The following is a 225,629-nucleotide window of genomic DNA, read 5'->3' as shown; positions in this document are numbered from 1 at the left end:
ATGCGGTAGAAATACTCGTAGGCAATACCGGAGCCCTGCTGCGCCTGGACGATCACCGAATGCCCATCGGTGCCCCAGCGCCGGGCCAGCATGTGAAAACCGTCCGGATTGGCAATCGGCAACGGCGAACCGTCCTTCTGGTGCAGCGGCACGCCGCCCCGGCAGACCTGATCATTGATCACCTGATAAGCCGGATGGTTGGTGCCACGCACCCGGTCCTCGGCGCTGGCGATCACCCGTGCGCCCAGGAAGACCTTGGCGCCGTCACTGAACAGCACCGCAGATGAAGGCCAGTCCTCCGGCACCGGGTCCAGCAGCGCCAGACGCTCTGGGTGTGCGTCCTCGATCAGCGCCAGCCCATAGTCGTGACAGAAGTAGGCCCGCTGGTGATCGCTCCAATGGTCATGGCCAAGGCTTCGCAACCCGCGACACACGCGCATCGGCAACGCCTGCAACGGGTGGTAGCCGTAACGTTCGAAGTAACGGGGCAAGGCAAAGTAATCGGCCCGGGCATCACGCAGCAGGTGCCGATGAACACGATGGCGCCAGAGCGGTTCGCCCTCTACCAGGGGGGAAACCGGGTATTGCTCGGCCGCGGCCTGAGAAGCCTGCTCAGCCGGCGTCCGCCCCTCACGCTGCAGCATGAGGTACACGTCCCGGGCCCGCTCCTCCACCAACAGCGCCCCCTCCATAAAGGCAAACCCCTGATGCCATTCAAGGTCGAGCTTTTCCCACTCGGCAAAATCCATGTCCAAGCCCTTCATCGCTGCATCCCAAGCTGACCGAGCGGTGGATTATCAGCAGGCGACCTGCGAGCGTAAAGCGCCCCGACGCCAGACCGCGACTGAGCATCAGCCCGCCACAAACAGACATGCCACCTCGCATTCGGACATGAAAAAGGCCGCGGTCATCTCTGAGCGCAGCCTTTTTCCACAAGCAGTGAATCAAACCGTCAGTTCAGCGCCAGAGCCCCGCTGCGCTCGGCCTTGCGCCGACGGGCCACCAACAGGCCCGCAGCGATGACGATGACACTGAGCAGGCCAGTGGCGAGGATCTCCACCCGATGCTCTTCCTGGAACAGCATGATGCCCAGGATCGCGACGATGAACACGATCACCGCGTAGGTCAGGCCTGGGAACAGCCACATGCGGAAGGCGATCTTCTCGCCGACGGCCATGCGTTTCTGGCGCATGCGCAGTTGCGATACGGCAATCACCAGGTAGACCAGCAAGGCAATGGCGCCGGAACTGGCCAGGAGGAACTCGAACACCGCAGCCGGCGCTACATAGTTGGCGAACACCGCAAGGAAGGCCGCAGCGGTGGACAGGATCACCGCCCAATATGGCGTGCCGCTGGCATTAGTGCGCTTGGCCACAGCCGGAGCATCGCCCCGCTTGCCCAGGGAGAAGAGCATGCGCGAGGCGGTGTAGAGCGCCGAGTTCAGGCAACTGGTCACGGCCACCAGCACCACCAGATCGACGATCAGCTTGGCGTTGGGAATGCCCATGCGATCGAGCACGGTCTGGTAGGAACCGACCTGGGCCAGGCTTGGGTCGTTCCACGGCACCAGGGCCACGACGATGAAGATCGACACCAGGTAGAACAGACCGATCCGCCAGATCACCGAATTGGTGGCCTTGGAAATCTGTTTGCCCGGGTTGTGGGATTCCGCCGCAGCGATGGTGACGATCTCGGTCCCCATGAAGGAGAACATGGTGGTCAGCATGGCGGCCAACACCGCGCCCATGCCGTTGGGCATGAAGCCTTGGGTGTCCACCAGGTGCGAGACGCCGCTGACCTGGCTGCTGGGCAGCAAGCCACAGATGGCGGCGAGGCCGAGGATCACGAAGCCGATGATGGCCACCACCTTGATCAAGGCGAACCAGAACTCGAACTCGCCGTAGTTCTTCACGCTGAACAGGTTGGTAGCGGTCAGCAGCAGGGTGATCACCAGGGTGAAGACCCAGATCGCCACGTTGGGGAACCAGGCATGCAGGATGGTTGCAGCGGCGTTGGCTTCCAGCGGGATCACCAGCACCCAGAACCACCAGTACAGCCAACCGATGGTGAAACCGGCCCAGTGGCCAATGGCCCGATCGGCGTAGGTCGAGAACGACCCGGTGTCCGGCGAGGCGACGGCCATTTCCGCCAGCATGCGCATCACCAGCACCACCAGGGTGCCGGCGGCGGCGTAAGCCAGCAGCACGGCCGGACCGGCCTCGGCGATGGCGTGGCCGGAGCCGACGAAGAGACCCGCGCCGATAACGCCGGCGATCGACAGCATGGTCACATGCCGTGGTTTGAGCCCCTGTTCGAGGTCATTGGAGAGTTGCGTACCGCTCATGAAAAGCACCTTTGCAACGAAAAAAGAGTCACTCCACCCGGTCTGCATTCGTTCTCGTAAAAAGAATTCAACAGGGCGTTCTTTATTTCGTACGCAAGAATTGCGCCAAAATGTTACAGAGTCCCGGACAACAGGGGGTTGGCGAGCCGACCGATGGAAATCCCAAGTCATTGAGAATAATGGTATTTCGCCACTTCGTTACCGGGCGACTCACTTTGTAGGACGAAACAGCGCACCAGAAACACACCCCCAAAGTGCGTGATGCACAATTAGGAAGCAGATCCATGACCTTTGGCCCGTTAACCCTTCCAACACCCGGCCAAAGCTGGCACCATCGCGCCTTTTTTTACGCGACACCTACCGGATTTCAGGCGAATTCAGGGTTCAAACGGGCGTTCGGTTGTTGATGGGGCGACAGTCTTCTGTGCTGATGCGACAACCTGCCACATACCCTCTGTTTACCTCCGGTAGCGCTGTTGGCTGCGCTTGGAACCCTATGCTAGCTTGGCGCCTCGCCAGGAAGGCCGCCAACAGCAGGAGCACAATGAACTCTATGAGGACCGCACATGGCTGAGGCCACGCCCGCGCTTGAAATCCGCAACTTGCACAAACGCTACGGCACTCAGGAGGTACTCAAAGGTATCTCGCTGACCGCACGCGACGGTGACGTGATATCGATCCTGGGTTCCTCCGGCTCCGGCAAGTCCACTTTCCTGCGTTGCATCAACCTGCTGGAAAACCCGCACCAGGGCCAGATCCTGGTGGCCGGCGAAGAGCTCAAGCTCAAGGCCGCGAAAAACGGCGAGCTGGTGGCCGCCGACGGCAAGCAGATCAACCGCCTGCGCAGCGAAATCGGGTTCGTCTTCCAGAATTTCAATCTCTGGCCACACATGAGCGTGCTCGACAACATCATCGAGGCACCGCGCCGGGTGCTGGGCCAGAGCAAGGCCGAGGCCATCGAAGTGGCCGAAGCGCTGCTGGCCAAGGTCGGTATCGCCGACAAGCGCCACGCCTACCCGGCCCAGCTGTCTGGCGGCCAGCAGCAACGCGCCGCCATCGCCCGCACTCTGGCGATGCAACCCAAAGTCATCCTGTTCGACGAGCCGACCTCGGCCCTGGACCCGGAAATGGTCCAGGAAGTCCTCAACGTGATCCGCGCCCTGGCCGACGAAGGCCGTACCATGCTGCTGGTCACCCATGAAATGAGCTTTGCCCGCCAGGTCTCCAGTGAAGTGGTATTCCTTCACCAGGGCCTGATCGAAGAGCAGGGATCGCCACAGCAGGTCTTCGAGAACCCGCTTTCGGCACGCTGCAAACAATTCATGTCCAGCAACCGCTAACGGAGCTACACGCATGCAGAGCTATAAGAAGATCCTCCTGGCCGCTGCCGTCACTCTGGCTTTCAGCGCCAGCGCTGCCGCCGAAACCCTGAAAATGGGCATCGAGGCCGCCTACCCACCGTTCAACAACAAGGATGCCAGCGGCCAGGTGGTCGGCTTCGACAAGGACATCGGCGACGCCCTGTGCGCCAAGATGAAGGTCGAATGCACCGTGGTCACTTCCGACTGGGACGGCATCATTCCGGCCCTGAACGCGAAGAAGTTCGACTTCCTGATCTCCTCGCTGTCGATCACCGACGAGCGCAAGCAGGCGGTGGACTTCACCGACCCGTACTACTCCAACAAGCTGCAGTTCATCGCCCCTAAAGACAAAACCGACTTCAAGACCGACAAGGCCTCGCTCAAGGGCAAGATCATCGGCGCGCAACGGGCGACCCTGGCCGGCACCTGGCTGGAAGACAACCTAGGTGACGACATCACCATCAAGCTCTACGACACCCAGGAAAACGCCTACCTGGACCTGACCTCTGGCCGCCTGGACGCGATCCTGGCCGACAAGTACGTCAACTACGAGTGGCTGAAAAGCGAAGCCGGCAAGCCTTACGAGTTCAAGGGCGACCCGGTTGAAGAAAGCGACAAGATCGGGATTGCCGTGCGCAAGAAAGATCCACTGCGCGAGAGACTCAACGCCGCCCTGAAGGAAATCGTGGCCGACGGCACTTACAAGAAGATCAACGACAAGTACTTCCCGTTCAGCATCTATTGATACTGACTTGCCTGACCGGCGCCTGCCCCCTGGGCGCCGGTCCTTAGCAAAGCCATCCAGACCCCATGAATATCGATCTCTACGGATTCGGCCCGGCGCTCGCCGCCGGCGCGCTGATGACCGTCAAGCTGGCCCTCTCGGCATTGTGCCTGGGGCTGGTGCTCGGTCTGCTCGGCGCCTTGGCCAAGACTTCTCCGTACAAGCCGCTGCAATGGCTTGGCGGCGCTTATTCGACCCTGGTGCGCGGCGTTCCCGAGCTGCTCTGGGTCCTGCTCATCTACTTCGGTACGGTCAACCTGATGCGTGCCCTGGGCGAGTTCTTCGGCAACCCCGATCTTGAACTCAATGCCTTCGCCGCCGGGGTGATCGCCCTTGGCCTGTGCTTCGGCGCCTACGCCACCGAAGTGTTCCGCGGCGCGATCCTGGCCATTCCCAAGGGCCACCGTGAAGCCGGCATGGCCCTGGGCCTGTCGAAATGGCGGATCTTCACCCGGCTGATCATGCCGCAGATGTGGCGCATCGCCCTGCCGGGCCTGGGCAACCTGTTCATGATCCTGATGAAGGACACCGCCCTGGTGTCGGTGATCGGCCTGGAAGAAATCATGCGTCACTCGCAGATTGCCGTGACCGTTTCCAAGCAGCCGTTCACCTTCTATATGGTCGCCGCCTTCATGTACCTGGGCCTGACCGTGCTGGCCATGACCGGCATGCACTTCCTGGAAAAACGCGCCGCTCGCGGCTTCGCAAGGAGCGCCCAATGAACTGGGAAGTGATCATCAAATGGCTGCCAAAGCTGGCTCAGGGTGCAACCCTGACCCTGGAGCTGGTGGCCATCGCGGTCATCGCCGGCCTGCTGCTGGCGATCCCCCTGGGCATCGCCCGCTCATCACGGCTGTGGTACGTGCGCGCCCTGCCCTACGCCTACATTTTCTTCTTCCGCGGCACACCGCTGCTGGTACAGCTGTTCCTGGTGTACTACGGGCTGGCGCAGTTCGATGCGGTGCGTGAAAGCGCACTGTGGCCCTATCTGCGCGATCCGTTCTGGTGCGCCACCGTGACCATGACCCTGCACACTGCGGCCTACATCGCCGAGATCCTGCGCGGTGCGATCCAGGCCATCCCGCCGGGTGAAATCGAGGCCGCGCGGGCCCTGGGCATGTCCCGACCCAAGACGCTGCTCTACATCATCCTGCCGCGCGCTGCGCGCATCGGCCTGCCGGCCTACAGCAACGAAGTGATCCTGATGCTCAAGGCCAGTGCCCTGGCCAGCACCGTAACCCTGCTGGAACTGACCGGCATGGCACGCACCATCATTGCCCGCACCTACCTGCCGGTGGAGATTTTCTTCGCCGCCGGGCTGTTCTACCTGGTGATGGCCTACGTCCTGGTACGCGGCTTCAAGCTGCTGGAACGCTGGCTGCGAGTCGACGCCTGCCAGGGACGCTGACCTTCCCCCGCTCCCGCCCGGGAGCGGGCCTGCCCGGACCCACCGCCCATGCCCTCGATCCTCCAAGGCCCCGCGCTGCTCGATCGCTTCCAGGCCCTGGACGGCTTCCTGCTTGAACACCAGGCGCTCTGGCGCCCGCGCCCGTTCCACCATCTGCAACTGCCGTGGGAATCCACTCATCCCGAACTGGCCCAGTGGCTAAGCCAACGCTCCCTGGAAGACGCCGAAGCGGCCCACAACCATCCGCAGCAGCTCCAGGCGCCGGCGCCCTTTGCCCAACTGGCGGAGCAGGCCCAAGCACTCGGCGCGCTGGGCGAACTTCCCATAAAGGCACTGCCCGCGCCTCACCCGCGCCTCAATGTCGACGTGCCCGGGCGTAAATGGCAGCAGATCGAAGCCTTCGCCGCCTGCCTGCAATTCGACCGCGCTCCGACTCACTGGCTTGACTGGTGCTCCGGCAAGGGCCACCTCGGCAGGCGTCTACTGCAACCCGGGCAGCAACTGACCTGCCTGGAATACGACCCGGCGCTGATCGACAGTGGCGAGCAACTGAGCCGGCACCACGGTTTGCCCGCGCGTCATGTGCAACAGGACGTGCTGGCCGATGACACGCCCCAGCAGCTCTGCGCCGAGCACAGTCCGGTGGCCCTGCACGCGTGCGGCGATCTGCATGTGCGCTTGATCCAGCTGGCCAGCCAGCAGGGTTGTCCACAGCTGGCCATTGCCCCGTGCTGCTACAACCGCACCCGCGCCAGCCACTACCGGGGCTTATCCACAGCGGCCCAGGCCTCGCGCCTGGAACTGTCCCTGGAGGACCTGGCCCTGCCCATGAGCGAAACCGTCACCGCCGGCGCTCGGGTCCGGCGCCAGCGCGACTGCTCCATGGCCCGGCGCCTGGCCTTCGACCTGCTGCAACGGCAAGTACGTGGGCTCGACCAATACCTGCCGACACCCTCGCTGCCCAGCCACTGGCTGGACAAACCCTTCGCCGACTACTGCCGCGACCTGGCCGCCCTCAAGGACTTATCCACAGTCGATTGCCAGGATTGGGCCGCCCTCGAAGCCGCCGGCTGGCAACGCCTGGCCCAGGTGCGCAACCTGGAACTGTTGCGGGGCCTGTTCCGCCGCCCGCTGGAATTGTGGCTGGTGCTGGACCGTGCGCTGTTCCTGCAAGAACAGGGCTATGCCGTGCGTCTCGGAACCTTCTGCCAGGCCCCCTTGACCCCGCGCAATCTGCTACTGCTGGCAGAACGTCCATAACCTGCCGCTGCACCGGCTCTAGCCGAAGTTCGTCGTGCAGGCCCCCTGCGGCCAGTGACCTTGTAAAACGGACATCGGACACCCCATGGGAAACCCACAACCCATTGAAAGCCACCGATCAGGCCGGGGGCTGTCCGCAACTTCACAAAAGAAAAAAACCAAGCGCATGACGCCTACTAGTCTCTAAGGCGTGCAGGGCATATGCCGCACTCAAGCCACAGCTCTGGCGCAACTCAAGCGGTCATGTTTCGACAGGAAGTCGCCAAGCTCACCATCACTGACAGGGAGTCAACCATGAACATCATCGACCCTCAGGCACCCACCTACGAAACCCTGCAAAAGGGTTTCAACTTACGTTGGCCACCCAGTATCGAACAGGGCGCGAACCGAATTTATGTGTGTACGACACCTGATGAAGTTCTGACGGCAGCCAATACAGCACTGCATGATGGCTATCGCATCACGGTGCGCAGTGGCGGCCACTGCTACGAGGGCTTTGTTTCCAACAAGTTGAGCGGCGAGACACAAAACCTGGCGATTATCGACCTCGGTGAAATGAAAGGCCTGAAGTACGACGAGAGCCAAACCATCACTTCGCCCTGGGATAGCCAGAACAAGACGTATCGTTTCATGGCATTGACCGGCAATCAGAACTGGGACGGCTACCTGTCGCTGTACAAGCAGGCCGGGCGCACCCTTCCTGGCGGCTCATGTTATTCGGTCGGTTTGGGCGGGCACATCAGCGGCGGCGGTTACGGTTTGTTATCGCGCCTTCAGGGCTTGACCGTGGACTGGGTCACCGGCGTCGACCTTCTTGTGCCTGTGGAAAACTCGCAGCAACTGGAGTTCCGGCATGTTCGCGCGGACAGCCCGTCGAACAACGACAAGGCATTGTTCACCGCCTGTTGCGGGGCCGGCGGCGGCAACTTCGGCATCATCATCGGCTACTACTTCGACCAACTCCCACAAGCCCCGCAACAAGCCTACTGGATTCCCCTGGCCTACCCGTGGAAAGAACTGATTCCCAACTTCTCGAACTTCCTGCGGGCCTATTGGCAATGGTTCTCGGATAACGACGCCAACGCGACCAGCCCGGTGGAAGGCATTGGCAACGGTGGCTTGTTCACCCTGCTGAAACTCAACCATGTGGATACCTCCGACCATGTGGTGCTGGCGATCCAGTACACCGGCCCCAATGGCCGGGTCGGCGGCGCCAACGATATCCCGCTCAACGACTTCATCAGCAAGATGAACGCCGCGGCGGGCATCACGCCGACCCTGCATGACGGCTTTATCGCGCCTAACATTGCCCCGCTCAGGCACCCGCTCGCCGGCAGGAAGTTCAGAGGCGCGGTGCCTGAGCACACGGCGATGGACTGGCTGTACGTCACGCAAATGATCAACGGCTCGGGCAACAATCAGCGGGGTAAATACAAGTCTGACTATCAGGTCGAACAGTTCTCCGAACAGGCCTGCAACGCCCTGCTGACGCACTTGACCGAAGCCACGCCAGACAAACGCTTCAGCCAGTCGCTGGTACAGATCGACTCCTACGGCGGGGCGATCAATAAAAAGGGCGTGGGCACCACCGCGGTTCCGCAAAGAAGCTCCCTGCTCAAAGCCCAATACCAGACGTACTGGACCCACGCTGCCGACGACGCGGTGCAAATCGCCTGGATCCGCAACATCTTCACCGCCGTGCACGGCGGCAAGCCCAAGCGCCCCACCTACGATGGCTGCTACATCAACTACCCCGATGTCGACATGAAATACACCGCCACCGGCACGGTAGACCCCGACTGGCTGAACTTGTACTACGGCTGGAACAGCGAACTCATCAACAGACTGTCCAACTTGAAAGCCGCCATCGACCCCAACAACCTGTTTCGTCATGAACTGTCCATTCCGGCCACAAAGGCCGAGTAGGTCGCAGCCTGGCCCCCGGCGGCATGACCACAGCCTGCTCGGCTGAGCCTGCGTCGCAGGTTCGATGAGCAGGCTGTGGAGCCGTGCGACAGGCTGTCGCGACCTGTGGATAAGTCTGTTGATGGAATTCTGGCAAAGCCTTTGATTGCATGGCGCTGAAGGACTTTTGCAGACTGGTCATTTTTTGTTCACAAAATAAAAGCCCGAAAAAACAGCCAGTTGCATAAAGATGAGAACGGCTCCACAAATCCGACAGTTCCCGGCCCTGGCGACCCATCCGTTGTGCATAAACACCTGAGCGAACGGGCATAACGCCCTGCGCCCAGGTGCCAGGGAGCGACCTCAGGCAAGGGCCTGATAGTGCCCCTTACTCATCGGCCCGCGCCGGGATCCACCACTCTTCGCCCCGGGCGGTGCTGATGTACTCCGGCCAGCGGAAATCATGGGGCACCTTGAAGTCCTCGGGCAGCAGCGGCGCCTGCCAGCGGCTGCCGCCGATACCGCCGCCGGTACGTTCGACGAACTCGGCCTTGGCCGCGCTGAGCAACGCCTCGTCGGTCAGCAGGTCGACCAGGGTCGCGGCGATAGTCTTGGCGGCGACCTCGATCATCGGGTCGATGGTCTGGCGAATGCCGCCCAGGGCGTTGGACACCCAGTCCGGATAGACCGTGCCCGGCGGCGCGCTGAGCATCGGCCGGGCCACCAGCAGGCGCACGGTCGGGCAGTGCCAGGTGTATTCCGGGTAGTCGTCGGAGGTCAGGTAGTTCTGCCAGGCCGGCATTTGCAGACGCATCTGGCGCTCGCATTCCTGGGGCTCGATCAAGGCTTCGGTGGCCGGCAGGAAGGGCTTGTCCATGGCTTCAAGGCCGAGGTTGCGCTGGATCTCGCGGGCGATTTCCCGGGCTTCCTCATCCCACTGCGGGGCGCCTACCGCCGCCAGGTTGTCGTAGGTGGCCTGGGCCATGACGTGGTTGGGCAGACCGCCCCGGGACTTGCAGACCCAGGTCTTTTTCCAGCGACAACCGGTGGCCATGGCCGCCGCGGCGGCATTGTTGTCCATGACCTGGGAGATGGTTTCGGCCTGCTCGATGGAGTCGCAACGCAGCAGGTACTGGATCTGCGACAGGTGCGGCGGCAGGTTGTCGGCGGTGGCCTGGCCGGCGGTGAGAATCGCCTCGTTGTAGCTCCACAGGCCGGTGAACGGCAGGGTCGAGCGACGCAGACTTTCGTTGAGGGTGTAGAAATGCACCAGGGCGTCGTTGGCCCCCGGTGCTCGGGCCGCCAGGTGGTTCTGCGGAATCGGGCTGTAACGATCGGCGGCGATCCAGTTCTGCGGGTCCTCGCAGGTGAAGCTGTAGATGTAGGCGTAGGCGATGCCGCAGTGCGTGTCCCAGGTGGTGGTGTTGTTCAGCGGCAGCATGTAGGTGGGGTGAAAGCTGATGGCCGCGTCGAGGTCGTCGTAGTAGCCCTTGGCGGCGTGGACCGGCTTGGAGGCGCGGAGTTTTTCCGCCGGCTCGCCGAAGAACCTGATGCTGCCCTGCAGGCCGAATTCCACCATGGTCGCCTTGGCCGCCAGGGCCCCGCCGAGGGCGCTGATGCCCAGGGCCGAATGCGGGTCGGTGTGCCCCGGGGCAAAGCGCGACAGGCCCTCGCGCGGCTGCTTGCGGGTGGTCGCCGCCTGACAGTTGCCGGGCACCGCATCGTACTCGCCGTAGGTGGCCAGCAACGGGCCCTGGCCCTGGGTGAAGGTGGCGCAGAAGGCCGTGGGCATGCCGCCGCTGCCGCGCTCGACGGTGAAGCCCTCGGCCTCCAGCAGTTCGACATACCAGGCACAGGACTTGTACTCGCGGAACGCCGGCTCGGCGTAATGCCAGATGATCTGGTGCCAGTCCGACAGTTGCTGGCGGTGGCGCTCAACCCAATCGAGAGCGAATGCTTTGTAGCGGGACATGCGCGGCACTCCTGGTTATCCAGGTTCCGGCCGGCCGCTGCCCGGACGCCTCGGCACCCGTGCAAGACCTGCAGGACCTCTTGTTGTTATAGGGATGGTCCGGTCGGTTGCGGCCCGGATCGAGGTCCAGTATTGGTGAAGCAGCTGCGACATCAATCGAATTTTTTCGCCAGCAATGTCAAAGAAAATTGACCAGTTCGGCGCCATCGCGGCCCATACTGCGACGCGGCCGGCCCCTCCTCGGGGCCCTGCCTGGGCAGCACCCAGGTACCGGCCGGTCCCCTTCGAAGACAGGTTTCCTTGACCCGGAGTTTGCATGCGCTATCCCTCGATCACTGCCCTGCGCGCCCTCGACGCCGTGGCCCGGCTCGGTAGCGTGACCGCCGCCGCCCAGCAACTGAGCCTGACCCGCAGCGCCATCAGCCACCAGATCATCAGCCTGGAACAGAGCCTGGGTTTTGCCCTCACCGAACGGGTCGGGCGCGGCATCGGCCTGACCTACCAGGGCGAGTGCTACGCCCGGGAAGTACGGCGCATCCTCGCGGACATCCAGGACGCCGGGCGGCGTTTCGACGGCCAGGCGGTGTCGGGCAAATTGCGCATCAGCTGCAATCCGGGCTTTGCCAGTTTCTGGCTGTGCAACCACATCAACGGCTTCCTGCGCCAATACCCCCAGGTGCAGCTGCAGGTGGTCAGCCCTCGGGCCCAGGACGACACCAGCGACGCCGAGGCCGACCTGTTCATCGCCTATGGCATCGGCGACTGGCCGGGGCTGCTGGTGGAGCAGATCGTCACCCTGCGCTTTTCACCGGTGTGCAGTCCGCGCCTGATCAACGCCATCGGCGGTTTGAAGAGCCCGCTGGACCTCAAGGACTTTCCGTTGATCCACATGAGCGACAGCAGCGACTGGCGGGTCTGGCTGGCGGCCGCCGGTGCCAGCCAGGTCAACCCCGACCGTGGCATTACCTTCTCCGACGCCCATTGCGCGCAATCCGCCTGTATCGCCGCCCAGGGTGTGGCCATCGGCGACAACCTGCTCAGCGGCGATGCCCTGGCCCGGGGGCTGCTGGTGCGCCCGTTCGATATCAGCATCAGCGCCCTGCGCGGTTATTTCCTGGTGATCGATCCGGCCAAGGCCGAGCGGCCAGCGGTCCAGGCCTTCAGCGACTGGCTGAAAAACCAGCTGCAGGCCAGTGCCCAAAGCATCAGTGACAGCCCGCTGATCGAGCCCTGAAAGCCGAGTCGAATGGGAAATTTCACTCACCAATGAGGCAAAAATTATTCCATTGATGTGGCGTTGCTTTTCACAATAATGAATCCACCACCTGCTGCACTCACAATAAAAATTCAATCGTGCAGGTGGGTTTCCGGGAGATCTCTGTAGTGTCCAGCAGCCCCTCGACTCAACTCAGCGCCCAAGGAATCAGCCAGTATTACGGCAACTTCACCGCCCTGGACGGCATCGATCTGGACGTTCGCCAAGGCGAATTCCTCACCCTGCTGGGCCCCTCCGGCTCAGGCAAGACCACCCTGTTGATGATCCTCGCAGGCTTTCTCAGCCCCAGCGCCGGCAAGCTGCTGGAGCGTGGCGTCGACATCAGCCGGCGCCCGGCGGAAAAACGCAACTACGGCATGGTGTTCCAGGGCTACGCCCTGTTCCCGCACATGAGCGTGGCCGACAACGTCGCCTATCCCTTGCGCATTCGTGGAGTGAAGGCCGAGGAGCGCCAGCGCCGGGTCAAGCACATCCTCGACGTGGTGGGCCTGGGGGCTCACCTGCACAAGAAGCCTTCCGAGCTGTCCGGCGGCCAGCAGCAACGGGTGGCCATCGCCCGGGCCCTGGTGTTCGAGCCGGACATGTTGCTGCTGGACGAGCCGCTGTCGGCCCTGGACAAGAACCTGCGCGAGCAACTGCAGACCGAGCTGCAACGCATCCACCGCCAGGTCGGCACCAGCTTCGTCTTCGTCACCCACGACCAGGGCGAAGCCCTGGCCCTGTCGACCCGCATCGCCATCTTCAACCAGGGACGACTGGCGCAGATCGATACCCCGGAAACCATCTACGACCGGCCGAAAAACCGCTTCGTCGCCGAGTTCCTCGGCAAGATGAACCTGTTCCCGCTGCAGGGCCTTTCCCGCAATGGCAGCCAGGCCAGCGGGCGCTTTGGCGACAGCCCGCTGCATGCCACCACGACCGGTGACATCAGCAACCAGCCGCAGTTGCTGGCGGTGCGCCCGGAACACATGACCCTGCACACCGAGCGCCCACAAGCCGGCGAACACAACGTGCTGCCCGCCTGCCTTGGCGAGCGGGTCTACCAGGGGTCCAGCACTCATCTGGCGCTGAACATCAGCCCGGAACTGGCGCCGGTCAATCTCTCGGTGCCCGGCGATCATCCCGGTGCCCGCTTGCCCAGTGGCACCCCGGTGTGGCTGAGCTGGCCGGTGCGCCACAGCTTCCTGCTGGAAGCCTGAGCCGACCACGCTCGCTGTCGAGCGTTTGCGTAGAAAGCCAATCACACTATCGGCCGGCGCCTGGCGCATCGGCCTCGCGAGGACTTGCCCCATGAGCCAGCACCACCAACGCGACTGCATCGAAATCCTCATCGAAAAAGCCCGTGGCGGGCAGGTCAGCCGCCGCACCTTCCTCCAGGCCATGGGCCTGCTGTCGGCGGTGCCCCTGGCATTGCGCAGCGGCATCAGCTGGGCGGCGGACAAGCCGCTGGTGGTGGTCAACTGGGGCGGCGATGCGCTCAACGCCTTCCGCAGCGCCTGGACCGACAGCTTCACCAAGAGCACTGGCATACCGGTGCGCATCGACGGCGCCGGCCCCACCGAAGGGGCGATCCGCTCACAGTTGGCCAGCGGCCGGCCGAGCTGGGACGTGGTGGATGTGGACAGCTACAGCGCCATGACCCTGGGCCGCGACAAGGTCCTGCAACCCCTGGACTACAGCGTGGTGCAACGGGACCTGGTGGCCCCGGAGCTGTCCCACGAGCACGGCATCGCCGGCTACCTGTTCAGCTACGTGATCGCCTGGGACAGCCAGAAATACGGCAACCACGGCCCCAAAAACTGGGCGGATTTCTGGAACGTGGAGCAATTCCCCGGCAAGCGCACCCTCTACAAATGGATGAACGGCATGCTCGAAGCCGCGCTGCTGGCCGATGGCGTGGCCGCCGACCAGCTGTACCCGCTGGACGTGCCCCGGGCCTTGCGCAAGATCGATGAACTCAAGCCCCACGTCCTGTCGTTCTGGGGCTCGGGCGCGGAAAGCCAGCAACTGATGATCGAAGGCGAAGCCTCCATGGGCGCCATCTGGCACACCCGCGCCACCCTGCTCCACGAGGACAGCGGCGGCCGCATCCAGTGGGGCTTCGACCATGCCTTCCTCAACGCCAGCAGTTGGGGCGTGCTCAAGGACAACCCGGCAGGCGCCGCACCGGCCATGCAGTTCATCCAGCACGCCTTGCAGCCGGCCGGCCAGCTGAAGCTGTTCGAAGCCCTGGGCAACGGCCCGTCCAACGCCGCCACCCAGCAACTGATGAGCGCCGAACAGCGAGAGATCAACTGCGCCTCCGAAGCCAACATGAAGAAGCAGATCTTCCTCGACACCCAGTGGTACGCCGACCACTACTCCAGCACCCTGGAGCAGTACCTGACCCACCTGTCCAAGTGAGCCGTCGACCATGAGTGCAACCCGAACCGCGCGCCTGGAACGCAGCCTGCTGCTGTTTCCCCTGCCGTTGCTGCTGGTGGTGTTCTACCTGTTGCCGTTCTTCGGCGTGGTGAGCTGGAGCTTCACCCTGCCCGAGCCCGGGATCGAGCAGTACCAGCGCATCGCCACGGACCCGGCGATCCACGACATGCTCCTGCGCACCCTGCGCCTGTGCCTGACCGTGAGCCTGCTGGCCCTGGTGATCGGCTACCTGCTGGCCTACTGCTGGGTGTTCAGCCCGCCGTTCTGGCAGCGCATGGTGGAGATCTGCGTGTTCATCCCGTTCTGGATCTCGGTGCTGGTGCGGGCCTTCGGCTGGCTGATCGCCCTGCGCAGCAATGGTGTGGTCAACGACAGCCTGCTGTCCCTGGGCTGGATCGATCATCCGTTGCAACTGACCCGCAACGAGCTGGGAGTGGTGATCGGCATGCTGCACTTCATGATTCCGTATGCGCTGTTCCCGCTGCTGTCGAGCATGCGCCAGCTGGATCAACGGGTGCTGCTGGCCTCCCGCGGCCTGGGCGCCGGCGCGCTGCGGACCTTCTGGCAAGTGCTGCTGCCCCAGACCCTGCCGGGGCTCTTGGGGGCCTTCATCATGGTCTTCGTGTTCTGCCTGGGCTTCTTCATCACCCCGGTGCTGCTGGGCGGCGGGCAGACGGTGATGATCGCCGAGTACGTGTTCCTGCAGATGTTCCAGACCAGCAACTGGGGCCTGGGCGCGGCCCTGAGCCTGGTGCTGCTGACCCTGGTCAGCGCGCTGATCTGGCTGCTGCTGCGCGTCACCCGTGTCAATCGACTGGTGGGTTGAGGTCACTATGAATACACATCGCACTGCATTGAGTACCCGACTGATCGCCGTGGTCGCCATGGCCTTCATGCTGTTCCCGCTGCTGACGGTGATCCCGGTGTCGTTCACCGCCAAGCGCTACCTGTCGATGCCGGACGGCAACTGGTCGCTGCGCCACTACGAGGCGCTGCTGAGCAATCCCGACTGGCTGTCGAGCATCGGCCAGAGCCTGGCGATTGCCAGCGCCACCAGCCTGATCGCCACCGTGCTGGCGGTGAGCTTCAGCCTCGGCATCTGGTACCTGCGCTCGCGCCTGGCGACCCTGCTGATCGGTCTGGTGCTGCTGCCCATGGCCATTCCGCCAGTGATCTCGGCGCTGGTGCTGTACTTCATGGAAACCAACCTGGGGCGCATCGCCCCGGGCTGGGGCTACGACACCCTGCCCGGGGTGGTGATCGCCCACGTGGTGATGGTGGTGCCCTACGGCGTGGTGACCATGCTGGTGGCCCTGAGCCAGGTGGACCGGCGCATCGAGCTGGCCTCGCGCAACCTGGGAGCGAGCCTGATGCAGACCACCTTCCTGGTGATGCTGCCGAACCTCAAGCTGGGGATTTTCTCCACCGCGCTGCTGAGCTTTGCCCTGTCCTGGGAGGAGGTGGCGGTGACCCTGTTCATCACCAGTGTCGACGTCAACACCCTGCCCCGGCGGATCTGGAGCGGCCTGCGGGACAACGTCGACCCCAGCGTGGCGGCGATCTCGGTGCTGCTGATCGGCCTGACCCTGCTGGTGCTCATGGGCCGCCTGGCCTTGCAGTACGCCGCCCAGCGCCGCGCCCGCACCTGACAGCCCCCTGTGGCGAGGGAGCTTGCTCGCTCGCCACCCCTTCTTTCGCGCTCATGACTAATCGCCTTCTAGCTGACCGACGTCATGCCCCGCCCCCCGCGTTTTATCCGATAGTGCGCAGCTCGCTCCAACGGCTTGCCCGGGCTCTTCTAGACTCGATGGGTGGTCGTATTCGGAACCGAACGGGTCGCTTTCGTGCGGTTCAATCAGAGGCAGCATGTCAAGCTGCCCTTTATGCCCTGAACAGGTGCGGCAACGACCGTACCGGGTACAACAAGATACCCATTCAGGGTGCATGGCCAACGGCCTGAAACGCCGCGCTACCGTGACGTGGCAACCAGTGCCGCAGCCGACACTTTCGGACAGCCGACAACCACCAGGTTCGTCCGTGACCGTGAGGAATTGCTGTATGCCTGATGAAACACTGCATCTGCCGTTGATCCACACCCTGCTGGAGCGTCACAAAGGCTCCCCGGGTGCGCTGTTGCCGATTCTCCATCAGATTCAGGAAGAGCTCGGCTACATCCCCGATCTGGCCGTCCCCGACATTGCCCATGCGCTCAATCAGAGCCAGGCGGAAGTGCGCGGGGTGATCAGCTTCTACCATGATTTTCGTACCGCGCCACCGGCGCGGCACATCCTGCGCCTGTGCCGTGCCGAGTCCTGCCAGAGCCGCGGCGCCGAGCAACTGGCGGCGCAACTGCGCGCACGCCTGCAACTGGATGACCACGGCAGCAGCGCCGACGGTTCCATCAGCCTGCGGCCGGTGTACTGCCTGGGTGCCTGTGCCTGCTCGCCGGCCCTGGAGCTGGATGGACAACTGCATGCCCGAGTCAGCGCCGAACGCCTGGACGCGCTGCTGGACAGTTGCCGGGAGGACGCGTGATGCCGAGCCTCTATCTGCCCTGTGATTCCCTGGCCCGGGCCGTGGGCGCCGACGCGGTGGCCGACGCCATCGCCGCCCAGGCCGAGCACCACAACCTGCCGCTGCAATTGCAACGCACCAGCTCCCGCGGCCTGTACTGGCTGGAACCGCTGCTGGAAGTCGATACCCCGGACGGACGCCTGGGCTTCGGCCCGGTGAGCGTCGCCGACGTGCCCTCGCTGCTGAAAGCCCTGCAAGACGCCCCTACCAGCCATCCCCTGGCCCTGGGCCGAGTCGAAGACTTGCCCTACCTGAAAAGCCAGCAACGCCTGCTGTTCGCCCGCGCCGGGATTACCCGGCCGCTGTCCCTGGCGGACTATCGGGCCCACGGCGGCTTCGAGGGCCTGAGCCGCGCCGTCGCCCTGGGCGGTGAGCAGACCGTGACCGCGGTGCTCGACTCCGGCCTGCGCGGCCGCGGCGGCGCGGCGTTCCCCGCCGGGATCAAATGGCGCACCGTGCGCGACACCCCGCAGCAGCAAAAGTACGTGGTGTGCAACGCCGACGAAGGCGACTCCGGCACCTTCGCCGACCGCATGCTGATGGAAGGCGACCCCTTCCTGCTGATCGAAGGCATGGCCATTGCCGGCATCGCGGTCGGCGCCAGCTACGGCTACATCTACGTGCGCTCGGAATATCCCCAGGCGGTGGCGACCTTGCGCGAGGCCCTGGACATCGCCCGGGATGCCGGTTACCTCGGGGCCAATGCCGGCGGTAGCGGCCAGGCGTTCGACATGGAGGTACGGGTCGGCGCCGGGGCCTATATCTGCGGCGAGGAAACCGCCCTGCTGGACTCCCTGGAAGGCAAACGCGGCATCGTTCGCGCCAAGCCACCGATCCCGGCGCTGCAAGGCCTGTTCGGCCAGCCGACCCTGGTGCACAACGTGCTGACCCTGGCCTCGGTGCCGCTGATCCTGGAAAAGGGCGCAGCCTTCTATCGCGACTACGGCATGGGCCGCTCCCTGGGCACCATGCCCTTCCAGCTGGCGGGCAACGTGCGTCATGGCGGCCTAGTGGAACGGGCCTTCGGCCTGACCCTGCGCGAACTGGTGGAAGGCTACGGCGGCGGCACCGCCAGTGGCCGGCCACTGAAGGCCGCGCAAGTGGGCGGCCCGCTGGGCGCCTGGGTGCCACCGGCGCAGTTCGATACACCGCTGGATTACGAAGCTTTCGCCGCCATGGGCGCGATGCTCGGCCACGGCGGCGTGGTGGTGGCCGATGACAGCCTGGACATGGCCCACATGGCGCGCTTCGCCCTGCAATTCTGCGCCGAGGAATCCTGCGGCAAATGCACCCCATGCCGCATCGGTTCGACCCGCGGCGTGGAGGTCATCGACCGTCTGCTGGCGGCCCCCGATCAAGGCCGCCGCGACGAGCAGGCGCTGATCCTCAAAGACCTGTGCGACACCCTGCAATACGGTTCGCTGTGCGCCCTGGGCGGGATGACCTCCTACCCGGTGGCCAGCGCCCTGAAGCACTTTCCCGCCGACTTCGGTCTGCAGCCCTCGGAGGCCGACCAATGATCAGTATTTTCGACCCTGCCACAGACATCGATCTCAATGCCGTGGACTTCGGCACCCCGGCCCGCGACAGCCAGGTGCAAGTCAGCCTGAACATCGATGGCCGCAGCATCAGCGTGCCCCAGGGCACCTCGGTGATGCGCGCCGCGGCGCTGATGGGCACCACCATTCCCAAACTCTGCGCCACCGACAGCCTGGAAGCCTTCGGCTCGTGCCGCATGTGCCTGGTGGAGATCGACGGCATGCGCGGCTACCCGGCCTCCTGCACCACCCCGGTCAGCGAAGGCATGGTGGTGCATACGCAAACGCCGAAACTGGCGACCCTGCGGCGCAACGTGATGGAGCTGTACATCTCCGACCACCCGCTGGACTGCCTGACCTGCTCGGCCAATGGCAACTGCGAACTGCAGACCGTGGCCGGCCAGGTGGGCCTGCGGGAAGTGCGCTACGGCTATGACGGCGCCAACCACCTGGACGATCAGAAAGACAGCTCCAACCCCTACTTCGACTACGACCCGAGCAAGTGCATCGTCTGCAACCGCTGCGTGCGCGCCTGCGAGGAAACCCAGGGCACCTTCGCCCTGACCATCAGCGGCCGCGGCTTCGAATCCCGGGTCGCGGCGGCCGGTGGCGACAACTTCCTGGACTCCGAGTGCGTGTCCTGCGGCGCCTGCGTGCAGGCCTGCCCGACGGCGACCCTGATGGAAAAAAGCGTGGTGGAAATGGGTCAGCCGGAACGGGCAGTGATCACCACCTGCGCCTACTGCGGGGTTGGCTGCTCGTTCCGCGCCGAGATGAAGGGCGAGCAACTGGTGCGCATGGTTCCGGACAAGAACGGCCAGGCCAACCACGGCCATTCCTGCGTCAAGGGCCGCTTCGCCTGGGGCTACGCCACCCACCCGGATCGCATCACCAAGCCGATGATCCGCAAGCACATCAGCGACCCGTGGCAGGAAGTCAGCTGGGACGAAGCGGTGACCTACGCCGCCAGCGAGCTGCGGCGCATCCAGTTCAAGTACGGCCGCGACTCCATCGGCGGCATCACCTCCAGCCGCTGCACCAACGAAGAAACCTACCTTGTACAGAAGCTGGTGCGGGCGGCCTTCGGCAACAACAACGTCGACACCTGTGCACGGGTCTGCCACTCGCCCACCGGCTACGGCCTCAAGCAGACCCTGGGGGAATCCGCTGGCACCCAGAGCTTCGACTCGGTGATGCAGGCCGACGTGATCCTGGTCATGGGCGCCAACCCCAGCGACGCGCACCCGGTGTTCGGTTCCCAGCTCAAACGGCGCCTGCGTGAAGGGGCCAAGCTGATCGTCATCGACCCACGGCGCATCGATCTGGTGGACGCGGTGCACGCCCGCGCCGAGTTGCACCTGGCCCTGCGCCCAGGCACCAACGTGGCCATGCTCAATGCCCTGGCCCATGTGATCGTCACCGAGGGCCTGGTCAATCAAGAGTTCGTCGACGCCCGCTGCGAGCCGCAAGCCTTCGCCCAATGGAGCGCCTTCGTCAGCCGCGCCGACAACTCGCCGGAAGTGCTCGGCGCGATCTGTGGCGTACCCGCCGCCGATATCCGCGCCGCTGCGCGCCTGTACGCCACCGGCGGCAACGCGGCGATCTACTACGGCCTGGGCGTCACCGAACACAGCCAGGGCAGCACCGCGGTGATGGGCATCGCCAACCTGGCGATGGCCACCGGCAACATCGGCCGCGAAGGGGTCGGGGTGAACCCGCTGCGGGGGCAGAACAACGTCCAGGGTTCCTGCGACATGGGCTCCTTCCCCCACGAGCTGCCGGGCTACCGGCACATCTCCAACCAGGCGGTGCGCCAGGAGTTCGAGCAGGCCTGGAACGTCACCCTGCAAGCCGACCCCGGGCTGCGCATTCCCAACATGTTCGAAGCGGCCCTGGGCGGCAGCTTCAAGGGCCTGTACTGCCAGGGCGAGGACATCGCCCAGAGCGACCCCAACACCCAGCACGTGACCGCGGCCCTGTCGGCCATGGAATGCGTGGTGGTGCAGGACATTTTCCTCAACGAGACCGCCAAGTTCGCCCACGTGTTCCTGCCGGGCTCCTCGTTCCTGGAAAAGGACGGCACCTTCACCAACGCCGAACGGCGCATCTCGCGGGTGCGCAAGGTCATGGAGCCCCTGGGCGGCAAGGCCGACTGGGAAGGCACCCTGGCCCTGGCAGCAGCCCTGGGTTACCCGATGCACTACAACCATCCCTCGGAAATCATGGATGAGATCGCCCGCCTGACCCCGACCTTCACCGGTGTCAGCTACGCCAGCCTGGACCGTCACGGCAGCCTGCAATGGCCGTGCAACGACGCCGCGCCGGATGGCACGCCGACCATGCACATCGACGAGTTCGTGCGCGGCAAGGGCCGTTTCATGCTCACCGGCTACGTGCCCACCGACGAGAAGGTCAATGGCCGCTACCCGCTGCTGCTGACCACCGGCCGCATCCTCAGCCAGTACAACGTCGGCGCCCAGACCCGGCGTACCGACAACGTCGCCTGGCACGCTGAGGACCGTCTGGAAATCCACCCCACCGACGCCGAGAGCCGGGGCATCAACGAAGGCGACTGGGTGGGCATCGGCAGCCGCGCCGGGCAGACCGTGCTGCGCGCCCGGGTCACCGAGCGGGTAGCGCCGGGGGTGGTCTACACCACCTTCCACTTCCCCGAATCGGGGGCCAACGTAATCACCACCGACAACTCCGACTGGGCCACCAACTGTCCGGAGTACAAGGTCACGGCGGTGGAAGTCAGCCGCGTCTACCACCCTTCCGAATGGCAGAAGCGCTACCAGGCCTTCAGTGAAGAACAGCAGAGTCTGCTGGACAAGCGCGGCCGGTCCCGGGGCGGCAAGGCGGAGGTGCGTCGATGAGTACCGCCAACCTGATCAAGATGGCCAACCAGATCGCCGCGTACTTTGCCAACGAGCCAGATCAGGCGCAGGCGGTGCTGAGCGTGCGCAATCACATGCAGATGTTCTGGACCCCGGCCATGCGCAAGGAACTGCTGGCCTGGCAGACCGAGCAGCAAGGTGCCGAACTGCATCCGTTGGTCCAGCAAGCAGTACGTGACGCGGGCTGGGAGGCCTAGGCAAAAGCTCCCTGGCCGGCTAACCCCCGGCCGGGGACACTCACTGACCGGGGCAACGCCGGTCCGCTGGAGGCCTGGACTGGACCGCCAGCGGCAGGGTTGCCCCCGGTTTGCTCAGCGGCAGCAACTGGTACACCGCAAACGCACACATCGCTTGCACCTCGCCCCCGGCCACCGGGATGTAATTCAAGCCGACAAAGGCTTCGTAACTCTTGCCCGGCTCCAACAGCACCACCTTCTTCACCGGCGGACAGGTACGATAGGTACTGCCATAACTGCCTGCGGCAACACCTCCCCCTTCCAGCAGAAAAGGCCTGCCAGCGGGCACCCGATACTCGGTGACGACCTCGTTGTAAGAACCCTCGCCCATACGGATCGCCCCCACGTAGGACGGCAGCTTCGGCGCGAAACGCGGCAGCATGTCGATCTGCCTTGGCTGCATGGGAAACTGCGGATAGTTGATGTTCGCCTGTTGATCGCTGCCGAAGCGCCCGGCCTTGGCCAAGCGCTTGCTGTCACCCTGGCAACCGGCATAGACCTCACCGCGCACCTCGCCATTGGTGATCACCCGCAACTGCGCCGTCGGCACACCCAGGGGCGGCTCCGAATAAGGCACCACCGGCTTGACGCTACAGGCGCCAAGCAACGACAGCAGCGCCAGCAAGGGAATATTTCCAGGTTTCATGACTGATCTTTCCTTTGTCTGAAGCGGTATGAGCGGCTGAGCAGGCTATCGGCCGAGTGGGGGCCGTCTGCACTGAATCATCGGCTATCCGCCGATGATTCAAAGCCTCCTCGCGCTTGAGCCCCAGAGTGCCTGGGAACGCTACGTATAGAGTCCGCATGGGCCCACGCAAAAATAGTCAGATTTCAGGGGTTTACAGAACCCCGCCAATCGCTATAATCGTCGCCCTAACACGCCGGTATAGCTCAGTTGGTAGAGCAACTGACTTGTAATCAGTAGGTCCCGGGTTCGACTCCTGGTGCCGGCACCATACAAAGCAAAGCCCCTGCAGAAATGCAGGGGCTTTGTTGTTTCCGTACCTCAGAAAAGCCTCACGTCATGTCGTGAGAGCGCCCACAAATTGTCCGCACCTACGCTTTCGCTTCCTGGCATGCCCATCATTTTCATCGAGACTTGGGATTTGCTCGTCGTCAACGCACGACCTATGCCTCTAGCCATTTCGAGCAGGTCATTTGCATCGAATTTGATCGACGCGCAACCAGAAGGATAAGGAGCGCCCACGTGGCAGGCACCCAGCAGAGCTCCCTCGAAGGGCCAAGGTGATGGAGGTTGGATGAAAAATCCCGCCGAAGCGGGGCTCAAGGGTCAGACTCGCCTATTGGCGGCCTCATAGACTTCATCGTCGCGTCTGGCCCCAATGCACAGGACCAGCACGATCTCAGAACCTTGGATCCTATAGACGATGCGAACACCACCTGTCCGAATCCGGCGGTGACCGGCGAGAGCGCCGCGAAGGAGCTTGCCGATCTTGTCTGGCTCGCCTTCAACGATCCGCTCCCGGATCACCTTAAGGACTCTTTTTGCCTCAGCCCTACCTAACTGAGCGAGATCTCGCTCAACATCAGGGTGAAACCGAACGCTCCAGGTCATTGACTATTGCCTACTTGAAGCGAGCCTCCATGTCCTCAAGGCTCACTGTGTTCTGTTCGTCCAAAGTGGACAGGCGCTCAATGGCCAAACGCTCAGCGCGAAGATCTTCGAGTTCGTCCTGCAAAGCTTGGTAGGCGTCTACACCCACCAGCACAGCTGCTGGCTCGTTATCCTTGAAAATCACCAAATGAGTGACTTCACCGCTCGTAACTTCCTTCAGTTTCGCGCTAAAGCCTCGAACCATCGCTGTAGCGGACACTGCCTGCTCAGCTCGGTCTAGGAGTGCACTCATGCTCTATTGCCTCGATTCATCACTCAGTTCGTTCGTCTTTGTCAGTTCATTATCAGTCGGTATTGCGGCACGCGCACCCTCAATATACGCAATATTATGCATACAACAATACACATCAAAAAAATAACGATGAACGGAACCACATGTGAACCTAACTGTTTTGGCTATCCATCTGCACCGCACTTCATGCTCCAATACCCGCCGATCCCCGTTGTACACAGGCCGCCCATGAAGTCCATTTCCCTATTGATCCTCACCCTGTTGCTCCACTCCCTGCAGTTCAGCGCTCCGGCCCTGGCCGGCGACGCCGAGGCCGGTGGCAAGCTGTTCAAGCGCTTGTGCAGCGGCTGCCACAATATCGGGCCTTCGGTGCGCAGTTCGTTCGGGCCGCAGCTCAACGGCATCATCGATCGCCCGGCAGGCAGTGCCACGGACTATCAATACTCAACGGCCATGAAGTCGTCGGGCATCGTCTGGACCCGGGACAAGCTCATCCAGTACCTGGAAGATCCAAAAGCCGTGGTGCCCGGTACGCGGATGATTTTCTGGGGGCTGAGCGATGAAGAAAAAATCGATAATCTGCTGGCCTATCTGCAGACCTTCCCTTCCCCCTGATCCGAGCTCGTTTGCCTACAAGGATGTTTTGATGAAGTTTCCTCTGCTGTCGCTTGCCGCTACGGGCCTGGCCCTGGCTGCATTCATGCCCCAGTTGCAGGCCGCCGGTTTTGACTGCGCCAAAGCCTCTACCCGGGTGGAGAAAACCGTCTGCGACACGCCGACCCTATCCGCCAAAGACGACGAGTTGAACAGCCGCTACAAGGCGCTCAAGCACCTGCAGGTGTTTCGCTTGTTGCAAACCCAGTGGCTGCGGGAAGTGCGCGACACCTGCACCGACAGCGACTGCCTGGAGTCGGCCTATCGGGCCCAGGTGAAAATGCTCACGCTGTTGCCGATCCCTCCGGCACCCGACAAGGACGAGCTGCTGCCCATGGATCCCATCCGTCAGTACCGCCTGCAGGACCCTGATGACTGGCAGCGCTTCACCCTGGCCAAGTTCACCGCCGCTCCAGCGCAAGGCGATCAGCAGATCGTCGACGCCCAGGTGCTGGATGGCGTGCTGCATGTGGTGCTGTTCGTCGGTCAGTACCAGAGGGGGCGGGAAGGCTATGTCGGCACCCTCTACGAATACGCCGATGACCAGCCCGGCCTGCATCCCATTGCCCGGGATATCGGCTTTGTCGGCTGGGCCTCTCCGGGGGCCAACGATCAGGGCCAGCGCTTCGCCGGCATCGTCGACGGGGTGTTCTATTACCGCCAGCGCAGCGGCGGCGAGTTGCAGCAAGGCATGCGCTATCGCCTGGGCTCACGCAGTGCTCCCGAAGCCAGCCAGCAGGTGTTCCAGTCGCTCTCCAACACCCTGCACCATGCCCGAGCGCGGGTCGGCCAGGATCTGAATCAGGAGAACTACAGCCTGTCCCTGGACTACGACCGGCAGAGCAATAACACCTACTCCGAGAACGTCACCGAGCACAACGAAGTCGAGTCCGGCTGGAGCATCGTCAATCCCACCTGGAGCGAAACCCGCCCGGTGATGTATTTCGATAACGAAGGGCCGCGGGCCTGTATCTGGCGGGTCGACGTGCAGCACAAGGTGCTGTCCAAGATCGTCCCGGAGCATGAAGCGATTTCAGCCCGTCCTGTGGATATCCATGGCCGTGAGGCGGTGGTGTACATGGAAGGCGATCAGCTGAAGTTCGCGATCAATCCGGATGACTGATGGGCAAGGTTGCTGAACAAAAAGGCTCGCCAAACGGCGAGCCTTTTTCATTGCGTCGGCAAGGCTCTGGTCAGGGCAGGCTGATCTGGTATTCGGCCAGCTTGGCCTGGTGCTGCGGTTCGACGTACTTCTGGTTCACCCGCTTGGCGAACTGGGTAAAGTCGGCGCGGGCATCGTCGGTCAGGCCCAGTTTTTCGTAGGCCAAACCACGATGGTAGAAGGCCCAGGCATAGTCCGGCTGCTTTTGCAGACCGGCGCTATAGGCTTCAGCCGCCTCACGGTATTGCTCCAGGTCGTAGAGGGCCTGGCCCAGGTGGTAGTAGGTCGGCATGTTGAAGCCGCTGCCCTTGCCCGCCTCGCCCAGGTTGGCGTCGAGGTTGGACTGCACCAGTTCCAGGGCCTTTTGCGGGTTGCCCGATTCACGATAAAGACGGCTCAGGTCCAGCACCGCACGGGCATCGGGTTTGGGCCCCAGTTCGATGGATTTTTCCTTGGCGCTGATGGCTTCCGGGTAACGCTTGAAGCTGGCGTAGGCGTCGGACTTCAGCCAGTACACCAGGCTCTGCATCGGCTTGGACAGTTGGTTTTTCGACAGGCACAGGTCGGCCTCTTGCAGCACCACATCGAACTTCTCGGCCTTGGAGGCCTGGCCCACCAGGCGGCAATGGGCGTAGTTGATCTGGTCCTGGCTCTGCAGGCTGGCACAGCCAGTGACGGCAAGGGCACACACAAGCAGGATCGACCCGCGTACAGACAATGAAGGCATGTTGTTCAATCCAGCAGGTGAGCGTTGAGGTCAGGGCGATAGACCTGCAGCAGTGGCGCGGTAACCGTGCCCTGCAGGCTGCAGAAGATCGTGGTGCGACCCGAGATCGGCGCGCTGGCGATGCCTTTGTCGATGCTCAATACCCGCTCGACGAAACCGAACGGCGTGGCCACGCCGCCGCCGACCAGACCTTCGGTGCGCCAGCTGTCGATAGGGTCGCCCACCCGGCGGATCTCCACCCGGACCATGGCGCTGCGGTCTGCCTTCAGGCGGTGGTTGTCCACCAGCAGAGGTTTGAGCGCTGCGGCCACTTCACGGGGCTCGCCCTCGGCAATAAACCCCCAGAACAGCAGGTTACCCACCGACTTCAGCGACTGGGCTTCGTTGTAGTAGCCCAGCAAGCGCACACCGTTGACCAGCAGCGGCTGTTCGAAGGCCTGGTAGCGGCCGCCTTCCTGCAAGGGGTTCAGGACCTTGGGCGCACTCACTGCACCGTATCGGGCCAGGCTCAGGGTGCCCGCCGGTAGTCGGGCAGTATTCAGGCTCTGGAAGAATTGCCCATCGCAGCGGGAGAACTCACTCAGCAACTGCTCGGACGCAGTCGCTTGCTGGCCGTGGGCGATGCTGGCGACGCTCAGCAGGCACAGGCCGGATAGCAAGGTACGGAACATCGAAATCATCCGTGATGCAAAAGAGGGGCTGGAACTTTAACAAAGAAGGATCAGGCGCGGGGCAACGCGATGAAAGGGAGGGCACCCTCGCAGGCGCCCTCCCTTGCCATCTATCAGGCGATCAATGGTGCATGGGCGCGGTACCGCCCTGACCATCGGACAGCTCGATGCTGACGTTCTGCATCATGCCCTGGTCCTCGTGATCGAGGATGTGGCAGTGCAGGACGAACTCGCCGATGTAACGTTCATACCGAGTGCGCACGTACAAGGTGTAGGGGCGATTCTCCTTGTCCGGTCCCTTGACGAACAGGGTGTCTTTCCACACCCCCTTGAGCCCGGTGTACTGCTTGTCGGTGGGGTCGGTCTTGTCGATCGCCCCCGGCTCGCTGAGGTCGGTGCCATCCGGGCCGATGATCTTCACCACCTGGAACGGATTGACGTGAATGTGGAACGGGTGGCTGGCAAAACCGGAACTCAGCACCCAGGTCTGTGCCGTGCCCAGGGTCAGATGACGATTGATGGTTCCAGGCTCATACGGCTTGACGTCGTCCATGCTGGTGCCCACCTCGAACTTGGGATTTTTCTCGTCATCTCGGTTGATGTAGAACATCAGCCGCTCCTCCGGCCGGTCCTTCACTTCCTCGTCGCGGACGCTCTCGTGAGGAACGAACCGGGTCAGCTTCATCCCGCTCTTAAGGTCATTGACGATCTGGCTCTGCACATCGGACGGCATATTGCGCTGCGCCGAATCCACCAGCACCTGGGTCAAGTAGGCATTGCTGTCCTTGACCTCGGTGCCTTGCTCGACATCGACAAAACCGAGTATCTGCCGGCCACTCGCTGCCTGGGACACGCCGCCATTGGCCGTTTGCGCAGCGTCGACCACGCAGTAGCGTCCGGCTTGCGGGAAGAGCATCAGCAGGTCATTGCGATAGCCCGGTTGCAGGGTGACCTGGCTGAGCTTCTGGGCCTTGCCCAGAGTCAGGCCATCGGCGGCAATCACTTGGTAATCCACCGGTTCACCGACGCATTGCTGACTGACGAAAGCATCGGCATCCGCTGCGGCAACGCCCGCATTGCTCTTTTGCAGGGCACTGTCGGCGAGCTTGCGAAACTCCAGCTTGATGGTGTCGCGTATGCCCGCATGGACCAGGCGCCAACGTTCGACCTGACCGGTGCGTGCCTTGTCGAAGATCGGCTGCACCTGGCCATTGATACTGGTGTAGCGCCCCGACTGGCCCCAGCTCTTCGGAGTGAACTGGGCAAAGTCCTCGACCACGCCGACCTCGCCCGGATCGCATTGCCAATCCACGCTCTTGTCGCCCGTCACAGGGTCGGTCTTGACCCCTTTGCAGGCATAGGGAATTTGCTGCAATACCAGCAGGCGCTCGGTAAAGGCCCGGCCATCGGCCGACTTGAGCAAGGTGTCGATATCACCGTTGGCTTGCCCACTGGGCAGCCGGCTGCCATGGATGATCAACGCACCCGCCATGCCACTGGCGACCTGCAGCGCGGTGGAACCATGCCGATGGGGGTGGTACCAGAAGGTTCCGGCCGGGTGGTCGGCGGGAATGTTGTACTCGTACTGGAAGCTGACCTGGGGATTGATCGACAACAGCACGTTGTCGCTGTTACCGGCGGGACTGACCCACAAACCATGGGAGTGCAGGTTGGTGCTGTTGAAGCACTGGGGTTTGTCGGGCTCGGCGGAATGGGCACTGCACGGCTGGTCATCCTTGGGCTTGAGCTTGTTGTTGAGGGTGATGCGTACGGTGTCGCCCGGCGTCACATCAATGGTCGGGGCCACGAAGGGGGCCTGGGGATTGACCCCGGTGCCCTGATAGCTGCGCAGGTTCACTGGCACATTGCGCCCGGTGGCCGGGTCAAAAATCGTGCTCTTGGTGTAATCGATATTCAGGACCAGAGCGCGTTCGATACCGCCGTGGGGTTGGGGTGGCAGGGTGCTCAAGTCCGTGGCCTTGGACGACATCAGCAGTGTGGTTTCTCCGGTTTTCTGTCGCGGTGCCTGCTGATCCAGGCTGCCAGGGTTCTCGAATATCCGAGCGGCTTCTTCGGCTGTTGCAGGGGTGATAGCGCACGCCAGGGACAACAGGATTCCTGCGCCCAAGGCGTTGATCGGCTGGGTTGCTTTCATGGTGTTCTCCTGTGCTCCAGGAAGGTTGAGACCGGACGACCAGCAGCAGAGCGGCGGCAGGACGAAACAACATCGGCCAAGCACAGGGATCGGCGTTATGCAGCAATTTATCCCGCATCCATTGCGGCTGAAACCTCATCCCTGATGGCATAAAGCTAGTGGGAAACGCCCGAAAAGCAACGCGACACGCCAGTTCACCGCACATTCGTCCCGACCACGCCCCTCCCCCACTCTGGCGGCGTCCGTCCGCTCAGATCGCAGGCACAAAAAAGCCCCGAACCAGTCGGGGCTTTTTCCATTGCGCCACCTGAAGTCAGGTGGTGATCAAGCGCTCATCAGAACACGTTGATCGGGTAGTCGACGAACACGCGCAGTTCGTTGCCACCTTTGTTGTACTCATACGACTTCTGCGACACACGCAGAACCGAGCTGCGCACTTTGATGCTCAGGTCCTTGGCCGGGCCGCTCTGCACCACGTACTTGAGCTGGTTGAAGATTTCCCGCTCGCTGCCACCCGTGCTGTTGACGGTGGTGATGTTGTCGCCACGCACGTAGGCCACGTTGTAGGTCAGGCCCGGTACGCCGAAGGCGCCGAAGTCCAGACCGTAGCCCAGTTGCCAGCTGCGTTCGTCTTCCGCGTTGAAGTCGGACCAGTAGGAGTTGGCCAGGTAGATGGTGTTGCCGCCATCACCCACATAGCCGGACTTCTGATAACCGCCATAGGCGTAGCCCAGGTGGCTGTCGCCGGTGCTGCGCTGATGGGCGACGGTGAACGAGTGCGGGCCAGTGGCGAAGGTCGCCGCCAGGCTCCAGATCTTGTTGTCCTGACCGCCGGCGTTGAGGCCCTTGGCGAAGGATTTGTCCAGCTTGGTGCGGTAACCGTTGAAGTCCAGGGTCAGGGACTGATCGGTGGCCAGTGGGAACACGTAGTTCAGGTTCACGTATTGTTTCTTCAGCACGTCTTCGACGTCGGAAGCGTACAGCGCGCCCTTGAACTGTTCGGTGAACTGGTAGCTACCGCCCAATACGTTGATCGACTTCAGACCGCCACTGTCACGGCCTTCGGCGCTCTTGCGCGATTCGGCGGTGAAGTGACCGGCGTTCAGCTCCAGGCCCTTGATCTCCTTGGAGGTGATCAGGGTGCCGGTGTAGCTTTCCGGCAGCAGACGCGAGCTGTCGTAGTTGAGTACCGGCAGGGCCGGCATCTGGTCACCGTAGGTCAGCACAGTGTTGGACAGGCGGAACTTGACCGCCGCACCGAACTTGCTCAGGTCATCGGCGGCGTTGCCGCTGTCGCCTTGCTTGAAGAAGTCGATACCACCAGCGCCGCTGCGGCCCTTGCCGCCGTCCAGGCGCAGTGCGTACAGGCCGAAGGCATCAACGCCCACGCCCACGGTGCCTTGGGTGAAACCGGAAGAAAAGGTGCCGATGGCAGCCTGGCCCCACTCGGCCTTGTCCTTGTTACGATCTTTGTAGTCACGGTTGATGTAGGCGTTGCGCAGCAGCACTTTCAGGCTGCTGTCTTCGACAAAACCCTTGGCATCGGCCTGGCCGTCGGCCATGGCCTGTGTAGCGCTCAGAATCCCCAGTGCAATCAAGCAGATCCGCTGTTTCGACATTTTATTTTCCTTATTACGGTTTGATGACGCGCTGTGAGCTCTTTCGGCTATGGCGTTTGAACGCTCTTCTACCGTCGAAACAAAAAAGCCCGACCGCGGGTGATCGCGGCGGGCCTTTTATTATTCTTAAATATGGCTCTTGGCCACAGGCGTTGGGGGCGAATCCTATCTGCGCCCTGAACAACGTGTCAATTTCGTGAATCGTCTTTGAATAGCTGAAAATATTCTAAGAACTGCGGGCTAGAGCATTGCCAGCTGCACGCTATGGCTGTCGACGAATTGTTCGAAGTGGGTGACTTTGCCGTTTTTGAGGGTCCACAAATGAGCCACTCGCACATCGATCGGCTTGCCCGAGGCCTTGTAGATGCCTTGGTAGTTGCCATAGGCGAACACCTTGTCGCCCTGGGCCACATAGTCTTCCACCTTGAAGGTGAAGTTCTGCCATTCCGAGCCCAGGCGCTTGAAAACATGCTCCAGCACCGCCTCGAAACCGACGTAAGTGCCGGCATAGGGAAAGCCCGCCGCTTCGGTCCAACGCGCATCCGGGGCCAGGGCCGCAGCGGTGTTGTGCGCATTTTCCTGGGAGTTGGCACCTTCATAGGTGCTTTTGATCAACGCTAGGTTATCCATGGGTGACTCCACGCAGGTCAGGTGAGATCAAAGCGCACAACCGTCCAGGCCACAGGCCTGGAGCGCGCCATCTTGAGGGGCATTAGTGGCGCTTAGGGAAGCCTTCAACCACTGCGCGAAGGCCTCGGGCTTGCCCAGCCAGGGGCTGATGTCGAGCAATTGATAGCGACCGTCCCGCTCCAGCGCCAGGGTTGGGAAACCCTGGCCGCCAACTTTGGCCAGCAGCGCCCGGCTGCTCTTTATATGCTCGTCCAGCTCAAGGGCCACCGCCTGATCGTAGGCGACGGCGAACGGTTGTGGAGCAAACCCCAAGGTCTGCGCCAGTTCCAGCAGGACGTCGCGATCAGCAATCCGCCGGCCCTCCAGGTAATGAGCCGTCTGCAGGCGCCCCAGCAATTCCAGTCCACGACCGCCCTGGGCCTCGGCGGCCAATACAGCAGCGATCGGCGGTGCCGAGTCGAACACCGCCGAGTGGTCACGCAGCAAGCCCTCGAAATAGGCCTCGCCAAAAGGTTGCCCTGTGTACTCGGCGATGCGTCGGTCATGGGGCATGACGTAATCACGCAACTGCGGTGACACCGGCTGGCGGTTGCGACCGATCATCATGCCACCGGCATGGGCCACCACCGGCACCACTGCCTGGGCAGCCTGGATCAGTGGCTTGGCGCCATAGCACCAACCGCACAGCGGGTCATAAATGTAGTGAAGGGTGGCCGAGGACATAAGGGACTCCAACAGGATCTTGAGTATTCGATGGCCCGCAGACTATGCCCCGCACGCCAGGGGAAAAACCTCGAAATGGCTTTTAGTCTGTTGCTGTATCCGGTCGAATCAGTCTGTTTAGCCTGTGTATGCGGGCAGATACGACGCCGACACAATTAGAAACAATAGAGCGAAGGAACTTTTAGCGAATAATTAACATAAGTAAATAGCAAGCATTATCATTCGCACCCCCTTGACTCACCTTCCTTTCGGATGCGCTTCAGATGCCTGCCCATTTCCGCCTTACGCCCCTGTCACTGGGACTCTGCACCCTGCTGACCGCCGGTTTTGCCTGTGCTGCCAGCACCACCCTGCCAACGACCTCCATCAGCGCCGAAGCCGAGGCCGACCCCGACGATCCCCGGGTCAAGGAAGTCAGCACCGCGACCCGCACCGCCACCGCTGCGCGCTATGTGCCCCAGGCCATCGACACGATCAAGACCGCCAACGTCCTGGACTACGGCCACAACGATCTGGGCAGCGCCCTGAGCGGCATTCCCAACGTCAGCAGCGGCTCCGACACCCGCTTCGACAGCCTGCGGATTCGGGGTTTCGATGCCAGCAACGACTTCTACCTGGACGGCATCCGCGACGACAGCCAGTACGTGCGCGACCTGCACAACATCGAGCGCATCGAAGTGCTCAAGGGCCCGGCGGCCGTGCTCTACGGCCGTGGCAGCCAGGGTGGCATCGTCAACCGAGTGAGCAAGCTGCCGGAGTTCGGCCGCCGCTCCAGCGTCGAAGTCCAGGGCGGTAGCCAGGACCTGCGCAGCCTGTACGCCGACCTCAGTGCCGATCCGACAGAGAACCTCAGCCTGCGCCTGAACCTGGGCAATCAGGACCAGAACAGTTTCCGCGACGGCGTCAGTGGCAATCGCCAGCTGTTCGCACCGTCCATGAGCTGGCAACTCACCCCGGAGCTGAACTGGCTGGTGCAGTACGAATACAGCCGCTACAACCGCACCCCGGACCGCGGCATCACCAGCCTCAACGGACGCCCGGCGAACGTCAGCCGGGAAACCACCTACGGCGACCACCGCGACTACATCGACGACAAATCCCAGTCCTTGCGCTCCAGGCTGACCTACGAGCTCAACGACAGCTGGCAACTGCGCCACACCCTGGCCGTGTTCAAGCTCGACAGTGACTTCGACAACACCTACCAGACCGGCTACAACGCCAACACCGGCAAAGTGCAGCGCCAGCGCTGGCAGCAGGATCTGAAGACGCGCAACATCTACAACAACACTGAGCTGGAAGGCCGCTTCGACACCTTTGGCCTGGAACACCGCCTGCTCACCGGCATCGAGATCGGCAGCCAGCGCCGCGACCCGATCCTCTACAACGCCGCCACCACAGGCCCCGGCAGCCAGGCGGTTCCCGCCGTGGATCTGTACAACCCCAATCCCTACCAGAGCCACACCGGCCGCATGCAGGTCTCCAGCAACAACCACACCGAGGTCGAAAGCCGAGCGCTCTACGTGCAGGACCAACTGCGCCTGAACGAGCAATGGCAATTGCTCGCCGGCCTGCGCTACGACAACTTCGATGTCGAGACCACCAACCGCCGCACCGGGGTTTCCGATAGCCGCAACAGCCACAGTGTCAGCCCGCGTCTAGGGGCAGTCTGGACGCCACTGGAGCACCACTCGTTCTATGCCTCGTGGAGCAAATCGTTCTCACCGGTGGGTGGCGGCCTGATCGGTATCACCCCGAACGCCGCCGGTAACGGCAACGACCTGAGCCCGGAGCTGACCCGGCAGAAGGAAGTCGGGGTCAAGAGCGATTGGCTGGACGAGCGCCTGAGTACCACCCTGGCCGTGTACGAACTGGAGCTCTACAACCGTCGCACCACCGATCCGCTGGATCGCAACATCATCCTGATGACCGGCCTGCAACGCTCCCGGGGTATCGAGTTGACTGCCAACGGCAAGCTCGTCGGCAACTGGTACTTGCGCGGCGGCATCGGCCTGCAGGACGCGGTGGTGGTCAAGGACAACAACGGTTTCGAAGACAAGCGCGTGAACAACGTGGCCAAGCGCAATGGCAGTCTGTTCATCACCTGGAAACCGGAACTGGGCTGGTACGCCGAGACCGGCCTGACCCTGGTGGGCGACCGCTACGCCGATGGCGCCAACACCGTGGTGCTGCCGGGCTACGGCCGTTGGGACGCCCTGGCCGGCTACCGGCACAAGGACTGGGACGTGCGCGCGGCGCTGAACAACATCACTGACCGCGAGTACTACAGCTCCGCCACCAGTGCCTTCCAGATCCAGCCGGGGGAGCCCCGTAGCCTGGTGGTCACTGGCAACTACCGCTTCTAAACGACCGGCCAAAAAAAAGCGCTGCCATCCCGGCAGCGCTTTTTACAATCCGTCGTTTTCTATCCTTTCACCACATCCCACAGTGCCTGCAGTTCCGCCTCGCTGAGCAATCCAGCGGGGTAACGCTCAACGATGATCCGGCGCGGATCAGGTTCCCTGATCTGACGCGTTCCATTGGACTTCAACCATTGCGCCAGAACCTGCAGCGACTCGTTATTCATTGCCAAGGGATGGGGTGCCCGCTCGCTGACCATATTCATTCCAGCGCTCTCTCCTGGTATCTGAGCGGCCTAACTTATCCAAGGTTTATGACAGAACAACAAAAGTTCCACCTGTCTCAGAATCACCACGAAGCAGATACAAGAGCTATGCCAAAGTGCCAGGTGGCTCGACGTACGGCCATGAAAAAGCCCGCAACCCAACTGGGCTGCGGGCTTGCTGAAAAGCACCCGGTGCGGAATCGGTCCGACGCCGTCAAACAGGCAACACCATCTGTTACAACGGCACTCAAATTCGCTGCGGCGCGGGCTGCTGTTGGGTAAGGCAATGGATATTGCCGCCACCCAGTAACAGTTCGCGCCCCGGCACCATCACCACTTCATGCTCGGGAAACAATTCCTGGAGGATGGCCTTGGCCGGGGCGTCCATCGGGTCGTCAAAACTCGGCGCAATGATCCCGCCGTTGACGATCAGGAAGTTCACGTAGGAACCCGCCAGGCGCACGGAGGGATTACGCTCCTGGCTGCCTTGCACGGCATCGACACCGGCGCATTCCTCTTCGGTGGCATACAAGGGACCGGGAATCGGCATCTTGTGCACCTTGAAAGTGCGGCCCTTGGCGTCGCGGGTGTTTTCCAGCACCTGCATGGCCGCTCGGCAGCGGGGGTAGTTCGGGTCCTGGGGATCGTCGGTCCAGGCCAGCAGCACTTCGCCCGGGCGCACGTAGCAGCAGAAGTTATCCACATGGCCGTCGGTTTCGTCGTTGTACAGGCCATCCGGCAGCCAGACGATCTGCTCCACCGCCAGGTGCTCGCGCAACACCGCCTCGATCTGCTCACGGGACAGATGCGGGTTGCGGTTGTGATTGAGCAAGCATTCCTCGGTGGTGATCAGAGTGCCTTCGCCGTCGACGTGAATCGAACCGCCCTCGAGCACGAAGCCTTCGGTGCGGTACTCCTGGCAACGCTCGATCTCCAGCACCTTGCTGGCCACCTGCTCGTCACGGTTCCACGGCGCATAGAGGCCGCCTTCGAAGCCGCCCCAGGCGTTGAAGCCCCAGTGCACACCACGCACTTCGCCGCTGTGGTTGATGACGAAGGTCGGACCGGTGTCGCGGACCCAGGCGTCGTCGCTGGACATCTCCACCACGCGGATGTTGGGTACGTCCAGCCGCGCCCGGGCGTTTTCATACTGGCCCGCGGAGACGGCCACGGTCACCGGTTCGAAGCGGGCAATGGCCTTGGCCACCGCCGCGTGGGCGGCCTGGGCCGGCTTGCCGCCCAGGCGCCAGTTGTCCGGACGCTCGGGCCAGATCATCCAGGTCTGGGTCTGGGTCGCCCATTCGGCCGGCATGTAGAAACCGTCGGCGCGCGGCGTGCTGTGCAAAGTGCTCATAGTGTTCAGGACTCCAGGGAACCGTCGAGGGTTTTCAGCGCGCCATAGAGGTTCGGACGACGGTCACGGAAACTGCCCCAGGCGCTGCGGATGTGCTCGAGCTCGTCGAGGTCGAAGCTGTGCACAAGGATACCTTCTTCGGTTTGGTTGAGCTCCTGAACCTTCTCGCCGAACTGATTGGCGATAAAGGACGAACCGTAGAAGGTGATGTCGTAACCGTCCTGCTCTTCGTTGCCGATGCGGTTGCTGGCGATCAACGGCATCAGGTTGGCCCCGGCATGCCCCTGTTGCACTCGCTGCCAGTGGTCGCGGGAGGAAATGCTCTGATCATGGGGCTCGCTGCCGATGGCGGTCGGGTAGAAGAGGATTTCCGCGCCTTGCAACGCCATGCTGCGGGCGCACTCGGGGAACCACTGGTCCCAGCAGATGCCCACGCCGATCTTCGCGTAGCGGGTGTTCCACACCTTGAAGCCGGTATCGCCCGGGTTGAAGTAGTACTTCTCGTGGTAGCCGGGGCCGTCCGGGATATGGCTTTTCCGATAAATCCCCAGGTTGCTGCCATCGGCATCGATGATCGCGATGCTGTTGAATCGCGCACGCCCCGCCAGCTCGTAGAAGCTGATGGGCAGCACCACTTGCAACTCCCGGGCAACTTTCTGGAAGTACGCGATGGCGACGTTGCTATCGACCGTGGTGGCCAGTTGCAGATAGTCCGGGTTGGGCTTCTGGCAAAAATACGGGGCCTCGAACAATTCCTGGATCAGGATGATCTGCGCACCTTTGGCGGCGGCTTCACGGACCAGTTTTTCGGCGGTTTCCAGGTTGGCCTCAAGGTCCCAGGAACAAGCCATCTGGGTAGCGGCGACGGTAACGATTCGGCTCATGGAACAACTCCCGGGCAATGGACGCGGTCGATGACAACGGATAGGAAAAGGACGGGGCACGACAAGGTCGCGCCTGACGACGGCCACTTTATATCCGATAAATATCGACTTTAAAAGCCACAGAATTCTTAACCGTGCAAAATATCTGACAAAATACCGATAACAATCGAATAGGCATAAACACATTCGCCGGCAAGCCAGCCCCCACAGAAAGGTGTAGGAGCCGGCTTGCCGGCGAATGGAGATGAACGCAAGCGAACGACGAGCCCTTACAGATCTTCGCCCAGCACCTTGTCCAGCATGTCGACGAAGAAATCCACGCTCTGCCGGCTGGTGACCATCGGCGGCTTGATCTTGAGGATGTTCAAGTGATCGCCGGTGGGCTGCATGAAGATCCCCAGTTCCCGCAGGCGATCGCACAGCAGGGTGGTCTCCTCGGTGGCCGGTTCCAGGGTCTGGTGATTGCGGATCAGTTCCAGCCCCAGGTAGAAACCGGAGCCATGCACCGCACCCACCAGGGGATGCAGGTCCTTGAGCGCCTCCAGGCGTTGCCTGAAATGTTCACCCACCACCCGGGCGTTCTCCCAGAGGCCCTCCTCCTGCATCACATCCAGCACGGCGATGCCGATGCGGCAACTGACCGGGCTGCCACCGGATGAAGAGAAGAAATAGCCCTCGGCCTCCAGCGCCTCGGCAATCTCGCGACGGGTGATCACCGCCCCAAGGGGCTGACCGTTGCCCATGCCCTTGGCCATGGTGATGATGTCCGGCACCACGCCCTGCTCTTCAAAGCCCCAGAAGAACTTGCCCATGCGGCCATAGCCCACCTGGACCTCATCGGCGATGCACACGCCACCCCGGGCCCGAACCCGTTCGTAGACTGCCTGCAGATAACCCGGCGGCAGCGAGATGCCCCCGGCATTGCCGTATACGGGCTCACAGATGAACCCGGCCAACTGACGATGCTGCGCCTCAAGCTTGTGCAACTGCTGGTCGACGCTGCGCAGGTACTGCGGTGTGCTGTCCTGGCCGCGGAACTCGCCGCGATAGGTGTTGGGCGCCGTCACCGGGTGCACCCAGTCGGGACGGCTGGTGAGGGCCTGGGGATTGTCGGCGATGGAGGTCGACACCGCGTCGGCCGCCACCGACCAGCCGTGATAGGCCTCCAGCACGCTGAGCATGTCGCGCCCGCCGCTGTAGGCCCAGGCCAGGCGGATCGCCAGGTCATTGGCCTCGGTGCCGCTGTTGACCAGGAACACCCGATCCATGGAGTCAGGCGCCAGGGCCAGCAGGCGCTCGGAGAACTCGGCGATCGCCGCATAGTGAAAACGCGAGTTGGTATTGAGCAGCGACCATTGGCGCGCCGCCTCGGCGGCCATGCGTGGGTGACCGTGGCCGAGCACCGCGACGTTGTTGAGCATGTCCAGGTAGGAACGCCCCTGCATGTCGATCAGGTGATTGCGCCAGCCACGCTCGATCCGCGGCGGGTCGACGTAGTAGTGCTTTTGCGAGCGGGCAAAGCTGGCATCGCGTCGCTCCAGCAGGGTCTGTGGGTCCAGCTCCGGCTCGGCATCACAGGCCAGCCCCAGCAACGCGGCCGGAGAGGGGCACAAGGCCTGCCAGGCTGGCGCGCGGGAAGGGGTACAGAACAGCGGCGGATCCAGCTCGGCCGCTCGACACAACTGCACCTTGAGCCGACCGTCGGCTACCACGGCCCCCAGTACCTGCCCCTTGACCAGGGCCGCCCCCGGGTGCAACGACGGCTCGACGCCCCACAAGCGCACGCTCAACGCCGGGCCATCCAGACGCAGCAGGCCGTTCTCGGCACGGTGCAGCACACCGGCGAACGGTGCTTCTACCGGCGTGCCTGCCGGCACTTGCAACTGCACATGCAACGGGCAGGTTTGCGGCTCCAGGGCGCTGTCGGGGCAGGTCCGCGACAAGCGGTACTGGCCATAGCGACTGGCGGCCAGGCCATGGGCAACAGCGGCTTCGGCCAACAGACGATCATCAATCCCCGGCTGCTCCCAATTGCCGGCTTCGAAGTGCGGGCTGAGCACTCCCAGGTCGATCAGGGCGAACTCGCGCCCTACCAGGCTCGGCAGCAGCGGGACGAAGCCGTCACTGCCAATGGCCGGCAGCGACTCCCCGACAGCGCTGAGAATGGCCGCTTCCATGAACTCGAAAGACACGGAGCTGGCGACCCGGAAAATCTCCCACTCGTGGTGCAAATTGGCGCGGCTGTAGGCGTTGCCCGGATCGATGCTGACCTGCTGCTCGCCACTGAGCACCAGCACCGCGGCGCGGGCCACGATCAATGGCCAGAGCGCCAGCAGCTCGGCCCGTTGCAGCGGGTTGACCTGGTGATAGGCCTGGATCGCCGGCAGGATGCGCAGCGGATCGCCCTCGGCGTGATGCAGCAGTGCGGCGCACGTCACCGACAGATCGGTGATGCGCCAGGTACGGATCAGGTCGCCGAAATCGATCACCCCCTGCAACTGCCAACGGCGCGCGGCATCCCGCTGCCAGACCACGTTGTCGTCGGTGATGTCCATGTGGATCGCCTGCACCGGCAATTGCTCCTGCAAGAGCTGCAGCCGCCGTTCGGCGCGCTGCGCGGTGTCAGCGATCAAGGCCCGTTGCTGCGGGTCCTGGATGACTGGCAACAAATGCCCGATCAGCGCCTGGGCATGCCGAGCATCCCATTGCAGGGTGCGTTCGAGCCCCGGATGCTGGAAACCTTCCAAAGCCAGGTCCATCTGCCCGCAGAGCCGGCCCAGGCCCGCCACCAGTTCGTTCCCCAGGTGCGGCAGGTGGGTCAGGGAGCGACCCTCTATATAGTCGAGCAACCGCACGTGCAGCGCTTGCCCGGCAATCTCCAGGGACAGCAGGTCCGCACCGTTTTTGGCCGGAATCACCCTGGGCACTCGCAGATCGGGGTATTGCTGCAGGTGCTTGAGGCCCGCGTGCTGCGCTTGCAACTCCAGGGCCGAGTAGTCGCCACGGCAGATCTTCAGGACAAAGCGGCCCTGGGGACTGTCGAGGCGATAGTTGAGGTCCTGCTGGCTGCCCAGAGACTGCAAGGTGCCTTGCAGACCGTAATGGGTTTCCAGCAGCTCCAGCGCTTGCTGTGCAGTGACCTGTGGGCTGGGCAGACTGGCGCGGTGGATCAAGGTGGCGAGCAACATGCAACGATCCCTGGAATTGTTATAAGCCGCTTATATCGCCATTGCCCAAGGCGTTACGCAAGCCCAAAGAACGGGAAACAGACAGGCACCGCCCCCGCCTCAACCCTGCACTTTGCGAAATTTCCGACCGTTCGCGGTGAAATCGACTGATGGCGCCTCTTGCACCTCAGGCGTCATGTCGACAAGCTATGCTGCATTTTTTGCAGTAAATGATCGTTTTCAAGGACACAGGCCCTCCAACATGCGCATTCTCGTCACCGGCGGAGCCGGATTCATCGGCTCGGCTCTGGTCCGCCATCTGATCCAGCACACAGAACACGAAGTGCTGAACCTCGACAAACTGACCTACGCAGGCAACCTGGAATCGCTGCACAGCATCGCCAGCAACAGCCGCTACGAATTCGTCAAGGCTGATATCGTCGACCAGGCCACCGTCAGTGCGGTGCTCGCACGCTTCCAGCCCCACGCGATCATGCACCTGGCAGCCGAGTCCCATGTCGACCGCTCCATCGACGGGCCATCCGACTTCATCCAGACCAATATTGTCGGCACCTACAGCCTGCTGGAGGCAACCCGCGCTTACTGGCAGAAACTGCCCGAAGCGGAAAAGGCCGCTTTGCGCTTCCACCATATTTCCACCGACGAGGTCTATGGCGACCTGCATGGCGTCGACGACCTGTTCACTGAAACCACGCCCTACGCCCCCAGTTCGCCCTACTCCGCCAGCAAGGCTGCGTCTGACCATCTGGTCCGCGCCTGGCAGCGTACCTATGGCCTGCCGGTGCTGATCACCAACTGCTCCAACAACTATGGCCCGTTCCACTTTCCCGAGAAGTTGATTCCTCTGGTGATTCTCAACGCCCTCGCAGGCAAGCCGCTGCCGGTCTATGGCAATGGCCAGCAAGTGCGCGACTGGCTGTACGTCGAGGATCACGCTCGCGCGCTGTACAAGGTGGTGACCGAGGGTGTGGTCGGCGAGACTTACAACATCGGCGGCCATAACGAGCAGAAGAACATCGACGTGGTACGCGGCATCTGCAGCCTGCTGGAAGAGCTGGCCCCGCAAAAACCCCAGGGCGTTGCCCACTACGCCGACCTGATCACCTTCGTCCAGGACCGCCCGGGCCACGACCTGCGCTACGCCATCGATGCCGGCAAGATCGAGCGGGAACTGGGCTGGGTGCCAGAAGAAACCTTCACCAGCGGACTGCGCAAGACTGTGCAGTGGTACCTGGAAAACCTCGAGTGGTGCCGCCGAGTACAGGACGGCAGCTACCAGGGCGAACGCCTGGGTTCCACCGACATCAAGGATCTGATTGCATGATTAAAGGCATTGTTCTGGCGGGCGGCTCCGGTACCCGTCTGCACCCCATCACCCTCGGTGTCTCCAAGCAACTGCTGCCGATCTACGACAAGCCGATGATCTATTACCCGATCTCGGTACTGATGCTGGCCGGCATCCAGGACATCCTGATCATCTCCACCCCCCAGGACTTGCCGCAGTACCGCAACCTGCTGGGTGATGGCAGCCAGTTCGGCGTGCGCTTGAGCTACGCCGAACAACCTTCACCGGATGGCCTGGCCCAGGCGTTCCTGATCGGCGAAGAGTTCATCGGCAATGACCCGGTGTGCCTGATCCTGGGCGACAACATCTTCCACGGACAGTACTTCGGCGAACAGCTGTGCGCTGCCGCCAAGCGCAATTCCGGCGCTACGGTGTTCGGTTACTGGGTCAAGGACCCGGAGCGCTTCGGGGTCATCGACTTCGACAGCGAAGGCCGCGCCCTGTCCATCGAAGAGAAACCCAAGAAACCGAAATCCAGCTACGCGGTCACCGGCCTGTACTTCTATGACAACGACGTGGTGCAGATCGCCAAGGCAGTCAAGCCGTCGCCCCGTGGCGAACTGGAGATCACCGACGTCAACAACGCCTACCTCAAGCGTGGCGATCTGCATGTGGAGCGCTTTGGCCGGGGCTTTGCCTGGCTCGACACCGGCACCCACGATAGCCTGCTGGAGGCCTCGCAGTACGTGCAGACCATCGAGCACCGTCAGGGTTTGAAGGTCGCCTGTCTGGAGGAAATCGCCTACCAGAACCAATGGATCAGCCGTGAGCATCTGCTGGAGCGCGCCGCCTACTTTGGCAAGACCGGCTATGGCCAGTACCTCTTCACCCTGGCCGGGGAGACGCAATGAAGGTCATCCCCACCGACCTGCCCGGCGTGCTGATCATCGAGCCCAAGGTGTTCGGCGACGAGCGTGGTTTTTTCTACGAGAGCTTCAATGCCAAGGCTTTCGCCGACGCCACCGGCCTGAACCAGCCGTTTGTCCAGGACAACCATTCACGCTCGGCCAGGAACGTCCTGCGCGGCTTGCACTACCAGATCGAACATAGCCAAGGGAAACTCGTGCGGGTCATTGCCGGTGAGGTGCTGGATGTGGCCGTGGACATTCGCCGTGGTTCGCCCAACTTTGGCCGCTGGGCCAGCGTCCGCCTGTCCGCCGAGAACAATCGTCAACTGTGGATACCCGAAGGTTTTGCCCATGGTTTCGTAGTGCTCAGCGACTTCGCCGAGTTCCTCTATAAAACCACCGATTACTACACGCCATCCGCTGAGCGCTGCATTCGCTGGGACGACCCGACCCTGGCAATCGATTGGCAGTTGCAGGAGCCGCCAACGCTCTCCGCCAAGGACCAGAATGGCAAAAGTCTGAAAGAAGCCGATCTGTTCCCATGAGCACTCCCCTGAAAATCCTCATCAGCGGCCAGCACGGCCAGGTTTCCCGCGAGCTGCAGCAGCGGCTCGGCGACCTGGGCGAACTGGTGGTCCTTGGTCGCGACCAACTGGACCTGAGCCACCCGGAACAGATTCGCCAGCAGGTCCGCGCCATTGCTCCGCATCTGATCATCAACGCCGCCGCCCACACCGCCGTCGATCAGGCCGAAAGCGAGCCGGAGCTGGCCTTTGCGATCAACGCCACGGCCCCCGGGATCTTCGCCGAGGAAGCCCGGGCACTGGGTGTGCCACTGATTCACTACTCCACCGACTACGTGTTCGATGGCCGCAAGGACACGCCCTACGTAGAGGAAGACGAGCCCAATCCGTTGGGGGTCTACGGCCAGAGCAAGCTGGCGGGCGAACGGGCCATCAACCTGGTACAGGGCCAGCACCTGATCCTGCGCACCAGCTGGGTCTATTCCAGCCATGGCAAGAACTTCCTACTGACCATGCAGCGCCTGCTGCAGGAACGACCCGAGCTGCGGGTGGTGGCCGACCAGATCGGCGCGCCCACCTGGGCTGGCACTATCGCCAACAGCACGCGCGCCCTGATCGAACGCTGGCAGTCCGGGAATCAAGGCGCCTGGGGCACCTACCACCTCACCGCCCACGGCGAGACCTCCTGGTTCGGTTTCGCCCAGGCCATCGGCGAACAGTTGCTGGCCCTGGACAAGCCTTGCGCGGTGCTCGAAGCCATCCCCTCCAGTGCTTACCCGACCCCGGCTCCCCGGCCGCTGAACTCACGCCTGGACTGCAGCCGCCTGGCTCGCGAATGGGGCGTGACCCAGCCGGACTGGCGCAGCGCACTGCGCGAGTGTCTTGCCGAGCAGGGCTAGGCATAATGCGCCTGTATCCACAGGCGCCCTTTCCATGACCGCACCTCTTCCCCGTCGTCCCCGCTGGCGCAGCCTGGCCCTGCTGGCCCTGTGCCTGGCGCCGTTGCTGTGGCCGCTGGAGCACTTGGCCGAGCGCTACTATCGCAACGAGCTGACCAGCCAGAATCGCCAGACCCTCGACCTCTACGTGGCCAACCTGCTGGGCACCCTACACCGCTACGAAGTGCTGCCGCAGATCCTCGGCGACCTGCCGGCGCTGCGGGCGGTGCTGGGGGCCCCGGACGACGGCGTGACCCAGGGCAACGCCAACCGCCTGCTGAAAAACATCAGCGCCCAGAGCGGCGCCGAAGTCATGTACCTGATGGACACCAACGGCAAGACCCTGGCGGCCTCCAACTGGGACAAGCACGACAGTTTCGTCGGGCGCAATTTCGCCTTCCGCCCCTATTTCAGCGAAGCCATGGCCGGACGCCTGGGACGGTTCTTCGGCCTGGGCACCACCTCGGCCAAGCGTGGCTACTTCTTCGCCGCTGCAGTGCGCGACGGCGAACGGATGCTGGGCGTGCTGGTGGTCAAGGTGGACTTGGACCATACCGAAAGCCTGTGGGGCAAGACCCCGGAACAATTGCTGCTGACCGACCACAATGGTGTGGTGATCCTCACCTCGCGCCCTGAATGGCGCTTTCGTGCGACCCGGCCACTGAGCGACGAGGAACGCCAGGCCATCGTCGCCATCCAGCCCTACCCAACCCGGGATCCGCGCCCACTGAACCTCAATCCCGATGCCTGGCTGACCCAGACCCAGCAGATCGAGGAAACCCGCTGGAGCGTCAGCATCCTCGCCCCGCGCACCCTGATCGATCGCCCGGTGCGCACCGTGGTGGCGGTCGGCGCCGCTGCGCTGCTGGTGCTGATGCTGCTGCTCGGCCTGATGATGCAGCGCCGCCGCCACTACCTGGAGCGGATCGCCTTCGAAGCCAAGGCCCGGCGTGAGCTGGAAAGGCGCGTAGCCGAACGCACCAGCGATCTGGAGAGCCTCAACCGGCGCTTGAAACAGGAAGTGCTGGAACGCGAAACCGCCCAACAGGAACTGGTGCGCGCCCAGGACAATCTGGTCCAGGCCGGCAAGCTCTCGGCCCTGGGCACCATGTCGGCGAGCATCAGTCACGAACTCAACCAGCCCCTGGCCGCCATCCGCAGCTACGCGGAAAACGCCGAAGTGCTGCTGGACCACCAACGCACCGATGACGCCCGGGGCAACCTCAAGCTGATCAGCGAACTGACCGGGCGCATGGCCTCGATCATCGCTCACCTGCGGGCCTTCGCCCGGCGCGATCACCACGCCCCGGAAAGCGTCGCCCTGCAACCGGCCCTGGACGATGCCCTGGCCCTGCTGGCCAAGCGTCGCCGGGCCATGGAAGTGGAACTGATCCGCGACCTGCCAGCCGCTACCCTGTGGGTCGAGGCCGGGGAAACCCGTCTGCGCCAGGTCCTCGGCAACCTGCTGGCCAACGCCCTCGACGCCCTGACCGAAAAGGGCCCGCCGCGCAAACTCTGGCTGAGTGCCGAGTCCACCGCTACAGGCGTCAATCTGTACATCCGCGACAACGGCCCGGGCTTCTGCATGGAGGCGCTGGGCCGCGCTGGCGAGCCGTTCTACACCACCAAGACACGGACCCAGGGCCTGGGCCTGGGCCTGGCGATCTGCGACACCCTGATGCGCGCCTTCGGCGGTGAGCTGTCGTTCGCCAACCACCGTGAAGGCGGCGCCCTGATCACCCTGCGCCTGCGTGCCGGGGCCCCCGGCGTCAGCCTGCAGCCCTCCGAGGACCGCGGGGTATGACGCGCAGCGGCAATCACCTAGCAACCACGCCCGGCCCGGCGTTGCCGGCCACGACACGACCTGGAAATTGAGCGATGACCCGTCCCGACAGCCTCGACCCTCAGTTGCAAGTGGTGTTGATCGACGACGATCCGCACCTGCGCCAGGCCCTGAGCCAGACCCTGGACCTGGCCGGGCTCAAGGTGCTGTCCCTGGCCCAGGCCCAGGGCCTGGCGCCGCGCCTGGAGCGGGACTGGCCGGGCGTGGTGGTCAGCGACATCCGCATGCCCGGCATGGATGGACTGGAACTGCTCAACCAGCTGCACGCCCAGGATCCGGAACTGCCGGTGCTGCTGATCACCGGTCACGGCGATGTGCCCCTGGCGGTGCAGGCGATGCGCGCCGGTGCCTATGACTTTCTGGAGAAGCCCTTCGCCAGCGATGCCCTGCTCGATAGTGTGCGCCGCGCCCTGGACTGGCGGCGCCTGGTGCTGGACAACCGCAGCCTGCGCCTGGCCCTCAGCGACCGCCAGGAACTGAGCGCGCGGCTGGTGGGCCAGTCAGCGCCGATGCTGCGCCTGCGCCAGCAGATCGGCGCCCTGGCGGCGACCCGCGCCGATGTGCTGATCCTGGGTGAAACCGGCGCCGGCAAAGAAGTGGTAGCCCGCGCCCTGCATGACCTCTCGGGGCGGCGCAACGGGCCATTTGTGGCCATCAATGCGGGCGCTCTGGCCGAGTCGGTGGTGGAAAGCGAACTGTTCGGCCACGAACCGGGGGCCTTCACCGGCGCGCAGAAACGCCGCATCGGCAAGTTCGAATTCGCCAACGGCGGCACCCTGTTCCTCGACGAAATCGAAAGCATGAGCCTGGATGTCCAGGTCAAGCTGCTGCGCCTGCTGCAGGAGCGGGTGGTGGAACGCCTGGGGGGCAACCAGCTGATCCCCCTGGACATCCGCATCATCGCCGCGACCAAGGAAGACCTGCGCCAGGCCGCGGACCAGGGCCGCTTCCGCGCCGACCTCTACTACCGCCTGAACGTGGCCCCGTTGCGCATTCCACCGCTACGCGAGCGAGGCGAGGACATACTGATGCTGTTCCAGCACTTTGCCGACGAGGCCAGTACCCGCCACGGCCTGCCCCCCCAGGAACTGCAACCCGGGCATCGTGCCCTGCTGTTGCGGCATCGCTGGCCGGGCAACGTGCGGGAACTGCAGAACGCTGCTGAGCGCTTCGCGCTGGGTCTGGAACTGGCCCTGGACAACAGCGAGCCGGAGCAGGCTGCCATCGCCTCCCCGACGTTGATTGCCGGCGGTCTGAGCGAACAGGTGGAACACTTCGAAAAGAGCTTGATCGCCGCCGAACTGACGCAACCCCACAGTTCGATGCGCAGCCTTGCCGAAGCCCTGGGCATTCCGCGCAAGACCCTGCACGACAAGCTGCGCAAACACGGCCTGAGCTTCGCCGACAGCGGTGCCAGCCAGCCCGGCGATGAGTCCGAATGAACCGCACCATCCACCCTTCCACCCTTGAGGCCCGTGCATGAACCGCGACAGTCGCTACCTGGAATCCATCCTCCACCACGACATTCCCCTGACCCGGGACATGGGCCTGAAGGTGCTCGACTGGCAGGCGCAGCAACTGCGCCTGCAACTGCCGCTGGAGGCCAACGTCAACCACAAGAGCACCATGTTCGGCGGCAGCCTGTACTGCGGTGCGGTGCTGGCCGGTTGGGGCTGGCTGCATTTGCGGCTCAAGGAAGAAGGGATAGATGACGGGCATATCGTCATCCAGGAAGGGCAGATCAGTTACCCGCTGCCGGTCACCGGCGATGCCGTGGCGATCTGCACCGCGCCTGATGACAAGCTCTGGAAGAAATTCCTTGCGATGTACCAGCGCCACGGTCGTGCCCGCCTGACCTTGCACAGCCGTGTGGTCAACGTCGGCAGCGAAGACGACGCCGTACGCTTTGCCGGTCAGTACGTCCTGCACCGCTGACCCGTTTCGGAACCTACTCAACTCTGTAGGAGCTGGCTTGCCAGCGAAGAGGCCGGAAATTCTTGCACAGGGCTCAAGGGCCCCTTCGCCGGCCAGCCGGCTCCTACACAAAAGGTGGCAGAGGCAAGTCGCCGTGGGGCGATCAGGCGCGGGCCAGCTCCAGCAGTTTGCCGCGCCACGCCGCCTTGGCCGGTAGCGCCAGGAAGAAGCCGTTGAGCAACGACTCCCGGGGGGGATAGCAGAACGGCGCACCGGCAAGATCCAGCACTTCGCCACCCGCCCCTTCGAGTACACCCTGGGCCGCCGCGGTGTCCCATTGGGAAGTCGGCGCCAGGCGCGGATAACAGTCCGCCGCGCCTTCGGCCAGCAGGCAGAACTTCAGCGAACTGCCGATATTGGCCAATTGCAATTCACCCAGGGCAGCACTCAAGCCACCCAACAAGCGCTCCTGCTCCGGGCTCGAATGGCGCCGACTGGCCACCACGGTAAAGGCCTCGCCAACACCTGGCTGTTCACGCACCTGGATCGCTTGCGGCGCTTGCCCCTGATCCACACGCCAGGCGCCAAGGCCAGCACCACCGAGATAACAACGGCCATTGGTGGGCATCGACACCACGCCAAACACCACCCGCCCCTGTTCGATCAGGGCGATGTTGACGGTGAACTCTTCACTGCCGGAAATGAACTCCTTGGTACCGTCCAGCGGGTCCACCAGCCACCAGCGCTGCCAACCGGCGCGAGTGGCCTGGGGAATGTCGGCATCTTCTTCGGACAGCACCGGGATGCTCGGGTCCAACGCCGTCAGGCCAGCCACGATCAAGTGATGGGCCGCAAGGTCGGCGGCGGTCACCGGCGACTCGTCAGCCTTGTGGTTGACCGCCACGTCGGCGCGCCAGAACGGCAGGATCGCCTCGCCAGCGCGCAAGGCCAGCTCGGCCACCGGAGCCAATAAAGGATGGGGAAAATTCATCGAAGTCATGCTCATGCTGGAAAGGCTCCGCGCTGGCTCAGCAGGTCGCGGGTCAGGTACAGCGCGGCCAGGGCCCGGCCTTCGCTGAATTGAGGATTCTGCGCCAGGCTGGCCAGCTCACGCAGGTTGACCTTGTCGACCCGCATCGGCTCCGGCTCATCGCCCTCCAGGCGCTCTTCATACAAATCGGTGGCCAACACCACCTGGATCTTCTGGCTCATGTAGCCCGGGGACAGCGACAGCTCGGTCAGATGCTCCAGTTGCCGCGCGCCAAACCCGGCTTCCTCCTTGAGTTCACGCTCGGCCGCCGCCAGCACATCTTCACCCGGCTCGATCAGGCCCTTGGGCAGTGACAGCTCGTAGGCGTCGGTGCCGCCGCAATACTCCTCCACCAGCACCGCATGCTCGGCATCGAGCATGGCCACGATCATCACCGCGCCATAACCGGCCCCTTTGCCCACCAGGCGCTCATAGGTGCGCTCGACGCCATTGGAAAACCGCAACTGCACCTCTTCGACACAGAACAGACGACTGGTGGCGACGATCTCGCGGGCGAGTACAGTGGGTTTCTGGCGCATAGCGGGCTCCTTGGCGATAGCGGGTTACTATACAGACTGTTTTCTTACCGCTGGAGAAGTGTTCAATGGCCCTGCTGCCCTGGTGCGATATCGATACCGTCCTGCTGGATATGGACGGCACCCTGCTGGACCTGCACTACGACAACCACTTCTGGATGGAACACTTGCCCCAGCGTTACGCCGAATTGCACGGGGTCAGCCGGACCATGGCCGAGCTGGAACTGCAACCGCTGTTCGAACGCAACGCTGGCCAATTGCAGTGGTATTGCCTGGATTTCTGGAGTACCGAGCTCAAACTCTCGGTGCGTGAACTGAAGCTGGAGACGGCTCACCTGATCGCCCTGCGACCGGATGCCGACACCTTTCTCGCGGCGATCAAGAAGGCCGGCAAGCGGGTGATCCTGATCACCAACGCTCATCGTGATTCCTTGTCATTGAAGTTGGAACGGATCGAGCTGGCGCCTTACTTCGAGCGCCTGATCAGTTCCCACGACTACGGGTTCCCCAAGGAGAATCCACAGTTCTGGGATGCACTGCAGGCCGATATTCAGTTCGATCCGGCCCGCAGCCTGTTTATCGACGACACCCTGCCGATTCTGCGCAGCGCGCGGGATTTCGGCGTAGCGCAGTTGCTCGCGGTGAGCCAGCCAGACAGCCGCAAAGGGCCGAAGGATACGGCGGAGTTCGCGGCGGTGGGAGATTACCGGGAATTGATCGAAGGGCTGTGAAAGCCTTCGCGGGCGATCCCGCTCCGGCACTGGGAGCGGCATCGCCGGCGAAGAGGCTCGATCATTCAGGGATGCGCAACACCTGGCCCGGGTAGATCTTGTCCGGGTGGGACAGCAGCGGCTTGTTGGCCTCGAAGATCTTGTTGTACTTGTTGGCGTCACCGTATTGCACCTTGGCGATGGCGCTCAGGGTATCGCCCTTCTTCACGGTGACGAACACCGCAGAAACCACCACGGGACCGGTCACCGTAATCTGGTCCTCGACACTGCTGACACCGGCGATGTTGCCCAGGGCCAGAAGGATTTTTTCCTTCTCTTCCTGGCTCGCCACTTCACCGCTGACGATCACCTTGTCGCCTTCCACCGTGGCGTGAACATTGGGATTGCCCAGGCCGACCTTTTCGATGTGCTCCTTGAGCTGCTCGCTGGCATTGGCATTGCCCGGGGTCAGCAGGTCGATCAGTTTTTCACCGGCTTCTTTCACAAAGCTGAAAATGCTCATGTCGCACACTCCTTGGTTGATAGATCCAGACGCGAAAGACTAGACCAGCCTGGAACAATGAGGTTCCCGGGCGACCAGTGACCCAAGGCCCGGCCACCACGGTAGAATCCCGGCCTTTTGCCGCTCCGGAGCGAAGATGGACCTCAAGCAGCTGAAATTCCTCATCGCCCTCGACGAAACCCGCCACTTCGGCCAGGCTGCCGCGCGCTGTCATATCACCCAGCCAACCCTGTCCATGCGCCTGCGCAGCCTCGAGCAAGAACTCGACCTGCCCCTGGTCAACCGCGGCCAGCGCTTCGAAGGCTTTACCGCTCCTGGCGAACGGGTGCTGGCCTGGGCCCGGAGCGTCATGACCGCCTATGACGGCTTGCTGGCCGAGGCCGCCGCGTGCCGGGGCAATCTGGTGGGCACCCTGCGCCTGGGAGTGGTGCCGCTGTCGAGCTTCGACCCTCTGCCGTTGATGCAGCGCCTGCATGCCGAACACCCGAACCTGCGCTTCGAACTCTCGTCACTGAGCTCGGAGCAGATCCTCGAACAGTTGGCGAGCAATCGTCTGGACCTGGGCGTGTCCTACCTGGATCGCCTGGACAGCGAGCACTTCGACTTCCTGACCCTGGACCCGACCCACATGGGCCTGCTCTATGACCAGCGGTATTTCAGCTTCGGCGAACAGCCCCTGAGCTGGGAGGCGCTGATCGAGTTGCCCCTGGGCCTGCTCACCAGCGGCATGCACTTTCGCCAGTCCATCGACCACCACTTCCACATTCGCGGGCTGCAGCCGCAACCGGTACTGCAGACCGACGCCGTCCATCAATTACTGCGCATGGTCCACGGCGGCCTGTGCTGCGCAGTGATGCCCCTGGACAGCGGCCTGGAGATCGTCACCGAACACTTGCGCCTGCATCCCATCGCCGACGCCCAGACCCTGGCCCGCCTGGGCCTGATCATGCGCCGCAGCGCGCCGCGCTCAGCCCTGGCACAAGCCTGCTTTACCCTCTACCAGGAATCCTTCAGCCCTTCTTGATCGACGCCATCTATCAATAGATCAGTACTAGCAATTAGACGCGACACAATGCCGCGCTTAGTCTTGGGACCCGATGGCCGCTGGTCCCTCATTCAATGCCAGCCCCGGCAACTCCCGCCCTCGCGCTCGGCGCCAGCCAGACCCACAGACGCCTTGAGCGCCCGCCAGCGCAGACACCCGCCAGGCCGGGCAATGGCCGCGTCATCACCGCCTCAACCTTGTCCACCTGCCGCAGAACCGTGCGCCGCGGGTCCACAGCCCCGCGATGGAGAACCCCTGTGAGTACACACAACCAAGCCGATCAGACACCCGTTGCCCGCTACAAGCCTTACAAGGGCCCGGCCGGTGGCTGGGGTGCCCTGATCAGCGTGGCCCAGGCCTGGCTGACCAGCGACAACGCCCTGAAGAACATCCGCATGATGCTCAAGACCAACCAGAACGGCGGCTTCGACTGCCCGGGCTGCGCCTGGGGCGATTCGCCGGAAAGCGGCATGGTCAAGTTTTGCGAGAACGGCGCCAAGGCGGTGAACTGGGAAGCCACCAAGCGCCGGGTGGACGCGGCCTTCTTCGCCAAGCACAGCGTCACCTCCCTGCTGGAACAAAGTGATTACTGGCTGGAGTACCAGGGCCGGCTGACCGAGCCGATGCGCTACAACGCCGAAACCGACCGCTACCAACCCATCAGCTGGGAAAACGCCTTCAGCCTGATCGCCCAGCACTTGAACAACCTGCCCAGCCCGGACATGGCCGAGTTCTATACCTCGGGCCGGGCCAGCAACGAAGCGGCGTACCTGTATCAACTGTTCGTCCGCGCCTACGGCACCAACAACTTCCCCGACTGTTCGAACATGTGCCACGAAGCCAGCGGCGTAGCCCTGGCGCAAAGCGTCGGGGTCGGCAAAGGCACCGTGACCTTCGACGACTTCGAACATGCGGACGCGATTTTCGTCTGGGGCCAGAACCCCGGCACCAACCACCCGCGGATGCTCGAACCGCTGCGCGAAGCGGTGAAACGCGGCGCCCAAGTGGTGTGTATCAACCCGCTGAAAGAGCGTGGCCTGGAACGCTTCCAGCACCCGCAGAACCCGCTCGAAATGCTCACCAACGGCAATCGCCCGACCAACACCGCCTACTTCCGCCCGGCCCTGGGCGGCGACATGGCGCTGTTGCGCGGCATGGCCAAGTTCCTCCTGCAGTGGGAGCGTGATGCGCAGAAAGCCGGCGCAGAATCAGTGTTCGACCACGACTTCCTCAATGCCCACACCGCCCAAGTCCTCGATTACCTGGGCACCCTCGACGACACCCCTTGGGAGCAGATTGTCGAGCAGTCCGGCCTGACCCTGGTGGAAATCGAGCAGGCAGCGCGCATGTACGCCAAGGGCAAGAACGTGATCATGTGCTGGGCCATGGGCATCACCCAGCACCGCCACTCGGTGCCGACCATCCAGGAAATCGCCAACCTGATGCTGCTGCGCGGCAACGTCGGCAAGCCCGGCGCCGGGCTGTGCCCAGTGCGCGGCCACAGCAACGTACAGGGCGACCGCACCATGGGCATCAACGAGCGCCCGCCGGTGGCCTTCCTCGATGCCCTGGAGCGGCGCTTCCAGTTCAAGGTCCCTCGGGACAACGGCCACAACGTGGTCGAGGCGATCCACGCCATGCTCGAAGGCCGCTCCAAGGTGTTCATCGGCCTGGGCGGCAACTTTGCCCAGGCCACCCCGGACAGCCCGCGGACCTTCCAGGCCCTGAGCAATTGCGACCTCACCGTGCAGATCAGCACCAAGCTCAACCGCAGCCACCTGGCCCACGGCAAGGACGCGCTGATCCTGCCGTGCCTGGGTCGCACCGACATCGACCTGCAGGCCGACGGCCCGCAAGCAGTGACCGTGGAAGACTCCTTCAGCATGGTCCACGCCTCCAACGGCCAATTGCAGCCACTGTCGTCGCAGATGCGCTCCGAGCCGTGGATCGTTGCGGGCATGGCTGCCGCGACCCTGGGCAGCCAGCCGGTGGACTGGAACTGGCTGGCGGCGGATTACGGGCGTATCCGCGACCTGATCGCCGATACCATTCCCGGCTTCAAGGACTTCAATGAACGACTCAAGCACCCGGGCGGTTTCTACCTGGGCAACAGCGCCGGTTCGCGCCAGTGGAACACCCCTTCGGGTCGGGCCAATTTCCGCGCCAACCTGCTGCCCAAGGACCTGATCCACGAACGCACCCGGGCCACCGGTCAACTGCCGGACCTGATCCTGCAATCGATGCGCTCCCACGACCAGTACAACACCACCATCTACGGCCTCGATGACCGCTACCGCGGGGTCAAGGGCCAGCGCGACGTGCTGTTCGCCAACGAAGCGGACATCATCCGCCTGGGCTTCAAGCCGGGGCAGAAAGCCGACATCGTTTCCCTGTGGGATGACGGCCGCGAGCGTCGGGTCAAGGGCTTCACATTGCTGGCCTTCGACATCCCGGCCGGCCAGGCTGCCGCCTACTACCCGGAAGTGAACCCGCTGGTGCCCCTGGAAAGCACCGGCGACGGCAGCCACACCCCGACGTCCAAGTTCATCGCCATCCGTCTGGAAGCGGCCAGCGACAACGGCCTGATCATGGCTCGCTCGGCCTGATTCCTGGCTTGAGGGCCTCTTTGCTGGCAAGCCAGCGCCTACCGTTAGCGCGTGAATCGTAGGCGCCGGCTTGCCTGCGGTTCAAAGCCGCTGCACAGCCTTGAACCGCAGGCACAAAAAAGGCCGCTTTGTTAACAAAGCGGCCATTGCGAAGTAGCTAAAGACCGGCGAAATTCACTTAAGTTCCGCAATAAAAACAGTAAGTTACGAGATTGTGTACAACTCGTGCTATTCGTCGGATTTCGTTTGTAAGCGGCGTGGTCCGGCCTCAGGATCGCGCCGTCATCCCTTTGAGGCTCCTGTATGAAGTTCTCCTCGATTCTCTTGTTGTCCCTTGGCCTGGTCAGCGGCGTTGCCTCTGCCGGTGGCACCGTTGAAGCCGGTGTGGGCGGCGCATTGGGCGGGGTTCTAGGCTCGGTGGTCGGTCAGCAGATCGGCGGCAACACCGGTTCGGCCATTGGTGCGGCCCTGGGCGGTGCCGGCGGTAGCGCGGTGGGTGCGGACAAACGCAGCCGTGGCCAGGCGGCCATTGGCGGCGCCCTGGGTGCAGCCGGCGGCAACGTGGTGGGCCGCAGCATGGGCGGCAATACCGGCAGCCTGATCGGCGCCGCGGCAGGCGGTGGCGCCGGCGGTGCCCTGGGCAACTACATGGGCAACGAAAGCGCCCGGGAAGATCGCGACTACCGTGGCCGCGATGACCGCCGCTACTACCGCGACGGCCACCGTGGCCGTGGTCATGCCTACGGGCATCGCAAGCACCGTCACTATCGCGACTGACCCCCCGCCCTGTAGCCGCTGCCGCAGGCTGCGCACGAGGCCGCAGGCCTCGCCAAGCCAGGCGCTGCGGTGGGTCAGTTGCCCCGTGGATTGAGGTTTGGCGCCTCCTGAGCAGCTGATCGCAGCCTTCGGCAGCGGCTACAAGTGCCAGTGCCGGGGGTTGAGATCGAGTATCGAAGTTCACGCCAGCAGCAGGCGTTCCAGAGCCGCTCGCAATGCGGGCGGAATCGGCACCGGCTGGTTCGACCGCCGATCCACGAATACATGGACGAAACGTCCAGCCGCACAGGCATCCGCCTCTCCCGCCTTGAACACCGCCAGTTCGTACTGCACCGAACTGTTGCCCAGCTTGCCGACCCGCAGGCCGATCTCGATACGTTCGGGAAAGGCGATGGACGCAAAGTAGTCGCAGGCCGAGCTGACCACGAATCCCACCACCTCGCCATCATGGATATCCAGCCCGCCCTGTTCGATCAGGTAGGTGTTCACCGCCGTGTCGAAGAAGCTGTAGTAGGTGACGTTATTCACATGGCCGTAGACGTCGTTGTCGTGCCAGCGGGTGATGATCGGCTGGAAGTGGCGATAGTCGCCACGTTGCGGCATAGGCTCGGACATCGGGGCTCTCTCCCTTGGATTGAAGGCCGGGCGATCGGTTGATCGCCCGGCATTTCACCGCAGACAGCCAAGCCTGGGCAAACCCTTTTGCGTCCATTGCGCCGGTGGCTTGTCAGGCGGCCAGATGAGCCTCGCACCACTCCCGCACGGCGGCGTAAGGGTAATCCTCCAGTGCCGCGAAACCGGGAATGCTGCGGGCCTTGAGCTTGGTGAATAAAGGCACGCTGATGCCGCAGAGAAAACGCGTCAGCCGCTCTGCTCCCGGCACATCGCCGGTGTGCTGCTGATGCCTGTGGATAAAATCGCCGCACAACCCGTTGAAGTTTTTATCCACAAGCGCGGGCAACACGGGTGGCTCCGGCAGTCGTGCCACCTGGCCGTGACAGACCGAGCAATGCCCACAACGCTGGGGCGCCTGATCGTCACCAAAATACTGCGCCAGGCGGTGCCCCAGGCACTGCTCGGTGGCGAACAGGTCGAGCATGGCGTGAATCCGCGCTATTTCGCTGCCCTCGTGCCGGGTGAAATAAGCATGCAGATCAGTGCTCAAGGCAGCGGCATCGAAGTCGGTTTGCAGCAGGCTGTAGACCTCGGTCATCTGCTTGCTTTCCAGCTCCACCCAACCCTTCTCCTGGAAGTAATCCAGGGCCTTGACCACCCGGGTGCGCGGCGCCTGGTACTGCTCGTAGAGCGCGTCGAAGTTCACCGTGGCCCAGGTCCGGGCCCGGCTGGAGGTGTTGATGATGGCCTGGACAAAGTCCCGGCGCTCTCCTTCGAAACGCGCCAGCAAGGCCTCGGGGTCCAGCAGCAACTTGAAGCGGTACTCGGCGAAGTAGGCATAGCGTGGGGCGATCAGGCCCCGCAGTTCCAACTGCACCAGCAAGGTCTTGAGCGGCAACTGGCGAACGTTGCTCTGGTCCGCCAGGGGCCCGAGCAGGAACTCCCACTGTCCGTCCGGCACCGACGCCTGCAACTCATCCAGCACGCAGCGGATGCCGCTCAGCTCCGGGGTGTCGCCATAGACGAAGTTCTCCAGCACGTTGAGGCTGTCGCGGTTGGCCAGCACCAGGCAGTCCGAAGGCTGGCCGTCGCGCCCGGCGCGGCCGATTTCCTGGCTGTAGTTCTCGATGGACTTGGGCAGATCGAAGTGCACCACGTTACGGATGTCGCTCTTGTCGATGCCCATGCCGAAGGCGATTGTCGCGACGATGCAGTTACTGCGCCCTTCCATGAACCGGCGCTGGATCGACTCACGCTGCTCGTGGGGCAGACCGGCGTGGTAGGCCTCGGCGGCGATGCCCTGGTGACTCAAGTGCTCGGCGATCTGCTCGGCGGTCTTTTGCAGGGTCACGTAGACAATGCTCGGCTGCCCGGCCCGCTCCCCCATCCACTGCACCAGGCGCCGACGCTTGTCCGCGCCGCGCACCGGCTCCACCAGCAGGTTGAGGTTGGGCCGGTAGAAGCCGGTGGTCACCACGTCAGCGGCATCAATGGCGAACTTGGCCTGCATGTCGGCGATCACCTTGGGCGTCGCCGTGGCCGTCAGCAGCAGGGCCTGGGGAATGTTGAACTGGCGCTGGTAGTCCGGCAGTTTCAGGTAGTCGGGACGGAAGTTGTGGCCCCATTCGGAAATGCAGTGAGCCTCATCCACCACCAGCAGGGAGATGGGCACCTGCTGCAAAAAGTTGCGGAAGCGCTCGTTCTTCAAACGCTCCACCGAGATCATCAGGATCTTCAGTTCACCGGAGCGGGCCCGGGCCATGACGTCATTGGCTGCATCGCGGCTCTGGGCCGAATCGATGCTGGCGGCGGCAATGCCATGACGCTGGAGAAAGGCCAACTGATCCTGCATCAACGCCAGCAGCGGCGAGACCACCAGGGTCAGGTGCGGCAGCAGCAAGGCCGGCAATTGGTAGCACAGGGACTTGCCGGAGCCGGTGGGAAAGATCGCCGCCGCCGAGCGCCCAGCCAGCACCGCACTGACTGCGGCCTCCTGGCCCGGACGAAACTGTGGATAACCGAAGACCTGTTCGAGGGTGCTGTGCATAAGGGTCACTCCTTTGACCGCTGACCTGTCCTTGAAGACTAGCGGCACAGGTCGGCGGTTCGAGAAAAGGTCGCGGGAAAACAGATACCGGATGATACCGGGCGGGAGCACTTTCACCGGTAAGCCGGCTCCTACCCAGGAGTCGGCTTACCGACGATAGGGAGCCTGGGCCTAGCGCAAAGTTCGGCAGTCCAGCCATCGCACGCCATTGTGCCGATTGGCCTCAAGCAGTGCCGGCACCGCCTGGGCGGCCTTGGCGTGGGTGTCATGGAACAGGATGATGCCGCGCCGCCAGAGCAGCATCAGGGTCTGCACCCGCTGGGCTGCGGCTGCGGCGCTGACCTTTTTGCTCCAGTCCTGGGAGTCGATGTTCCACAGCATCAGTTGCAGCCCCTGGGCCTTGAAGAAGTCGGCACTGTCAGCGCGTCGCTGCCCATAGGGCGGGCGAAACAGCGGCTGGTATTCATCCGCCAGAGTGCGGTTGGCCAGGTTTGCGCTGTGGATCACCGAATGCTGCCACTCGCTCCACGAGGCGTGAGACTTGTGTTCCCAACCGTGTACACCCACACACTGGCCATCGTACAACTGGCGCATCTGCCCTGCCGAAGATTGACTCAGGCGCGCCTGAAACGAGTCCCCCAGAACAAAGAACAGGCTATGCAGATCCTTGGATCGCAGCACATCGATCAGTTGATCGGTATGCCCACCCCGCAGGCTCGGCCCGTCATCGAAGGTCAGCAGGAACTCCCGGTCCGCCAGCTCGTCCCCCAGGCGTTCCGTCGGCCCCATGCGCTGGATCTCGCTGCTGACCACGGTGAACAGCGCCGCCAGGCGCAGTTGCTCGTTCAGGTACAGCTGATGAAACCGGGTGCTGGCCTCGGCCCACGCCCCATAAGTGGATTTACTCTCCCCGGTAAAACTGGCCACCAGTTGCCGCAGCTCACCGAGATTGCGTACAGGGAGGCAGAACGGCGTACCTTCACAGTCCCGGCTGGCCAAGCGGTAGTTGTTCAACAGCAACTCCCAGAAGCGCTGGCGCACCTGATTCACTGACTTCAGATCCAGTTGCCTGACTCCTAGCCGCTGCTTCAAGGCCTGTTCATCCAAGGCTTCGCTGGCCAGCAGCGCTTTGCCGAACATCAGAATCTCGCCCCGTGAGGCGGTGTCGAATTCCGCGGTGCTGGTCAGGGCATTCGGCCAGCCACTGCGGTCGATGGTGGCGAACACCTGCGGCCCGGCCGCCCGGGCCACGCCGCTGGACAGACACAGCGCCAGCAGCCAGGGGAGAACACCAATTCGCATACCAACCTCCATAAATGCACAACGCGCCACTGTCGGCGCGTTGTGGAGATAACTTCTGCCTGTGTGATCAGCGGTTTTGCAGCCGCTCTATGGCCTTGTCGTACACCGGGTTGGCCTTCTGCTCCCGAGCCTTTTGGTAGTGCTCAAGCGCCGTGGCCAACTGCCCGGCGTCCTCGTAGATGCGCGCCATGTCGTAGTAGGCACTGGCGCGAATGGTCGATGCGGCCGGGCCACTGGCCAGGGCGATGGCCTTGCGGTCCGCGACTATGGCGTCGTCGGGGCGGCTGTTCTTGCGATTGGCCAGGGCCAGGTTGCTGTAGGCCTGGGCAAAGCCCGGCTCCAGCTCGATGGCTTCGCTGTAGAAGATCCGCGCCCCGCCGAAATCGCCCTTGCGGTAAGACTCCTCGCCCTTGAGGTTGAGGCTCTTGGCATCCACCGGCCCGAAGTCCGCACCCACCACTTCATCGATGGACTTGGCATTTTCCAGCAGCGGATCAAGAGCGCTCATGACCGATTCCGGCTCCTCGCTGCCTAGCAGCAGCCGATCGATATCCTGCAGGCGGCCATCGGCGGTCAGGCGAAACACCACCCACAGATTGCCCTTGCGGTTCTGCGGCACGCGGTAGCTGCGGATCAGCGCAGCGCCTTTATAGACAAAGACCCGCGCCTGGCTGCGGCCCAGGCGCAACGCTTCATAGCTGGTGCTGTTGGTGAAGTCGTGCACGGCAAAGACGTAGGCGTCGCCCGGCACACGCTGGTCGATGGTGATGGTTTCCGGCCGGCTGCTGTCGCTGCTGTCCGATTCCAGGCGAGCTCCGGGTCCCTTGCCGGTGGCGAAGTACAACAGCTTGTGGGGATAACTCAGGTGGGCATCGAGGTCCTCTCCCGGCGCGCTCCAGCTCAGCACTATTCGCAGGCTTTCCGGGTTGTCCAGTAGCGGACTCAGGGCGTAATTCAACCCCTGGCACGGGCACTTGACCCGCAGGTCGGCGTAGCCGGCTTTACGGATCAGCAACTCACTGGCCGGCGAATCGGCCACCTGGGCCGTCAGGGTGACCCGGCCCTGGGCATCGGTGCTTCCTGCAACCTGAGTCGCGCCCTGTTGCACCTGCACCTGGGCATCAGCCAGCGGCGCGCCCTTGGCCAGCGCATCCAGCACCTGGATCGACAACGCCTGAGCCTGTACCGAGCTCGCCAGCATCCCTAGCCACAACAGCGCCGCGAGGCGAAAAAAAGCCATAACAAAATCCCTGTAGATAAGGATGACCGGGCCTCTATCCCGGCCCACCAGCCAGCGGCGAACCATACACAGTTTTGTCCGGCAATGCTCGGTCCCACCCGGGAAATCGCGGGTAAAAAGGCCCGCACGTCGTCTCGGGGCGAGCGGCTTGCGCAGCCGCCCGCCGACTTGCAACGCTGCCGGAGAATCGCCGTACACTGCCCCTTCTCAAACACCGCAAGTGAACCCGATCATGCAACTGGCCCCCGGCTTTCCCGACGACCTCGCCATGCGCCAACTGCTGCAGCTGCTGCATGAGGAAATCGGCCTGCCCGAGCGCAAGACCCTGCGCCTGAGCACCGCCATCAACCTCGATCTGGGCTGCGACGGCTCCGACGCCCGGCATTTGCTGCTGGCCCTGGAAGAGCAGTTCGGCATCGATTTTGTCGACTTCGACAGCTACCGCTACTTCCAGCCCGAAGGCTTCGACCCGTTCCAGAAACGCCGGGCCAAGGGCCGGGGCGACAAGGTGCCGCTGACCATCGGCATGCTGTACCAGGCGATCCGGCAACAGCACTGGGACACCCAGGTGCTGGAAGCGCTCTAACCCCGGCAGGGGCAAATCGCCCCGCGAAGAACATCCCCGGCAGTGGCCTGCCCAGCTCAGGAGCGAACTGGCGCATCTGCAATCAAGTGCTAATATTTTGGCAGTTTAAGTGAAAAAACCCAGGAATAATGGCACATGGCTAAGAAAACCGCCCCACTGCTGCCCGCCACAGGCAAGCTGCTGGATGCCTTTGGCGAACGCCTGAAACTGGCTCGCCTGCGGCGCAAGCTGACCGCCAAGCAAGTGGCCGAACGGGCAGGCATGTCACTGACCACCTTGCGCTCCCTGGAGTCTGGCGGGTCCGGCGTGACCATGGGCGCCTACCTGTCGGTGATGCAGGTGCTGGGGCTGGAAAGGGACCTGAAGCAACTGGCGGCCCGCGATGAGCTGGGCCGCCAGTTGCAGGATGCCCGGCTCTTGCCGGGAGACAGCAACGCGCCAGGCAAAGCGCGCCGGGCCCCCAGCCTGCGTTCGGCCAAGGCGCCTGCTGCCGGCCTGACGCTGCATGAAACCGCGGCCGAGCCGATCCCCTCCGCCCCGCCCACGGCTGACTTTCCGATCAATACCCAATCGCTGAGCAGCCTGCTGCAGCCCGCGAAAAAGCCCACGCCCAGGATCGATGAGCCATGACCCTGATCGCCGTCTACGCCGATTGGGAGTCCTTGGGCGGACCAAGGCGCCTGGGCTGGCTGCATGTCGGGACTGTCCGCACTGCCAGCGTCTTCGAGTTCGAATATGACCCCGCCGCGCTGCTCGATCCCGAGCTGACCAGCATTGCCCTGGACCCGCGCATCGGGCGATTCGCCGGCCGGCAGTTCAGCGGCCAGCAGCAAAACCGCTTTGGCGTATTTGCCGACTCCAGCCCCGATCGCTGGGGCCATCTGCTGATGCAACGCCGGCTGGAACGGGACATCCGCGACGGCCTGGCGCCCGCCGGCACCCGCCTGCAAGACGCCGACCTGCTGCTGGGGGTGCACGATCTGTATCGCGTCGGCGCCCTGCGCTATCGCCTCGATGACCAAGGCCCGTTCCTGGATGACCGCGACGGCCTCGCAGCGCCACCCTTCGTCGAGCTGCGGGCCCTGGAACAGGCCAGCCGCGCCCTGGAAAACGATCCGCACAACAGCGCCGCCGACGGCGGCCAATGGCTGCGCATGCTGATCGCCCCGGGTGGATCGCTGGGTGGCGCCCGCCCCAAGGCCAGCGTCGCCGACGACAAGGGCCACCTGTGGATCGCCAAGTTTCCCAGCGTCCGCGACGAACATGACGTCGGCGCCTGGGAGATGCTGGTCAACGCCCTGGCCAGCCATTGCGGCTTGCGGGTTCCCGAGGCCATGGCGCAACGCTTCGCCAGCGACCAGCACTGTTTCATGATCAAGCGCTTCGACCGCATCGAAACGGGCGGCCGGCTGCACTTTGCCTCGGCCATGACCCTCACCGATCGCAGCGACGGCGACGACGCCTCCACCGGCGCCAGCTACCTGGAACTGGCCGAAGTGCTGATCGCCCACGGCGCGCAGCCCCGTGCCGACCTGCGTGAGCTGTGGTCGCGCATGGTCTTCAACCTGCTGGTGTCCAACAGCGACGACCACCTGCGCAACCATGGCTTCATGCTCGAACCCGGACGCGGCTGGCGCCTGTCCCCGGCCTACGACATGAACCCCTGTGCCCACGCCAACGGGCTGAAACTCAACATCAGCGAAGCCGACAATGCGCTGGACCTTGAACTGGCACGGGAAGTAGCGGCATATTTCCGCCTCGGTCGTGCAGAGGCAGAAGGCATCATCGAACACTGCCAGAGCGTGGTTCGCCAATGGCCCACCCTGGCCCGGGCCCTGGGGCTGTCCCGGCGTGAACAAGAACGCATGGCGCCGGCGTTTCGACTCGCACAGCAGTAAACAGCACGGCTGTTGGACTCCTCCAACCCGTCAATCGACAAGGACAGTCAGTGGACGTATTGATGGGCTTGCTCGCCGCCCTGCTCTGGGGCGGCACCGATTTTCTCGTGGGGCTCAACGTCCGCGCTGTGGGCGTGAAACGGGCAGTGTTCTTCAGCCAGAGCCTGGGGTTCACCCTGATGAGCCTGCTGCTGGTGATCTTTCCCGCCATCCTCTACAAGGCCCTGGCCGCGCCCGCGCAAGTCTGGCTGATGGGCGTGCTCGCCGCGGCCTTTACCGTCTCCGGCGCCCTGGCCCTGGGCAAGGCCTTCGCCCTGGGCAAAGCCTCCATCGTCGCCCCATTGGTGACCTCCTACGGCGTGGTCACCACCCTGCTGTCCTGGGCCAGCGGCGAACAGATCAGCCTGCTGCAACTCATGTGCATCCTGTTGTGCGTGATCGGCGTCATCCTCTCCAGCCTGCACTCGGACAGCAAACTGCCCCACAGCACCGCCGCCGGCCGCTCGATCTTCTTCGCCCTGCTCTCGGCCGTTCTGTACGGCACCAGCTTCTGGCTACAGGGCCGCTACACCCTGCCGCAACTGGGGCCGATCAGCATGCTCTGGCTGGGTTACGCCGTGGGCAGCGGTGTGATGCTGCTGATGGTGCTTAAAGTCGCGGACGGGCTGAAGATCCCGCCGCTGAAAAACTGCGGCCTGCTGGCCTCCACCAGCCTGATGAACCTCGGCGCGTTCTTCGCCTTTTCCTGGGGTGCCATGAGCGGCTCGGTGTCGGTGGTGACGGTGATCAGCACCCTGTCCGGCGGCATCGCCGCGGTGCTGGGCTATGTGTTCTTCAAGGAGCGGCTGACGGCGGTGCAAGTGACCGGCGTGGTGCTGGTGCTGCTGGGGGCGTTGGTGTTGCACCTGAAGACGTGAGGCTTTCTGTAGCCCACAAAAAAGCCGCCCCGAAGGGCGGCTTTTTCATGGCAGGTCGAGGCTTACAGCTTTGGACCCGCAGCCTTGATCGCGTCGCTCACGTCGAACTTCTTGAAGTTCTCGATGAACAGGCCGGCCAGGGCCTTGGCGGCTTCGTCGTAGGCAGCTTTGTCAGCCCAGGTGTTGCGTGGGTTGAGCAGGCCGGTTTCAACGCCCGGTACGGCTTTCGGCACGTCCAGGTTGACGATGTCCAGGTGCTCGGTCTCGGCACCGATCAGCGCGCCGCTCTGGATCGCTGCAATCACGCCACGGGTGGTGGGGATGTTGAAGCGTTTGCCCACGCCGTAGCCACCGCCGGTCCAGCCGGTGTTGACCAGGTAGACCTTGGAGCCGAAGCCGCGGATGCGCTTGATCAGCAGCTCGGCGTATTCGCCCGCCGGACGCGGGAAGAACGGGGCGCCGAAGCAGGTGGAGAAGGTCGACTTGATGCCCGAGCCCGAACCCATTTCAGTCGAGCCCACCAGCGCGGTGTAGCCGGACAGGAAGTGGTAGGCGGCTTGTTCTTCGCTGAGGATCGACACCGGTGGCAGTACGCCGGTCAGGTCGCAGGTCAGGAAGATCACCGCGTTAGGCTCGCCACCGAGGTTCTTCGGTGCACGTTTTTCGATCAGCTCGCGCGGGTAGGCGGCGCGGCTGTTCTGGGTCAGGCTGTCGTCGGCGTAGTCGGCTTTCTTGGTGACCGGGTCGATCACCACGTTTTCCAGTACGGCGCCGTGCTGGATGGCTTTCCAGATCACCGGCTCGTTCTTTTCCGACAGGTCGATGCACTTGGCATAGCAACCGCCTTCGATGTTGAACACCACGCCTTCGCCCCAGCCGTGTTCGTCGTCACCGATCAGGTAACGGCTTTCGTCGGCCGACAGGGTGGTCTTGCCGGTGCCCGACAGACCGAAGAACAGGGTCACGTCGCCGTCTTCGCCCATGTTGGCGGCGCAGTGCATTGGCAACACGTCGGCAGCTGGCAGCAGGAAGTTCTGCACGGAGAACAGGGCTTTCTTCATCTCACCGGCGTAGCGCATGCCGGCGATCAGCACTTTCTTGGCCGCGAAGTTGAGGATCACGGTGCCGTCGGAGTTGGTGCCGTCGCGCTCAGGCTCGCAAACGAAGTTTGGCGCGTTGAGGATCTGCCATTCGTCTTTGCCACCGGCGTTGTACTGCTCGGGGTTGATGAACAGGCAACGGCCGAACAGGTTGTGCCAGGCAGTCTCGGTGGTCATTTTCACTGGCAGGTAGTGCGCCGGATCGGAACCTACATGCACGTGGGAAACAAAACGCTCGCGCTCGCCCAGGTAGGCTTCGACGCGGTCCCACAGGGCGTCGAACTTGGCCGCCGGGAACTTGCGGTTGATCGGGCCCCAGGCGATAGCGTCCTGGGTGGTGGGCTCTTCAACGATGAAACGGTCCACTGGCGAACGGCCGGTACGATGACCGGTGCGAACCACCAGAGCGCCGGTATCGGCCAGTTCGCCCTCACCGCGGTTCAGGGCTTCTTTGACCAGATCATCCACACTCAGATCGGTGTACACGGCGTTATTGGCTTGCGTCATGAGGTTCCCCGTCGGCCATTGGCCGAGTGCTCCAAACGTTTTGTAGTAGAAACTCGCGCACTACTACCGCGAAAAAAGTGCGCCGGATTATGCCAGAAAAGCCCAAAAATAGTAGGGTCCTCCCGTCAGTACGGCGTAATTCCGGCGTTTGCCAGGTGATTTACCTGCGCTGAACCGTTTTAGTGACGAGTATCTGACGGCGTGTCGACGCCCGCACCAGCAAACAATTGCGTGATATCGGCGGCATCGAACAGATAACGCTCGTTGCAGAACTGGCAATCGATCTCGATGCTGCCGCCATGTTCCACCACCAGCTCCTGAGCATCTTCGAGCCCCAGGCTGACCAGCGCATTGCCCGAACGCTCGCGGGAGCAGCTGCAGCGGAAGCGCAGCGGTTGCACGTCGAACAGGCGCACGGCTTCTTCGTGGTACAGGCGGTGCAGCACGGTTTCGTTGTCCAGGCTCAGCAGTTCATCGGCGGTCAGGGTGCTGGCCAGGGCGGTGAGGTGCTGCCAGTTGGCTTCGCGTTCTTCCGGATCGCGCAGGCGGTCGGCAGGCAGTTGTTGCAGGAGCAGGCCGCGGGCATTGCGGCCGTCGGCGTAGAGCCAGAAACGGGTGCCGGTCTGCTGCGACATGACGAAGTAGTTGGTGAAGCATTCGGCCAGGGTGGCGCCGTCCAGGTCGACGATGCCCTGGTAACGCTGGCCCTGGGTCGGGTCCACGGTCAGGGCGAGGACGCCGTTGGGCATCATGTCGGCAAGGGTCGCGTCAGGGGCGATCTGCGACGCGTCGTAGCGGGCCAGGCCGCGGATCTCGCGGTTGCTGGAGCACTCGATCATCAGCAACGGCACCGGGCCTTCGGAGCGGGCCTGGAGAATCAGCAAGCCATCGAACTTCAAGGTGCCAACCAGCAACGATGCCGCCGCCATCAGCTCGCCGAGCAGTTGTGCCACCGGCTCGGGATAGGCGTGTTTGGCAAGGACTTCAGCGTAACTGCGCTCCAGCGCCACCAGCTCGCCGCGGGCGTCGCTCTCATCAAAGATGAAGCGTTGAGTGAAGTCGGTATCCGGCAAATCAGTCATAGGTCTGGGTATCTGAATGATGACAAAAAGGTTACAAGCACCGAAAATTGCGGTTTTGCACCATGAAGGTGCAGTTTTTGCGGTGATTGGAGATATTTTATGAACAATCCGGGTTTGTTCCAAGCAAGGTGGAACCTCGGCAAGCTGGTTCTGTGCAATTTACTCCCTTTGGCCCTGCTGGGATTCTGGTTGTGGCCGACCGGACAGATGTACTGCCTGATGTTCGACGAGTGGCTGTTCCGTCACCTCAACACTCCCCTTGCAACCAACTCCACCTGGCTGCACATCTGGGCCGTGGCCAGCCTGCGCCCCTTCGATATCGTGGTGGGCCTGATCATGCTCGGCCTGCTGATTCGCGGTGATTGGGTGTTCAAGGCGGTGGACGTGCGCCGGGCGTTCTTCGGCTTCCTGTCGATCCTGATTCTTATGGTGGTGATTCGCGCGCTGTTTTCCAAGTTGGTGGCGCTGATGAATTGGCAACACAACAGCCCGTCCATGGTGCTCGAAGGCGCCGTGCACATGAGCGACTACTTCCCAGGCTGGGAGAAGACCTGGGAACTCAAGGAACGCTCCAGCCAGAGCTTCCCCGGCGACCACGCTTCGGTGCTACTGATCTGGGGCCTGTTCATGGGCATGTTCAGCCGCAGCGTCGGCCAGTTCCTGATCGTCTGGGGCCTGACCCTGCTGTTCATGATGCCGCGCCTGGTGGCGGGCGCGCACTGGGGCCAGGACGACTACATCGGCGGCGTGCTGTTGGCGGTGCTGGCCCTGGGCTGGGGCTACTACACGCCGTATGCGGCGCGGATGTCGAACTTCCTGCTGCGCCTGACACACCCGCTATTCAAGCTGATGACCCGGATGCCGGTGCTCTCGCGCATGAGTGTGGTCCGCTCCAGCAGCCTGCTGCGCTGATCAGACCTGTAGGAGCCGGCTTGCCGGCGAATGACCCCTTGAGGACGCCTTCGCCGGCAAGCCGGCTCCTACGCTTTCACTCGTGGCTGCTGCCGTGGAATTTGAATAGATCACGGCGCTGCTTCTTGCTCGGTTTGCCGTCGGTGCTGACCCCCAGGGCGCCAGCCTTGCGCTGGGCTGCCGCGGTTTCACGCTTGGCGATGCTGGCTTCGGTTTCCGTGTAGAGCGTCTGCGCTTCGGGCGCGCCACGACGGACGATGGAAAGTGCCTGGACCACCACGGTGCGCTCGTCGAAGCCGGCGCGAATCTGGTACTCGTCACCTACCCGCGGCTCCTTGCCCGGCTTGCAGCGCTCGCCACGGTGATGCACCTTGCCGCTTTCAATAGCCGCCTTGGCCAGGGCGCGGGTCTTGTAGAAGCGCGCCGCCCACAGCCATTTATCCAGACGAACCTTGTCCTCTTCTTCCTGCTTGTGCGCCACTGGAATTCCTCTTGCTGAAAAATGTCGCAACTGTACGGCCCGCCTACGGGCTCTCATAAATCCTGCCACTCACCTAAAATAACCCAGGTTGCGTCCTGACACGCGAGGAGTCCCCGTGACTGATTTCCCCACTTCCCTGACCTCGCCGGACAAGCGCTGCGAAGGCTGCCAAAAAAGCCCGCCACTGGGCTTCGATTTTTCCTTCGCCTATCAACCCATAGTCGATCTGCGCGACCGCTCGATCTTTGCCCATGAAGCCCTGGTACGCGGGGTCAATGGCGAAGGCGCCCACACCGTGCTGGACCAGGTCGACGACAGCAACCGCTATCGTTTCGACCAGCGCTGCCGGACCCTGGCCATCACCACGGCCGCGCAGCTGGGGATGCAAAGCCACCTGTCGATCAACTTCATGCCCAACGCCGTGTACCGCCCGGAACTGTGCATCCGCAGCACCCTGGAAGCCGCCCGCGCCCAGCACTTTCCCCTGGACCGGCTGATTTTCGAAACCCTGGAAAGCCAGCACGTAGATAACAGTCGCCATTTGACCCATATTCTGCGTGAATACCGCGAATTCGGCTTCAAGACCGCCATCGATGACTTCGGCGCGGGGTACTCGGGGCTGAACTTGCTGGCGAATTTCCAACCCGACCTGATCAAGCTCGACATGGCGCTGATTCGCGATGTCGACCAGGATCGCGTACGCCAGGCGATCGTTCGCGGGATTGTCACAATCTGTGCGGAGTTGGGCGTTACAGTCATTGCCGAAGGCATTGAAAGCGCTGGTGAACGGGACTTTCTCAGCGACTGTGGAATTTATCTGATGCAGGGTTACTGGTTCGCCAAACCTGCATTCAAAGCCCTGGCCGAGGTTCCGGTCGCGGCCTGGAAAAGCTAATTGCGGATTTCCCCTATTTGAAGACTTTTGACCATTTGACCGTTGTCGGTCTGCGCGAGTGGGTGGCGCTTCCTGATCTGGGAGTGGCCGGCCTGCGCGCCAAGATCGATACCGGAGCCAGTACCTCCAGCCTGCATGCCACCGAGATCGAGCCCTTCGAGCGCGACGGTGAACAGTGGGTGCGTTTCAATGCCCATCTGGGCAGCGTGGTGCAATTGCGTCACCGGCGTTGCGAAGCGCCGCTGGTGGCGATGAAGACCATTAAAAGCTCCAACGGCCAGGCTCAGGTGCGCTATGTGATCAGCACCACCCTGGCCCTGGGCGATCGCGTATGGCGGGTGGAATTCACCCTCGCCTGCCGCAAGGCCATGCGCTATCGCCTGCTGCTGGGTTCCAAGGCGCTGATCGACGGCCAGTTGGTGGTCAATCCGGGCATCAAATACGTACAAGACAAACCGGTGTTCCCGGTATCCACTACCTCTGCCACAGGTGTTGCATGAAGATCGCTGTGCTGTCGCGTAACCCGCGTCTGTATTCCACTCGTCGTCTGGTCGAAGCCGGCACCGAGCGTGGCCATGAAATGGTAGTGGTCGACACCCTGCGCGCCTACATGAACATCGCCAGCCACAAGCCGCAGATCCACTACCGCGGCAAGCCCCTGGAAGGCTTCGATGCGGTGATCCCGCGGATCGGTGCCTCGGTGACCTTCTATGGCTGCGCGGTGCTGCGCCAGTTCGAAATGATGGGAGTCTTCCCGCTCAACGAGTCGGTGGCCATCGCCCGCTCCCGGGACAAACTGCGCTCGCTGCAGTTGCTGTCGCGGCGTGGCATCGGCCTGCCAGTGACCGGCTTTGCCCACTCGCCAGACGATATTCCCGACCTGATCGAAATGGTCAACGGCGCGCCCCTGGTGATCAAGGTACTGGAAGGCACCCAGGGCATCGGCGTGGTGCTGTGTGAAACCGCCACCGCGGCGGAATCGGTGATCGAGGCCTTCATGGGCCTGAAGCAGAACATCATGGTCCAGGAGTACATCAAGGAAGCCGGCGGCGCCGACATTCGCTGCTTCGTGGTGGGCGACAAAGTGATCGCGGCGATGAAGCGCCAGGCCAAACCGGGTGAGTTCCGCTCCAACCTGCATCGCGGCGGCAGCGCCAGCCTGATCAAGATCACCCCGGAAGAACGCATGACCGCACTGCGGGCGGCCAAGGTCATGGGCCTGAGCGTGGCGGGGGTGGATATCCTGCGCTCCAATCACGGGCCGCTGGTGATGGAAGTCAATTCCTCGCCTGGCCTGGAAGGCATCGAGACCACCACCGGCAAGAATGTGGCAGGGATCATCATCGAACACATCGAGAAAAATGGCGGGCCGAACATGACCCGGACCAAGGGTAAGGGCTAAGGGGTACGCTCGATCGGCGGCCCCTGTAGCCACTGCCGCAGGCTGTGACCGGCTGCGCAGCAGTCGCGCTTGCGGGCCGCGCAAGGGCCTTCGGCCCTTATCGCAGCCTGCGGCAGCGGCTACAGGAGTTCAGTCCGCATCGCGTGGCAGCAACAAGCCCAAAGGCAAGCGTACTCGCGCTTCGAGGCCGCCATCGGGACGGTTGCGCAGTTCGACGTTGCCGCCGTGCATGGCGGCAATCCGCTTGACGATGGCCAGGCCCAGGCCAGTGCCCTTGCCACCCCGGGCACGGTCGCCACGGGTGAAGGGGTTGAAGATCGCTTCCAGCTCAGAAGGGTCGATCCCCGCGCCGCGGTCCATCACACTCAGCACCACATACGGCGCATTGGTGTCACCGGACACATAGGCCGCCACTTCGACATCCGTTCCCGCGTGATTCAAGGCGTTGCCAATCAGGTTGTTGAGCAGACGCTTCATCGATACCCGACGCAGCGGGAACGGCTGGATCGGCTCCAGGCGCAGGTGCACCCGTTCCTGGTTCTGGTTGTAGGGCGCGGCCACCTCACGCACCAGATCGCTCAAGTCCACTTCTTCCACCGACTCGTCGCGGCCGTCGCGGATGAAGGCCAGGAACTGATCGAGAATGGCGTCCATGTCCTCGATATCCCGCACCATGTCGTCGGTCAGGTCGGTGTGCGCGCCCATCAACTCCAGCGACAGGCGCAAGCGGGTCAGCGGCGTGCGCAGGTCGTGGGACACCCCCGCCAGCATCAGCTCCCGCTCACGCCCGGCCTGCTCCACATCCTCGGCCATCTGGTTGAAAGCACGGTACACCTCGGTCATCTCGCTCGGCGTATCGCTGATCGGCAGGCGCACGCTGCGCCCCTGACCCAGTTGCCGGGCAGCGTAGACGAGGCGCTTGAGCGGTTGGTTGAGCTGGCTGACGAAGATCCACGCCGAGGCGGTGGATAACAGGCCGATGGCCAGGAACCAGCCCAGCACGCTCCAGATCTTCTGCCCCCGCAGCGGATGCGGATACAGCGGCACCTTGAGCCAGCCATCCCCCAGGCTCGGGGCACGTACCCAGAGCGCCGGCGGTGCATGCATGCGCAGGCGCACTTCGGTGTCGGCGCCCAACTCGGCCTGCATCTGCCGCTGGTAGATCTCGCTGTAGGGCCAGTGCTGCTCGCCGGCCGGCACGCCGCTGCCCACCACCTTGATCAGCCCGGCGGCTTCAGCGATCTGGTCGCGGTTGGATTCGTCGGCGGCCCAGTAGGCGCGCAGGGTCAGGGCCACGCCGTGGCTGTATTGCCGGTCCACCAGCACGTCCTCGTTCATCAACAGATAAACCAGGGTCAACGCCTTGGAAAACAGCACCACGATCAGCACCAGCCACAGGGTGCGGGAGAAGAAACTCTGGGGGAACCACAGCGGGGTTTTCATAACAGCCAATACACACTTTGCAGGAGCGGCTCGCGCTCGCGGAGTGGCAGAATGCGAACGCCCGGGTCGTTACCGGCCCGGGCGTTCGCTCCTACAAATCACCTATCACTTGGTCGCGGTGCCATCCGGCACGAAGACATAACCCACGCCCCAGACGGTCTGGATATAACGCGGCTTGGAAGGGTCGGGCTCGATCATCCGCCGCAGGCGGGAAATCTGCACGTCGATGGAACGCTCCAGGGCATCCCACTCGCGGCCACGGGCCAGGTTCATCAGCTTGTCGCGGGTCAGCGGCTGGCGGGCGTTCATCACCAGGGCCTTGAGTACCGCGAACTCACCGGTGGTGAGCATGTGCACTTCATCGCCACGCTTGAGCTCGCGGGTGGCCAGGGACAGTTCGTAGTCACCGAAGGTCACGCTTTCGTCTTCGCTGCCCGGCGCACCCGGCACCGGAGCCGACTGACGACGCAGCACAGCCTTGACCCGGGCCATCAGTTCGTCAGGGTTGAACGGCTTGGCCAGGTAATCGTCGGCACCCAGTTCCAGGCCCTTGATGCGGCTCAGCTCGTCGCCCTTGGCGGTGAGCATGATGATCGGAATCTGGTTGTTGGCACTGCGCAGTCGGCGGCAGGCGGTCAAGCCGTCTTCGCCGGGCAGCATCAGGTCGAGGACCACCAGGTTGAACACTTCGCGACCCAACAGACGGTCCATTTGCTCGGTGTTCGGTACCGCGCGGGCACGGTAGCCCTTGCTGACGAAAAAACGCTCCAGCAGGCTGCTCAGCCCCGGATCGTCGTCAACAATAAGAATTTTTTCGCCTTCAGCAGTTTGTGCAGTGCTGCTCATTGGATGCTCCTCTAATCTCGGTGCGCATTATGGCGTAGCTGCCGTTATACGCACCGTGTGCATTGTTAGCAGATTTTTCCTCTATCGCCAGCAAACCCGCTGTCGGCCTGAGGCCGGCGATCACCCCGAAGACCGTAACGCTGGGTATAATGCGCCGCCTTTTGTGTTGGGCAATATCTGATCAGTACGCCTGCGGCCGGTTTTTTTTATTTGCCTGGGCCGGCAGTATTTTTTCGATTTCACGGGTCAACAGCCAGCCTTTTGATCCAGGTGGCGGCGCGTGCCAGGCCGCTCAACCAGACCCGCCGGGCCTCAACTTCCGTGCCCGCGGGCCTGCTTTCACACATTTGTCAGGTGGTTTTATGGACAGCATCAACAGCCGCATTGCCGAGGAACTCGGCGTACGCCCACAACAGGTCGAAGCGGCCGTCGCTCTATTGGATGAAGGCTCCACCGTGCCCTTCATCGCCCGTTACCGGAAAGAGGTCACCGGCAGCCTCGATGACACTCAACTGCGTCATCTGGAAGAGCGCCTGCGCTACCTGCGAGAACTCGACGAACGGCGGATCAGCATCCTGGCCAGCATCGAAGAGCAGGGCAAGCTGACCCCGGAGCTGGCTCGCGACATCAAGCTGGCCGACACCAAGACCCGCCTCGAAGACCTGTACCTGCCTTATAAGCAGAAGCGCCGCACCAAGGGCCAGATCGCCCTGGAAGCCGGCCTCGGCGAACTGGCGGATGGCCTGTTCAACGACCCAAGCCTGACTCCGGAAGCCGAAGCCGCGCGCTTCGTCAACGCCGACAAAGGCGTGGCCGACGTCAAGGCCGCCCTGGAAGGCGCCAAGTACATCCTCATGGAGCGCTTCGCCGAAGACGCGGGCCTGCTGGACAAGCTGCGCAACTTCCTCAAGCAGGAAGCCACCCTCAGCGCCCGCGTGGTCGCTGGCAAGGAAGAGGAAGGCGCCAAGTTCCGCGACTACTTCGAACACGACGAACCGCTGAAAAGCATGCCGTCGCACCGCGCCCTGGCGATTTTCCGTGGCCGCAACGAAGGCATTCTCAGCTCCGCGCTGAAAGTCGGTGACGAGCTGCCGGGCACCATGCACCCCTGCGAAGGCATGATCGGCCAGCACGTGGGCATCCAGAACCAGAACCGTGCCGCCGACAAATGGCTGGGTGAAGTGGTGCGCTGGACCTGGAAGGTCAAGCTCTACACCCACCTGGAAACCGACCTGCTGGGCGAGTTGCGCGACAACGCGGAAACCGAGGCGATCAACGTCTTCGCCCACAACCTGCACGACCTGCTGCTGGCCGCTCCGGCCGGCCCGCGTGCCACCCTGGGCCTGGACCCGGGCCTGCGCACCGGCTGCAAGGTGGCGGTGGTGGATGCCACCGGCAAGCTGCTGGATCACGCCACGGTCTACCCCCACGTGCCGCACAACAAGTGGGACCAGACCCTGGGCATCCTCGCCGCGCTTTGCGCCAAGCACTCGGTGGACCTGATCGCCATCGGCAACGGCACCGCCAGCCGCGAGACCGACAAGCTGGCCGCCGAACTGATCAAAAAATACCCGGCCATGAAGATGACCAAGGTCATGGTTTCCGAAGCCGGTGCATCGGTGTACTCGGCCTCGGAGCTGGCGGCCAAGGAATTCCCGGACCTGGACGTGTCGATCCGTGGCGCCGTATCCATCGCCCGCCGCCTGCAGGACCCCCTGGCGGAACTGGTGAAGATCGATCCGAAATCCATCGGTGTCGGCCAGTACCAGCACGACGTCTCGCAACTGAAACTGGCCCGTGGCCTGGACGCCGTGGTCGAGGACTGCGTGAACGCCGTCGGCGTCGACGTCAACACCGCTTCCGTGGCCCTGCTGGCGCGGATCTCCGGCCTGAATGCGACCCTAGCGCAGAACATCGTCAGCCACCGCGACGAACACGGCGCGTTCAAGACCCGCGCCGCGCTGAAAAAGGTCGCCCGCCTGGGTGAGAAAACCTTCGAACAGGCCGCCGGCTTCCTGCGCGTCATGAATGGCGACAACCCGCTGGACGCCTCGGCGGTCCACCCGGAAGCCTACCCGCTGGTGCAGCGCATCGCCGCCGACACCGGCCGCGACATTCGCTCGTTGATTGGCGACAGCGGCTTCCTCAAGCGCCTGGACCCGAAAAAGTTCACCGACGAAACCTTCGGTCTGCCCACCGTCACCGACATCCTCCAAGAACTGGACAAGCCCGGCCGTGACCCGCGCCCGGAGTTCAAGACCGCCGAGTTCCAGGACGGTGTGGAAGACCTCAAGGACCTGCAACTGGGGATGATCCTCGAAGGCGTGGTGACCAACGTCACCAACTTCGGTGCCTTCGTCGACATCGGCGTGCACCAGGACGGCCTGGTGCACATCTCGGCGCTGTCGGAGAAGTTCATCAAGGACCCGCGTGAAGCGGTGAAGGCCGGTGACGTGGTCAAGGTCAAGGTCATGGAAGTCGACATTCCGCGCAAACGCGTGGGCCTGTCGATGCGCATGAGCGACACCCCGGGCGAGAAGATCGATGGCGCCCGTGGTTCCCGTCCAGGCTCGGCGCCGCGCTCCTCTCAGGGCAACGCACCACGCAAGGAAACCACCGCGGCCGCTCCGAGCAACAACGCCATGGCCTCGCTGTTCGCCAACGCCAAGCAGTTGAAGAAACGCTGATGCAGATCCCTGCCGGCCTGACCGAAAGCGCCTTCAGCCAATTGCTCGGCTGCCGTCTGCAACGCCTGGAAACCGGCGAGGCGGACGTCGCCCTGGAGCTGACCCCACAACTGCGCAATCGCGGGCAAAAGCTGCACGGCGGGGCGATCTTCAGCCTGGTGGACATTGCCATGGGGCTGGCCTGTTCCAGCACCCACGGCTTTGACCAGCAGAGCGCCACCATCGAGTGCAAGATCAACTACATCCGCGCCGTAGCCGAGGGTGAAGTGCTGTGCCGGGCCAAGGTGATCCACCCCGGCCGCCGCACCCTGGTGGTGGAAGCGGACGTGATCCAGGGCGACAAACTGGTCGCAAAAGCACAAGGCACCTTCGCCGTCCTATAGCTCCCTGTCATGAATTTGGGTTAATTTCGGCGCTGCGAAAGCGGCGTCGGAGTTTTTTGCCTGCGCTAAAGCCAGATTCAGGGATGAAGGATTGGCGTTTTCAAGCGAGTCGGCTTGACTCAAAAACCAGGCGAAAACGCCAGTTTTAACTTCACCCTTGTAGACCGTCCTGCCCACCCCCATATTGGGGCGACTGACGCGTGAAGGAATCCAACTTGAGCGAACTTCTCAACCGCCGCCTGGCTCTGCTCGGCGAGCGCGCTAACCTCTCCCTGCTCGAGCAGTGCCTGCACGGTATCGAACGTGAATGCCTGCGTGTTACCGGCGAAGGCCGCCTGGCACAGACCCCGCACCCGGAAGAACTGGGTTCCGCGCTGACCAACGAACAGATCACCACCGACTATTCCGAGTCGCTGCTGGAGTTCATCACCCCGGCCCTCACGGACCCGGCGGACACCCTGGCCAGCCTCGACAAGATTCATCGTTTCGCCTACAGCAAGCTCGGCAACGAGTACCTGTGGAGTCCATCGATGCCGTGCCCGTTGCCGGCCGAGGAAGACATCCCGATCGCCTATTACGGCACCTCCAACATCGGTCAGCTCAAGTACGTGTACCGCAAGGGCCTGGCCCTGCGCTACGGCAAGACCATGCAGTGCATTGCCGGAATCCACTACAACTTTTCCCTGCCGGAACAGCTGTGGCCGCTGCTCAAGCAAGCCGAAGGCTTCGTCGGCAGCGACCGGGACTACCAGTCTTCGGCCTATATCGCGCTGATCCGCAATTTCCGCCGCTACAGCTGGCTGTTGATGTACCTGTTCGGTGCTTCGCCGGCCCTGGACGCGGGCTTCCTGCGCGGCCGCTCGCACCAGCTGGAGCAACTGGACGCCGAGACCCTGTACCTGCCCTACGCCACCAGCCTGCGCATGAGCGACCTGGGCTACCAGAGCCAGGCCCAGGCCGGCCTGACCCCTTGCTACAACGATCTGAACAGCTACACCGACAGCCTGCGCAAGGCCGTGGCCACGCCCTACGCGCCTTACGTGGCGGTCGGCACCCACAAGGATGGCGAGTGGGTGCAACTGAACACCAACATCCTGCAGATCGAAAACGAGTACTACTCCAACATCCGTCCCAAACGCGTGACCTACACCGGTGAGCGGCCGATCCAGGCGCTGATGGCCCGGGGCATCCAGTACGTCGAAGTGCGTTGCCTGGACATCAACCCGTTCCTGCCCCTGGGCATCGACCTGCAGGAAGCGCGCTTCCTCGACGCCTTCCTGCTGTACTGCGCGCTCAACGACAGCCCGCTGTTCGAGAACAACGAGTGCGGCAACGCCACCTCCAACTTCCTCGCCGTGGTCAAGGAAGGCCGGCGTCCGGGCCTGCAACTGCAACGCCAGGGCCAGCCGGTGGAGATGAAGGAATGGGCCGCCGAACTGCTGGAGCAGATCGCGCCACTGGCTGCCCTGCTCGACCAGAGCCACGGCAGCAACGTGCACAGCAAGGCCCTGGACGCCCAGCTGGCCAAGGTCAAGGATTCGTCCCTGACCCCATCGGCCCAGGTGCTGGCGGCCATGAGCGAGCACAAGGAAAGCTTCAGCCAGTTCTCCCTGCGCCAGAGCCAGGCGCATGCCGAGCACTTCCGCAGCCAGGCCCTGAGCAAGGAAGAACAAGCCGCTTTCGAAGACGCGGCGCGCAAATCCCTGGAGCAGCAGACCGAGCTTGAGCAGAACGAAGTGGGTGATTTCGACGTGTTCGTCGGCGCCTACCAGGCCAGCATCCTGGCCATCAGCAACTAGGGCCATGGCGAGGGCGCCTGCTCCCGCTAGGTCGGCCGGCCTTCCGCGGCGCAGCCCCTCCCAAACCGGGCGACCGGGTATTCCTGCATAAGCGCGTGGCCTGAACTGGGGGCCGCGTTGCAGCCCGGCGAGAGCCGGCGCCCTCGCCATAACACTTGTCTGGCTACGGCCACGAATTTCACCTCATAAGCTAATGCAAATAAGTTATTTATTTCTGCATTCTTAGATCATTTAGTCTCCTCCCACGCCGATCACCGGCCGCCTATGAGGAGCCCCCCCATGAAACTGCATTTCCCCCTTCGCCTCCTGGCGGCCGCGTCCCTGGCCGCTGCGAGTTTCTTTGCCCAGGCGGCTGACGTCACCGTCGCCTACCAGACCACCGTCGATCCGGCCAAGGTCGCGCAAGCCGACGGCAGCTACGAAAAAGCCACCCAGGCCAAGATCAACTGGCGCAAATTCGACAACGGCGCCGACGTCATCGCCGCCATCGCTTCCGGCGATGTGCAGATCGGCTACCTGGGCTCCAGCCCGCTGACCGCCGCCATCACCCGCAAAGTGCCGGTGCAAACCTTCCTCATCGCCACCCAGATCGGCGCCGCTGAAGCCTTGGTGGCCCGCGACGGTTCCGCGATCAACAGCCCTCAGGACCTGATCGGTAAAAAAGTCGCCGTGCCCTTCGTTTCCACCGGCCACTACAGCCTGCTGGCGGCGCTGAAGCACTGGAACATCGACCCCTCGAAAGTGCAGATCCTCAACCTCGCGCCACCGGCGATCATCGCCGCCTGGAAGCGCGGCGATATCGACGCCACCTACGTCTGGGACCCGGCCCTGGGCGTGGCCAAGGAAAACGGCAAAGTGCTGATCACCTCCGGCGAGCTGGCCAAGTTCGGCGCGCCGACCTTCGACGCCTGGATCGTGCGCAAGGATTTCGCCGAGAAGCACCCGGAAATCGTCACGGCCTTTGCCAAGGTGACCCTGGAGGCCTACGCCCAGTACCGCAAGGACCCACAAGCCTGGCTGGCCAACCAGGGCAACGTCGACAAACTGGTCAAGCTCTCCGGGGCCAAGGCCAGCGATATCCCGCTGCTGCTGCAAGGCAACGTCTACCCACTGGCCGCTGACCAGGTGCTCAGCCTCGGCGCCCCGACCACCAAGGCCATCACCGACACCGCGGTGTTCCTCAAGGAGCAAGGCAAGGTCGAAGCGGTGCTGCCGGACTACGCCCCCTACGTCAGTGCCAAGTTCATCCCTGAATAACCCGCGACCGGACAGGAGATAGCCGTCATGGCCTTGCTACAACTGGAGCGCATCAGCGCACAGTACCCCGGCGCCGCCGAACCGGTGCTGGCGGATATTTCCCTGACCCTGGGGCCACAGCAACTGCTGGTCGCCCTGGGACCCTCCGGCAGCGGCAAGACCTCGCTGCTGAACCTGATTGCCGGGTTCGTCGACCCCAGCGCCGGGCGCATCAGCCTCGACGGCGTGCCGGTCAAGGGCCCCAGCGCCGAACGTGGCGTGGTGTTCCAGGACGACGCCCTGCTGCCCTGGCAGGACGTGCTGGGCAACGTCGCCTTCGGCCTGGAACTGGCCGGCGTCGCCCGGGACCTGCGTGAAGCCCGGGCCCGGGAGATGCTTGCCCTGGTGGACCTGGCCGGCTTCGACAAGCGCCGCATCTGGCAACTCTCCGGCGGACAGAAACAGCGCGTGGGCCTGGCCCGCGCCCTGGCTGCCGACCCGCGCGTGCTGTTGATGGATGAACCCTTCGGCGCCCTGGATGCCTTCACCCGCGAGCAGATGCAGGAGCTGTTGCTGCAAGTCTGGCGGCGCACCGCCAAACCGGTATTCCTGATCACCCACGACATCGAGGAAGCAGTGTTCCTGGCCACCGACCTGATCCTCCTGGCGCCCAACCCGGGGCAGATCGTCGAGCGCCTGAACCTGGACTTCGGCCAGCGCTACGCCGCCGGCGAATCGGCGCGGGCGATCAAGTCCGACCCGTTGTTCATCGAAACCCGCGAACACGTGCTGTCCCGGGTGTTCTCCCAACGCAGCGCCACCCAGCAGCAGGAGCGCCCATGAGCAGCTACGAGATTCCCGCCACCACCACCCGCGATGCCAAGCCGAAAGCGCCCCAGCCAGTGCGTCGTAGCCTGAGCACCCGCTGGATCAGCGTGCTGACCCTGATCACCCTGCTGGCCCTGTGGTGGGCGGTCACCGCCAGTGGCCTGATCGAACCGCTGTTCCTGCCACCGCCTGCCGCCGTGCTGCAAAAAGGCTGGTTGCTGGCCACCAGCGGCTACATGGATTCCACCCTCTGGCAGCACCTGGCGGCGAGCCTGGAGCGCATCGGCCTGGCCCTGGGCTGTGCCGTGCTGACGGCGATTCCGGTGGGCATCGCCATTGGCGCCAACCGCATTGCCCGCGGCGTGCTCGACCCGTTGATCGAGTTCTACCGGCCGATTCCGCCCCTGGCCTACCTGCCGCTGATCGTCATCTGGTGCGGCATCGGCGAGCTGTCCAAGGTGCTGCTGATCTACCTGGCGATCTTCGCCCCGATCGCCATTGCCACCGCCACCGGCGTGCGCACCGTCGACCCGGCCAAGCTGCGCGCCGCGCAGTCTTTGGGCGCCACCCGGGCCCAGCTGATTCGCCACGTGATCCTGCCCAGCGCCTTGCCGGACATCCTCACCGGCGTGCGCATCGGCCTGGGCGTGGGCTGGTCGACCCTGGTGGCGGCGGAGCTGATTGCCGCCACCAGCGGCCTGGGCTTCATGGTGCAATCCGCCGCGCAGTTCCTGGTCACCGATGTGGTGCTGCTGGGGATACTGGTGATTGCCCTGATCGCCTTCGCCATGGAGATGGGCCTGCGCGCCCTGCAACGCAAGCTGGTGCCCTGGCACGGCCAATCCCACTGACCTGCCTGCCCCGCACGCGGTTCACCTGTAGCCGCTGCCGAGCCCTCGCGAGGCTGGGACCGAGCGCGTAGCGCTCGCAGCAATCGATGAGGAAGACCTCGTTGCATGGGTTTGCATCTACTGCGCCGCCGTTCGCAGCCTCGCCAAGGCTCGACAGCGGCTACAGGGTCACGACACCGCCAGCGCAACCGTTTTTTTAGTTTGATGCCGATAAACCGAATCCGACCACGCCGAGCGTTCGGCGCCGTACAAGAGAACCACCATGAGCCTGACCATCACCCCTTTAAGCTCCGCCCTCGGCGCCCAGATCAGTGGCGTCGATATCAGCCAGCCGCTCAGCGTCGAACAGCGCGACGCCATCGAGCAGGCGCTGCTCAAGCATCAGGTACTGTTCTTCCGCGACCAGCCAATCACCCCACAGCAACAGGCGCGCTTCGCCGCCCACTTCGGTGACCTGCACATTCACCCGATCTACCCCAATGTGCCGGAGCAGCCGGAAATACTGATCCTCGACACCGCTGAAACCGACGTGCGTGACAACGCCATCTGGCACACCGACGTGACCTTCCTGCCAACCCCGGCCCTGGGCGCGGTGCTCAGCGCCAAGCTGCTGCCGCCGTTCGGCGGCGACACGTTGTGGGCCAGCGGCATCGCCGCCTACGAGGCGCTGTCCGAGCCCATGAAGAACCTGCTGCAGGGCCTGACCGCCACCCACGAGTTCATCAAGTCCTTCCCTCTGGAACGCTTCGGCAACACCCCCGAAGACCTGGCGCGCTGGGAGGAAGCCCGGCGCAAGAACCCGCCGCTGTCGCACCCGGTGATCCGTACCCATCCGGTGAGCGGGCGCCAGTCGCTGTTCGTCAACGACGGCTTCACCACCAAGATCAACGAACTGTCCGAGAGCGAAAGCGCGGCCATCCTCAAGCTGCTGTTTGCCCACGCCACCCGCCCGGAGTTCACCATCCGCTGGCGCTGGCAGGAAAACGACGTGGCGTTCTGGGACAACCGTGTGACCCAGCACTACGCCGTAGACGACTACCGTCCACAGCGCCGGGTGATGCAGCGCGCGACCATTCTTGGGGATGTGCCGTTCTTTCGCTGAAACGCGGGGAGATGCAGCAGGCCCCGGCCCCGCTGGATGAGCGAAGCCGGGGACCGCGGGCTATTTGACGCTGGAGGGAGCTTTCTTCTTGCGATTGCCGATATGAATCGCCTGGCCATTCACCGACAAGGCGGCTTCATGCAGGGCTTCGGACAGGGTCGGGTGGGAGAACACCATCATTCCCAGGTCTTCGGCGCTGGTGCCGAACTCCATGCCGATCGCGCCTTCCTGGACCAGTTCCGCAGCGCCCGGGCCGATCACATGCACCCCAAGTACCCGGTCGGTGCTGGCATCGGCAATGACCTTGACCAACCCGGCGGTGTCGTTGGCTGCCATGGCGCGGCTGCTGGCGGAGAACGGGAAGGTGCCGATGTTCAGCTCGATGCCCTGGGCCTTGAGGGCCTGCTCGGTCTGGCCAACCCAGGCGATTTCCGGGTGGGTGTAGATCACTGACGGGATCAGCTCGTAATTGAGCGGATGGTGATGCCCGGCAAGGCTCTCGGCCACCATCACCCCCTCCTCCGACGCCTTGTGCGCCAGCATCGGGCCACGCACCACGTCGCCAATGGCGAACACCCCAGGCACGCTGGTCAGGCACTGGCCATCGACATGAATAAAGCCACGCTCGTCCAACTGCACCCCGCTGTCGGCGGCCAGCAGATCGGTGGTCAGGGGCCGGCGCCCCACGGCGACGATCAGGCGGTCGAAGGTCTGCTGCTTGTCCTCGCCGCCCTCGCTGAGGCTGACCTTGACGCTGTCGCCTTGCACTTCGGACGCCGTCACCCGGGCCCCCAGGCGGATATCCAGGCCTTGCTTGCCAAAGATCTTCTGCGCCTCCTTGGCGATCTGCACGTCCACTGCCGGCAGGAAGCTGTCGAGGGCTTCGAGCACCGTCACTTCGGCGCCCAGGCGGGCCCAGACCGAGCCCAGTTCCAGGCCGATGACGCCAGCGCCGATCACCCCGAGGCGTTTGGGCACGCGGGTGAATTCCAGGGCTCCGGTGGAGTCGACGATCACCTTGTCCGTCAGCGGCGCTGCGGCGATATCGATGGGCCGTGAGCCGGGGGCGAGGATGATGCTGGGGGCGCTGATGCGCTGGGTGCTGCCGTCGGCCGCGGTGACTTCCACTTCCTTGTTGGCCAGCAACTTGCCGTGACCTTCCAGCAGGGCCACGCCATTGGCCTTGAACAGCGAGGCGATGCCGCCGTTGAAATTGCGCACCACGTTGTCCTTGCGCGCCAGCATGGCCGGCACATCCATCTGCGGATTGCGGATGCCAATGCCGTGCACTTCAAAACCGTTGCGCGCCTCGTAATAGTGATGAGAGCTGTCCAGCAATGCCTTGGAAGGAATACAGCCCACATTGAGGCAGGTGCCACCCAGGGCGGTCTTGCCGTCCTTGCCCTTGTAGCGCTCGATACAGACCGTCTTCAGTCCCAGTTGCGCCGCCCGGATCGCCGCGACATAGCCACCAGGACCCGCGCCGATCACGATCACATCGTATTGTTCACTCATAGATTGCCGTCCTTTGCACAGACAAACTCGACCACAGCCCCCATGGTCGCCCTGTCCTTGAGAATTTTCAGGTGGCCAAGCCCGCGGGTTTGCAGGACTTGCCGGTGACGCAAGCCTTCAGCGAAGGATTGCAGGTCATCTGCCGGGACTTCCTGATCCTGCTGGTCATGCACCAGCAGCACCGGGATATCCACCTGGTGGCCATAACGACTGACCGCCAGGCTGCGCATGTCCTTCTGATAGCGTTGCTCAACCAGAAGTTGCATGCGTTGTCTGACGTCATCGTTGATCCACAGAAATGCCGCAAAACGCCGAACGACGTTTTCGATGTCGGCCGGCGCAGCCACCAGCACCGCCCGCTCGAAGCCCTTGCCGACCGGGGTGCTCAAGGCATACCCGGCGGCAGCCCCGCCCAGGGAGTGCCCGATCACCGTGTCGAACGGCCCCAGCTGTTGCTGCACCTGATCCAGCATGCTGACGAAGGTCGGCAGCGACGCTTGCCGACCGCCGCTGCCGCCATGGCCGATGCAGTCGAAGGACAGCACTTCACAGCCCTCCTCCAGCAACAGTGGAATCAGGTACTGCCACTGGGTACTGGCGCCACTCCAGCCATGCACCAGCACCACCCGGCGCCGGACCTGCTGCGGGGTCCAGCAAAAACAACGCAGCCGCCCTTCCTCGGTTTCCAGGTCCTGCACCGTGGCGCTGGGCAGCGTCAGCGGAAAATGCTGGCGCAGCCGTTGTGGCGTGGTGAACAGCTTCAAAGCGCGCGTCGCAGCACGTCGAGGAAGCAGCCGCGACTCCATCCAGAAGCTGCAACGCAGCAGCCCCAGAACCCCGTTGTAAATGCCCTTGAAGAGCATTTTCTTGAAGCTGCTACGCCGGCCCTTGGCGGGTGCCGACGCTTGCTCTTGGGTCGCCATCTTGCTTCCTCATCGACTACAGGGTTCAGCGCTGGATTACAGCTTCACCATGTTGAAATCCAACTTGCTCACGCCGCATTCCGGACAGGTCCAGTCTTCGGCAATGTCATCCCAGGCAGTGCCCGGAGGCACCCCCGAATCGGGATCGCCCAGCCGTTGATCGTAGATCCAGCCGCAGATCAGGCACATCCACAGGCCGGACTCGGTCACGGCGCTTTCAGCATAGGTCGTCATGGGTGGTTAACCATCGTCAAAAGGTTGTGCGTTGTGCTCATGCGCTGGCCTGAGCCACTTCGGCCACCTTGATGTTCTGTACAAGGAACTGGGCCACCTGCTCCAGCACCGCGGCATCGGAGAGAATGCGCACATGGCCGAGCCCGGACACTGGCTCCAGCTTCGCCCAAGGCATCAGCGTGGTGATCTGCTGCGCTTCGCAGAACGGCACGATCGGGTCGTTGAGGTCGTGCAGCACCAGGGTCGGCAACTGCAGGCCGTTGCCCAGGGCCGGGATGTCCCAGTGCTGGACCGGCACGCCGTTGCGCTTCCACAGCTCACGGTGCATGGCCTGGACCACCGCCGGCTTGAGCTTGAGGTAACCGTTGGCCCAGCGCTGGATCACCACCGGCAGGTTGGCCGGCGAGCCCAGCAGGCACAGGGCCTTGATCCGATGGGTCTCGGCCAGTTCCGCCAGGGCCCCGGTGGCGGCGATACCGCCCAGGGAGTGGGCGACGATTCCCACCACGTCACCCAGGGCGACGATGGCTGCTTTCACCGCGTCCTTGAACTCGGTCATGGTGCTCAGGGAGCCCGGCGAGATGCCGTGGGCCGGTGCATCGAAGGTCGCGACCTTGAAGCCTTGGCGCTGCAGGACGCGAGTGAAGGAGTACAGGCTGCGACTGTCTGCGCCCCAGCCATGGACCAGGAGGATGGTCTGGTCGCCCGTGCCCCATTGATAGCCGTGGGGAACGCCGGCGATGCCCTTGATATGGAAACGCTGGGCGCCCAAGGGGCTCATTTCCTTGTCAGGTTGCTTGATGTACTCCCGGGTGTAGCCGAACAGATCCGTGGCCTTGGCACCGGCGCTGTCCACCGAGAGCGACCCCAGAATGCCCATGTAGCTGCGCAGCAGCTGCTGCTTCAGGGTCAGAGGACTGTTGGCCGCCTTGGCGCCCGGCGTGCTCTGTCCCTCGGCGGCCTGGGCCGGCCGGTCAAAGGACTCATAGAAGCCATTGACAGGGTCGTACAGGTGACAGTTGCGCGCCACGTGCCAGACATCCTGCACGGTCATGGGTTTTTCCCTGACCATCCCTGGGAAGGCGCTCTTCAACGCTGCCTGGGCTTCGGGCAGGTTGTAGTGGGGAATGATCGGCGCCACGTGGTGCGCGGTGTGCACCGAAATGTAGTGGGTCAGGAACAGCAGCCACTTGGGGTACATGTAGTCAGTGGTCAGCAGCAGTCGGCTGCTGTTGAAGCTCCAGTGCTCCTTGGTCAGGAACGGAGTCTCGTCGCTGATGTGGTGCATCATGGTGGTCAGGCTGAACCAGGCATGGGTCGCCAGCCACGGGGCAACGAAGTACAGGAACAGCCCGGTGAAGCCGGTGAAGTACACCAGGGTCGGCAGGTAGATCAGCGCAGCCACCACCATGAACAGGATCGAACGACGCACTTCGTTGCGCGCTTCGAGCTTGTGGAACATGGACGGACGGAAGCCCGAGTGGCGCTGGTAGTTGACCGTGCCCAGCCAGAACAGCCAGGTGCGGGTGCTGCTGTAGACCAGCTTGTCCCACCAGGGCATGGCGTCGTATTGCACGCGCAGTACCGGGCGCCAGTCGACGTCCATTTCCAGGTTGTTGGTGTTGGCGTGGTGCATGTTGTGCATGTGGCGCCAGCCGTGGAACGGGTAGAGCAACGGCAGCAAGGCGATATGCCCGAGAATGTGGTTGAAGCTGCGATTGCGCGAGAACGAGTTGTGCCCGCAATCGTGTGCCACACAGAACAGGCCCCAGCCGCCCAGGCCGGCCACCAGCCATAGCGGCAGGTAGAACATCCAGTGCACGTGGGCGACCGCCACTATCGCACCGATGTAGAGCATGTAGCTGACGACGAAGCTGAGCATTCCGCGCCAGACCCGTGGCTGATACAGGTGCTTGGGGATTGCGTCCGTCAGACGCAGGCCTTCGATCTCCTGTGAGCGTCGGAGCAGGTCATTGAATTTATCGTTTTTTTGCGAAGGCATCTGTGCAATGGCCATGGCCAAACTCCTGCGAAGTCAAACTTCGGATGTGGTCAGTTCATTGGCCAGGTATTTGGACAAGTCATCGATGCTGGAGTATTCGAACAGCAAGGCCGGGGACAGGCGCTGTTCCATGAACTTCTCCAGGTCGCCCGCCACTTTCACCGCCACCAGCGAGTCAAGGCCGTAGGACTCGAAGCTGCGGGCGGTATCGACCTGGGACGGGTCGATCTTCAGCAGCGTGCCCATCTTCTGCACCAGCCAATGCTTGATGCTCTCTTCGTTGAGTTCGACCGCCGCCTGTTTTTTCTCCGAGAAGCTCAGAGTGCTCAGCAAATTGGAAATGAAGTTGGACATAGGATCTTCCTTGATGAGTAGGGTGGTTTACAGATCAGACGATCCCGTTGTTCAGGATGCGGCCTGACGCTTACGGACTTTGTCGATCATTGCCTGGGACGGTGAACGCAGGTCTGAGACCAGTCTCAGCTTGCCCATTAACGCCAGTGTCCAGCCCGACAAGTCGGGCTCCCACCAATGCACGCCATGCCGGTACCAGGCAGGGAATGCGTGGTGATTGTTTTGCAGCCCCTCGCCAAAGGTGAGGAACGCGACAATCCAGTTGTTGGTGCTCTGGTCGTGGGTCACGAACGGCCGGGCGCCATAGCGGTGGCAGATGGAGCCCACGCACCAGGCCGCCTGGTTGGCCACGAAGATCCGTGCCAGGCCGCCGAAGATCAGGCCGCTCCAGGCACCGGACCAGCTCTGGGTGACCAGGCCGCCGATGATCCCCGGCAACATCACGCCCAGGGCGACCCAGAACAGGTAGGTCTGGTTGTAGAAGAACAGCCGACGGTCACGCAGGATGTCGGGGGCAAAGAAGTTCCAGCTCGACATGTCCGGCGCCAGCATCCACGGCATGTGCGCATGCCACAGGCCCTTGGCGCGCTCCAGGCGGCTCTGGCCCATGAGGTTGGGCGAATGCGGATCACCGTGCTGGTCGCTATAGGTGTGATGCCGGCGATGGGTGGTGACCCAGAACAGGATCGGCCCCTGGGCCGCCATGGAGCCGGCGATCAGCATCAGGCTGCTCATCAGACGCGAGGTCTTGAACGCGCGATGGGCCAGGTAGCGGTGATAGCCCATGGAGACGCCGAACATCTGGATCGCGTAGAACACCCCGAAGAGGATGAAGTCCAGGGCGTGCACCTGACCGGTGACCCACAAACGGATCGCCTCGAAGGCACCGAACAGGGGTACCAGCATCACCGCCAGCGCAATGCGTGCCTTGGTTCTGGCGGCTGCCGGACTCAGCTGCGCGACCCCGCTGATCTCTGGAGTCGCAGTGGTTGTGAGGATCTCGTCCATGAATAGCTTCCTGTGAGGTAAGGACCGGCAATCAGCTTTCTGTAGGTTCTGCAGCAACCGGCGCACCAGGACGCTTCACGTCCCAAGCCAGGCCGCACAAGGCCAGCAACTCGATGAACCAGCCACCGATATCCAGCTGCCAGGGCTTGAGCCCGGCGTGGGCCAGCGCCGGAAAGGCGTGGTGGTTGTTGTGCCAGCCACCACCGACCGTTGGAATCGCCAGCCAGAACACGTTGCGGCTTGTGTCCCGGGTCGGGTGGTCACGGCCACCGACCCGATGGGCGAAGGAGTTGATGCACCAGGTGGCGTGGTCCACCAGGAAGATCCGCACAAAGCCACCCCACAGCAGGCCACTCAGGGCGCCTTCCCAGCTTCGGGTAATCAACCCGCACACCAGGGTCGGAAGCAGCAGGCCGAGGATGATCCACAGGTAGTAGCGCTGGTTGATCTGCATGATCAGCCGGTCGCGAATCAGGTCGGGAACGAACTGGCTCCAATTCTGCTTTCTCAGGCTGAACAGCCAGCCCAGGTGGGCGTGCCACCAGCCTTGGATATTGCCGACAAAGCCTTCCTTGAGCGGACGCGGCGAGTGCGGGTCGCCTTCCTTGTCGGTGAAGGCGTGATGCTGGCGGTGGGTGGCCGCCCAGAACAGGATCGGGCCCTGGGCTGCCATCGAACCGGCGATACCGAAAAACGCAGTGATCACCGGGCCGGCCTTGAACGCATGGTGGGAAAAGAAGCGGTGCATCCCCACTTCCACCCCCAGGGCGGTCAGCAGGTACATGCTGGCCAGTGCACCAAACTCCAGCCAACCAATGCCCTGCTGCCAGGCCAGGACCAGTGCGACCAGGGTGCCCACCGCCGGCACACCGACGGTCAGCCAGGCCAGTTGACGCTCGCGATGACCGGTACGGTCGATATGAGGATTCATGGCCGTCATGACAGAGCATCCGTAGGGGTTTTAAGAGGTTGTGCCGAGGCCGCTGCGGCCGAACGTCCGGCGCCGTAGCGCGCCAGGCTGTCGTTGAGCAGGGCCTGCCGGGTGGCCTGGCGCTGGACCTTGCCGCTGGTGGTCAGCGGGATGCCGCCCATGGGCGCCAGATGAATACGCGCCGGGGACACGCCAAACTGGCTGACCAGGGTGCTGGTGATCAGCTGGCGCAGTTGTTCCTGCTGGGCTTCGTCGAGTTTTTCGCTGCGCTTGATCTCGACCACGATCGCCAACTGCTCCTGCTGGCCGTTATCCACGCCCACCGCCACGCAACCATTGCTGCGGATGCGCGGGTCCGTACTCTCGACCGCCAGTTCCAGGTCCTGGGGATACAGGTTGCGACCGGCAATGATGATCAGATCCTTGAGGCGGCCGGTGACGAACAGCTCATCCCGATACAAGGCCCCCAGGTCGCCGGTGCGCATGAAATGTCCGTCGACGCCCGGCAACTGGGCGCGGAACACTTGCTCGCTCAGCGCCTCCTTGCCCCAGTAACCGGCACCCACGTTGTCGCCCTGGACCCAGATCTCGCCGATCTGGCCGTCGGCGACCGGCAGCAGGCTGACGGGATCGACAATCGCCAGGCGCAAGCCCGGGGCCACCCGCCCGCTGCTGACCAATGGCAAGGCGAACCCATCTTCGGCGTCGACAATGGCCAAGGTTCCAATGGCGAGCTGATCCCGATCCACCTGGGTGTTGAATGCCGGTTGGTCATGGGGTTTGCCCGAGACCAGCACCGTCGCCTCGGCCAGTCCATAGCAGGGGCCCAGGGCCGCAGGGTTGAAGCCGGCGGCGGCGAAGCGCTCGGAGAAGCGCGCCAGGGTGCTTTGCCGGACCGGTTCGGCCCCACAGTAGATGGCCTTGAGCTTGCTCAGGTCGAGGGCTGCCAGCTCGTCATCGGTGATGTTTTCAACACACAGATCAAAGGCGAAGTTCGGCGCGATGGTGACGTCGGCGCCATACCTGGACACCGCATCCAGCCAGCGCAATGGCCGCTGGACAAAATGCCCGGGGCTGATGAGCACGGTCGGAAAGGCGTCGTAGATCGGCTGCAATATGCCGCCCATCAGGCCCATGTCGTGATAGGGCGGCAGCCAGCTGCAACCGACGCGGTCCTTGGCCTTGCCCATCCACTGGCTGGCGCTGCGGCAATTGCTGTAGAGGTTGGCGTGGGTCAGCATCACGCCCTTGGGCGCGGAGGTAGAACCTGAGGTGTATTGCAGCAGGGCCAATTGACCAGGGGTCACAGCCTGCGCCTGCCAAGGTGCATTCTCCGTGGCCAGCTCTTGCGGATCGACCCATTGCGGCGCGGGTACATCATCCTGCAACAAGGCGTTGACCCGTTCCTGGGAGCGCATGAAACGCGAGCTGGTCAGCACGATTTGCGGATGGGCGTCGGCGCAGATCAACGCCAGGCGCTCCAGGCCTCGGGTCCCCACCGGCGGGAAAGCGGGAATCGCCACCGCACCGGCCAGGAACAGTCCGAACAGGGAAACGATGTAGTCGATACCGGTCTCGAACAGCATCAGCACCCGTTTTCCCCGGGGCTCGAAAATCTGCAGCGCCGCGGCCAATCGTTGACTACGCTGCCACAGTTCGGCGTAGCTGATGGCCGCCTCCTCTTGCTCGCCATCGAGCAAGTGGATAAAGGCGGTTGCATCAGGTTGAAGCCAGGCGCGATAAGCCAGTACTTCCGTAACCGAACTTAAACATTCGATTCCCAGGGTGCCGGCCAGCGACAAATCATCAACTGCTAAATGCGCTGAGAAGGTCTGATTAACATCATTTAGATAATCACGAGGCACGGCGTAGTTCATTCAAAATCCTTTTTAAATGGAGAGCCATATATTGACCTAATGGTCGTTTATTATTTTCAGCACTAAGGAACCGAACAAACACCCCTAACAAGGGGAGCTCTAACTAGGCAGTAGACAAGATGTCATTTTATTGACAGGGCGAAGCATTCACTTAATGAATGCCTATTTTCTTATATGTCCCACTGGGAATAGCGTGGGCAGAGAAAGTTAGATTTGGACGCGTTGAGAAGTCTGCCACCAGCTTGTATATTTTGCTAATGCACAAATGGACACTTACAGGGAGAAAATGGACATGGATGTGCTCACGTTGATCGCGCTGGAAGGAGCCATGGGGTCAAGTGTGGCGATCACCTTGGATGTGCTGCGTACTGCCAACCAGATCGCCGAAGTCATGGGACGCCCCACCATTACCTGGAAAATCATCGGCAGCAGTGAATCCGTACGAATGCGCAATGGCATGCGCCTGGATGCACTGCCACTGGACAGCGCCCAGACCATTGAGGGCAGCATGCTGGTCATCCCGGGGCTGGGGCTGGAAAACACCCAGGAGCTGGATTTCTTTGGCTGTCGCCGGGAAAAGAGGCAGCCGGGCCTCAGTCAGTCCACCGAGCTCATTGCCCGGCTCGGGCACAACGACATCCGCAAGCTGAGCAAGCTGGTGCAAGAACACCACCTGCGCGGGCGACAGACTGCGGCGTCCTGCTCGGCGGTTTTCGTCCTGGGGGAGGCAGGGATTCTCGAGGGCCGCACCGTCACCACCCACTGGCAACTGTACGAGACCTTCAAGCAGCGTTATCCCGAGGCGATACTCGACACAAAGCGCATGCTTATTCATGACGGAAATATGATTACTGCTGGCGCAGGCATGTCGCAAATGGATCTGATGCTTTATGTACTGCGCAATAAGATGGGTAATCAAATTGCCGAGCTGACCATGCGCTATCTGCTGATAGATGGTCGGCCTGCGCAATATCACTACATGGCCCTATCCAACTTAAAAACAGAAAATCGCGAAGTGCTGATGCTGGAAAAGTTTATCGAGGACTGCCTGCCCAACGTTCCTCCATTGAGCACCATTGCCGAGCACTTGCGCATCACCGAGAAGACCTTATCGCGCAGAATCCGTAGCGCCACGGGTAAGCCGCCCATGGCCTTCATTCAGAAAGTTCGCCTGCAACATGTTCAAAGCTTATTGGAAACTACCAACATGAGCATTGAAGAAGTTGCCTTCAAAGTAGGCTATTCCGACGCGACGGCACTACGTCGATTGATGTGGAAAAACATGGGCTGCACGCCGAGCCAGTTGCGCAAGGCCAGGTCCGGCCCGCCGATCATCTGATCAGCGCGCGCTGGAGCCATCACTTGTCATCCTCGGCCGTGCCTGGCGCAGCCGGGGGAACCTTGCACAGCGGCACCAGCAGCAGCGCCACCACGAACATCATCGCCATCAGGCGGAATACATCGCCAAACGCCAGGGTCAAGGCTTCACGCCCCACCAATCTGCCGAGAATGCCCTGGGCCATGAGGAATGCGTGGCTGGAGTCAGGCGTATCGGCGGCGATCTTCAGGGCCAACTGCCCCATCAGTTCCTGGGCCGCAACAGCCTTGGCACCCAAAGACTCCGACAGACGCAGCCCCTGGGTTCGGGCGTCGTCCTGCAGCCAGGTGTTGACCGTTGCAATGCCAATGGCGCCCCCCAGGTTGCGCATCAGGTTGAACAGGCCGGAGGCCTGACGCAATTCCACGCCCTGGAATGAACTCAAGGCCATGTTCACACTGGGAACGATGCAGAGCATCAGGAACAGGCCGCGGGCAACTTGAGGAACCAGCAGCTCATCGAATCCCCAGTTGGACGTGACCCGGGAGGTCAGCCACAAGCTCAGCGCCAGGCCCAGAAAGCCCACCGAAATGATCAAGCGTCGATCAACCTTCTCCGAAGCCCGGGCGGCAATGATCGTACTCACCAGTTGCCCGATTCCCACGACGAAAACGGTGGTGCCGATTTCCAGGCTGTCGAAACCCCGCACTCGTCCGAGAAACACCGGGACCAGATAAGTCGAGGAATACAGGCCAAAGCCAATCACCAGGTTCAGCAGGCAGGCGATGGAAAAGGTCCGATCGCGAAAGGGCACCAACGACACAATCGGGTTATTCGAATACAGCGAACGCTCGATAAACAAACCAAAGGAGACAATGGAAACCCAGGCGGCAATGACAATCCCGCTATCGCTGAACCAGTCCTTGCGCGGCCCCTCTTCCAGCACGTACTCGAAGCAGCCCAGTGCCAGGGCCATGGCCACGAAGTGCAGCCAGTCGATCCGCCGCAACATCGACAGATCGGGGCGATCCACATCGATCAGCAGCGCCGCACCAATGCAGATCAACAGCCCCGGCAGCACGTTGATAAAGAAGATCCAGCGCCAGTCCAGGTAGAAGGTCACCAGCCCGCCCACCGTGGGGCCCAGCGTCGGCGCCAGCACCGCTGTCATGCCGAGGATGGCCGGGACCATCGCCCGCTGCTTGCCCTCGAATAGCACGAAACCCACGGCAAACACCGTAGGCACCATGGCCCCGCCGGCGAAGCCTTGCAGGGCCCGCAATACAATCATCGACTCAATGTTCCAGGCCATCCCGCAGCCAATGCTGAACAAGGTAAAAAATGCCGCACTGACGGAGAACAGCCAGCGGGTGGAAATCGCCTGGGCGAGGAATGCCGAGAAGGGAATCATGATCAGTTCGGCGATCAGATAGGCGGTCTGAACCCAGCTCACTTCATCAGGACCGGCACTGAGTCCAGCCTGCACATCGTTCAGGGATGCCGCCACGATCTGGATATCGATCAACGCCATGAACATGCCAAAGGCCATGATGGTGAAGACCAGAAACTTGCGTCGGGTGGACTGTTGACCAGGCTGGACGCCCGCGTCAGGGAGGTCGGATACGCTTGTCGTCACGGTAGGTACTTCCCTGTAGTATTGCGACCGCCATATGAATATTATGATCGTAATTCAAAACAGCATGGAGCTTCAACATGGAGCAGAGCACCCAGACTCAGAACGCCATCCTGCAAGCCACGCAAGAGACGGAAAAGCCGCGCAAGCGCTCCAAACGGCCTCTGATCGCTGGTGCCATTGCCATGACCTTGGTGGCGGTCGGAGTGGCCTGGGTGCTGATGGCGCCTTCAACTGAAGCCACCGACGACGCCTACATCGCCGCCGATGCCACCTCCGTCGCACCACGGGTTCATGGCCTGGTGACCGAAGTCCTGGTCAAGGACCACCAGACTGTGACGGCCGGACAGCCCCTGGTGCGCATCAACAGCGAAGAGTTCGATAGCCGAGTCGCCCTGGCCGAAGGCGATCTCGCCGACAATCAAGCCCAGGTCGCCCTGGCTGAAGCAGCCCTGACGATCCAGGATGCCGAACAGCGCCTGGCCAACGCTCGGGTGCTGGCGGCGCGCACCTCAATCCGCACCAACCAGGCCGAGTCCAAGCGCGCAGGGGCGGAACGTAACCGTTTCGACACCCTGGTCACTACCGGTGCTGTGGCGCGCAACGAAGTCGAGAAATACAGCACTCAGGCGATCTCGGCAGAACAAGGTCTCGCCTATGCCCAAGCCATGCTGCAAGTGGCGGAAAACGACCTTGCTGTCACTTCAGCCCAACGCGAACGCTTGCAGGCGCAGCTGCAAATGGCCAAGGCCAAGGTGGTGACGGCGAAAGCCCGACTGGAGCTGGCGCAACAGGACCTGCGACACACCACTATCTATGCGCCGATGGATGGCACCGTAGGCAATCGGCAGATTCAAGTGGGGGACTATGTGCAACCGGGCTCACGCCTGCTGACCCTGGTGCCGCTGCATGACCTTTATGTATTGGCCAACTTCAAGGAAACCCAGACTCAGCACATGTACCCAGGCCAATCCACCCGTATCAAGATCGATGCCTTGCCGGGCGTGAGTATCGCCGGCACCGTGGAAAGCCTGGCACCGGGTTCAGGTTCGACCTTCGCCCTGCTGCCCTTTGAACCGGGAACCGGCAACTTCACCAAGATCGTGCAGCGGGTGCCGGTGCGCATCCGCTTCAACGCCGACCAACCGGGCCTCGAACGTCTGCGGCCGGGTCTGTCGGTGACCGCCAAAGTCGATCTGGGAGACTCTCAGGAACGCGCAGTGGCCAGCACCCAGACCTCGCTGAAAGTCAGCACCAACACAACCGCCCCGGCGCACTGACAGGGCCGGCAGCAGCTTCACCCTGCGCCCCACTCCAGACGCCCAGACAGCCCCCGACAGATAACTCTGTTGGGGGCTGTTTGCTCAATGCAGACCCTGAAGGACCTACTCTGCCGTCGATGGCCTTTCCCACAGGTTGATCCGCCCCTCTTTGGCGAAATGATCGATTTCCGCCAGCTCCTCCACGGTAAAACTCAAGTTCTGCAACGCCCCGACATTCTCGATGATCTGCTCCGGCCGGCTCGCGCCAATCAGCGCCGACGTCACCCGCGGGTCGCGCAGGGTCCACGCCAGGGCCAACTGCGCCAGGCTCTGGCCGCGATTCCTGGCGATCTCGTTGAGGGCCCGCACATGGGCGATATTGGCCTCGGACAAATGAGCGGCCTGTAACGAACCACCGCCCGGACGATTGACTCGCGCATCCTCGGGAATGCCATTGAGGTACTTGTCGGTTAGCAGCCCCTGGGCCAGCGGCGTAAAGGCGATGACCCCGACCCCAAGCTCGTCGGTGGTATCCAGCAAGTCCTTCTCCACCCAGCGGTTGAGCATGTTGTAGGCCGGCTGATGGATCAGCAACGGCACCTTCCACTCCTTGAGCAGCGCGGCGATTTCCCGGGTTTTCACCCCGGAGTAGGAAGAAATGCCGATGTACAGCGCCTTGCCCTGCTGCACCGCGCTGGCCAGGGCGCTGGCGGTTTCCTCCAGCGGGGTATCCGGGTCGAAACGATGGGAATAAAAGATATCCACATAGTCCAGGCCCAGGCGCTGCAGGCTCTGGTCCAGGCTGGCCAGCACATACTTGCGCGAGCCTCCGCCCTGGCCGTAAGGCCCGGGCCACATGTCCCAACCGGCCTTGCTGGAGATGATCAACTCATCGCGATAGGCCTTGAAGTCTTCCCGCAGCAGCCGGCCGAAGTTGATCTCGGCACTGCCATAGGGCGGGCCATAGTTATTGGCCAGGTCGAAGTGATTGATGCCCAGGTCGAAAGCCGTGCGCAGCAAGGCGCGTTGGGTATCGATGGGCGTGCTGTCGCCAAAGTTGTGCCAAAGCCCCAGGGACAGCGCCGGCAGCACCAGGCCACTGCGTCCGACACGGCGATAGGGAATGGAGTCGTAGCGATTTTCGGCAGCTAGATAAGTCATCGAATCCTCTTTGGGTTGGGGTCAATCTGGAAGGGTTAACCTCGGCACACACATTGCCGGCCTAACTCACCGGCACACCACCGTGGGTACGGCCCTTCATACTCTGCTCTGAACAATCCGCGCCACTGCAGTTCCGGATTCTCCTGCGCCGCAAAATCCTGCAACCCTGCCGGACGATGCGATACCCACTGCCGGAAGGACTCAAATTTTCCCGGGCACGACGCTTGCGGTCAGCCATGACAACGAGCGCACCAGGCACGAGCTTCATGGATTACATACTAAATTCGTACTACCCGAGACACCCTTTCAGGTCGACGTAAAAGTCCTCGATGCAGGCCCGGGAGGACCGCACAGTGAACACCACCTCAGCGGTTTGCACCGCCAGATCGCGCCCGCTCTCGAAGACCCGGACTGGACAATCACGGGATAACCCTGGGATGGCCGCGCCACATTCAACGGCCCTTTGATTGGGAAGATTGCCGCGAAACTGTCCAGTAAATGCGGAAACTGCGGGTTATCGTAGTGACTACTCATCCTATCCCGGACACAGGCATCGCCCTGCCATTTGCCCCAAAGCCCGGTCACTGACTGATAGAACTTCCGTGCCCGACGATGAGGTTCGACATGTTGCTCACGACCGAAATTCGCGCTTCGATGGCATTGTCGGAATTCACCCGACCCACCCCTTCCGCCGCCTGAAAGAAGGGCCTTTATGCCTCTCTACGTACTACGTAGCACGGTACGTTATAGTTCTTAGCATTAGTGGCAATACGCCCCGTTCGCTCGATCACGGCCGCCAAGGCCCAGCACACAACCAAGGGTTCGAAGAAGGTGGAGCGGGCCATGCGCTCGGCAATGGAGTCTGTGGCGCTTGCCAGGCTGCCGGCGACAAACAGCGCATCGAAGCGACAGGGCTCCGGCGATCTGCGCCAATTCTTTATAGACCGCAAAATCCAGTCTTGCCTGGGCCGGCACATCTGCATGACGCCAGGCAGCAAGGTGCTGATCGACAGCCATAAGACAGGTCCCGAGCTTGTTTGGCGGGGGGGGAACTGAGCACGGATGACTCCATGCTCATGCTGCAAAAGGGACAACCCCAAAGCCCGCCGCAAGAGCCGGTCGATGCGCTCCGAGCTCGTCCAGGCTGCGCGGCTCACCGTGATGCGCCAAATAGCTCGGGCTGGCGCAGGTCACCTGCTGCAAATTCGCCACCCTTCGGGGCAATCAGCGAGGGCGGCCGCAGCTTCCTGGCAAGCCCGGCGGCGGCCTGGGTCAACGGACAGATTCTGCAGGCCAATGGCGGGCGGGTTTGACGCCTATGCTCGAAACACAAGCCCGTAAATCCATTCACCGGCAAGCGGTACGCCGCCTGGCCGCTCCTGCAAGGAGATGCCCATCATGCACACCACCATCATCATCACCTTCGGCCTGATCCTGCTGGCGCTGGTGCTGTTTATCGGCGAACGACTGGGCTTTGCCCGACAGACATTGAGCTATGGATTTACTGGGTTGTGGCTGGCGTTGACGGTGATCAACGGCGCGGTGGGGATGGTCACCGCCCATCAGCCCCTGAGATCGGAACTGATGGTCGGCAGCCTGGTGTTTGCCGTGCCAGTGCTGGCCCTGGTGCTCTACCTGCTGTTCACCAGGGCCTGAGCGCCTGGCTCAGCGCACCAGATGCAGGAACTGCATGTGGCGTTCGTACTGGTCGAGGATGTCGTTGATGATCTGTTCCTTGCTGTAGCCCATCAGATCGTAATCCTGACTGCCCTCGGCCAGGTGCACCTCGGCCCGGTAGTAACGGCGATTGCGCAGCTCTTTGGGGCCCATGCCACCGCGGGCGAAGGACGGGGTGAAGTAGCCGCGCATCTGCACCTGGTAGATGAACGGGTGCTGGTCGCCATGACCGATTTCCAGGCTCACGCTGTCGTTGGCCGGGTCGGGCTGGGTCACCACGTTCAGGCCCTTCTCGGCGAACACCGCGGTCACCTCTTCGATGGCTGGGCGCACCGTCTGGTCAAGGAAGCGATACACCTCATCCCGGGACGGGAAGTGCACCGCCTGGCTCAGGCGCTGGCGCCAGCCGCCCTTGCCGCGCCGCGAAGGCGCCACCGGGGCCAGGGAATGCAGCTGGGCGATGCGCCGCTGCGACTCCAGGTAGAACGCCTTGTGCAGCCCCCACATCATCAACAGCAGAATCAGCGAGAACGGCAGCGAGGTCAGCACCACCGCCGACTTCAGCGAGTCGATGCTGCCAGCGAACAGCAACGCGCTGGTGACCAGCGCGGTCATCGCGCCCCAGAACACCCGCAGCCATTTCGGCCCGTCTTCATCGGCGTTGCCGCCACGGGCCGACAGGGTCGAGAGCACCACGGTGCCGGAGTCCGCCGAGGTGACGAAGAACACGAAGCTGATGAACACCGTGACCGCGATCACGGTCTTGCTCCAGGGGTAGGTTTCCAGCAGCAGGTAGAGGGTCATCGACGGGTTCTCGATGGCCGACAGGCCCAGGGCGCTCATGCCGTGGTTGAGCACCTGGTCGATGGCGCTGTTACCGAAGATCGACATCCACGCCAGGGTGAAGCCCAGGGGAATCAGCAGCACGCCGAAGACGAACTCACGAATGGTCCGGCCCCGGGAAATCCGTGCGATGAACAGCCCCACGAAGGGCGACCAGGCAATCCACCAGGCCCAGTAGAACACCGTCCAGCCGCCCAGCCAGTCGCTGGGTTTGTTATAGGCGTAGACGTCGAAACTCTTGACCGGCAAGGCACCCAGGTAATCCCCCAGGTTCTGGATCAGGGTGTTGAGCAGGTGCTGGGTCGGACCGGCGAACAGCACGAACAGCAGCAGCGCCACCGCCAGCAGCATGTTGATGTCGGACATCACCCGCACGCCCTTGTCGACTCCGGACACCGCAACAATGATCGCCGCGCCCATCATCAGGGTGATCAGGCCAACCTGAATCCACTGGGTGTGAGCGATGCCGAACAGGTAGTCGAGGCCGGAGTTCAGGTGCAGCACACCAAAGCCCATGTCGGCACCCAGGCCGAACACCGTGGCGATGATGCCGAAACCGTCCACCGCGTAGCCGATGGGGCCGTTGATGCGCTTGCCGATCAGCGGATACAGCGCCGAACGCAGGGCCAGCGGCAGGTTATGCCGGTAGGCGAAGTAGGCCAGGGCCATGCCGACGAAGGCGAACACCCCCCAGCCGTGCAGGCCCCAGTGCAGGAACAGCAACTGCATGCCCTGGCGCGCCGCCTCGGCAGTGCCGGCCTCGCCCTGGGGCGGTTGCAGCATGTGGGTCAGGGGTTCGGAAACGCAGAAGAAGAACAGGGTGATGCTGATCCCGGCGGCGAACAGCATGCCGGCCCAGGACAGGTAACTGAACTCGGGTTCGTCGTGGTCGGCACCGAGCTTGATCTTGCCGTAGCCGGACAAGGCGGTGACCACCACGAAGACCAGGTACAGGGTCATCGCCAGCATGTAGTACCAGCCGACCGTGTTGGCCGCCCAGTTTTGCGCCGCCAGGAGCCAGGCGCCGGCCTGTTCGGGCATGGAAATCACCACCACGCCGAAGATCAGGATAAAGCTCGCGGCGAAGTAGAACACCGGAGGGTTCATGCGAATCAGAGTATTCGCGGAGCTGGATGGCGCACTCATGACGGGTGCACCTCGAAGGGATGAAACATGGCTGAAATGTACGGACTCAGCAAAGGCAAGCCTCCTGTTGTGAGCGGGCAGCGAACCACCGGTTTAACTTGAACGAGCGTTCAAGTTAAACATGGATAGGCGGTCGAGGACTAATCGCAGGGCTCAGCGGTACTGTTCAGTACGCTAGCTCAGGGAAGGGTATGACGGATGACGAACGGAATCGTTCAGCAGAAAAAACGCTGCAGGCTGTGTGTGGCGGTTGATCGTCAAGCAAGGTCCTGCGGACCTTTTCGCAGCCTCGCAGCCTCGCAGGCTCGGCAGCGGCTACAAGAGGCCGGTGCGGCGGGAGGCATGGGCGCCTCTGTAGCCGCTGCCGCAGGCTGCGAACGAGCCGCAGGCTCGCCGGCGATCTCACCACCGCCGAGGCCCCTGCGGTGCCTGCGGCAGCGGCTACAGAAGGCCAGTCCTACTTTTGCGAGCCGTCGTCGTGCTGCAGGTTGGCCTGGGTCAGGTTGCAACCGGCCGGCACGCTGCGGGTCAGCCAGACGTTGCCGCCAATGGTCGAACCCTTGCCGATGGTGATGCGCCCGAGAATGGTCGCGCCGGCATAGATCACCACGTCGTCCTCGACGATCGGGTGACGCGGGTGGCCCTTCTGCAACTGACCGTCTTCGTCCGCCGGGAAGCGCTTGGCACCCAGGGTCACCGCCTGGTAGATGCGCACCCGCTCGCCGATGATCGCGGTCTCGCCGATCACCACACCCGTGCCGTGATCGATGAAGAAGCTGCGGCCGATCTGCGCCCCGGGATGAATGTCGATGCCGGTGGCCGAGTGGGCGATTTCCGAACTGATCCGCGCCAGCAGCGGCAGACCGGCGCGATACAGATGGTGCGCCAGGCGGTGGTGGATCACCGCCAGGATGCCCGGGTAGCACAGCAGCACTTCATCCACGCTGCGGGCCGCCGGATCACCGTGGTAGGCCGCGAGCACGTCGGTGTCCAGCAACACCCGCAGGCCGGGCAGGGCCAGGGCGAAGTCCTGGATCAGGCGGATCGCCCGGGCGTTGACTTCGGCATCCGCCTCGCCGTTCTGCCGGGCCACATAACGCAGCTCCAGGCGCGCCTGGGCCAGCAAGGCATTGAGCGCCGCGTCCAGGGTGTGGCCAACGTAAAAGTCTTCACTCTCTTCGCGCAAATCCACAGGCCCCAGGCGCATGGGGAACAGCGCACCGCACAGGGCCTCGAGGATCTCCGCCATGGCCGCTCGCGACGGCAGTTCGCGCCCGCCCTGCTCACCACTGACCCGACCGTTGCGGCTACGCCACTGATCACGGGCATCACGCAGTTGGCCAACGATGGTCTGCAATTGCCAATGGCTGGAACGCTCGCTCACGATAAGACTCCTTACTCGGGCGGCCGGACAATCGGGCCGCGCAAACGGCGATCACTTTACGCCCCACCAGGGCGAGGTTTAAGAACTAATTGTTCGGCTCACAGCACTTTTTCGCATAAGCGATTGACGGTTGCCCGGGCAAATATCGCTGCCTATAGTCCTTGCACCTTCCCTGTTCCGTGCGGACTCATGATCAAACAACAGCTTGCCCGCTTTAATCGTCTGGACCTGCTCGGGTCTACCACCGCCCTGGAAAAACTCGAACGCCTGTCGACCTGGATCGGGCGCGATATCTACGTCAAACGCGACGACACCACGCCTCTGGCCATGGGCGGCAACAAGCTGCGCAAGCTCGAATACCTGGCCGCCGACGCCCTGGCCCAGGGCGCCGACACCCTGATCACCGCCGGGGCCATCCAGTCCAACCACGTGCGCCAGACCGCGGCCCTGGCCGCCAAGCTGGGGCTGGGTTGCGTGGCCCTGCTGGAAAACCCCATCGGCACCGAAGACCCCAGCTACCTGGGCAACGGCAACCGCCTGCTGCTGGACCTGTTCGACGCCAAGGTCGAGTTGGTGGAGAACCTCGACCAGGCCGATGAACAGTTGCACGCCCTCGCCGCGCGCCTGCGCAGCAACGGCAAGAACCCCTACCTGGTGCCCATCGGCGGCTCCAACGCCCTGGGCGCCCTGGGTTATGTGCGCGCCGGCCTGGAGTTGGCGCAACAGATCGAAGACAGCGGCCTGGAATTCGCCGCGGTGGTACTGGCCTCCGGCAGCGCCGGCACCCACAGCGGCCTGGCCCTGGCCTTGAGCGAAGTGCTGCCACAGTTGCCGGTGATCGGCGTGACCGTCTCGCGCAGCGACGAGGATCAGCGGCCCAAGGTCCAGGGCCTGGCCGAACGCACTGCCGAACTGCTGGGGGTGAACCTGCCGGCGGCGTTCAACGTGCAACTGTGGGACGAATACTTCGCCCCTCGCTACGGCGAACCCAATGCCGGCACCCTGGCCGCGGTCAAGTTGCTGGCCAGCCAGGAAGGCCTGTTACTCGACCCGGTGTACACCGGCAAAGCCATGGCCGGCCTGCTGGACGGCGTCGGTCGCCAGCGTTTCAACGATGGCCCGATCATCTTCCTGCACACCGGTGGCGCCCCGGCCCTGTTCGCCTACCCCGGCGCCTTCGCGTAGGAAGTGAAGTCTTGTCTAGGAGCCGGCTTGCCGGCGAAGAGGCCCGCAAGCCTTGCGCCGACCTCGACGACGCCTTCGCTGGCAAGCCAGCTCCTACGAGGAAGGGGATTGCTCGCGGACAACCAAACCAAAAAGAATAACAAGATGAATTTATATTATTTTTAAACCTATAAAAGTCACCTTATAGTCGCGCCGCAGGCTGATTTGCCCAAAGACGCATACGCTGCATTAAGGCAGGATAAGGCGTCACTCTCGGCTCACCGATTGGCCTGCATCTCCCACCCGCATCGTGCATAAGAAAATCACAGGGGCTTGTCATGAATTTTTCCGTACTGCGTCGCAATCTGCTGATCGGCACACTGGGCCTGGCCCTCGGTGCCGGACTGATGGGGCAAGCGGTTGCCGGCGAGCAACTGCAGAAAATCAAGGATGCGGGCGTGATCAACGTCGGCCTGGAAGGCACGTATCCACCTTTCAGCTTCGTCGACGAAAACGGCAAGCTGGCCGGCTTCGAAGTGGAATTCTCCGAAGCCCTGGCGAACAAGCTCGGGGTCAAGGTCAAGCTGCAGCCGACCAAATGGGACGGCATTCTCGCGGCCCTGGAATCCAAGCGCCTGGACGCGGTGATCAACCAGGTGACCATCTCCGAGGAGCGCAAGAAAAAGTACGACTTCTCCACACCCTACACCGTCTCCGGGATCCAGGCCCTGACCCAGAAAAAGGATGAAGGCAAGTTCAAGACCGCTGCCGACCTGGGTGGCCACAAGGTCGGCGTGGGCCTGGGCACCAACTACGAGCAATGGCTCAAGGACAACGTCCCCAACGCCATCATCAAGACCTACGACGATGATCCGACCAAGTACCAGGACCTGCGCGTAGGCCGTATCGACGCCATCCTGGTGGACCGCCTGGCGGCCTTCGAGCTGATCAAGAAAACCAAGGACACCCTGGTGGTTTCCGGCGAACCCTTCTCCCGCCAGGAAGCCGGTGTGGCCCTGCGCAAGGGCGAACCCGAACTGCTGGCCGCGGTGAACAAGGCGATCGAGGAACTGCGGGCCGACGGCACGCTGAAAAAGCTCTCGGAAAAATACTTCAACGCTGACGTCACCCAATAATGGAAGCAGGCCTGCAACTGGCGCTGGATTCAGCGCCATTTCTCCTCAAGGGCGCGTATTACACGGTCATCCTCAGCCTCGGCGGCATGTTCTTCGGGCTGCTGCTGGGCTTTGGCCTGGCCTTGATGCGACTGTCGCGCCTGACCCTGGTGAGCTGGATTGCCCGGGTCTACGTGTCGTTCTTTCGCGGCACGCCGCTGTTGGTGCAGCTGTTCGTGATCTATTACGGCCTGCCGCAACTGGGGCTGGAACTGGATCCGTTGCCCGCCGCGCTGATCGGCTTCTCCCTGAACATGGCGGCCTACGCTTGTGAAATCCTCCGGGCCGCCATCGGCTCCATCGAGCGCGGTCAATGGGAAGCCGCCGCCAGCATCGGCATGACCCGGGCCCAGACCCTGCGCCGGGCGATCCTGCCGCAAGCCATGCGCACGGCCCTGCCGCCGCTGGGCAACAGCTTCATTTCCCTGGTCAAGGACACCGCCCTGGCCGCCACTATCCAGGTGCCGGAACTGTTCCGCCAGGCGCAGCTGATCACCGCCCGTACCTTCGAAATCTTCACCATGTATCTTGCCGCCGCGCTGATCTACTGGGTTCTGGCCAGCGTGCTCGCGCACCTGCAGAACCGCCTGGAGCAGCGGGTCAATCGGCACGACCAGGAGTCCTGAAGCCATGATCGTGGTGGAAAAACTGACCAAGCAGTTCAAGGGCCAGACGGTGCTCGATGGCATCGATCTGCAGGTCAAGGAAGGCGAAGTGATTGCCATCATCGGCCCCAGTGGCTCGGGCAAGACCACCTTCCTGCGCTGCCTGAACTTTCTTGAAGAACCGACCAGCGGACGCATCCGCATCGGCGACATCGCCATCGACAGCAACATCCCCCTGAACCAGCAACAAAGCCGGATCCGCCAGTTGCGCCAGCAAGTGGGTTTCGTGTTCCAGAACTTCAACCTGTTCCCCCACCGCACCGCCCTGGAGAACGTCATCGAAGGCCCGCTGGTGGTGAAGAAGACCCCACGGGAACAGGCTGTTGCCCTGGGTCGTGCGCTGCTGGCCAAGGTCGGCCTGGCGGGCAAGGAAGACAGCTACCCCAGGCGCCTGTCCGGTGGCCAGCAGCAACGGGTGGCGATCGCCCGGGCCCTGGCCATGGAACCGCGAGTGATCCTGTTCGACGAGCCGACCTCGGCCCTGGACCCGGAACTGGTGGGCGAAGTCCTGGCCACCATCCGCAGCCTGGCCGAAGAGAAACGCACCATGATCATCGTCACCCACGAAATGGGCTTCGCCCGGGACGTGGCCAACCGGGTGATCTTCTTCGACAAGGGGGTGATCGTCGAACAGGGTGAAGCCAAAGCGCTGTTCGCCAACCCCCAGCACGAGCGCACCCGCCAGTTCCTCAGCAAGTTTCTCCACCCCGGCACATGAAGCTTGAAACTCCCCTAGCCGGCTGCCCGCTCCCCTTCCAGGCCATGGAGGCCTGATGCTGGCGCCGCAGAAAATCCATAACCTGCTCCGGCTCTCGCCCCAGGCGCGGTGTGACTACCTGATTCGCAAGGTGGCGGATTTCCAGGTCATCTGGGGGCTGTTCGCTGACGGCTGGGCCACCGCCGGCTCCGCCCAGGCCAGCGCCATCGCCATCGCCTTCTGGCCAGAGGCGGAGTTCGCCGCCTGGTGCGCCCACGGCCCATGGCACGGCTTTGAACCCAAGCCCATTGAGCTGGGCCATTTCCTCTCCCACTGGCTGCCTGGCATGCAGCGCGACGCCAGGCTCTGCCTGGTGTTTGCGGATGCGGACGGACAAGGCCTGTTGCTGCCCCCCGAGTCACTGCTGCAATCGCTCACCCACGAGCTGGATCAGTACCAATAACGCCTGCGGCGGCGCCTGAACGCTCAGCGCCGATCGCCTCACTTCGCGTGCTTGCATCCCCCTGCCCGTGTTCTTTTGCACCGACGAAAAATGCTCGCCGGCGTCTGCCGCACACCGCGCCAGCCCGCAGCCACTGGGCCGCAACCGGCCATCCTGCCGTATACGTAAAGCCCTTCTATTCATATTCCTAAAAGTTAGTTTATTTAATTTTTATACGCGCTTAGGGTATATGCACCGGACCACCGGACATTCTTGATTCTGATTTCGCCGCATGACGCGGCCTATCCAAAAGATGTGAGGTAGGTATGGTCCGGAACACAATCACCCCAGTGCAGATCGCCAGGGCATTGCGTGCAGCCAAGGAGTGGCGCTGATGTCCAGTCTGGTTGAAGCACAGGTCCAGAGCGATCTGGATATTGCCCCCCTTTTGTTGCCCGCACGGGTTCTGCGCAACGACGCCGAAGCCCTGCAAGCCGCCCATGAACTGGCCGACGCGGCCCGCCAGCAGGCCGCTCAACGCGACCGCCAGCGCAAGCTGCCCTGGGCGCAGATCGAACAATTCACCCGCAGCGGCCTGGGCAGCATTGCCGTGCCCCGCGCCTACGGCGGGCCACAGGTGTCCTTCGTCACCCTGGCCGAGGTCTTCGCGATCATTTCCGCGGCCGATCCGGCCCTGGGGCAGATCCCGCAGAACCAGTTCGGCCTCCTCGGCCTGATTCTCGGCTGCGGCAGCGAGCGGCAGAAGAAACAGCTGCTGCAGAGCGTCCTGGAAGGCTGGCGCATCGGCAATGCCGGCCCGGAGCGCGGCACCAAGAACACCCTGGAACTCAAGGCGCGGATCACCAAAGACGCCGACGGCCATGTGATCAATGGCCAGAAGTTCTACTCCACCGGCGCCCTGTTCGCCCACTGGGTAGCGGTCAAGGCACTCAACGAGGAAGGCCGCCAGGTGCTGGCCTTCGTCCGCCGTGGCACCCCAGGCTTGCGCATCGTCGACGACTGGTCCGGCTTCGGCCAACGCACCACTGCCAGCGGCACCATCCTGCTCAACGATGTGCGGGTCGAGTCCGAGCTGGTGCTGGACAACTGGCGGATCAACGAGTCGCCGAATATCCAGGGCGCGGTGTCGCAACTGATCCAGGCCGCCATCGATGCCGGCATCGCCCGGGAAGCCGTGGCCGACGCTATCCGCTTCGTGCGTGAACGGGCCCGCCCGTGGATCGACGCCAACGTCGAGCGCGCCAGCGACGACCTGTACGTGATCGCCGAGATCGGCAAGCTGCAGATCGAACTCCACGCCGCCGAGGCCCTGCTGCGCAAGGCCGGGCAAGTGCTGGACCAGGTCAGCGCGGCGCCGATCACCGCCGAGTCCGCCGCCCGCGCCTCCATCGCCGTGGCCGAAGCCAAGGTGCTGACCACCGAGATCTCGCTGCTGGCCAGCGAAAAGCTCTTCGAACTGGCTGGCAGCCGCGCCACCCTCGCCGAATTCAACCTCGATCGTCACTGGCGCAATGCCCGGGTGCACACCCTGCACGACCCGGTGCGCTGGAAGTACCACGCCGTCGGCGCCTACCACCTGAACGGCACGCTGCCGGCCCGGCATTCCTGGATTTAATCGCCCAGAACGCTTTTGACCAGATCTCTGGAGAAACACATGTCTCTTGCTCAACACGTCGCGGTCATCACCAGCGACGAACAAGCCCTGATTGTCGCCAGCGACCTGGCGGAAGACTTCAAGCGCGACAGCGCCCTGCGCGACCGTGAACGGCGCCTGCCCCATCCCGAGCTGGAAGCCTTCAGCCGCTCCGGCCTGTGGGGCATCAGCGTGCCCAAGGAATACGGCGGCGCCGGAGTGTCCAACGTCACCCTGGCCAAGGTCATCGCCCTGATCGCCGAGGCCGACGCCTCCCTGGGGCAGATCCCGCAGAACCATTTCTACGCCCTGGAAGTGCTGCGGGTGAACGGCAGCGAGCCGCAGAAACAACGGCTGTACGCCGAGGTCCTGGCCGGCCGCCGCTTCGGCAACGCCCTGGCCGAGCTGGGCACCAAGACCGCCCATGACCGCACCACCCGCCTGAGCCGCGACAGCAGCGGCCAGGGCTACCGCATCGACGGGCGCAAGTTCTACGCCACCGGCGCCATCTACGCCCAGCGCATCCCCACCTCGGTGGTGGATGAGCACGGCGTGCAGCAACTGGCCTTCGTCCCCGCCGACGCCCAGGGCCTGAGCGTGATCGACGACTGGAGCGGCTTCGGCCAACGCACCACCGGCAGCGGCTCGGTGCTGTTTGAAAACGTCGCGGTGGACGAGGCCGACGTGGTGCCGTTCCAGAGCGCCTTCGAACGCCCGACCCCGGTCGGTCCCCTGGCGCAGATCCTCCACGCCGCCATCGACACCGGCATCGCCCGCGCCGCCTACCAAGACGCCCTGCGCTTCGTGCGCACCAAGACCCGGCCCTGGATCGACTCCGGCACCGACAAGGCCACCGACGACCCACTGACCCTCAAAAGCTTCGGCCAGCTGAGCATCCGCCTGCACGCCACCGAAGCCCTGCTGGAGCGCGCCGGGGAATTCCTCGACCGGGCCCAGGCCGAGACCAACGCCGACACCGTGGCCGCCGCCTCCATCGCCGTGGCCGAGGTCCGCGCCCTGAGCACGGAAATCTCCCTGGCCGCCGGCAGCACCCTGTTCGAACTGGCGGGCAGCCAGGCGACCCTGGCCGAGCACGACCTCGACCGCCACTGGCGCAACGCCCGGGTGCACACCCTGCACGACCCGGTGCGCTGGAAGTACCACGCGGTGGGCAACTACTACCTCAACCAGCAGAACCCGCCACTGCGGGGGACCATCTGATGGCCGCTGCCGAAACCGTCAAGAAGAAGATCCTGCTCAACGCCTTCAACATGAACTGCGTCGGGCACATCAACCACGGCCTGTGGACCCACCCGCGGGACAACTCGACCCAGTACAAGACCCTCGAGTACTGGACCGAACTGGCCCAGCTGCTGGAGCGCGGGCTGTTCGACGGGCTGTTCATCGCCGACATCGTCGGGGTCTACGACGTCTACCAGAACTCGGTGGACGTGACCCTCAAGGAGTCGATCCAGCTGCCGGTCAACGACCCGCTGCTGCTGGTCTCGGCCATGGCGGCAGTGACCAAGAACCTGGGCTTCGGCCTCACCGCCAACCTCACCTACGAGGCGCCCTACCTGTTCGCCCGGCGCCTTTCCACCCTCGACCACCTGAGCCGTGGCCGGGTCGGCTGGAACATCGTCACCGGCTACCTGGACAGCGCCGCCCAGGCCATGGGCCTGAAGCAGCAGATCGAGCACGACCGTCGCTACGACCAGGCCGATGAGTACCTGGAGGTGCTGTACAAGCTCTGGGAAGGCAGCTGGGAAGACGACGCGGTGCTTGATGACCGCGAGCAGCGCATCTATGCCCAGCCGGACAAAGTGCACAAGGTCGAGCACCAGGGCGAGTTCTATCAGGTCAGCGGTTATCACCTGTGCGAGCCCTCGCCGCAGCGCACCCCGGTGCTGTTCCAGGCCGGCAGCTCGGACCGCGGCCTGCTGTTCGCCGGGCGCCACGCCGAGTGCGTGTTCATCAGTGGGCAGAACAAGGCGGCGACCAAGGCCCAGGTGGACAAGGTCCGCGCCAGCGCCGTGGCCGCCGGGCGCAATCCCGAGGACATCAAGGTCTTCATGGGCCTCAACGTGATCGTTGGCCAGACCGAGGAACTGGCCTGGCAGAAGCACGCCGAGTACCGCCGCTACGCCAGCGCCGAGGCCGGGGTGGCGCATTTTTCCGCGTCCACCGCGATCGACTTTTCCCAATACGAGATCGACGAACCTATCCAGTACGTGAAGAGCAACGCCATCCAGTCGGCCACCAAGCACCTGCAGAACAACGACTGGACCCGGCGCAAGCTGCTGGAACAGCACGCCCTGGGCGGCCGCTACTTCACCGTGGTCGGCTCGCCGCAGCAGGTGGCCGACGAGCTGGAATCCTGGATCGCCGAAACCGGCCTGGACGGCTTCAACCTGACCCGCATCGTCACCCCGGAAAGCTATGTCGACTTCATCGATCTGGTGATCCCCGAACTGCAACGCCGTGGCTCCTACAAGACCGCCTACGACGACGGCACCCTGCGGGAAAAACTGTTCCACGAAGGCCGCAAACTGCCGCAACGACACACCGGCGCGGCCTACCGCCGCTGACCACCCTGTGACGAGGGAGCCTGCTCTCGCTGGCTTGCGCAGCAAGCCCAAACCCGGACGACGCGGTATGCCTGCAACACCGTGGCGCCTGGGTCCAGGGCCGCGATGCGGCCCAGCGGGAGCAAGCGCTCTCGCCACAGACAGCGGTCTTCGCCACACCCAAACGCAATTGTTCAACCTCCTCATTCGGATTGACTGGAAGTAACCACCATGAAAACCACGCTCCTGCGCCACCCGGTCAAAGCCCTGGCCCTCGCCCTCGGTCTGTTCAGCAGCGCCGTGTTCGCCGCCGACGCACCGCTCAAGGTCGGCACCACCGCCGCCTTCGCCATTCCCCTGGAGGCCGCCGTGGAAGAGGCCGGCAAGCAGGGCCTGAAGGTGCAGTTGGTGGAGTTCACCGACTGGATCGCGCCCAACGTCAGCCTGGCCGCCGGCGACATCGACGTGAACTACTTCCAGCACATCCCCTTCCTGGAAAACGCCAAGGCCGCCGCCGGTTTCGATCTGGTGCCCTTCGCCCCGGGCATCATCAACAACGTCGGCCTGTACTCGAAGAAATACAAAAGCTTCGCCGAGCTGCCCGAAGGCGCCAGCGTGGCCATCGCCAACGACCCGATCAACAGCGGACGCGGCCTGCAACTGCTGGCCAAGGCCGGGCTGATCACCCTCAAGCCGGGCGTGGGCTACAAGGCCACCGAAGACGACATCGTCAGCAACCCGAAGCAGATCAAGATCCTCCAGGTCGAAGCCGTGCAACTGGTGCGCGCCTATGACGACGCCGACCTGGTCCAGGGCTACCCGGCCTACATCCGTCTGGCCAAGACCTTCGACGCCGGCTCGGCGCTGCTGTTCGACGGCCTGGACCACAAGGAGTACGTGATCCAGTTCGTGATCCAGCCCAAGAGCAAGAACGACCCGCGGCTGATCAAGTTCGTCGATATCTACCAACACTCGCCAGCCGTTCGGGCCGCCCTGGATAAAGCCCACGGCAAGCTCTACCAAGCCGGCTGGGAAGGTTGAGATGAGTGTCGCGACGCTGCAGCGCAAGCTGCCGGAAACTGCGCCAAAGAGCGCCGAGCAGACCGAGCTGCACCCCGAGCTGAACCGCGCCCAGGTGCGCTTCATCGGCCTGGGCAAGACCTACCAGGGCCAGCAGGGCCCGGTGCAGGCCCTGCACGGCATCGACCTTTCGATCCAGCGCGGCGAGGTGTTCGGCATCATCGGCCGCAGCGGCGCCGGCAAATCGTCGCTGATCCGCACCATCAACCGCCTGGAGCAACCCAGCAGCGGCCGGGTGCTGATCGATCAGGTGGACATCGGCGATTTCGACGAAGACCGCCTGGTGGCCCTGCGCCGACGCATCGGCATGATCTTCCAGCACTTCAACCTGATGTCGGCCAAGACCGTGTGGCACAACGTCGAGCTGCCGCTGAAGGTGGCCGGGGTGCCCAAGGCCGAGCGCCAGCGCAAGGTCCGCGAACTGCTGGAACTGGTGGGCCTCAAGGACAAGCACCAGGCCTACCCGGCGCAACTGTCCGGCGGCCAGAAGCAGCGGGTGGGCATCGCCCGGGCCCTGGTCCACGATCCCGAGATCCTGCTGTGCGACGAAGCCACTTCGGCCCTGGACCCGGAAACCACCCAGTCGATCCTCGCCCTGCTCAAAGAGATCAACCAGCGCCTGGGCCTGACCATCATCCTCATCACCCACGAGATGGCGGTGATCCGCGAGATCTGCGACCGGGTGGTGGTGCTGGAGCACGGGCGCATCGTCGAGCAGGGGCCGGTCTGGGAAGTCTTCGGCAACCCGCAACACGAGGTCAGCAAGACCCTGCTGGCGCCCTTGCAGCACGGCCTGCCGCCCGAGCTGCAAAGCCGCCTGCGCAGTCATGCGCAATCGTCCGAGGCCGCCGTGGTGCTGAGCCTGCGCTTTACCGGCAGCCAGACTGAGGAGCCGGACCTGGCGGCGCTGTTCGGCGCCCTGGGCGGCCGCGTGCGCCTGCTGCAAGGTGGCGTCGAACGCATCCAGGGCCACGCCCTGGGGCAACTGCTGCTGGCCGTCCAGGGCTCGTCCCTGGGGGCGGCGGAACTGCGTCAACGCGCCGGGCAATGGGCACAGCAAGTGGAGGTACTGGGCTATGTGGTTTGATCGCTTGTTGCAGGGCGTCCTCGACACCCTGCTGATGGTCGGCGTGTCCTCGCTGATTGCCCTGCTGGCGGGGATTCCCCTGGCGGTGATCCTGGTCACCAGCGGCAAGGGCGGGATCTATGAAGCGCCGAACCTGAACCGGGCCCTGGGGGCTTTCGTGAACCTGTTCCGCTCGATTCCGTTCCTGATCCTGATGGTGGCGCTGATCCCCTTTACCCGGCTGATCGTCGGCACCACCTACGGCGTGTGGGCGGCGGTGGTGCCGCTGACCATCGCCGCCACGCCGTTCTTTGCGCGCATCGCCGAAGTGAGCCTGCGGGAAGTCGATCACGGCCTGATCGAAGCGGCCCAGGCCATGGGCTGCCGACGCTGGCACATTGTCTGGCACGTGCTGCTGCCGGAAGCGCTGCCGGGCATCGTCGGCGGTTTCACCATCACCCTGGTGACCATGATCAACTCCTCGGCCATGGCCGGGGCGATTGGCGCGGGCGGGCTGGGGGACATTGCCTACCGCTACGGTTACCAGCGTTTCGACAGCCAGATCATGCTCACGGTGATCGTGCTGCTGGTGATCCTGGTGGCGGCGATCCAGCTGGGCGGCGACCGACTGGCGCGGGTGCTGAACAAGCGCTAGTGGCACCCCGTGTAGCCGCTGCCGCAGGCTGCGACAAGGTCCGCTGGACCTTGCGAGGCCCTCAAGAGCGGCGTCTCCTGCGGAGCCGTTCGCAGCCTTCGGCAGCGGCTACAGGGTGCATGGGGTATATTCGGGCCATTCCTCTTCACGCCATGCAGCCCGCCATGAAACTTGCTCCAGACGACCTAGACACCATCACCGCCACCACCCTCGGCCACTACCAGCAGGTGGCCGAAGACTTTCGTGAAGGCACCCGCGACCACGACGTCAGCCAGAACATCGACGCGCTGCTGCGGCATATCCAGGGCCCGGCGCCCTTCACCGTGCTGGATTTTGGCTGCGGTCCGGGGCGCGATCTGCAGACCTTCACTCGCCGGGGCCATGTCGCCATCGGCCTCGACGGTTGCGAGCGTTTCGCCCAGATGGCCCGGGACGACAGCGGCTGCGAAGTCTGGCAGCAGGACTTTCTCAAGCTTGATCTGCCGGAGGCCCGCTTCGACGGCATCTTCGCCAACGCAGTGCTGTTCCACATTCCCCGCCAGGAACTGCCGCGGGTGCTCAAGCAACTGCATGCCAGCCTCAAGGACGGTGGCGTGCTGTTCAGCTCCAACCCACGCGGCGACAACCAGGAAGGCTGGAACGGCCCGCGCTACGGTGCCTACCACGACCTCGCAAGCTGGCAGGCGTTGCTGACCGAGGCAGGCTTTGTCGAGCTGGAGCATTACTACCGCCCCGCCGGTCTGCCCCGGGAACAGCAACCCTGGCTGGCCAGCGTCTGGCGCAAAGCCTGAGCCCCCCGCCACACTTCCCCCATAGAAGCCGGCTTGCCGGCGAAGGCGGTTCCAGATCAGGCGCCCGCCTCCCGGGCCCCTTCGCTGGCAAGCCAGCGCCTAAATGGCCGTGGGATGCCTACGCCATTCGCAATACCGCCAACCTCGGAGGAGCCGGCTTGCCGGCGAAGGCGGTCCCAGATCAGGCGCCCGCCTCTCGGGCCTCTTCGCTGGCAAGCCAGCTCCTACAGGGCTGTGGGGCCAGGAGTGTCTTTGCTGGGCTCCTTGATTTTGTACCAGGCCACATACAGCGCCGGGAGGAACAGCAGGGTCAGCAAGGTGGCGACGATGATGCCGCCGATCATGGCGTAGGCCATCGGCCCCCAGAACACTTCCCGGGCAATCGGGATCATCCCCAGGCTGGCCGCGGCGGCGGTCAGCAGGATAGGTCGACGCCGATGGTGGGTGGCTTCCAGTACCGCGTCCCAGGGGTGATAACCCTCGCGCTCGTATTCGTCGATCTGGGTCACCAGGATCACCGAGTTGCGGATGATGATGCCGATTAGCGCGAGAATCCCGAGGATCGCCACAAAGCCCATGGGCGTGCCGGTGGGCACCAGGGCCAGGACCACGCCAATCAGCCCCAGGGGCGCGACGCTGGCCACCAGGAACAGCTTCTGCACGCTGTGCAACTGGATCATCAGGAAGGTCGCCATGAGGAACAGCATCAGCGGCACCACCTTGGCAATCGGACCCTGGGCCTTGCTGCTTTCCTCCACGGTGCCGCCGGTAGCCACCGAGTAGCCGGCAGGCAACTGCGCGGCAAACTGGTCGATGTCCGGCTGCAATTGCTTGACCAGGTCGGTGGGCTGGATCGCGTCGCGCACCGCCGCCTTGATGGTGATGGTGGGTTTGCGGTCGCGGCGCCACACCAGCGGCTGCTCCAGTTCGTAGCCCACCGTGGCGAAGGCCAGCAGCGGAATCGAGGTGCCATTGGGGGTGACGATCTGCAGGTTCTGCAGGGTTTCCGGTGAGTCGCGCTCACTGTCGTCGGCGCGGCCGACCACGTTGATCAGGTAGATGTCGTCATGCACCTGGGTCACGGTAGAACCGCTGACGATGCTGTTCATCAGCCGCGCCACATCTTCCGAGGACAGCCCCAGTTGCCGCGCCTTGTCCTGGGCGATGTCGATACGCAGCACTTTGCCGGGCTCGTTCCAGTCGTAGATGATCTCGCCGATGTGCGGGTTCCGGTCCAGTTCGGTGGCCAGGTCGATGGCGTGCTTGCGCACCTGGTCGATGTCCTTGCCGCTGACCCGGTACTGGATCGGCCGTCCCACCGGCGGGCCCATTTCCAGGGCCTGCACATAGCTGCCGATGCCGACGAAGTCTTCGCGCAGGCGCTTGCGCAAACGCTCGGTCAGGGCCGTGCGCTGCTCCAGGCCCTTGCTGACGATCACCAGCTGGGCGTAGTACGGATTCTGCAGTTGCTGGTCCAGGGGCAGGTAGAAACGGATCGCGCCTTCGCCGATGTAAGTGCTCCAGCGCTCAATGTCCGGGTCGTCCTTGAGGGTCGCTTCCAACCGATCCACGGCCATGCGGGTCTCGTCGATCGAGGCGTTCTGCGGCAGGTTGAGGTCCACCAGGATCTCCGGCCGGTCGGAAGACGGAAAGAACTGGTTCTGCACAAAACGCATGCCGAACACCGACGCGGCAAACAGCAGCACAGTGATGCCAATCGCCCACCAGCGGTTGCGCATGGCCCACAGCAGGCCGCCATTGAAGGCGCGACCGACGCGCCCCGGCTCCTCGGAGTGGGGTTTGACGTTGGTGCTGAGGATGTGGATGCCGATCACCGGGGCAAACAGCACCGCGACGATCCACGACACCAGCATGGCCACGGCGATCACCGCGAACAGGGTGAAGGTGTACTCGCCGGCGGAGCTGGCGTTGAGGCCGATGGGCACGAAGCCGGCCACGGTCACCAGGGTCCCGGTGAGCATCGGGAAGGCGGTGGAGGTGTAGGCAAAGGTCGCCGCCTGCTCCTTGCTCTCGCCCTTCTCCAGGCGCGTGACCATCATTTCCACGGTGATCATGGCGTCGTCCACCAGCAGCCCCAGGGCGATGATCAAGGCCCCCAGGGAGATCCGCTGCATGGTGATGCCGCTGTACTCCATGAACACGAAGACCATGGCCAGCACCAGCGGAATCGAGCAGGCCACCACCAGCCCGGCGCGCATCCCAAGGCTGATGAAGCTCACCACCAGGACGATGATCACCGCCTCGAACAAGGCGCTGGTGAAACCGCCCACCGCTTCCTGCACCACCTCGGCCTGATCCGAGACCTTGTGCACGCCGATGCCGATCGGCAGGTCGGCGGTCAGCTCATTCATGCGCGCATGCAGGGCCTTGCCGAATTCCTGGATGTTGCCGCCCTTCTTCATGGCAATGGCCAGGCCGATGGCCGGCTGGCCGTTGAAACGGAACAGCGGGGTGGCAGGGTCGACGTAGCCGCGACTGATGTCGGCGATGTCGGCCAGGCGATAGAAGCGGTCGTTGAGGCGCAGGTTGACCGTGGCCAGGTCCTTCTCCGAGGCGAACTGCCCCGAGGTGCGCACCGAGATCCGCTCCGGCCCGGCCTCGATCACCCCGGCCGGGGTCACCGCGTTCTGCGCTTGCAGGCTTTGCAGGACCTGGCGCTGGTCGATGCCCAGGGCCGCCAGCTTGCGCGTGGAGAAGTTGAGGTAGATGACTTCGTCCTGCTCACCGACCATCTCCACCTTGCCCAGGTTCGGCACTTCGCGGATCTCGGCGCGTACCTGCTCCACGTAGTCACGCAGTTGGCGCATGCTCAGGCCGTCGGCGGTGAAGGCGTAGATCGAGCCGAACACATCGCCGAACTCATCGTTGAAACCCGGGCCCTGCAAGCCCTGGGGGAAATCGCCGCGGATGTCGTTGATCTTCTTGCGCACCTGATACCAGATCTCGGGAATGTCCTTGGCACTGGTGGTGTCGCGCAGGTTGACGAACACCGTCGACTCGCCGGGGCGGGTATAGCTTTTCACGTAGTCGAGCGAGTCCAGCTCTTCGAGTTTTTTCTCGATGCGGTCGGTGACCTGCTTCAGGGTTTCTTCCTGGGTCGCGCCTGGCCAGCGAGTCTGGATGACCATGGTCTTGATGGTGAAGGACGGGTCTTCCTCACGCCCCAGGTTCAGGTAGGAAAACACCCCCATCAGCAGCGCAACAAACATCAGGTACCAGACGAAGGACTGATGCTTGATCGCCCACTCGGACAGGTTGAAGCTCCCTTTGCTGTCAGGCGTCATTGTGCGCGGCCCTCATCGACTTTGACTTTCTGCCCCGGCTTGAGGCTGTTGACCCCGGCGCTGACGATGCGCTCGCCGGGCTTGACCCCCTGGCTGATCAGCGCCGAATCGCTGTCGCGGCTGAGCACTTTGATCTCCCGGGGGGCGACGGTCTGGCTCTGCGGGTCGATGACCCAGATCCGGGTCTGGCCATCCACCTCTTGCAGGGCCGTCAGGGGCAACTCGGTGCGCGGTTCGATGGCCGAGCTCAGGGTCACGCTGATGGCGGTGCCCAGGCGAAAGGCCTCGGGAGTGTCCTTGAGGGTCAGGCGGGCGCGACGGGTACGGGTCGCGCTCTGGGCCTGGGGCTCGATCTCGCGCACGGTGGCCGTGGTGCTGATGCTCGGGTCGAGCTGGGCCGCGACCTTGAACTCCACGTCCGCCGGCAGTTGATCCACCAGGGTCGCCGGCAGGTCGATCACCGCTTCCTTGATCTGCGGCCGGGCCAGGGTCACCACTTGCTGGCCGGCGGTCACCACCTGCCCGGCTTCAGCGTTCCAGGCGGTGACCACGCCGCCGTGATCGCTGCGCAGTTGGCTGTAGTTGAGCTGGTCCTGGGCCTGGCGCACGGCCGCCTTGGCCTGAGCCAGGGAAGCGCCGGTGGTCTTCAAGTCGGTCTGGGCAATGTCCAGTTGCGCCTGGGCGCCGACGCCACGGTCGAACAGCTCCTGCTGGCGCCGGGCATTGGCCTGGGCGTTGATCCACTGCGCCTCGACCTTGGCCAGGTCGCCCTGGGCGGCCCGCAGTTGGTTCTGCTGGTCGGTGGGATCGAGGGTCGCCAGCAAGTCCCCGGGCCCCACTTCGGCACCGACATCCACATTGCGGCTGGCAATCCGCCCCGGCACCCGAAAGCCCAGGTTGGTTTCAAAACGGGCCTGGATGTTGCCGGCAAAGCGCCCGAGGCTTTCCTCCGATTGCGGCGCCACCTGGATCGACAGCACCGGACGCACCGGCTCCGGCGCCGGTTCTTCCTTGGAGCAGCCCAGCAGCAAGAGGCTGGCCCATAACAACGGCAGCAGGCGCTTCATGGTTGTGCTCCCTGTTCCTTGGTCGGCCCGGCAATCTCGACCAACATCCCCGGGTGCAACAACTGCCCCCCGGCCACCACCACGTTCTCGCCGCCCTTGAGGCCGTCGCTGATGATCACCTGGCCGGTCAGGTAACGCCCGACCTTGACGCTGTGCAGCACGGTCTTGCCGTCCTCGCCCACCAGCCACACCGCCGGTTCGCTGAGGTTCTTGGTCAAGGCCGACCAAGGCAGCACCACCGTGGCCTTGCCGTGGGCGCGGGCGGTGGCACTGACCACCGAGCCCAGGTCCATGCCCGCCGGCAGCGAATCGAGCACCACCTTGACCTGCACCGTACCGCTCTGGGCCGAGACCACCGGGGTCACCTCGCGGACCTTGCCGGTGGTGGTCACCTTGGGGTTGTCCAGCAGGCTGACGTGGATGGTTTCCTGGCCCGGCGGCTGCATCAGCAGCGATTCGTAGACGTTGAACACCGCGTCGCGCTCGCCGTCCCGAGCCAGGCTGAAGATCGGCATGGTGGCCTGCACCACCTGGCCCACCTCGGCCTGACGCGCGGTGATCACCCCCGGCGCCTCGGCCACCAGTTCGGTGTAGCTCAACTGCTCGCGGGCATTGGCCAACTGTGCCTGGGCCGCGCTCAAGGCGCTCTGGCTACTGCGCAGGGCGGCCTGGGCCGAATCGTATTCGCTCTGGCTGGTGTAGCCCTTGGGCAGGAGCTTCTGCTGGCGGACGAAGGCTGCGCTGGCCTGCTTGACCCGCGCCTGTTCGGCAAACACCGCGGCAGCGGCGGAATCGACGTTGGTCTGCAAGTCCTTGGGGTCGAGCCGGGCCAGTACCTGCTGGGCGGAAACCCGGTCGCCGACATCCACCAGACGCTGGATGATCTTGCCGCCAACGCGGAACGACAACTCGGTCTGCACCCGAGCCTGGACGTCACCGGTGAGGGTCACCGACGGGGCAAAATCGCTGCTCTGCACTTGCTGGATACGCACCCGCGGGCGTTCCTTCTCGGTCGGCTTTTCCGCTCCGCAGCCGCCGAGCAGCGCCAGCAGGCTCAGCCCCACTATCCACCTCGATTTGAGACCAGCCATGCAGGCTCCTTGTGCTTGATCGTCGCGCCAGTGACGTTACGACTGTGAGCTTAGAACAGGGTTCAACCCTTGCACGCAGGTCTCATAAGCAGGGCTTTCGTAGCGAGGGCGCCCGCTCCCGCTCGGCCGACCGACGCCCCTGGGCGCCGTAGTCGCCAGCCTTGCAGCGCCCCCTGTCCGGGCAAACACAGCAGCGGTTTCGGAGCCGGTGGCGAGCAAGCTCCCGCTCTACAAATCAGGCACACTGCGCACCACGCAACAGGAGACCCGGCATGCTCAAGACCCTGGCGGTGGCCAATTACCGCTCCATCAACAAACTGGTGATGCCCCTCGGCCGACTGAACCTGATCACCGGCGCCAATGGCAGCGGCAAGTCCAATCTGTACCGGGCCCTGCGCCTGCTGGCAGAGACCGCCCAGGGCGGCGTGGTCAATGCCCTGGCCAAGGAAGGCGGGTTGGACTCGACCTTGTGGGCCGGGCCGGAACGGATCAGCCGGCGCATGAGCCAGGGTGAAGTCGCGATCCAGGGTGGAACGCGCAAGGCCGCCAGACGTCTGCAACTGGGCTTTGCCGGTGAGGACTTCGGTTATGCGATCAGCCTGGGGCTGCCGGACTCCAGCGGTCATTTCATGTTGCCCGGGCACAGCTTGCCGATTGCCTCGCGCTTCACTCTCGACCCGTGGATCAAGCGCGAGAGCATCTGGGGCGGGCCCCTGTATCGCTCGGCAAGCGCGCTGGTAGACCGCCAGGGACCGATGGTACGAGCCCGCACGGGGCGTCAATGGGAGGTGCTGGCGCAGCATACGAGCAGCGGCGAAAGCCTGTTCGATCGGGTGGGCAACCTGAGCTCATCGCCTGAGGTCCTGCATCTGCGCGAACAGATTCGTGGCTGGCGTTTTTATGACCACTTGCGTACCGACAGCCAGGCACCCGCGCGCCGACCGCAGTTGGGCACCCGCACCCCGGTGCTGCACCACGATGGCCGGGACTTGGCCGCGGCGTTGCAGACCATCATCGAGGTGGGCGATCAGCAGGCACTGTACGAGAGCATCGCCGATGCCTTCCCGGATTCGCGGCTGGAAATCGATGCCGTTCCCGGGGGGTTGTTCGGCGTGCAGCTCCACCAGGAAGGCTTGTTGCGACCGCTGTCGGCGGCGGAACTGTCGGACGGCACCTTGCGCTACCTGTTGCTGGTAGCGGCCTTGCTGACCCCGCGTCCGCCGAGCCTGATGGTGCTCAACGAACCGGAGACCAGCCTGCACCCGGACCTGTTGCCGGCCCTGGCGCGCTTGATCATCAGGGCTTCAGAGCAGTGCCAGGTGTGGGTGGTGTCCCACGCCCGGCGCCTGATCGCGGCCTTGCAGGAAGACCCCGAGTGCAACTGCATCGTGCTGGAGAAAGAGCTGGGCCAGACCGGCATCGTCGGCCAGCGCATGCTCGACGAACCGGCCTGGTACTGGCCCGACTGAAAATCGCGCCTCCCACACCCTGTAGCCGCTGCCGCAGGCTGCGATAAGGTCCGCAGGACCTTGCGAGGCCCTCAAGAGCGGCGTCTGCTTCGGAGCCGTTCGCAGCCTTCGGCAGCGGCTACACCGTGGATTCAGGACCCGGTTTCAGCAGCCGCCAGTACGCCTCAGCCCTGCCATTTGCCGCCTTCGACAATCACGCTCTCAGGCGGGGTGTCGTCGCTCAGCTCTTTGCGCACGTACTGGTCATACAGCTTGAGCAGGTACTTTTCTTCGCCCAGCTTGGCCAGCTCGGCATTCACCCAGTCCCGCAGTTCGAGGTTGCCCTTCTTCACCGCCGGGGCAATCGGTGCCTGCTCGCCCAGGGTCTGGGGCAATACGCGGTAGCCCGGGGTCTGCTTGGACCAGCTGAACAGAATCAGGTTGTCCTGGGCGTAGGCGTCGCCACGGCCATTGGCCAGGGCTTGCAGGGACTCGGTGTTCTTCTCGAACTTGAGCAGTTTCCAGTCCGGGTGGTTCTGGGTCAGCCAGATGTCTGCGGTGGTGCCGGTGGTGACGATGGTGGTGCGGCTTGCCAGGTCATCCAGGCTCTTCACCGGGCTGCCTTCGGGCACCAGGGCCTGCACCGCCACCTTGAGGTTGGGGTTGGTGAATTCCACCGCTTGCTTGCGCTCCGGGGTCACGGTCATGTTGGCCAGGATCAGGTCGACCTTGTCGCTCTGCAGGAAGGGAATGCGGCTGGCCGGTTCCACGGCGACGAACTCCACCTTGTTCTCGTCCCCCAACAGGTCCTTGGCGAACTGGCGGCCGATGTCGGTATCGAAGCCCACATAGCGCCCGGTTTCATCGACGAAACCGAACGGCGGCTTGTCGGTGAACACGCCGACGATCAGCTTGTCCCGAGCCTTGATCTTGTCCAGGTAACCGGCCGCCGGCGCGGCGCTGGCAGCGGTGGCCGCAGGCTTGGGTGCATCATTGGATTTATCGCAGCCGGCCAGCAGGGCCAGACCGAACAGCGGCAGTAACAACAGCGAAGACTTGGCAGTTTTCATAAGAGCTCCAGTTCCTTTTTAGGGGCTTTCTTGGGCAGTGCTTCAACGAACGAGAACTTCTCCAGGAACTGCTGCGCGCGTGCGCTCTGCGGGTTGGTGAAGAAAGCCTCGGGGGTGTTCTGTTCCACGATGCGCCCGCCGTCCATGAACACGATGCGGTCGGCCACGGCCCGGGCGAAGGCCATTTCATGGGTGACGATCAACAGGGTCATGCCGTCCCGGGCCAGGCCCTGGATCACCTGCAGCACTTCCTTGACCATCTCCGGATCAAGGGCCGCGGTGACCTCATCGAACAGCATCACCTGGGGGTTCATGCACAACGAGCGGACGATGGCGATGCGTTGCTGCTGGCCGCCGGACAGCTGTCGGGGAAAGGCCTCGCGCTTGTCCAAGAGGCCCACCCGCTCCAGCAACGCTTCGGCCTGGGCCCGAGCTTCGCGGGGCTCGCGCTTTTGCACCTTGAGCGGCCCGAGGAGGAGGTTGTCCAGCACGTTCATGTGGGGGAACAGGTGATAGCTCTGGAACACCATGCCGATCTGCTGGCGCACCTGACGCCAGTCGGTGTCGGGGCTGAGCAGCTCGCGCCCGGCGAAACGCAGATGGCCGCTGTGGGCGCTTTCCAGGCCGTTGAGGCAACGCAGCAGAGTGCTCTTGCCGCAGCCGCTGGGGCCGAGGATGACGATCACCTCCCCCGCCGCCACGCGCAGGTCGACCTCCTTGAGCACCTGCTGCGGGCCGAAGAACTTGTTGAAACCCTGGAACTCGATCAATGCGCTCATGCTTGCGTCCAGCGCCGCTCCAGCACGCGGGAGGCGGCCGACAGCGGGTAGCAGATAAAGAAGAAAAACAGGAACAGAACGCCATAGATCAGCACCGATTCGTAGGTGCGCTCGATGATCTGCTGGCCGACCTTGATCACGTCCACCACGCCGATCAGCACCGCCAGGGAGCTGGTCTTGATGATTCGCGTGTAGACGTTGATGGTCGGCGGCGTCATGCGCTTCAGCGCCTGGGGCAGCAAGACGTAGCCGTATAGCTGGGCACCGGAGAGGCCGATGGACAAGCCCGCTTCACGCTGGCCCCGGGGCAGGGATTGCAGGGCCCCGCGCACCACCTCGCCGACTTCGCTGGCGCCCCACAGCGACAGCACCAGCACCGCGCAGGTGAAGCTGGGAATGCTGAGGCCGAAGAAGATCGGAAAGCCGAAGAACAGCAGGTACAACCAGACCAGCACCGGGATCGCCCGGAACAGCTCCAGGTAGATTCGCAACGGTACATCCAGCACCTTGCGTTGCAGGCTGCGCAGCACGCCGTAGAGCACCCCGCCCAGGGTGCTGAAGGCAATGCTCAACAGCGAAATCGACAAAGTCTGCGCAGCGCCCCGGGCCAGTTGCGGCAAGGACACCAGCAACAGCTCAAGACCCGAACTGGCCATGTTGCAACCTCCTTTCCAGACGGCTGAGCAACAGCGACAGCGGCAAGAACAACAGCACGCAGATCAGCGTCAGCACCGCGAGCATTTCGTAGGTCTTGTAGTACAGGGCGATGTAGCTCTTGGTGGTGTAGAGAATCTCCGGCACCGCCACCGCCGAAACCACGGTGGTTTCCTTGAGCAGGAAAATGAAATTGGCGAACAGCGACGGCAGGCTGAGGATCCCGGCCTGGGGCAGGATCACGTAGCGCAGCAACTGCCACTGCGACAGGCCTATGGAGCGCCCCGATTCCAGCTGCGCCTGGGGCACGGCTTCGACCCCGGCGCGCAGCACTTCGGTGAGGTAGGCGCCGCCGAGAAAGGTCATGGTGATGATCGCCGCGGCAAAACCCGAGACCTTGATCCCCAGGGCCGGCAAGGCGAAGTAGACGAAGAACAGCTGGATCAACAACGGTGTGTTGCGCGCCAGTTCCACGTACAGGCCGATCAGGCGGTGCAGGTAAGGGGTGCGAAACACCAGGACAGTGGCGTTGATCAGGGCTACCAGCAGCGAGGTGCCGATGGCGATCAGGCCGACCTGCAGGGTCACTCCCACGGCTTTGAGAAAGGCCGGCAGGGTGCTGAGGATAAACGCGTAATCGAGGGTCATGAATCATCCTGAACGCCGCTGGGGTACAGCGACGGTGGTGCAGTCCGTGGGGCAGTGGGTAACCGCCCGGCTGCCGCGACTTTATAGCTATAAAAAGCAGAATTTAAATACCGTTAGAGCATATTGATATCACCCAAAAACCTAACCCGCGGATTTGCCGGGCTGGCGCCGGGCTACTACCTTTTCAACCGGGTCGAACGGAGCTTTCGCGCCCGCACCTCCACTGGACGCTACCCCCCTCAAGGACGACCACCATGGCCGATACAAAGCCCCCGCAACCCCTGCCCCCCCATGAACTGATGAAGTGGCTGACGGCGTTGCGCCGAGCCACCCAAGCCACCGCCAAAAGCGCTCCACTTGTGTAAGAGCTGGCTTGTGTAGGAGCTGGCTTGCCAGCGAAGGCGCCCTTCAGGTTCGTACCCGGCCTGAGGAGCTCTTCGCCGGCAAACGCAACGCCGCCCGGCCGGCTCCTGCGGCTTTGCGGACGCAATAAAAAACGCCGACGCTGTGATAGCCGTCGGCGTTCAAACCTTGAAGGGGTTTGTCGCTTCAGTAGCCTAGTTCATCAGAACGCCGGCAGTACCGCGCCGCTGTATTTCTTCTCGATGAAGGTTTTGACCTCTGGGCTGGTCAGGGCCTTGGCCAGCTTCTGGATCGCCGCGCTGTCCTTGTTGTCCGGACGGGCCACCAGGTAGTTCACGTAAGGCGAATCGGCGCCTTCGATGACCAGCGCATCCTTGGCCGGGTTCAGGCCCGCTTCCAGGGCGTAGTTGGTGTTGATCATGTCCAGGTCAACCTGATCCAGGACCCGTGGCAGCATGGCCGACTCAAGCTCCTTGAACTTGAAGTTGTGCGGGTTCTTGGCGATGTCCTTGGGCGTGGACACAGCGTTCTTCGGGTCCTTGAGCTCGATCAGACCGGCCTTGTGCAGCAGGATCAGGGCCCGGCCGCTGTTGCTGCCTTCGTTGGGGATGGCAATGGTGGCGCCATCTTTCAGCTCGGCCAGGGACTTGACCTTCTTCGAGTAGCCGCCGAAGGGTTCGACGTGCACACCGATCACGGTTTCCAGGTGAGTGCCCTTGCCCTCGTTGAAGTTCTTCAGGTACGGCAGGGTCTGGAAGTAGTTGGCGTCCAGACGCTTCTGATCGACCTGTACGTTGGGTTGCACGTAGTCGGTGAAGACCTTGATTTCCAGGTCCACGCCTTCCTTGGCCAGGGTTGGCTTGATCAGCTCGAGAATCTCGGCGTGGGGCACCGGAGTCGCGGCAACCACCAGCTTCTCGCCGGCCTGGGCAATACCGGCGCTCAGGGCTGCCGCCAGTGCGGTGAACAACAGAACTTTTTTCATGCAAGGTCCTTAGGTGTCGGGATCGACGACGGCTTCAAATGAGGTGCTTATAAGGGTGCCAGTGATGTGCCACTGCTGGCGTGAAGCGGACAATACCGAGATTTTTTATTCCCGAACAATATCTTTTATTCACGTTCATATTCCATTTTGTTCATACATCCCGCCCCACCACCGCCCCTGTAGCCGCTGCCGCAGGCTGCGAACGACGACGCAGTCGGCGCCAGGGGTTCCGTGGCTATCCAGCAGGATCGTGGTGAACGGTTTTGCGTCTGCTGCGCAGCCGGTCGCAGCCTGCGGCAGCGGCTACACCGCCAGCAGGCGCTTGAGAGCCTGGCGATCCGCGTCTGAATCGCTCTCGGCGATCTGCCGCAGCAGCAGCTCGATCTGCTCCAGCGGCGAGCGCGTCGGCGGCAGGTTGAGGTGCTCGGGAAGGATTTCCTCGCCGCTGCTGACCAGCAGCGCAAAGTGAATGACGTTCTCCAGCTCCCGGGTATTGCCCGGCCAGCTGTGGCGCTCCAGGGCCTGTTGCGCGGCTTCGCTGATCAGCGGCACCGGCAGGTCCAGGCGCTGGCTATAGATCCCCAGGAAATACTCGGCCAGGGACTCGATATCCCCGACCCGCTCGCGCAGCGCCGGCAGCTCCAACTGGCCCTCGCTGAGGTAACGGTACAGGCGCTCATGAAACTTGCCCGCCGCCACCGCCTGGGCCAGGTCGATGCTGGTGGCCGCCACCAGGCGCACGTCCACCGGGCTCGGTTGCTGGGCACCGACCCGGGTCACTTCGTGGTTCTCCAGGGCTGCCAGCAGCTTGGTCTGAATCGGCAGCGGCAAGTCGCCGATCTCGTCCAGGTACAGGGTTCCACCATTGGCCGAACCGAACCAGCCGGCCCGGCTGCTGGCGGAGCCGCTGAAGCTGCCGGCGGCGTAGCCGAACAGTTCGGCGTCGGCGTAGGTGGGGCTGATGGCGCCGCAGTTGACCGAGACAAACAGCCCGCTGCGGTCGCTGGCGCGGTGGATGTGTCGGGCCAGCAGCTCCTTGCCGGTGCCGGTTTCACCCCGGATCAGCACCGAGATCGCACGGGGCGCCAGTTGCTCCAGCTCTTCACGCAGTTGTCGCGAACGTGGATCGACGAACACCAGCGCCTTGGCGCGGATGCTCAGGGGGCTTTTTTCCGCATCGGGAAAGGTCAGCAGCGGCTGGCCGAAAGGGGTGTGAGGACTCATGGCAGACTCCCGCCCAAAACCGCCTGAGGACGGGGGCGTTTAAACAGGGAAAATACGGTCAGGCACGACGCAGGGCGTGTTGTTCCATGCGGTTCTGCAGGCGATAGAGATAGGCGAATCCCTGCTCCCAGCGCTGGTGGCCGGACTTGACGTTGATATGCCCGGCTCCCGCCAGAATCCCGGCTTCGGCGCCCCAGTCACGGGCCAGTTCCAGGGCACGCGGCGCGCTGACGGCGCTGTCGTTGTCCGAACTCACCACCTGGCTGGGGAACGGCAGCAGGTCCCGGGGAATCGGCGCGAAATTGCGCAGCGCCGGGGCACAGGCCGCACGTTCGACATCCGCCGGCGCCACCAGCAGCGCACCGCGCACCTGGCGCAGCGCTGCCGCGGGCGCGCGCGCCGCCCAGTGGGCCACGGTGATGCAACCCAGGCTGTGGGCAATCAGGATCACCGGCGTGTCGTCGATGGCGATGGCTTCGGCCAGGGCCGCCACCCAGTCTTCACGGCGCGGCGTCAGCCAATCGGCCTGCTCCACCCGCGCACTGTTGGGCAGGCTGTTCTGCCAATGGGTTTGCCAATGATCTTCTGGCGATCCTTGCCAGCCCGGCACAATCAAGTAGCGAATGGATTCGTTGCGCATGGGGAACTCTCCTGCTGCGTGTCTGTTCCCGGACGAGTATAGGGAGGGGATTTATATTCGTTAAGGAATAAGAAGCTATTTATTAATACCCCAAAAGAATATAAGGCCTGCCTCCTTCAATCCTTTTGCCTGCGCGCAAACAATTCGTCGGCATCGAACTATCGGCCAAAAATATACGACTTTTTCTTGAGCAAACCGGCTGGCTAGGATGAGAACCATCCGCCCCCGGGGTGCGTCATTCCAAGACTGTCACGGGGGATAAACCTCAACTCATTTGAGGCGTGGCCGCGATGAACATCGGTGAACCTTGGATGTGGGCTGCTTTCATCGTCTTCGTCATCGCCGTACTGGCGCTTGACCTGTTTGTCTTCGGTGGGCGCAAGGCCCATCGGGTTTCGGCCCGGGAGGCACTGGCCTGGGTCATAGCCTGGGCCAGCCTGGCATTGGTCTTCGCCGGTCTGCTCTGGTGGTATCTGAACGATACGCTGGGTGCGCAAATCGCCCAGCGCAAAACCCTTGAGTTCCTCACCGGCTACCTGATCGAACAGTCACTGTCGATCGACAACATGTTCGTCTTCGTGATGATCTTCAGCTATTTCGCCGTACCGCCGCCATTGCAGCGGCGCGTGCTGCTGTACGGCGTACTCGGCGCCATCGTCATGCGTGCAGCGATGATTCTCGCCGGCGTCTGGCTGGTACAGGAGTTCGCCTGGCTGCTCTACGTCTTCGGAGTCCTGCTGGTCGTCACGGGCATCAAGATGCTGATCTTTGCCGAGCAACAACCCGACCTCGACAAAAACCCGATACTGCGCTGGATGCGCAAGCACTTGCGCGTCACCCAGGAGTTTCACGGCGAGCGTTTTTTTGTCATCCAGAATGGCCTGCGCTGGGCGACGCCGATGTTCCTGGTGCTGGTGCTGATCGAGGCCAGCGACCTGATTTTTGCGGTCGATAGCATCCCGGCGATTTTCGCCGTGACCACCGATCCCTTCATCGTGTTCACCTCCAACATATTCGCCATCATGGGCCTGCGCGCCTTGTACTTCCTGCTCGCGGACATGGCTGAGCGGTTCCATCTGCTCAAGTACGGGCTGGCCATAGTGCTGGTGTTTATCGGAAGCAAAATGCTGGCCGCGCCCTGGTTCCATATACCGGTCCATTGGTCGCTGGCCATCGTCGGCGGCATCATCCTCAGTGCGGTGGTACTGAGCCTGACGCTGACAAGGGACAGAACACGCATCGCTGGCAAACCATGAGGCCTCAGGCACGCCCAGGAATACGCTAAAAGCGTCTGGCAAAAAAAAGGCCGCACCCTGCCAAGGAGACGGCCTGAAAAGTCGTGGCTTTGTTGCTCGGTTTCAGCGCGCGGTAATCACCGACAGCTTGGTGATACCCGCACGCTCGATGGACGCCATGGCCCGGGCCACTTCCCCGTAATTGACGCCATCGTCGGCCTGCAGTTGGACCCGCACTTGCGGGTCCTTGGCCTTGGCCGCCTGCAAGTTGGTTTCCAGCAGCTCCGGCTGGATCTCGTCCTTGTTGATAAAGAGTTTGCCGGCGCCGTCGATGCTCACCACCAGCGGGTCCTTCTGCTCCACCGGAGCCACGGCCTCGGTCTTGGGCAGGTTGATCGGGATGGCGTTGGTCAGCAGCGGCGCGGTGACGATGAACACCACCAGCAGCACCAGCATCACGTCCACCAAGGGCGTGACGTTGATCTCGCTCAGCACCTCATCGCTGTCTTGAGTGGAGAAGGCCATATCAGGACGCCTCCTGCACTTTTTGCAGGCTGCCCTGGGCCGCAGCCTTGTGCACGCTCGGGTGGATCAGCACGCGGAAGGAGTTCTTCTGCGCCAGGCTGTAGAAGTCGTGGGCGAAGTCGTCCAAGTCAGCGGCGGTGAGCTTCAGGCGCCGCAGGAAGTAGTTGTAGACCAGCACTGCCGGCACCGCGACGGCGATCCCCACACCGGTGGCCACCAGGGCCGCGCCGATGGGACCGGCCACGGTTTCCAGGCTCGCCGAGCCCGCCGCGCTGATGCCTTTCAGGGCTTCCATGATCCCCCACACGGTGCCGAACAGGCCGATGAAGGGCGAGGTGCTGCCGATACTGGCGACCACCGCCAGGCCGGTTTCCAGGGAGCGGCGCTCGCGCACGATCTGCTGGCGCAGGGCACGTTCGAGGCGGTCCTGGTGGTTGATTGCCTGGCTCAGGTCCGCCGCATGGGGGGCGTCGCCGACCTGGATCGCCGCATAGCCGGCCTGGGCCACCCGGGCTGCCGCGCCGGGCTGGGTTTCACTCAGGGGAGCGGCGGAGTCGAGGCTGGACGCTGCCCAGAACTGATTGTGGAACTTGCGATCCTGGGACTTGAGGCGGGCGAACTGCACGCCCTTGACCAGGGCCAGGCCCCAGGTGGCGACGGAGAAGACCACCAGCAGCCAGATCACCGCGCTTTCGATGGATTCCAGTGGAGATGCCAGTAACGTCATGATGTGTTCCCTCTGTGTAAGCGTTTAGCGCGTGTTGGTTGATCGGCCTTGCGGCTCAATGAATCTTGAAGTCGATGGGGACGCTGACCCAGCCGTCCTGGGCCACGTCGCCCTGCTTGGCCGGAACGAAGCTCCAGCGCTTGACCGCAGCCAGGGCCGCATCGTCGAGCTGCTGGCGACCGCTGCTCTTCTGGATCTGGATCTCCCCCGGCTTGCCGCTGGCCAGCACATGCACCCGCAGCAGCACCGTACCTTCCCAGCCCCGGCGCTGCGCCAGAGACGGGTATTCCGGCGCCGGGTTCTTCAGGTACGCGGCGCTGGCTGAAGCCGGGGTCACGGGGGCCGGAGCCGGTGGCGCGGGCGCTGCCGGGGCGGCTACCGGCGCCGCAGGTTGCGGCGGCGCCGGGGTCTGCTGCACCGGCTTGGGCGCGGGTTTCGGCTCGGGCTTGGGCACCAGTTTAGGCTTGGGTTTAGGCACCGGCTTGGGCGGTGGCGGCTTGACCGCCAACTCGTCCTCCACCGGCGGTGGCGGCTCCACCACCGGTTGTACCGGCACAGGCACAGGTGGCTCCACCACGGGCGGCGCCGGGTGCGAGAATTCGATGGTCATGGGCGGGATTTCCGGCGGCACGATGGGCAGCACCGGGGTCGGTTTCTGGCTCAGCCAGTAGATCACTGCACCGTGCAATACCAGGGCCGCGACGCCCAGGAGAATCGCCTCACGACGCCGCAATACCCCCTTGGGCGTCCGTTGCAGACGCAGTTGGCCCAGCGGCGAGCGGTGGGGCCGGCCGAGGTCGACCAACTCGCCGCTCGGTGCCTGGCGCCTCAGCACCTCATGTGCACTGGCGGCGGTCTGGACATTGCCCATGGATTCACTCCCTACGATCTTTTGAAAAACCCGGCACCAGTGCTTGAACAACCCCCCACGCAACGGTGCCGCGGGGTCAATGATCAGTGCCCCGCTCTTATCTCTTAAAGTAATCTTTCAAGTTATAGATAGATTGAAACGGAATATTGAATTCACCCGGAACAGCTCAGGCCACGTGATTCAAGGGCTGTAGCCAAGAGGGAAAAACGCCATGCCTTGCAGGCATTGAAAATATTCCCGCAAAGCATCGAAACAGGCCTGTTAGTGCAGAGAAACAATAGAGCCCCATCGCACTCGAAACCAACTTCAGCACCCATGTACTTAATTAACTTTACCAGCGGACACGACAAAGCCGCTGAACCGGCACGCCACCTTATATAAGGCAGCGCGTATTCAGCGGCTGTTTATTATCGAGCTTGTTATTGCTTGACGAACTCACCGCTCAGGCCGACCACATCGCCGCTGAAGTTGCTGCGGGCACCGGAGGCGCGCAACCGGGAATAATTGTGATCGGGTGAGAACAGCGCCCAGGCCTGGTAACCGTAGCCATCGTTGTAGCCGGAAACATTGATGATGGTCGGCTGCCCGGTGCTGTTCTGGAAGTGGTAATGCCCGGCGACGCTGTACTTGACCCCAGCCTGGGTCAACTCACCGCTGAACGAACCGTTGGAGTCGTTGCCGTCGGTCACGACCAGACGGGCGTCAGCGTTGGAGTTTACATAGGTTCCATTGATGCTCGACATAATGCGGGTTTCCTTATGCAGTTGAATGTTTCGTCCAATGAAGCAAGTTCCTCCTGGAACTCACAAACCCAGCATGGTCGGCGTTTATAACTCTGTCCAAAACAAACTTGAGCAACAACTAATTAAATAGCTATAGCCTGCAATCGGCTCTCTATAAGTTATGACAGAAACAAGAACACTTATAACTTCCCGGTGGTTTCAACTTGCGGCTTGACACTGGCCACTGTTCGCAACTGCTCCTGTAATGCCTTGCCAGCCCGACTCAGGCCACTGCCGGCGTACAACGCCAGGCGCACGCCCTGGATATCCGGCAAACCGCTGGCGGCATCGAGAATCCGATGCCCCTTGCCCAGCACCCGCACCGGCAACAGGCTGATGCCCAGGCCCGCCGCCACTGCCGAACAGACGCTGGCCAGGCTGGCACTGGAATAGGCGATGCGCCACGGCCAGCCGCCGACTTCCAGGTGGTGAAGCATTTCCTGGCGATACAAACCTCCCACCGGGAACGCCACCAGCGGCAGCGGATCGCGGCCCAAGGCCGGCTGGCGCAGACTGTCGACCCAGCACAAAGGCTCGGGCCAGGAGTCCACGCAGTCATCGCTGTGGCCCATCTGCTTGACCAGCAACAGGTCGAACTCGCCACGGCGGAATTGGCGCAGCAATTCCGGTCCCAGACCACTGGTGACCTCCAGGCGCACCACCGGATAATCCAGGCCAAAGCGCGAGAGCATCGGCATCAGGCGCTCGGCGGCAAAGTCTTCCGGCACCCCCAGGCGCAGCACTTCCTCGCCGCGCTGGTTGATCAATACGTCGCTGGCCTCCTCATGCAGAGCCAGGATGCGCCGGGCATAGGCCAGCAGGCGCTCGCCCTCCACCGTGGCCACCACCCGGCGCTGATCGCGGTCAAGCAACTGGCAGCCCAGGCTTTCCTCCAGGCGCCGCACCTGCTGGCTCACGGTGGACTGGGTCAAGTGCAGGCGCTCGGCCGCGCGGGTGAAGTTCTGGCAGTCGGCAACCGCCACGAAACTGCGCAGCAACACGGGATCGAACATTGCTCATCACCATTCTGATAGCCACTGATTGGCATGATTATATTTAATTTCAGAATACCCAAGGGCTTCACCATACTCCCCGTTCACCAGCAGGAACGGGAGGTTCCCATGCCGCTCAAGCGGTCCTTCAAACGCGGCCTGATGGCCATAGGTCTGTTAACGGCGGGGGTGGTCATGGCCAACGACAACTCGCTGCTGGATGCAGTACGCAAGGGTCGGTTACAGCAGGTGCAGCAACTGATCCAGCAAGGCGCATCTCTCGACGAGCGTGGCCTGGACGGCAGCAGCCCGCTGCTGGTGGCCACCCGCGATAACCGTATCGACATCGCCCGCGCGCTGATCGAAGCCGGGGCCGACGTCAACCGCAAGAACCTGATCCAGGACAGCCCCTACCTGCTGGCCGGCGCCAGCGGCCACAACGAGATCCTCAAGCTGACCCTGGCCCACGGCGCCGACCTCAAGAGCACCAACCGCTACGGCGGTACTGCCCTGATCCCGGCCTGCGAGCGCGGCCACGTGGAAACCGTGCGCCTGCTGATCGAAGCCGGCGTCGACCTGAACCACGTCAACCACCTGGGCTGGACCTGCCTGATGGAAGCCATCGTGCTGTCCGACGGCGGGCCGGCGCACCAGCAGATCGTCGCCCAGCTGATTGCCGCCGGCGCCGACCTGAACCTGCCGGATCGTGCCGGCATCAGCCCGCTGCAACAGGCCGAGCGCCGTGGCCAGAGCGCCATTGCCAAGCTGCTGCGCGATGCCGGCGCGGCGTAACCCCTGCCCCCCTTTGAAGGAGCCCTCCATGCACGACGATCAGCACTACCTGCAACAGGCCATGGCACTGGCCCGACGCAATGTCGAACAGGGCGGCCGCCCGTTCGGCGCGCTGCTGGTGCGCAACGGCCGGGTGCTGGCCGAGGCGGTGAATGAAATCCACCTCAGCCAGGACCCCACCGCCCACGCCGAAATGCTCGCCATCCGCGCCGCCAGCCAGCAACTGGGCCCACGCCTGGACGACTGCGTGATCTACGCCAGCGGCCAGCCCTGCCCCATGTGCCTGGCCGCCATGTACCTGTGCGGCGTATCCCGCGCCGTGTTCGCTGCCAGCAATGAACAGGCGCAGCCGTTCGGCCTGTCCACCGCGGCCATCTACCAAGAGCTGAGCCAGCCCCTGGAAGCACAGCGCTTGCCGCTGCTGCACCTGCCCCAGGCGGCCATGACCGCCCTGTACCAGGATTGGCAGGCGCGCCATGCCGCGAACTGAATCGGCCTTCAAGACCTTCGCCGGCTGGGCGCTGCTGGTGTGCCTGGGCCTGAACTTGCGACCGATCCTCAGTTCGGTCAGCCCATTGCTCAACGAAATTCGCGGGGCCACCGGCATGAGCTTCCAGAGCAGCGCCTGGCTCACCAGCCTGCCGGTGATCTGCATGGGCCTGGTGGCCTTGCTCGGGGTACGGATCGAAGCCCGACTCGGCGAACGCCGCGGCGTGTCCCTGGGTTTAGTGCTGGTGCTACTGGCCTGCCTGGCGCGGCTGTTCTTCGACCAGGCCGCGGCCTTGCTCGCCACCGCCCTGCTCGGCGGCGCCGGCGTGGCCTTGATCCAGGCCCTGGTGCCGGCGCTGATCAAGCGCCAGTTTCAACAGCGCGTGGCGCTGGCCATGGGCGTCTACTCGGCCTCACTGATGGGCGGTGGCGGCATCGCCGCCCTGCTCAGCCCGCAGGTGGCCAGCCACTTCGCCCACTGGCAAATGGGGCTGGGCATCTGGGTGCTGCCGGCCATGGCCGCCCTGCTGCTGTGGCAGTGCCTGCCCCTGGGCGCCGGACGCCGCAACGGCCTCCCGGTGGCCAGGACCGGGCTCTGGAACAACCGCCGTGCCTGGCTGCTGGCGCTGTATTTCGGCCTGGTGAACTGCGGCTACATGAGCATGGTGGCGTGGCTGCCGGCCTACTACCTGCAGCTGGGTTGGAGCGCTACCCAGAGCGGCTCGCTGCTGGCCTTCATGACGATTTTCCAAGTCACCGCCGCCCTGCTGATGCCCGCCCTGGCCCAGCGCAGCAGCGACCGCCGCCCGCTACTGGGCATCAGCCTCGCGGCCCAGGCCGCAGGTTTTCTCGGGCTGGTGCTGTGGCCCTTGCAGAGCCCGCACCTGTGGGTGGCGCTGATCGGCTTCGGCCTCGGAGCGTGCTTTGCCCTGAGCCTGATCCTGACCCTGGATCACCGCCGCGATCCCCGGGAAGCCGGACAACTGGCGGCCTTTGTCCAGGGCGTGGGTTTTCTGCTCAACGCCATCTCACCCTGGCTCAGCGGCTGGCTGCGGCAAGTCACCGGCAGCTTTGCCAGCGCCTGGTGGGTGCTGATCGTCGGTGTCCTGGCGATGCTGCTGTTGACGCGAATCTTCAGCCCGGCCAGTTATCAGGCCAGGGCCCAGCTCGACACAGCGCCACAACCGGCCTGACAGCGGTCCTCAAACCAACCGCCTGCCAGCACAGCAGGCGGCTTTCTTTGTCTCACAACAGAACCATTCGTCTTTTCGACCGGCTAAGATCGGCCGCCGACGCCACCCGCGCCAACGAATCCCCCACTCAGCACAGGACAATGGAGAAGACATGGACGCTAAAACGATCAGCCGCTGGGTAAGCAACCTCGGGCTCAGCCATGCAGAACTGATCGCCCGGGGAGAGCGCATCGAGCGTCCGACGGGCAAGCTCTACGACGAATTCGAATGGCTGACCGTGGTCGTCGAGCCCGGCCTGATGCTGGACTTCTGGGAAGACAGCCTGGCCCTGGAAAAGGTCCTGATCGAACTCATGCCCCTTGAACAGGGGCGCTCGTTCTACAGCGGCGAACTGCCCGCCCCGTTCTCACGCAGCATGACCCACGCCGACATTCGCGAGCTGCTGGGCACGCCCCTGCGCTCGGGGGAACGCAGGCCATCAGCCGATGGGCAACGCATGCTCAACGCCTGGGAGAGCTACCGCCTGCCGGAGCACCTGCATCCCAGTGCTCGGGTTGGATTCGTCTATAGCGCCGACATGCAGATCAGAGTCCTGTCGTTTGACTTGCTGGAGCCAAAGCGCGACTGATTCGAGCGCACCGCGTGGCTCTTTAAGATTCGCGGCGATCAGCCAGGCGCCAGAGGAGCGGCGCGAGATCGCCAAGCAAGGCCCTGCGGTCCTTTTCGCAGCCTCGCAGGCTCGGCAGCGGCTACAGGGAACGTGGAGGACGACAGAGATAGGCCCGCCGGTAGGCTGCCGTCGGATTCTGATCTGCCTGCCCCCTTAGACACGATGGCCAAACGCGGGCACTAGCCAAAGGTTTTCATAAACGGCTCGGCACAGTGCCGGATCGCCGCGACGACATGCGGTGCCCGTTCGCCCCATTCGGCCGATCGGCTCAACACCCGCTCCAGTGCGTCCAACTGCCCACGAATGACCTCTTGCGGACGAGCCACATCACAGACCTTGGCGAACTCCAGCAACCCCTGCCGCGAAGCAAACAGGGACTTGTTGCCCAGCAGATCCAGGGCCAGCACGTCCTGCGGGATGTAGGCCGTGGTGTTGACGATGTCGTAGGCCGGCGCTAGCCGTGCATCGCGCTGGCCAGGATCGGAATACAACAACCCGAAGTTCTTCAGGTGGGCATCGCCATTCCCCACCATGCAGCTCAGGCTGACCATGGCAAACAACTGCGCCAGTGAACCCGGCACCTGCTCAGGCGGGCAGAACAGGCGAACGGCCTTGGCAATGGCCGAATAGCTCTTGCTGTATTTCTGCTCCGCACCCAGCCCCATCAACGCCGCCATGTCTTCAAACCCCAGGCAACCGAGCTGCTCGTCCCGGTCGAAGCGGCGCATGACGAACAGTTTGGCGTTATCGGAGAGGTAGAACTCGGGCACCGCCATCCCCGCCTCCCTGGCCACCGACATGCACAGGAATTCATTGATCGCCAACCCCGGAAACTCATCCCGGCCGCTCTTGATGATCAACTCTGAGGTGTTCGAGATAAAACGCTGCGACGCGGCGTCATGCCGCTCCGGCACCATCACCTTGGGCTGCACGCCAGATATCCCGGCACGCAGGATGTAGCGGTCCACCAGGTCGGCAAAAATGTCCTCGGCGCCATCCCACGCGAGGATTTCCTGCAGTTTTTCCCCAGGAAACTGCTGTCGCTGCAACAGCCCATCGACTTCGGGCGAGCTGACCGCGACCCGCCCGATCGGCGCGCTGCTGCCGGACAGCGCCAGCAGCAACATCGGGTCGACCTTCACCACCTTGGCCAGGCGGTTGCGCAGTTGCTCCAGCACATAGCCTTCGGGCAGGTTCATCTGAAAGATCGGGTGCAACTCCCGATAACGGTATTCATCCAGCCGCACGGGCATCAGCAGACTGATTGCCGCCTGCACCCGGGCATCATCGTGATAGCGAAACAGATAATCGCCAGCACCACGGTGGATTTTCCCGCTCTCACCGGCCGGGGTGGCTACCTGCAGCACCGTGGCCATCAGTCGAACACTCCCTGGATCTCGTCCAATGTGGGCATCGCGGCAGGCACCAGGGTGAATTCACAGTCCAGGGCTCCCAGCACCCGCGCATAGGCCGCCATGCCCACCGACAAGTCGCCCCGCTCGATGGCGATGACCTTCTGCCGGGTCACGCCGGCCAAGGCGGCCAGGCTGGCTTGGGTCAGGCCACGATGCAGGCGGCGCTGGCGAACCTGCTCGCCAAGGCGCGCGGTGATAAGAAGGTAGTCCATGTTCTGTATACGCAACAAAATTGATTGAATGTAACGTATACCTAACATGGCGAAAAATCAAAGGGACGCGGTGGGGCTCACACTCCGTGGCGGCGGGTGAAAGGCTTCGATAGTGGATATGTACTCCCTGACGGTCTCAAGCACAGGTTTTACGGCCGCTACGCGCCCGAGCGGGAGCAGGCTCCCTCGCCACAACATCATTCCAGGCGGCTAGACGAGAACAATCCTAGAGAAATAAATTATTGTAATTCGATAATTTTTTATCAATAATTCGCCACCCCCAAGTTTTGCAAGGAATGACGCATGAACCCCCAAATGAATGGCTCAGCCCAATACCGCTTGCGACGGGTCGGCCTGCTGGCCGCGATCCTGGCCTGGGTCATGGGTGTCGTCGAGGTCGGTGGCAATGCCGGAATGTGGATCTACAACAAGGACCAGGTCCTGGGCGCCCTGCTCAGCGTCTTCGCCGACCACTCGCCCCGCCTGCTGGAAGCCGATTTCAAGCTGTCGTCGGCAAGCTTCACCCTGCTGGTGATTCTCGACTTCCTGCCCCTGCTGCTGTCGAGCTTCGCCCTGTACCTGACCGGGGTGTTCTTCCTGCGCCTGTCGCGCGGCGAAACCTGGAGCGATCGCAACATCCGCATCCTCTGGCGCGTGGGCATGTTGTGGATCGTCGCCCCGGCGACTTTCCCGATGATGGAAACCCTGCAAGGCCTGGCCCTGTCCCTCGACCTGCCGCCCGGCCAGCGCATCCTGCAGATCTCCGCGGGCTTCTCGTCCTACGCGGCCTACGAGGTGGTCAAAGGAATCTTGCTCTGCTCGTTTTCCATTATCATGCGCGACGCCAAAGTCCTCAGTGATGAGCACAGTCACTACATATAGAACAATGAGATGACCATTATCGTTCGGCTTGACGTTGTCATGGCTAAAAACAAGATTCGCTCCAAAGAGTTGGCCGCCATCCTGGGCATTACCGAGGCGAATCTGTCGTTGCTGAAAAATGGCAAGGTCAAGGGGATGAAAATCGAGACCCTGGACAAACTCTGCGCTGCACTCGACTGCCAACCCGGCGACCTGCTGGAGTATCAGGCCAGCGAGCCTGCGTAATCCCCCGCGTTTGTTCAAACCGAGTCTCGATCGTTAAAGCCTTATCCATTCCTCACGTTGCACAATGGCTTATTCATGACTCGCTACCTGCTCTGCCCGCTGTTTCTGTTCGTCCTGCTTTTGACCGGCTGCGCCAACAAACTCGAAGTGGCCATCGACGCCACCCCGGCCCAAGACTATTACTTCGACCCCAAGGCTCCAGTGCTGGTGACCGTCAACAGCGCCAAGGACGCCCAGGGCCTCAAGGCCAGCTACTACCTGCGCGACATGGTCGCTGCCCTGCACGGCATGGGTTTCACCCAGGTGTATACCGAGTCGTCGTTGCCGAAAAACCACCCGCCGTTTCGCATGAACATTGCCCTGGACGTGGGCAGTAAAAAGACCAGCTACCGCTACACCGCCACCGACTACGGCCAGGTGCCCAGCAGCACTAAAACCACGTGCATGCCCGGCAAGAACCAACAGACCGTGTGCACCAGCACCCCAACGATGTCCTACCGTGCCATCGGCTCCTCGGAGCGCACCGGCTACACCACCCTGTCGACCTTCAATATCAAGGCCAAGGACGAGCAGAGCCGGCGCACCGTGTTCCTGCTACGGGCCTCGTCCTACAACGAGGATTGCCAGGACGCCAAGGTCGAGGATTTCCTGGTGCAGGAAAGCCTGGACAACCTGGATTTCAAAAACCGGGTGCAGCGCAAATACACCGTCACCCTGCCCGAAGGCCACAGCTGCAACTAAGCGCCTACCGCGCACCAAGCGACACGCTTACAATCGCCCCTCGCCGCCCGCCCGATCCCCCTCGCGCGGGCGCAGCCCCCTCAACGACAAGGCGCAGGTCGAACATGCCCCTGGACTGGACTGCCTGGGAAATCGAACCCGGATCGGCGGTGGACGAACAACTGATCGCCCAGGTGCAGCAACGCCTCGGCCTTGAGTTTCCGGCGCTGTACCTGGAGCTGGTGCAATACGCCGCGGCCGCCACCCCGGGGATCGGCACCTTCCCCTATGGCAACGACTACACCTGCATCAGCGAGTTCTTCGAGTTCGGCCTGAGCAACCAGCCCTGGACCCTGCTCTGGTACGCCAGCCCTGGCCGCGTGCCGGGACTGCCTGCAGGCTGCCTGGCGATTGCCCGGGATGCCGGCGGCCTGCTGATTTGCCTGGACTTCAACAGCCCGGGCGTGGCGGTGGAAATCTTCGATCCCGAGAGCGCCAGCCGCTACCCGGTGGCCGCCGACTTCAAGGCCTTTGTCGAGCTGTGGCAGCCATGAGCGCACCGCAGAAATGGATAGTGGTGCCCACTAGCAAGGCCGCCATGCAGCGCCTGGACCTGGACCAGTGCCTGCCGGGCGACCTGGAGGAACTGGCGCTGTCCCCGGAACAGTGGGCGCTGCTGTCCCGCAGCGACCTGCTACCGCGTTTGAACCGCGCCCTGGGCCCCCTGATCGACGACTACGAAGACGCCTCGATCCAGGGTCGGGCCGCCCTGACCACGGCGCTGTCGATCCTCACCCGGACCGCGACAGCGGAGGATGAACTTATCCACAGGCTCATCGCCCTGAATCGCCTGGCCCTGGAACGGGACACCGGCCTGTTCTTCTACTTCTGAGGCCCAGCCCAGAGCAACTCCCGCACCTCATTGGTGGCGAGGGAGCTTGCTCCCGCTAGGGCGCCAGCCCGACCCAAGCCGGGCCACGGCACGGCCTCCAGCTCAGATCCCCGCGCTGGCGCTGGCCGGTTTCAGCCCCGACTCCGGCACGCTCACCGCGGTTTCCGAACGCGGTGTGCCCTGGGGCACCCAGTCGTAGCTCACCGGCAAGGCGCGGTACACCCAGTTGCTGACGGCCTCGCTGCCCGGGGCCTTGCCCAGGTAGGGGCTGACGTATTCCCAGACGATCTCGCCGCCGGCGGTGACCTGGAAGAAGCGTCCGTTCATGCCCTCGTCGATCAGCGTGTTGCCGTTGGGCAAACGCCGTGCGCTGCTGATGAACGAGCTGTAGAAGGCCCAGCCCGGCTGCCGGGAACTGGCGGCGCTGTACTGCCAGACGATCTCGTTCCTGATCGGGTCGATCTCCAGCACCCGGGAACCGGCGATCAGCCCCAAAGGCACCGAAGGGTAGCCGGCCGTGCCCTGGTTGTCGAACACCAGCAGGTGCCCGGCGCCCGGTAAACCAGCGGGAATGATGTGGGCGTCATGCTGGCCGACGAACTGGTCCACCGGGCGCGGCACCTTGGCCGCGGTCTTCGGGTTGATCGGCGCCAGGTTCGGCCCCAGGCGCCAGACCACCTTGCCGCTGTGCTTGTCGAGGATGGCGATGAAGTTGGCGTTGCGTGAATCGATCAGCAGGTTGTCCGGGGCGAAGCGTTTATCGCCGCCGTCGAACCACTGGTTGGGGCCGACCACGCTGAGGTTGTTGATGTGCAGGTAGTCCGGGTTGTCGCTGCCGTACACCAGCTTCAATTGCGCCGGAGTAAAGCCGAATTCCTTGAGGTGCTCGGAGGCCAGCCACTGCCATTTGACCTGGCCGTCGGGGCTGACCTCATAGATCGCATCGTCGATCACCTGGGGCACCTTGAACCCCGCCACCTTGTGCACCTTGTTGGCCAGCACCAGGGTGTTGCCGTTGCCCAGGCGGCGCTGGTCGTGGTGCTGCTGGGCGGCGCCGCCCGGGGCCTGGTCGCCCCATTGCCAGAGCACCTTGCCGTTCCAGTCCAGCTCGCCGACGCTCTGGTTGCCCAGGCCATTGCCCGCCGAACCCAGGGGCCCGGGCTCCTTGTCCTTGAGCTGCAACAGCACCCGGCCGCGCTCGCCGTTCACCAGTTGCGGGTCGATGATGGCCGAGGGGAAACCGGCTTGCGGCCAGTGCTTCACCTCGTTGCCGTTCATGTCGATCAAGTGCGTCTGTTTGTCGGCGCCGCTGAAGATCACGTACTGGTTATAGGCCCTGGCCGGATCGTAGCGGGTCACTCCGGTGGGGTAGACGCTGGGGGCGGCCTGCACCGCCGAAGCCAGCAGGGTGGCGGCAATCAGCCAGGGCAAAACGCTTTTGACACGCAGCATGACGAGCACTCCTGTTCAGGTCGAAGGGCGCCGGCGGACCCGGCGCGAGATACGTGAAACCGGGTTTCAGAAGTCGTAGCGTCCGGTCACGCCCAGGGTTCGCGGGGTGCCCAGCAGGCCCTCGTAACCGCCGTTGCCGGCAGTCCAGAGGGTGGTGTAGTAGGTCTTGTCGAAGGCGTTCTTCAGCCACAGCGAGACGTCCCACTGGCCCTGTTCGTAGTTGCCGCGCAGGCCAGTGGAGAGGTTGACCACGGCGTAGCTGGGGATCTGCCCGTATTCGGAATCTTCCACGGTGCCCACGGCCTTGGAGCGGAAGGCGTAGCTGGCGGTGACGTACTCTTCCAGGCCGTTGTCCAGGTTCCACTTGTATTCGCCGTTGGCGTTGCCGATCCATTTCGAGGCGCCCACCACCTGGTGGCCGCTGAGGTCGCAGGAGGCCGGTGCTCCCGGGCGCAGGCTGACTTCCGGCGGGCACGGCGCATCCTTGTAGGACAGGTAGCGCACGTCGTTGTAGGAACCGTTGAGGTTCAGGGTCAGGCCGCGAATCGGCACCAGGGTGCTTTCCACCTCCACTCCGCGCGAGCGCACCGACCCGGCGTTGGTCAGGTACTGCACGCGGTTGGCATTGTCGTAGGCGTTGGTCTGGTAGCCGTTGACCTGGGTCCAGAACAGGTTGGCGTTGAGTTGCAGGCGGCGGTCCCACAGGGTGCTCTTGAACCCCAGCTCGGCGTTGTTGGCGCGCTCGGTGCCGATCAGCAGCGAGTCGGCCCCGGCGGTCGGCGCCGAGCCCACCGCCAGGTTGACCCCGCCGGACTTCTCGCCGTGGGACAGGGTGGCGTAGCCCAGCAGGTCATCGGTGAAGCGGTAGCTGAGGTTGAGCAGGCCCGAAGGGCTGGTGCTGTACTGGTTGAGGTCGCCCGAATCATAGGCTCCGGCGCGACCGCGACGGGCGTTGGCGGCGGCACCGGCCACCGCGGCGCCACCCAGCGGCGCGTTGCGGCTGACCCAGGCGCTTTTTTCCTCGTAGGTGCCGCGCAGCCCGGCGGTGAAATCCAGGCGCTCGGTCAGGTGCCAGGTGCCCTGGGCGAACAGGGCGAAACTGTTGGTCTGGATATGGCCGTTGCCGATGCTGGTGACGTTGCTCAGGGCCCCGGCCGGGGTGCCGTTCCAGATGTCCGCCTTGGGCCCGTAATAGGCGAAGGATTTGTTGTCCAGGTCGGAGCCGAAGTAGTAGGCGCCCAGCACGTAGTCGAAGAAGCCACCAGTGGGCGAGGCCAGGCGGAATTCCTGCGACCACTGCTTGTCCTCCACCGACACCCCGGCGTTGTAGCTGGCCGGCACGTTGAGGCCGTCGTCGTTGCGCGGGGTGAAGTTCCACCAGCGGTAGGAACTGACCGAGGTCAGGGTGAAATCGCTGGGCAGGGTCCAGTTGGCCTCAAGCGAAGTGCCGCCCTGGAACACCGTGACGTGCTGGTCGTTGTCCAGGTTGACCTTGCGGTGCGAACCGTTGACCAGGGTCGCCCCGGCCGCCGCCGCGCGGGACTCGTAGACGTTGGTGCCGTTGATGGTCGGCCCGGTGCTGTACAGCACCCGGGTGCCGGCGCTGGAGTCCTCTTCGTTGTAGTCGCCGATCCAGCGCAGGTTGAAGCTGTCGTTGGGCTTGTACAGCAGTTGCCCGCGAAAGCCCTGGCGCGATCCGCCATTGAGGTCATGGCCGTCGAATTCGTTCTTGATGTCGCCGTCGCTGCGGGTGCGGTAGGCGGAAAAACGCCCGGCCAGCTCATCGCTCAGCGGCCCGGATATCGTGCCCTTGGTCTGGAAGTAGCCGTCCTCGCCGAGGGAGGTTTCGATGCTGCGCTCCGGGGTGAAGCTCGGCGCCCGGGTGCTGATGTTGATCACCCCGGCGGTGGTGTTCTTGCCGAACAGGGTGCCCTGGGGACCGCGCAGCACTTCCAGCTGCTCGATGTCCATCAGGTCGAACACCGCCATCCCCGGCCTTCCCAGGTAGACGTTGTCGATGTACAGCCCGACGCTGCCTTCCAGGCCATCGCTGGCCGGGTTGTTGCCCAGGCCGCGGATCGACACGCTGGACTGACGCGCATGCATGTAGGCGACGTTGACGCTGGGCACCAGCTGCTGCAGATCCTGGATGCGATAGACCCGCTGGCTCTCCAGGGCCTGGCCGCTGACCACGCTCATGGGGGTGGGTACGCTCTGCGAGCTTTCCTCGCGGCGCCGGGCGGTCACGGTCACCGTTTGCAACTGGCCATCGTCGGCCTGGGTCTTGTTGGCGCTGCTCTTGGCCGACGCGGTGGCCGGCGCCGAGGCCTCTTCGGCCCAGGTCGGCGTCCAGCTCGCGCTGCCGGCCAGCAACAGCGCCAGGGGCAGGCGCTTGAGCCGCCGGGGCGAGAGGGGTGAAGCGAGGGACAACGGGCTCATGGGCGGCTCCTGGTCAGAAAATATACAGCCTCGTATATTCCTTAAAGTTATTTATTTATGTTTTTACAAAGATTTACTGCATAAGAGATTGCCTTTATAAGGAGTCGACCTAATGCATAGCCAATGCATTTCCCCGATATTTTTTATGTGAAAAATGCATATCGATCTGCGCCAGCTCCGTCACTTCATCGCCCTCGCCGAACAGCGCAGCTTTGTCGCGGCCGCGGCGGCGGTGAACCTCTCGCAATCGGCCTTCAGCCGCAGCATCCAGGCCCTGGAACACAGCGTCGGCTGCCAGTTGGTGGATCGCGGGCGCAAGGACCTGGCGCCGACCAAGCAGGGCCAGTTACTGCTGGAACATGCGCGTCGGCTGGTCAGCGGGGCCCAGCAGATGGCCAACGAAATCAGCCAGTTCAATGGCCTGGAGGCGGGAGAGTTGCGTTTCGGCTGCGGCCCGGCGCCGGCCTCGGGCTTGATCCCCCGGGCCATCGGCAGCTTTATCGGGCGCTACCCCAAGGCCCGGGTACAGTTTCAGGTGGATGACTGGCAAAGCCTGAGCAAGCGCCTGCTCAGCGAAGAGTTCGAATTTTTCGTGGCCGACACCCGCCACTTCGAGGCCGACCCGGATTACCTGACCCAGCGCCTGCGCCCGCGCAAATGGCATTTCTGCTGCCGCGCCGGGCATCCGTTGGCTCAGCGCGACAGCGTCAGCGCCAGTGAGCTGATGAGCTACCCGCTGGCGGTGACCATCCGCCCGCCGAACCTGCGCAAGGTGATTGTCGACCTCTGCGGCAAGCCGGACTTCACGCCCAACGTGGAATGCGAAAACAGCTACAGCCTGCTGGGCGTGGTCATGCGCTCGGACGCCATCGGCATCGTCGGCTCCTACAGCGACGCCTTGCACAACGCCAAGGGCGAACTGGTGTGCCTGAAGATCGACGGCCTGGCCGACGACCTGGAAGAGCTCTACACCCGCTACGGCATCGTCAGCCGCGCCGGATACCGCCTCTCGCCCCTGGCGGCGGCGATGATCGAAGAGATCAAGGCCATCGACGAACAGGACGAAGCGCTGCCGTCCCTCGACAACCTGGCCGTCTGAGCCCCTGACTGGCGTCCTGCCCCGACACTCGCCCCCTGCACTTGCACCCGTAGCCGCTGCCGAGCCTGCGAGGCTGCGAACGAGGACGCAGTCCTCGCCCCGGCCATCCACGGCAAATCCCCGGCGGCCGCTGCGCGGCCGGTCGCAGCCTGCGGCAGCGGCTACAAGGACCTGAGCGATGCACGCCCTGCATCGAAACTATTCGGCAAATGCGCTTGCCGGGAGGCCCCGCCGGAGGCGAAAAAACGCGCCTGTCTTCCCCTCGGTGAACCCCATGTCCAATACCCCTTCCCCCGTGCGCAACGTGCTCTACATCATGTGCGACCAGCTGCGCCGGGATTACCTCTCGTGCTACGGCCACCCGCACCTGCACACCCCGAACATCGACCGTCTGGCCGCCGCCGGGGTGCGCTTCAGCCGCGCCTACACCCAGGGCACCATCTGCGGCCCGTCGCGCATGTCGGCCTACACCGGGCGCTATGTCAGCAGCCATCAGGTGGCCTGGAACGCCGTGCCCCTGCCCCTGGAAGAGTTGACCCTGGGCGACTACCTGCGGCCCCACGGCATCCGCACCGCGCTGGTGGGCAAGACCCACGCCACGCCCAACCTCGACGCCTTGCAGCGCCTGGCCATCGACCCCGACAGCCCCCAGGCCGAGGCGCTCAACGAGGTCGGCTTCGAGCCCTACTTGCGCCACGACGGCATCTACCCCGACGACCCGATCTTCGACGACAAGCGCGATGCCGCGCCCTACACCCATTACCTGCGCAACCTCGGCTACGACGGGCTCAACCCCTGGCACGACTGGGCCAACGCCGGGGCCGGCGAGCAGGGGCAGATCCTCAGCGGCTGGAAGATGCGCAACGCGCACCTGCCGGCCCGGGTCGCCGAGGAACATTCGGAAACCGTCTACACCACCGACCGCGCCATCGACTTCATCAGCGAACAGGGCGAGCAACCCTGGTGCCTGCACCTGTCCTACATCAAGCCGCACTGGCCCTACATCGCCCCCGCGCCCTACCACGCCCTGTATGGCCCCGAGCAGGTCATCCCGGCGGTGCGCGCCGCGCCCGGGCAGCTCAGCGATCACCCGGTCTACGCCGCCTTCCGCCAGCATGAAGAGAGCCTGAACTTTTCCCGGGATGAAGTGCGCCTGAACGTGGTGCCGACCTACATGGGCCTGATCAAACAGGTGGACGACCAGCTCGGCCGGCTGTTGGATGTCCTGCAGAGCAATGGCCGCTGGGACGACACCCTGATCGTCTTCACCAGCGACCACGGCGACTTCCTCGGCGACCACTACCTGGGGGAAAAGGAGTTCCTGCTGGAGCCGGCGGTGGGCGTGCCGCTGATTGTCCGCGACCCGCGGGCGGCGGCGGACAGCCGCCGTGGCAGCGTGGATGAGCGCCTGGTGGAAACCATCGACGCCCTGCCAACCTTCCTCGACGCCCTGGGCCTGCCGGGGGCCGAACATCGCCTGGAAGGCCGCTCGCTGATCCCGCTGCTGCACGGCGCGACACCGGACTGGCGCCGCTACGCCATCAGCGAATACGACTACGCCTTCCAGGCCCCGGCCCGGGAGCGCCTGGGCCAGCCCATCGACCGTTGCCGCATGACCATGGTGCGCAGCGAACGCTGGAAGTACCTGGCCTACGACGGCTTTCGCCCACAGCTGTTCGACCTGCGCAACGACCCCCAGGAGCTGCATGACCTGGGGGCCGACCCGGCCTACGCCGCGGTGCGTGAAGAACACCTGGGGTATCTGCTGGAATGGCTGCGCGGCCTGAAACGCCGCACCACCATCAGCCATGAAGAGATCGACCTGCGGGGCCAGCGTTTTCGCTACGGCGAGCCGGAAAGCGAAAAGCTGGTGCAGATCGGCGTGTGGTAACCCCCAGCCGACTTGCCGGCGAAGAGGCCCTCAAGTATTGCAGCGCTCTCAGGGACGCCTTCGCTGGCAAGCCAGCTCCTACAATATGGGCAGGTGCATCGGGTAAATGCCCGTAGGGGCTTGAGGGGGCGGGTCAGAGGCCTTTGATGGTCTGGCTGCGCTGGCCATGCACGCCCACCGGAACGTCGCCCTTGAGGGTCACGCGGCGCACGATGCGGTCCTGGGTGCCGTAGTCGTCCACGGCGTAATGCTGGGTCGAGCGGTTGTCCCAGATCGCCACGTCACCGGCGCTCCAGCGCCAGCGCACGGTGTTTTCCAGGCGGGTCACGTGGCTTTGCAGCAGGTTGAACAGGTGCGCCGAATCGGCTTGGGAATAGCCCTTGATGCGCTTCACGAAATGCCCCAGCACCAGGCTCTTTTCGCCGCTCTCGGGATGCACGCGGACGATCGGGTGTTCCGTCTCGAATACGGTGGAGGTGAACACTTTACGGTAGCGCTCCAGCTTCTCCGCCGAGACATCGGGCTTGGCCCCGGCGTAGTCGTATTCGTTGCTGTGCACCGCCCAGAGTTTGTCCGCCAGCTCCCGCAGTTCCGCCGGGAGTTCGTTGTAGGCGGTGGCGGTGTTGGCCCACACCGTGTCGCCGCCTGCGGCCGGGGCCACCACCGAACGCAGGATCGAGGCTTTCGGGTAGGCGTCGACGAAGGTCACGTCGGTGTGCCAGGAGTTGGCCCGCTGACCCTCGGCGCCGTCCAGTTCCAACAGGTAGCGGGTGCCGTCGCGCACCGGCACGGTGGGGTGGGCCACCGGCTCGCCCAACAGGTGGGAGAAGGCTTCCTGGCTCTGGTCGTCGAGGTGGGTCTGGCCACGGAAGAAGATCACCTTGTACTGCACCAGCGCCTGCTGGATGGCGTCCACGGTGGCGGCGTCGAGGTCGCCGGACAGTTGCACGCCACGGATCTCGGCGCCGATGCGACCGGCCACCGGGTGGATCTCAAGGGCATCAACAGCGGGTTTAACGGCTAAGGCGGCATTGCTCATCAGGTACACCCTCATCGACTGCTTACGGTTGGAACCGCCGCGAAACAACGCTCTATCTATATTCAATTTGGATCTAATAGATAAGCACATGCTTCGTTGACGGAATAAGAGCTTGCATTTAAAACCTCATTCCTCACTCGTCGCAAATGCCTTCGAGCTATTTTTCGGATGCCGGGAAAGCATATGGATCTTCGCCAATTGCGTTACTTCATCGCCCTCAATGAACACCGCAGTTTTGTCCGTGCCGCCGACGCGATGGGCATCACCCAGCCGGCCTTCAGCCGCAGTATCCAGGGCCTGGAGCAGGAGTTCGGCTGCGTACTGGTGGACCGTGGCAACAAGGACCTGCGCCCCACCCCGGAAGGCCAGGTGGTGCTGCAGCACGCCTTGAGCCTGGTGCAGGGCGCGGCCTTGCTCAGCAGCGAAGTGACCCAGATGACCAAGCTCGATGCCGGCGAGGTGCGCTTCGGCTGCGGTCCGGCGCCGGCGGTGAAGCTGGTGCCCGACGCGGTGGCGCAGTTCAGCAGCGCCCACCCCAAGGTGCGCACCTGCTTTGCCGTGGATAACTGGGAGAAACTCAGCCGCAGCCTGAACCGCGAAGAGATCGAGTTCTTCATCGCCGACATCCGCCATTTCGAAGCCGATCCGAACTACCAGACCCAGGCGCTGACGCCCAAGCGCGGGGTGTTCTTCTGCCGCCCCGGGCACCCGCTGTTGGCCAAGGAAAGCCTGTCCACCAACGACATGTTCGACTACCCCCTGGCCACCACCCTGATCCCTCCGGGGATTCGCAAGCTTTTGGCCAACCTCAGCGGACGCATCGACTTTTCACCGACCATCGAGACTGAACACTTTCCAGCGCTGGTGAAGATCGTCCGCCAGTCCAATGCCATTGGCGTGGGCACCGCCGAGGCCTTCGCCGAAGACATCGAGCAGGGGTCGCTGGTGCTGCTGCACTGGCGCAACCTGCCGCAGAACATCGAAAGCCTGAATGCCCGCTGCGGCATCGTCAGCCGCAGCGGTTTTCGCCTGTCGCCAGCGGCGCGCAAGTTGATCGAAGTGCTGGTGGCGGTCGACCAGCAAACCCACAGCATCGCCGTCTAACCCTGTAGCCGCTGCCGCAGGCTGCGAACGACGACGCAGTCGGCGCAAGACGGCACCCGGTTCTTCCAGATAAACCGCGTTGCCGGCCACAGCGGCCCCCACGGTGCCGAACGCAGCCTTGTAGCCGCTGCCGCAGGCTGCGAACGACGACGCAGTCGGCGCAAGACGGCACCCGGTTCTTCCAGATAAACCGCGTCGCCGGCCCCAGCGGCCCCCACGATGCCGAACGCAGCCTTGTAGCCGCTGCCGCAGGCTGCGAACGACGACGCAGTCGGCGCAAGAGGCACCCGGTTCTTCCAGATAAACCGCGTTGCCGGCCACAGCGGCCCCTGCGGTGCCGGGCGCAGCCTGCGGCAGCGGCTACAGGGAGGAGGTTACAGGCCGGCGGCGGCGAGTTGCGGGGCAACCCAGGCCTCCACCTTGAACGGCTTGCGGATCAACCTTTCCTTGGCCGCCAGGTCCACCGAGTCCTGCAATTTGCCGAGGAACACCGGGTCCAGGGTCGAGGGGAAGATTTCACTCAGGCGCTGGTCCTTGAGGTCTTCCTGCAAGATCACCGGCGGGTAGCTGGCCAGGCCCGACACCAGCTGGATATAGGCGTCCTTGTTGCTGTCCTGGGTCAGCCACTCTACGGCCTGCTGCTGGGCCTTGAGCAGTTTTTCCACGGCCTCGGGGTGCTCGTCGACAAACTTGCCGGCGCCCACCAGCACGCTCTGCACGCTGCCGGCGCCGCCCAGGTCCTTGGTGCTCAGGGGCAGTTCGGCCAGCCCCTTGCTGCGCAGGGCCGAGAGCCCGGTGCTGCCCCAGGAGGCGTCGATCTGCTTGGCCGCCAGGGCCGCCACCGCCGCGTTGAAGTCGAGGTTGACCACTTTCAGGTCCTTCTCGCTCAGGCCCCGGCTGGCCAGGGCCGCGTCGAACGACAGCTGGGTGGCGGTGCCCCGGAACACCGCCACGCGCTTGCCCTTGAGGTCTTCCAGGGTCTTGATCCCCGAGCCCGGCACCACCCCCAGGTAATGCTTGACCCCACGGGCCGAGGCGCTGAGCAAGCGCGTATCCAGGCCGTTGGACTTGCCGATGATGGCCGCCAGGTCGCCGAGATAGGCCAGGTCCACCTGGCCGTTGGCGAAGGCTTCGTTGATCACCGGCCCGGCGCCCTTGAAGAAATTCCACTGGATCTGGATGCCCTGGTCGGCAAAAGCCTTTTCGAAGATCTGTTGCTGACGCAGCACGTCCACCACCCCGCCGCCACTGTGCTGGGTGCCGGCGCTGAGGTCGGGCACGGCGATGCGGATTTCCTTGAGCTCGGCGGCCTGGGCCAGCAGCGGCAGGCAACCCAGCAGTCCCGCCAGGGCCGGCGCGGCGAACAGGCTGATGACGCGTTTGAAGGGAAGGTTCATGGGTGCGGCTCCTGATGGCAAAGGCTGTGAGGAGCAGAAGGTAGGCACGGAATCGATCAACCTTTAAATACTATAAATTCACATTTTAATAACTCATTCGAATAAATCAGGACCCACGGGCATCCCCGGGAACATGCATGAAATGCATGAAAAATATTCTTCAAATGCATTGGATGCGTGTCGGCCAGAAGCCTTAAATGGCCTTTCTTATCTCTTAATAGAATCGATAAGAACCTTAATAGACCACAAATGCATAACAGCTAGGAGCCGGCTTGCCGGCGAAGAGGCCCGCCAGCCCTTATTCGCTGACAAGCCAGCGCCTACGGCATCGACCCACGCCATGCAGCACCCGACGACGGAGGTCATCCATGGCCCGTGTTTCCCTGCTCAGCCTGCCCCTGGCGGCACCGTCCACCGGACGCCCGGGCTGGCCCGCAATCCATCAGCGCCTGCTGCCCTGGCTGCTGCCCCTGAGCCTGTTCGTCCTGTGGTGGCTGGCCAGCCGCAACCTGTGGATGAGCGAACAGATCCTGCCGGCCCCGGCCCTGGTCTGGAGCAGCGCCCTGGAGCTGGGCCGCGGCGAGCTGTGGAGCCACCTGGCGATCAGCCTGCAACGGCTGTTCTGGGGCTTGCTGGCCGGCATCGCCGCCGGTGCCCTGCTGGGGGGCGCCCTGGGCTTTAGCCGGCGCCTGGAGCGTCTGGTGTACCCCACCTTCGGCGCCCTGGCGCAGATTCCGACCCTGGCCTGGATTCCCCTGTTCATGGTGTTTTTCGGCATCGGCGAAGTGCTCAAGCTGGTGGTGCTGGTCAAGGCCGTGGTGGTGCCGGTGACCTTGCATACGCTGGTGGGCGTGCGCGACGCCCAGCCCAGACTGCGGGAGGCCGCCACGGTGCTGCGCCTACCCCCAGCCTTGCTGATCCGCCGCCTGGTGCTGCCCGCCGCGCTGCCGGCCTTCATGGCCGGGGTACGCCTGGCCCTGGCCACCGGCTGGACTTCGTTGCTGGCGGTGGAGCTGCTGGCCTCCAGCGAAGGCATCGGTTACCTGATGGTCTGGGCGCGGCAACTGTTCATGCTGGATATCGTCTTCGTCTGCATCCTGGTGATCGGCGTGCTGGGGGTGTGCATGGACCGCGGCATCGGCTGGCTGGATCGCACCCTGGTGCACTGGCCGCACCCGGCCACCGCCGCTCTGCGCCGCGGTCCGCGCTACCAGGGCTGGCAGCGCCTGCAACCCTGGCTGCTGCCCCTGGCTTTGCTGACCCTGTGGCAAGTGGCGAGCGCAGGGCAATGGGTGGACGCCAATATTCTGGTGAGCCCGCTGATGGTGCTGGGCACCACCGTCGACGGCCTGCGGGACGGCAGCTTGCTCGGGGGCATGGGGCTGAGCCTGGGACGCGCCCTGGGCGGCCTGGCCCTGGGCGGCGGGCTGGGCCTGGTCCTGGGCTTGCTGCTGGGGCTGTCGCGCCTCGCTGAACGGCTGCTGGGACCGACCCTGGCCGCCATCCGCCAGATCGCCATTTTCGCCTGGGTGCCGCTGCTCACCGCCTGGTTCGGCCTGGGGGAACTGGCCAAGTGGGTGTTCGTCGCCCTGGCCGCCTTCTTCCCATTGTTCATCGCCACCCAGCGCAGCGTTGCCCAGCTGTCACCGCAACTGGCGGAGGCCGCCCAGGTACTGCGCCTGAACCTCTGGCAACGCCTGCGCCGGCTGGTGCTACCCGGCGCGGCGCCGGGGATTTTCGCCGGCCTGCGCATCAGCCTGATCTACGCCTGGATGGGCACCATCGGCGCGGAATATTTCATGCCGTCCAATGGCGGCATCGGCAGCCAGATGATCAGCGCCCAGCAACTGCTGCGCATGGACCTGATCATGGCCGGCATGCTCCTGGTGGGCCTGACCGGGGCCCTGCTCAACCTGCTGGGCCAACAACTCGAAACCCGCGCCACCCGCTGGAGACACGCATGAACGCACCCCTGGTCAGTTTCAATCACGTGGGCAAGAGCTTCGCCGTCGCCGGTGGCGAGGTGGAGGCGATCCGCGAATTCAACCTGGACATCGCCGAGGGCGAGTTCGTCGCCATCGTCGGTTCCAGCGGCTGCGGCAAGTCCACCCTGCTGCGCCTGCTGATCGGCCTGGACACCGAGTTTCGCGGCGAGATCCGGGTCGACGGCCAAACCGTCAGCGGTATCGGCAGTGAACGCGGCATTGTGTTCCAGGAGCACCGCCTGTTTCCCTGGCTGACCGTGGCCGAGAACATCGGCCTGGGCCTGGTCAACGAACCCTTGAGCGCCGCCGAGCGCCAGCGGCGGATCGACGATTTCATCGAGTTGGTAGGGCTCAAGGACTTCACCCGGGCCTATCCCCATCAGCTCTCTGGCGGCATGGCGCAGCGGGTGGCCATTGCCCGTGGGCTGGTGGCCAGCCCGCGCATCCTGCTGCTGGACGAGCCCTTCGGCGCCCTCGATGCCCTGACCCGCCAGCAGATGCAGGACGAACTGCTGGCGATCCGCGAGCGGGCCAGGATCACCACGGTGCTGGTGACCCACGATGTCGAGGAAGCGATCTTCCTCGCCGACCGGGTGGTGGTAATGGAGCCGCGTCCGGGCCGCATCAAGCGCGTGGTCGAGGTGGCCCTGGCGCACCCGCGCCAGCGCAGCGCTTTCGACTTCCACCAACTGCGCGAAGAACTGCTCCACGAACTCACCCGCGATGATCACTACCAGGCACCGCAGCCGGTGCAGATCCGCGACCTGCCCTTGACCTTCATTGCTTGCTGAACAGGAGTGCCGCGATGCCGCAACGCCCCAACTTTCTAGTGATCCTGGCCGATGACCTGGGCTTCTCCGACCTCGGCGCCTTCGGTGGCGAGATCGCCACGCCGAACCTCGACGCCCTGGCCTTCAACGGCCTGCGCCTGACCGATTTCCACACCGCCCCGACCTGCTCGCCGACCCGCTCCATGCTGCTCACCGGCACCGACCATCACATCGCCGGGATCGGCACCATGGCCGAAGCCCTGACCCCCGAACTGATCGGCAAGCCGGGCTACGAGGGTTACCTCAATGATCGCGTGGTGGCCCTGCCGGAGCTGCTGCGCGAAGCCGGCTACCAGACCCTGATGAGCGGCAAGTGGCACCTGGGGCTGACCGCCGAACGCGCGCCCCATGCCCGGGGCTTCGAGCGTTCGTTCTCGCTGCTGCCGGGGGCGGCCAATCACTACGGCTTCGAGCCCACCTACGATGAGCACACCCCCGGGCTGCTGAAATCCACTCCGGCGCTGTACATCGAGGACGACCGTTTCATCGATGAACTGCCGGCGGATTTCTATTCCTCCGACGCCTTCGGCGACAAGCTTTTGCAATACCTGAAGGAGCGCGACCAGAGCCGGCCGTTCTTCGCCTACCTGCCGTTCTCGGCGCCCCACTGGCCGCTGCAGGCCCCCGAGGAGATTGTCGCTAAGTACCGCGGCCGCTATGACGCCGGCCCCGAGGTGCTGCGCCGCGAGCGCCTGGAAAAACTCAAGGCCCTGGGCCTGATCGATGCCGCGATAGAGCCCCATCCGCTGATCAACCTGAACGCCGAGTGGGATGCCCTCAGCGAAGAGCAGCGGCAGGTTTCGGCGCGGGCCATGGAGGTGTATGCAGCGATGGTCGAGCGCATGGACTGGAACATCGGCCGGGTGGTGGATTACCTGCGCCAGCAGGGGCAACTGGACAACACCCTGATCCTGTTCATGTCCGACAACGGCGCCGAGGGCGCGCTGCTGGAGGCCTTTCCCAAGTTCGGCCCGGAGCTTTTGACCTACCTCAACCAGCACTACGACAACCGCCTGGAGAACATCGGCCGGGCCAACTCCTACGTCTGGTACGGCCCGGCCTGGGCCCAGGCGGCCACCGCGCCGTCGCGGCTGTTCAAGGCCTTCACCACCCAGGGCGGAATTCGCGTGCCGGCGCTGCTGCATTACCCGCAACTGCCGCTCAAGGGGCAGGTCAGCCACGGCTTCGGCACGGTGATGGACATCACCCCGACCCTGCTCGACCTGGCCGGCGTGCGCCACCCCGGCAAGCGCTGGCGCGGGCGCGACGTGGCGCCGCTGCGGGGCAAGTCCTGGCTGGGCTTTCTCTCCGGCGAAACCGCCCAGGTGCATGACCAGCACACGGTGACCGGCTGGGAGCTGTTCGGCCGCCGGGCGATTCGCCAGGGCCAGTGGAAGGCGGTGTACATCCCCGGGCCGGTGGGCCCGGCGACCTGGCAGTTGTATGACCTGGGCCAGGACCCGGGGGAGATTCACGACCTGGCCCAGAGCCAACCGGACAAACTGCGCACGCTGCTGGAGGAATGGCAGCGCTATGTGGATGAAACCGGGGTGATCCTCAGCGAATCGCCGTTCCAGCCGGATTGAGCTTGTAGGAGCTGGCTACAAACCGGACCGTGCAAGAGCGGGCCTGTGTCGGCGCTGGCCTCAGCCTCGGGTGATGCGGCAGGCCGGGGTTGTTGGCAGTTCCTTGACCACAACGTAATGCCCCGCCCGGTTTTTCTCGACCCGCAACGGCGAAGCGGCCAGGTAGCTACCGTGCAGGTTCTGGTCGACAAAACAGATGGTGATGCCCTGGCTCCCCCGCTCCATCACCCTGACGCTGTAGACCCAGCTTTGTTCTTCGTCCGTCGCGTTGTAGGTGCCCTCGGCGCCTGCATCCTTCTCGTAGATCCGATAGGGCGTCTGGCCCAGCGTGGTGCCGTCCGGGTAGTGCCGCGGCCTCAAGGAATTGCGAAAACCGTTCACTTCCAGATGCTTCAAGATACTCAGCGCCAGCGCCTCGTCGCGGCCTTCCACCACCGAGTCGGCCAGCGACACGCTGCCCACACTCATCAAGGCAACGGCGATCAATCGCCTTACCGCACTGTCGTTGCCCCTTCGCGGATTCCGGGCGTTTCCCGGCGCCGCGTGACCTTGGCTTAACGTCATCGATCCTTGGATATTTAACCAGAAAGACAGTCCGCCCCCTCAAACCCGGGCGTTACGCGCAGGTTGCGTCGCCACCTGCTCCACGGGATGAAAGCGGTTGGCCCGGGCAAAGGTGCCGAAATCGTTGAAGCGCACGCCCATCTCGGCCATCACCTTGTGTGCGACCGGCGCCGTCAGCTGGCGGATGTAGAAGGGTTCCTTGACCACGAAATGGTGGATGCCGTGGGTGCTGCCGAAGTTGCAGCAGAAGGCCTGCAGCGGCCACATCCACCAGGGGTTGAGCACCTGGGTCTGCTGGATCACGTTGCCCGGTTCGATATCGCCGTAGTAGTGCATGTTGGAGCTGACGAAGTGCAGGCAGAAGGTGCGCAGCACGTTGGGACCGATGATCACCACCACGGCGATATCGATGCCGTGCATCAGCGCCAGGGTGTCCGGTGACCACTGGATCGGGCTGCCGAGCCACGCGGCGACGCCATTGGCCCCATGAAAACCGAGGAACAGGTACCAGGCGCCCCAGTGCAGCAGGGCCAGCGGCGCGTACACCGCCAGGGTACGGCTGAGGATGCGCAGCTTGTGCTTGGCCCCCGGCGCCCGCAGCAGGCGGATGAAGGCCGCCATCATGTTGTCCCCCACCATCAGCAGGCGGGCGATGCCCCAGGGTTCGCCGTTGGTGATGGCGCGCTCTTCGATATCGCTCTCGCTGCCGGACACCTTGTGGTGATTGAGGTGCAGGTGGCGCCGCACCCAGGGGTTGATGGTGCTCGGCCGCGCCAGCCAGACCAGCGCCAGCATCAGGTTGTGGGGCAGGCGCTGCTTGCGAAAGTACATGCTGTGGATCAGGTCGTGTTCCAGCTCGTGGGTCAGGGACGCGAAGAACGCGTTGAGCAGCAGGCACGCCCACCAAGTCAGGTAGCCACCGACATAGAGCGCCGCTGACCCCAGCATCCCGGACAGGGCAAATAGCAAAATCCCTGCGCCCAGGGCGTCCTGGTGCCGCAGCAAGGGAAAGCGCCGGCGCAGTTCATCGCCCCGGGCCAGGACCACCTGGCGAATGTGCGCCGCTCGCTGTTGTGCGTTCATCCGCTCGGGGCTTGCGCAAATACCTTGCATGATTCCATTCTCTGGTCAGTGATGTGTGCATCCTGCCCCGAGCCCCGGCTCCGGGCGCTAGCCGTAAACGCCAACCTGTTGACCGGACGCGCCAATCGCATGACCGAAGCCACTTCCCTTGCCAGCTGGACCCGCGCCTTGCGCAAGCAACTGGACGCCCTCGACCTCGACAGCGGCGCGCTGTGCCGCGAGGCCGGACTCGACCCGCAATTGATGGACGACCCCAACGCCCGCTACCCGCTGTCGGCCACCACCCGCCTGTGGCATCTCGCCGTGCAGGCCAGCGGCGACCCGGCCATTGGCCTGCGGGTGTCGCGCTTTGTCAGCCCCACCACCTTCCATGCCCTGGGCTACGCCCTGGTGGCCAGCGGCAGCCTGCGGGAAGTCTTCGAGCGCATCGTGCGTTATCACCAGGTGGTCAGCGACGCCCTGGAGCTGGCCCTGACCCGGGAAGCGGACCGCTACCGGTTCTTCCTCAAGGTGCCCGAAGGCTCGCCGCAACCGGCCTTCGAGGCCATCGACGCCTTTGCCGCGATCTACGTGCGCACCTGCCGCAACCGCCTGGGTCGCGATTACGCGCCACTCGCCGTGCAACTGCGGCGCCCCGCCCCGGAAGACCCCAGCCAATGGCACAAGGTGTTTCGTTGCCCGGTGCAATTTGCCGCGGCCGACGACTGCCTGGAATTCGGCCTGCACGATTTCGACAGCCACCTGGACGACGCCAACCCGGAACTGGCCGAGCACAACGAAGCGGTGCTCAAGCGCACCCTGTTGCAACTGCGGCCGCTGACCTGGGAGCGCAAGGTGCGCGGCGTGATCGAGGCCCAATTGCCGGAAGGCGAACCCTCCGCGGAACGCGTCGCCCAGGCCCTGCACCTGAGCCTGCGCAGCCTGCAACGGCACCTGGCGGATGAAGGCACGCGCTTCGACACCCTGCTCAACGAATGCCGGGAGAACCTCGCCCTGCTGCACCTGCGGGACCTGGAATGCTCCCTGAGCGAAATCAGCTACCTGCTGGGCTTTGCCGATGCCAGCAGCTTCAGCCGGGCGTTCAAGCGCTGGACCGGGATGACCCCGGGGCAATTTCGCGACGGTTTGCGTTGAGCCCCTGCGCCGGCCAGCCGGTTCCTACAGGTGCAGCGACGGGTGCAACCTCCACCAGTAAAAAAACCCGCGAAAAAGACTCTGCCGATCTACACTGCACAATGCATCAAATAGGATGCATTAAATAATTTTTAGTAAAAATGCATTGCATACAATGCGGAATAAATCCCATGGAAAGCCTTGGACAACTGATCCGGACCCTGCGCAAAGAGCGCAAGCTCTCGCAGCAGGCACTGGCAGCACAATACGGCATGAGCCGCGCCACCATCTCGGGGATTGAAAACAACACCATTACCGAAATCGGCTTGCGCAAGGTCGAAGCCATTCTCAATGGTTTTGGCTACGAGCTCAGCGCCGTGCCCCGCCCCCGGCAACGCCCGACCCTGGACAGCCTGAAACAGGCGCATTTCCATGACTGAGGAACAGCGGCTGCACATCCGTGTGGCCGGCATGGCGGTGGGCACTCTCGGCCGTGGCCAGGCGCAGGCGGACTCGGTTTTTACCTACAGCGACAACACCTCGCCCCGCGACGCGGTCTCGCTGACCATGCCGCCACGCCTGGCGAGCTATGGCTGGGATCGAGGCCTGCCACCGGTGTTCGATATGCACCTGCCGGAAGGTTCGCTGCGTGATGAACTGCTGCGCCGTTTCAGCAAGGCGGTGCGCGGTTTCGACGACTTCGCTCTGCTATCGATCGTGGGGCCGCACCAACTGGGTCGGGTGGCCATCAGCACAACGCAATCACCCCAGGCGCCCCTGCCGGAAACCAGCCTGAAGGACCTGTTGGTGCATGACGGTGCCGAGGGACTGTTCGAGGATCTATTGGCGACCTATGGCCAGTATTCAGGCGTTTCCGGGGTGCAGCCCAAAGTCCTGATCCGCGACAGCAGCAACAGCGTCGAACGCCTGACCCATCGCGGCGCCACTCATTTGGTGAAGGCTTTCCGCGCAGATCAATACCCCCACCTGGCCGCCAACGAATTCTTCTGCATGCGTGCGGCGCTGCATGCAGGCCTGCCGGTGCCGGAGATCGAACTCAGCCAGAATGGCCAGTTCCTGGTGGTCAAACGTTTCGACCTGAGCGCCCAGGGCTACCTGGGTTTCGAGGATTTCTGCGTGCTCAACGCCTGGCCGGCGAAAGCCAAGTACGACGGCTCCTACGAAGGCGCGGCGAAACAGATCAAGGCCTTTGTCTCCCCACACCTACTGAACCGGGCCCTGGAGTCATTCTTCAAGATCGTGGCGTTGTCGGCCGGACTGAGAAATGGCGATGCCCATCTGAAGAACTTCGGCGTGCTGTACCCCGATACGGATGTGGAAGCCCCCGTCAGCCTGGCACCGGCCTTTGATCTGGTGACCACGTCGGTCTACATCAAGGCGGACAGCCTGGCGCTATTGCTGGGAGGCTCCAAGGCCTGGCCCAAACGCCAGGCGCTGCTGCGCTTCGCCCGCACGGCCTGCAACCTCAGCGAAGGCCGCAGCCATGAACTGTTGCAACAGGTCGAGCACGGCATGGCGCAGGCGATGGGCGAGATGCAGGTCTATAGCGCGGCCCATCCCACCTTCAAGGGCATGGCCGAGGCCATGAGCGAGGCCTGGAAAACCGGTGTGGCGCGCAGCCTGACCCGTTGATCCGGTCACCGTTAAAGAACCGCAAAACCCAGTTCGAACACCGTGGCCTGGGCATCACTGGTCACCCGCACCTGACCGCCATGCAGCAGCATGATCGAGCGCACGATGGCCAGGCCCAGGCCGCCGGAATCCCCCGGTTCGGCGCGGGAGGGGTCAACCCGGTAGAAGCGGTCGAACAACCGAGGCAGATGCTCAGGGGCAATCGCCGGGCCCTGGTTGTGCACCTGCAGCCAGCACCAGCCCGCTTCGTCGCGGCGCCGCAGGCGGATCAGCGAATCCGCGTCGGCGTGGCGCACGGCGTTGGCCAGGAGGTTGCCGAGGGCCCTTTGCAGCAGTTGCTGATCGGCCAGCAGCTCGCCGTAAAAACCGTTCTCCAGACGGATTTGCCGGTCATCGGCCAGGGCTTCGAAGTAGTCGCACAACTGCGCGCCGACGCCCGAGAGTGACAGCAGCTGGCGGTCCAGCGCCGCATCGGCCTGCTCGGCCCGGGCCAGGAACAGCAGGTTCTCGGCCATGCGTCCCAGGCGCTCGAACTCCTCCATGTTGGAGGCCAGCACTTCCTGGTACTCCGCGGCGCTACGCGGCTGGTTCAGGGCAAGGCCGTTGCTGCCCAACAGGTTGTGCAACGGCGTGCGGATTTCATGGGCCAGGTCGGCGGAGAACTGCGACAAGCGCTGAAAGCTCTCTTCCAGGCGCGCCAGCATGGCGTTCAAGGCTTGCACCGGCTCGTGGAATTCGGCGGGAATGCCGGTGGTCTGCAGGCGCCGGTCGAGGCTGCGCAGATCGATCTCGCGCACCGACTCGCTGAGCTGGCGCAGCGGCAGCAAGCCCCGACGCAGTAACAGCAAGCCCAGGGCGAAGGCCAGCAAGGCCCCCAGGCCTACCGCCAGGTACAGGCGCAGGCGGTAGCTGGCGAGCATCTGCTCGCGCTCGCTGAGCACCTTCCCGGCAATCACCGTCAGGGCCTCGCCCTTGGGGCCGCTGGCCTGTCCCGCCAGCAGGGCCAGCGGAATCTGGTCGCTGCCCGGCCAGAGGAGGATGTCGCGGCGTTGCGGGCGCTGCTCACGGGCAATCGGCAGCAACTCGGGCAAGCGCTGTTGCCGGGGGTTGATGCCGATCACTGTCGAGCCATCGGCCCGCAGCACCAGCAACAGGCTTTCCTGGTTGCCCAGCATGTTCTGGTACAGCCGGGGCCGGGCTTGCAGGGCGTCCAGGCTGTCGCTGTCCTGCAGCAGGGCGCGCACCTGTTCCAGACGTCCCAACAGGGCAAGGTCGTCGCGGTAGGCGATTTCCTCGGCCAGGGAGCGGTAGAGGAACACCCCGATCACGCTGAGCACCAGGGCGCAGACCGCGGCAAAGGCCAGGGCCAGCCGCCAGGCGATGGAACTAGAGCGCTTCATCCGGGGCTTCCAGCTGGTAGCCGACGCCACGCACGGTGTGGATCAGCTTGGGCATGTAGGGATCGTCGACCTTGGCCCGCAACCGGCGCACCGCCACTTCCACCATGTTGGTGTCGCTGTCGAAATTCAGGTTCCACACCTGGGAGGCAATCAGGGTCCGCGACAGCACTTCGCCCTGACGGCTGGCCAACAGGTGCAACAGGGCGAACTCCTTGTTGGTCAGGGCGATGCGCTGGCCACCGCGGCTGACCCGACGGCGCAGCACGTCGATCTCCAGGTCAGCGATGCTGAAGGATTCAGCCTCGCGCAGCGGCCCGCGGCGCAGCAGGGTGCGGACCCGGGCCAGCAGTTCGGCGAAGGCAAAGGGCTTGAGCAGGTAGTCGTCGGCGCCCAGCTCCAGGCCACGAACCCGGTCTTCGATGGCGTCCTTGGCGGTGAGGAACAGCACCGGGGTGGCGCCGCGCTGGCGGATCAACTGCAGCAACTGCCAACCGTTGAGGCCGGGGAGCATCACGTCGAGGATGATCAGGTCGTATTCCTGCTGCTCGATGAAATGGCGCCCGTCCAGGCCGTTCAGGGCCACGTCCACGGCGAATCCGGACTCTCCCAGCCCCTTGGCCAGAAAATTCGCGGTCTTGGCTTCGTCTTCAACTACCAGCAAACGCATGGTGCACCTCGGAAATGATCGGCACAGGCTAGGCGCCCGACGCGCGCTTGCCCATTACAAACTTGTAATCCAACTGACGAGGTTCTGACGAGCACCGCTGGGTAAGGTGGCGGCCTGTCTTTCAGGAGCCTTCCCATGATCTGCAAAACCCTCGTTCTAAGCGTTGGTCTTGGCCTTGCCGGCACTGCCCTGGCGGCCCCGGAGCTTGCGCGTCACGCAGAGCTGGACCTGGCCACCGCCCGTCAGCTGGCCGACGCCAGCCTGGCCCAATGCACCGCCGTGGTGTCGGTGCTGGACCGTGGCGGCAACCTGTTGGTGACCCTGCGCGCCGATGGCGTAGGTCCGCACAACACCCTCGCCAGCCAGCGCAAGGCGTATACCGCGCTGTCCACCAAGACCCCTACCCGGCTGTTCGCCGAGCGGGCGCGCAACAACCCCGAGGCGGCCAACCTCAACACCTTGCCGGAGCTGCTGTTGCTCGGCGGCGGCATTCCCTTGTTTGCCGACAACCAGCTGGTGGGCGCGATGGGCATTGCCGGTGCGGGCGGCGCGGCGCAGGACGAGGCGTGCGCGTTACAGGCGGCACAGCGGGTGGGGTTGGCGGCCGAGACCGGACGTCAGTGAACGGGAGAGCCGCGCCCGCGTTGTGCTAATGCGCAGCCTCGCGGGCTCGGCAGCGGCTACAGAGTCTGTTGTTTGTTCAATCGAGAAAGGAGTGGGACATGAATATTTTGCGTAATAGCCTGGCGGCCATCGGCCTCTGCGGTCTGTCGAGCCTGGCCCTGGCGGCGGGCAATCCCTTGAGCGTGCATGTGCTGAACCTGGAGAACGGCCTGCCCTCGCCAGGAGTCAAGGTGACCCTGGAGCAGCATGTGGGCCAGGACTGGAAAGCCCTGTCCAGCGGCGTGACCAACGAGCAGGGGCGGATCAGTGAGCTGTTTCCCGCTGGCCAGGCGCTGACGGCGGGTGAATACCGGGTGGTGTTCAAGACCGGCGAATACTTCAAGCAGGCCAAGCGTGACACCTTCTTCCCGGAGATTCCGGTGATCTTCGAGGTCAAGCAGACCGAGCAGCACTACCACATTCCGTTGTTGCTCAGTCCATATGGCTTCTCGACCTATCGCGGTTCGTAGGAACCCGCTGCTGACGAGGGCGGTCTTACGGGCTCCTTCGCTGGCAAGCCAGCGCCTACAGGCCGGCCAGGGCGCGCAGGCGCTCGGTGTCGAGGATTTCGATCTCGCCGTAGCTCAAGCGCAGGATGCCCTGGTGCTGCAGGTCCTTGAGGATCTGGTTAGTGGTCTGGCGCGACAGCGAGAGCATCAGCGCCAGTTGCTCCTGGGGCAGTTGCAGCAGGCTGCGACTTTGGCTGACTTCGCCGTAGCCGCCGGCCATCGCCAGCAGGCGACTGGCCACCCGCGCCGGCGCCGGCATCAGGCTCAGTTGTTCCAGGTTGATGAAGGCCAGGCGCAGTTTGTGGCTCATCAACAGCGCGAACTGGCGCCAGTACTGCGGCTGTTGCTCCAACAGTTGCAGCAGGTTCGACTGCGGCACCTGAAGCAGGGTGCAGGCACCCTCGGCGTAGGCATCGTGGGTGCGCGGCTGGCCGTCGAACAGGCTGATCTCGCCAAACCAGTGCGGCGCTTGCATGAGGCTGAGCAAGGCTTCCTTGCCCTGCTCGCTGACGGCTCCCACCCGCACCGTCCCTTCCAGCACCGCGTACAAGCCGCAGGGCGGATCGCCGCGCAGAAACAGGCATTGCCCCGGCGCCAAGCGGCGCAGGCGGGCACCGCCGAGCAAACTATTCTGTAAGGAATCCGGCAGGTGGCTGAACCACTGGCCGGTCATCAGGCAGTCACGCCACTGCTGCATGTCCATGAACAGGTTTTTTCCTCAAGGCATCGGCGTGATTGTCGCCTAGCTGACAGTGCCGTGATCGGCGGCCGGGCATGATCGGGCCACCCTAACGGAGGAACAACAATGAAAAGCCTCGTTGATCATCTGAGTCAATACGCCGCCTACCACCGCGACCCGCGCAATATCGCCAGCCACTTTATCGGCATTCCCATGATCGTTCTGGCGGTGGCGGTGCTGCTGTCCCGTCCCGCCTGGCCGCTGGCGGGCATCGTGCTGTCGCCGGCCGTGCTGCTGGCCCTGGCCTCGGCGCTGTTCTACCTGCGCCTGGAGTTGCGCCTGGGCGTGTTGATGAGTGTGCTGATGGGGCTCTCGGTGTGGGCCGGTCAGGTACTGGCGGCGCAAAGCACCGGACTCTGGTTGAGCTGCGGCCTGGGCCTGTTCGTGATCGGTTGGGTGATCCAGTTCATCGGCCATTACTACGAAGGCCGCAAGCCGGCCTTTGTCGATGATCTGTCGGGCTTGATCGTCGGCCCGCTGTTCGTGGTGGCCGAACTGGCGTTCCTGCTGGGACTGCGCCATGACTTGAAACAGGCCATCGAGCAGCGTTCGGGCCCGGTGGCCCTGCGTCAGAAGAAAGCCATGGTTTGAAGCACCCGGCGGCAAGCCGCCCCGGGGCCCGCACGCAAACGAAAAAGCCCCCGGACCGGGCGAAGGTCCGAGGGCTGTTCGGGTCGGCAGGCGTGCGCCTGCACCGCCCTAGAGGCTGCTGTGCTTCTGCCAGACCTTGGGCTTGAAGAACAGCGTCTCGCCACGGGCCAGGCCGATCAGGCTGTCGTGGTCTTTCACCACTTCGGCCTCGATCAGTTCGCTCTGGCCTTCGACCTTGAGGGTGACCCGGGTGGTGGCGCCCAGGGGACGGATGTCGCGCACTTCGGCGGCGTGATGGTCTTCCAGTTCCGAACGCGACAGCGACACTTCGTGGGGACGGAACAGCACGTGGTTGTCCTCCCCCAGGTGCAGGCGGTTGGAGTCACCCAGGAAGTGGTAGACGAAGTCGCTGGCCGGGTTCTCGTAGACGTCCCCCGGGGAGCCGATCTGTTCGATCACACCCTTGTTCATCACCACGATGCGGTCGGCCACTTCCATGGCTTCTTCCTGGTCGTGGGTAACGAACACCGAAGTCAGGTTGATGTCTTCGTGCAGCCGCGCCAGCCAGCGCCGCAGCTCCTTGCGCACCTTGGCGTCGAGGGCGCCGAAGGGCTCGTCCAGCAGCAGCACCTTGGGCTCCACCGCCAGGGCGCGGGCCAGGGCGATACGCTGGCGCTGGCCGCCGGACAGCTGCTCCGGGTAGCGGTCGGCGAGCCAGTCCAGCTGCACCATGTTCAGCAGCTCATGGACCTTCTCGGCGATCTTGCTCTCGCTGGGACGCTGGTGCTTGGGCTTCATGCGCAGGCCGAAGGCGACGTTGTCGAACACGCTCATGTGGCGGAACAGGGCGTAGTGCTGGAACACGAAACCGACGTTGCGATCGCGCACGTCGTGGCCGGAAACGTCCTCGCCGTGGAACACGATGCTGCCGTCGTCCGGCGTTTCCAGGCCGGCGATGATCCGCAGCAGGGTGGTCTTGCCGCAGCCGGACGGGCCCAGCAGGGCCACCAGCTCGCCGCTGTGGATATCCAGGTTGATGCTGTTGAGGGCCTTGAAGGCGTTGAAGTTCTTGCTGACGTTACGGACTTCGATCGACATGACTTATTCCTCCGCGGCGCTGGCGCGCAGGCGGTTGATTCGGGATTCGCTCCACTGCTTGAGCAGCAGGATGAACAACGCAAGGATCAGCAACAGGCTGGCGACGGCAAACGCGGCCACGTGGTTGTACTCGTTGTAGAGGATTTCCACGTGCAGCGGCAGGGTGTTGGTGACCCCGCGAATGTGCCCGGACACCACCGACACCGCGCCGAATTCGCCCATGGCCCGGGCGGTACAGAGCACCACGCCATAGATCAGGCCCCATTTGATGTTGGGCACGGTGACGTGCCAGAACATCTGCCAGCCGTTGGCCCCCAGCAACCTGGCGGCCTCCTCTTCCTGGGTGCCCTGCTCCTGCATCAGCGGAATCAGCTCCCGGGCGACGAAGGGCACGGTGACGAAGATGGTCGCCAGGACGATGCCCGGCAAGGCGAAGACGATCTGGATGTCGTGATCCGAAAGCCACGGGCCGAACAGGCCCTGGGCGCCGAACATCAGCACATAGACCAGGCCGGCGATCACCGGCGACACCGAGAACGGCAGGTCGATCAGGGTCACCAGGATGCTCTTGCCACGGAACGAGTACTTGCTCACGCACCAGGCGGCGCTAACCCCGAACACCAGGTTCAGGGGCACCGAGATCAGCACCGCGATCACCGTGAGTTTCAGCGCCGACAAGGCATCGGGCTCGAAGATCGCTTCAAAGAACGCACCGATGCCCAGCTTCAGGCCCTGGGACACCACGATGAACAGCGGCAGCAGCAGGAACAGGGCGAAGATCAGCCAGCCCAGGCCAATCAGCACCCGCCGCGAGGTGGCGCTGCCACGGCGGGCGGCGTTGGCCGACGAGGCGGCGATAGACGATTGAGACATGGATCGCGCCTCCTTATGGACGTTCGATGCGCCGCTGCAGCAGGTTGATCAGCAGCAACAGGACAAAGGAAACCACCAGCATCAATACGCCGATGGAGGTGGCGCCGGTGTAATCGTACTGGTCGAGCTTGACCATGATCAGCAGCGGCAGGATCTCGGTCTTCATCGGCATGTTGCCGGCGATGAAGATCACCGAACCGTACTCGCCGACGCCCCGGGCGAAGGCCAGGGCAAAGCCGGTGAGCCAGGCCGGCAGCAACGCCGGCACCAGGATATGGCGGAACACCTGCCAGGGCTTGGCGCCAAGGCAGGCGGCGGCCTCTTCCACCTCTCGGGGGATGTCCGCCAGCACCGGCTGCACCGTGCGCACCACAAATGGCAGGGTGACGAAGGTCAGCGCCAGGGTGATACCCAGGGGCGTGTAGGCGATCTTGAAGCCCAGGTCGGTGGCGAACTGTCCCACCAGGCCGGTGGGCGCGTAGAGCGCGGTCAGGGCAATGCCGGCCACGGCGGTGGGCAGGGCGAACGGCAGGTCGATCATGGCATCGATGACCTTGCGCCCGGGGAAGCTGTAGCGCACCAGGACCCAGGCCAGCAGGGTGCCGATGACGCCGTTGATCATGGCCGCATAGAGCGCGGTACCGAAGCTCAGCTTGAGCGCGGCGAGCACCCGTGGCGCCGAAATGATCGCCCAGAACTGTTCCCAGGTGAGTTGCGCGGCATGCACGAACATCGCCGCCAGGGGGATGAGCACAATCAGGCTGAGGTACACCAAGGTGTAGCCCAGCGTCAGCCCGAAGCCGGGTATGACGGGGGAGATACGACGCGACATAAAAGTCCTTGGTTAACGGAGCGGATACGCAAAGCCCGCAACTGAATGCGGGCTCTACCTGGTAGGAGCCGGCTTGCCGGCCAAGGGGCCTGCAGCCTGGTGTGGCCCTTGAGGGCGCCTTCGCTGGCAAGCCAACTCCTACAACAGGTTTACTGGGCCGTGTAGATCTGGTCGAACACACCACCGTCGTTGAAGAATTTCGGTTGGGCAGTCTTCCAGCCGCCGAAGTCCTTGTCGATAGTCACCAGGTCAAGTTTGGGGAACTGCTGGGCGTATTTGGCGGCGACGTCCTTGTCCCGCGGGCGGTAGAAGTTCTTCGCGGCAATTTCCTGGCCGGCCGGGCTGTACAGGTGCTTGAGGTAGGCCTCGGCGATCTCGGTGTTGCCTTTCTTCTCGGCGTTCTTGTCCACCACCGCCACTGGCGGCTCGGCAAGGATTGACAGCGAAGGCACGACGATGTCGAACTTGTCGGCGCCGCCGTCTTCCTTGAGGGCCAGGAAGGCTTCGTTTTCCCAGGCCAGCAACACGTCGCCCTGACCGTTGTTGACAAAGGTGATGGTCGAGCCGCGGGCGCCGGTGTCCAGCACCGGTACGTGCTTGAACAGCTCCTTGACGTATTCCTGGGCACGGGCCTCACTACCGCCGGCCTTCAGGCCATAGGCCCAGGCAGCGAGGAAGTTCCAGCGCGCGCCGCCGGAGGTTTTCGGGTTGGGGGTGATCACCGAGACGTCTTTCTTGATCAGGTCGCCCCAGTCCTTGATGCCCTTGGGATTGCCCTTGCGCACCAGGAACACGATGGTCGAAGTGTAGGGCGTGCTGGCGTCGGGCAGGCGTTTTTGCCAGTCCGCCGGCAGGGTCTTGCCGAGCTTGGCGATTTCGTCGATGTCACCGGCCAGGGCCAGGGTCACCACGTCGGCGCGCAGGCCGTCGATCACCGCCCGGCCCTGTTTGCCGGAACCACCGTGGGACTGCTGGATCTTCACGTTGTCGCCGGGATGCGATTGCTTCCAGAAGCTTGTGAACTCGGCGTTGTAGTCCTGGTACAGCTCGCGGGTCGGGTCGTAGGACACGTTGAGCAGCTCGTAATCCTTGGCAACGGCGGAACCGGCAAAAACGGCGCTGGCGAGGGCGGCCAGGGCATAACGGCGAATCGACGACATGATGGAGCTCCCGAATTTTTTTAAAGTGCTGGCATTTTTCTTATGGCGAATCAGGCCCGCATTCGTGGGCGAATGCTGGGGTTCAGACTGGGGGTCATGGATGACGCCCTCCGGTTGTCCAGTCGGGCCTCTCGATCACGAGAGGGTGATGCGGTCTTCGACTGCGCTGCAGTCAGCTGGGTTTGTTGCCGGGCTGTTGCAGGCGGAATTTTTCCTTGCGTTCGATCTGCACGACCTGGGCGTTGTGCACGGTGATTTCCACCGCGCCAAAGCGCAGGTCGCGCAGGGCGCTTTGAATTTCCCGCAAGATGGTTGCTTCGTCCTGGCCGTCAACGCTACGTAGAGATGCGCTCATGGTGCTGCTCCTGAGTGAAAGGTGCCTGGCAGTGGCGGCACTGCTTGCGGCGTGGGAGCAATAGTAGATAGGCGCGGATATTCTTAAAAATACTGTTTAAGAATGTTTATATAACCAGAAAAATTATTCGACCTGACAGCAGCTTAGCCCCCTGTAGCCGCTGCCGAGCCTGCGAGGCTGCGACAAGGCCGTCAGGCCTTCAGCGGTCTACAACATTTGCGCCCGCGTTGCGGTCGTTCGCAGCTTCGCAGGCTCAGCAGCGGCTACAAGGGTTGGTGGAGGCCGTTTGGTCGGCGCGCCCGTCCGGGCTGGGCCTGGGAACTCCCCTGGCCATGGCGCATTCGATCCTGTAGCCGCTGCCGAGCTTTCGCGAGGCTGCGACAAGGCCCGCAGGGCCTTGCCTGGCGATCCATAGAGGACCCCTTGACGTCCTGACATCGCCGCAACCGCTGTGTCGGAGTGGCGCCCAGCTCGTTCGCAGCCTGCGGCAGCGGCTACAGGGGTATCAACGGATGGCGGGGGCATTGCTCCAGTCGAGCTGCTCTGCCGGCACCGGCCGGCCGAACCAGTAGCCCTGGCCCAGGTCACAGTCGTGTTCGAGCAGGAACCGCGCCTGCTCCGCTTGCTCGATACCCTCGGCGTGAACCTGCATGCCCATGCTCTGGGCCAGGGCGATGATCACCCGAGAGATCGCCGCATCGTCTTCATCGAACGGCAGGCCGGCGACAAAACCCTGGTCGATCTTGAGCTTCTGTACCGGCAGGCGCTTGAGGCGCAGCAAGGACGAGTAGCCGGTACCGAAGTCATCGATGGCCAGGCGAATGCCCAGTTCACGCAGACGGTGCATCTGCTCCAGCGCCACCTCGGGATCGTCCATGACCGCGCTTTCGGTGACCTCCAGTTCCAGGTAGGCCGGGTCCAGGCCGGTGTCGTGCAGCACCTGGGCCACCTGCTGATAGAGCTCGCTGCGCGCGAACAGACGGGTCGATACGTTCACCGCGACAAACGACAGCACCACACCTTCAGCCTGCCATTGGCACATCTGCCGGCAGGCCTGCTGCATGACCCAGGCGTCGATCTCGGCAATCATCCCGGTGCGTTCGGCAATCGGAATGAACTCCGCCGGGGACACCAGGCCGCGTTGCGGATGCTCCCAACGCACCAGGGCCTCGACGCCGATCAGGCGACTGTTCTTGAGATCGTGCACCGGCTGGTAGTAGACCCGCAGTTCCTGCTGCTCCAGGGCCCGGCGCAGTTCGAAGGCAATCTCCACCCGTTGCTGGGCATGGGCGGTGAGTTCCTCGGTGTACAGGGCATAGCCGTTGCGCCCGGCGCTCTTGGCCTTGAACAGCGCCGCATCGGCGTTGCGCAGCAACTGGCTGGCGCTCAGGGCGTCACTGGGGAACAGACTGATGCCGATGCTGGCGTTGATCACCACCTGCTGTTCACCCAGCTGGAAGGGCTCCTTGAGGCCGTCGATGATGCGCTGCGCCAGGGCCGCGGCCTGCACCAGTTGCGGGCAGCTTTCGGCCAGCACTGCGAACTCGTCGCCTCCCAGACGCGCCAGGGTCATGCCCGGGCCGAACATGCCTCCCAGGCGCTCGCCCACGGCCTTGAGCAACTGGTCGCCGACGTTGTGACCGAGGCTGTCGTTGATCATCTTGAAATGATCCAGGTCGATCATCAGCATCGCGCAGCCGCGCTTGTGGATCTGCGCCGAGGCCAGGGCCTGTTCGGCACGATCGGTGAACAGCAGGCGGTTGGGCAGGTCGGTCAAGGGGTCGTGGTGGGCCAGGTGGGCCAGTTCGTGCTCGGAATCCTTGATCGCACTGATGTCGGAGAACACCGCGACATAGTGGGTGAGCTCGCCCTGCTCATCGCGGATCGCGCGAATGCTCTGCCATTGCGGGTAGATCTCGCCGCTCTTGCGTCGATTCCAGATTTCGCCGCTCCATTCGCCGGTTTTCTGCAGCGAGTCGAACATCGCCTTGTAGAAGTCCGGCGAATGGTGGCCGGACTTGAACAGGCTCGGCTGGCGACCCAGCACTTCTTCGCGCTGGTAGCCGGTGATCTCGATGAAGGCGCGATTGACGTGGACGATCTGGCCCTGGGTATCGCTGACCAGCACGCCCTCGCGGGTGCAGTCGAACACTGCCGCCGCCTGGCGCAGGCGCTCGCGATCCTTCTGCTGATGGCGCAACCAGCGGTCGGCGCCCATGACTCGCAACAGGCGGGCCCGGGCAAAGAAGATCAGCACCGCGCTGACCAGTGCCCAGGCGTAGCCACTGACCTCGTGCCAGTAGGCCTGATCGGCAAATTCATCGAAGAAACTGCTCAGTAAATAACCACTGAACTGCAGCCAGATCAGGGACAGCAGCAGATAGAGCAGCGCGGCACGCAAGCCATTGCGATAAGAAACCGACATAAGTCCGTCTATTTCCACACGAAAAGTTCGGGATTATAGAGGAAGAAACATGCCGCCACTCTTATCTGAAAGGGCGACTGGTTTTCTCCGCGGGCTTGGTGATAATGCCTGGGCTGTTTTTTTCTTTATCGAGGGCCTTATCGCCTATGTGGTACGAAGGTTTACTTGGCTTGTCCGCCTGGCAACTGGTGGCAGTCACTCTGTTGATGACCCACGTGACCATCGTTGCGGTCACGATCTATCTGCATCGCTATTCCGCGCACCGTTCCCTGGAACTCAACGCCGGCCTGAAACACTTCTTCCGCTTCTGGCTGTGGCTGACCACGGCGCAGAACACCCGCGAGTGGACCGCCATCCACCGCAAGCACCACGCCAAGTGCGAGACCGTCGATGACCCCCACAGCCCGGTGATCAAGGGCCTGTCCACGGTGCTGCGCAAGGGCGCCGAGCTGTATCGCGAAGAGGCCAAGAACCCGGAAACCCTGCGCATCTACGGCAAGAACTGCCCGGAAGACTGGATCGAGCGCAACCTCTACAGCCGCTACAAGCTGGGCGGTATCGCGCTGATGGCGGTCATCGACCTGCTGCTGTTCGGCACCATCGGCATCACCATCTGGGCGATCCAGATGATGTGGATTCCATTCTGGGCCGCCGGCGTGATCAACGGCCTGGGCCACGCCGTCGGCTACCGCAACTTCGAATGCCGCGACGCCGCCACCAACCTGGTGCCCTGGGGCATCATCGTCGGCGGCGAAGAACTGCATAACAACCATCACACCTACCCCAACTCGGCCAAGCTCTCGGTGAAGAAGTGGGAGTTCGACATGGGCTGGGCCTGGATCAAGGTCTTCAGCTTCCTGCGCCTGGCCAAGGTCCAGCGCGTAGCGCCCATCGCCCACCGGGTCGAAGGCAAGGGCCACCTGGACATGGACACTGCCATGGCCATCCTCAACAACCGGTTCCAGATCATGGCCCAGTACCGCAAGCTGGTGATCGGCCCGCTGGTGAAGCAGGAGCTGGCCAAGGTCGATCACTCGGTGCGCCACCAGTTCCATCGCGCCAAGCGCCTGCTGTCCCGGGAAACCAGCCTGCTGGAAGACCGCCACCACCTGCGCATCCAGACCATGCTGGAACACAGCCAGGCGTTGAAGGTGATCTACGAAAAGCGCCTGGCCCTGCAGCAGATCTGGGTCAAGACCAGCGCCAACGGCCACGACATGCTGGCGGCGATCAAGGACTGGGTGCACGAGGCCGAGGCCAGCGGTATCCAGTCCCTGCGGGACTTCGCCAATCAGCTAAAAACCTACTCCCTGCGTCCTACCGCAGCCTGAGCCAAAGCCCCTCGCCACAAGCCGGCGAGGGGCGACTGCGACCGTCCGGCGGGCGCGCCAAGTATCGCCGCAACGGCTGGGAACTTAGCGTCCGATCCCCTATCTCACTGAACACTTCGCCACCCAGGCGGGCTTGGTTGTGGCCGCTGTCGAACTTGGCGCGGCACGCCCTTTGAGATCTGTGCCGATGGTCAATAAGAATTCACACACTCCATCTTCGCTTCCCCAGTGGCCCGAAGCCGCGCAAACCCTGATGGCCCTGATGCATGCACAGGGCGAAGTCGCCCGCCTGACCGAGCGCGAGCAGCTGTTCAGCGCCCTGCTGGTCAGCGTCAATGCAGTGCTCTGGGCCTTCGATTGGGACAACCGCCAGGTGCTGTACGTCAGCCCGGCCTATGAACGGATCTTCGGTCGCCCGGCAGGCCTGCTGCTGGCGGACTTCAACCAGTGGCGCGACAGCATCTACCCCGACGACCTGGAATACGCCGAGCGCAGCCTGGCCCAGGTCCTGGACAGGGGCGCGGTGGAAGATCGCGAGTACCGCATCATCGATGCCCAGGGGCAGGTGCGCTGGCTCAGCGACAAATGCTTCATCAACCGCAACACCGAACCCGGGCAGCGGCTGATCGTGGTGGGCATTGCCGAAGACATCACCGAAAAGAAGCAGTTGGAAGCCGAGCTGCAACGCCTGGCCACCACTGATGTGCTGACCCAAAGCAGCAACCGCCGGCACTTCTTCGAATGCGCCAACCGCGAGTTCGAACAGGCACGCCGGCAAGGTTTACCCCTGGTCTTTCTGTTGCTGGACATCGATGACTTCAAGGTGATCAACGACACCTACGGCCATCCCGAAGGCGACATCGTTCTGCAGCGCATTGCCGAGAGCGGACGGGCTGCACTGCGTCGGGGAGACCTGTTCGGGCGCATCGGCGGTGAAGAGTTCGCGGCGGTGTTTCCCGGCTGCAGCGCGGACATGGCCCATCAGGTCGCCGAACGCCTGCAGCGCGAGATTCAGCGGCAGACCTTCAGTTGCCAGGGCCAGACCTTCAACATCACCATCAGCCAGGGGCTGAGCAGCCGGCGCCGCGAAGATGAAAGCCTCGACAGCCTGTTCGCCCGGGCCGATGCGGCGATGTACCAAGCCAAGCGCCAGGGCAAGAACCGCATCGTCAGCGGATAACCACCCGCGCCCCATCCGTGGGAGCTGGCTTGCCAGCGAACAGGCCCTAAAGACCCACAACGCGGTGGCGAATGTCTTCGCCGGCGAGCCGGCGGCTAAAGAGGATCAGCCCTTGCGCAGGCGGGAAAGCTCCGGCAAGCCGACTTTCAGCAGGCGCGCCGTCTTGCTGCGGGCCACCTCCTCCACCCCTTCATGTTCGGTCAGCCGCGCCAGTTGCGCCGCCAGGTTCATCACCAGGGCTTCGCGGGAATAGACCCCTCCGCCCAACTGGTAGATCGAGGCGATCAGTTCACGCAGCTCCAGGGGCATGCGCCAGCGAGTGCGCAGCGCCGAACCATAGGCGGCACCGAAGCGCTCCAGGGCATCACCGATTTCTTCCTGCTCATCCAGTTCGCCACCGGCCTGCTTCCACTCTTGCAGACAACGCAGCAATGCCAGATCGCCCAACCGGTGCAACAGGCCCGCGCAATAGCAACGCTCCTGATCCAGGTCCAGCAGGCGGGCCAGGGTCCGACCATATTCCGCCGTGTGCAGGGACAACTCCCAGTAGCGCTCGGCATAGTCAGCCAGGGCCGGCTCGCTCAGCCGCGCGCTACGCTTGAGGGCCAGGCCCAGAATCAGGTTCATGCTCTGCCCGGTACCCAGCCGGTGCAGGGCCTGGGACAGGGTCTGTACGCCTTCACCGTTGTGTTGCGCGGCACTGTTGGCGGCGCAGATCAGCACGGCAGTGATCTGGGGATCGGTGCGGATCTCCTCCTCCAGCAGCTTGAGGTCCAGTCCGTCGGGGTTGAGGCTGCGCTTGACCGCCAATTGCACATCGGTCAGCAGCGGCGCGCCATCGGCGATCTCGCGACGGCGTTCAAGAAAGGTCCACAGGGTCATGCCCGGGGCCAGGGTCGGCACCTCGCAGGCAACCTCCTGGCCAGCATCCAGCAGCAGCCCCTGCAGGCGCTGGGTCAGGCTTTCCATGTTCAAGGGTTTGGTCAGGTAGGCCGTGGGTGCCAGAGGCAAGGCCTCGCGCACGCTGGCACTGTCGCTGCGCACGCTGAGCAGAATGAATGGCTGCAACGGGTTGCGCTTGCGCTGGCGCACGGAGCGCAGCAAGGCGAGACCGTCGATGCCCGGCAACTCCCAGTCGGCAATGATCAGGTCATAAGGTTTGGCGCTCAACAGTTCCAGGGCTTCCTGACCGTCGGCACACAGATCCAGACGCGCGTCACAGCGCACGTTGAGCAGCACTTGCTTGAGCAAATCGCGAGACCAGGGATCGGCCTCGGCAATCAGCACACGAGGTACAGCGGGTAAATCAACAGCGGTCATGCAGCACGCTCCCTAGGCAATCCTTTGCACCTTAGTCAATGCACGGGCTTCCATACAGCGCAAATCCCCTATGGACCGCCTGGGGATGAAAAAAACCCGCCGAAGCGGGTTTTTTTGTCGATCAGGTCACAGCAGCAACCACTCAGAGTTCAGCGAAGCACTCTTCGATGATGGCCAGGCCTTTATCCAGTTGCTCGTCCGGCGAGGTCAGCGGAACCAGGACCCGCAACACGTTGCCGTAGGTGCCGCAGGACAGCAGGATCAGCCCCTTGTCGCGAGCCTTGGCCACGACCTGAGCCACAGCAGCGGCGTTCGGCTTGTGGCTGTCGCCGTTCTCGAACAGTTCCACCGCGATCATCGCGCCCAGGGCGCGCACTTCGCCGATCACCGGGTACTTGGCCTGGATGGCCTTGAGGCCGGTCACCAGACGCTCGCCCACCGCCTTGCAGCGATCGAGCAGGTGCTCTTCTTCGAACACTTCCATCACCGCCAGAGCGGCGGCACAGGCGATCGGGCTACCGGCGTAGGTGCCGCCCAGGCCGCCTGGAGCGATGGCGTCCATGTATTCGGCCTTGCCGCAGACACCGGCCAGCGGGAAGCCGCCAGCGATGGATTTGGCGAAGGTGGTCAGGTCGGCGGCAACACCCATCTGTTCCATGGCGAAGAAGGTGCCGGTACGGCCCGCGCCGGTCTGCACTTCGTCGGCGATCAGCAGGATGCCGTGCTGATCGCACAGGGCGCGCAGGCGCTTCATGAACTCTTTGGGCGCGACGTAGAAACCGCCTTCGCCTTGCACCGGCTCAATGATGATGGCAGCGATATCACGTGGCTCAGCGTCATTTTTGAAGATGCGCTCGATGCTGGCGATAGAGTCGTCGATGCTCACGCCATGCAGTTCGTTGGGGTACAGCGCACGGAAGATACCGCCTGGCATCAGGCCCATGCCGGCCGAGTAAGGCACGACTTTACCGGTCAGGCCCAGGGTCATCATGGTGCGGCCATGGTAGGCGCCAGTGAAGGCGATCACGCCGGCGCGGCCAGTGGCGGCACGGGCGATCTTCACGGCGTTTTCCACGGCTTCGGAACCGGTGGTCACCAGCAGGGTTTTCTTGGCGAAGTCACCCGGAACCTTGGCGTTGATTTTCTCGCACAGTTCCACGTAAGGCTCGTAGGCCAGAACCTGGAAGCACGTGTGGGTCAGCTTGTTCAACTGCTCGGTCACCGCGGCGATGATTTTCGGGTGCACGTGACCGGTGTTCAGTACCGCGATACCGCCGGCGAAGTCGATGAACTCGCGGCCTTCAACGTCGGTGACGGTGGCGTTCTTCGCGCTGTCGGCGAAGATCGGGTGAATCTGGCCAACACCGCGTGGTACAGCGGCTTCACGGCGTTTCATCAAGGATGCGTTGGTCTTGCTCATAGTGTCCTCATTCACCGCTGCTACAGCGGTGTGATTCAAGGGTTGCGGGGCGGGGAAGCGCCTGCGACAGCATGCGATGATCGACTGCCGGAGCGGTCCCGGGCCACCTTGAAAAAGTGCGTTTTTAAAGCGGCGCCAGGGGACAGCGCTCTCGTGCCCCCGGCGCTTGAAACCGGATCAGATACCCAGGCAGAGGTATTTGATTTCCAGGTAATCCTCGATCCCGTACTTGGAGCCTTCACGGCCCAGGCCCGAAGCCTTGATGCCACCGAACGGCGCCACTTCGTTGGAGATCAGGCCGGTGTTGACCCCGACCATGCCGTATTCCAGGGCCTCGGCCACACGGAACACACGACCCAGGTCGCGGGCGTAGAAGTACGACGCCAGGCCGAACTCGGTGTCGTTGGACATGGCGATGACTTCGGCTTCGTCTTTGAAGCGGAACAGCGGCGCCAGCGGGCCGAAGGTTTCTTCCTTGGCCACGGCCGCGTCTTTCGGCACGTTGACCAGGATGGTCGGCTCAAAGAAGTTGCCTTCCATCGGCTTGCCACCGGCCAGCAGGGTCGCGCCTTTTTTCAGGGCGTCGGCGATGTGTTCCTGGACCTTGGCCACGGCTTTTTCATCGATCAGCGGGCCGGTGGTGGTGCCTTCTTCCAGACCGTTGCCGATCTTCAGCTTGGCCACCGCCACTTTCAGCTTCTCGGCGAAGGCGTCGTAGACCGAATCCTGGATGTACAGGCGGTTGGCGCAGACGCAGGTCTGACCGTTGTTGCGGTACTTGGAGATGATCGCGCCTTCGACGGCCTTATCCAGGTCGGCGTCGTCGAACACGATGAACGGCGCGTTGCCGCCCAGTTCCAGGGAAACTTTCTTGATGTCCTTGGCGCATTCGGCCATCAGCTGGCGACCGATTTCGGTGGAGCCGGTGAACGACAGCTTGCGCACGATCGGGTTGCTGGTCAGCTCGCCGCCGATGTCGCCGGCACTGCCGGTGACCACGCTGAGCACGCCTTTCGGAATCCCGGCGCGGTGCGCTAGTTCCACCAGGGCCAGAGCCGAGAACGGGGTTTGCGAAGCGGGCTTGATGACCATGGTGCAACCGGCGGCCAGGGCCGGGCCGGCTTTACGGGTGATCATCGCCGCCGGGAAGTTCCACGGGGTGATGGCGGCGGTCACGCCGATCGGCTGCTTGATCACGATCAGGCGCTTGTCCGGCTGATGGCCCGGGATCACGTCACCGTAGATGCGCTTGGCTTCTTCGGCGAACCATTCGATGAAGGAGGCGGCGTAAGCGATTTCGCCCTTGGCTTCGGCCAGCGGCTTGCCCTGCTCCAGGGTCATCAGGCGACCCAGGTCGTCCTGGTTTTCGATCAGCAATTCATACCAGCGGCGCAGCCTGGTGGCGCGCTCCTTGGCGGTCAGGGCACGCCAGGCCGGCAGGGCCTTGTCGGCGGCTTCGATGGCGCGGCGGGTTTCGGCGGCGCCCATCTTGGGTACGGTACCGAGGATTTCACCGGTAGCGGGGTTGTTGACCTTGATCGTCTGACCGTTGTCCGCGTCAACCCAAGCTCCATCGATGAAGGCTTGTTGGCGGAACAACTGGGCGTCTTTGAGCTGCATGTCGGCTTCCTTAACAGCACCGCGCATACGCGGGGCGAATTGTGATTGTAAAAAAGGCGCCCTGTCAGGCATGGACCGCGCTGGCGCGTCTGCAAGCCCTGGACAAAGCTGCCGTCAGGAAAATCGTTCACTGGGTAAAAGCACGAAAATGTCGCACACAAGGATAGACGTGCGCTTGGGCACCCAGGCAAGAGCGTTTGAAATCTCAAACGAATCCTAGGGTCAACAGGGGTAAAGGACAATAGGCTGTTCGAAAAAAAGAACGTAAACGTCCTTCAGGTTAAAAATTTCAGATCAACGTCACTCGCAACCGCCGAAAAGACAACGCCCCCGGGGCCTGCAGACCGCGGGGGCGTTGGCGTGACGCCAGGGAAAGGATCAGCTACTGAACGACTTGAGCACCGTCAACAGGCTGGTGAGGTTGTCGGCCACGCCGCCCTGGGCGACTTTCTCGGTGGCTGCCGCTCCGGCGGTGGTGTCGACGCTGTAGATCTGCATCACGCCCTGGTTGGTGGCCGCCTGGGCCAGGGTGTTTTGCTGCTGCTGGGCCGACACCGAGTTCTGGAACAGGATGGCCACGGACTGGCCCATGGACTGGTAGACGGTGCCCATCGCCATGGCCGGTGCTTCGGCAACGACCTTGACGTTGGTCTGGGTCACGGCATCGGTGATTTGCGGACTGACTGTGCTCATAAAAACTCCATTTTTTCAGCAGGAAAGTTCAACGGGAAATCAGGCGCTCAGCCACTCAGCTCTGGAAGGACTTGAGCACCGTCAGCAGGCTGGTGAGGTTGTCGGAGACCCCGCCCTGGGCAACCTTCTCGGTGGCGGCGGCGCCGGCGGTGGTGTCGACGCTGTAGATCTGCATCACGCCCTGGTTGGTCGCGGCCTGGGCCAGGGTGTTTTGCTGCTGCTGCGCCGAGACCGAGTTCTGGAACAGGATCGCGGTGGCCTGGGCCATGGATTGGTAGATGGTGCCCATCGCCATGGCCGGCGCTTCGGCGACGACTTTGACGTTGGTCTGGGTGACGGCATCGGTGATTTGTTCGTTTACAAGTGGCATGGCTCAACTTCCTTTGTTAGTACACGGAGCATTCCGTGTCTTTGAGTGAACGTGGCAGCCGTTTTGCTGTGAACCGCCAGGCCTGGGACCCTCGGCTTATTTCAGGGGGGACTCATTGCCCGGCAGCGGCGAGCACCTGCTTGAGGGTGTCCTCGACTTTCTGCGACAACTCGGCCATGCGCGCCTCGACGGCGACTTTCACCTCCTGCTGCACCAGGGCGCTGATCATCGCCTTGAGGGCTGGATCGTCGGCAGGGGCCAGGGCGGGAGTGGGTGTGGCGGCCGCGGCCTTGTCCGAACTCGGCGCTGCTGCCGGTTCCGATACGGCACTCGGCGCAGCGGTGGCGGCAGCGGCCTGGCTCTCGGCCACCGCCTGCAGTTGACGCAGCACCAGTTCGCGCGCCTGGGGATCGGCCCGATCGACGCCGACACCCGACAACTGCTCGATGATCTTGCGCGTGCGCTGCTCATCGGCCTCTATCAGCTCGACGGCCCGCTGCCGCGCCTGATCAACGCTCTGTTGCGCAGACTTGGACATGTCCAGCGGCTTGTTTTGGACAAACGCCTCCAGCACCTGGCGCTCGACCTGGGTCAACGGACGATTCAGATACTTCTCGGCAAAGAGAAGTATCGTCGCCATCGGGGTTTGCTCTTCATTCGCCATTGCATGCTCCTTGTTGATGAATGGCGTTGAAGGGCTGGGCACCGGGTCCGTCGAACTTCAACGCCTGGGGTGAACAGAGCGGCCGGCGAACGCCGGCGCCTCTTGCACGACGGCCCCGAGCGCCTTGCGCGCCCGAGGGTCGGACTCAGGAAGACGACGATCGATTGGCCAGAGTGGCGCTGTACTTGGCGATGCTGGCGTCGATCTTGTCGATGGCCATGCCGGCTGCCTCCGCTTCCATCGCCCCCGCCGCAGCCGCCACAGCAGCGGCCGCACCGACCATCAGGTCGGTGGCCAGCACGCCCAGGGCATCCTCGGCGGCGCCCTTGACGTTCTCTTTGACGATGTTCTCGGTCATCTGCTTGAGCAGCACCGCCTGGGCCGCCAGGGCCAGCTTGCTGACCCCGTCGAAATACCCCGCCGCCGACTGCGCCACCAGACCGGCGGCCTGGCTGATCATCATGTCCGGCGCGGCAGCGATCTGCGCCGGGGCATAGCTGAACGTCTGGGCATTGGTGAACTGCACCGCCTGGACGATCTGGCTGTTGAGCGCATCAGTGCTGTCGGTGCTGGGGCTGCCGGCCTGCTTGAGCAAATGGGCGTTCATCGTCTCCATCACCGAAGGCCGCGCGGCGGCGGACGGCGGTGATGGCGCAGACTCGGCCGCCGCATCGGTGCCGGGCGACGTGGGCTCGCTGGGCGCCGCCTGAGGCTCGGCCGTTTCCACACCCGGACTGGGACCGGCCGCCGCGCTCGCAGTGTCATCGGCCGCGGCTGCGGGTGGGGTTTTCTTCTTGAACCATGCCATGACGATTCTCCTGGGCGATCAGCCCTATTCACCGATCGCCATGATCAACGCCACGGCCTTGGACACCACCGCGTTAGAGATCTGGTTCAGCGCCTGCTGGCTGTTGACCGCGTTCTGCAACGACAGGCCCGCCGAGTGGCTGGCCACCTGATACAACGAGGCGATGGCCTGGGCCGGGGCTTCGGCCACCACCTTGACGTTGGTCTGGGTCACGGCATCGGTGATCTGCGAGTTGACCATTGGATCGGGCATACATCTCTCCTTAGATGGAATGGCCCACCGCAGAAGGCGGCGGCACCGGCTACAGCGTCGAAAACAGGCTCACTGAACAAGAACGTCCCGGCGCACCCGCTGTGAATCCTGCCACGCCCTCAACGCAGGGCCTCGCGCAACAATTGCACGTGCTTGCGCGCCAGGGGCTGGTTCATTCCCAGCTCGGCGGCGATGTTCGGGTAGGGCAGATCGTCGACAAACTTCAGTTCAAACAAGCGGCGTTTTTTAAAGGGCAATTGCGCCACCCGCCGACTGAGCAGGGCCAGGGTTTCCAGCAGTTCCACCTGCTCCAGCACCGACATCTGCGGCGCCTCCAGCTGCTGCAGCGGGTCGTCCTCGAAATCGGCGAAATCCACGAACAGACGCTGCTCCCGCGCCCGCCGCCGACAGCTGTCGACAAACACATGATCCAGCACCAGGAACAGAAAACCCTGGGGATCGCGAATCCGCTCCGGCGAACGGCGAAAGAACAGCAGCGCCTTGATCGCCGTGGCCGCCAGCCACTCCTGGGCGCCATCGGCGTTACCCCGCGCCAATTGCCGGGCGCGGCGCTGCAACCCGGGCAGCACCGCCTTCCAGCTGGCCTCGAACAGATGATCCGCCAACGCTGTCGGCAGGCCCTCTTGCATCAAACAGTTCATCTCCCGCACCTCCCTGTGCCCCGTGACTGCACGGATATGGCTGCAGGTTGCGCTGGGCCGACCGGCCGATGCAGCGGGAAAAACTGCCACTACGGCCCGGGTTTCCGGGGATTGCGCCGGGCGGTGGAAAAGGGATGCAAGCCGGCGTGGACGCTTCGAGTCGACATAGGTATGATGTCGCCCGCACTGCATCCGTAGCTCAGCTGGATAGAGTACTGCCCTCCGAAGGCAGGGGTCGTGGGTTCGAATCCCGCCGGGTGCACCAGCTTCAACGAGAAAGCCCCAGGTCTGATGACCTGGGGCTTTTTTGTTTCCGAAAGCCGGCGTTGCCGGCAGCAGCCTCATTCACTCCCTGATCCAGGACGACGGCTCGCGACTGGAGGCTGTCCCGGTGGAGCGCGACTTGCTACATTCCCAGCCCCCCCGGACAGGAGGTCCCGATGCTGCGCCATCCCCTGCTCAACCATCCCTTCGAGCCAGACATTCGTGACTGGGTCAGCTGTTTCATGGGCTATGACATGCCCCCGGAGCGGGATGCCGAACTGAGCCGCTTCAACCCCAACGACCCCGAAGACCGCGAATACCTGATCCGTCACTACGCACTGAGGCGCGACTACCCCCAGCAGAACTTCCGTCATCGGCAACGGCTGGTGGAGGTTCTGCAAGCCGCACTGGACGATCCGGACTATGACTTCGACAACATCTGGGAGCCTGCTGAAGATGACGACGAATACGCGCAATGGCCCAGCACTTGGCCGGCGGTGCTCGACGACAGCCGGGACTTCTTCCAGCGCCTGCTGATCGCGGCCCGGGAGCGGTGGCACGAGGACCTGATCCGCGCCCGCTTACCTTCTCTGCAGGCATGCAGGGCGATTGCGCAGCGGGATCGGGGCACCCGCGACTGGCTGTTCAACATCGACAACAGCGAAACCTGGAGAGCGGTCTTCAATGAGGCGGCCACGCCCTATGACTTCAATACCCCGGGCCCAGTGTTTCAAGGCGAGCAACTGAGCCTGCAGCTGTATGGCGATCTGGGACGGCTGTCCGTGCCTTGCACCTGGCCGGCGAGCCAGGCCCCAACCCACTGCCGCTTGCTGCTTCAGGTCCAGGGCATTAGCGAACTGGCGGTCAGCGGTACGCGCTTCGACGGGCGCATGCGTACCCAGCTCACCCGCCTCAACCCCGGTTATCACCTGCGCCTGGAAATCGGTTTTGACTGCGTGATCGAATGCGTGGCGCTGTCCGTGAACATCACCGACGTCGAAGGAATACGCGATGAAAAGCAACTTTGAAGTGGCCCTGGAACGTCAGGAAATGCCCCAGTTCTTTCGCGGCCAGGGCCAGTACCTGACCCGGGATGGCGATTGGGACGAGCACCTGTACTGCATCAACTGGCCAGGGATCTTCGCTTACCTGCGGGACCACGCCGATGGCGCACAGCAACTGAGCAGCGCCTTCGAGCTTTACGTCTACAGCGTTGGGGAAACCATCGAGGATTGCTTCGGCCTGCGGGAAAACCTGTTCGGCTATTACTCGACCCGGACCCGCTGGGCGCCCGAGAGCGTCGATCTGCTAGCACAGCTGCCGGAGCCCTGCCGGCGGCGCATCGTGCAGCGTTTGAGCTGGTATCGCTGGCAGGTGGAAAATCACGCCCGGCTGCTGCCGGAACGGGCCCGGCGCATGAGCGCGGACGGTGCCTGCGCCGAGTTCATCGACCTGCCCGCCTTGCCCTACAGCTGAACCCGACGGCCGCCGGGATTATTCATCCTCGGCGGCTTCGGCGTCCTGCTGCGCTTGTTCGGCTTCGTCCTGCGCCTCGGGATCGGCGCCCTCTTCAGCCTCTTCCAGGCCAAAGTCCTTGCGACTCTCCTTGATGGCCTGACGGATATCCGCGCCCTTGATCGGGCAGTTCAACATTGCCGCTATACGGTCGATGCGGGGTGCCATGACCGGCCTCTCACTTTCTGGAAACTGCGCAGATAGTGCGCGCTTTCCCTGGCGACAGCCAACCCCCGCACCTTATTGACGACGCAAGGCTTGCAGGCGCGCGTCCAGATCCTCCTGTGGATACTGTTCATGCAGCTGCAGCAGCAGCTCGGCCGCCTCGCGACTCTGGCCGCCTTCCCACAGGCGCAAGACCGCCTGAAGCTGCTTATCCAACCGCTTGAGGGTCCGCGGCTCGGCCGGGGCCGACATGCGTTGGGCCAACTTGCTCGACTCAGCCCTGGGCTTGGCCATCGCAGGTGGCGCTGCGTCACTCAGCGCTTCCAGCTCTGGCGCCGCGGAAAAACTGCCCACAGGGGCTGCCGCAGTCATGGGCTCAGGGACACTCAAAGCCCCGGCCAGCTCGGCGGAGCGTGGCGCCGCCTGAGGCGCCATGGGCGCCGCTGGGGTTGGAGCGGGCGCGGGCGCGGGAACAAAGGCCTGCTCTTGTGGATAGTGCTCCGGGGAAGGCCGCAGCAAACCAATGACCAGGGCCACGCCAAACAGGCTGGCAAAGGCCAGTTGATAGCGCGGCCGTTGGCAGGCGCGCATCCAGCGCTGCCAAAGACTCGGCTTGGGCGCAGGGGCTTCGCGGCGCGCAGTGGCCAGGATCAGGGCATCCAGATGGGCCGGTGGCTCCTGGGCGCCGTGTTGGCGGATGTGCGCCAGCATCTGCTCTTCAGGGGACGGGGTCTGTCGGGCGTCAGTCATGTGAGTACCTCCTCGGCCAGGAGCCGACGCAATTTTTTCAGCGCATAACGGAAACGGCTTTTCACCGTTTCCAGGGGCGCCTGGGTCAGGCTGGCGATCTCTGGCAGTTCAAGGTCGCCGTGGGCCCGCAGCAGGAACACTTCGCGCTGGTCTTCGGGCAAGTCCTGCAAGGCGGCTTCGATTCGCTGCTGGTCGCGGCACAGGCTCAGTTGCTGTTCGGGGCCGGGAGCCTGGTCGGTTTCGCCGTGCAGTTGTTCGTCGTAGCTGTCGTGCAGCGGGTTGCGCTGGCCGTGCTTGCGCCAGTGGTCGATCAGGCGGTTGCGCGCGATCTGATACAGCCAGGTACGAAAGCTGGCCCGGCCCTGGGGTTGGCTGGCGCTGCGGATCAGGCTGAGCCAGGTGTCCTGGTAGACCTCTTCCGCCAGCTCGGCCTTGCCGCACAGGCCCAGCACAAAGCCATACAGGCCCTGGCGGTGGCGCTGGTACAGCACCTCGAAAGCCGTCGGATCTCCGGCGCGATAACGCGCCAGCAGCGCTTCATCGCTGCTGGCATCGGTGGACATTTGAGGAGCAGACATGGGGCGGATGAACTCCTGTTCACTGCTCGTGATGTGGCTATTCAAGGCGGCTCTGCACCTGGCTCATGTCCACGGGCTGCGCCTCGGCCTGGGGCGCATTTCCCGCCTGGGTTTTCGGCGCCTGAGTTTGCAGGCTTTGCGCCAGCTCCACCAGTTGTACGAACTCGCCGCGCAGTCCGTAAGGATCTTCGCCCTTGGCGCCCCGGGCCAGCTTGGCGGTGTCGGTCAGGCTGAAGTTGCCGGTGTAGCGGCCGTCCTTGAGCTGCTGGGAGAACGCCGCCACCGCAGCGGCGAAGCGCAGGTCGGGGCTGGCCTCAGTCAGTTTAGCCGGCTGCTGCGCGCTGATCGGCCGTTCGATCAAGCGGCTACTGCCACCTTCCGGCGCCTTGTAGCGCACCCGCAGCATCGCCAGTTCACCATTCTTGCCACCCTGCTGCGGCGCCTTGGCCTGTGCATAACGCAGGGGCTCCAGCCAGCCCTTCTCGCCCGCCGGGACGATTTCATACAACGCGGTCACCGTATGCCCAGCGCCGATTTCCCCTGCGTCCACTTTGTCGTTGCTGAAATCTTCACGCTTGAGGGCACGGTTCTCATAACCCAGCAGACGGTATTCGCTGACTTGGGCCGGGTTGAACTCCACTTGCAGCTTCACGTCCTTGGCCACCACCGCCAGGGTCGAACTGAGCTGGTCCACCAGTACCTTGCGCGCTTCGCGCAGGTTATCGATGTAGGCGTAGTTGCCGTCACCGGCATCGGCCAGTTGCTCCATCAGGTGCTCGTTGTAGTTATCCACACCGAAACCCAGAGTGGTGAGGGAGACACCGCTCTTGCGCTTCTCGGCGGCCATGGCCTTGAGGCTGTCGAAGTCGCTGATGCCGACGTTGAAGTCACCGTCGGTGGCCAACAGGATGCGGTTGATGCCCTTGTGGATAAAACCCTGCTGGGCCATCTGGTAGGCCAGCTGGATGCCCGAGGCGCCAGCCGTGGAACCGCCTGCGCTGAGCTGGTCGATGGCGCTGCGAATCTTCGCCTTGTCGCGTCCGGAGGTGGGCTCCAGCACCACTCGCGATTCGCCGGCGTAAACCACCAGCGACACCCGGTCCTGATTCCGCAGTTGATCCACCAGCAGCTTGAGGGTGCTTTTCACCAGGGGCAGGCCTTCGCGGCGGTCCATGGAACCGGAGACGTCCACCAAAAACACCAGATTGGCCGGGGCCAACTCTGCCACCGCGCGATCCGATGCCTTGATGCCGATGCGCAGCAAGCGGGTGTGGGGATTCCACGGCGAGGGCGCCAACTCGGTGGTCACGCCGAAGGGCGAACCGTCGCTGGGCAGGGCGTAATCGTAGGGGAAATAGTTGACCAGCTCCTCCAGGCGCACCGCGCCTTCCGGCGGCAGGCTGCCCTGGTTGAGCAAGCGGCGGACATTGGCATAAGCACCGGTATCGACGTCGGCGCTGAAGGTCGAGACCGGTGCTTGGGCAACGCTGTGGATCGGGTTGTCCGGCAACTTCTGGTACTGCTCACGGGCCTCGTCGCGGTAACCGGCCATGATCGAATCACGGGCGGCGATGGGCGCCGGCATCGGTGCCGACAACCTCATGGGATGCGCCACGCGCTTGGTCATGGCGGCATCGGCGTGTCGCGCCTCGTACTGCGCTTCAGGCGCAGCCTGCAATGCTCCCTGGGTTGACGACCCGGCGGCGGATTCGGGCTTGGACGACACACCACAGCCGGCAACCGCCAGCAACAGACCGGCGGCGAAACCCTGGGCGACCGGACGAAGGAAATGCACGGGAAGGGACATGGGGGCTGACCTCGGGAAGAAATGATCCATTCCCCCCTTCAGACGAAGCCCCTGAGCCATTCGGGTTAAGCCACGGAAAAAAATTCACTCAGCGAGAGTAGCGGCGCACCACACTGCTATTGCGCAACACGTGGCCGTTGATCTTCTCCAGCAACTGAGCCCGGGTCAGCCCGGCAGGCAGGGCATCCGGCGCCAGATCCAGGGCGTAGATCTGGATGATGTAGTGGTGCGCGCTGTCACCCACTGGCGGGCATGGGCCCATGTAGGAAGTACCGTTGCGGCTGTTGAGGCCGCCCACACCTTCCAGAGTCGGCTTGGTGCCCGCTCCGGCTGGAATCTGCCGAGTGCTGGACTTGATGCCGTAATGCACCCAGTGATCCACACCCTGGCCCTTGGCGCCGTCCGGGTCGTGCATGACGATGGCGTAGCTCAAGGTGCCGGTGGGGCCTGCGGTCCAGTTCAGGGCCGGGGAGTTGTTGTGCCCGCCACAGCCCTTGGCATCACTGGCATTGCCGGTGGTGAACAGCCGGTCATCCGAGACCCCAGGGATGTTCAGGGTAAAACGCTCCTGGGCCTGCACGGGAAACTGCAGGCACAGCAGCACGGCACCAGCGGCCAGCCAAGTATTGCGTGAGGCAAAGCGAGACATACGAAAGCACCTTTTGCAGATGAGATCAGGAGGCCAGAGGACTATAGCCTGCACAAAAGAGCGCGCTCCTTCGTGCACGGCGCGGGGAGATTGAGCTTGAGGACAGGGGTAGTTGTAAATGGATATTTCAGAGTCCGACCGCGATCGCGAGCACAGTTCACGGCCGGCCAGACACTGCGCCCGACATGACGCGGCAGGCCCTCAGCCTCGATGGGCCTGCATGTACTGACGCAGCAGTTGGTTGATCCGCGTCTGATAACCCGCGCCCTGGCCCTTGAACCACTCCAGCACATCGGCGTCCAGGCGAATGGTCACGGCCTTCTTGCCCGGCAGGTGCACCTCGGCGCGGCGAAAGAAATCGTCATCCAGCTCGGGAATATCTGACGTATCGATGCTCTGGTCATCGGCTTTCGCCAGGCGATCCCAATCCGTTTTCGATCCGTCAGTTTTCGATCCGTTGGACATAATATTTAGCCTCCCGTTTAGTGGCTTTTCGCGCCGAGATAATGCGCACCGCATGACCCCGCCGCTCGGTATGGACCACCACGCCCACCAGGGTCCTGATCCAACCGAGGCTGACCCAGCGCTCCTCCCCGTAGTCCAGGCGCTCATCGCGCAAGGACAGCACCGGACGCTGGAACATCAGCACGGCATCGTTGAAATCGATGCCGTGCTTGAGCAGGTTGGCGTGGTTCTTGGCCTCGTCCCATTCAAAGTACATGAGCAATTCCGTATTTACAAATGTACATACAGGCTAGCCGACCGTTCGCCAAAAGCGGTCTGGGTAAACACCTGGAAATACAGTCGACTCGGTGCTCATGCCAGTCGCAGTCAACGACACTGTTGTCAACAATCCGTACTCTATCCACCCCCGGGCGGCTTCCCGGCCGCCCGCTTTTCATAAGGAAATGCCATGCATAAACCCGCAACAGAACTCCCCCAGCGCCAGATCCGCGCGCTCTACGACGCCGACACCATCCGCGTCTACCAGGCCTACTCCGACAGCATCGCCGACGCCGCCCTGGCCCACGGCACCTTCGTCTCCCCGCCCTTCAAGATGGAGCGCATGACCTGGATAAAGCCGTCTTTCCTATGGATGATGTACCGCGCCGGCTGGGGCTACAAAGACGCCGGACAGGCCCGCATCCTGGCCATCGACATCAGCCGCGAAGGCTTTGAATGGGCCCTGGCCAACGGCTGCCTGAGCCATGCCGACGAGTCCATGAGCAAGGAAGAGTGGTTGAAGTTGAAAGACCAGTCACCGGTACGGATCCAGTGGGACCCGGAGCGCGACCTGTACCTGCGGCCCCAGGAACACCGCGCGATCCAGATCGGCCTGAGCAAGGAGGCCGTGCAGTTGTATGTAAACCAGTGGATAAAACGCATCACTGATGTCACGCCCCTGGCTCACGAGATTCATCGGCTTATTCAGCTAGGTGATTTGGACGGCGCCCACAGTCTGATTCCGCAAGAACAGGAATATCCCACTCCCCGCGAGTACAGATGAGTCGCTCTTGGCGCCAGCTCAACCATCAGCGACGCCTGCCCTACCTCCTCAGGACTGAGGCGCAAACACTGCATGACGACCACTCTCCGGACAGCAAAACGCCCGGGCTGTTGAACAGCGCCGGGCGTTGGGCTTCGCGGTCGGAGGGCGCCAGAGACGCCCCCACTTAGGGCTTACTGCAGGGTGCCAGCACCGCCCATTTTGCTCATGACAAAACCCACGAACTGCTCGACGGTCATCTTCTGGCCGTTGAAATTCACTTCGTTATTGGCGTAGTGCAGCGACGACACCACCGCATTGCCTTCCAGCTTGGCCAACTGAGTGGCCAGGGCCATGGCGCTGAGCATTTCCGCGGTGGCGGCGCTTTGCTCGGCGATTTGCTTGGCGTCGGTCTGGCCTTCGGCCTGGGCCTGCAAGGCGGCGACGTCGGCCAGCATCGGCTTGGACAGCGACAGCTTGGCGTCCAGCTGGCTGATCAGTTGCTTGCCCAGCTCAGCCGGCGGCAGTTCCAGGCTCTGCGGCTTGGCCAGGTCCAGGCTCAGGCTGAAGCGGCTTTCACCACCAGCGGTCTTGAATGCCAGGCTTTCCAGGGCGATCTGTGGTTTGGCTTCCAGGACCTTGTTCACCGCGGCACGTACCTTGACCTGCTCGGCGTCGCTCATTTGCAGTTCCGGTGCCGGTTCGCCCTCGGCAGTCGCCTCGTTGGTCGCCTGCTGATACGGCTGCAGCACGGTCTGGTAGACCTGGACCAGATCGAGCATGCCCTGGCTGTCGAGGTTCTTCATGCTCCAGAGCATCTCGGCCGAACCCACGGTCTTGCCGTCGAAGGCGATTTCGCCCACTCGGTAATCCGCGCGGCCCGCTACCGTGCTGCCGGTTTCTTCGCTGGAGGTCTTCTGTTCGAAGTTCTTCAGGGTCAGCACCGACTGCTTGTCACCGAAGGTAGCCTTGGTGCTGGTGAGCTCCAGGGTGTTCTGCCCCAGGTAGTAGTCGAAGCTGCTCTTTTGCAGGTTGCTGGCCAGGGTCAGGCCGTTGATTTCCAGTTTGAGCGGTGCTTTATCCGGCGAGCTGAGGAACAGGCTCAGGCTGTCCATGTAGCCGTCGACCTTGGCTTTCTGGCGGTTTTCGCTGACGCTGAAGGTGGCGTTCAGACCGGAGAACTTGAGGTTGTTCAGCTCATCCCGGGCCAGCTCCATCGGGGCGAAATCCACAGTGCCCTCGGCGGACAGGTCATAGCCAACATTGACCACGCCCTTGAACGGTGCAGCACCCTTGGTGGCGGCAAACCACTTGTCGGTCTGGGCATTATTTTCCAGTTGGAAATGACTGGACGCCATGACGGGCAGCCACTTGAGACGGATCAGGCGCGAGAAAGGCAGCGGGCCGTGTTCGATGTGGTCGGCGATCATCAGTTCCAGCCCACCGTTGAACACCTCGCCCTGGGTCTTGAGGCGGTAGCGGGCGTCGCTGCTGAACACGCCACGCTCCAGGGACACCAGTTCCAGGGTAGCGGTGGCGTCATAGCCGATCAGCGCCGCTTGCAGCTCCTTGTTGCTTTCAACCACCTGCTGCTGCAGAACCCCTTCCAGCTTGGTGCCGGTGTACCAGGCGCCGCCGGCACTGATGACACCTACCGCGACGACGATTCCTAACAGTACGCCTGCTGATTTATTCATGTCTGACCCGATCAATATCCGTTGTTTGAAGGTGTGCTCGTCTTCCCTGAACCCATGACGGGTTGCGGCTCGACTCCGCGCAAAACCGGCGCAGATTACCATTGGCGGCTAGCGCGAGCCCAACAAAAGCTAAAAAGCACCAAGCCTCAAGCGCCAAGCTGCAAGCTAAAGGCAGCAGGCGGCTTGGGGCTTGAGGCTTGAGGCTTGCAGCTCAGGAGTATTGGACTTCCAGGGCGTCGAGTTGATGGTCGAAGCTCTTGAGACGGGCGCTCCAGGTGTAGACCAGTACTTCGAAGTCACGATCGATCACCGGGCTGTTGCCACGGGATTCGCCGCGGGGATCACAGAAATCCAGCTGGTATCGCTCCCGCGCCATGGCGGTGGCGACATCCGACAGCTCCCGGGCATTGTTCAGCCAATGGCGTCCGTCATCGGCCTGTTTGTCCAGCAGGATGCACTGCTTTTTCAGAGCTTCCAGGCTCTTTTCCAGCGGGGTGCCGGTGAGTTCGCCCATGACTTCGGCGAAGGTCCGCCCCGGCTGCCAGTAGCTGCCCCAGAAGTAACGGTCGAACACGGTCTCAACCCGGCGCAGAGCCACCTTGGTGTCCCAGATCATCACCAGGGTCTTGCTCTGTTCGAGCTGTCTTTTCTTGATTTTCTGACTTTGCCACGAGGCCCAGGCCACCACACCGATGGCCAACACCGCGATCAGCGCGCTGGCGCTGTCGAGGAACACCATGGCCTTGTCGATCTGGTGGGCCAGCATGATGCCGTAGAAGTAGGTGGCAGACAGCAGCACCAGTGCACAGAGCGCACACCAGAAGCCCGGAGCATAAGGGTTTTTCATTATTGGAATCCCCATGACCATCACATGCTTTGATCGGCTGGAAAGTCCATTGCACGCGGGACTGTTCCAACTGATCAAAGCATAGCAACGGCCTCAGGGTTTCGCGGGTTGCGAGCCTTGCGTTCGTCCGCTTTCCCAACCGCCGCCCAGGGCCAGGAACAGATCGATCTGACTCATTGCCACCTGGGTGTTGGCCGCTGCCAATTGCGCGCGCATATCGGTGTAGGTGCGGGTGGCTTGCAGGTCGGCGAGGAAGGAAGCGCGCCCGGCCTGGAAGAAACGGTGAGTCTGGTCCGCCGCCAGTTGCGCCGACTGCTCGGCATCCGCCAGAGCATCGCGGCGTTGCAGCTGGGCGCTGTACTGGGCCAGGCCGGTCTGGGTTTCACGAATGGCGTTGAGCACGACTCCGTCGAAATGGGCCAGGGCGCCCTGGCTCGCCGCTTCGGCCTCATGAATGCGTTCACGGGCGCCGTTGGCCGGCACGCTCCAGCTGATCAGCGGGCCGAAGCCCCAGCGGTTGGTGGAGGGCTTGCCGAGGTTGTCGAGGATGCCCACGGTGCCGACCGTCGCGCCAATGCTGATGTCCGGGTACAGGGCCCCGGTGGCCACCCCGATGCGCGCGGTGGCGGCGGCCAGTTGACGCTCGGCTTGCCGTACATCGGGACGCCGCTTGAGCAGCGCCGCGCCATCGCCCACCGGCAACAGTTGGGCGATGTGCGGTAACTCGGCGCACGTGCCGGTGCCAGCGGGCAGTTGATCCAGCGGTTTGGCCAGCAGCATCGACAGGCGAAACAGCCCCGACTGGCGCGCGGCTTCATAGCGCGGCAACTCGGCGCGCAGGGATTTGAACTGGGTCTGGGAACGGGTGACCTGGGTTTCGTCGCCGCGCCCGGCATCGCGCAGGCGCTGGGTCAGTTCGGTGCTCTGGGCTTGCAGGCGCAGGGAGTGCTCGGCGATTTCCCGCTCCTCGTTGGCCGCGCAGACCTGGGTGTAGGCGCGCACCACATCCGCCACCAGGGTGATGCGGGCGGTGTCAGCCGCAGCCTGGGTCGCGTCGGCATTGGCCTGGGCCGCTTCGATGCCGCGTTGCAGGGTACCGAACAGGTCGAACTGGTAAGAGGTGCTGATGGACAGGTTGCCGACGTTGGCCACCGGCACTTTTTCCGGCAGCAGGAAGGCCTCGCCGGATTCCTGCAAACGTTCGACCCCGGCCTTGACCCCGCCGCTCCAGCCACCGGCTGCCTGGGCCTCATCCACCTGAGCCCGGGCCCGAGCCAGGTTGGCCGCGGCCACGCGCAAGTCGGTGTTGGAGGCCAGGGCCTGCTGCACCAACTGGTCCAGACGCGGGTCCTGGTACAGGCGCCACCAGTCGGCGGGCACCGGCGCCGACACCACATTGGCGCCCTGGGCGGCCAATTGGCCCTGCAGGTCCTGGCGTTGCAGCGCCGCGTCCTTGGGCAGACGGTAATCCGGCCCGACCATCTGACAGGCCGTGAGCAGCAGGCCGAGTCCGGCCAGGGCCAAACGTGCGCCGCTGTTCATTGGCTGGGCTCCCGCTTGGCCTGGTCGTCGAGGATCGACACCGTGGCGGTGCGCCCGGCGATCATGCGGAAGTCCGCCGGCACGTCATCAAAGGCGATCCGCACCGGAATCCGTTGCGCCAGGCGTACCCAGCTGAAGGCCGGGTTGACGTTGGGCAACAGGTTGGAACCGCTGCTGCGGTCACGGTCCTCGATCCCGGCGACGATACTTTCCACATGCCCGCGCAGCCGCGCGCGATCGCCGATCACACGGATGTCCACCGCCTGACCAACATGAATGCCATCGAGCTTGGTTTCTTCGAAGTAACCATCGATATGAAAGGAATTGCTGTCCACCACCGACAGCACCGGCCGGCCAGCGGTAACGAACTCCTGGGTCCGTGGCGCACGGTCATTGACGTAGCCCTCCACCGGGCTGCGCACCACCGAGCGGTCGAGGTTGAGCTGGGCGCTGTCCACTGCCACCTGGGCCTCGGCCAGGGCCGACTGGGCACGGGCCTCGCGGGACTGGCTCTCTTCCAGTTGCTCGCGCGGCACCAGGTTGCCCAGGCCACGGTTGCGCCTGGCCTCGCGCTGGGCCTGGGCCAGGGTTTCCTGGCGGTCGGCCAGGGCCGCCTTGGCTTGGCGCAGGGCCAGCTTGAAGCGGTCCTGGTCGATGCTGAACAGCACCTGGCCGCGCTTGACCAGCTGGTTGTCGCGCACCTCCACCTGCTGGATCAGCCCGGACACGTCCGGGGCGATCTGCACGATATCGGCGCGGATGTGCCCGTCCCGGGTCCAGGGCGCGAACATGTAGTACATCACCATGCGCCAGACCACCACGACCGCGAAGGTCACCACCAGTAACGTCAGGACCACACGGCCAATGGTCAATAAAGGTTTTTTCATGTCATCAGGTATCGACTCAGAGAGTCCACCGCGCCCAACAGCAGCGCGTAGAGACCCACGTTGAACAGCGCCCGGTGCCAGACCAGACGATAAAAGTGCAAGCGCGTCAGCACCCCGTGCACCAACAGGTACAAGCCATAGGTGATGCCCATCAGCACCAGCAGCGTGGGCAGGAACACCCCGCTGATATCCAGATCACCGATCACAAGGGCGCTCCATCAATGCCATGGGGAAGGGGTTGTTCAAGCTCGCCGGTGGCGACGAATTCCACCCCCGGCAGCAGCGCCAGGCGCAGGCCACTGAGGGCGTGCAGCAGGTGCAGGCGGGTTTCGTCGTCGCCTTGCAGGCCCTGGCTGTTGAGCGCTCGCCGAGTGCGATCCAGGGTCATCAGCAAGGCACTGGGTGCGGGCACGCGCTCACCGGCCTTGAGGCAGGCCTTGAAGTATTCGCCGACCTCCGCCACCACCCGGCGCAGCAGGGTCTGGGCCTGTCCTTGCACCCGTGGCGCGTAGGCCTGCAGGTCCAGGACATTGAGCGCCACGCGCAACTCCCGCAGGGCGGCGCCGGTGTCCTGGCCGGTCATGGCCAGGCGCGGCAGGTGCTGCATCAGCCGGTCGAGCATCTGCGCGCCCATGTGCCGGTGCTCGGCCAGGGTTGCCGGCTCGGAGAGGCTGACGATGTCGCGCCAGCTGAAGCGGGTCAGGCGCTTGGCCGCCAGCTCCGAGCCGAACGGCCGGGCGATGAGGGTCCAGACAAAGGCAAACAGCAGGCCCATGGGCCCGGCCAGGTTGGCGTTGGCAAAACTCAGGAAGTCCGCGTCGTAGGCGCCCTGGATGCTGATGAAGGACGAGGTGTTGACGATGGTCAGGAGCATGCCCAGGTAGAACCGCGGTTGTACCGTCAGGGTGCCGACGCAGATAAAGGGCACGGCAAAAGCCAGCACCAGCATGGGGAAGTCATGCAGGTTGGGCAGGATCAGGAACAGGTAGAGGCTGGCGAACAGCACCGACATCGCGGTCCAGAAGAAGAACCGATAGATCTGCGGCGCCGGGTCGTCCATGGAGGCGAAGAAGCTGCAGGCCACCGCCGCGAGGATCACCGCGCTGCCGCCGTCGGTCCAGCCCAGGAGTATCCACAGCACCGAGGCGACGATGATTGCGAGCACCGTCGAGCCCGCCGAATACAGCATCAGCCCGCGATCGAGAAAGGGCGTCAGCCGGCCCAGGCGCCAATGCCGGTAGACCGCGCGCCAGGTGTCCTGGCTTTCGCACTGGATGGCGTGCTGCAGGCTGCGGCAGTCCTGCCACAAGTCGATCCACTCGCCGAGGCGGTACAGGGCATTGGAGAACAGCAATTGGCGTCGGTCATCCAGGGCTTCGGCGCTCGGCTGCAGGGCTTCGAGCTCACTGCGCAGGGCTTGCCAGTGTTGCACCGAGGCATCAAGGGCGGTGCCTTGCAGCCACGCTTGGGCCTTGGCCAGCAAGGGGGCAAATTGCGCCACCCGTTCCGGGGCGCGTCGTTCCAGGGCGTACAGGGCGTCATCCAAGGCATCCACCACCGGCAGCAGGTGGATCATCCGTCCGCGCAATTCCTTGGTGTTGCGCACCGTCTGCGGCCGGACGCCTTCGTGGGGCAACTGGCCGATCATCAACTCCAGGCTGTTGAAGGTGCCCACCATCGATGCACGCAGGGCGCTGATTTCTTCAGGCTGGACGTTGCGGGCCAGGAAGCGCTGGCTGTAGCGCGCGGCATCGGCGAACCACTGGCTGGTGGAATCGACGAACACCGGGGCCAGCCGCCGGGGCCAGAACAGGCTGCCGATGACCGCAGCACAAATGATGCCGAGGAAGATTTCCTCGGTTCGTGCCTCGGCCACATCCCACACCGCCAGGGGGTTGTCCACCACCGGCAGGGCAATCAACGGCAAGGTGTAGCCGGCCAGCATCAGGGCGTAGTTGTTGGCAGTGCGCAAATGCATGGACAGGAACAGCAAGATCCCGGTCCACAGGGCGATGATCAGCACCAGCACATAGGGACTCTGCACGAACATCGGCACCAGCAGCACCGCCGCCGCCGCGCCAAGAAAGGTGCCGACCGCCCGATACAGCGCCTTGGAACTGGTGGGGCCGACAAAGGGGCTGGAGACGATGTACACCGTGGCCATGGCCCAATAGGGACGCGGCATCTGCATCAGCATGGCGATGTACAGCGCGATCATCGAGGCGGCGAAAGTGCGTACACCGTAGAACCAGTCCCGCGCGGGGGGCATGCCGGTGAAAAAGCCTTTCAAGATGGCAGCGCCGGTACATGGCTGGCGGACTCGAAGGCGCGAATCACCCGCAGTGCCGCTTCCAGGTCGCTGCTACTGATGCCTTCGAGGACTTCATGGCGCAGGCGCACCAACTCGCTCTCCACGGCGTGCACCAGCTCGCGGCCGCTGTCGGTCAGGCTCAGGCATTTGGCCCGGCGATCGTTGGGGTCTTCACTGCGGCACACGTAGCCGGCGCTGCACAGTTGATCCAGCAAACGCACCAGGGATGGGCTTTCCATCCCCGCGGCCTGGGCCACCGTGACCTGACGCACGCCCTCGCCCAGGCGCCCGATCATCAACAGGGGCACCGCACAGGCTTCGGAGATGCCAAAGTTGACCAGGGTGGTCTGGCAGATACGCCGCCAATGCCGGGACGCGACCACCATGCCACTGCTGATGTTCATGTGGAGTGATTCAAGGGAATGAGGCACAAGACTGTTCGCACACTGTTAGTTTGCTAACTATCAATATGGCATCGCCGAATAAATTCAGTCAAGTTTTGTAACAATTACCTGATGATGGAGAAACACCGCTTGCCAGCAAACCTCAGCGTTTCCTGGCCTGCTCGTACACAGCGCCACGCTCGCGCTTGCCTACCGCAACCACGCAAACCACGACGCGTTCTTCGATCACTTGATATACCAACCGGTAGCCCGAAGCCTTGAGTTTGATTTTGTAGCAATCGGCAAGCCCGTGCAGGGCATCAGCGGGGATTCGCGGCACCTCAAGCCGTTCGGCGAGCTTTTTCTTGAATTGCTCTCGAAGCGTATGCCCCAACTTGCTCCATTCCTTGTGTGCCGAAGGCAGAAACTCAAGCCTATAAGTCATCCAGACTGACCGGAACGGGCGTCTCATGGCTGCGCGCGCGAACGATTTCGGCCAACTCCAGATCATCCAGGCGTTCCATCAACGCTTCGAAAACCTCGGCCGGAACCATGTAGCCCATGACACGGTTGTGATTCAACACCGCCACTGGCCCGCCCTGGGCACCACTCAAGACGGCAGAAGGGTTTTTCTTCAACTCAGATACGCTGACGGCTTTGTCAGCCAGAATACTTTGCATAATCATGACCTCAATTCAGGTCGTGATTCTGGTCTAAATAGTCCACATCAACAACTGCAGCTCATCAGCCCCCTCGCCCCTTCCTCAACAACACATCCAACTGATCCACCACCTCGGCCCAGTCCGCGTCGTCGAGCAGTTCCGTGCGCAGGAAATCCGCCTGGCTCTTGCTCCAGAAGAACGCGTCCGCCAGGTGCAACTCCGGTTTCAGCGGGGAATGGGTAGCGATGAATCGATCAATGCTCACCGGGTCATCGGCCAGCCCCAGTTGCTTGAACAGCGCCGGCAGATTGTGGGTCGGTGATTCCATGGTCTGACTCCTGATCAGTGAGACACTTCGCAAACCTGGGCGTGGGGCACCATTTTCAGGTACTGGGCCATGCTCATGTGCACCAGGTTGTGGTGATTGCCGGCCTCCAGATAGATGTCTTTCTGCCGGGTCAGGCAGGGGTCGATGACGACATCCAGGCCGTAGGATTCGCCAAGAGCCGGTACCGCGCCGCGCTCGCAGTCGTTGAACAGATGGGCCAGGGTGCTTTCCCGGGTGATCTGCCATTCACCGCTGCCGCGGACCTTGCTCAAATCCAGATGCCGGCTGGCGGGCAATACCGCCATCAGGTAGTGACCGTGGTGATCGTCGAGAATCACCGACTTGGCCAGCCGCTGCGCGGGAACCCCCGCCACGCGTGCGGTCTCCAGGCTGCTGGCCGAGTGAGGGTGAGTTATCAGGTCAAATTCGCAATGCGCCAGCTCCAGGCTGCGTTGCACGGTTCTTGCCATACGCATGATGCACCTCGGTGCCCCGAAACCGGTTCGAGGCGGCAGGTTGACGTTCCCTCAAATGAGTCTAGGTCGGGCCAGGGTTGCCGCACCGCGCAACTTCCGAACGGCATTCAACGCACTCAGCGCGAGCTGCAACGCGCTGCCACAGAGGCGCACATGACAAACAGTCGGGCCCGGGTGCTGCCTGCAGCGAACTCGCTGACTGTGTGCCAGCCGGCCGGCAAGGGCGTGAACTCCTCGGACGGATCGTCGGTACCCACCAGCCAGACCCGGCCGCTGCCCACTGGCAACGAGCCCAGTTGATCCAGGTAGACCTCATCCGGCTGGTCGATCAGGGTGCCGAAACCATAGGCGTTCGGCCTGCCGGAGGCGCCCCCCGACAACGGTGGCGTATACAACAACGGCTGAGCATCGGTGCGGTTGTAGTAGACGTAGCTCAAGTACCAGAGCATGTCGCTGATGACGATGCGGTCGCCCGGGGCGTAGTGGGTGTTGACGTAATCCACCATCACGCTGATCTGGTCGTTGACGTCGACATCGGTGTTGTTTCGCAGCCCCTGGGCTTCGATCCCCACGAAGACCAGCAACAGGGCCAGGGCCAGCAGTCGCGCGGTGCGCAGCCAGCGGTCGATGACCATTGCCACGATCAACGGCAGGCCCAGGGCATAGGCCGTCAGGTAGCGTTCGATGAACACCGGGGAAATGAACGACACCGCAAACACCAGCAACAGCGGCACCAGGGTAAAACTCGTCAGCAGCCCGCCCAGCCGGGTCCGCGAGTCGTCACGCCACACGGGCACCAGACAGACCAGCAACACCAGTAGCGGCAACCCCACGAACAGCGGCCAGGGCAGGCTATCGCCTTCGTCCTGGAGCAACAGCTGCCAGACCATGGCCGGCAGGGACGACCAGGTCACCGCAGGTTCCCAGCCCACATCGCCGCCGGCCTTCAACTCGTCCAGGTGCCGCAGCAGCTCCAGCAGCTCGGGAACCCAGGGCAGGTACAACAGCACCACCAGGGTATTGGCCAGCCACCAGACCGGCCGCCCAAGCAACCGCCGACCGTCCTCGCCCCGGGCGCCCGATAGCCCCAGGTACAGCCAATGGGCCAGAACACAGAGCACCGTGAAGTAATGGGTGTAGAACGCCAGCGCCAACAACAGGCTGTAGACCAGCAGGTAGCGCCGGCGCCGAGGCTGGCGTACCCAGTACGCCAGGGCCAGGGTCGCCCCCAGCAGCAACATGCCCAGCAGGGCATACATGCGCACTTCCTGGCTGTAGCGCACGGCGGTGGGCAGCAACGCCAGGAGCACCCCGGCGAGAATCGCCGCTCGTCGGCCTGCCAGCAGCGCCACCAGCCAGACACCCAACCCCACCGTGACAATCCCCGGCACGGCGCTGAACATTCGCACCGACAAAATGCCGTCGCCAAACAGTGCGATCCAGCCATGCAGCAGCATGAAATACAGCGGCGGGTGGACATCGCGAGCGGCATGCCGCCAGATCTCCATCAGGGAATACTGGCTGAGCAACAGACTGGAACCCTCGTCGCCCCAGATGGCGGCCGCCGTCAGGTCATAGAAGCGGATGCCGGCGGCCAGCAGAAAGATCGGCAGCAACCCGTATTCCAGCACCCGCCGGGCCAGCCGCTGCAGCCCAGCGCCCTGCTGCATCATCGCCTGCGGCGACAAACGCCCGACCAGATCCGGCGCTTTGCGAAATTCCATTCCCAGCTCCCCTCACCCGCATGACGTGGCTGCAATGACCGGCACAGCATCTTCTTTTGCCTGGAAAACCGCAAAGCCCAGACAGGCCCGACAGCCGTTGCAAAACATCGGAATCTTCGCTGGCTGCATAGGTGTGCCTCCAGGCCTTCTGTATGATTCGCCCATCTTCAAGGTGCTCCCTCGCGGCTTTGCGAATTAAGGACAATTCATGCGTATCGGTCTTCTTCCATCATTGACCCTGGCCCTGGGCACCTTGTTTGCCGCCCTGGCCCAGGCCAGCTCGGACGACATCTGCTCACCGAGCTGGAAGCTCTACTCCAACCAGCTGGACGCCTGCAGCAACCTGCCCTTTCTCAGCCCGGGCAACGACAGCCGGGTCAACCTGCGGCTGCTGCTGGCCGACCAGGGCAGTCTGCCTCTGACTCCCAGGGCCTTGACCCAGGATGACCTGGGCATGGGCTACGGTCCCGTGCCCTTCATGCACTATCGCCTGCACCCGGCGCAGCCCGAACTCGACCCTGACACGGGCAACCCACCCAAGCCCGGCCCCTCGCCCGCCACCGAGCAGCTCGACAGCCTGCTGGAGGCCGTGGGCCTGCGTCGCGACAGCAAGGAAACCGCCGGGGACAGCTTTCTCTCCGGAGAAGGCAGCCGCTGCCGCAGCAACTCGGACGCCAGCGCCCTGGCCTTTGTCGAGCAGCTCAACCAGGCGCCACTGAGCCCGGAAGAACGCCAGGCCCTGGCCGAAGCCCGGGTGCAACTGCTGGCCAGCTGCAGCTGGAACGCCAGCGAAATGAGCAAGCTGCTGCCAGGCAACCTGAACTCGACAACGGCCAAGGCGTTCGCCAGCTACCTGCAGGCCGCCGCCGACTTCTACAGCGGCCGCTTCAGCGAAGCCGGCAACGGTTTTGCCGCGCTCAAGGACAATCCCCAGCCCTGGCTGGCCGAAACCGCGGCCTACATGAGCCCGCGCACCACCCTCAACCTGGCCCAGCAGAACGCCTTCGATGAATGGAGCATGGTCAATCTGGAGCATGTGGACAAAGCCGTCCTGCAACAGGCCGGCGCCGGTTTCGAGGCCTACCTGAAGGCTTATCCACAGGGCCGTTACGCCGTGTCCGCCAAAGGCCTGATCCGGCGTGTGCACTGGCTGACGGGCGACACCCCGGCCCTGGCCGACGACTACGCCCGGCAACTGACCCAGGCGCCGGGCACCCCGCGCAACATGCGTCTGGACGACCTGGTGGAAGAAGTCGACTACAAACTGCTGAGCCTGCCCGAAGACAACTTCAAGGCCCCGCTGCTGCTGGCGGTCAAGGACCTGATGCACATGCGCGGCGCCACGCCGGCGGCATTGACCCGCGACACCCTGCAACAGCAAAAAGCCCTGTTCGAAGGGCAACCGGCACTGTTCGATTATCTGCAGGCCGCCTTCAGCCTGTATGTCGAGCAGCAACCGGCCACGGCGCTCAAGCAACTGCCCAGCCAGTTGCCAGCGCACCTGGACTACCTGAGCTTCAGCCAGCAGACCCTGCGTGGCCTGGCAATGCAGGCCCAACAGGACTGGAAAGGCGCCGAGGCGCTGTGGCTGCAATTGCTGCCCCTGGCCCAGCAACCGCTGCAACGCGAACAGCTGGAACTGGCCCTGGCCTACACCTACGAGCGCAGCGGCCAACTGGACAAGGTGTTCGCCGCCGACTCGCCGATCAAGACCGCCCAGGTGCGCGCCATTCTCCTGCGCCAGGTGGCCTCGCCCAAACTGCTGCGCCAACAGGCGCAGAAGGCCGACTCGGCAGAAGAGCGCAACGCCGCGCGCTTTATCCTGCTGTACAAGGACCTGACCCGCGGCCAGTACGCGGCCTTCGGCCAGGACTACGAGCAACTGCCGCCCACCCTGCCCGACGCCAGTCTTCCCGCCAGCCTGGGCTACATCTACCTCAGTACCACGCCATTGCAGGATTTCCACTGGAATGGCGCACAGCCCGAAGCGCAAACCCCCGACTACCGGTGCCCGAGCCTGGTGGAGACTGCCGCGCTCCTTGAGCGTGACCCGAAAGCGCCGGCCGGGCTGCTCTGCCTCGGGGAGTTCATGCGCCTGAACAACTTCGACCAGATGCCCCTGGACACGCCACCCAACGCCCAGTCCCTGGGCGGCACCCAGGACACCTTCCCCGGCAAGCCGTTCTCGCGACTCGACGGCTATCAAGTGGTGATCAACAACCCCAAGGCCAGCCGTGACGAACGCGCCTACGCCCTGTACCGGGCCATCTACTGCTACGCCTCCTCCGGCAACAACCGTTGTGGCGGCGCCGGCGTCGAGCCGGCCGTGCGCAAGGCCTGGTTCCGCCAGCTCAAGGGCAAGTTGGGGGACACCCAATGGGGCCAGTCGCTGCGTTACTACTGGTGAATCCAAAACGCCTGGCCGGCTGCCTGCTGTCACTGTGCCTGTACTGGGCAGCACCGGCAGGCGCCACCGTAGACGCGGCGCAATACGACGCCTTCTGGCTGTGGAGTGGAGTCAAGACCCAGCCCGTGCTGGCCCAGGCCAAGAGCCTATACATCCTCCAGGGGCAGATCAGTCGCTCGCGGCGCCATCCCGGACGCGGTGTCGAGCTCATCGCCCAGGGCCTGCCGGTGTCGCAGTTGCCCCAGGAACAGGTCTGGGTGGTCTATCGCGCCCATACCCTGGCCTGGCCGGAGTCGCTGTATCGCCAGTTGCTTGGCCAGGTGCAGCGCTGGCAAGCCACGGGCACGCCGGTGATGGGCATCCAGATCGATTTCGACAGCAGCACCCGCGACCTCGAAGGCTACGCGAGTTTCCTGCGCGACCTGCGCCAGCGCCTGCCGGCGCACTACCGCCTGAGCATCACCGGCCTGATGGACTGGGGCAGCAACGCCGATCCGCAAGCCATCGGCCAGCTCAAGGGCGTCGTGGATGAAGTGGTGGTGCAGACCTACCAGGGCCGCCGCAGCATCCCCAACTACGCCAGCTACCTGCCGCGCCTGGACCGCATGGGCCTGCCCTACAAGGTCGGCCTGATCCAGGGCGGTGACTGGCAGGAGCCCCAGGCGCTGCGCGATAGCCCCTGGTTCAGGGGCTATGTGGTGTTTTTGCAGAATCCTTGAGAGCAAGGCGGTCTGGCGGACACCTTTGCTGGCAAGCCTGCGCCGGCAAAAACCAAAAGCGCACAACGCTCCAGCGCATCAGCCTGATGGACCCTTACCAGTCATAGGTCAAACTCGAGACCATGGTCCGCCCCTCACCGTAGTAGCAGTCCCAGATGCTGGTGCAGTTGGCGACGTAGGTCTTGTCGGTGAGGTTCTTCACGTTCAGCGCCAGCTTCACGCCCTTCCATTGCAGCGGTGATTTTTCCAGGTCGTAGCTCAGGCGGGCGTCGTACACGGTGTAGGACGGGATCTGGAAGGCGCCGTCGTAATCGGTGCCATAGCTGCCCTTGACGTAGCGGGTGCCGACGCCTGCGCCCAGGCCCGCCAGCGGCGTGTCGCCAAGGATCGTGTAGTTGAGCCACAGCGAGGCGGTCAGCGGCGGCATGCCGGCCGGGTGACGCCCTTCGCGCCCGTCGTTGTCCTTGGTGTACTTGATGTCGTTGCGTGACGCCGAGGCAATCACGTCCAGCGATTCGCTGAGGCTGGCCTTGGCTTCCAGCTCGATGCCACGGGAACGCACCGCGCCACTCTGGATGCTGAACCCGGGGTTGGCCAGGTCGGAGGTCAGGATGTTCTCCTGATCCAGCTGGTAGGCCGACACCTGGACGAAACTCTCCTGGCCCGGCGGCTGGTATTTCATCCCCACTTCGTACTGCTTGCCGCTGGACGGCTCGAAAGCGCTGCCCCCGACGCTGGTGCCACTCAAGGGCAGGAAGGATTCCGAATAGCTGACAAAGGGCGCCAGGCCATTGTCGAACAGGTACACCAGCCCGCCGCGACCGGTGAAGGACTGGCTCTTGGCGTTGGTATGACCACCGTTGAGCGGCGTCTTGTTATCGGTTTCCGCCCAGTCGTTGCGACCGCCCAGCACCAGCACCCACTGCTCGTACTTGATCTGGTCCTGCACATACAGGCCGGTCTGGATGATGGTGTTGTCCCACTGGTAAGGATTGCCGAAATTCAGCGACTGGCCGTAAGTGGGGGTGAACATGTCGAGGATCGGCGGGTTGAAGTCGTACTTGCCGTCGAATTTTGAATTGAAGTGGTAGTAGTCCAGCCCCACCAGCAGGGTATGGCTGAAGGGCCCGGTGTCGAACTCGGCCTGGGCGATGCTATCCACGCCATAGACCTTGTTGTGCTGCTTCCAGTCCACCCCGTAGCGGGTCATGTAGCGCTGGTCGTTGAGGCCGGTCTTGGGATTGCTGACGAACTTGTAGCCGTGCAGCGGCGCGCGGTAGCGGTCATCGACGTCGGCGTAGCGGGCGTTCTGCTTCAGCGTCCAGACATCGTTCAGGCGATGGGAGAACTCGTAGCCGAGGACGAACTGGTCGCGGTCGTAGGCATTGACCCCGGGCTCGCCGAGGAACAGGTCGCGGTCGATCTTGCCATTGGGGTTGGCGAACACCGTGCCCACGCTGGGCAGGCCCTGGGCCTCGGGTACGTCATTGTCTTTCTGATACTGGGCGAACAGCGTCAGCTGGGTGTCGTCATCGGGCCGCCAAGTCAGGCTCGGGGCGATGAACTGGCGCTGACGCTGGACGTAATCGACGGCGTCCTGGCTGTCGCTGGCCAGCCCGGTCAGGCGATAGAGGAACTGCCCCTGCTCATCCAGCGGGCCGCCCAGGTCCAGGGCGACGCTCTTGTGGTCATGGCTGCCGGCTTCCAGCACCAACTGATGCAAGGGGGTTTCGGTGGGCCGCTTGCTGACCATGTTGACGATGCCGCCCGGCTGGTTTTGCCCGTAGAGCACCGAAGCCGGGCCCTTGAGCACTTCGATGCGCTCCAGGGCATAGGGCTCGATCTGCAGGGCACCGCCGGTACTGCCGCCGCCGTAGGGCAAGTGCAGGCCATCGAGGTACATCGGCGTCGGGGAAAAACCGCGGGAGGTGGGTTCGTCGAAAATCTTCACCCGGTCGGAAAAACCACCGCCGGTCATGCCCGGGGTGTAGAGCAGCGCTTCGGTCACGCTTTGGGCGCCGCGGGCCTTGATTTCCTTGGCGCCGATCACGTTGATGGTCTGCGGAATCTCCACCAGCGCCGAGTCGGTCTTGCTCCCGGTGGCGCTGCGTTTGGCGACGATCCCCGGCACCGCGCCCCAGGCGTACTCGGTCATCTGCGTGGCGCCGATCCGAGTCGGCGCCAGTTGCAGCGCGCCGTTCTCGGCCAAAGGTTGCAGGCCCCAACTAGCCCCGGTCTGCACCGCCTGCAAACCACTGCCAGCGAGCAACGTCTGCAGGCCCTGTGCGACCTCGTAGCGCCCATGCAGGCCGGCACTGTGCTTGCCGGCCGTCATGCTCGCATCCACCGACAGGAGAATCCCCGCGGCACTGGCAAAACGATTCAGGACCTGATCGAGATTGCCGGCGGCAATCTGGTAGTCCCGCGCCTGGCTCTGGCTGCCGCTGTCGGCCTGGGCCAGGCCCGGCAACACCGGGGCCATGGCCAGCAGCGCGACAAAGGCGCGGCGGCGGGCAGCGGTGCCCAGGGTCAAAATGGATGCTGTGGTCTGGTAAGGCATTCCTGAACTCCCCATGAGAATGCGTCTTGATCGGCTTTCATGGGGTATCCCGGACAGCTCGGCAGAATCGACAATCGCGCAGAAGAATTATTTGCAATCAGTCCCGCGGCTTGAGGGTCACCCAGTAGCGGGTCACCGCGTGCGCCCGCACCGGCAGCGAACGTTCCAGGGCCGCGAGTACCGCATCGCTGTCCGCCAGGGGGAAGACCCCGGTGAGCAACAGGCCGGCCACCTGCTCGTCACAACGCAAAAGCCCCGGGCGATAACGCGCCAGCTCGGTGACGAACTGCCCCAGGGGCTGGCGTTCGGCAATCAGCCGGCCCTGGCTCCAGCTGCTGGCATTGACCTCGGCCACTTGCCGCGCCGAAACCCGCCCGGCGCTGAACCACAGGCGCTCGCCGGCATTGAGTTGCAGGGCCGGGGCATGCCGGGGACTGATCCGCAGCGCACCTTCGTAGAGATCGACCCGGGTGCCGCCCTCCAGCTCGCGCACGGCAAAGCGCGTGCCCAGGGCCTGGATGTCTCCGGCGGCGGTTTCAACGATCAGCGGCCGCGAAGCATCATGCCCGCTGGTGAGCAGGAGCTCGCCCTGGATCAGACGGATGCGCCGCTCACTGGCACTGAACAGCAGGTCGACGGCGCTGGCGCTGTTGAGGTCCAGGCGACTGCCGTCGCTCAGGGTCAGGTGGCGAATTTCTCCGGTGGCCGTACGCTGCCCGGCAAAGGCCGCCCGCCAAGGCTGACTGTCCTGGACCAGGTAACCGCTGCCCCCGGCCACCAACAGCAGGCCCAACAGTTTCAGCGCCGCACGTCGTTGCGGGTCCGGGGCCTGCGCCAGCAGCACATGGGCACTGTGCTCCGGCACCCCGCCCAGGGTTTGTTGCAGTTGCTGCAAGCGCTGCCAGGCCCGCTGGTGTTCGGAGTCAGCCTGTTGCCAGGCCACGAACGCCTCGCGTTGCTGCGCATCGAGCTCCCCGCCCCAATGCAGCATCAGCCATTCACTGGCCTGCTCGACGATGGCGGGAGCAATGGGTGCCTGATGCGCCTTCATTCTTCGTAAAGCATCTGATAGCAAGCCTGGATCGCACGGATCATGTACTTCTGCACCGAACTGACAGAAACCTCCAGGCGCTCGGCAATCTGGGCATAACCCAGCCCTTCGAACTGCGACATGACAAAGGCCTGGCGCACCTTGTCCGGCATGCGATCGAGCATGGCGTCGATCTGCATCAGGGTTTCGAGGATCAGTGCGCGGCTTTCCAGGGAGGGCGTCTGGGGTTCCGGCAGGTGGGCGATGCTTTCCAGGTAGGCGCGCTCGATGCGCAACCGGCGCCACTGGTCGATCACCAGATTGCGCGCGATCTGCGCCAGGTAACTGCGGCTTTCCTGCTGCCCGGGAAAGCGCCCCGACAGCAACAGGCGCAGGAAAGTGTCCTGCGCCACGTCCGCCGCATGCTCGCGATCGCCCAGGCGCTTGCGCAACCAGCTCTGCAGCCAACCGTGATGATCTCGATACAGACGATGGAGCTGGGCGTTACCGTCAGTGGTTGCTTCCATGAATGAAACTGCACACATGATTGAGAGCAATTATCATTACACTTTTTTCTCAATCCAGGCAAAAAGGCTTTCAGTGCCCCTGACTGGCGGCGTGCAGCGGATACACCGACTCCCAGCCTCCCCCCAGCGCCTTGTACAAACCGACCATGGACAGGGACACCCCCGCCGAGCTTTCCACCAGTTGCTCCTGGGTGGCCAGCAAGGCGCCCTGCACGGTCAGGACGTTGACGAAATCCACCACTCCTTCGACGTATTGCTGCTGCGCGGTACGCAAGGCGATCTGATTTTGCCGCACCGCTTCGGCCAGGCTGTCGCGGCGCAGTTGGCTGGCGTTGTAGCGGGTCAACTGGTCGTCGATTTCGTGCAAGGCCCGCAGCACGGTCTGCTGATAGGCCAGGGCCGCTTCCTGCTGCTGGGCCTCGCGCAACTGGAGCATGCCGCGCAAACGACCACCGTCGAACAGCGGCAGGCTGAATTGCGGGCCGATGCCGAACTGGCGGGAGCTCCAGGAACCAAAATCTGCCAATTGCAGGGCCTGGGAACCGAAGTTGCCGGACAAGGTAATGCGCGGATAGAAATCCCCCTTGGCCACGCCGATGCTGGCCGTCGCGGCATGCAGCCGTGCCTCGGCCTGGCGGATATCGGGGCGGCGTTCGGCCAGCTGCGACGGCAGGCCGATGGCCACTTGGCTCGGGGGTTGGGGCACCGGCGCGTCACTGGCCAACACCTGATGCAGGGCCTGGGGCCGCTCGCCCAGCAGCAGGCTCAGGGCGTTGATCAACTGTGCCTGACGCTGCTGCAACTCCGGCAGCCGGGCCTCGATGGTCGCGACCTGGGCCGCCGCTTCGGCCACATCCAGGTCAGTGGCCACGCCATCGGCCAGGCGCAGTTGCGAGAGTTTCAGACTGTGCCGGGCAACCTCGAGGTTCTGCTCGGTAACGGCTCGGGTGCTCTGCACGCCACGCAGTTGGATGTAGTCCTGAGCGACCTCCGCCAGCACCGACAGCAGCACCCCGCGCCGGTCGTTCTCCGCCACTTCCAGGGTCGCGTCGGCGGCCTCGGTCTCGCGCCGGACCCGGCCCCACAGATCCAGCTCCCAGGCGGCGGAAAAACCCGCTTCCCAGAGATTGAAGGCTGACTTGCCGTTGTTCCCCGAGGGGTCGCTCAAGCCTTCGCCAGTGTTGCGCTTGCGCCCGTAGCCGCCATTGGCCGCCGTGCTCGGATAGCGCTCGGCGGTGATCACCTGGCGCGCCGCCCGGCTCTGCTGCAAGCGACTGCTGGCCAGTTGCAGGTCGAGGTTGTCGCTCAGGGCGCGGCGACTCAGGGCCGACAGTTGTGGATCGTTGAACACCTCCCACCAGCGCTCCTGCATGGCACTGTCCACCGCCTGGCTGGTGGCAGCCTGTGCAGGGGCCGACCAGGCCTGGACCTGAGTCGCCTGGGGCCGCTGGAAATCCGCGCCGACGCTGCAGGCGCCCAGCGCCAGCAGGCTCAGCACCAGCAATGCAGGGCGCCACGAAAGGCGCCTTGGCAACGAACTCTCTTGGATCTGCCGCTCGATACTCATCGCTGGGTCACCTCGCGGGCACGGGTGGCGGAGCTGTGGGTGTCCACGCTGGCTTCCACCGACATGCCGACCCGCAGGCGCTCGGCCATGGGCTGGTTGGGGTCCAGGAGAATCTTCACCGGGATGCGCTGCACCACCTTGGTGAAGTTGCCGGTGGCGTTGTCCGGCTTGACTGCGGCGAAGGTCACGCCGGTGGCCGGGGCCAGACTCTCGACGCGGCCATGCAGGGTTTCGCCGCCCAGGCTGTCGACCCGGACTTCGACCGCCTGCCCGGCGTGCATCGCGGTGAGCTGGGTTTCCTGGAAGTTGGCCAGCACATAGGCTTGCTGCAAGGGCACCACGGCGAGGATCTTGCTGCCGGGAGTGACATAGGCGCCAACCCGTACCGCGCGCTCGCCGACCATGCCGTCAACCGGGGCGACGATGCGCGTGTAGGACAGCTCGTAGCTGGCCATTTCCAGGGCTGCCTGGGCCCGCTTCAGGCCGCCTTCGGCCGCATCACGCTGGGCAGTGAGGATCTCCACCTGCTTGCGCTCCGCCGCCAGGGCCGCAGTGGCCGTGGCCAGCCGGGCACTGGCCTGGTCGATGCGGGTCTTGGCCTGCTGGGCGTTCTGCACGGTGCCGGCGCCGACCCCTGCCAGGTGGTTGTAGCGATTGAGTTCGTGCTCGGCAAAGGCCATTTCGGCCCGGGCCGCTCCCAGGGCCGCCTGGGCCTGGGCAATCACCGAACCCTGCCGGTCCAGGGTGGCCCGGGCGTTCTGCAACTGGGCCTGGGCCACCAGGGTTTCGGCATCCGCCGCCTGGGCCGCGGCCCGCAGGTCACGGTCATCGATCAGCGCCAGCAGTTGACCGGCCTTGACCTGCTGGTTGTCCTCCACCAGCACTTCCTTGATGAACCCGGCCACCCGCGGCGCCACCAGGGTGTAGTCGGCGGCGATGAAGGCGTCGTTGGTGCTCTGCTCGCTGGAGCGGCCGAACAGACCCGGCATCACCAGATAGGCCAGCACGCCAATGGCCGCTACCGTCGCCACGGCGACGGCGATTTTGTCTTTGCTCTGGATCGTCATAAAAACCTTCTCGTTCAAGTGGGCGCCCGCGGTGGATAGATCCGCGTCGGCAGCCAGAAAATCAGCAGGATCAGCGCAGCGGCCACCCCTGCCATGCAGAAATACAGATCGGCGGAAGTCAGCACCACGGCTTGCTGGTGCAGGCGCTGAGCCAGCCCGGGCACCCGGTCGTCCACCAGGGGCGAATTGCCCAGGCTGTCCACCAGCATCGTCGAGTGGAAATGCAAACGGTGGGTGGTGAGCACATCCAGCACCCCGGTGGCGATCACCGCCGCCAGGCCTTTCACGGTGTTGAACCAGGCCGAAGCAAAGGGCCCCTCCACCGGCGTGATGCTGCCGGTGGACAGCATCAGCAACGGCAGCACCGCCATCGGCTGGCCGAAGACCTGCAGCAATTGCAGCCCATAGAAATCGTCACGAATCCAGGCCGAGGTCAGGTGCGTGCCCCCCAGGCAAGACAGCACCAGCATGCCCAGACCGATCCCCAGCACCCAGCGGCAGTCGACCCAGCGCAGGTTGCACAGGGCCGCCACCAGGGGCAGGGCCAGCAGTTGCGGCAAGGCCATCACCAGCATCACCGGCGCGGTCTGCAACGGTCGATAGCCCTGGACCTGAGCCAGGTAGGCCGACGGGATGATGATCACTGCGGTCAATACCACCAGCACCCCGGCCAGAGTCAGCAGGGCGAAGGACAGGTTGCGGATGCCGAGCATCTGCAGCTTGAAGAAGGGAATCGGCTGCGACCATTCGTTGATCATGAACAGCACCAGCAACACCAGCCCGCCGACCAGCAGCACACTGATCAGCGGCGACTCGAACCAGTCCAGGCGATTGCCCTGAAGAATGCCGATCACCAGCATGCAGATCGCCGGGAAGCCCAACAGCAGCCCACGCCAGTTGAACTGCTTGCAACGCTCCAGACGCAACGGGTCCTGAGGCAGGCCGTAAGCCACCGCCGCCATGGCCAGCAGACAGGGCGCCACCACCTGCCAGAAGGCCCAGCGCCAGCCCACGTACTCGGTCCACAGTGCCGCCAGGGGCGTGCCCAGGCTCGGGCCGAAGGTGGCAGTCAGGGCATAGCCGGCCAAGCCGTAGAGCTTGACGTTGGCCGGCAGGAAGCGCAGGGCCACGGTCATCAGCATCGGCGGCAGCGCGCCCCCGGCCAGGCCTTGCAGAGTGCGCAGCAGCAACAGGCTCTGGTAGTTGGGGGCGAAGGGGCACAGCACCGCCAGCAGGGTGAACAGCGCAATGGCGCAGAGGGTGAAACGCCGCAGGGAAAAGGTCACCGAGCACCAGGGCGCGAAAGCCATGGCCGCCACCGAGGTGGCGGAGTAGCAAGCCACCAGCCAGGTGCCTTCGTCGAAGCCGATGAACAACGCGCCGCGGATATCCGCCAGGGCGATCTTGGTCACCATGTCGTTGAGACCGGAGACCAGCACCGCCAACAGCACACCCACCAGGCCGATGATGATTCGCGGTCCGAAGACCGGTGGGGCAATGGCTGCCGGCTTGCTGGCGGCTTCAACCGAAGCGGGCGCAGCGACAGCGAGAGAACTCATGGAAATACTGCTCCAGACAAGAAAACCAGAGCAGTTTATGAACAGCCAGCACTGACGAAAACTGACTTATTGACACTTTATAAGTGCACCAGACGCAACAATTAAACCTATTGACCGTAGGAGCTGGTTTGCCAGCGATGAGGCCATCAAGGCCGCTTCCGCCGGCAAGCCGGCGCCTACGAGGAGGTCGGCTGGGCTTCTTGCCAGGTGGCCTGGCAGGAGCTGCGCAGGGTTTCGCGGAACCATTTGTGCGCCGGGTCCTTGTCGTAGCGCGGGTGCCAGGCCTGGGTCAGGACCAGGGTCGGCAGGGAAATCGGCAGGACAAAGGAGCGCAGACGCAGGCCCAGGCGCGAGACGCTGAGCAATGTTTCCTGGGGCACCGGCAGGATCAGGTCCGAATCCGGCAGCATGAACATGGCGGCGTGAAAGCCCGGGGCAATCAGCGGCACTCGACGCTCCAGGCCCAGCTCCGCCAGCGCCGTATCGATCGGCCCACGGGCAATGCCTCGACGCGACATGCTGATATGGGGAAACGCGGCAAAACGCTCGGCGGTGATGTCTTCGTCCAACAATGGGTGGCCTTCACGCACCAGGCCGACAAAGGCCGTGGTGAACAGGTTCTGCACCTTCACTTCCGGGGTCAGGGGCCGGGTGTTGCTGATCCGCAGGTCGATCCGCCCCTCCCGCAGGGCCTCGTCATCGCCATCGCCTTCCGGCACGAAGCGCAGCTCGCACAAAGGCGCCTGACGCTCCAGGGTGTCGATGAGGCGACCGCCATAGACGCCGACGAAAAAGTCGTTGGCGCGCACATTGAAGCGCCGCCGCAACGACAACAGGTCGACCTGGTCCCCCGAGCGAAACAGCAGCGCCGCCTGCTCCACCAGATCACGCACCTGGCTGCGCAGCTCCAGGGCCTTGGGGGTGGGCACCAGGCCACGCCCGGCACGCACCAGCACCGGGTCGCCCAGGGCTTCGCGAATCCGCGTCAGGGTCCGGCTCATCGCCGCTGGGCTGAGGTTCATGCGTCGTGCGGCGCCGACTACGCTGCCCTCATCCAGCAGGGCATCGAGGGCGACCAGAAGGTTCATATCCGGGAGTTGCATACCGAGCACTCATGACTGATCAGGGATGATCCAGACGCAATGCTAGCAGGCTTGGCGCCGAGGAAAATGAGAGAGATCAGTCCTTACCCGTGAACCCACTACCCGCGTAGGAGCCGGCTTGCCGGCGAATGGGCCTTCAAAACCTTGCCTCGCCCTTGAGGACGCCTTCGCTGGCAAGCCAGCTTCGGGGGGGCTGGCGGACGAGGTAGCTCAGCGTTGCATGCCCCAACGTTTCACCGTGATGCGCTCCAGGGTGTCGAAGATCAGGTTCTCCACCAACAGGCCGATAAGGATCACCACCGCCAGCCCGGCAAAGACCTTGTCGGTGTACAGCTCGTTGCGGTTCTGGAAGATGTACCAGCCCAGGCCGCCCTTGCCGCTGGTGGCGCCAAACACCAACTCAGCAGCGATCAAGGTGCGCCAGGCGAAGGCCCAGCCGATCTTCAGCCCGGCCAGGATCGACGGCAGCGCCGCCGGGATCAGGATGAACAGCACCAGGCGCAGGCCCTTGAGGCCGTAGTTGCGCCCGGCCATGCGCAGGGTTTCCGAGACGCCGAGAAACCCGGCGTAAGTGTTCAGGGCCAGGGCCCAGAGCACCGAATGCACCAGCACGAAGATCAGGCTGTTCTGCCCCAGGCCGAACCACAGCAGCGCCAGGGGCAACAGGGCAATGGCCGGCAACGGGTTGAACATCGAGGTCAGGGTGCTCAGCAGGTCGCGGCCGAACTGGGTCGACACCGCCAGGGTGGTCAGGGCAAACGCCAGGACGATACCGATCAGGTAGCCCTTGAGCAGCACCACCAGGGAAATGCCCACCTTGCCCAGCAATTCGCCGCTGAGCAGGCCCTGGTACAGGGCGCTGGCGGTTTGCACAAAGCTGGGCAGCAGCAGGTCGTTATTCTGGTAGCGGGCCACGACCTCCCACAGCAGCGCCAAAAGGATCAGGATCAGGCCCTTGCGCAGCCAGCCCTGTTGCCAGAGACGCTGGCCCAGGGGCAGCTCTCGTTCCAGCGGGACTTGCAGCAAGGGTTGCAGGACAACTTCGTATTCTTCGCGCACGGGGGATGACTGGCTCATCGGGCGTTCCTCGTTCAACGGTGGCCTGACGGCTCAATAGGCGATACGGATATCGGCGAAATCCAGCTCGGTTTCGGTGTCAGGCCCCTGGCCTTCATCGAACAGCAAGCGATGAATACGCTGTGCCGTCTGCTGGAAAGCCACGCCGCCAAGGCTTTGCAGGTCGTACTGGTGGCTGTGGACTTCCGCCCGCACCCGCCCCGGATGCGGCGACAGCAAAAGGATGCGATTGCCCACCACCAGCGCCTCCTCGATGGAGTGGGTGACGAACAGCAAGGTGAAGCGCACCTCCTCCCAGAGCAGCAGCAACTCCTCCTGCATCTTGCGCCGGGTCAGGGCGTCGAGGGCCGCGAAGGGCTCGTCCATCAGCAGGATCTTCGGCTGCATGGCCAAGGCCCGGGCAATCGCCACCCGAGCCTTCATGCCACCGGACAAGGTGTGTGGATAGGCATCGGCGAAAGCCGCCAGGCCGACCTTGGCCAGATAGTGCAGGGCACGTTCTTCGGCCTCGCGGCGGCCGAGGGTTTTCGACGCCAGCAGGGGAAACATCACGTTCTGCTTCACGGTTTTCCAGGGCGGCAGCTGGTCGAACTCCTGGAACACCACGATGCGATCCGGCCCAGGCTGACTGACGGGCCGCCCCTGCAGGCGAATCTCGCCCTCGCAAGGCTGGATGAACCCGGCCACCGCCTTGAGCAGGGTCGACTTGCCGCAGCCCGAAGGCCCCAGCAGGACAAAACGATCGGCCGGATCAATCTCGAAACTCACCTGGTGGGTGGCCCGCACCACGCGCTGCGGGGTGCGGTATTCCAGGCTGACTTGATCCACCGCCAACAGCGCTTCGGCGGCGGCGGTAAGGTTGCTGGCCGTGTGGCCTGGCAAGGGGGCGTTCATGGCAATCAGCTCCCTTGCAGCGGTTTGGCGTCCTGGAAGAAGTAGTCCTTCCACGACTGCGGCTTGTTCTTGATGGCGCCGACGCGGTGCAGGAACTCCGCCAGCGGGTAGGTGTTTTTCGGCGTCACGCTGAATTCGAACTGCGGGTTGTCGATGATCTTCAGCAGCGCGGCGCGGTCGATCTTGGCCTTGGTCACACGGATGTAAGTGTCGGCGGCCGCGCCTTTGTCGTTCTGGGCGAACTCGGCCGCTTCAGCCAGGGCTTCGACGAAGGCCTTGTAGGTCTTGGGGTTGTCGTTGCGGAATTTTTCGGTGGCAAACAGCACCGTTGGCGAGTTCGGTCCCAGCAGGTCGTAGGTGTTGAGCACCACGTGCACATTGGGGTTCTCCAAGGCCTGATCCTGGAACGGCGGGTTGGAGAAGTGCCCGGTCAGCTCGGTGCCGCCGGCAATCAGCGCGGCGGTGGCGTCCGGGTGCGGCACGGCGATGGTGTACTTATCCAGGCGATTGAATTCCTGGTCGCCCCACTGCTTGGCCGCGGCGTATTGCAGGAAGCGCGACTGCACCGAGACGCCCACCGCCGGCACCGCGATGCGGTCCTTCTCGGTGAAGTCGGCGATGGTCTTGACCTGGGGATTGTTGCTCACCAGGTAGTAAGGGAAGTTGCCCAAGGACGCCACGGCCTTGACGTTCTGCCGGCCATGGGTGCGGTCCCAGATGGTCAACAGCGGGCCGACGCCGGCTCCGGCAATGTCGATGGAGCCCGACAGCAACGCGTCGTTGACCGCTGCGCCGCCGGACAGCTGGGTCCAGTCGACCTTGATGTCGATGCCCTCTTGCTTGCCGTGCTTTTCAATCAGGTTCTGGTCACGCACTACGTTGAGCAGCAAATAGACGATGCCGAACTGTTCGGCGATGCGGATCTCGCCTTCGGCATGGGCCGCCGAGGGAGCCACCAGGCTGCCGGCCAGCAGACTGAAGCCCAGGCCGATGGCCGTGGCCAGTTTGCCGAGGCGGGGAATGAAGGGAATGGATAAGGACATGATGATTCTCCTGCCGTGCCTGGCGATCAGTAAGGGGCGTCGCCCTGAATGGTGGTGCGATACAGCTTGCGACGCAGATGGCTCGGGCAACCGGCGGCCAGGTGGATCAGCGAGCGGTTGTCCCAGAACACCAGATCGTGGGGCTGCCATTGATGGCGGTAGATGTTTTCCGGCAGCACGCTGTGGGCGTACAGCTCGGCCAGCAATTGGGCGCTTTCGTCTTCCGGCAGGCCGACGATGCGGGTGGTGAACCCCTCGCTGACGAACAGTGCCTTGCGGCCGTTTTCCGGGTGGGTGCGGACGATGGGGTGCACCACCTCGGCGACCTGGGCCAGTTGCTCCGGGGTCAGGGTCGGGCGCCAGTTGCCCTCGAACTTAGTCTCGCTGTAGCGCGCCGTGTAGGAATGCGCGGCACTGCGGCCCTGCACCGCCTTGCGCAGTGCCTCGGGCAGGGTGTCCCAGGCTGTGTGCATGTCGGCGAACAGGGTGTCGCCACCTTCGGCCGGCAATTCCTGGGCGTGCAGCATCGAGCCCAGGCTCGGCAGTTCCTTGTAGGACAGGTCCGAGTGCCAGAACTTGCCGGCATCCCCCAGGCCAATGGACTGGCCGTTCTCGATGATGTTGGAAACGATGAGGATTTCCGGGTGACCGGCCAGCAGGAACTGCTTGAGCACATGGATCTGCAGCACGCCGAAGCGGCGGCTGAAGGCGATCTGTTGTTGGGGGCTGATGCGCTGGTCGCGGAACACCACCACGTGGTGATCCAGATGGGCGCGGTGGATGCGGGCGAAGTCCTGGTCGTTGACCGGCCGGGACAGGTCCAGGCCGATAATCTCGGCGCCCACGGCGCCGCTGAAGGGACGGATTTCGAAGGCTTGTGCAGCGATGGGCGCGGCACTGGCTGATGCAGACATGACTTAAAACTCCCGCGCAGGCGCGCCCAGGGCGCGCGCGTCGATCAGAAACTCACGGAGATCCCGTGTGGGTTCATTTCGTGCGGCGCGCCGATTGGTCGGCAGGTACGCAGGGAGTCGACTTTATAGATATAAGAAAGCGAATTTAAATACCGTTAGCGAATAACGATATGTTGATTCGAGCGGCGCGATACCTGGGGACGCTGCGCTGTCGACGGCTCGATGAGACGAACTGTAGGAGCCGGCTTGCCGGCGAAGGCGCTCTCACGGGCCCCTTGGCTGGCAAGCCAGCTCCTACAAGGCTGGCAAGGTCGCTTCTTACATGGATCAGCGCTCGTGCAGGGCTTCAGCGCGGGCGCGGATGATCGGTTTGAGCAGGTAGCTGAGGATGCTCTTCTTGCCGGTGATGATGTCCACCGATGCGACCATCCCGGGGATGATCAGCAGCGGTTTTTCATCGGTGCCCAGATGGCTGCGGTCGGTGCGCAGCTTGATCATGTAATAGGTGGTTTTCTTGTCTTCGTCGGTGATGGTGTCGGCGCCGATCTGCTCCAGGCGGGCCTTGAGGCCGCCGTAGATGGTGTAGTCATAGGCGCTGAACTTGACGATCGCTTCCTGCCCCGGGTGCAGGAACGCGATGTCCTGGGGACGGATCTTGGCTTCCACCAACAGGGTGTCGTCCAGGGGCACGATCTCCACCATGTCGCTACCCGGCTGGATCACGCCACCGATGGTGTTGACCATCAGTTGCTTGACGATACCGCGCACCGGCGAGGTGACCAGGGTCCGGCTGACCCGGTCTTCCAGGGCCTTGCCGGTGGCGCTGGCCTTGTTCAGTTCGGTGCGCGCCTCGTTGAGCTGGGTCAGGGCCTCGCTGCGGAACTTGCCGCGGGTTTCATCGATCTTGCGCTGCACTTCCTTGATCGCCGATTCGGCACGAGGAATCGCCAGGGTGGTGGCGTCCAGTTGGCCGCGGGTTTCCACTTCGGCACGCTTGAGCCGCAGCACTTCCACCGGTGATACCGCGCCCTGGGCCACCAAAGGCTCGGACATGGCAATTTCCTGGCGTTGCAAGCCCAACTGCTGACGGTACTGAGCCTGCTTGGAGGTGAACTCGCGCAGCTCCTGTTGCTTCTGGATCAGCTGTTCCTGAAGGCCGCCGATTTCGTCATGCAGTTGCTGGCGACGACTTTCATAGAGGGACTTTTCGCTGGCGGCCTGGCCGGGGACTTCCTTGAGCACGTCCTCGGGGAAATTCAGCGCCCGGTCATCGACCTCGGCGCTCAGGCGCTCGACCCGCAGCAACATGGACAGGCGCACAGTCTCGGTCTCACCGACGTTGGACTGGAAGCGCGTGTCATCCAGACGGATCAGCGGCGCTCCGGCCTCCACCACCTGGCCTTCCTTGACGTACAGCTCGGAGACAATGCCGCCTTCCAGGTTCTGGATCTTCTGCACCTTGGACGACGGAATGGCCTTGCCCTCGCCCTTGGTCACTTCGTCGATGACCGCGAAGTTGGCCCACAGCACCAGGAACAGGAAGAACGCGATGATGCCCCAGATGGTCAGGCGAATGACCCGAGGCGCATCTTCGATCAGGGCCTTGTTGACCTCAGGCAGCGGCTGCCCCTGAAGAGAATCGGTGCCTTTGAAATAGCGGCGGATCGAGTCCTTGAATCCCGACTTAAGCAACACTGATCTGCCCCTTCTTCAACGCTTCCATCACCACCGCTTTCGGACCATCGGCCAGGATCTGTCCACGGTCCACCACCAACAACCGATCCACCAGCGACAACAGCGACGCCCGGTGAGTAACCAGGACCACGGTCTTGTTCTGCACCACTGACTCCAGGCGCTGCTTCAGGCGTTCTTCACCGGTGTTGTCCATGGCGCTGGTGGGCTCGTCGAGCAACAGGATCTGCGGGTTGAGCAACAGGGCACGGGCCAGGGCGACGTTCTGACGCTGGCCACCGGACAGGTTCTGTCCACGTTCACCCACCTGCAATTCATAGCCTTGCGGGTGCAGCCGGGCGAATTCGTGAACCCCCGCCAGTTCGGCGGCCTGCAGCACCAGCTCGTCTTCAACGTAGCGGGCACCGGAGGTCAGGTTGTCCCGCAGGGTGCCGGCCAGCAGCTGGATGTCCTGGGGCACGTAGCCAATGTTATGGCGCAACTCGCTGACATCGATCTGGCGGATGTCCACGCCGTCCACCAGCAAGGCACCGGAATCGGGCTGGTAAAGCCCTACCAGCAGCTTGGCCAGGGAGCTTTTGCCCGAGCCGCTGCGGCCGATGATGCCGACCTTCTCGCCTGGCTTGATCACCAGATTGATGTTCTTGAGCGCCGGGTTCTGCTGCCCCGGGTAGGTGAAATTCAACAGCCGGCATTCGATGGCGCCCTGCAGCACGTTGCGGCTCAGGGGACGCTCGTCGAAATTGCGCTCCTGGGGCAGCTCCATCATCTGGTCCACCGAGGTCATGGTGACGCGGGCCTGCTGGTAGCGGGTCAGCAAGCCGGACAGCGAAGCCAGCGGGCTCAGGGCCCGGCCGCTGAGCATGTAGCAAGCGATCAGCCCGCCCATGCTGAGGTTGCCGTCAATGATCTGGTACACGCCGAAGATGATCATGATCACCCCGGCCAGTTGCTGGATCAGCAAGGTGATGTTCATCGCCAGGCTGGAGAGCATCTTCACCCGCAGTTCCAGGCGGCTGAGGGTGCCAATGGTCTGCTCCCATTGATACTGACGCTCGCTTTCAGCGTTGTTGACCTTGACCGCGTCCAGCCCGGCCAGGGTTTCGATCAGGCTCGATTGACGCTCGGCACCCAGGGCCATGGTTTTCTCCATGGTCGCCACCAGGGGCTTCTGCAAGGCGTAGCCGATACCCAGGGCGATGGGGAACGCCAGCACCGGAATCCACACCAGGTGCCCGCCCAAGATGGCGATCACCAGGAAGATCAGCAGGGTGAACGGCAGGTCGATGAGGCTGGTGAGGGTCAGGGACGCGAGAAAATCCCGCAGGCTCTGAAACTCATGGATGTTCTGGGCGAAGCTGCCGACCCGAGCCGGGCGGTACTTCATGGCCATGCCGACGATGCGCTCGAACAGCGTGGCGGAAATGATCAGGTCGGTCTTTTTCCCCGCCAGGTCCAGGCACAGGCTGCGCAGACTCTTGAGGATCAGGTCGAAAATGTAGGCGCCCATGATGCCAATGGACAGCACCCACAGGGTCGAGGTGGCCTGGTTGGGGACTACCCGGTCGTAGACATTCATCACGAACAGCGGCGCGGCCATGGCGATGATATTGATCAGCAGGCTCGCGGCGATGGCGTCGGCATACAACCAGCGCGAACGCTTGAGGGTGTCGCGGAACCAGGAGCGGGCCCGGGGAATCAGCGACCCGTGATTGACGTCGAACTTGTGCTGGGGCTGGGCAAAGAACACCTGGCCGCTGTAGTCGTCGGCCAGTAGCTGGCGATTGACGCAGACTTCACCGCCGTCGCTTTCGCTGAGCAGCAGCCGTGCCTGGTCCTCACCCTGCCAGCCCAGAAGCACGGCGCTGCGGCCGTCCTTGAGCAATAGCAGGGCGGGCATCGCGATGGTCGGAATCTGCTCGAGCTTGCGACGTAAAACGCGCCCCTGCAGCCCGGCCCGGGCCGCCGCACGGGGCAGCAGCTCGGCGCTCAAGCGCTGTGACGGCAATGGCAGACCCGTGGTCAGCATGGCCGCACTGGCGGGCTTCTGATGCAGGAAGCAAAGGGTCAGCAGCCCATCCAGCAAGGGGTCGTCATGCATGCCGCGCGGATCATGACTGAATTGCACACGACTGACTTCTGATTCCACGCTGGACACTCTTGGCTGGCAATAGGATGAAAGTAGCTCAATTCATCCCAGGCAGCTGGACCTTGGGCTTCGCATCGTTCTGCACGACCGAAGCCATAGGTGCGACCACTCCCTGGCTCTTGAGCAACTCGCCCATGGTCGCCTTGATTCGATACTGAGTAAATAACTGAATGTTCTGGATCTCGGCCAAACGCCGGGAGGCGGTGAACAGTTCGTTTTCACTGTCGAGCAGGTCCAGCAGGGTGCGCTCGCCCAGACTGAACTGCTTCTGGTAGGCCGTGCGCACCGCGGTGCTGCGATCGACATATTGCTGGGCGATCGGCACCTGAGCGTTGGCATTGCTCAAGGCGTTCCAGGCCAGGCCCAACTCTTCGTTCAGCACCCGCAGAGCGTTGTTGCGGATATCCAGCGCCTGGTTGGACTGGTAGGCCTTGGACTCCAGATCGGCCTTGTTACTGCCGCCGGCGAACAGGTTGAAGCGCATGCGCAACATGGCCTGCCATTCATTGTTGTGGCCGTTCTGACCGTCGAGGTCGTTGTCGGCGGTGCGTCCCAGCTCAGCATCGAAGCGTGGGTAGAACGCCGATTTGGCGGCGTCGTACTGCTTCTCGGCAGCGACAATGTCGGACTCGGCGGAGCGCAGGATCGGGCTGTTTTCCAGCATCTGACGGCGGGCCTCATCGAGGTTGGCCGGCAGCATCGCCATAAAACTGGCAGGGCGTTCCAGTTGATCCGGCATCTGCCCTACCGCACTCAGGTAGTTGGTCTGGGCGTCGGCCAGGTTGGTCTGCTCGGTGATCAGGTTGTTGCGGGCCTGGGCCATGCGCGCTTCGGCCTGGTCAAGGTCGGCGCCACTGCCCACGCCACGCTGGGTGCGCAGTTTGATCTGGTCGTAGATGCGTTCGTGATTACGCAGATTGTCTTCTGCCAGTTGCACGAATTGACGACGGGTCAACACATCCAGGTACACCTGGGCCACGGTCAGCGCGGTGCGCTCGGAAGTACCCAGCAGGGAATAAGCCCGAGAGTTGACGGTGGCTTGTTGACGCCCCACTTCGCTGGACGTGGCAAAACCGTCAAAAACCATCTGCTGGAGACGTAAACTTGACTCGCTACGGTTCAGGGTTTCCCAGTGATTGCTGCCAGTACCCGCACGAGTACTAGGGTTATCGGTCCCTTCGCGACCGTAGCCAGCGAGCATATCGACACGCGGCAAATAGCCACCCTTGGCGGCTTTAAGTTGATAGTCGGCGGCTAGACGGCTGTTTACCCCGGCTTGAATTTCCGGGTGCACATCCAGTGCTTTCTGCATGGCTTCGGGGAGTGTTTGTGCCTGCACGAAACTGGCAGCTAAGGCGAACGGCAGGGCCTTGAACAGGTGAAAACGCATGGTAAGAATTTCCCTCGGACAGCATGTCCAGAAACACGTCATAACGTGGTGCCACATCGAGTGATTGCAACCACAACGACCGTCCGTCGGAAAGTTCAAACTAAGAACTGGTTCACATACTTCAAGTCAGGTTACTGCACGAATATCAATGTGACATTAATTCGGCGATTGTTTAGGATGGCACCCATAAGGTCAATAGTTTGGCATAAAGTTAATTTCGAAAAAATATAGCCAAAATATTGACGACTATACTGTCAAATACCCGTTCCCAATTACACAGCAATGTACCTCCAGACTGAGTTGCGGCCCGCGCCCAAGCCGGTACATGGATGTCAACTGAGCGGTACACCGGAGAGTCCCCAATGAGCAGTGTTGTTGCCATCGTCAAAAGCATTGTCGGTCAGGTTTTCGTAGTTTCCCCGGAAGGAATCCGGCGCGTACTCATCGAAGGCGACCGCCTGTTCGTGGGTGACCAGGTGGATACCGGCCCGGCGGGTGCCGTTACCCTGGAGTTGACCGACGGACGGACCCTCGACCTTGGCCGCGACACTCAATGGAGCGGTGCCGCACCAGACTCCAGCACCGACCTGGCCCAGGCCAGTGCGCAAGCCGCGCCATCGGTGGCTGAACTGCAGCAGGCCATTGCCGCGGGTGTCGACCCGACCACCGACCTGGAAGCCACCGCTGCCGGCCCGTCCGCAGCAGGTACGGGCGGTGCCGCCGGGGGCGGCCATAGCTTCGTCCAGCTTGAGGAAACCGCTGGCCGGGTGGACCCGACCATCGGCTTCCCGACGGCCGGCCTGGGGCTGGCCACTTCGGCCCAGGACAACACCATAGGCGGGCTGACCAACAATAATGGCCTGGCCAATGGCAACGGCAGTGGCAGTGATTCGCTGCGTCCGGCGACCCTGACCCTGGGCGCCACCCCGACCATCACCGAAGCCGGTGGTGTGCTGGTGTATACCGCCACTCTGACCCAGGCACCGCTGACCGACCTGACCGTCACCCTGTCCAATGGTGCGGTCATCGTGATCAGTGCGGGCCAAACCACTGGCAGCGTGCAGGTCCCTCTGGCGCCCCAAGACAACGTCTATATCGACCCCGGCCAGATCAGCGTGAGCGTGACCGGCACCGCTGGCGGCGGTGGCCTGCTGGTGACCGTCAATCCAACCCCGGCGGTGACCCAGATCACCGACACTATCGACACCACCACCGTCACCCTGACAGCCGATGCCAACGTCACCGAAGGCGGACAGATCACCTACACCGCCACCCTGACCAACCCGGCGCAGACGCCGGTGACCATTACCCTGTCCAACGGTTCGGTCATCACCATTGAAGCGGGCAAGTCCAGCGGTTCGATCGACGTCGCGGCCCCGGCCAACGATGTCTACAAGAACGGCAGCACCATCGAGGTCGGCATCACCAAGGCCGAGGGCGGCAACTTCGAGAGCCTGGTGCCCAGCACCGACAAGGCCGTGACCACAGTCACTGACACCATTGACGATACCGGCCTGAGCCTGTCGGCCACCGGCACCGTGGCCGAAGGCGGCTCCATCGTCTACACCGCGACACTGACCAATCCTGCTGGGACTCCGGTCACCGTGACCCTGAGCAACGGTGCCGTGATCACCATCGCCGCTGGCGCCACAACTGGCACCGCGACTGTCGCGGCCCCGGCCGATGACGTTTATAAGGATGCCGGCAAGGTCGAAGTCACCATCACCAAGACCGATGGCGGCAACTTCGAAAACCTGGTCACCAACCCAGCGCCTGCCGTGACTGATGTCACTGACACCATCGACACTTCCACCGTCAGCCTGACTGCCACTCCGAGCGTCGCCGAAGGTGGAACCGTGGTTTACACCGCTTCGGTGACTGCTCCAGTTACCGGCTCGCCGGTTGTGGTGACTCTGTCCAACGGACAGACCATCACTATTCCAGTCGGTGAATCCTCCGGCACCGTGAACTTCACCGCGCCGAATGACGCCCTGGCTGGCGGTAGCTCTCTGAGCACCACCATCACCAAGGCTGACGGTGGTAACTACGAGAAGCTGGAGATCAACGACAAGCCAGCTGAAACCTCGGTTACCGATACCCCGGACACCACTACTCTGAGCCTGAGTGCTACTGACTCGGTAGCAGAAGGCGGGTCCATCGTTTACACCGCTACGCTGACCAACGCTGCAGGGACTCCGGTCACCGTGACCCTGAGCAACGGTGCTGTCATCACTATCGCTGCTGGTGCCACCACCGGCACCGCCACCGTCGCGGCCCCGGCCGACGATGTGTACAAGGACGCCGGCAAGGTCGAGGTCACCATCACCAAGACCGATGGCGGCAACTTCGAGAACCTGGAAACCAACCCGGCTCCGGCAGTGACTGATGTCACTGACACTATCGATACGTCGACTGTCAGCCTGACCGCGACCCCAAGCGTCGCCGAAGGCGGCATCGTGGTTTACACCGCGTCGGTTTCGGCTCCGGTGACCGGCTCGCCGGTTGTAGTGACTCTGTCCAACGGACAGACCATCACTATTCCGGTTGGCGAATCGTCCGGCACCGTGAACTTCACCGCGCCTAACGATGCACTGGCAGGCGGCAGTTCCCTGAGCACCACCATCACCAAAGCTGACGGTGGTAACTACGAGAAGCTGGAGATCAATGACAAGCCAGCCGAAACCTCGGTCACCGACACACCGGACACCACCACACTCAGCGTGACTGCCACCGATACCGTGGCAGAAGGCGGTTCGATTGTTTACACCGCGACCCTGACCAACGCTGCTGGCACTCCCGTCACCGTGACCCTGAGCAACGGCGCGGTGATCACCATTGCCGCAGGCGCCACAACTGGCACCGCCACCGTGGCGGCACCGGCCGATGACGTCTACAAGGATGCCGGCAAAGTCGAAGTCACCATCACCAAAGCCGATGGCGGCAACTTCGAGAACCTGGTTACCAACCCAGCGCCAGCCGTGACTGATGTAACTGACACTGTCGATACCAGCACCGTTTCGTTAACCGCGACCCCAAGCGTCGCCGAAGGCGGCATCGTGGTGTACACAGCCTCGGTGTCCGCCCCAGTAACTGGCTCCCCGGTCGTAGTAACGCTGTCCAATGGCCAGACCATCACCATTCCGGTGGGCGAATCCTCTGGCACCGTGAACTTCACCGCGCCTAACGATGCACTGGCAGGCGGCAGTTCCCTGAGCACCACCATCACCAAAGCTGACGGTGGTAACTACGAGAAGCTGGAGATCAACGACAAGCCAGCTGAAACCTCGGTCACCGACACCCCGGACACCACCACCCTCAGCGTGACTGCCACCGATACCGTGGCAGAAGGCGGATCGATTGTTTACACCGCGACCCTGACCAACGCTGCTGGCACTCCGGTCACCGTGACCCTGAGCAACGGCGCGGTGATCACCATTGCCGCAGGCGCCACAACTGGCACCGCCACCGTGGCGGCACCGGCCGATGACGTCTACAAGGATGCCGGCAAGGTTGAAGCCACCATCACCAAAGCGGATGGCGGCAACTTCGAAAACCTGGTCACCAACCCAGCGCCAGCCGTGACTGATGTCACTGACACGATCGATACGTCGACTGTCAGCCTGACCGCGACCCCGAGCGTCGCCGAAGGTGGAACCGTGGTTTACACCGCGTCGGTTACCGCTCCGGTGACCGGTTCGCCGGTCGTGGTGACCCTGTCCAACGGTCAGACCATCACTATTCCAGTGGGCGAGTCCTCCGCCACCGTGAACTTCACCGCGCCGAATGACGCCCTGGCTGGCGGTAGCTCTCTGAGCACCACCATCACCAAGACCGATGGCGGTAACTACGAAAAACTGGAAATCAGCGATAAACCTGCTGAGACCAGCGTTACCGATACGCCAGATACCACCACCCTGAGCCTGTCGGCCACCGACTCCGTGGCCGAAGGTGGGTCCATCGTTTACACCGCCACCCTGACCAACGCCGCTGGCACACCGGTCACGGTCACGCTCTCCAACGGTGCCGTCATCACCATCGCCGCTGGCGCTACTTCGGGGACTGCAACCGTTGCCGCTCCTGCGGATGATGTTTACAAAGATGCCGGCAAGGTCGAAGTCACCATCACCAAGACCGAGGGCGGCAACTTCGAGAACCTGGAAACCAACCCGGCTCCAGCAGTGACCGATGTCACTGACACCATCGACACTTCCACCGTCAGCCTGACCGCAACCCCGAGCGTCGCTGAAGGCGGCATCGTGGTATACACCGCATCGGTCACCGCGCCAGTGACTGGTTCGCCAGTGGTAGTGACCCTGTCCAACGGCCAGACCATCACTATTCCAGTGGGCGAGTCCTCCGGCAGTGTGAACTTCACTGCACCGAATGACGCCCTGGCTGGCGGTAGCTCTCTGAGCACCACCATTACCAAGGCCGATGGCGGCAACTACGAGAAACTGGAGATCAGCGATAAACCCGCTGAAACCAGCGTTACGGATACGCCGGACACCACGACTCTGAGCCTGACGGCCACTGAGTCTGTGGCCGAGGGCGGCTCTATCGTCTACACCGCCACTCTGACCAACGCTGCCGGAACTCCGGTGACCGTGACCCTGAGCAACGGTGCTGTGATCACCATCGCCGCTGGTGCCACGACTGGCACCGCCACTGTTGCGGCGCCAGCCGACGACGTCTACAAAGACGCCGGCAAAGTCGAAGCCACCATCACCAAAACGGACGGTGGCAACTTCGAAAACCTGGTCACCAACCCAGCTCCAGCGGTGACTGATGTCACCGATACCATCGACACCAGTACCGTTTCACTGACTGCTACGCCAAGCGTCGCTGAAGGCGGCACCGTGGTGTACACCGCGTCGGTTTCGGCGCCGGTGACCGGCTCTCCGGTTGTGGTGACCCTGTCCAACGGACAGACCATTACCATTCCGGTGGGCGAGTCTTCCGCAACGGTGAACTTCACCGCGCCTAACGATGCCCTGGCTGGCGGCAGCTCCCTGAGCACCACCATCACCAAGGCTGACGGCGGCAACTACGAGAAACTGGAGATCAGCGACAAGCCCGCTGAAACCACAGTAACCGACACCCCGGACACCACCACCCTGAGCCTCTCGGCCACCGACTCCGTGGCCGAAGGCGGTTCCATCGTTTACACCGCCACACTGACCAATGCCGCTGGCACCCCGGTGACCGTAACCTTGAGCAACGGCGCGGTGATCACCATCGCCGCTGGCGCCACGACTGGCACCGCCACTGTCGCGGCGCCTGCCGACGACGTCTATAAGGACGCCGGCAAGGTTGAAGTCACCATCAGCAAGGCTGACGGCGGCAACTTCGAGAACCTGGAGACCAACCCTGCTCCGGCGGTAACCGACGTCACTGACACCATCGACACCAGTACCGTGTCCCTCACTGCAACGCCAAGCGTCGCTGAAGGCGGCACCGTGGTGTACACCGCGTCGGTTACGGCTCCGGTGACCGGCTCGCCGGTTGTGGTGACTCTGTCCAACGGACAGACCATCACTATTCCAGTGGGCGAGTCTTCCGCCACGGTGAACTTCACCGCGCCGAACGATGCCCTGGCTGGCGGTAGCTCTCTGAGCACCACCATTACCAAGGCGGACGGTGGTAACTACGAGAAGTTGGAGATCAGCGACAAGCCAGCTGAAACCTCGGTTACCGATACCCCGGACACAACGACGCTGAGCCTGTCGGCCACCGACTCCGTGGCAGAAGGTGGCTCCATCGTTTACACGGCTACGCTGACCAACGCTGCTGGTACTCCGGTCACTGTGACCCTGAGCAATGGCGCGGTAATCACCATCGCAGCCGGTGCCACTACTGGCACCGCCACTGTTGCGGCGCCAGCCGACGACGTCTACAAGGATGCCGGTAAAGTCGAAGCCACCATCACCAAAGCCGACGGCGGTAACTTCGAAAACCTGGTCACCAACCCAGCACCTGCCGTGACTGATGTGACCGATACCATCGACACCAGCACCGTTTCGCTGACTGCTACGCCAAGCGTCGCTGAAGGCGGCATCGTGGTTTACACCGCGTCGGTTACGGCCCCGGTTACCGGTTCGCCGGTCGTGGTGACCTTGTCCAACGGTCAGACCATCACCATCCCAGTTGGCGAAAGCCAAGGTTCGGTGAACTTCACTGCACCGAACGATGCCCTGGCTGGCGGTAGCTCCTTGAGCACCACCATCACCAAGGCTGACGGCGGTAACTACGAGAAGCTGGAGATCAACGACAAGCCAGCTGAAACCTCGGTTACCGATACACCAGACACCACGACACTGAGCCTCTCGGCCACCGACTCCGTGGCTGAAGGCGGCTCCATTGTCTATACCGCGACACTGAGTAATGCGGCTGGTACGCCGGTCACTGTGACCCTGAGCAACGGCGCGGTGATCACCATTGCTGCCGGTGCCACTTCCGGCACCGCCACCGTCGCAGCACCAGCCGACGACGTTTACAAAGACGCCGGCAAAGTCGAAGCCACCATCACCAAAGCCGACGGCGGTAACTTCGAAAACCTGGTCACCAATCCAGCGCCTGCCGTGACTGATGTCACTGACACTATCGATACGTCGACTGTCAGCCTGACCGCTACACCAAGCGTCGCCGAAGGCGGCACTGTGGTGTACACCGCTTCGGTGACTGCTCCGGTGACTGGCTCCCCGGTTGTGGTGACCTTGTCCAACGGTCAGACCATCACTATTCCGGTTGGCGAATCGTCCGGCACCGTGAACTTCACGGCACCCAACGACGCACTGGCAGGCGGCAGTTCCCTGAGCACCACCATTACCAAGGCTGACGG

At 63.5% G+C, this 225,629-nt stretch carries 204 protein-coding genes, 2 tRNA genes and 2 pseudogenes (1 of these 208 running past the window's edge); 93 read left to right on the top strand and 115 right to left on the bottom strand.

The genetic code is table 11. The features are described from left to right. Both Q8O96_RS19565 and gabP read right to left on the bottom strand, forming a co-directional pair. Nucleotides 1-764, bottom strand: the start of a protein-coding gene (locus Q8O96_RS19565; protein WP_305949267.1) for a DKNYY domain-containing protein. Its footprint begins 1,267 nt before the window's first position; 764 of the gene's 2,031 nt are visible here — the first part of the coding sequence; it begins with the start codon at nucleotides 762-764; its stop codon lies off the left edge, out of view. Nucleotides 765-952: 188 nt separating this feature from the next. After that, nucleotides 953-2,344 (bottom strand): GABA permease, encoded by a 1,392-nt coding sequence (gene gabP, locus Q8O96_RS19560; RefSeq protein ID WP_102862717.1) that lies wholly within the window; start codon nucleotides 2,342-2,344, stop codon nucleotides 953-955. A gap of 566 nt (nucleotides 2,345-2,910) precedes the next feature. On the opposite strand from gabP, the gene Q8O96_RS19555 reads away from it, so the two are divergent. From Q8O96_RS19555 to Q8O96_RS19530, 6 genes are all read left to right on the top strand, one after another. Beyond that, on the top strand, nucleotides 2,911-3,684 hold the full coding sequence (locus Q8O96_RS19555; RefSeq protein ID WP_102862716.1) for an ABC transporter ATP-binding protein: 774 nt from the start codon (nucleotides 2,911-2,913) through the stop codon (nucleotides 3,682-3,684). A 13-nt stretch (nucleotides 3,685-3,697) separates the two neighbouring features. Beyond that, entirely contained in the window at nucleotides 3,698-4,450 is a 753-nt protein-coding gene (locus tag Q8O96_RS19550) for an ABC transporter substrate-binding protein (RefSeq protein WP_102862715.1), read from the top strand. Between the two features lie 65 nt (nucleotides 4,451-4,515). After that, entirely contained in the window at nucleotides 4,516-5,211 is a 696-nt protein-coding gene (locus tag Q8O96_RS19545; protein ID WP_016963587.1) for an ABC transporter permease, read from the top strand. Next, nucleotides 5,208-5,897, top strand: a complete 690-nt coding sequence (locus tag Q8O96_RS19540; protein WP_305949266.1) for an ABC transporter permease — start codon at nucleotides 5,208-5,210, stop codon at nucleotides 5,895-5,897. Before Q8O96_RS19545 ends, Q8O96_RS19540 begins: the two co-directional genes overlap by 4 nt. Nucleotides 5,898-5,945: 48 nt before the next feature. Continuing rightward, nucleotides 5,946-7,157: a methyltransferase gene (locus Q8O96_RS19535; RefSeq protein ID WP_305949265.1), complete on the top strand. Its 1,212-nt coding sequence runs from the start codon at nucleotides 5,946-5,948 to the stop codon at nucleotides 7,155-7,157. Nucleotides 7,158-7,451: 294 nt separating this feature from the next. Next, nucleotides 7,452-9,083 carry a BBE domain-containing protein gene (locus tag Q8O96_RS19530; protein ID WP_305949264.1) on the top strand — a complete coding sequence of 544 codons (1,632 nt, stop codon included), beginning with the start codon at nucleotides 7,452-7,454 and terminating at the stop codon, nucleotides 9,081-9,083. A 367-nt stretch (nucleotides 9,084-9,450) separates the two neighbouring features. Here Q8O96_RS19530 and Q8O96_RS19525 read toward each other — a convergent pair whose 3' ends face one another. Next, nucleotides 9,451-11,034 (bottom strand): amidohydrolase, encoded by a 1,584-nt coding sequence (locus Q8O96_RS19525; protein WP_305949263.1) that lies wholly within the window; start codon nucleotides 11,032-11,034, stop codon nucleotides 9,451-9,453. Nucleotides 11,035-11,350: 316 nt separating this feature from the next. Here Q8O96_RS19525 and Q8O96_RS19520 point away from each other — a divergent pair, with 316 nt between their 5' ends. From Q8O96_RS19520 to Q8O96_RS19480, 9 genes are all read left to right on the top strand, one after another. Continuing rightward, entirely contained in the window at nucleotides 11,351-12,268 is a 918-nt protein-coding gene (locus Q8O96_RS19520; protein ID WP_115581403.1) for a LysR substrate-binding domain-containing protein, read from the top strand. Nucleotides 12,269-12,417: 149 nt separating this feature from the next. Continuing rightward, complete coding sequence (locus tag Q8O96_RS19515) at nucleotides 12,418-13,509, top strand: ABC transporter ATP-binding protein (protein ID WP_060842205.1); 1,092 nt, start codon at nucleotides 12,418-12,420, stop codon at nucleotides 13,507-13,509. Between the two features lie 91 nt (nucleotides 13,510-13,600). Further along, nucleotides 13,601-14,713 carry an ABC transporter substrate-binding protein gene (locus tag Q8O96_RS19510; protein WP_305949262.1) on the top strand — a complete coding sequence of 371 codons (1,113 nt, stop codon included), beginning with the start codon at nucleotides 13,601-13,603 and terminating at the stop codon, nucleotides 14,711-14,713. 10 nt (nucleotides 14,714-14,723) lie between these two features. Continuing rightward, complete coding sequence (locus Q8O96_RS19505) at nucleotides 14,724-15,560, top strand: ABC transporter permease (protein WP_060842203.1); 837 nt, start codon at nucleotides 14,724-14,726, stop codon at nucleotides 15,558-15,560. Nucleotides 15,561-15,567: 7 nt separating this feature from the next. After that, a complete protein-coding gene (locus Q8O96_RS19500) occupies nucleotides 15,568-16,383 on the top strand; it encodes an ABC transporter permease (protein ID WP_115581401.1) in 816 nt (271 codons plus the stop codon). 409 nt (nucleotides 16,384-16,792) lie between these two features. After that, nucleotides 16,793-17,269, top strand: a complete 477-nt coding sequence (locus tag Q8O96_RS19495; protein ID WP_102862707.1) for a formate dehydrogenase subunit gamma — start codon at nucleotides 16,793-16,795, stop codon at nucleotides 17,267-17,269. Beyond that, the gene (locus Q8O96_RS19490) at nucleotides 17,269-18,828 is read left to right on the top strand and encodes an NADH-ubiquinone oxidoreductase-F iron-sulfur binding region domain-containing protein (protein ID WP_102862706.1); all 1,560 of its coding nucleotides are present in this window, start codon (nucleotides 17,269-17,271) and stop codon (nucleotides 18,826-18,828) included. The genes Q8O96_RS19495 and Q8O96_RS19490 overlap by 1 nt, the downstream gene beginning before the upstream one ends. Beyond that, a complete protein-coding gene (fdhF, locus tag Q8O96_RS19485) occupies nucleotides 18,825-21,722 on the top strand; it encodes a formate dehydrogenase subunit alpha (protein ID WP_305949261.1) in 2,898 nt (965 codons plus the stop codon). The genes Q8O96_RS19490 and fdhF overlap by 4 nt, the downstream gene beginning before the upstream one ends. Next, the gene (locus Q8O96_RS19480) at nucleotides 21,719-21,940 is read left to right on the top strand and encodes a formate dehydrogenase subunit delta (RefSeq protein ID WP_102862704.1); all 222 of its coding nucleotides are present in this window, start codon (nucleotides 21,719-21,721) and stop codon (nucleotides 21,938-21,940) included. Before fdhF ends, Q8O96_RS19480 begins: the two co-directional genes overlap by 4 nt. A gap of 40 nt (nucleotides 21,941-21,980) precedes the next feature. Here Q8O96_RS19480 and Q8O96_RS19475 read toward each other — a convergent pair whose 3' ends face one another. Beyond that, nucleotides 21,981-22,625, bottom strand: coding sequence for an amidase (locus tag Q8O96_RS19475; protein WP_207166923.1), 645 nt, complete (start codon nucleotides 22,623-22,625; stop codon nucleotides 21,981-21,983). Between the two features lie 234 nt (nucleotides 22,626-22,859). On the opposite strand from Q8O96_RS19475, the gene Q8O96_RS19470 reads away from it, so the two are divergent. Then, a tRNA-Thr gene (locus Q8O96_RS19470) sits at nucleotides 22,860-22,935 on the top strand. Between the two features lie 335 nt (nucleotides 22,936-23,270). Here Q8O96_RS19470 and Q8O96_RS19465 read toward each other — a convergent pair. After that, entirely contained in the window at nucleotides 23,271-23,555 is a 285-nt protein-coding gene (locus Q8O96_RS19465) for a type II toxin-antitoxin system RelE/ParE family toxin (RefSeq protein ID WP_305949260.1), read from the bottom strand. A 10-nt stretch (nucleotides 23,556-23,565) separates the two neighbouring features. Further along, the gene (locus Q8O96_RS19460) at nucleotides 23,566-23,799 is read right to left on the bottom strand and encodes a type II toxin-antitoxin system Phd/YefM family antitoxin (RefSeq protein WP_221178206.1); all 234 of its coding nucleotides are present in this window, start codon (nucleotides 23,797-23,799) and stop codon (nucleotides 23,566-23,568) included. Between the two features lie 276 nt (nucleotides 23,800-24,075). On the opposite strand from Q8O96_RS19460, the gene Q8O96_RS19455 reads away from it, so the two are divergent. Together Q8O96_RS19455 and Q8O96_RS19450 are read left to right on the top strand one after the other, a co-directional pair. Beyond that, nucleotides 24,076-24,462: a cytochrome c family protein gene (locus tag Q8O96_RS19455; RefSeq protein WP_250329885.1), complete on the top strand. Its 387-nt coding sequence runs from the start codon at nucleotides 24,076-24,078 to the stop codon at nucleotides 24,460-24,462. 31 nt (nucleotides 24,463-24,493) lie between these two features. Continuing rightward, nucleotides 24,494-25,624 (top strand): lysozyme inhibitor LprI family protein, encoded by a 1,131-nt coding sequence (locus tag Q8O96_RS19450; RefSeq protein ID WP_305949259.1) that lies wholly within the window; start codon nucleotides 24,494-24,496, stop codon nucleotides 25,622-25,624. 70 nt (nucleotides 25,625-25,694) lie between these two features. Here the strand turns inward: Q8O96_RS19450 and Q8O96_RS19445 are convergent, their stop codons facing one another. The 6 genes from Q8O96_RS19445 to Q8O96_RS19420 form a co-directional block, all read right to left on the bottom strand. Further along, nucleotides 25,695-26,390 (bottom strand): tetratricopeptide repeat protein, encoded by a 696-nt coding sequence (locus tag Q8O96_RS19445; RefSeq protein WP_305949258.1) that lies wholly within the window; start codon nucleotides 26,388-26,390, stop codon nucleotides 25,695-25,697. A gap of 5 nt (nucleotides 26,391-26,395) precedes the next feature. Further along, a complete protein-coding gene (locus Q8O96_RS19440) occupies nucleotides 26,396-27,061 on the bottom strand; it encodes a hypothetical protein (protein ID WP_305949257.1) in 666 nt (221 codons plus the stop codon). A gap of 121 nt (nucleotides 27,062-27,182) precedes the next feature. After that, complete coding sequence (locus Q8O96_RS19435; RefSeq protein WP_305949256.1) at nucleotides 27,183-29,216, bottom strand: multicopper oxidase family protein; 2,034 nt, start codon at nucleotides 29,214-29,216, stop codon at nucleotides 27,183-27,185. 335 nt (nucleotides 29,217-29,551) lie between these two features. Continuing rightward, a complete protein-coding gene (locus Q8O96_RS19430) occupies nucleotides 29,552-30,835 on the bottom strand; it encodes an OprD family porin (RefSeq protein ID WP_115581391.1) in 1,284 nt (427 codons plus the stop codon). 240 nt (nucleotides 30,836-31,075) lie between these two features. Continuing rightward, nucleotides 31,076-31,465, bottom strand: a complete 390-nt coding sequence (locus Q8O96_RS19425) for a nuclear transport factor 2 family protein (RefSeq protein ID WP_305949255.1) — start codon at nucleotides 31,463-31,465, stop codon at nucleotides 31,076-31,078. 27 nt (nucleotides 31,466-31,492) lie between these two features. Next, complete coding sequence (locus Q8O96_RS19420; RefSeq protein WP_305949254.1) at nucleotides 31,493-32,188, bottom strand: DsbA family protein; 696 nt, start codon at nucleotides 32,186-32,188, stop codon at nucleotides 31,493-31,495. Nucleotides 32,189-32,451: 263 nt separating this feature from the next. Between Q8O96_RS19420 and Q8O96_RS19415 the strand changes: the two genes are divergently transcribed. Continuing rightward, complete coding sequence (locus Q8O96_RS19415) at nucleotides 32,452-34,551, top strand: TonB-dependent siderophore receptor (protein WP_305949253.1); 2,100 nt, start codon at nucleotides 32,452-32,454, stop codon at nucleotides 34,549-34,551. Between the two features lie 59 nt (nucleotides 34,552-34,610). On the opposite strand, the gene Q8O96_RS19410 is transcribed toward Q8O96_RS19415, so the two are convergent. From Q8O96_RS19410 to Q8O96_RS19395, 4 genes are all read right to left on the bottom strand, one after another. Further along, the gene (locus tag Q8O96_RS19410) at nucleotides 34,611-34,811 is read right to left on the bottom strand and encodes a hypothetical protein (RefSeq protein ID WP_102862685.1); all 201 of its coding nucleotides are present in this window, start codon (nucleotides 34,809-34,811) and stop codon (nucleotides 34,611-34,613) included. 247 nt (nucleotides 34,812-35,058) lie between these two features. Next, nucleotides 35,059-36,165, bottom strand: coding sequence for an agmatine deiminase (gene aguA, locus Q8O96_RS19405; RefSeq protein WP_102862684.1), 1,107 nt, complete (start codon nucleotides 36,163-36,165; stop codon nucleotides 35,059-35,061). Between the two features lie 5 nt (nucleotides 36,166-36,170). After that, nucleotides 36,171-37,049 carry an N-carbamoylputrescine amidase gene (gene aguB / locus Q8O96_RS19400; protein ID WP_305949252.1) on the bottom strand — a complete coding sequence of 293 codons (879 nt, stop codon included), beginning with the start codon at nucleotides 37,047-37,049 and terminating at the stop codon, nucleotides 36,171-36,173. A gap of 269 nt (nucleotides 37,050-37,318) precedes the next feature. Then, a complete protein-coding gene (locus Q8O96_RS19395; protein WP_115581388.1) occupies nucleotides 37,319-40,237 on the bottom strand; it encodes an aminotransferase in 2,919 nt (972 codons plus the stop codon). Between the two features lie 241 nt (nucleotides 40,238-40,478). On the opposite strand from Q8O96_RS19395, the gene rfbB reads away from it, so the two are divergent. The 7 genes from rfbB (at nucleotide 40,479) to Q8O96_RS19360 (ending at nucleotide 47,670) form a co-directional block, all read left to right on the top strand. Beyond that, nucleotides 40,479-41,561 (top strand): dTDP-glucose 4,6-dehydratase, encoded by a 1,083-nt coding sequence (rfbB, locus tag Q8O96_RS19390; protein WP_305949251.1) that lies wholly within the window; start codon nucleotides 40,479-40,481, stop codon nucleotides 41,559-41,561. Then, nucleotides 41,558-42,433, top strand: a complete 876-nt coding sequence (rfbA, locus tag Q8O96_RS19385) for a glucose-1-phosphate thymidylyltransferase RfbA (RefSeq protein ID WP_207166913.1) — start codon at nucleotides 41,558-41,560, stop codon at nucleotides 42,431-42,433. Before rfbB ends, rfbA begins: the two co-directional genes overlap by 4 nt. Continuing rightward, nucleotides 42,430-42,975, top strand: coding sequence for a dTDP-4-dehydrorhamnose 3,5-epimerase (gene rfbC, locus Q8O96_RS19380; protein WP_102862679.1), 546 nt, complete (start codon nucleotides 42,430-42,432; stop codon nucleotides 42,973-42,975). The genes rfbA and rfbC overlap by 4 nt, the downstream gene beginning before the upstream one ends. Beyond that, nucleotides 42,972-43,853, top strand: a complete 882-nt coding sequence (rfbD, locus tag Q8O96_RS19375) for a dTDP-4-dehydrorhamnose reductase (protein ID WP_102862678.1) — start codon at nucleotides 42,972-42,974, stop codon at nucleotides 43,851-43,853. Before rfbC ends, rfbD begins: the two co-directional genes overlap by 4 nt. A gap of 34 nt (nucleotides 43,854-43,887) precedes the next feature. Then, a complete protein-coding gene (locus Q8O96_RS19370; protein WP_305949250.1) occupies nucleotides 43,888-45,696 on the top strand; it encodes an ATP-binding protein in 1,809 nt (602 codons plus the stop codon). Between the two features lie 74 nt (nucleotides 45,697-45,770). After that, nucleotides 45,771-47,177, top strand: a complete 1,407-nt coding sequence (locus Q8O96_RS19365) for a sigma-54 dependent transcriptional regulator (protein WP_115581385.1) — start codon at nucleotides 45,771-45,773, stop codon at nucleotides 47,175-47,177. Nucleotides 47,178-47,214: 37 nt separating this feature from the next. Next, entirely contained in the window at nucleotides 47,215-47,670 is a 456-nt protein-coding gene (locus Q8O96_RS19360) for a thioesterase domain-containing protein (RefSeq protein ID WP_207166912.1), read from the top strand. A gap of 142 nt (nucleotides 47,671-47,812) precedes the next feature. Here Q8O96_RS19360 and cysQ read toward each other — a convergent pair whose 3' ends face one another. Both cysQ and nudE read right to left on the bottom strand, forming a co-directional pair. Further along, nucleotides 47,813-48,640, bottom strand: a complete 828-nt coding sequence (gene cysQ / locus Q8O96_RS19355) for a 3'(2'),5'-bisphosphate nucleotidase CysQ (RefSeq protein WP_102863054.1) — start codon at nucleotides 48,638-48,640, stop codon at nucleotides 47,813-47,815. A gap of 11 nt (nucleotides 48,641-48,651) precedes the next feature. Further along, nucleotides 48,652-49,218: an ADP compounds hydrolase NudE gene (gene nudE / locus Q8O96_RS19350; RefSeq protein WP_102862674.1), complete on the bottom strand. Its 567-nt coding sequence runs from the start codon at nucleotides 49,216-49,218 to the stop codon at nucleotides 48,652-48,654. A 65-nt stretch (nucleotides 49,219-49,283) separates the two neighbouring features. On the opposite strand from nudE, the gene yrfG reads away from it, so the two are divergent. Beyond that, nucleotides 49,284-49,946: a GMP/IMP nucleotidase gene (gene yrfG / locus Q8O96_RS19345; protein WP_102862673.1), complete on the top strand. Its 663-nt coding sequence runs from the start codon at nucleotides 49,284-49,286 to the stop codon at nucleotides 49,944-49,946. 61 nt (nucleotides 49,947-50,007) lie between these two features. Here yrfG and lysM read toward each other — a convergent pair whose 3' ends face one another. Beyond that, the gene (gene lysM, locus Q8O96_RS19340) at nucleotides 50,008-50,448 is read right to left on the bottom strand and encodes a peptidoglycan-binding protein LysM (RefSeq protein WP_102862672.1); all 441 of its coding nucleotides are present in this window, start codon (nucleotides 50,446-50,448) and stop codon (nucleotides 50,008-50,010) included. A 136-nt stretch (nucleotides 50,449-50,584) separates the two neighbouring features. On the opposite strand from lysM, the gene Q8O96_RS19335 reads away from it, so the two are divergent. From Q8O96_RS19335 to Q8O96_RS19320, 4 genes and pseudogenes are all read left to right on the top strand, one after another. Then, nucleotides 50,585-51,472, top strand: coding sequence for a LysR family transcriptional regulator (locus Q8O96_RS19335; protein ID WP_250329876.1), 888 nt, complete (start codon nucleotides 50,585-50,587; stop codon nucleotides 51,470-51,472). Nucleotides 51,473-51,653: 181 nt separating this feature from the next. Further along, nucleotides 51,654-51,746, top strand: a pseudogene (locus tag Q8O96_RS19330) (sulfurtransferase FdhD); the annotation flags it as partial. Nucleotides 51,747-51,750: 4 nt separating this feature from the next. Further along, nucleotides 51,751-54,099 carry an FdhF/YdeP family oxidoreductase gene (locus Q8O96_RS19325; RefSeq protein WP_305949249.1) on the top strand — a complete coding sequence of 783 codons (2,349 nt, stop codon included), beginning with the start codon at nucleotides 51,751-51,753 and terminating at the stop codon, nucleotides 54,097-54,099. A 303-nt stretch (nucleotides 54,100-54,402) separates the two neighbouring features. Next, entirely contained in the window at nucleotides 54,403-54,876 is a 474-nt protein-coding gene (locus tag Q8O96_RS19320; RefSeq protein WP_102862669.1) for a YMGG-like glycine zipper-containing protein, read from the top strand. 180 nt (nucleotides 54,877-55,056) lie between these two features. Here the strand turns inward: Q8O96_RS19320 and Q8O96_RS19315 are convergent, their stop codons facing one another. The 4 genes from Q8O96_RS19315 to Q8O96_RS19300 all read right to left on the bottom strand — a co-directional run bounded on the left by Q8O96_RS19315 (nucleotide 55,057) and on the right by Q8O96_RS19300 (nucleotide 60,080). After that, on the bottom strand, nucleotides 55,057-55,491 hold the full coding sequence (locus tag Q8O96_RS19315; RefSeq protein ID WP_102862668.1) for a thioesterase family protein: 435 nt from the start codon (nucleotides 55,489-55,491) through the stop codon (nucleotides 55,057-55,059). A gap of 112 nt (nucleotides 55,492-55,603) precedes the next feature. Beyond that, complete coding sequence (locus Q8O96_RS19310; protein WP_305949248.1) at nucleotides 55,604-57,538, bottom strand: ATP-dependent DNA helicase RecQ; 1,935 nt, start codon at nucleotides 57,536-57,538, stop codon at nucleotides 55,604-55,606. Between the two features lie 171 nt (nucleotides 57,539-57,709). Then, nucleotides 57,710-58,840, bottom strand: a complete 1,131-nt coding sequence (locus Q8O96_RS19305; RefSeq protein ID WP_102882173.1) for a polysaccharide deacetylase family protein — start codon at nucleotides 58,838-58,840, stop codon at nucleotides 57,710-57,712. Between the two features lie 67 nt (nucleotides 58,841-58,907). After that, a complete protein-coding gene (locus Q8O96_RS19300) occupies nucleotides 58,908-60,080 on the bottom strand; it encodes a YfaP family protein (protein WP_305949247.1) in 1,173 nt (390 codons plus the stop codon). A 232-nt stretch (nucleotides 60,081-60,312) separates the two neighbouring features. Between Q8O96_RS19300 and Q8O96_RS19295 the strand changes: the two genes are divergently transcribed. The 4 genes from Q8O96_RS19295 (at nucleotide 60,313) to Q8O96_RS19280 (ending at nucleotide 63,481) form a co-directional block, all read left to right on the top strand. Continuing rightward, nucleotides 60,313-60,666 (top strand): DUF1493 family protein, encoded by a 354-nt coding sequence (locus tag Q8O96_RS19295; RefSeq protein WP_305949246.1) that lies wholly within the window; start codon nucleotides 60,313-60,315, stop codon nucleotides 60,664-60,666. Between the two features lie 135 nt (nucleotides 60,667-60,801). Beyond that, entirely contained in the window at nucleotides 60,802-61,296 is a 495-nt protein-coding gene (locus tag Q8O96_RS19290; RefSeq protein ID WP_305949245.1) for a helix-turn-helix domain-containing protein, read from the top strand. Next, nucleotides 61,293-62,564 carry a type II toxin-antitoxin system HipA family toxin gene (locus Q8O96_RS19285; RefSeq protein WP_305949244.1) on the top strand — a complete coding sequence of 424 codons (1,272 nt, stop codon included), beginning with the start codon at nucleotides 61,293-61,295 and terminating at the stop codon, nucleotides 62,562-62,564. The genes Q8O96_RS19290 and Q8O96_RS19285 overlap by 4 nt, the downstream gene beginning before the upstream one ends. A 62-nt stretch (nucleotides 62,565-62,626) precedes the next feature. After that, nucleotides 62,627-63,481: a DMT family transporter gene (locus Q8O96_RS19280; protein ID WP_205413508.1), complete on the top strand. Its 855-nt coding sequence runs from the start codon at nucleotides 62,627-62,629 to the stop codon at nucleotides 63,479-63,481. Nucleotides 63,482-63,543: 62 nt separating this feature from the next. Here the strand turns inward: Q8O96_RS19280 and Q8O96_RS19275 are convergent, their stop codons facing one another. Beyond that, the gene (locus Q8O96_RS19275; protein ID WP_305949243.1) at nucleotides 63,544-65,088 is read right to left on the bottom strand and encodes a phosphoenolpyruvate carboxykinase; all 1,545 of its coding nucleotides are present in this window, start codon (nucleotides 65,086-65,088) and stop codon (nucleotides 63,544-63,546) included. A gap of 179 nt (nucleotides 65,089-65,267) precedes the next feature. Beyond that, a complete protein-coding gene (hslO, locus tag Q8O96_RS19270; protein WP_016966988.1) occupies nucleotides 65,268-66,170 on the bottom strand; it encodes an Hsp33 family molecular chaperone HslO in 903 nt (300 codons plus the stop codon). A 99-nt stretch (nucleotides 66,171-66,269) separates the two neighbouring features. On the opposite strand from hslO, the gene Q8O96_RS19265 reads away from it, so the two are divergent. After that, nucleotides 66,270-67,082 carry a phosphatase PAP2 family protein gene (locus tag Q8O96_RS19265; protein WP_305949242.1) on the top strand — a complete coding sequence of 271 codons (813 nt, stop codon included), beginning with the start codon at nucleotides 66,270-66,272 and terminating at the stop codon, nucleotides 67,080-67,082. A 76-nt stretch (nucleotides 67,083-67,158) separates the two neighbouring features. Here Q8O96_RS19265 and Q8O96_RS19260 read toward each other — a convergent pair whose 3' ends face one another. After that, a complete protein-coding gene (locus Q8O96_RS19260) occupies nucleotides 67,159-67,563 on the bottom strand; it encodes an RNA-binding S4 domain-containing protein (RefSeq protein WP_016966989.1) in 405 nt (134 codons plus the stop codon). Between the two features lie 115 nt (nucleotides 67,564-67,678). On the opposite strand from Q8O96_RS19260, the gene Q8O96_RS19255 reads away from it, so the two are divergent. From Q8O96_RS19255 to rimK, 3 genes are read left to right on the top strand one after another with little or no spacing between them, the layout of a single operon-like run. Further along, nucleotides 67,679-68,458: an EAL domain-containing protein gene (locus Q8O96_RS19255; protein WP_115581376.1), complete on the top strand. Its 780-nt coding sequence runs from the start codon at nucleotides 67,679-67,681 to the stop codon at nucleotides 68,456-68,458. Between the two features lie 35 nt (nucleotides 68,459-68,493). Next, nucleotides 68,494-68,958 carry an ATP-dependent zinc protease gene (locus Q8O96_RS19250; protein ID WP_370505884.1) on the top strand — a complete coding sequence of 155 codons (465 nt, stop codon included), beginning with the start codon at nucleotides 68,494-68,496 and terminating at the stop codon, nucleotides 68,956-68,958. Continuing rightward, entirely contained in the window at nucleotides 68,955-69,860 is a 906-nt protein-coding gene (rimK, locus tag Q8O96_RS19245; protein ID WP_007931744.1) for a 30S ribosomal protein S6--L-glutamate ligase, read from the top strand. The genes Q8O96_RS19250 and rimK overlap by 4 nt, the downstream gene beginning before the upstream one ends. Before the next feature lie 129 nt (nucleotides 69,861-69,989). On the opposite strand, the gene Q8O96_RS19240 is transcribed toward rimK, so the two are convergent. Together Q8O96_RS19240 and ompR are read right to left on the bottom strand one after the other, a co-directional pair. After that, on the bottom strand, nucleotides 69,990-71,303 hold the full coding sequence (locus Q8O96_RS19240) for an ATP-binding protein (protein WP_016966991.1): 1,314 nt from the start codon (nucleotides 71,301-71,303) through the stop codon (nucleotides 69,990-69,992). Between the two features lie 105 nt (nucleotides 71,304-71,408). Continuing rightward, the gene (gene ompR, locus Q8O96_RS19235) at nucleotides 71,409-72,149 is read right to left on the bottom strand and encodes a two-component system response regulator OmpR (RefSeq protein ID WP_016966992.1); all 741 of its coding nucleotides are present in this window, start codon (nucleotides 72,147-72,149) and stop codon (nucleotides 71,409-71,411) included. Between the two features lie 362 nt (nucleotides 72,150-72,511). On the opposite strand from ompR, the gene Q8O96_RS19230 reads away from it, so the two are divergent. From Q8O96_RS19230 to tauD, 7 genes are all read left to right on the top strand, one after another. Next, nucleotides 72,512-74,836 (top strand): Tex family protein, encoded by a 2,325-nt coding sequence (locus Q8O96_RS19230; RefSeq protein ID WP_102862655.1) that lies wholly within the window; start codon nucleotides 72,512-72,514, stop codon nucleotides 74,834-74,836. Then, a complete protein-coding gene (locus Q8O96_RS19225) occupies nucleotides 74,836-75,219 on the top strand; it encodes a PaaI family thioesterase (RefSeq protein WP_011058654.1) in 384 nt (127 codons plus the stop codon). The genes Q8O96_RS19230 and Q8O96_RS19225 overlap by 1 nt, the downstream gene beginning before the upstream one ends. 215 nt (nucleotides 75,220-75,434) lie before the next feature. Next, on the top strand, nucleotides 75,435-77,018 hold the full coding sequence (gene gshA / locus Q8O96_RS19220) for a glutamate--cysteine ligase (protein WP_305949241.1): 1,584 nt from the start codon (nucleotides 75,435-75,437) through the stop codon (nucleotides 77,016-77,018). Between the two features lie 279 nt (nucleotides 77,019-77,297). Beyond that, a complete protein-coding gene (gene tauA, locus Q8O96_RS19215; RefSeq protein WP_102862653.1) occupies nucleotides 77,298-78,275 on the top strand; it encodes a taurine ABC transporter substrate-binding protein in 978 nt (325 codons plus the stop codon). A 27-nt stretch (nucleotides 78,276-78,302) separates the two neighbouring features. Continuing rightward, nucleotides 78,303-79,097, top strand: a complete 795-nt coding sequence (tauB, locus tag Q8O96_RS19210; protein ID WP_102862652.1) for a taurine ABC transporter ATP-binding subunit — start codon at nucleotides 78,303-78,305, stop codon at nucleotides 79,095-79,097. Then, entirely contained in the window at nucleotides 79,094-79,933 is an 840-nt protein-coding gene (gene tauC / locus Q8O96_RS19205; protein ID WP_305949240.1) for a taurine ABC transporter permease TauC, read from the top strand. The genes tauB and tauC overlap by 4 nt, the downstream gene beginning before the upstream one ends. A 262-nt stretch (nucleotides 79,934-80,195) precedes the next feature. Further along, complete coding sequence (gene tauD / locus Q8O96_RS19200; RefSeq protein WP_102862650.1) at nucleotides 80,196-81,035, top strand: taurine dioxygenase; 840 nt, start codon at nucleotides 80,196-80,198, stop codon at nucleotides 81,033-81,035. Between the two features lie 60 nt (nucleotides 81,036-81,095). Here tauD and lpdA read toward each other — a convergent pair whose 3' ends face one another. The 8 genes from lpdA to Q8O96_RS19160 are packed head-to-tail and all read right to left on the bottom strand — an operon-like array spanning nucleotide 81,096 to nucleotide 89,804. Next, a complete protein-coding gene (lpdA, locus tag Q8O96_RS19195) occupies nucleotides 81,096-82,550 on the bottom strand; it encodes a dihydrolipoyl dehydrogenase (protein WP_102862649.1) in 1,455 nt (484 codons plus the stop codon). Next, nucleotides 82,547-83,473, bottom strand: a complete 927-nt coding sequence (locus Q8O96_RS19190) for an alpha/beta hydrolase (protein ID WP_180988552.1) — start codon at nucleotides 83,471-83,473, stop codon at nucleotides 82,547-82,549. Before Q8O96_RS19190 ends, lpdA begins: the two co-directional genes overlap by 4 nt. Nucleotides 83,474-83,509: 36 nt before the next feature. Further along, on the bottom strand, nucleotides 83,510-83,707 hold the full coding sequence (locus Q8O96_RS19185) for a rubredoxin (RefSeq protein WP_102862648.1): 198 nt from the start codon (nucleotides 83,705-83,707) through the stop codon (nucleotides 83,510-83,512). A gap of 37 nt (nucleotides 83,708-83,744) precedes the next feature. Then, nucleotides 83,745-85,724 carry an alpha/beta fold hydrolase gene (locus tag Q8O96_RS19180; RefSeq protein ID WP_102862647.1) on the bottom strand — a complete coding sequence of 660 codons (1,980 nt, stop codon included), beginning with the start codon at nucleotides 85,722-85,724 and terminating at the stop codon, nucleotides 83,745-83,747. Between the two features lie 18 nt (nucleotides 85,725-85,742). Continuing rightward, nucleotides 85,743-86,063, bottom strand: a complete 321-nt coding sequence (locus Q8O96_RS19175; protein ID WP_102862646.1) for an acyl carrier protein — start codon at nucleotides 86,061-86,063, stop codon at nucleotides 85,743-85,745. A 51-nt stretch (nucleotides 86,064-86,114) separates the two neighbouring features. Further along, nucleotides 86,115-87,071 (bottom strand): acyl-CoA desaturase, encoded by a 957-nt coding sequence (locus Q8O96_RS19170; RefSeq protein ID WP_207815587.1) that lies wholly within the window; start codon nucleotides 87,069-87,071, stop codon nucleotides 86,115-86,117. Nucleotides 87,072-87,102: 31 nt separating this feature from the next. Continuing rightward, nucleotides 87,103-88,011, bottom strand: coding sequence for a fatty acid desaturase (locus Q8O96_RS19165; RefSeq protein ID WP_102862644.1), 909 nt, complete (start codon nucleotides 88,009-88,011; stop codon nucleotides 87,103-87,105). Further along, nucleotides 88,008-89,804, bottom strand: a complete 1,797-nt coding sequence (locus Q8O96_RS19160) for a fatty acyl-AMP ligase (RefSeq protein ID WP_305949239.1) — start codon at nucleotides 89,802-89,804, stop codon at nucleotides 88,008-88,010. The genes Q8O96_RS19165 and Q8O96_RS19160 overlap by 4 nt, the downstream gene beginning before the upstream one ends. 367 nt (nucleotides 89,805-90,171) lie before the next feature. On the opposite strand from Q8O96_RS19160, the gene Q8O96_RS19155 reads away from it, so the two are divergent. Further along, nucleotides 90,172-91,218, top strand: coding sequence for a GlxA family transcriptional regulator (locus Q8O96_RS19155; protein WP_240321944.1), 1,047 nt, complete (start codon nucleotides 90,172-90,174; stop codon nucleotides 91,216-91,218). 19 nt (nucleotides 91,219-91,237) lie between these two features. Here the strand turns inward: Q8O96_RS19155 and Q8O96_RS19150 are convergent, their stop codons facing one another. After that, nucleotides 91,238-92,833 carry a DHA2 family efflux MFS transporter permease subunit gene (locus tag Q8O96_RS19150; protein ID WP_115581372.1) on the bottom strand — a complete coding sequence of 532 codons (1,596 nt, stop codon included), beginning with the start codon at nucleotides 92,831-92,833 and terminating at the stop codon, nucleotides 91,238-91,240. 77 nt (nucleotides 92,834-92,910) lie between these two features. Here Q8O96_RS19150 and Q8O96_RS19145 point away from each other — a divergent pair, with 77 nt between their 5' ends. Further along, entirely contained in the window at nucleotides 92,911-94,110 is a 1,200-nt protein-coding gene (locus Q8O96_RS19145) for an HlyD family secretion protein (RefSeq protein WP_305949238.1), read from the top strand. Between the two features lie 105 nt (nucleotides 94,111-94,215). On the opposite strand, the gene mgrA is transcribed toward Q8O96_RS19145, so the two are convergent. Continuing rightward, on the bottom strand, nucleotides 94,216-95,253 hold the full coding sequence (mgrA, locus tag Q8O96_RS19140; protein WP_102862639.1) for an L-glyceraldehyde 3-phosphate reductase: 1,038 nt from the start codon (nucleotides 95,251-95,253) through the stop codon (nucleotides 94,216-94,218). A 1,119-nt stretch (nucleotides 95,254-96,372) separates the two neighbouring features. Continuing rightward, nucleotides 96,373-96,471: pseudogene (locus Q8O96_RS19135) on the bottom strand (LysR family transcriptional regulator); the annotation flags it as partial. Nucleotides 96,472-96,651: 180 nt separating this feature from the next. Here Q8O96_RS19135 and Q8O96_RS19130 point away from each other — a divergent pair. After that, complete coding sequence (locus Q8O96_RS19130; protein ID WP_102862638.1) at nucleotides 96,652-96,909, top strand: hypothetical protein; 258 nt, start codon at nucleotides 96,652-96,654, stop codon at nucleotides 96,907-96,909. Between the two features lie 9 nt (nucleotides 96,910-96,918). Here the strand turns inward: Q8O96_RS19130 and betT are convergent, their stop codons facing one another. Next, nucleotides 96,919-98,880 (bottom strand): choline transporter BetT, encoded by a 1,962-nt coding sequence (gene betT / locus Q8O96_RS19125; RefSeq protein ID WP_162884165.1) that lies wholly within the window; start codon nucleotides 98,878-98,880, stop codon nucleotides 96,919-96,921. Between the two features lie 496 nt (nucleotides 98,881-99,376). Next, nucleotides 99,377-100,303: a serine O-acetyltransferase EpsC gene (gene epsC / locus Q8O96_RS19120; protein WP_115581371.1), complete on the bottom strand. Its 927-nt coding sequence runs from the start codon at nucleotides 100,301-100,303 to the stop codon at nucleotides 99,377-99,379. A gap of 189 nt (nucleotides 100,304-100,492) precedes the next feature. On the opposite strand from epsC, the gene Q8O96_RS19115 reads away from it, so the two are divergent. The 12 genes from Q8O96_RS19115 (at nucleotide 100,493) to Q8O96_RS19060 (ending at nucleotide 112,259) form a co-directional block, all read left to right on the top strand. Then, a complete protein-coding gene (locus tag Q8O96_RS19115; protein ID WP_115581370.1) occupies nucleotides 100,493-101,488 on the top strand; it encodes a D-cysteine desulfhydrase in 996 nt (331 codons plus the stop codon). A gap of 317 nt (nucleotides 101,489-101,805) precedes the next feature. Continuing rightward, complete coding sequence (tcyJ, locus tag Q8O96_RS19110; RefSeq protein ID WP_102862634.1) at nucleotides 101,806-102,603, top strand: cystine ABC transporter substrate-binding protein; 798 nt, start codon at nucleotides 101,806-101,808, stop codon at nucleotides 102,601-102,603. Next, nucleotides 102,603-103,268 carry a cystine ABC transporter permease gene (gene tcyL / locus Q8O96_RS19105; protein ID WP_060837016.1) on the top strand — a complete coding sequence of 222 codons (666 nt, stop codon included), beginning with the start codon at nucleotides 102,603-102,605 and terminating at the stop codon, nucleotides 103,266-103,268. Before tcyJ ends, tcyL begins: the two co-directional genes overlap by 1 nt. Nucleotides 103,269-103,272: 4 nt before the next feature. Further along, on the top strand, nucleotides 103,273-104,025 hold the full coding sequence (tcyN, locus tag Q8O96_RS19100) for an L-cystine ABC transporter ATP-binding protein TcyN (protein ID WP_060837015.1): 753 nt from the start codon (nucleotides 103,273-103,275) through the stop codon (nucleotides 104,023-104,025). Nucleotides 104,026-104,080: 55 nt separating this feature from the next. After that, on the top strand, nucleotides 104,081-104,467 hold the full coding sequence (locus Q8O96_RS19095) for a DUF2750 domain-containing protein (protein WP_060842165.1): 387 nt from the start codon (nucleotides 104,081-104,083) through the stop codon (nucleotides 104,465-104,467). Nucleotides 104,468-104,840: 373 nt separating this feature from the next. Beyond that, on the top strand, nucleotides 104,841-106,082 hold the full coding sequence (locus Q8O96_RS19090; protein ID WP_305949237.1) for an SfnB family sulfur acquisition oxidoreductase: 1,242 nt from the start codon (nucleotides 104,841-104,843) through the stop codon (nucleotides 106,080-106,082). Between the two features lie 39 nt (nucleotides 106,083-106,121). Continuing rightward, nucleotides 106,122-107,321 carry an SfnB family sulfur acquisition oxidoreductase gene (locus tag Q8O96_RS19085; RefSeq protein WP_305949236.1) on the top strand — a complete coding sequence of 400 codons (1,200 nt, stop codon included), beginning with the start codon at nucleotides 106,122-106,124 and terminating at the stop codon, nucleotides 107,319-107,321. Continuing rightward, nucleotides 107,321-108,688: an LLM class flavin-dependent oxidoreductase gene (locus tag Q8O96_RS19080; protein ID WP_305949235.1), complete on the top strand. Its 1,368-nt coding sequence runs from the start codon at nucleotides 107,321-107,323 to the stop codon at nucleotides 108,686-108,688. The genes Q8O96_RS19085 and Q8O96_RS19080 overlap by 1 nt, the downstream gene beginning before the upstream one ends. A 210-nt stretch (nucleotides 108,689-108,898) precedes the next feature. Further along, nucleotides 108,899-109,708, top strand: a complete 810-nt coding sequence (locus Q8O96_RS19075) for a MetQ/NlpA family ABC transporter substrate-binding protein (RefSeq protein ID WP_102862629.1) — start codon at nucleotides 108,899-108,901, stop codon at nucleotides 109,706-109,708. A gap of 1 nt (nucleotide 109,709) precedes the next feature. Continuing rightward, nucleotides 109,710-110,834, top strand: coding sequence for a methionine ABC transporter ATP-binding protein (locus Q8O96_RS19070; RefSeq protein WP_305949234.1), 1,125 nt, complete (start codon nucleotides 109,710-109,712; stop codon nucleotides 110,832-110,834). Further along, nucleotides 110,824-111,468 carry a methionine ABC transporter permease gene (locus tag Q8O96_RS19065; protein ID WP_047300926.1) on the top strand — a complete coding sequence of 215 codons (645 nt, stop codon included), beginning with the start codon at nucleotides 110,824-110,826 and terminating at the stop codon, nucleotides 111,466-111,468. Before Q8O96_RS19070 ends, Q8O96_RS19065 begins: the two co-directional genes overlap by 11 nt. 164 nt (nucleotides 111,469-111,632) lie before the next feature. Beyond that, the gene (locus Q8O96_RS19060) at nucleotides 111,633-112,259 is read left to right on the top strand and encodes a bifunctional 2-polyprenyl-6-hydroxyphenol methylase/3-demethylubiquinol 3-O-methyltransferase UbiG (protein WP_305949233.1); all 627 of its coding nucleotides are present in this window, start codon (nucleotides 111,633-111,635) and stop codon (nucleotides 112,257-112,259) included. Between the two features lie 224 nt (nucleotides 112,260-112,483). Here the strand turns inward: Q8O96_RS19060 and Q8O96_RS19055 are convergent, their stop codons facing one another. The 3 genes from Q8O96_RS19055 to Q8O96_RS19045 are packed head-to-tail and all read right to left on the bottom strand — an operon-like array spanning nucleotide 112,484 to nucleotide 117,722. Continuing rightward, nucleotides 112,484-115,564 carry an efflux RND transporter permease subunit gene (locus tag Q8O96_RS19055; RefSeq protein WP_102862625.1) on the bottom strand — a complete coding sequence of 1,027 codons (3,081 nt, stop codon included), beginning with the start codon at nucleotides 115,562-115,564 and terminating at the stop codon, nucleotides 112,484-112,486. After that, on the bottom strand, nucleotides 115,561-116,631 hold the full coding sequence (locus tag Q8O96_RS19050) for an efflux RND transporter periplasmic adaptor subunit (protein ID WP_102862624.1): 1,071 nt from the start codon (nucleotides 116,629-116,631) through the stop codon (nucleotides 115,561-115,563). The genes Q8O96_RS19055 and Q8O96_RS19050 overlap by 4 nt, the downstream gene beginning before the upstream one ends. Then, nucleotides 116,628-117,722 carry an efflux RND transporter periplasmic adaptor subunit gene (locus Q8O96_RS19045; RefSeq protein ID WP_102882724.1) on the bottom strand — a complete coding sequence of 365 codons (1,095 nt, stop codon included), beginning with the start codon at nucleotides 117,720-117,722 and terminating at the stop codon, nucleotides 116,628-116,630. The genes Q8O96_RS19050 and Q8O96_RS19045 overlap by 4 nt, the downstream gene beginning before the upstream one ends. Nucleotides 117,723-117,994: 272 nt before the next feature. Between Q8O96_RS19045 and Q8O96_RS19040 the strand changes: the two genes are divergently transcribed. Further along, the gene (locus tag Q8O96_RS19040) at nucleotides 117,995-119,191 is read left to right on the top strand and encodes an AAA family ATPase (protein ID WP_115581363.1); all 1,197 of its coding nucleotides are present in this window, start codon (nucleotides 117,995-117,997) and stop codon (nucleotides 119,189-119,191) included. A gap of 164 nt (nucleotides 119,192-119,355) precedes the next feature. On the opposite strand, the gene Q8O96_RS19035 is transcribed toward Q8O96_RS19040, so the two are convergent. From Q8O96_RS19035 to Q8O96_RS19005, 7 genes are all read right to left on the bottom strand, one after another. Then, a complete protein-coding gene (locus Q8O96_RS19035; RefSeq protein ID WP_305949232.1) occupies nucleotides 119,356-120,240 on the bottom strand; it encodes a transporter substrate-binding domain-containing protein in 885 nt (294 codons plus the stop codon). After that, the gene (locus Q8O96_RS19030) at nucleotides 120,237-121,019 is read right to left on the bottom strand and encodes an amino acid ABC transporter ATP-binding protein (RefSeq protein WP_102862621.1); all 783 of its coding nucleotides are present in this window, start codon (nucleotides 121,017-121,019) and stop codon (nucleotides 120,237-120,239) included. The genes Q8O96_RS19035 and Q8O96_RS19030 overlap by 4 nt, the downstream gene beginning before the upstream one ends. Next, nucleotides 121,016-121,675, bottom strand: a complete 660-nt coding sequence (locus Q8O96_RS19025) for an amino acid ABC transporter permease (RefSeq protein WP_011058612.1) — start codon at nucleotides 121,673-121,675, stop codon at nucleotides 121,016-121,018. The genes Q8O96_RS19030 and Q8O96_RS19025 overlap by 4 nt, the downstream gene beginning before the upstream one ends. After that, complete coding sequence (locus tag Q8O96_RS19020) at nucleotides 121,656-122,321, bottom strand: amino acid ABC transporter permease (protein ID WP_102862620.1); 666 nt, start codon at nucleotides 122,319-122,321, stop codon at nucleotides 121,656-121,658. The genes Q8O96_RS19025 and Q8O96_RS19020 overlap by 20 nt, the downstream gene beginning before the upstream one ends. Before the next feature lie 565 nt (nucleotides 122,322-122,886). After that, the gene (locus Q8O96_RS19015) at nucleotides 122,887-123,669 is read right to left on the bottom strand and encodes a MetQ/NlpA family ABC transporter substrate-binding protein (RefSeq protein WP_102862619.1); all 783 of its coding nucleotides are present in this window, start codon (nucleotides 123,667-123,669) and stop codon (nucleotides 122,887-122,889) included. A gap of 303 nt (nucleotides 123,670-123,972) precedes the next feature. Continuing rightward, nucleotides 123,973-124,893 carry a sigma 54-interacting transcriptional regulator gene (locus tag Q8O96_RS19010; RefSeq protein WP_102862618.1) on the bottom strand — a complete coding sequence of 307 codons (921 nt, stop codon included), beginning with the start codon at nucleotides 124,891-124,893 and terminating at the stop codon, nucleotides 123,973-123,975. Between the two features lie 58 nt (nucleotides 124,894-124,951). Next, nucleotides 124,952-125,533: an alpha/beta hydrolase gene (locus Q8O96_RS19005; protein WP_102862617.1), complete on the bottom strand. Its 582-nt coding sequence runs from the start codon at nucleotides 125,531-125,533 to the stop codon at nucleotides 124,952-124,954. Nucleotides 125,534-125,823: 290 nt separating this feature from the next. On the opposite strand from Q8O96_RS19005, the gene Q8O96_RS19000 reads away from it, so the two are divergent. Beyond that, entirely contained in the window at nucleotides 125,824-126,789 is a 966-nt protein-coding gene (locus Q8O96_RS19000) for a TerC family protein (RefSeq protein ID WP_180988556.1), read from the top strand. A 102-nt stretch (nucleotides 126,790-126,891) separates the two neighbouring features. Here the strand turns inward: Q8O96_RS19000 and Q8O96_RS18995 are convergent, their stop codons facing one another. The 5 genes from Q8O96_RS18995 to Q8O96_RS18975 form a co-directional block, all read right to left on the bottom strand. Next, entirely contained in the window at nucleotides 126,892-127,293 is a 402-nt protein-coding gene (locus tag Q8O96_RS18995) for a biopolymer transporter ExbD (protein WP_102862615.1), read from the bottom strand. A gap of 1 nt (nucleotide 127,294) precedes the next feature. Then, a complete protein-coding gene (locus tag Q8O96_RS18990) occupies nucleotides 127,295-128,020 on the bottom strand; it encodes a MotA/TolQ/ExbB proton channel family protein (RefSeq protein WP_102862614.1) in 726 nt (241 codons plus the stop codon). 55 nt (nucleotides 128,021-128,075) lie between these two features. Then, the gene (locus Q8O96_RS18985; protein WP_305949231.1) at nucleotides 128,076-128,891 is read right to left on the bottom strand and encodes an energy transducer TonB; all 816 of its coding nucleotides are present in this window, start codon (nucleotides 128,889-128,891) and stop codon (nucleotides 128,076-128,078) included. Between the two features lie 419 nt (nucleotides 128,892-129,310). Then, nucleotides 129,311-129,634 carry a hypothetical protein gene (locus Q8O96_RS18980; RefSeq protein ID WP_016963092.1) on the bottom strand — a complete coding sequence of 108 codons (324 nt, stop codon included), beginning with the start codon at nucleotides 129,632-129,634 and terminating at the stop codon, nucleotides 129,311-129,313. A 179-nt stretch (nucleotides 129,635-129,813) separates the two neighbouring features. Then, a complete protein-coding gene (locus tag Q8O96_RS18975; RefSeq protein WP_305949230.1) occupies nucleotides 129,814-130,686 on the bottom strand; it encodes a LysR substrate-binding domain-containing protein in 873 nt (290 codons plus the stop codon). A gap of 108 nt (nucleotides 130,687-130,794) precedes the next feature. Here Q8O96_RS18975 and Q8O96_RS18970 point away from each other — a divergent pair, with 108 nt between their 5' ends. From Q8O96_RS18970 to Q8O96_RS18955, 4 genes are all read left to right on the top strand, one after another. Next, nucleotides 130,795-131,457, top strand: coding sequence for an ankyrin repeat domain-containing protein (locus tag Q8O96_RS18970; RefSeq protein ID WP_305949229.1), 663 nt, complete (start codon nucleotides 130,795-130,797; stop codon nucleotides 131,455-131,457). A gap of 28 nt (nucleotides 131,458-131,485) precedes the next feature. Continuing rightward, nucleotides 131,486-131,947, top strand: a complete 462-nt coding sequence (locus Q8O96_RS18965; protein WP_207166888.1) for a nucleoside deaminase — start codon at nucleotides 131,486-131,488, stop codon at nucleotides 131,945-131,947. After that, the gene (locus Q8O96_RS18960; RefSeq protein ID WP_305949228.1) at nucleotides 131,934-133,139 is read left to right on the top strand and encodes a CynX/NimT family MFS transporter; all 1,206 of its coding nucleotides are present in this window, start codon (nucleotides 131,934-131,936) and stop codon (nucleotides 133,137-133,139) included. The genes Q8O96_RS18965 and Q8O96_RS18960 overlap by 14 nt, the downstream gene beginning before the upstream one ends. A gap of 151 nt (nucleotides 133,140-133,290) precedes the next feature. Further along, nucleotides 133,291-133,767: a DUF6392 family protein gene (locus Q8O96_RS18955; protein WP_115581357.1), complete on the top strand. Its 477-nt coding sequence runs from the start codon at nucleotides 133,291-133,293 to the stop codon at nucleotides 133,765-133,767. Between the two features lie 221 nt (nucleotides 133,768-133,988). On the opposite strand, the gene Q8O96_RS18950 is transcribed toward Q8O96_RS18955, so the two are convergent. Beyond that, nucleotides 133,989-135,185 carry a type II toxin-antitoxin system HipA family toxin gene (locus tag Q8O96_RS18950; RefSeq protein WP_305949227.1) on the bottom strand — a complete coding sequence of 399 codons (1,197 nt, stop codon included), beginning with the start codon at nucleotides 135,183-135,185 and terminating at the stop codon, nucleotides 133,989-133,991. After that, entirely contained in the window at nucleotides 135,185-135,436 is a 252-nt protein-coding gene (locus Q8O96_RS18945; protein WP_016963101.1) for a helix-turn-helix transcriptional regulator, read from the bottom strand. Before Q8O96_RS18945 ends, Q8O96_RS18950 begins: the two co-directional genes overlap by 1 nt. 303 nt (nucleotides 135,437-135,739) lie before the next feature. Between Q8O96_RS18945 and Q8O96_RS18940 the strand changes: the two genes are divergently transcribed. The 5 genes from Q8O96_RS18940 (at nucleotide 135,740) to Q8O96_RS18920 (ending at nucleotide 138,155) form a co-directional block, all read left to right on the top strand. Further along, entirely contained in the window at nucleotides 135,740-136,318 is a 579-nt protein-coding gene (locus tag Q8O96_RS18940; protein ID WP_060842147.1) for a hypothetical protein, read from the top strand. A gap of 9 nt (nucleotides 136,319-136,327) precedes the next feature. Beyond that, nucleotides 136,328-136,543, top strand: a complete 216-nt coding sequence (locus Q8O96_RS18935) for a helix-turn-helix transcriptional regulator (RefSeq protein WP_016963103.1) — start codon at nucleotides 136,328-136,330, stop codon at nucleotides 136,541-136,543. A gap of 75 nt (nucleotides 136,544-136,618) precedes the next feature. Continuing rightward, a complete protein-coding gene (locus Q8O96_RS18930) occupies nucleotides 136,619-137,284 on the top strand; it encodes a hypothetical protein (protein WP_102862607.1) in 666 nt (221 codons plus the stop codon). 104 nt (nucleotides 137,285-137,388) lie between these two features. Further along, a complete protein-coding gene (locus tag Q8O96_RS18925) occupies nucleotides 137,389-137,817 on the top strand; it encodes an SMI1/KNR4 family protein (RefSeq protein ID WP_205413454.1) in 429 nt (142 codons plus the stop codon). Then, nucleotides 137,814-138,155, top strand: coding sequence for a hypothetical protein (locus tag Q8O96_RS18920; protein WP_205413453.1), 342 nt, complete (start codon nucleotides 137,814-137,816; stop codon nucleotides 138,153-138,155). The genes Q8O96_RS18925 and Q8O96_RS18920 overlap by 4 nt, the downstream gene beginning before the upstream one ends. A gap of 102 nt (nucleotides 138,156-138,257) precedes the next feature. Here Q8O96_RS18920 and Q8O96_RS18915 read toward each other — a convergent pair whose 3' ends face one another. Continuing rightward, the gene (locus Q8O96_RS18915) at nucleotides 138,258-139,607 is read right to left on the bottom strand and encodes an aryl-sulfate sulfotransferase (protein ID WP_102862605.1); all 1,350 of its coding nucleotides are present in this window, start codon (nucleotides 139,605-139,607) and stop codon (nucleotides 138,258-138,260) included. Nucleotides 139,608-139,673: 66 nt separating this feature from the next. Then, nucleotides 139,674-142,046 carry a TonB-dependent receptor gene (locus tag Q8O96_RS18910; RefSeq protein WP_305949226.1) on the bottom strand — a complete coding sequence of 791 codons (2,373 nt, stop codon included), beginning with the start codon at nucleotides 142,044-142,046 and terminating at the stop codon, nucleotides 139,674-139,676. A gap of 154 nt (nucleotides 142,047-142,200) precedes the next feature. Here Q8O96_RS18910 and Q8O96_RS18905 point away from each other — a divergent pair, with 154 nt between their 5' ends. Together Q8O96_RS18905 and Q8O96_RS18900 are read left to right on the top strand one after the other, a co-directional pair. Beyond that, nucleotides 142,201-143,145, top strand: coding sequence for a LysR family transcriptional regulator (locus Q8O96_RS18905; protein ID WP_060842144.1), 945 nt, complete (start codon nucleotides 142,201-142,203; stop codon nucleotides 143,143-143,145). Between the two features lie 274 nt (nucleotides 143,146-143,419). Continuing rightward, nucleotides 143,420-145,036, top strand: a complete 1,617-nt coding sequence (locus Q8O96_RS18900; RefSeq protein WP_305949225.1) for an alkaline phosphatase family protein — start codon at nucleotides 143,420-143,422, stop codon at nucleotides 145,034-145,036. Nucleotides 145,037-145,169: 133 nt separating this feature from the next. On the opposite strand, the gene Q8O96_RS18895 is transcribed toward Q8O96_RS18900, so the two are convergent. Next, nucleotides 145,170-146,075 (bottom strand): TauD/TfdA family dioxygenase, encoded by a 906-nt coding sequence (locus Q8O96_RS18895; protein ID WP_060841860.1) that lies wholly within the window; start codon nucleotides 146,073-146,075, stop codon nucleotides 145,170-145,172. 183 nt (nucleotides 146,076-146,258) lie between these two features. Here Q8O96_RS18895 and Q8O96_RS18890 point away from each other — a divergent pair, with 183 nt between their 5' ends. Next, on the top strand, nucleotides 146,259-147,179 hold the full coding sequence (locus tag Q8O96_RS18890; RefSeq protein WP_305949224.1) for a LysR family transcriptional regulator: 921 nt from the start codon (nucleotides 146,259-146,261) through the stop codon (nucleotides 147,177-147,179). A gap of 374 nt (nucleotides 147,180-147,553) precedes the next feature. On the opposite strand, the gene Q8O96_RS18885 is transcribed toward Q8O96_RS18890, so the two are convergent. Then, the gene (locus Q8O96_RS18885; protein WP_060836980.1) at nucleotides 147,554-148,576 is read right to left on the bottom strand and encodes an ABC transporter substrate-binding protein; all 1,023 of its coding nucleotides are present in this window, start codon (nucleotides 148,574-148,576) and stop codon (nucleotides 147,554-147,556) included. 368 nt (nucleotides 148,577-148,944) lie between these two features. Between Q8O96_RS18885 and Q8O96_RS18880 the strand changes: the two genes are divergently transcribed. The 3 genes from Q8O96_RS18880 to Q8O96_RS18870 are packed head-to-tail and all read left to right on the top strand — an operon-like array spanning nucleotide 148,945 to nucleotide 152,977. Further along, nucleotides 148,945-150,540: an ABC transporter permease gene (locus Q8O96_RS18880; protein WP_305949223.1), complete on the top strand. Its 1,596-nt coding sequence runs from the start codon at nucleotides 148,945-148,947 to the stop codon at nucleotides 150,538-150,540. After that, nucleotides 150,537-151,352 carry an ABC transporter ATP-binding protein gene (locus Q8O96_RS18875; protein WP_305949222.1) on the top strand — a complete coding sequence of 272 codons (816 nt, stop codon included), beginning with the start codon at nucleotides 150,537-150,539 and terminating at the stop codon, nucleotides 151,350-151,352. Before Q8O96_RS18880 ends, Q8O96_RS18875 begins: the two co-directional genes overlap by 4 nt. Nucleotides 151,353-151,366: 14 nt before the next feature. Beyond that, complete coding sequence (locus tag Q8O96_RS18870; protein ID WP_305949221.1) at nucleotides 151,367-152,977, top strand: arylsulfatase; 1,611 nt, start codon at nucleotides 151,367-151,369, stop codon at nucleotides 152,975-152,977. A gap of 60 nt (nucleotides 152,978-153,037) precedes the next feature. Here the strand turns inward: Q8O96_RS18870 and Q8O96_RS18865 are convergent, their stop codons facing one another. Both Q8O96_RS18865 and Q8O96_RS18860 read right to left on the bottom strand, forming a co-directional pair. Then, nucleotides 153,038-153,463, bottom strand: a complete 426-nt coding sequence (locus Q8O96_RS18865; RefSeq protein ID WP_305949220.1) for a hypothetical protein — start codon at nucleotides 153,461-153,463, stop codon at nucleotides 153,038-153,040. A 117-nt stretch (nucleotides 153,464-153,580) separates the two neighbouring features. Beyond that, on the bottom strand, nucleotides 153,581-154,654 hold the full coding sequence (locus Q8O96_RS18860) for a fatty acid desaturase (protein WP_305949219.1): 1,074 nt from the start codon (nucleotides 154,652-154,654) through the stop codon (nucleotides 153,581-153,583). Nucleotides 154,655-154,753: 99 nt separating this feature from the next. Here Q8O96_RS18860 and Q8O96_RS18855 point away from each other — a divergent pair, with 99 nt between their 5' ends. From Q8O96_RS18855 to Q8O96_RS18845, 3 genes are all read left to right on the top strand, one after another. Next, nucleotides 154,754-155,758, top strand: a complete 1,005-nt coding sequence (locus Q8O96_RS18855) for an AraC family transcriptional regulator (RefSeq protein ID WP_207166874.1) — start codon at nucleotides 154,754-154,756, stop codon at nucleotides 155,756-155,758. Between the two features lie 170 nt (nucleotides 155,759-155,928). Next, a complete protein-coding gene (locus Q8O96_RS18850; protein ID WP_102862594.1) occupies nucleotides 155,929-156,177 on the top strand; it encodes a helix-turn-helix domain-containing protein in 249 nt (82 codons plus the stop codon). Continuing rightward, the gene (locus Q8O96_RS18845; RefSeq protein WP_305949218.1) at nucleotides 156,170-157,390 is read left to right on the top strand and encodes a type II toxin-antitoxin system HipA family toxin; all 1,221 of its coding nucleotides are present in this window, start codon (nucleotides 156,170-156,172) and stop codon (nucleotides 157,388-157,390) included. Before Q8O96_RS18850 ends, Q8O96_RS18845 begins: the two co-directional genes overlap by 8 nt. Before the next feature lie 11 nt (nucleotides 157,391-157,401). Here the strand turns inward: Q8O96_RS18845 and Q8O96_RS18840 are convergent, their stop codons facing one another. Together Q8O96_RS18840 and Q8O96_RS18835 are read right to left on the bottom strand one after the other, a co-directional pair. Then, a complete protein-coding gene (locus Q8O96_RS18840; RefSeq protein WP_305949217.1) occupies nucleotides 157,402-158,790 on the bottom strand; it encodes a heavy metal sensor histidine kinase in 1,389 nt (462 codons plus the stop codon). After that, the gene (locus tag Q8O96_RS18835) at nucleotides 158,777-159,457 is read right to left on the bottom strand and encodes a heavy metal response regulator transcription factor (protein WP_102862591.1); all 681 of its coding nucleotides are present in this window, start codon (nucleotides 159,455-159,457) and stop codon (nucleotides 158,777-158,779) included. Before Q8O96_RS18835 ends, Q8O96_RS18840 begins: the two co-directional genes overlap by 14 nt. A 135-nt stretch (nucleotides 159,458-159,592) precedes the next feature. Here Q8O96_RS18835 and Q8O96_RS18830 point away from each other — a divergent pair, with 135 nt between their 5' ends. Together Q8O96_RS18830 and uraH are read left to right on the top strand one after the other, a co-directional pair. Further along, a complete protein-coding gene (locus Q8O96_RS18830; RefSeq protein ID WP_305949216.1) occupies nucleotides 159,593-160,081 on the top strand; it encodes a heme-binding protein in 489 nt (162 codons plus the stop codon). Nucleotides 160,082-160,179: 98 nt separating this feature from the next. Continuing rightward, entirely contained in the window at nucleotides 160,180-160,590 is a 411-nt protein-coding gene (gene uraH / locus Q8O96_RS18825; RefSeq protein ID WP_102862589.1) for a hydroxyisourate hydrolase, read from the top strand. 55 nt (nucleotides 160,591-160,645) lie between these two features. Here uraH and Q8O96_RS18820 read toward each other — a convergent pair whose 3' ends face one another. Further along, nucleotides 160,646-161,332 carry a Crp/Fnr family transcriptional regulator gene (locus Q8O96_RS18820; protein WP_305949215.1) on the bottom strand — a complete coding sequence of 229 codons (687 nt, stop codon included), beginning with the start codon at nucleotides 161,330-161,332 and terminating at the stop codon, nucleotides 160,646-160,648. Between the two features lie 102 nt (nucleotides 161,333-161,434). On the opposite strand from Q8O96_RS18820, the gene Q8O96_RS18815 reads away from it, so the two are divergent. Continuing rightward, a complete protein-coding gene (locus Q8O96_RS18815) occupies nucleotides 161,435-161,959 on the top strand; it encodes a DUF962 domain-containing protein (protein WP_102862587.1) in 525 nt (174 codons plus the stop codon). A 108-nt stretch (nucleotides 161,960-162,067) separates the two neighbouring features. Here the strand turns inward: Q8O96_RS18815 and Q8O96_RS18810 are convergent, their stop codons facing one another. From Q8O96_RS18810 to dibA, 6 genes are all read right to left on the bottom strand, one after another. Beyond that, on the bottom strand, nucleotides 162,068-163,057 hold the full coding sequence (locus tag Q8O96_RS18810; RefSeq protein WP_102862586.1) for a sulfate/molybdate ABC transporter ATP-binding protein: 990 nt from the start codon (nucleotides 163,055-163,057) through the stop codon (nucleotides 162,068-162,070). Between the two features lie 3 nt (nucleotides 163,058-163,060). Then, a complete protein-coding gene (cysW, locus tag Q8O96_RS18805) occupies nucleotides 163,061-163,930 on the bottom strand; it encodes a sulfate ABC transporter permease subunit CysW (RefSeq protein ID WP_016968484.1) in 870 nt (289 codons plus the stop codon). 13 nt (nucleotides 163,931-163,943) lie between these two features. Beyond that, entirely contained in the window at nucleotides 163,944-164,762 is an 819-nt protein-coding gene (gene cysT, locus Q8O96_RS18800) for a sulfate ABC transporter permease subunit CysT (RefSeq protein ID WP_305949214.1), read from the bottom strand. Nucleotides 164,763-164,911: 149 nt separating this feature from the next. Further along, nucleotides 164,912-165,922 (bottom strand): sulfate ABC transporter substrate-binding protein, encoded by a 1,011-nt coding sequence (locus Q8O96_RS18795; RefSeq protein WP_102862584.1) that lies wholly within the window; start codon nucleotides 165,920-165,922, stop codon nucleotides 164,912-164,914. Nucleotides 165,923-166,094: 172 nt separating this feature from the next. Beyond that, complete coding sequence (oscA, locus tag Q8O96_RS18790; RefSeq protein WP_022643503.1) at nucleotides 166,095-166,277, bottom strand: sulfur starvation response protein OscA; 183 nt, start codon at nucleotides 166,275-166,277, stop codon at nucleotides 166,095-166,097. A 505-nt stretch (nucleotides 166,278-166,782) separates the two neighbouring features. Then, a complete protein-coding gene (dibA, locus tag Q8O96_RS18785; RefSeq protein WP_102862583.1) occupies nucleotides 166,783-168,702 on the bottom strand; it encodes a phosphodiesterase DibA in 1,920 nt (639 codons plus the stop codon). A 146-nt stretch (nucleotides 168,703-168,848) separates the two neighbouring features. Here dibA and desA point away from each other — a divergent pair, with 146 nt between their 5' ends. After that, a complete protein-coding gene (desA, locus tag Q8O96_RS18780; protein WP_102862582.1) occupies nucleotides 168,849-170,033 on the top strand; it encodes a delta-9 fatty acid desaturase DesA in 1,185 nt (394 codons plus the stop codon). A gap of 187 nt (nucleotides 170,034-170,220) precedes the next feature. After that, entirely contained in the window at nucleotides 170,221-171,213 is a 993-nt protein-coding gene (locus tag Q8O96_RS18775; protein WP_102862581.1) for a sensor domain-containing diguanylate cyclase, read from the top strand. A 105-nt stretch (nucleotides 171,214-171,318) separates the two neighbouring features. On the opposite strand, the gene Q8O96_RS18770 is transcribed toward Q8O96_RS18775, so the two are convergent. From Q8O96_RS18770 to Q8O96_RS18730, 9 genes are all read right to left on the bottom strand, one after another. After that, a complete protein-coding gene (locus Q8O96_RS18770) occupies nucleotides 171,319-172,533 on the bottom strand; it encodes a response regulator (protein ID WP_102862580.1) in 1,215 nt (404 codons plus the stop codon). Nucleotides 172,534-172,675: 142 nt separating this feature from the next. Further along, nucleotides 172,676-173,953 (bottom strand): 4-aminobutyrate--2-oxoglutarate transaminase, encoded by a 1,278-nt coding sequence (gabT, locus tag Q8O96_RS18765; RefSeq protein WP_102862579.1) that lies wholly within the window; start codon nucleotides 173,951-173,953, stop codon nucleotides 172,676-172,678. A 177-nt stretch (nucleotides 173,954-174,130) separates the two neighbouring features. After that, nucleotides 174,131-175,573 (bottom strand): NADP-dependent succinate-semialdehyde dehydrogenase, encoded by a 1,443-nt coding sequence (gene gabD, locus Q8O96_RS18760; protein ID WP_305949213.1) that lies wholly within the window; start codon nucleotides 175,571-175,573, stop codon nucleotides 174,131-174,133. 378 nt (nucleotides 175,574-175,951) lie between these two features. After that, a complete protein-coding gene (locus Q8O96_RS18755; RefSeq protein WP_102862578.1) occupies nucleotides 175,952-176,266 on the bottom strand; it encodes a RebB family R body protein in 315 nt (104 codons plus the stop codon). Between the two features lie 55 nt (nucleotides 176,267-176,321). Beyond that, nucleotides 176,322-176,636, bottom strand: coding sequence for a RebB family R body protein (locus Q8O96_RS18750; RefSeq protein ID WP_011058563.1), 315 nt, complete (start codon nucleotides 176,634-176,636; stop codon nucleotides 176,322-176,324). Nucleotides 176,637-176,748: 112 nt separating this feature from the next. Then, nucleotides 176,749-177,276, bottom strand: coding sequence for a hypothetical protein (locus tag Q8O96_RS18745; RefSeq protein WP_305949212.1), 528 nt, complete (start codon nucleotides 177,274-177,276; stop codon nucleotides 176,749-176,751). A gap of 169 nt (nucleotides 177,277-177,445) precedes the next feature. Further along, nucleotides 177,446-178,108 carry a hypothetical protein gene (locus tag Q8O96_RS18740; RefSeq protein ID WP_305949211.1) on the bottom strand — a complete coding sequence of 221 codons (663 nt, stop codon included), beginning with the start codon at nucleotides 178,106-178,108 and terminating at the stop codon, nucleotides 177,446-177,448. Between the two features lie 24 nt (nucleotides 178,109-178,132). After that, the gene (locus Q8O96_RS18735) at nucleotides 178,133-178,360 is read right to left on the bottom strand and encodes a RebB family R body protein (protein ID WP_011058560.1); all 228 of its coding nucleotides are present in this window, start codon (nucleotides 178,358-178,360) and stop codon (nucleotides 178,133-178,135) included. Nucleotides 178,361-178,479: 119 nt separating this feature from the next. Continuing rightward, nucleotides 178,480-179,022 carry an RNA polymerase sigma factor gene (locus Q8O96_RS18730; protein WP_162884103.1) on the bottom strand — a complete coding sequence of 181 codons (543 nt, stop codon included), beginning with the start codon at nucleotides 179,020-179,022 and terminating at the stop codon, nucleotides 178,480-178,482. Between the two features lie 188 nt (nucleotides 179,023-179,210). Here Q8O96_RS18730 and Q8O96_RS18725 point away from each other — a divergent pair. The 3 genes from Q8O96_RS18725 (at nucleotide 179,211) to Q8O96_RS18715 (ending at nucleotide 180,762) form a co-directional block, all read left to right on the top strand. Continuing rightward, nucleotides 179,211-179,287 (top strand) — tRNA-Arg (locus Q8O96_RS18725). Nucleotides 179,288-179,462: 175 nt separating this feature from the next. Beyond that, the gene (locus Q8O96_RS18720) at nucleotides 179,463-180,314 is read left to right on the top strand and encodes a hypothetical protein (protein ID WP_305949210.1); all 852 of its coding nucleotides are present in this window, start codon (nucleotides 179,463-179,465) and stop codon (nucleotides 180,312-180,314) included. After that, nucleotides 180,298-180,762: a hypothetical protein gene (locus tag Q8O96_RS18715; RefSeq protein WP_102862573.1), complete on the top strand. Its 465-nt coding sequence runs from the start codon at nucleotides 180,298-180,300 to the stop codon at nucleotides 180,760-180,762. The genes Q8O96_RS18720 and Q8O96_RS18715 overlap by 17 nt, the downstream gene beginning before the upstream one ends. A gap of 18 nt (nucleotides 180,763-180,780) precedes the next feature. Here Q8O96_RS18715 and Q8O96_RS18710 read toward each other — a convergent pair whose 3' ends face one another. The 7 genes from Q8O96_RS18710 to Q8O96_RS18680 all read right to left on the bottom strand — a co-directional run bounded on the left by Q8O96_RS18710 (nucleotide 180,781) and on the right by Q8O96_RS18680 (nucleotide 185,471). Continuing rightward, complete coding sequence (locus Q8O96_RS18710) at nucleotides 180,781-180,969, bottom strand: hypothetical protein (protein WP_102862572.1); 189 nt, start codon at nucleotides 180,967-180,969, stop codon at nucleotides 180,781-180,783. 72 nt (nucleotides 180,970-181,041) lie between these two features. Further along, nucleotides 181,042-181,716, bottom strand: a complete 675-nt coding sequence (locus Q8O96_RS18705; RefSeq protein ID WP_305949209.1) for a hypothetical protein — start codon at nucleotides 181,714-181,716, stop codon at nucleotides 181,042-181,044. Beyond that, nucleotides 181,713-182,294, bottom strand: coding sequence for an RNA polymerase sigma factor (locus Q8O96_RS18700; protein ID WP_060836949.1), 582 nt, complete (start codon nucleotides 182,292-182,294; stop codon nucleotides 181,713-181,715). The genes Q8O96_RS18705 and Q8O96_RS18700 overlap by 4 nt, the downstream gene beginning before the upstream one ends. Before the next feature lie 37 nt (nucleotides 182,295-182,331). Further along, on the bottom strand, nucleotides 182,332-184,101 hold the full coding sequence (locus tag Q8O96_RS18695; RefSeq protein WP_305949208.1) for a VWA domain-containing protein: 1,770 nt from the start codon (nucleotides 184,099-184,101) through the stop codon (nucleotides 182,332-182,334). 88 nt (nucleotides 184,102-184,189) lie between these two features. Next, a complete protein-coding gene (locus Q8O96_RS18690) occupies nucleotides 184,190-184,750 on the bottom strand; it encodes a YbhB/YbcL family Raf kinase inhibitor-like protein (protein ID WP_102862569.1) in 561 nt (186 codons plus the stop codon). A 201-nt stretch (nucleotides 184,751-184,951) separates the two neighbouring features. Next, nucleotides 184,952-185,215, bottom strand: coding sequence for a BrnA antitoxin family protein (locus tag Q8O96_RS18685; protein WP_102862568.1), 264 nt, complete (start codon nucleotides 185,213-185,215; stop codon nucleotides 184,952-184,954). Beyond that, nucleotides 185,193-185,471: a BrnT family toxin gene (locus tag Q8O96_RS18680; protein WP_102882683.1), complete on the bottom strand. Its 279-nt coding sequence runs from the start codon at nucleotides 185,469-185,471 to the stop codon at nucleotides 185,193-185,195. Before Q8O96_RS18680 ends, Q8O96_RS18685 begins: the two co-directional genes overlap by 23 nt. Nucleotides 185,472-185,663: 192 nt before the next feature. Here Q8O96_RS18680 and Q8O96_RS18675 point away from each other — a divergent pair, with 192 nt between their 5' ends. Continuing rightward, the gene (locus tag Q8O96_RS18675) at nucleotides 185,664-186,257 is read left to right on the top strand and encodes a DUF4291 domain-containing protein (RefSeq protein WP_102862566.1); all 594 of its coding nucleotides are present in this window, start codon (nucleotides 185,664-185,666) and stop codon (nucleotides 186,255-186,257) included. A gap of 173 nt (nucleotides 186,258-186,430) precedes the next feature. Here the strand turns inward: Q8O96_RS18675 and Q8O96_RS18670 are convergent, their stop codons facing one another. From Q8O96_RS18670 to Q8O96_RS18615, 12 genes are all read right to left on the bottom strand, one after another. Further along, a complete protein-coding gene (locus tag Q8O96_RS18670; protein ID WP_207166859.1) occupies nucleotides 186,431-187,933 on the bottom strand; it encodes a YdgA family protein in 1,503 nt (500 codons plus the stop codon). A 211-nt stretch (nucleotides 187,934-188,144) separates the two neighbouring features. Continuing rightward, a complete protein-coding gene (locus tag Q8O96_RS18665; protein WP_102862564.1) occupies nucleotides 188,145-188,780 on the bottom strand; it encodes an NADH:ubiquinone oxidoreductase subunit N in 636 nt (211 codons plus the stop codon). A 93-nt stretch (nucleotides 188,781-188,873) separates the two neighbouring features. Beyond that, a complete protein-coding gene (locus tag Q8O96_RS18660; protein ID WP_207815692.1) occupies nucleotides 188,874-190,322 on the bottom strand; it encodes an efflux transporter outer membrane subunit in 1,449 nt (482 codons plus the stop codon). After that, nucleotides 190,319-191,209: an HlyD family secretion protein gene (locus Q8O96_RS18655; RefSeq protein WP_305949207.1), complete on the bottom strand. Its 891-nt coding sequence runs from the start codon at nucleotides 191,207-191,209 to the stop codon at nucleotides 190,319-190,321. Before Q8O96_RS18655 ends, Q8O96_RS18660 begins: the two co-directional genes overlap by 4 nt. Then, nucleotides 191,206-191,415: a DUF1656 domain-containing protein gene (locus Q8O96_RS18650; protein WP_011058538.1), complete on the bottom strand. Its 210-nt coding sequence runs from the start codon at nucleotides 191,413-191,415 to the stop codon at nucleotides 191,206-191,208. The genes Q8O96_RS18655 and Q8O96_RS18650 overlap by 4 nt, the downstream gene beginning before the upstream one ends. After that, nucleotides 191,412-193,499, bottom strand: a complete 2,088-nt coding sequence (locus Q8O96_RS18645) for an FUSC family protein (protein ID WP_305949206.1) — start codon at nucleotides 193,497-193,499, stop codon at nucleotides 191,412-191,414. Before Q8O96_RS18645 ends, Q8O96_RS18650 begins: the two co-directional genes overlap by 4 nt. Next, nucleotides 193,496-193,924 carry a MarR family winged helix-turn-helix transcriptional regulator gene (locus Q8O96_RS18640; RefSeq protein WP_102862560.1) on the bottom strand — a complete coding sequence of 143 codons (429 nt, stop codon included), beginning with the start codon at nucleotides 193,922-193,924 and terminating at the stop codon, nucleotides 193,496-193,498. Before Q8O96_RS18640 ends, Q8O96_RS18645 begins: the two co-directional genes overlap by 4 nt. Nucleotides 193,925-194,066: 142 nt before the next feature. Next, the gene (locus Q8O96_RS18635; RefSeq protein ID WP_102862559.1) at nucleotides 194,067-194,348 is read right to left on the bottom strand and encodes a type II toxin-antitoxin system RelE/ParE family toxin; all 282 of its coding nucleotides are present in this window, start codon (nucleotides 194,346-194,348) and stop codon (nucleotides 194,067-194,069) included. Beyond that, the gene (locus tag Q8O96_RS18630) at nucleotides 194,338-194,583 is read right to left on the bottom strand and encodes a type II toxin-antitoxin system Phd/YefM family antitoxin (protein WP_060841856.1); all 246 of its coding nucleotides are present in this window, start codon (nucleotides 194,581-194,583) and stop codon (nucleotides 194,338-194,340) included. The genes Q8O96_RS18635 and Q8O96_RS18630 overlap by 11 nt, the downstream gene beginning before the upstream one ends. A 64-nt stretch (nucleotides 194,584-194,647) precedes the next feature. Next, nucleotides 194,648-194,893: a DUF2789 domain-containing protein gene (locus Q8O96_RS18625; protein WP_102862558.1), complete on the bottom strand. Its 246-nt coding sequence runs from the start codon at nucleotides 194,891-194,893 to the stop codon at nucleotides 194,648-194,650. Nucleotides 194,894-194,907: 14 nt separating this feature from the next. Then, nucleotides 194,908-195,369, bottom strand: a complete 462-nt coding sequence (locus Q8O96_RS18620) for an aminoacyl-tRNA deacylase (RefSeq protein ID WP_102862557.1) — start codon at nucleotides 195,367-195,369, stop codon at nucleotides 194,908-194,910. Between the two features lie 116 nt (nucleotides 195,370-195,485). Further along, nucleotides 195,486-197,093, bottom strand: coding sequence for a glycosyltransferase family 39 protein (locus Q8O96_RS18615; RefSeq protein WP_207166856.1), 1,608 nt, complete (start codon nucleotides 197,091-197,093; stop codon nucleotides 195,486-195,488). A 208-nt stretch (nucleotides 197,094-197,301) separates the two neighbouring features. Here Q8O96_RS18615 and Q8O96_RS18610 point away from each other — a divergent pair, with 208 nt between their 5' ends. Beyond that, the gene (locus Q8O96_RS18610) at nucleotides 197,302-199,500 is read left to right on the top strand and encodes an outer membrane assembly lipoprotein YfiO (protein WP_305949205.1); all 2,199 of its coding nucleotides are present in this window, start codon (nucleotides 197,302-197,304) and stop codon (nucleotides 199,498-199,500) included. Then, a complete protein-coding gene (locus Q8O96_RS18605; RefSeq protein WP_115581329.1) occupies nucleotides 199,470-200,219 on the top strand; it encodes a DUF3142 domain-containing protein in 750 nt (249 codons plus the stop codon). Before Q8O96_RS18610 ends, Q8O96_RS18605 begins: the two co-directional genes overlap by 31 nt. Nucleotides 200,220-200,313: 94 nt before the next feature. On the opposite strand, the gene Q8O96_RS18600 is transcribed toward Q8O96_RS18605, so the two are convergent. The 14 genes from Q8O96_RS18600 to Q8O96_RS18535 form a co-directional block, all read right to left on the bottom strand. Further along, the gene (locus Q8O96_RS18600) at nucleotides 200,314-202,779 is read right to left on the bottom strand and encodes a TonB-dependent siderophore receptor (protein ID WP_305949204.1); all 2,466 of its coding nucleotides are present in this window, start codon (nucleotides 202,777-202,779) and stop codon (nucleotides 200,314-200,316) included. A gap of 97 nt (nucleotides 202,780-202,876) precedes the next feature. Then, a complete protein-coding gene (locus Q8O96_RS18595; RefSeq protein WP_250329832.1) occupies nucleotides 202,877-203,830 on the bottom strand; it encodes a FecR domain-containing protein in 954 nt (317 codons plus the stop codon). Then, complete coding sequence (locus Q8O96_RS18590; protein WP_305949203.1) at nucleotides 203,827-204,336, bottom strand: sigma-70 family RNA polymerase sigma factor; 510 nt, start codon at nucleotides 204,334-204,336, stop codon at nucleotides 203,827-203,829. Before Q8O96_RS18590 ends, Q8O96_RS18595 begins: the two co-directional genes overlap by 4 nt. 70 nt (nucleotides 204,337-204,406) lie before the next feature. Next, complete coding sequence (locus Q8O96_RS18585; protein WP_305949202.1) at nucleotides 204,407-205,903, bottom strand: efflux transporter outer membrane subunit; 1,497 nt, start codon at nucleotides 205,901-205,903, stop codon at nucleotides 204,407-204,409. Continuing rightward, complete coding sequence (locus Q8O96_RS18580; protein WP_305949201.1) at nucleotides 205,900-206,970, bottom strand: HlyD family secretion protein; 1,071 nt, start codon at nucleotides 206,968-206,970, stop codon at nucleotides 205,900-205,902. Before Q8O96_RS18580 ends, Q8O96_RS18585 begins: the two co-directional genes overlap by 4 nt. A 14-nt stretch (nucleotides 206,971-206,984) precedes the next feature. After that, the gene (locus tag Q8O96_RS18575) at nucleotides 206,985-208,529 is read right to left on the bottom strand and encodes an MFS transporter (protein ID WP_115581327.1); all 1,545 of its coding nucleotides are present in this window, start codon (nucleotides 208,527-208,529) and stop codon (nucleotides 206,985-206,987) included. A 176-nt stretch (nucleotides 208,530-208,705) separates the two neighbouring features. Further along, a complete protein-coding gene (locus Q8O96_RS18570; RefSeq protein WP_305949200.1) occupies nucleotides 208,706-209,632 on the bottom strand; it encodes a LysR family transcriptional regulator in 927 nt (308 codons plus the stop codon). Between the two features lie 210 nt (nucleotides 209,633-209,842). After that, the gene (locus tag Q8O96_RS18565) at nucleotides 209,843-210,709 is read right to left on the bottom strand and encodes an ABC transporter permease (RefSeq protein WP_207166850.1); all 867 of its coding nucleotides are present in this window, start codon (nucleotides 210,707-210,709) and stop codon (nucleotides 209,843-209,845) included. 33 nt (nucleotides 210,710-210,742) lie between these two features. After that, nucleotides 210,743-211,603 (bottom strand): ABC transporter ATP-binding protein, encoded by an 861-nt coding sequence (locus Q8O96_RS18560; RefSeq protein ID WP_305949199.1) that lies wholly within the window; start codon nucleotides 211,601-211,603, stop codon nucleotides 210,743-210,745. 5 nt (nucleotides 211,604-211,608) lie between these two features. Beyond that, entirely contained in the window at nucleotides 211,609-212,646 is a 1,038-nt protein-coding gene (locus Q8O96_RS18555) for an ABC transporter substrate-binding protein (RefSeq protein ID WP_102862546.1), read from the bottom strand. A gap of 26 nt (nucleotides 212,647-212,672) precedes the next feature. Further along, nucleotides 212,673-213,560, bottom strand: a complete 888-nt coding sequence (locus tag Q8O96_RS18550) for a TauD/TfdA family dioxygenase (RefSeq protein WP_102862545.1) — start codon at nucleotides 213,558-213,560, stop codon at nucleotides 212,673-212,675. Nucleotides 213,561-213,887: 327 nt separating this feature from the next. Next, nucleotides 213,888-215,255, bottom strand: a complete 1,368-nt coding sequence (locus tag Q8O96_RS18545; protein ID WP_102862544.1) for an HlyD family type I secretion periplasmic adaptor subunit — start codon at nucleotides 215,253-215,255, stop codon at nucleotides 213,888-213,890. Beyond that, a complete protein-coding gene (locus Q8O96_RS18540) occupies nucleotides 215,245-217,401 on the bottom strand; it encodes a type I secretion system permease/ATPase (RefSeq protein WP_102862543.1) in 2,157 nt (718 codons plus the stop codon). Before Q8O96_RS18540 ends, Q8O96_RS18545 begins: the two co-directional genes overlap by 11 nt. 37 nt (nucleotides 217,402-217,438) lie before the next feature. Continuing rightward, nucleotides 217,439-218,791: a TolC family outer membrane protein gene (locus Q8O96_RS18535; RefSeq protein ID WP_102862542.1), complete on the bottom strand. Its 1,353-nt coding sequence runs from the start codon at nucleotides 218,789-218,791 to the stop codon at nucleotides 217,439-217,441. A 362-nt stretch (nucleotides 218,792-219,153) separates the two neighbouring features. On the opposite strand from Q8O96_RS18535, the gene Q8O96_RS18530 reads away from it, so the two are divergent. Continuing rightward, on the top strand, nucleotides 219,154-225,629 hold a 6,476-nt coding region (locus tag Q8O96_RS18530; protein ID WP_305949198.1), incomplete at its 3' end, for a retention module-containing protein.

The organism is Pseudomonas sp. LPH60, assembly GCF_030718165.1.
In the GTDB taxonomy this organism is placed as follows: Bacteria; Pseudomonadota; Gammaproteobacteria; order Pseudomonadales; family Pseudomonadaceae; genus Aquipseudomonas; species Aquipseudomonas danubii.
The sequence above is the reverse complement of the archived record's forward strand: the minus strand, read 5'-3'. Positions and strand labels throughout refer to the sequence as shown.

What these genes read in the sequence shown, in the direction of transcription:
- Q8O96_RS19165 (WP_102862644.1), bottom strand. Translation starts at nt 88,011, where the DNA reads ATGACGGCCATGAATCCTCATATCGACCGTACCGGTCATCGCGAGCGT.
- Q8O96_RS19460 (WP_221178206.1), bottom strand. Translation starts at nt 23,799, where the DNA reads ATGGTTCGAGGCTTTAGCGCGAAACTGAAGGAAGTTACGAGCGGTGAA.
- Q8O96_RS19035 (WP_305949232.1), bottom strand. Translation starts at nt 120,240, where the DNA reads ATGAAAACTGCCAAGTCTTCGCTGTTGTTACTGCCGCTGTTCGGTCTG.
- Q8O96_RS18590 (WP_305949203.1), bottom strand. Translation starts at nt 204,336, where the DNA reads ATGGAAGCAACCACTGACGGTAACGCCCAGCTCCATCGTCTGTATCGA.
- Q8O96_RS18755 (WP_102862578.1), bottom strand. Translation starts at nt 176,266, where the DNA reads ATGAGCACAGTCAGTCCGCAAATCACCGATGCCGTGACCCAGACCAAC.
- Q8O96_RS19500 (WP_115581401.1), top strand. Translation starts at nt 15,568, where the DNA reads ATGAATACACATCGCACTGCATTGAGTACCCGACTGATCGCCGTGGTC.
- gabP (WP_102862717.1), bottom strand. Translation starts at nt 2,344, where the DNA reads ATGAGCGGTACGCAACTCTCCAATGACCTCGAACAGGGGCTCAAACCA.
- Q8O96_RS18830 (WP_305949216.1), top strand. Translation starts at nt 159,593, where the DNA reads ATGATCTGCAAAACCCTCGTTCTAAGCGTTGGTCTTGGCCTTGCCGGC.
- Q8O96_RS19080 (WP_305949235.1), top strand. Translation starts at nt 107,321, where the DNA reads ATGGCCGCTGCCGAAACCGTCAAGAAGAAGATCCTGCTCAACGCCTTC.
- Q8O96_RS19090 (WP_305949237.1), top strand. Translation starts at nt 104,841, where the DNA reads ATGTCCAGTCTGGTTGAAGCACAGGTCCAGAGCGATCTGGATATTGCC.
- Q8O96_RS19010 (WP_102862618.1), bottom strand. Translation starts at nt 124,893, where the DNA reads ATGAGTCCTCACACCCCTTTCGGCCAGCCGCTGCTGACCTTTCCCGAT.
- Q8O96_RS19170 (WP_207815587.1), bottom strand. Translation starts at nt 87,071, where the DNA reads ATGGACGAGATCCTCACAACCACTGCGACTCCAGAGATCAGCGGGGTC.
- Q8O96_RS19410 (WP_102862685.1), bottom strand. Translation starts at nt 34,811, where the DNA reads ATGAATATGGTCAGCGAGCGGGCACCCCATCCCTTGGCAATGAATAAC.
- Q8O96_RS18660 (WP_207815692.1), bottom strand. Translation starts at nt 190,322, where the DNA reads ATGAACAGCGGCGCACGTTTGGCCCTGGCCGGACTCGGCCTGCTGCTC.
- Q8O96_RS18680 (WP_102882683.1), bottom strand. Translation starts at nt 185,471, where the DNA reads ATGTACTTTGAATGGGACGAGGCCAAGAACCACGCCAACCTGCTCAAG.
- Q8O96_RS18770 (WP_102862580.1), bottom strand. Translation starts at nt 172,533, where the DNA reads ATGACCGCTGTTGATTTACCCGCTGTACCTCGTGTGCTGATTGCCGAG.
- Q8O96_RS19240 (WP_016966991.1), bottom strand. Translation starts at nt 71,303, where the DNA reads ATGAAAACCCCGCTGTGGTTCCCCCAGAGTTTCTTCTCCCGCACCCTG.
- Q8O96_RS18955 (WP_115581357.1), top strand. Translation starts at nt 133,291, where the DNA reads ATGGACGCTAAAACGATCAGCCGCTGGGTAAGCAACCTCGGGCTCAGC.
- Q8O96_RS19525 (WP_305949263.1), bottom strand. Translation starts at nt 11,034, where the DNA reads ATGTCCCGCTACAAAGCATTCGCTCTCGATTGGGTTGAGCGCCACCGC.
- Q8O96_RS18720 (WP_305949210.1), top strand. Translation starts at nt 179,463, where the DNA reads ATGCTGCGCCATCCCCTGCTCAACCATCCCTTCGAGCCAGACATTCGT.
- Q8O96_RS18635 (WP_102862559.1), bottom strand. Translation starts at nt 194,348, where the DNA reads ATGACTTATAGGCTTGAGTTTCTGCCTTCGGCACACAAGGAATGGAGC.
- Q8O96_RS18560 (WP_305949199.1), bottom strand. Translation starts at nt 211,603, where the DNA reads ATGAACGCCCCCTTGCCAGGCCACACGGCCAGCAACCTTACCGCCGCC.
- Q8O96_RS19420 (WP_305949254.1), bottom strand. Translation starts at nt 32,188, where the DNA reads ATGTCCTCGGCCACCCTTCACTACATTTATGACCCGCTGTGCGGTTGG.
- Q8O96_RS19445 (WP_305949258.1), bottom strand. Translation starts at nt 26,390, where the DNA reads ATGCCTTCATTGTCTGTACGCGGGTCGATCCTGCTTGTGTGTGCCCTT.
- Q8O96_RS18900 (WP_305949225.1), top strand. Translation starts at nt 143,420, where the DNA reads ATGTCCAATACCCCTTCCCCCGTGCGCAACGTGCTCTACATCATGTGC.
- fdhF (WP_305949261.1), top strand. Translation starts at nt 18,825, where the DNA reads ATGATCAGTATTTTCGACCCTGCCACAGACATCGATCTCAATGCCGTG.
- Q8O96_RS18610 (WP_305949205.1), top strand. Translation starts at nt 197,302, where the DNA reads ATGCGTATCGGTCTTCTTCCATCATTGACCCTGGCCCTGGGCACCTTG.
- Q8O96_RS18555 (WP_102862546.1), bottom strand. Translation starts at nt 212,646, where the DNA reads ATGTCCTTATCCATTCCCTTCATTCCCCGCCTCGGCAAACTGGCCACG.
- Q8O96_RS18850 (WP_102862594.1), top strand. Translation starts at nt 155,929, where the DNA reads ATGGAAAGCCTTGGACAACTGATCCGGACCCTGCGCAAAGAGCGCAAG.
- Q8O96_RS18600 (WP_305949204.1), bottom strand. Translation starts at nt 202,779, where the DNA reads ATGCCTTACCAGACCACAGCATCCATTTTGACCCTGGGCACCGCTGCC.
- Q8O96_RS19190 (WP_180988552.1), bottom strand. Translation starts at nt 83,473, where the DNA reads ATGGCGACCCAAGAGCAAGCGTCGGCACCCGCCAAGGGCCGGCGTAGC.
- Q8O96_RS18920 (WP_205413453.1), top strand. Translation starts at nt 137,814, where the DNA reads ATGAGCGCACCGCAGAAATGGATAGTGGTGCCCACTAGCAAGGCCGCC.
- yrfG (WP_102862673.1), top strand. Translation starts at nt 49,284, where the DNA reads ATGGCCCTGCTGCCCTGGTGCGATATCGATACCGTCCTGCTGGATATG.
- rfbB (WP_305949251.1), top strand. Translation starts at nt 40,479, where the DNA reads ATGCGCATTCTCGTCACCGGCGGAGCCGGATTCATCGGCTCGGCTCTG.
- Q8O96_RS18820 (WP_305949215.1), bottom strand. Translation starts at nt 161,332, where the DNA reads ATGGACATGCAGCAGTGGCGTGACTGCCTGATGACCGGCCAGTGGTTC.
- Q8O96_RS18750 (WP_011058563.1), bottom strand. Translation starts at nt 176,636, where the DNA reads ATGCCACTTGTAAACGAACAAATCACCGATGCCGTCACCCAGACCAAC.
- mgrA (WP_102862639.1), bottom strand. Translation starts at nt 95,253, where the DNA reads ATGACTTATCTAGCTGCCGAAAATCGCTACGACTCCATTCCCTATCGC.
- Q8O96_RS19550 (WP_102862715.1), top strand. Translation starts at nt 3,698, where the DNA reads ATGCAGAGCTATAAGAAGATCCTCCTGGCCGCTGCCGTCACTCTGGCT.
- Q8O96_RS18835 (WP_102862591.1), bottom strand. Translation starts at nt 159,457, where the DNA reads ATGCGTTTGCTGGTAGTTGAAGACGAAGCCAAGACCGCGAATTTTCTG.
- Q8O96_RS19320 (WP_102862669.1), top strand. Translation starts at nt 54,403, where the DNA reads ATGAAGTTCTCCTCGATTCTCTTGTTGTCCCTTGGCCTGGTCAGCGGC.
- Q8O96_RS18860 (WP_305949219.1), bottom strand. Translation starts at nt 154,654, where the DNA reads ATGCAAGGTATTTGCGCAAGCCCCGAGCGGATGAACGCACAACAGCGA.
- Q8O96_RS19535 (WP_305949265.1), top strand. Translation starts at nt 5,946, where the DNA reads ATGCCCTCGATCCTCCAAGGCCCCGCGCTGCTCGATCGCTTCCAGGCC.
- Q8O96_RS18620 (WP_102862557.1), bottom strand. Translation starts at nt 195,369, where the DNA reads ATGCGTATGGCAAGAACCGTGCAACGCAGCCTGGAGCTGGCGCATTGC.
- Q8O96_RS19005 (WP_102862617.1), bottom strand. Translation starts at nt 125,533, where the DNA reads ATGCGCAACGAATCCATTCGCTACTTGATTGTGCCGGGCTGGCAAGGA.
- Q8O96_RS19075 (WP_102862629.1), top strand. Translation starts at nt 108,899, where the DNA reads ATGAAAACCACGCTCCTGCGCCACCCGGTCAAAGCCCTGGCCCTCGCC.
- Q8O96_RS19175 (WP_102862646.1), bottom strand. Translation starts at nt 86,063, where the DNA reads ATGTCCAACTTCATTTCCAATTTGCTGAGCACTCTGAGCTTCTCGGAG.
- Q8O96_RS19045 (WP_102882724.1), bottom strand. Translation starts at nt 117,722, where the DNA reads ATGGCTGGTCTCAAATCGAGGTGGATAGTGGGGCTGAGCCTGCTGGCG.
- Q8O96_RS19065 (WP_047300926.1), top strand. Translation starts at nt 110,824, where the DNA reads ATGTGGTTTGATCGCTTGTTGCAGGGCGTCCTCGACACCCTGCTGATG.
- tcyL (WP_060837016.1), top strand. Translation starts at nt 102,603, where the DNA reads ATGGAAGCAGGCCTGCAACTGGCGCTGGATTCAGCGCCATTTCTCCTC.
- Q8O96_RS18930 (WP_102862607.1), top strand. Translation starts at nt 136,619, where the DNA reads ATGACTCGCTACCTGCTCTGCCCGCTGTTTCTGTTCGTCCTGCTTTTG.
- Q8O96_RS18670 (WP_207166859.1), bottom strand. Translation starts at nt 187,933, where the DNA reads ATGAATAAATCAGCAGGCGTACTGTTAGGAATCGTCGTCGCGGTAGGT.
- Q8O96_RS19365 (WP_115581385.1), top strand. Translation starts at nt 45,771, where the DNA reads ATGACCCGTCCCGACAGCCTCGACCCTCAGTTGCAAGTGGTGTTGATC.
- Q8O96_RS19305 (WP_102882173.1), bottom strand. Translation starts at nt 58,840, where the DNA reads ATGCGAATTGGTGTTCTCCCCTGGCTGCTGGCGCTGTGTCTGTCCAGC.
- Q8O96_RS19015 (WP_102862619.1), bottom strand. Translation starts at nt 123,669, where the DNA reads ATGAAAAAAGTTCTGTTGTTCACCGCACTGGCGGCAGCCCTGAGCGCC.
- Q8O96_RS18945 (WP_016963101.1), bottom strand. Translation starts at nt 135,436, where the DNA reads ATGGACTACCTTCTTATCACCGCGCGCCTTGGCGAGCAGGTTCGCCAG.
- Q8O96_RS18640 (WP_102862560.1), bottom strand. Translation starts at nt 193,924, where the DNA reads ATGAACATCAGCAGTGGCATGGTGGTCGCGTCCCGGCATTGGCGGCGT.
- Q8O96_RS19115 (WP_115581370.1), top strand. Translation starts at nt 100,493, where the DNA reads ATGATCAAACAACAGCTTGCCCGCTTTAATCGTCTGGACCTGCTCGGG.
- Q8O96_RS19145 (WP_305949238.1), top strand. Translation starts at nt 92,911, where the DNA reads ATGGAGCAGAGCACCCAGACTCAGAACGCCATCCTGCAAGCCACGCAA.
- Q8O96_RS18735 (WP_011058560.1), bottom strand. Translation starts at nt 178,360, where the DNA reads ATGCCCGATCCAATGGTCAACTCGCAGATCACCGATGCCGTGACCCAG.
- Q8O96_RS18875 (WP_305949222.1), top strand. Translation starts at nt 150,537, where the DNA reads ATGAACGCACCCCTGGTCAGTTTCAATCACGTGGGCAAGAGCTTCGCC.
- Q8O96_RS19300 (WP_305949247.1), bottom strand. Translation starts at nt 60,080, where the DNA reads ATGGCTTTTTTTCGCCTCGCGGCGCTGTTGTGGCTAGGGATGCTGGCG.
- lysM (WP_102862672.1), bottom strand. Translation starts at nt 50,448, where the DNA reads ATGAGCATTTTCAGCTTTGTGAAAGAAGCCGGTGAAAAACTGATCGAC.
- Q8O96_RS19540 (WP_305949266.1), top strand. Translation starts at nt 5,208, where the DNA reads ATGAACTGGGAAGTGATCATCAAATGGCTGCCAAAGCTGGCTCAGGGT.
- Q8O96_RS18980 (WP_016963092.1), bottom strand. Translation starts at nt 129,634, where the DNA reads ATGTCGAGCATCAATGGAACCTATGTAAACTCCAACGCTGACGCCCGT.
- Q8O96_RS18625 (WP_102862558.1), bottom strand. Translation starts at nt 194,893, where the DNA reads ATGGAATCACCGACCCACAATCTGCCGGCGCTGTTCAAGCAACTGGGG.
- Q8O96_RS19545 (WP_016963587.1), top strand. Translation starts at nt 4,516, where the DNA reads ATGAATATCGATCTCTACGGATTCGGCCCGGCGCTCGCCGCCGGCGCG.
- Q8O96_RS18605 (WP_115581329.1), top strand. Translation starts at nt 199,470, where the DNA reads ATGGGGCCAGTCGCTGCGTTACTACTGGTGAATCCAAAACGCCTGGCC.
- Q8O96_RS19285 (WP_305949244.1), top strand. Translation starts at nt 61,293, where the DNA reads ATGACCCTGATCGCCGTCTACGCCGATTGGGAGTCCTTGGGCGGACCA.
- Q8O96_RS18970 (WP_305949229.1), top strand. Translation starts at nt 130,795, where the DNA reads ATGCCGCTCAAGCGGTCCTTCAAACGCGGCCTGATGGCCATAGGTCTG.
- Q8O96_RS19475 (WP_207166923.1), bottom strand. Translation starts at nt 22,625, where the DNA reads ATGAAACCTGGAAATATTCCCTTGCTGGCGCTGCTGTCGTTGCTTGGC.
- Q8O96_RS19180 (WP_102862647.1), bottom strand. Translation starts at nt 85,724, where the DNA reads ATGGCCATTGCACAGATGCCTTCGCAAAAAAACGATAAATTCAATGAC.
- tauB (WP_102862652.1), top strand. Translation starts at nt 78,303, where the DNA reads ATGGCCTTGCTACAACTGGAGCGCATCAGCGCACAGTACCCCGGCGCC.
- aguA (WP_102862684.1), bottom strand. Translation starts at nt 36,165, where the DNA reads ATGAGCACTTTGCACAGCACGCCGCGCGCCGACGGTTTCTACATGCCG.
- aguB (WP_305949252.1), bottom strand. Translation starts at nt 37,049, where the DNA reads ATGAGCCGAATCGTTACCGTCGCCGCTACCCAGATGGCTTGTTCCTGG.
- Q8O96_RS19315 (WP_102862668.1), bottom strand. Translation starts at nt 55,491, where the DNA reads ATGTCCGAGCCTATGCCGCAACGTGGCGACTATCGCCACTTCCAGCCG.
- Q8O96_RS18855 (WP_207166874.1), top strand. Translation starts at nt 154,754, where the DNA reads ATGACCGAAGCCACTTCCCTTGCCAGCTGGACCCGCGCCTTGCGCAAG.
- Q8O96_RS18895 (WP_060841860.1), bottom strand. Translation starts at nt 146,075, where the DNA reads ATGAGCAATGCCGCCTTAGCCGTTAAACCCGCTGTTGATGCCCTTGAG.
- Q8O96_RS18975 (WP_305949230.1), bottom strand. Translation starts at nt 130,686, where the DNA reads ATGTTCGATCCCGTGTTGCTGCGCAGTTTCGTGGCGGTTGCCGACTGC.
- Q8O96_RS19295 (WP_305949246.1), top strand. Translation starts at nt 60,313, where the DNA reads ATGCAACTGGCCCCCGGCTTTCCCGACGACCTCGCCATGCGCCAACTG.
- Q8O96_RS19510 (WP_305949262.1), top strand. Translation starts at nt 13,601, where the DNA reads ATGAGCCAGCACCACCAACGCGACTGCATCGAAATCCTCATCGAAAAA.
- Q8O96_RS18655 (WP_305949207.1), bottom strand. Translation starts at nt 191,209, where the DNA reads ATGAAAAAACCTTTATTGACCATTGGCCGTGTGGTCCTGACGTTACTG.
- uraH (WP_102862589.1), top strand. Translation starts at nt 160,180, where the DNA reads ATGAATATTTTGCGTAATAGCCTGGCGGCCATCGGCCTCTGCGGTCTG.
- Q8O96_RS19025 (WP_011058612.1), bottom strand. Translation starts at nt 121,675, where the DNA reads ATGGCCAGTTCGGGTCTTGAGCTGTTGCTGGTGTCCTTGCCGCAACTG.
- Q8O96_RS18965 (WP_207166888.1), top strand. Translation starts at nt 131,486, where the DNA reads ATGCACGACGATCAGCACTACCTGCAACAGGCCATGGCACTGGCCCGA.
- Q8O96_RS18710 (WP_102862572.1), bottom strand. Translation starts at nt 180,969, where the DNA reads ATGGCACCCCGCATCGACCGTATAGCGGCAATGTTGAACTGCCCGATC.
- cysW (WP_016968484.1), bottom strand. Translation starts at nt 163,930, where the DNA reads ATGTCTCAATCGTCTATCGCCGCCTCGTCGGCCAACGCCGCCCGCCGT.
- Q8O96_RS19495 (WP_102862707.1), top strand. Translation starts at nt 16,793, where the DNA reads ATGCCTGATGAAACACTGCATCTGCCGTTGATCCACACCCTGCTGGAG.
- Q8O96_RS18990 (WP_102862614.1), bottom strand. Translation starts at nt 128,020, where the DNA reads ATGACGTTACTGGCATCTCCACTGGAATCCATCGAAAGCGCGGTGATC.
- Q8O96_RS18630 (WP_060841856.1), bottom strand. Translation starts at nt 194,583, where the DNA reads ATGCAAAGTATTCTGGCTGACAAAGCCGTCAGCGTATCTGAGTTGAAG.
- Q8O96_RS19425 (WP_305949255.1), bottom strand. Translation starts at nt 31,465, where the DNA reads ATGGATAACCTAGCGTTGATCAAAAGCACCTATGAAGGTGCCAACTCC.
- Q8O96_RS19265 (WP_305949242.1), top strand. Translation starts at nt 66,270, where the DNA reads ATGAACAATCCGGGTTTGTTCCAAGCAAGGTGGAACCTCGGCAAGCTG.
- Q8O96_RS18565 (WP_207166850.1), bottom strand. Translation starts at nt 210,709, where the DNA reads ATGAGCCAGTCATCCCCCGTGCGCGAAGAATACGAAGTTGTCCTGCAA.
- Q8O96_RS19490 (WP_102862706.1), top strand. Translation starts at nt 17,269, where the DNA reads ATGCCGAGCCTCTATCTGCCCTGTGATTCCCTGGCCCGGGCCGTGGGC.
- Q8O96_RS18585 (WP_305949202.1), bottom strand. Translation starts at nt 205,903, where the DNA reads ATGAGTATCGAGCGGCAGATCCAAGAGAGTTCGTTGCCAAGGCGCCTT.
- Q8O96_RS19335 (WP_250329876.1), top strand. Translation starts at nt 50,585, where the DNA reads ATGGACCTCAAGCAGCTGAAATTCCTCATCGCCCTCGACGAAACCCGC.
- Q8O96_RS18690 (WP_102862569.1), bottom strand. Translation starts at nt 184,750, where the DNA reads ATGTCTCGCTTTGCCTCACGCAATACTTGGCTGGCCGCTGGTGCCGTG.
- rfbD (WP_102862678.1), top strand. Translation starts at nt 42,972, where the DNA reads ATGAGCACTCCCCTGAAAATCCTCATCAGCGGCCAGCACGGCCAGGTT.
- cysT (WP_305949214.1), bottom strand. Translation starts at nt 164,762, where the DNA reads ATGTCGCGTCGTATCTCCCCCGTCATACCCGGCTTCGGGCTGACGCTG.
- gabD (WP_305949213.1), bottom strand. Translation starts at nt 175,573, where the DNA reads ATGCAGCTCAAAGACGCCCAGTTGTTCCGCCAACAAGCCTTCATCGAT.
- Q8O96_RS18890 (WP_305949224.1), top strand. Translation starts at nt 146,259, where the DNA reads ATGGATCTTCGCCAATTGCGTTACTTCATCGCCCTCAATGAACACCGC.
- Q8O96_RS19095 (WP_060842165.1), top strand. Translation starts at nt 104,081, where the DNA reads ATGCTGGCGCCGCAGAAAATCCATAACCTGCTCCGGCTCTCGCCCCAG.
- Q8O96_RS18885 (WP_060836980.1), bottom strand. Translation starts at nt 148,576, where the DNA reads ATGAACCTTCCCTTCAAACGCGTCATCAGCCTGTTCGCCGCGCCGGCC.
- gabT (WP_102862579.1), bottom strand. Translation starts at nt 173,953, where the DNA reads ATGAGCAAGACCAACGCATCCTTGATGAAACGCCGTGAAGCCGCTGTA.
- cysQ (WP_102863054.1), bottom strand. Translation starts at nt 48,640, where the DNA reads ATGAATTTTCCCCATCCTTTATTGGCTCCGGTGGCCGAGCTGGCCTTG.
- Q8O96_RS19280 (WP_205413508.1), top strand. Translation starts at nt 62,627, where the DNA reads ATGGGCTTGCTCGCCGCCCTGCTCTGGGGCGGCACCGATTTTCTCGTG.
- Q8O96_RS18695 (WP_305949208.1), bottom strand. Translation starts at nt 184,101, where the DNA reads ATGTCCCTTCCCGTGCATTTCCTTCGTCCGGTCGCCCAGGGTTTCGCC.
- tauD (WP_102862650.1), top strand. Translation starts at nt 80,196, where the DNA reads ATGAGCCTGACCATCACCCCTTTAAGCTCCGCCCTCGGCGCCCAGATC.
- Q8O96_RS18840 (WP_305949217.1), bottom strand. Translation starts at nt 158,790, where the DNA reads ATGAAGCGCTCTAGTTCCATCGCCTGGCGGCTGGCCCTGGCCTTTGCC.
- Q8O96_RS18535 (WP_102862542.1), bottom strand. Translation starts at nt 218,791, where the DNA reads ATGCGTTTTCACCTGTTCAAGGCCCTGCCGTTCGCCTTAGCTGCCAGT.
- Q8O96_RS18575 (WP_115581327.1), bottom strand. Translation starts at nt 208,529, where the DNA reads ATGAGTTCTCTCGCTGTCGCTGCGCCCGCTTCGGTTGAAGCCGCCAGC.
- Q8O96_RS19555 (WP_102862716.1), top strand. Translation starts at nt 2,911, where the DNA reads ATGGCTGAGGCCACGCCCGCGCTTGAAATCCGCAACTTGCACAAACGC.
- Q8O96_RS19455 (WP_250329885.1), top strand. Translation starts at nt 24,076, where the DNA reads ATGAAGTCCATTTCCCTATTGATCCTCACCCTGTTGCTCCACTCCCTG.
- rfbC (WP_102862679.1), top strand. Translation starts at nt 42,430, where the DNA reads ATGAAGGTCATCCCCACCGACCTGCCCGGCGTGCTGATCATCGAGCCC.
- Q8O96_RS18730 (WP_162884103.1), bottom strand. Translation starts at nt 179,022, where the DNA reads ATGAACTGTTTGATGCAAGAGGGCCTGCCGACAGCGTTGGCGGATCAT.
- Q8O96_RS19310 (WP_305949248.1), bottom strand. Translation starts at nt 57,538, where the DNA reads ATGCACAGCACCCTCGAACAGGTCTTCGGTTATCCACAGTTTCGTCCG.
- Q8O96_RS19505 (WP_060842203.1), top strand. Translation starts at nt 14,724, where the DNA reads ATGAGTGCAACCCGAACCGCGCGCCTGGAACGCAGCCTGCTGCTGTTT.
- Q8O96_RS19520 (WP_115581403.1), top strand. Translation starts at nt 11,351, where the DNA reads ATGCGCTATCCCTCGATCACTGCCCTGCGCGCCCTCGACGCCGTGGCC.
- lpdA (WP_102862649.1), bottom strand. Translation starts at nt 82,550, where the DNA reads ATGAGTGAACAATACGATGTGATCGTGATCGGCGCGGGTCCTGGTGGC.
- hslO (WP_016966988.1), bottom strand. Translation starts at nt 66,170, where the DNA reads ATGACTGATTTGCCGGATACCGACTTCACTCAACGCTTCATCTTTGAT.
- Q8O96_RS18715 (WP_102862573.1), top strand. Translation starts at nt 180,298, where the DNA reads ATGAAAAGCAACTTTGAAGTGGCCCTGGAACGTCAGGAAATGCCCCAG.
- Q8O96_RS19055 (WP_102862625.1), bottom strand. Translation starts at nt 115,564, where the DNA reads ATGACGCCTGACAGCAAAGGGAGCTTCAACCTGTCCGAGTGGGCGATC.
- dibA (WP_102862583.1), bottom strand. Translation starts at nt 168,702, where the DNA reads ATGTCGGTTTCTTATCGCAATGGCTTGCGTGCCGCGCTGCTCTATCTG.
- nudE (WP_102862674.1), bottom strand. Translation starts at nt 49,218, where the DNA reads ATGCGCCAGAAACCCACTGTACTCGCCCGCGAGATCGTCGCCACCAGT.
- tauC (WP_305949240.1), top strand. Translation starts at nt 79,094, where the DNA reads ATGAGCAGCTACGAGATTCCCGCCACCACCACCCGCGATGCCAAGCCG.
- Q8O96_RS18815 (WP_102862587.1), top strand. Translation starts at nt 161,435, where the DNA reads ATGAAAAGCCTCGTTGATCATCTGAGTCAATACGCCGCCTACCACCGC.
- Q8O96_RS18960 (WP_305949228.1), top strand. Translation starts at nt 131,934, where the DNA reads ATGCCGCGAACTGAATCGGCCTTCAAGACCTTCGCCGGCTGGGCGCTG.
- Q8O96_RS19450 (WP_305949259.1), top strand. Translation starts at nt 24,494, where the DNA reads ATGAAGTTTCCTCTGCTGTCGCTTGCCGCTACGGGCCTGGCCCTGGCT.
- Q8O96_RS19360 (WP_207166912.1), top strand. Translation starts at nt 47,215, where the DNA reads ATGAACCGCGACAGTCGCTACCTGGAATCCATCCTCCACCACGACATT.
- Q8O96_RS18570 (WP_305949200.1), bottom strand. Translation starts at nt 209,632, where the DNA reads ATGCAACTCCCGGATATGAACCTTCTGGTCGCCCTCGATGCCCTGCTG.
- Q8O96_RS18775 (WP_102862581.1), top strand. Translation starts at nt 170,221, where the DNA reads ATGGTCAATAAGAATTCACACACTCCATCTTCGCTTCCCCAGTGGCCC.
- Q8O96_RS19230 (WP_102862655.1), top strand. Translation starts at nt 72,512, where the DNA reads ATGGACAGCATCAACAGCCGCATTGCCGAGGAACTCGGCGTACGCCCA.
- Q8O96_RS18880 (WP_305949223.1), top strand. Translation starts at nt 148,945, where the DNA reads ATGGCCCGTGTTTCCCTGCTCAGCCTGCCCCTGGCGGCACCGTCCACC.
- Q8O96_RS18905 (WP_060842144.1), top strand. Translation starts at nt 142,201, where the DNA reads ATGCATATCGATCTGCGCCAGCTCCGTCACTTCATCGCCCTCGCCGAA.
- Q8O96_RS18580 (WP_305949201.1), bottom strand. Translation starts at nt 206,970, where the DNA reads ATGACGATCCAGAGCAAAGACAAAATCGCCGTCGCCGTGGCGACGGTA.
- rfbA (WP_207166913.1), top strand. Translation starts at nt 41,558, where the DNA reads ATGATTAAAGGCATTGTTCTGGCGGGCGGCTCCGGTACCCGTCTGCAC.
- Q8O96_RS19435 (WP_305949256.1), bottom strand. Translation starts at nt 29,216, where the DNA reads ATGAAAGCAACCCAGCCGATCAACGCCTTGGGCGCAGGAATCCTGTTG.
- Q8O96_RS18705 (WP_305949209.1), bottom strand. Translation starts at nt 181,716, where the DNA reads ATGACTGACGCCCGACAGACCCCGTCCCCTGAAGAGCAGATGCTGGCG.
- ompR (WP_016966992.1), bottom strand. Translation starts at nt 72,149, where the DNA reads ATGAGCAGCACTGCACAAACTGCTGAAGGCGAAAAAATTCTTATTGTT.
- Q8O96_RS19060 (WP_305949233.1), top strand. Translation starts at nt 111,633, where the DNA reads ATGAAACTTGCTCCAGACGACCTAGACACCATCACCGCCACCACCCTC.
- Q8O96_RS18985 (WP_305949231.1), bottom strand. Translation starts at nt 128,891, where the DNA reads ATGGGCAATGTCCAGACCGCCGCCAGTGCACATGAGGTGCTGAGGCGC.
- Q8O96_RS19480 (WP_102862704.1), top strand. Translation starts at nt 21,719, where the DNA reads ATGAGTACCGCCAACCTGATCAAGATGGCCAACCAGATCGCCGCGTAC.
- Q8O96_RS18595 (WP_250329832.1), bottom strand. Translation starts at nt 203,830, where the DNA reads ATGAAGGCGCATCAGGCACCCATTGCTCCCGCCATCGTCGAGCAGGCC.
- Q8O96_RS18665 (WP_102862564.1), bottom strand. Translation starts at nt 188,780, where the DNA reads ATGAAAAACCCTTATGCTCCGGGCTTCTGGTGTGCGCTCTGTGCACTG.
- Q8O96_RS19370 (WP_305949250.1), top strand. Translation starts at nt 43,888, where the DNA reads ATGACCGCACCTCTTCCCCGTCGTCCCCGCTGGCGCAGCCTGGCCCTG.
- Q8O96_RS19225 (WP_011058654.1), top strand. Translation starts at nt 74,836, where the DNA reads ATGCAGATCCCTGCCGGCCTGACCGAAAGCGCCTTCAGCCAATTGCTC.
- Q8O96_RS18740 (WP_305949211.1), bottom strand. Translation starts at nt 178,108, where the DNA reads ATGGCATGGTTCAAGAAGAAAACCCCACCCGCAGCCGCGGCCGATGAC.
- Q8O96_RS18810 (WP_102862586.1), bottom strand. Translation starts at nt 163,057, where the DNA reads ATGTCGATCGAAGTCCGTAACGTCAGCAAGAACTTCAACGCCTTCAAG.
- Q8O96_RS19290 (WP_305949245.1), top strand. Translation starts at nt 60,802, where the DNA reads ATGGCTAAGAAAACCGCCCCACTGCTGCCCGCCACAGGCAAGCTGCTG.
- Q8O96_RS18910 (WP_305949226.1), bottom strand. Translation starts at nt 142,046, where the DNA reads ATGAGCCCGTTGTCCCTCGCTTCACCCCTCTCGCCCCGGCGGCTCAAG.
- desA (WP_102862582.1), top strand. Translation starts at nt 168,849, where the DNA reads ATGTGGTACGAAGGTTTACTTGGCTTGTCCGCCTGGCAACTGGTGGCA.
- Q8O96_RS18925 (WP_205413454.1), top strand. Translation starts at nt 137,389, where the DNA reads ATGCCCCTGGACTGGACTGCCTGGGAAATCGAACCCGGATCGGCGGTG.
- Q8O96_RS19155 (WP_240321944.1), top strand. Translation starts at nt 90,172, where the DNA reads ATGGATGTGCTCACGTTGATCGCGCTGGAAGGAGCCATGGGGTCAAGT.
- Q8O96_RS18700 (WP_060836949.1), bottom strand. Translation starts at nt 182,294, where the DNA reads ATGTCTGCTCCTCAAATGTCCACCGATGCCAGCAGCGATGAAGCGCTG.
- tauA (WP_102862653.1), top strand. Translation starts at nt 77,298, where the DNA reads ATGAAACTGCATTTCCCCCTTCGCCTCCTGGCGGCCGCGTCCCTGGCC.
- tcyJ (WP_102862634.1), top strand. Translation starts at nt 101,806, where the DNA reads ATGAATTTTTCCGTACTGCGTCGCAATCTGCTGATCGGCACACTGGGC.
- Q8O96_RS19275 (WP_305949243.1), bottom strand. Translation starts at nt 65,088, where the DNA reads ATGACGCAAGCCAATAACGCCGTGTACACCGATCTGAGTGTGGATGAT.
- rimK (WP_007931744.1), top strand. Translation starts at nt 68,955, where the DNA reads ATGAAGATCGCTGTGCTGTCGCGTAACCCGCGTCTGTATTCCACTCGT.
- Q8O96_RS19395 (WP_115581388.1), bottom strand. Translation starts at nt 40,237, where the DNA reads ATGTTGCTCGCCACCTTGATCCACCGCGCCAGTCTGCCCAGCCCACAG.
- Q8O96_RS19085 (WP_305949236.1), top strand. Translation starts at nt 106,122, where the DNA reads ATGTCTCTTGCTCAACACGTCGCGGTCATCACCAGCGACGAACAAGCC.
- Q8O96_RS18870 (WP_305949221.1), top strand. Translation starts at nt 151,367, where the DNA reads ATGCCGCAACGCCCCAACTTTCTAGTGATCCTGGCCGATGACCTGGGC.
- Q8O96_RS19465 (WP_305949260.1), bottom strand. Translation starts at nt 23,555, where the DNA reads ATGACCTGGAGCGTTCGGTTTCACCCTGATGTTGAGCGAGATCTCGCT.
- Q8O96_RS18845 (WP_305949218.1), top strand. Translation starts at nt 156,170, where the DNA reads ATGACTGAGGAACAGCGGCTGCACATCCGTGTGGCCGGCATGGCGGTG.
- Q8O96_RS19130 (WP_102862638.1), top strand. Translation starts at nt 96,652, where the DNA reads ATGCACACCACCATCATCATCACCTTCGGCCTGATCCTGCTGGCGCTG.
- Q8O96_RS18675 (WP_102862566.1), top strand. Translation starts at nt 185,664, where the DNA reads ATGCATAAACCCGCAACAGAACTCCCCCAGCGCCAGATCCGCGCGCTC.
- Q8O96_RS18950 (WP_305949227.1), bottom strand. Translation starts at nt 135,185, where the DNA reads ATGGCCACGGTGCTGCAGGTAGCCACCCCGGCCGGTGAGAGCGGGAAA.
- Q8O96_RS19415 (WP_305949253.1), top strand. Translation starts at nt 32,452, where the DNA reads ATGCCTGCCCATTTCCGCCTTACGCCCCTGTCACTGGGACTCTGCACC.
- Q8O96_RS19020 (WP_102862620.1), bottom strand. Translation starts at nt 122,321, where the DNA reads ATGACCCTCGATTACGCGTTTATCCTCAGCACCCTGCCGGCCTTTCTC.
- Q8O96_RS19000 (WP_180988556.1), top strand. Translation starts at nt 125,824, where the DNA reads ATGAACATCGGTGAACCTTGGATGTGGGCTGCTTTCATCGTCTTCGTC.
- Q8O96_RS18745 (WP_305949212.1), bottom strand. Translation starts at nt 177,276, where the DNA reads ATGGCGACGATACTTCTCTTTGCCGAGAAGTATCTGAATCGTCCGTTG.
- Q8O96_RS18995 (WP_102862615.1), bottom strand. Translation starts at nt 127,293, where the DNA reads ATGGCCTTCTCCACTCAAGACAGCGATGAGGTGCTGAGCGAGATCAAC.
- oscA (WP_022643503.1), bottom strand. Translation starts at nt 166,277, where the DNA reads ATGAGCGCATCTCTACGTAGCGTTGACGGCCAGGACGAAGCAACCATC.
- Q8O96_RS19430 (WP_115581391.1), bottom strand. Translation starts at nt 30,835, where the DNA reads ATGTCGAAACAGCGGATCTGCTTGATTGCACTGGGGATTCTGAGCGCT.
- Q8O96_RS18550 (WP_102862545.1), bottom strand. Translation starts at nt 213,560, where the DNA reads ATGTCTGCATCAGCCAGTGCCGCGCCCATCGCTGCACAAGCCTTCGAA.
- Q8O96_RS19070 (WP_305949234.1), top strand. Translation starts at nt 109,710, where the DNA reads ATGAGTGTCGCGACGCTGCAGCGCAAGCTGCCGGAAACTGCGCCAAAG.
- Q8O96_RS18935 (WP_016963103.1), top strand. Translation starts at nt 136,328, where the DNA reads ATGACCATTATCGTTCGGCTTGACGTTGTCATGGCTAAAAACAAGATT.
- Q8O96_RS19040 (WP_115581363.1), top strand. Translation starts at nt 117,995, where the DNA reads ATGCTCAAGACCCTGGCGGTGGCCAATTACCGCTCCATCAACAAACTG.
- betT (WP_162884165.1), bottom strand. Translation starts at nt 98,880, where the DNA reads ATGAACCCTCCGGTGTTCTACTTCGCCGCGAGCTTTATCCTGATCTTC.
- Q8O96_RS18685 (WP_102862568.1), bottom strand. Translation starts at nt 185,215, where the DNA reads ATGTCCAACGGATCGAAAACTGACGGATCGAAAACGGATTGGGATCGC.
- Q8O96_RS19030 (WP_102862621.1), bottom strand. Translation starts at nt 121,019, where the DNA reads ATGAGCGCATTGATCGAGTTCCAGGGTTTCAACAAGTTCTTCGGCCCG.
- Q8O96_RS18795 (WP_102862584.1), bottom strand. Translation starts at nt 165,922, where the DNA reads ATGTCGTCGATTCGCCGTTATGCCCTGGCCGCCCTCGCCAGCGCCGTT.
- Q8O96_RS19185 (WP_102862648.1), bottom strand. Translation starts at nt 83,707, where the DNA reads ATGACGACCTATGCTGAAAGCGCCGTGACCGAGTCCGGCCTGTGGATG.
- Q8O96_RS18940 (WP_060842147.1), top strand. Translation starts at nt 135,740, where the DNA reads ATGAACCCCCAAATGAATGGCTCAGCCCAATACCGCTTGCGACGGGTC.
- Q8O96_RS19440 (WP_305949257.1), bottom strand. Translation starts at nt 27,061, where the DNA reads ATGTTCCGTACCTTGCTATCCGGCCTGTGCCTGCTGAGCGTCGCCAGC.
- Q8O96_RS18615 (WP_207166856.1), bottom strand. Translation starts at nt 197,093, where the DNA reads ATGGAATTTCGCAAAGCGCCGGATCTGGTCGGGCGTTTGTCGCCGCAG.
- Q8O96_RS19530 (WP_305949264.1), top strand. Translation starts at nt 7,452, where the DNA reads ATGAACATCATCGACCCTCAGGCACCCACCTACGAAACCCTGCAAAAG.
- tcyN (WP_060837015.1), top strand. Translation starts at nt 103,273, where the DNA reads ATGATCGTGGTGGAAAAACTGACCAAGCAGTTCAAGGGCCAGACGGTG.
- Q8O96_RS18915 (WP_102862605.1), bottom strand. Translation starts at nt 139,607, where the DNA reads ATGCTGCGTGTCAAAAGCGTTTTGCCCTGGCTGATTGCCGCCACCCTG.
- Q8O96_RS19050 (WP_102862624.1), bottom strand. Translation starts at nt 116,631, where the DNA reads ATGAAGCGCCTGCTGCCGTTGTTATGGGCCAGCCTCTTGCTGCTGGGC.